The 230,686-nt window shown below is 37.0% G+C and carries 181 protein-coding genes, 2 tRNA genes and 2 riboswitches (1 of these 185 running past the window's edge); of the genes, 71 read left to right on the forward strand and 112 right to left on the reverse strand.

Going from position 1 to position 230,686, the window contains the following annotated elements; genetic code table 11:
• From K9M53_RS12700 to K9M53_RS12715, 4 genes are all read left to right on the forward strand, one after another.
• Window positions 1-456, forward strand: partial view of an MFS transporter gene (locus K9M53_RS12700; RefSeq protein WP_224015439.1) — the end only. Its footprint begins 774 nt before the window's first position; the window shows 456 of its 1,230 coding nt (coding positions 775-1,230); the start codon falls outside the window, past its left edge; the stop codon is at window positions 454-456.
• Between the two features lie 228 nt (window positions 457-684).
• The gene (locus tag K9M53_RS12705; protein WP_224015441.1) at window positions 685-2,466 is read left to right on the forward strand and encodes a carboxypeptidase-like regulatory domain-containing protein; all 1,782 of its coding nucleotides are present in this window, start codon (window positions 685-687) and stop codon (window positions 2,464-2,466) included.
• Window positions 2,456-3,037 carry an RNA polymerase sigma factor gene (locus K9M53_RS12710; RefSeq protein WP_224015443.1) on the forward strand — a complete coding sequence of 194 codons (582 nt, stop codon included), beginning with the start codon at window positions 2,456-2,458 and terminating at the stop codon, window positions 3,035-3,037. The genes K9M53_RS12705 and K9M53_RS12710 overlap by 11 nt, the downstream gene beginning before the upstream one ends.
• Complete coding sequence (locus tag K9M53_RS12715; protein ID WP_224015445.1) at window positions 3,034-4,623, forward strand: hypothetical protein; 1,590 nt, start codon at window positions 3,034-3,036, stop codon at window positions 4,621-4,623. Before K9M53_RS12710 ends, K9M53_RS12715 begins: the two co-directional genes overlap by 4 nt.
• A 7-nt stretch (window positions 4,624-4,630) precedes the next feature.
• On the opposite strand, the gene K9M53_RS12720 is transcribed toward K9M53_RS12715, so the two are convergent.
• A complete protein-coding gene (locus K9M53_RS12720) occupies window positions 4,631-5,113 on the reverse strand; it encodes a YkgJ family cysteine cluster protein (RefSeq protein WP_224015447.1) in 483 nt (160 codons plus the stop codon).
• Between the two features lie 247 nt (window positions 5,114-5,360).
• Between K9M53_RS12720 and gcvP the strand changes: the two genes are divergently transcribed.
• The 3 genes from gcvP to K9M53_RS12735 all read left to right on the forward strand — a co-directional run bounded on the left by gcvP (window position 5,361) and on the right by K9M53_RS12735 (window position 9,561).
• The gene (gcvP, locus tag K9M53_RS12725) at window positions 5,361-8,258 is read left to right on the forward strand and encodes an aminomethyl-transferring glycine dehydrogenase (protein WP_224015449.1); all 2,898 of its coding nucleotides are present in this window, start codon (window positions 5,361-5,363) and stop codon (window positions 8,256-8,258) included.
• A gap of 171 nt (window positions 8,259-8,429) precedes the next feature.
• A complete protein-coding gene (locus tag K9M53_RS12730; RefSeq protein ID WP_224015451.1) occupies window positions 8,430-9,068 on the forward strand; it encodes an alpha/beta fold hydrolase in 639 nt (212 codons plus the stop codon).
• Window positions 9,069-9,132: 64 nt separating this feature from the next.
• Window positions 9,133-9,561 carry a hypothetical protein gene (locus tag K9M53_RS12735; RefSeq protein ID WP_224015454.1) on the forward strand — a complete coding sequence of 143 codons (429 nt, stop codon included), beginning with the start codon at window positions 9,133-9,135 and terminating at the stop codon, window positions 9,559-9,561.
• A 73-nt stretch (window positions 9,562-9,634) separates the two neighbouring features.
• Here the strand turns inward: K9M53_RS12735 and K9M53_RS12740 are convergent, their stop codons facing one another.
• The 3 genes from K9M53_RS12740 to K9M53_RS12750 all read right to left on the reverse strand — a co-directional run bounded on the left by K9M53_RS12740 (window position 9,635) and on the right by K9M53_RS12750 (window position 13,920).
• Complete coding sequence (locus K9M53_RS12740) at window positions 9,635-11,254, reverse strand: glycoside hydrolase family 28 protein (protein ID WP_224015456.1); 1,620 nt, start codon at window positions 11,252-11,254, stop codon at window positions 9,635-9,637.
• A 278-nt stretch (window positions 11,255-11,532) separates the two neighbouring features.
• Window positions 11,533-13,185 (reverse strand): alpha-glucan family phosphorylase, encoded by a 1,653-nt coding sequence (gene glgP / locus K9M53_RS12745; RefSeq protein ID WP_224015458.1) that lies wholly within the window; start codon window positions 13,183-13,185, stop codon window positions 11,533-11,535.
• A 348-nt stretch (window positions 13,186-13,533) separates the two neighbouring features.
• Window positions 13,534-13,920 carry a RidA family protein gene (locus K9M53_RS12750; RefSeq protein WP_224015460.1) on the reverse strand — a complete coding sequence of 129 codons (387 nt, stop codon included), beginning with the start codon at window positions 13,918-13,920 and terminating at the stop codon, window positions 13,534-13,536.
• A 20-nt stretch (window positions 13,921-13,940) separates the two neighbouring features.
• Between K9M53_RS12750 and K9M53_RS12755 the strand changes: the two genes are divergently transcribed.
• Entirely contained in the window at window positions 13,941-15,815 is a 1,875-nt protein-coding gene (locus K9M53_RS12755) for an Nramp family divalent metal transporter (protein ID WP_224015462.1), read from the forward strand.
• A 57-nt stretch (window positions 15,816-15,872) separates the two neighbouring features.
• Entirely contained in the window at window positions 15,873-16,262 is a 390-nt protein-coding gene (locus tag K9M53_RS12760) for a thioesterase family protein (RefSeq protein ID WP_224015464.1), read from the forward strand.
• On the opposite strand, the gene K9M53_RS12765 is transcribed toward K9M53_RS12760, so the two are convergent.
• The 4 genes from K9M53_RS12765 to K9M53_RS12780 all read right to left on the reverse strand — a co-directional run bounded on the left by K9M53_RS12765 (window position 16,242) and on the right by K9M53_RS12780 (window position 20,274).
• Window positions 16,242-16,841 (reverse strand): hypothetical protein, encoded by a 600-nt coding sequence (locus K9M53_RS12765; RefSeq protein ID WP_224015466.1) that lies wholly within the window; start codon window positions 16,839-16,841, stop codon window positions 16,242-16,244. The genes K9M53_RS12760 and K9M53_RS12765 overlap by 21 nt on opposite strands.
• Before the next feature lie 179 nt (window positions 16,842-17,020).
• Window positions 17,021-18,259: an MFS transporter gene (locus K9M53_RS12770; protein ID WP_224015468.1), complete on the reverse strand. Its 1,239-nt coding sequence runs from the start codon at window positions 18,257-18,259 to the stop codon at window positions 17,021-17,023.
• Between the two features lie 8 nt (window positions 18,260-18,267).
• The gene (locus K9M53_RS12775; RefSeq protein ID WP_224015470.1) at window positions 18,268-18,966 is read right to left on the reverse strand and encodes a DedA family protein; all 699 of its coding nucleotides are present in this window, start codon (window positions 18,964-18,966) and stop codon (window positions 18,268-18,270) included.
• Between the two features lie 24 nt (window positions 18,967-18,990).
• On the reverse strand, window positions 18,991-20,274 hold the full coding sequence (locus K9M53_RS12780) for a dicarboxylate/amino acid:cation symporter (RefSeq protein WP_224015472.1): 1,284 nt from the start codon (window positions 20,272-20,274) through the stop codon (window positions 18,991-18,993).
• 123 nt (window positions 20,275-20,397) lie between these two features.
• Between K9M53_RS12780 and K9M53_RS12785 the strand changes: the two genes are divergently transcribed.
• Together K9M53_RS12785 and K9M53_RS12790 are read left to right on the forward strand one after the other, a co-directional pair.
• On the forward strand, window positions 20,398-21,852 hold the full coding sequence (locus K9M53_RS12785; RefSeq protein WP_224015474.1) for an amino acid permease: 1,455 nt from the start codon (window positions 20,398-20,400) through the stop codon (window positions 21,850-21,852).
• 9 nt (window positions 21,853-21,861) lie between these two features.
• Entirely contained in the window at window positions 21,862-22,791 is a 930-nt protein-coding gene (locus K9M53_RS12790; protein ID WP_224015476.1) for a proline iminopeptidase-family hydrolase, read from the forward strand.
• On the opposite strand, the gene K9M53_RS12795 is transcribed toward K9M53_RS12790, so the two are convergent.
• From K9M53_RS12795 to K9M53_RS12815, 5 genes are all read right to left on the reverse strand, one after another.
• The gene (locus K9M53_RS12795) at window positions 22,792-23,481 is read right to left on the reverse strand and encodes a response regulator (protein WP_224015478.1); all 690 of its coding nucleotides are present in this window, start codon (window positions 23,479-23,481) and stop codon (window positions 22,792-22,794) included.
• On the reverse strand, window positions 23,474-24,571 hold the full coding sequence (locus K9M53_RS12800) for a sensor histidine kinase (protein WP_224015480.1): 1,098 nt from the start codon (window positions 24,569-24,571) through the stop codon (window positions 23,474-23,476). The genes K9M53_RS12795 and K9M53_RS12800 overlap by 8 nt, the downstream gene beginning before the upstream one ends.
• A gap of 146 nt (window positions 24,572-24,717) precedes the next feature.
• Window positions 24,718-26,112, reverse strand: coding sequence for an ammonium transporter (locus K9M53_RS12805; RefSeq protein WP_224015482.1), 1,395 nt, complete (start codon window positions 26,110-26,112; stop codon window positions 24,718-24,720).
• Between the two features lie 269 nt (window positions 26,113-26,381).
• Window positions 26,382-26,813: a single-stranded DNA-binding protein gene (locus K9M53_RS12810; RefSeq protein ID WP_224015484.1), complete on the reverse strand. Its 432-nt coding sequence runs from the start codon at window positions 26,811-26,813 to the stop codon at window positions 26,382-26,384.
• A gap of 111 nt (window positions 26,814-26,924) precedes the next feature.
• Window positions 26,925-27,677, reverse strand: a complete 753-nt coding sequence (locus K9M53_RS12815) for an XRE family transcriptional regulator (RefSeq protein WP_224015486.1) — start codon at window positions 27,675-27,677, stop codon at window positions 26,925-26,927.
• A 108-nt stretch (window positions 27,678-27,785) separates the two neighbouring features.
• On the opposite strand from K9M53_RS12815, the gene K9M53_RS12820 reads away from it, so the two are divergent.
• The 3 genes from K9M53_RS12820 to K9M53_RS12830 are packed head-to-tail and all read left to right on the forward strand — an operon-like array spanning window position 27,786 to window position 29,364.
• Window positions 27,786-28,238, forward strand: a complete 453-nt coding sequence (locus K9M53_RS12820; protein ID WP_224015488.1) for a hypothetical protein — start codon at window positions 27,786-27,788, stop codon at window positions 28,236-28,238.
• A gap of 44 nt (window positions 28,239-28,282) precedes the next feature.
• The gene (gene surE, locus K9M53_RS12825) at window positions 28,283-29,065 is read left to right on the forward strand and encodes a 5'/3'-nucleotidase SurE (RefSeq protein ID WP_224015490.1); all 783 of its coding nucleotides are present in this window, start codon (window positions 28,283-28,285) and stop codon (window positions 29,063-29,065) included.
• Entirely contained in the window at window positions 29,062-29,364 is a 303-nt protein-coding gene (locus K9M53_RS12830; RefSeq protein WP_224015492.1) for a hypothetical protein, read from the forward strand. The genes surE and K9M53_RS12830 overlap by 4 nt, the downstream gene beginning before the upstream one ends.
• 14 nt (window positions 29,365-29,378) lie before the next feature.
• Here K9M53_RS12830 and K9M53_RS12835 read toward each other — a convergent pair whose 3' ends face one another.
• A complete protein-coding gene (locus tag K9M53_RS12835) occupies window positions 29,379-30,095 on the reverse strand; it encodes a glycosyltransferase family 2 protein (protein WP_224015494.1) in 717 nt (238 codons plus the stop codon).
• A gap of 109 nt (window positions 30,096-30,204) precedes the next feature.
• On the opposite strand from K9M53_RS12835, the gene K9M53_RS12840 reads away from it, so the two are divergent.
• The gene (locus K9M53_RS12840) at window positions 30,205-30,783 is read left to right on the forward strand and encodes a phosphatase PAP2 family protein (RefSeq protein ID WP_224015496.1); all 579 of its coding nucleotides are present in this window, start codon (window positions 30,205-30,207) and stop codon (window positions 30,781-30,783) included.
• The gene (locus K9M53_RS12845; RefSeq protein WP_224015498.1) at window positions 30,776-32,428 is read left to right on the forward strand and encodes an ArnT family glycosyltransferase; all 1,653 of its coding nucleotides are present in this window, start codon (window positions 30,776-30,778) and stop codon (window positions 32,426-32,428) included. The genes K9M53_RS12840 and K9M53_RS12845 overlap by 8 nt, the downstream gene beginning before the upstream one ends.
• Before the next feature lie 28 nt (window positions 32,429-32,456).
• Here K9M53_RS12845 and K9M53_RS12850 read toward each other — a convergent pair whose 3' ends face one another.
• Complete coding sequence (locus K9M53_RS12850; RefSeq protein WP_224015500.1) at window positions 32,457-33,224, reverse strand: toxin-antitoxin system YwqK family antitoxin; 768 nt, start codon at window positions 33,222-33,224, stop codon at window positions 32,457-32,459.
• A gap of 122 nt (window positions 33,225-33,346) precedes the next feature.
• Here K9M53_RS12850 and K9M53_RS12855 point away from each other — a divergent pair.
• Window positions 33,347-33,417, forward strand: a tRNA-Gln gene (locus tag K9M53_RS12855).
• A 33-nt stretch (window positions 33,418-33,450) separates the two neighbouring features.
• Here the strand turns inward: K9M53_RS12855 and pafA are convergent.
• Window positions 33,451-35,079 (reverse strand): alkaline phosphatase PafA, encoded by a 1,629-nt coding sequence (gene pafA / locus K9M53_RS12860; protein WP_224015502.1) that lies wholly within the window; start codon window positions 35,077-35,079, stop codon window positions 33,451-33,453.
• 284 nt (window positions 35,080-35,363) lie between these two features.
• Here pafA and K9M53_RS12865 point away from each other — a divergent pair, with 284 nt between their 5' ends.
• Window positions 35,364-36,620 (forward strand): aminotransferase class I/II-fold pyridoxal phosphate-dependent enzyme, encoded by a 1,257-nt coding sequence (locus tag K9M53_RS12865; RefSeq protein WP_224015504.1) that lies wholly within the window; start codon window positions 35,364-35,366, stop codon window positions 36,618-36,620.
• A gap of 77 nt (window positions 36,621-36,697) precedes the next feature.
• Here the strand turns inward: K9M53_RS12865 and K9M53_RS12870 are convergent, their stop codons facing one another.
• The 5 genes from K9M53_RS12870 to K9M53_RS12890 form a co-directional block, all read right to left on the reverse strand.
• A complete protein-coding gene (locus K9M53_RS12870; RefSeq protein ID WP_224015506.1) occupies window positions 36,698-37,084 on the reverse strand; it encodes a hypothetical protein in 387 nt (128 codons plus the stop codon).
• 28 nt (window positions 37,085-37,112) lie between these two features.
• The gene (locus K9M53_RS12875; protein WP_224015508.1) at window positions 37,113-38,327 is read right to left on the reverse strand and encodes a DUF3570 domain-containing protein; all 1,215 of its coding nucleotides are present in this window, start codon (window positions 38,325-38,327) and stop codon (window positions 37,113-37,115) included.
• A 45-nt stretch (window positions 38,328-38,372) separates the two neighbouring features.
• Window positions 38,373-40,919, reverse strand: coding sequence for a DUF5686 and carboxypeptidase-like regulatory domain-containing protein (locus K9M53_RS12880; protein WP_224015510.1), 2,547 nt, complete (start codon window positions 40,917-40,919; stop codon window positions 38,373-38,375).
• 118 nt (window positions 40,920-41,037) lie between these two features.
• Complete coding sequence (locus K9M53_RS12885) at window positions 41,038-42,396, reverse strand: APC family permease (protein WP_224015512.1); 1,359 nt, start codon at window positions 42,394-42,396, stop codon at window positions 41,038-41,040.
• Window positions 42,397-42,494: 98 nt separating this feature from the next.
• A complete protein-coding gene (locus K9M53_RS12890) occupies window positions 42,495-43,022 on the reverse strand; it encodes a thioredoxin family protein (protein WP_224015514.1) in 528 nt (175 codons plus the stop codon).
• 41 nt (window positions 43,023-43,063) lie between these two features.
• Here K9M53_RS12890 and K9M53_RS12895 point away from each other — a divergent pair, with 41 nt between their 5' ends.
• Window positions 43,064-43,621, forward strand: a complete 558-nt coding sequence (locus K9M53_RS12895) for a UbiX family flavin prenyltransferase (protein ID WP_224015517.1) — start codon at window positions 43,064-43,066, stop codon at window positions 43,619-43,621.
• A 48-nt stretch (window positions 43,622-43,669) separates the two neighbouring features.
• Here the strand turns inward: K9M53_RS12895 and K9M53_RS12900 are convergent, their stop codons facing one another.
• The 3 genes from K9M53_RS12900 to K9M53_RS12910 form a co-directional block, all read right to left on the reverse strand.
• Entirely contained in the window at window positions 43,670-44,407 is a 738-nt protein-coding gene (locus K9M53_RS12900) for a phosphodiester glycosidase family protein (protein ID WP_224015520.1), read from the reverse strand.
• A gap of 24 nt (window positions 44,408-44,431) precedes the next feature.
• Complete coding sequence (locus K9M53_RS12905) at window positions 44,432-45,079, reverse strand: LolA family protein (RefSeq protein WP_224015522.1); 648 nt, start codon at window positions 45,077-45,079, stop codon at window positions 44,432-44,434.
• Between the two features lie 120 nt (window positions 45,080-45,199).
• Window positions 45,200-46,849, reverse strand: coding sequence for a CTP synthase (locus tag K9M53_RS12910; RefSeq protein ID WP_224015525.1), 1,650 nt, complete (start codon window positions 46,847-46,849; stop codon window positions 45,200-45,202).
• Between the two features lie 362 nt (window positions 46,850-47,211).
• Here K9M53_RS12910 and K9M53_RS12915 point away from each other — a divergent pair, with 362 nt between their 5' ends.
• The 3 genes from K9M53_RS12915 to K9M53_RS12925 all read left to right on the forward strand — a co-directional run bounded on the left by K9M53_RS12915 (window position 47,212) and on the right by K9M53_RS12925 (window position 49,609).
• On the forward strand, window positions 47,212-48,540 hold the full coding sequence (locus tag K9M53_RS12915) for a citrate (Si)-synthase, eukaryotic (protein ID WP_224015527.1): 1,329 nt from the start codon (window positions 47,212-47,214) through the stop codon (window positions 48,538-48,540).
• 235 nt (window positions 48,541-48,775) lie between these two features.
• Window positions 48,776-48,849, forward strand: a tRNA-Ala gene (locus K9M53_RS12920).
• 40 nt (window positions 48,850-48,889) lie between these two features.
• Window positions 48,890-49,609, forward strand: coding sequence for an LOG family protein (locus tag K9M53_RS12925; RefSeq protein ID WP_224015529.1), 720 nt, complete (start codon window positions 48,890-48,892; stop codon window positions 49,607-49,609).
• Window positions 49,610-49,617: 8 nt separating this feature from the next.
• Here K9M53_RS12925 and K9M53_RS12930 read toward each other — a convergent pair whose 3' ends face one another.
• Together K9M53_RS12930 and porW are read right to left on the reverse strand one after the other, a co-directional pair.
• Window positions 49,618-51,990, reverse strand: coding sequence for a transglycosylase domain-containing protein (locus K9M53_RS12930; protein WP_224015532.1), 2,373 nt, complete (start codon window positions 51,988-51,990; stop codon window positions 49,618-49,620).
• Window positions 51,991-52,039: 49 nt separating this feature from the next.
• Entirely contained in the window at window positions 52,040-55,165 is a 3,126-nt protein-coding gene (porW, locus tag K9M53_RS12935; RefSeq protein ID WP_224015534.1) for a type IX secretion system periplasmic lipoprotein PorW/SprE, read from the reverse strand.
• Window positions 55,166-55,271: 106 nt separating this feature from the next.
• Here porW and K9M53_RS12940 point away from each other — a divergent pair, with 106 nt between their 5' ends.
• From K9M53_RS12940 to K9M53_RS12965, 6 genes are read left to right on the forward strand one after another with little or no spacing between them, the layout of a single operon-like run.
• Entirely contained in the window at window positions 55,272-55,670 is a 399-nt protein-coding gene (locus tag K9M53_RS12940) for a hypothetical protein (protein WP_224015536.1), read from the forward strand.
• A 38-nt stretch (window positions 55,671-55,708) separates the two neighbouring features.
• A complete protein-coding gene (locus K9M53_RS12945; protein WP_224015538.1) occupies window positions 55,709-56,191 on the forward strand; it encodes a hypothetical protein in 483 nt (160 codons plus the stop codon).
• A 49-nt stretch (window positions 56,192-56,240) separates the two neighbouring features.
• A complete protein-coding gene (locus K9M53_RS12950) occupies window positions 56,241-56,639 on the forward strand; it encodes a bactofilin family protein (protein WP_224015540.1) in 399 nt (132 codons plus the stop codon).
• On the forward strand, window positions 56,623-56,838 hold the full coding sequence (locus K9M53_RS12955; protein WP_224015541.1) for an AtpZ/AtpI family protein: 216 nt from the start codon (window positions 56,623-56,625) through the stop codon (window positions 56,836-56,838). The genes K9M53_RS12950 and K9M53_RS12955 overlap by 17 nt, the downstream gene beginning before the upstream one ends.
• A 5-nt stretch (window positions 56,839-56,843) precedes the next feature.
• Window positions 56,844-57,224 carry a hypothetical protein gene (locus K9M53_RS12960; RefSeq protein WP_224015543.1) on the forward strand — a complete coding sequence of 127 codons (381 nt, stop codon included), beginning with the start codon at window positions 56,844-56,846 and terminating at the stop codon, window positions 57,222-57,224.
• Window position 57,225: 1 nt separating this feature from the next.
• Window positions 57,226-57,846, forward strand: a complete 621-nt coding sequence (locus K9M53_RS12965; RefSeq protein WP_224015546.1) for a SprT-like domain-containing protein — start codon at window positions 57,226-57,228, stop codon at window positions 57,844-57,846.
• Here K9M53_RS12965 and K9M53_RS12970 read toward each other — a convergent pair whose 3' ends face one another.
• Window positions 57,847-58,185, reverse strand: coding sequence for a bleomycin resistance protein (locus tag K9M53_RS12970; protein WP_224015548.1), 339 nt, complete (start codon window positions 58,183-58,185; stop codon window positions 57,847-57,849).
• Between the two features lie 77 nt (window positions 58,186-58,262).
• On the opposite strand from K9M53_RS12970, the gene K9M53_RS12975 reads away from it, so the two are divergent.
• Together K9M53_RS12975 and K9M53_RS12980 are read left to right on the forward strand one after the other, a co-directional pair.
• Window positions 58,263-58,814 carry an RNA polymerase sigma factor gene (locus tag K9M53_RS12975; RefSeq protein ID WP_224015550.1) on the forward strand — a complete coding sequence of 184 codons (552 nt, stop codon included), beginning with the start codon at window positions 58,263-58,265 and terminating at the stop codon, window positions 58,812-58,814.
• Window positions 58,811-59,614, forward strand: coding sequence for an anti-sigma factor (locus tag K9M53_RS12980; protein ID WP_224015552.1), 804 nt, complete (start codon window positions 58,811-58,813; stop codon window positions 59,612-59,614). Before K9M53_RS12975 ends, K9M53_RS12980 begins: the two co-directional genes overlap by 4 nt.
• A 69-nt stretch (window positions 59,615-59,683) precedes the next feature.
• On the opposite strand, the gene K9M53_RS12985 is transcribed toward K9M53_RS12980, so the two are convergent.
• Window positions 59,684-60,361 carry a hypothetical protein gene (locus K9M53_RS12985; RefSeq protein WP_224015554.1) on the reverse strand — a complete coding sequence of 226 codons (678 nt, stop codon included), beginning with the start codon at window positions 60,359-60,361 and terminating at the stop codon, window positions 59,684-59,686.
• A 148-nt stretch (window positions 60,362-60,509) separates the two neighbouring features.
• Between K9M53_RS12985 and K9M53_RS12990 the strand changes: the two genes are divergently transcribed.
• Window positions 60,510-63,431 (forward strand): FAD-binding and (Fe-S)-binding domain-containing protein, encoded by a 2,922-nt coding sequence (locus tag K9M53_RS12990; protein ID WP_224015557.1) that lies wholly within the window; start codon window positions 60,510-60,512, stop codon window positions 63,429-63,431.
• A gap of 2 nt (window positions 63,432-63,433) precedes the next feature.
• Here K9M53_RS12990 and K9M53_RS12995 read toward each other — a convergent pair whose 3' ends face one another.
• Window positions 63,434-65,644: a right-handed parallel beta-helix repeat-containing protein gene (locus tag K9M53_RS12995; protein WP_224015558.1), complete on the reverse strand. Its 2,211-nt coding sequence runs from the start codon at window positions 65,642-65,644 to the stop codon at window positions 63,434-63,436.
• Between the two features lie 102 nt (window positions 65,645-65,746).
• On the opposite strand from K9M53_RS12995, the gene K9M53_RS13000 reads away from it, so the two are divergent.
• Window positions 65,747-66,028, forward strand: coding sequence for a GNAT family N-acetyltransferase (locus K9M53_RS13000; RefSeq protein ID WP_224015559.1), 282 nt, complete (start codon window positions 65,747-65,749; stop codon window positions 66,026-66,028).
• Window positions 66,029-66,115: 87 nt separating this feature from the next.
• Here the strand turns inward: K9M53_RS13000 and porU2 (K9M53_RS13005) are convergent, their stop codons facing one another.
• The 3 genes from porU2 (K9M53_RS13005) to porU2 (K9M53_RS13015) form a co-directional block, all read right to left on the reverse strand.
• Entirely contained in the window at window positions 66,116-71,269 is a 5,154-nt protein-coding gene (porU2, locus tag K9M53_RS13005) for a putative type IX secretion system sortase PorU2 (RefSeq protein ID WP_224015560.1), read from the reverse strand.
• A gap of 21 nt (window positions 71,270-71,290) precedes the next feature.
• Window positions 71,291-72,418, reverse strand: coding sequence for a putative type IX sorting system protein PorV2 (locus K9M53_RS13010; protein WP_224015562.1), 1,128 nt, complete (start codon window positions 72,416-72,418; stop codon window positions 71,291-71,293).
• A gap of 286 nt (window positions 72,419-72,704) precedes the next feature.
• Window positions 72,705-77,489 (reverse strand): putative type IX secretion system sortase PorU2, encoded by a 4,785-nt coding sequence (gene porU2, locus K9M53_RS13015; protein ID WP_224015563.1) that lies wholly within the window; start codon window positions 77,487-77,489, stop codon window positions 72,705-72,707.
• A 197-nt stretch (window positions 77,490-77,686) separates the two neighbouring features.
• Between porU2 (K9M53_RS13015) and tyrS the strand changes: the two genes are divergently transcribed.
• From tyrS to K9M53_RS13030, 3 genes are all read left to right on the forward strand, one after another.
• Complete coding sequence (gene tyrS, locus K9M53_RS13020) at window positions 77,687-78,973, forward strand: tyrosine--tRNA ligase (RefSeq protein WP_224015565.1); 1,287 nt, start codon at window positions 77,687-77,689, stop codon at window positions 78,971-78,973.
• 87 nt (window positions 78,974-79,060) lie between these two features.
• Window positions 79,061-79,900 carry a tetratricopeptide repeat protein gene (locus tag K9M53_RS13025; protein WP_224015567.1) on the forward strand — a complete coding sequence of 280 codons (840 nt, stop codon included), beginning with the start codon at window positions 79,061-79,063 and terminating at the stop codon, window positions 79,898-79,900.
• A 189-nt stretch (window positions 79,901-80,089) separates the two neighbouring features.
• Window positions 80,090-82,714, forward strand: coding sequence for an InlB B-repeat-containing protein (locus K9M53_RS13030; protein ID WP_224015568.1), 2,625 nt, complete (start codon window positions 80,090-80,092; stop codon window positions 82,712-82,714).
• A 179-nt stretch (window positions 82,715-82,893) separates the two neighbouring features.
• Here the strand turns inward: K9M53_RS13030 and K9M53_RS13035 are convergent, their stop codons facing one another.
• The 7 genes from K9M53_RS13035 to K9M53_RS13065 all read right to left on the reverse strand — a co-directional run bounded on the left by K9M53_RS13035 (window position 82,894) and on the right by K9M53_RS13065 (window position 93,099).
• Window positions 82,894-83,394: a hypothetical protein gene (locus K9M53_RS13035; protein WP_224015570.1), complete on the reverse strand. Its 501-nt coding sequence runs from the start codon at window positions 83,392-83,394 to the stop codon at window positions 82,894-82,896.
• A gap of 42 nt (window positions 83,395-83,436) precedes the next feature.
• Window positions 83,437-85,644: a carboxylesterase family protein gene (locus K9M53_RS13040; RefSeq protein WP_224015572.1), complete on the reverse strand. Its 2,208-nt coding sequence runs from the start codon at window positions 85,642-85,644 to the stop codon at window positions 83,437-83,439.
• Between the two features lie 228 nt (window positions 85,645-85,872).
• Window positions 85,873-88,071 (reverse strand): TonB-dependent receptor family protein, encoded by a 2,199-nt coding sequence (locus tag K9M53_RS13045; protein WP_224015574.1) that lies wholly within the window; start codon window positions 88,069-88,071, stop codon window positions 85,873-85,875.
• A gap of 111 nt (window positions 88,072-88,182) precedes the next feature.
• Complete coding sequence (locus K9M53_RS13050) at window positions 88,183-89,631, reverse strand: HTTM domain-containing protein (RefSeq protein WP_224015576.1); 1,449 nt, start codon at window positions 89,629-89,631, stop codon at window positions 88,183-88,185.
• A 50-nt stretch (window positions 89,632-89,681) separates the two neighbouring features.
• Complete coding sequence (locus tag K9M53_RS13055; RefSeq protein WP_224015578.1) at window positions 89,682-90,794, reverse strand: imelysin family protein; 1,113 nt, start codon at window positions 90,792-90,794, stop codon at window positions 89,682-89,684.
• A 75-nt stretch (window positions 90,795-90,869) separates the two neighbouring features.
• Window positions 90,870-91,982 (reverse strand): DUF4856 domain-containing protein, encoded by a 1,113-nt coding sequence (locus tag K9M53_RS13060; protein WP_224015580.1) that lies wholly within the window; start codon window positions 91,980-91,982, stop codon window positions 90,870-90,872.
• A 139-nt stretch (window positions 91,983-92,121) separates the two neighbouring features.
• A complete protein-coding gene (locus tag K9M53_RS13065; protein ID WP_224015582.1) occupies window positions 92,122-93,099 on the reverse strand; it encodes a GlxA family transcriptional regulator in 978 nt (325 codons plus the stop codon).
• A 128-nt stretch (window positions 93,100-93,227) separates the two neighbouring features.
• On the opposite strand from K9M53_RS13065, the gene K9M53_RS13070 reads away from it, so the two are divergent.
• The 4 genes from K9M53_RS13070 to K9M53_RS13085 all read left to right on the forward strand — a co-directional run bounded on the left by K9M53_RS13070 (window position 93,228) and on the right by K9M53_RS13085 (window position 94,893).
• Window positions 93,228-93,653, forward strand: coding sequence for an SRPBCC family protein (locus tag K9M53_RS13070; protein WP_224015584.1), 426 nt, complete (start codon window positions 93,228-93,230; stop codon window positions 93,651-93,653).
• A gap of 125 nt (window positions 93,654-93,778) precedes the next feature.
• Window positions 93,779-94,264: a VOC family protein gene (locus tag K9M53_RS13075; protein ID WP_224015586.1), complete on the forward strand. Its 486-nt coding sequence runs from the start codon at window positions 93,779-93,781 to the stop codon at window positions 94,262-94,264.
• Entirely contained in the window at window positions 94,264-94,677 is a 414-nt protein-coding gene (locus tag K9M53_RS13080; RefSeq protein WP_224015588.1) for a VOC family protein, read from the forward strand. The genes K9M53_RS13075 and K9M53_RS13080 overlap by 1 nt, the downstream gene beginning before the upstream one ends.
• A gap of 6 nt (window positions 94,678-94,683) precedes the next feature.
• Window positions 94,684-94,893, forward strand: a complete 210-nt coding sequence (locus tag K9M53_RS13085; RefSeq protein ID WP_224015590.1) for a hypothetical protein — start codon at window positions 94,684-94,686, stop codon at window positions 94,891-94,893.
• Window positions 94,894-94,989: 96 nt separating this feature from the next.
• Here the strand turns inward: K9M53_RS13085 and K9M53_RS13090 are convergent, their stop codons facing one another.
• From K9M53_RS13090 to K9M53_RS13130, 9 genes are all read right to left on the reverse strand, one after another.
• Entirely contained in the window at window positions 94,990-95,358 is a 369-nt protein-coding gene (locus K9M53_RS13090) for a DMT family transporter (protein ID WP_224015592.1), read from the reverse strand.
• A 10-nt stretch (window positions 95,359-95,368) separates the two neighbouring features.
• Window positions 95,369-96,301: a sterol desaturase family protein gene (locus K9M53_RS13095; protein WP_224015594.1), complete on the reverse strand. Its 933-nt coding sequence runs from the start codon at window positions 96,299-96,301 to the stop codon at window positions 95,369-95,371.
• Window positions 96,302-96,304: 3 nt separating this feature from the next.
• Window positions 96,305-97,207, reverse strand: a complete 903-nt coding sequence (locus K9M53_RS13100; RefSeq protein ID WP_224015596.1) for an N-acetylneuraminate synthase family protein — start codon at window positions 97,205-97,207, stop codon at window positions 96,305-96,307.
• A 110-nt stretch (window positions 97,208-97,317) separates the two neighbouring features.
• Window positions 97,318-98,127, reverse strand: a complete 810-nt coding sequence (locus K9M53_RS13105; protein WP_224015598.1) for an SDR family oxidoreductase — start codon at window positions 98,125-98,127, stop codon at window positions 97,318-97,320.
• A complete protein-coding gene (locus K9M53_RS13110) occupies window positions 98,120-99,469 on the reverse strand; it encodes an aminotransferase class III-fold pyridoxal phosphate-dependent enzyme (protein ID WP_224015600.1) in 1,350 nt (449 codons plus the stop codon). Before K9M53_RS13110 ends, K9M53_RS13105 begins: the two co-directional genes overlap by 8 nt.
• Before the next feature lie 2 nt (window positions 99,470-99,471).
• Window positions 99,472-100,383 (reverse strand): transketolase family protein, encoded by a 912-nt coding sequence (locus K9M53_RS13115; protein ID WP_224015602.1) that lies wholly within the window; start codon window positions 100,381-100,383, stop codon window positions 99,472-99,474.
• Complete coding sequence (locus K9M53_RS13120) at window positions 100,384-101,238, reverse strand: transketolase (RefSeq protein WP_224015604.1); 855 nt, start codon at window positions 101,236-101,238, stop codon at window positions 100,384-100,386.
• 2 nt (window positions 101,239-101,240) lie between these two features.
• On the reverse strand, window positions 101,241-102,053 hold the full coding sequence (locus K9M53_RS13125; protein WP_224015606.1) for a cytidylyltransferase domain-containing protein: 813 nt from the start codon (window positions 102,051-102,053) through the stop codon (window positions 101,241-101,243).
• Between the two features lie 66 nt (window positions 102,054-102,119).
• Complete coding sequence (locus K9M53_RS13130) at window positions 102,120-103,151, reverse strand: hypothetical protein (protein WP_224015608.1); 1,032 nt, start codon at window positions 103,149-103,151, stop codon at window positions 102,120-102,122.
• A gap of 139 nt (window positions 103,152-103,290) precedes the next feature.
• A riboswitch (cobalamin riboswitch) is annotated at window positions 103,291-103,502 on the forward strand.
• A gap of 113 nt (window positions 103,503-103,615) precedes the next feature.
• Here K9M53_RS13130 and K9M53_RS13135 point away from each other — a divergent pair.
• The 4 genes from K9M53_RS13135 (at window position 103,616) to K9M53_RS13150 (ending at window position 110,252) form a co-directional block, all read left to right on the forward strand.
• Window positions 103,616-105,547, forward strand: coding sequence for a TonB-dependent receptor plug domain-containing protein (locus tag K9M53_RS13135; protein ID WP_224015610.1), 1,932 nt, complete (start codon window positions 103,616-103,618; stop codon window positions 105,545-105,547).
• A gap of 135 nt (window positions 105,548-105,682) precedes the next feature.
• A complete protein-coding gene (locus K9M53_RS13140; protein WP_224015612.1) occupies window positions 105,683-106,252 on the forward strand; it encodes a hypothetical protein in 570 nt (189 codons plus the stop codon).
• A 185-nt stretch (window positions 106,253-106,437) separates the two neighbouring features.
• A riboswitch (cobalamin riboswitch) is annotated at window positions 106,438-106,682 on the forward strand.
• 123 nt (window positions 106,683-106,805) lie between these two features.
• Complete coding sequence (locus K9M53_RS13145) at window positions 106,806-107,777, forward strand: ribonucleoside-diphosphate reductase small subunit (RefSeq protein WP_224015614.1); 972 nt, start codon at window positions 106,806-106,808, stop codon at window positions 107,775-107,777.
• Window positions 107,778-107,786: 9 nt separating this feature from the next.
• Entirely contained in the window at window positions 107,787-110,252 is a 2,466-nt protein-coding gene (locus K9M53_RS13150; RefSeq protein ID WP_224015616.1) for a ribonucleoside-diphosphate reductase subunit alpha, read from the forward strand.
• A gap of 78 nt (window positions 110,253-110,330) precedes the next feature.
• Here K9M53_RS13150 and K9M53_RS13155 read toward each other — a convergent pair whose 3' ends face one another.
• From K9M53_RS13155 to K9M53_RS13165, 3 genes are read right to left on the reverse strand one after another with little or no spacing between them, the layout of a single operon-like run.
• Window positions 110,331-111,131 (reverse strand): alpha/beta hydrolase, encoded by an 801-nt coding sequence (locus K9M53_RS13155; protein WP_224015618.1) that lies wholly within the window; start codon window positions 111,129-111,131, stop codon window positions 110,331-110,333.
• Window positions 111,132-111,176: 45 nt separating this feature from the next.
• Window positions 111,177-111,914 carry a tRNA pseudouridine(38-40) synthase TruA gene (gene truA / locus K9M53_RS13160; protein WP_224015620.1) on the reverse strand — a complete coding sequence of 246 codons (738 nt, stop codon included), beginning with the start codon at window positions 111,912-111,914 and terminating at the stop codon, window positions 111,177-111,179.
• A gap of 3 nt (window positions 111,915-111,917) precedes the next feature.
• Complete coding sequence (locus K9M53_RS13165; protein WP_224015622.1) at window positions 111,918-113,162, reverse strand: DUF4476 domain-containing protein; 1,245 nt, start codon at window positions 113,160-113,162, stop codon at window positions 111,918-111,920.
• A gap of 117 nt (window positions 113,163-113,279) precedes the next feature.
• Here K9M53_RS13165 and K9M53_RS13170 point away from each other — a divergent pair, with 117 nt between their 5' ends.
• Together K9M53_RS13170 and K9M53_RS13175 are read left to right on the forward strand one after the other, a co-directional pair.
• Window positions 113,280-115,685 (forward strand): M1 family metallopeptidase, encoded by a 2,406-nt coding sequence (locus tag K9M53_RS13170; RefSeq protein ID WP_224015624.1) that lies wholly within the window; start codon window positions 113,280-113,282, stop codon window positions 115,683-115,685.
• Window positions 115,686-115,817: 132 nt separating this feature from the next.
• The gene (locus K9M53_RS13175) at window positions 115,818-117,524 is read left to right on the forward strand and encodes a family 43 glycosylhydrolase (RefSeq protein ID WP_224015626.1); all 1,707 of its coding nucleotides are present in this window, start codon (window positions 115,818-115,820) and stop codon (window positions 117,522-117,524) included.
• A gap of 49 nt (window positions 117,525-117,573) precedes the next feature.
• On the opposite strand, the gene K9M53_RS13180 is transcribed toward K9M53_RS13175, so the two are convergent.
• From K9M53_RS13180 to K9M53_RS13200, 5 genes are all read right to left on the reverse strand, one after another.
• Complete coding sequence (locus K9M53_RS13180) at window positions 117,574-119,862, reverse strand: glycosyl hydrolase family 65 protein (protein ID WP_224015628.1); 2,289 nt, start codon at window positions 119,860-119,862, stop codon at window positions 117,574-117,576.
• Window positions 119,863-119,867: 5 nt separating this feature from the next.
• On the reverse strand, window positions 119,868-121,598 hold the full coding sequence (locus K9M53_RS13185) for an MFS transporter (RefSeq protein WP_224015630.1): 1,731 nt from the start codon (window positions 121,596-121,598) through the stop codon (window positions 119,868-119,870).
• 36 nt (window positions 121,599-121,634) lie between these two features.
• Window positions 121,635-122,402, reverse strand: a complete 768-nt coding sequence (locus K9M53_RS13190; protein ID WP_224015632.1) for an HAD family hydrolase — start codon at window positions 122,400-122,402, stop codon at window positions 121,635-121,637.
• A gap of 238 nt (window positions 122,403-122,640) precedes the next feature.
• Window positions 122,641-123,840, reverse strand: coding sequence for an MFS transporter (locus K9M53_RS13195; protein ID WP_224015634.1), 1,200 nt, complete (start codon window positions 123,838-123,840; stop codon window positions 122,641-122,643).
• Window positions 123,841-123,916: 76 nt separating this feature from the next.
• A complete protein-coding gene (locus tag K9M53_RS13200) occupies window positions 123,917-126,430 on the reverse strand; it encodes a PAS domain-containing protein (protein ID WP_224015636.1) in 2,514 nt (837 codons plus the stop codon).
• Window positions 126,431-126,827: 397 nt separating this feature from the next.
• Between K9M53_RS13200 and K9M53_RS13205 the strand changes: the two genes are divergently transcribed.
• The 11 genes from K9M53_RS13205 to K9M53_RS13255 all read left to right on the forward strand — a co-directional run bounded on the left by K9M53_RS13205 (window position 126,828) and on the right by K9M53_RS13255 (window position 136,683).
• Entirely contained in the window at window positions 126,828-127,454 is a 627-nt protein-coding gene (locus K9M53_RS13205) for a response regulator (protein ID WP_224015638.1), read from the forward strand.
• Window positions 127,455-127,670: 216 nt separating this feature from the next.
• Window positions 127,671-129,608, forward strand: a complete 1,938-nt coding sequence (locus tag K9M53_RS13210) for a TonB-dependent receptor plug domain-containing protein (RefSeq protein ID WP_224015640.1) — start codon at window positions 127,671-127,673, stop codon at window positions 129,606-129,608.
• The gene (locus tag K9M53_RS13215) at window positions 129,596-130,156 is read left to right on the forward strand and encodes a YfiR family protein (RefSeq protein ID WP_224015642.1); all 561 of its coding nucleotides are present in this window, start codon (window positions 129,596-129,598) and stop codon (window positions 130,154-130,156) included. The genes K9M53_RS13210 and K9M53_RS13215 overlap by 13 nt, the downstream gene beginning before the upstream one ends.
• Before the next feature lie 42 nt (window positions 130,157-130,198).
• Window positions 130,199-131,593, forward strand: a complete 1,395-nt coding sequence (locus K9M53_RS13220; protein ID WP_224015644.1) for an ATP-binding protein — start codon at window positions 130,199-130,201, stop codon at window positions 131,591-131,593.
• A gap of 20 nt (window positions 131,594-131,613) precedes the next feature.
• Window positions 131,614-132,072, forward strand: coding sequence for a response regulator (locus tag K9M53_RS13225; protein ID WP_224015647.1), 459 nt, complete (start codon window positions 131,614-131,616; stop codon window positions 132,070-132,072).
• Window positions 132,069-133,520: a PAS domain S-box protein gene (locus K9M53_RS13230; protein ID WP_224015649.1), complete on the forward strand. Its 1,452-nt coding sequence runs from the start codon at window positions 132,069-132,071 to the stop codon at window positions 133,518-133,520. The genes K9M53_RS13225 and K9M53_RS13230 overlap by 4 nt, the downstream gene beginning before the upstream one ends.
• Before the next feature lie 93 nt (window positions 133,521-133,613).
• Entirely contained in the window at window positions 133,614-133,835 is a 222-nt protein-coding gene (locus tag K9M53_RS13235; protein WP_224015651.1) for a helix-turn-helix domain-containing protein, read from the forward strand.
• Between the two features lie 268 nt (window positions 133,836-134,103).
• On the forward strand, window positions 134,104-134,583 hold the full coding sequence (locus tag K9M53_RS13240) for a hypothetical protein (protein WP_224015653.1): 480 nt from the start codon (window positions 134,104-134,106) through the stop codon (window positions 134,581-134,583).
• A 65-nt stretch (window positions 134,584-134,648) separates the two neighbouring features.
• Window positions 134,649-135,308, forward strand: coding sequence for a hypothetical protein (locus K9M53_RS13245; RefSeq protein WP_224015656.1), 660 nt, complete (start codon window positions 134,649-134,651; stop codon window positions 135,306-135,308).
• Complete coding sequence (locus tag K9M53_RS13250) at window positions 135,266-136,042, forward strand: sensor histidine kinase (RefSeq protein ID WP_224015658.1); 777 nt, start codon at window positions 135,266-135,268, stop codon at window positions 136,040-136,042. Before K9M53_RS13245 ends, K9M53_RS13250 begins: the two co-directional genes overlap by 43 nt.
• Window positions 136,039-136,683 carry a response regulator transcription factor gene (locus K9M53_RS13255; RefSeq protein WP_224015660.1) on the forward strand — a complete coding sequence of 215 codons (645 nt, stop codon included), beginning with the start codon at window positions 136,039-136,041 and terminating at the stop codon, window positions 136,681-136,683. The genes K9M53_RS13250 and K9M53_RS13255 overlap by 4 nt, the downstream gene beginning before the upstream one ends.
• A 361-nt stretch (window positions 136,684-137,044) precedes the next feature.
• Here K9M53_RS13255 and K9M53_RS13260 read toward each other — a convergent pair whose 3' ends face one another.
• The 3 genes from K9M53_RS13260 to K9M53_RS13270 are packed head-to-tail and all read right to left on the reverse strand — an operon-like array spanning window position 137,045 to window position 140,768.
• On the reverse strand, window positions 137,045-138,427 hold the full coding sequence (locus K9M53_RS13260; protein WP_224015662.1) for a di-heme oxidoreductase family protein: 1,383 nt from the start codon (window positions 138,425-138,427) through the stop codon (window positions 137,045-137,047).
• A gap of 15 nt (window positions 138,428-138,442) precedes the next feature.
• Window positions 138,443-139,513 carry an imelysin family protein gene (locus tag K9M53_RS13265; RefSeq protein WP_224015665.1) on the reverse strand — a complete coding sequence of 357 codons (1,071 nt, stop codon included), beginning with the start codon at window positions 139,511-139,513 and terminating at the stop codon, window positions 138,443-138,445.
• A gap of 28 nt (window positions 139,514-139,541) precedes the next feature.
• A complete protein-coding gene (locus K9M53_RS13270; RefSeq protein ID WP_224015668.1) occupies window positions 139,542-140,768 on the reverse strand; it encodes a hypothetical protein in 1,227 nt (408 codons plus the stop codon).
• A gap of 198 nt (window positions 140,769-140,966) precedes the next feature.
• Between K9M53_RS13270 and K9M53_RS13275 the strand changes: the two genes are divergently transcribed.
• Both K9M53_RS13275 and K9M53_RS13280 read left to right on the forward strand, forming a co-directional pair.
• Window positions 140,967-142,181, forward strand: coding sequence for a sensor histidine kinase (locus K9M53_RS13275; protein WP_224015670.1), 1,215 nt, complete (start codon window positions 140,967-140,969; stop codon window positions 142,179-142,181).
• A 457-nt stretch (window positions 142,182-142,638) separates the two neighbouring features.
• The gene (locus K9M53_RS13280; RefSeq protein ID WP_224015673.1) at window positions 142,639-146,289 is read left to right on the forward strand and encodes an immunoglobulin domain-containing protein; all 3,651 of its coding nucleotides are present in this window, start codon (window positions 142,639-142,641) and stop codon (window positions 146,287-146,289) included.
• Window positions 146,290-146,411: 122 nt separating this feature from the next.
• Here the strand turns inward: K9M53_RS13280 and K9M53_RS13285 are convergent, their stop codons facing one another.
• The gene (locus K9M53_RS13285) at window positions 146,412-146,588 is read right to left on the reverse strand and encodes a hypothetical protein (protein WP_224015675.1); all 177 of its coding nucleotides are present in this window, start codon (window positions 146,586-146,588) and stop codon (window positions 146,412-146,414) included.
• 49 nt (window positions 146,589-146,637) lie between these two features.
• Here K9M53_RS13285 and K9M53_RS13290 point away from each other — a divergent pair, with 49 nt between their 5' ends.
• Window positions 146,638-147,648, forward strand: coding sequence for a metal-dependent hydrolase (locus K9M53_RS13290; RefSeq protein ID WP_224015677.1), 1,011 nt, complete (start codon window positions 146,638-146,640; stop codon window positions 147,646-147,648).
• A 1-nt stretch (window position 147,649) separates the two neighbouring features.
• Here K9M53_RS13290 and K9M53_RS13295 read toward each other — a convergent pair whose 3' ends face one another.
• The 32 genes from K9M53_RS13295 to K9M53_RS13450 all read right to left on the reverse strand — a co-directional run bounded on the left by K9M53_RS13295 (window position 147,650) and on the right by K9M53_RS13450 (window position 183,509).
• Window positions 147,650-148,828: a phospholipase D-like domain-containing protein gene (locus tag K9M53_RS13295; RefSeq protein WP_224015679.1), complete on the reverse strand. Its 1,179-nt coding sequence runs from the start codon at window positions 148,826-148,828 to the stop codon at window positions 147,650-147,652.
• A gap of 92 nt (window positions 148,829-148,920) precedes the next feature.
• Entirely contained in the window at window positions 148,921-151,188 is a 2,268-nt protein-coding gene (bglX, locus tag K9M53_RS13300; RefSeq protein WP_224015682.1) for a beta-glucosidase BglX, read from the reverse strand.
• Between the two features lie 10 nt (window positions 151,189-151,198).
• Window positions 151,199-152,857, reverse strand: a complete 1,659-nt coding sequence (locus K9M53_RS13305) for a glucoamylase family protein (protein WP_224015684.1) — start codon at window positions 152,855-152,857, stop codon at window positions 151,199-151,201.
• A 54-nt stretch (window positions 152,858-152,911) separates the two neighbouring features.
• Window positions 152,912-153,838: a LamG domain-containing protein gene (locus tag K9M53_RS13310; protein WP_224015687.1), complete on the reverse strand. Its 927-nt coding sequence runs from the start codon at window positions 153,836-153,838 to the stop codon at window positions 152,912-152,914.
• A gap of 143 nt (window positions 153,839-153,981) precedes the next feature.
• Window positions 153,982-155,490, reverse strand: a complete 1,509-nt coding sequence (locus tag K9M53_RS13315; RefSeq protein ID WP_224015689.1) for a RagB/SusD family nutrient uptake outer membrane protein — start codon at window positions 155,488-155,490, stop codon at window positions 153,982-153,984.
• Window positions 155,491-155,500: 10 nt separating this feature from the next.
• A complete protein-coding gene (locus K9M53_RS13320) occupies window positions 155,501-158,566 on the reverse strand; it encodes a SusC/RagA family TonB-linked outer membrane protein (RefSeq protein WP_224015691.1) in 3,066 nt (1,021 codons plus the stop codon).
• A gap of 222 nt (window positions 158,567-158,788) precedes the next feature.
• Window positions 158,789-160,147, reverse strand: a complete 1,359-nt coding sequence (gene mnmE / locus K9M53_RS13325; RefSeq protein WP_224015694.1) for a tRNA uridine-5-carboxymethylaminomethyl(34) synthesis GTPase MnmE — start codon at window positions 160,145-160,147, stop codon at window positions 158,789-158,791.
• A gap of 63 nt (window positions 160,148-160,210) precedes the next feature.
• Complete coding sequence (locus K9M53_RS13330; protein ID WP_224015696.1) at window positions 160,211-160,735, reverse strand: ExbD/TolR family protein; 525 nt, start codon at window positions 160,733-160,735, stop codon at window positions 160,211-160,213.
• A 132-nt stretch (window positions 160,736-160,867) separates the two neighbouring features.
• A complete protein-coding gene (locus tag K9M53_RS13335) occupies window positions 160,868-161,692 on the reverse strand; it encodes an energy transducer TonB (protein ID WP_224015699.1) in 825 nt (274 codons plus the stop codon).
• Between the two features lie 45 nt (window positions 161,693-161,737).
• Window positions 161,738-162,271: an ExbD/TolR family protein gene (locus K9M53_RS13340; protein ID WP_224015701.1), complete on the reverse strand. Its 534-nt coding sequence runs from the start codon at window positions 162,269-162,271 to the stop codon at window positions 161,738-161,740.
• 24 nt (window positions 162,272-162,295) lie between these two features.
• The gene (locus tag K9M53_RS13345) at window positions 162,296-162,958 is read right to left on the reverse strand and encodes an ExbD/TolR family protein (protein ID WP_224015704.1); all 663 of its coding nucleotides are present in this window, start codon (window positions 162,956-162,958) and stop codon (window positions 162,296-162,298) included.
• Between the two features lie 63 nt (window positions 162,959-163,021).
• Complete coding sequence (locus tag K9M53_RS13350; protein WP_224015705.1) at window positions 163,022-163,864, reverse strand: MotA/TolQ/ExbB proton channel family protein; 843 nt, start codon at window positions 163,862-163,864, stop codon at window positions 163,022-163,024.
• A 241-nt stretch (window positions 163,865-164,105) separates the two neighbouring features.
• Window positions 164,106-165,383: an ABC transporter permease gene (locus tag K9M53_RS13355; RefSeq protein ID WP_224015708.1), complete on the reverse strand. Its 1,278-nt coding sequence runs from the start codon at window positions 165,381-165,383 to the stop codon at window positions 164,106-164,108.
• Window positions 165,384-165,503: 120 nt separating this feature from the next.
• Window positions 165,504-166,895, reverse strand: a complete 1,392-nt coding sequence (locus K9M53_RS13360; protein WP_224015710.1) for an NADH-quinone oxidoreductase subunit N — start codon at window positions 166,893-166,895, stop codon at window positions 165,504-165,506.
• 9 nt (window positions 166,896-166,904) lie between these two features.
• Window positions 166,905-168,386 carry a complex I subunit 4 family protein gene (locus tag K9M53_RS13365; protein ID WP_224015712.1) on the reverse strand — a complete coding sequence of 494 codons (1,482 nt, stop codon included), beginning with the start codon at window positions 168,384-168,386 and terminating at the stop codon, window positions 166,905-166,907.
• The gene (gene nuoL / locus K9M53_RS13370) at window positions 168,386-170,293 is read right to left on the reverse strand and encodes an NADH-quinone oxidoreductase subunit L (RefSeq protein ID WP_224015714.1); all 1,908 of its coding nucleotides are present in this window, start codon (window positions 170,291-170,293) and stop codon (window positions 168,386-168,388) included. Before nuoL ends, K9M53_RS13365 begins: the two co-directional genes overlap by 1 nt.
• Window positions 170,294-170,501: 208 nt before the next feature.
• The gene (gene nuoK, locus K9M53_RS13375; protein WP_224015717.1) at window positions 170,502-170,831 is read right to left on the reverse strand and encodes an NADH-quinone oxidoreductase subunit NuoK; all 330 of its coding nucleotides are present in this window, start codon (window positions 170,829-170,831) and stop codon (window positions 170,502-170,504) included.
• A 3-nt stretch (window positions 170,832-170,834) separates the two neighbouring features.
• The gene (locus K9M53_RS13380; protein ID WP_224015719.1) at window positions 170,835-171,344 is read right to left on the reverse strand and encodes an NADH-quinone oxidoreductase subunit J family protein; all 510 of its coding nucleotides are present in this window, start codon (window positions 171,342-171,344) and stop codon (window positions 170,835-170,837) included.
• Window positions 171,345-171,363: 19 nt separating this feature from the next.
• Window positions 171,364-171,918 (reverse strand): NADH-quinone oxidoreductase subunit NuoI, encoded by a 555-nt coding sequence (gene nuoI / locus K9M53_RS13385; protein WP_224015722.1) that lies wholly within the window; start codon window positions 171,916-171,918, stop codon window positions 171,364-171,366.
• Window positions 171,919-171,967: 49 nt separating this feature from the next.
• Window positions 171,968-173,032, reverse strand: coding sequence for an NADH-quinone oxidoreductase subunit NuoH (gene nuoH / locus K9M53_RS13390; protein WP_224015724.1), 1,065 nt, complete (start codon window positions 173,030-173,032; stop codon window positions 171,968-171,970).
• A gap of 78 nt (window positions 173,033-173,110) precedes the next feature.
• Window positions 173,111-174,262: a 2Fe-2S iron-sulfur cluster-binding protein gene (locus K9M53_RS13395; protein WP_224015726.1), complete on the reverse strand. Its 1,152-nt coding sequence runs from the start codon at window positions 174,260-174,262 to the stop codon at window positions 173,111-173,113.
• Window positions 174,263-174,268: 6 nt separating this feature from the next.
• A complete protein-coding gene (gene nuoF, locus K9M53_RS13400; RefSeq protein ID WP_224015729.1) occupies window positions 174,269-175,627 on the reverse strand; it encodes an NADH-quinone oxidoreductase subunit NuoF in 1,359 nt (452 codons plus the stop codon).
• 26 nt (window positions 175,628-175,653) lie between these two features.
• Window positions 175,654-176,085, reverse strand: a complete 432-nt coding sequence (locus tag K9M53_RS13405) for a nuclear transport factor 2 family protein (RefSeq protein WP_224015731.1) — start codon at window positions 176,083-176,085, stop codon at window positions 175,654-175,656.
• A gap of 3 nt (window positions 176,086-176,088) precedes the next feature.
• Window positions 176,089-176,592 (reverse strand): NADH-quinone oxidoreductase subunit NuoE family protein, encoded by a 504-nt coding sequence (locus K9M53_RS13410; RefSeq protein WP_224015733.1) that lies wholly within the window; start codon window positions 176,590-176,592, stop codon window positions 176,089-176,091.
• Window positions 176,593-176,595: 3 nt separating this feature from the next.
• The gene (locus K9M53_RS13415; RefSeq protein WP_224015735.1) at window positions 176,596-177,816 is read right to left on the reverse strand and encodes an NADH-quinone oxidoreductase subunit D; all 1,221 of its coding nucleotides are present in this window, start codon (window positions 177,814-177,816) and stop codon (window positions 176,596-176,598) included.
• Between the two features lie 91 nt (window positions 177,817-177,907).
• Window positions 177,908-178,498 (reverse strand): NADH-quinone oxidoreductase subunit C, encoded by a 591-nt coding sequence (locus K9M53_RS13420; RefSeq protein WP_224015737.1) that lies wholly within the window; start codon window positions 178,496-178,498, stop codon window positions 177,908-177,910.
• Between the two features lie 6 nt (window positions 178,499-178,504).
• On the reverse strand, window positions 178,505-179,068 hold the full coding sequence (locus K9M53_RS13425) for an NADH-quinone oxidoreductase subunit B (RefSeq protein ID WP_224015740.1): 564 nt from the start codon (window positions 179,066-179,068) through the stop codon (window positions 178,505-178,507).
• Between the two features lie 108 nt (window positions 179,069-179,176).
• On the reverse strand, window positions 179,177-179,572 hold the full coding sequence (locus K9M53_RS13430; protein WP_224015743.1) for an NADH-quinone oxidoreductase subunit A: 396 nt from the start codon (window positions 179,570-179,572) through the stop codon (window positions 179,177-179,179).
• A 149-nt stretch (window positions 179,573-179,721) separates the two neighbouring features.
• On the reverse strand, window positions 179,722-181,356 hold the full coding sequence (locus tag K9M53_RS13435; RefSeq protein WP_224015745.1) for a tetratricopeptide repeat protein: 1,635 nt from the start codon (window positions 181,354-181,356) through the stop codon (window positions 179,722-179,724).
• Between the two features lie 21 nt (window positions 181,357-181,377).
• Window positions 181,378-182,322 carry a PstS family phosphate ABC transporter substrate-binding protein gene (locus K9M53_RS13440; RefSeq protein WP_224015748.1) on the reverse strand — a complete coding sequence of 315 codons (945 nt, stop codon included), beginning with the start codon at window positions 182,320-182,322 and terminating at the stop codon, window positions 181,378-181,380.
• Window positions 182,319-182,510 carry a hypothetical protein gene (locus tag K9M53_RS13445; RefSeq protein WP_224015750.1) on the reverse strand — a complete coding sequence of 64 codons (192 nt, stop codon included), beginning with the start codon at window positions 182,508-182,510 and terminating at the stop codon, window positions 182,319-182,321. The genes K9M53_RS13440 and K9M53_RS13445 overlap by 4 nt, the downstream gene beginning before the upstream one ends.
• 180 nt (window positions 182,511-182,690) lie before the next feature.
• Entirely contained in the window at window positions 182,691-183,509 is an 819-nt protein-coding gene (locus K9M53_RS13450; protein ID WP_224015752.1) for a TonB family protein, read from the reverse strand.
• A gap of 158 nt (window positions 183,510-183,667) precedes the next feature.
• Between K9M53_RS13450 and K9M53_RS13455 the strand changes: the two genes are divergently transcribed.
• From K9M53_RS13455 to K9M53_RS13490, 8 genes are all read left to right on the forward strand, one after another.
• Complete coding sequence (locus tag K9M53_RS13455; protein WP_224015755.1) at window positions 183,668-184,153, forward strand: low molecular weight protein-tyrosine-phosphatase; 486 nt, start codon at window positions 183,668-183,670, stop codon at window positions 184,151-184,153.
• Window positions 184,154-185,530, forward strand: a complete 1,377-nt coding sequence (hisS, locus tag K9M53_RS13460) for a histidine--tRNA ligase (RefSeq protein WP_224015758.1) — start codon at window positions 184,154-184,156, stop codon at window positions 185,528-185,530.
• Between the two features lie 3 nt (window positions 185,531-185,533).
• A complete protein-coding gene (locus K9M53_RS13465) occupies window positions 185,534-185,731 on the forward strand; it encodes a hypothetical protein (protein ID WP_224015760.1) in 198 nt (65 codons plus the stop codon).
• Window positions 185,732-185,787: 56 nt separating this feature from the next.
• Window positions 185,788-186,831 carry a 23S rRNA (adenine(2503)-C(2))-methyltransferase RlmN gene (rlmN, locus tag K9M53_RS13470; protein ID WP_224015763.1) on the forward strand — a complete coding sequence of 348 codons (1,044 nt, stop codon included), beginning with the start codon at window positions 185,788-185,790 and terminating at the stop codon, window positions 186,829-186,831.
• A gap of 170 nt (window positions 186,832-187,001) precedes the next feature.
• The gene (locus K9M53_RS13475; RefSeq protein ID WP_224015766.1) at window positions 187,002-187,640 is read left to right on the forward strand and encodes a hypothetical protein; all 639 of its coding nucleotides are present in this window, start codon (window positions 187,002-187,004) and stop codon (window positions 187,638-187,640) included.
• A 121-nt stretch (window positions 187,641-187,761) separates the two neighbouring features.
• Window positions 187,762-188,766 (forward strand): pseudouridine synthase, encoded by a 1,005-nt coding sequence (locus K9M53_RS13480; RefSeq protein WP_224015768.1) that lies wholly within the window; start codon window positions 187,762-187,764, stop codon window positions 188,764-188,766.
• Entirely contained in the window at window positions 188,747-189,466 is a 720-nt protein-coding gene (locus tag K9M53_RS13485) for an RluA family pseudouridine synthase (RefSeq protein ID WP_224015770.1), read from the forward strand. Before K9M53_RS13480 ends, K9M53_RS13485 begins: the two co-directional genes overlap by 20 nt.
• Window positions 189,467-189,664: 198 nt before the next feature.
• Window positions 189,665-192,577, forward strand: coding sequence for an alpha-amylase family glycosyl hydrolase (locus K9M53_RS13490; protein WP_224015772.1), 2,913 nt, complete (start codon window positions 189,665-189,667; stop codon window positions 192,575-192,577).
• Window positions 192,578-192,805: 228 nt separating this feature from the next.
• Here K9M53_RS13490 and K9M53_RS13495 read toward each other — a convergent pair whose 3' ends face one another.
• Entirely contained in the window at window positions 192,806-193,444 is a 639-nt protein-coding gene (locus K9M53_RS13495; RefSeq protein ID WP_224015774.1) for a peroxiredoxin, read from the reverse strand.
• A 114-nt stretch (window positions 193,445-193,558) separates the two neighbouring features.
• Here K9M53_RS13495 and K9M53_RS13500 point away from each other — a divergent pair, with 114 nt between their 5' ends.
• The 4 genes from K9M53_RS13500 (at window position 193,559) to K9M53_RS13515 (ending at window position 205,482) form a co-directional block, all read left to right on the forward strand.
• On the forward strand, window positions 193,559-193,969 hold the full coding sequence (locus K9M53_RS13500; RefSeq protein ID WP_224015776.1) for an RrF2 family transcriptional regulator: 411 nt from the start codon (window positions 193,559-193,561) through the stop codon (window positions 193,967-193,969).
• A gap of 268 nt (window positions 193,970-194,237) precedes the next feature.
• Entirely contained in the window at window positions 194,238-200,711 is a 6,474-nt protein-coding gene (locus tag K9M53_RS13505) for an autotransporter-associated beta strand repeat-containing protein (protein WP_224015778.1), read from the forward strand.
• Window positions 200,712-200,871: 160 nt separating this feature from the next.
• Window positions 200,872-205,188 carry a beta strand repeat-containing protein gene (locus K9M53_RS13510; RefSeq protein WP_224015780.1) on the forward strand — a complete coding sequence of 1,439 codons (4,317 nt, stop codon included), beginning with the start codon at window positions 200,872-200,874 and terminating at the stop codon, window positions 205,186-205,188.
• Window positions 205,189-205,203: 15 nt separating this feature from the next.
• Complete coding sequence (locus tag K9M53_RS13515; RefSeq protein ID WP_224015783.1) at window positions 205,204-205,482, forward strand: hypothetical protein; 279 nt, start codon at window positions 205,204-205,206, stop codon at window positions 205,480-205,482.
• 65 nt (window positions 205,483-205,547) lie between these two features.
• On the opposite strand, the gene dinB is transcribed toward K9M53_RS13515, so the two are convergent.
• The 19 genes from dinB to hemA form a co-directional block, all read right to left on the reverse strand.
• Window positions 205,548-206,693, reverse strand: coding sequence for a DNA polymerase IV (dinB, locus tag K9M53_RS13520; RefSeq protein ID WP_224015785.1), 1,146 nt, complete (start codon window positions 206,691-206,693; stop codon window positions 205,548-205,550).
• A 15-nt stretch (window positions 206,694-206,708) separates the two neighbouring features.
• A complete protein-coding gene (locus K9M53_RS13525; RefSeq protein WP_224015788.1) occupies window positions 206,709-209,153 on the reverse strand; it encodes a glycoside hydrolase family 31 protein in 2,445 nt (814 codons plus the stop codon).
• A gap of 80 nt (window positions 209,154-209,233) precedes the next feature.
• On the reverse strand, window positions 209,234-210,580 hold the full coding sequence (locus K9M53_RS13530; protein WP_224015791.1) for an alpha-amylase family glycosyl hydrolase: 1,347 nt from the start codon (window positions 210,578-210,580) through the stop codon (window positions 209,234-209,236).
• Between the two features lie 74 nt (window positions 210,581-210,654).
• Entirely contained in the window at window positions 210,655-212,508 is a 1,854-nt protein-coding gene (locus K9M53_RS13535; RefSeq protein ID WP_224015793.1) for a SusE domain-containing protein, read from the reverse strand.
• Window positions 212,509-212,526: 18 nt separating this feature from the next.
• Window positions 212,527-213,369: a hypothetical protein gene (locus tag K9M53_RS13540; protein ID WP_224015795.1), complete on the reverse strand. Its 843-nt coding sequence runs from the start codon at window positions 213,367-213,369 to the stop codon at window positions 212,527-212,529.
• A gap of 11 nt (window positions 213,370-213,380) precedes the next feature.
• Window positions 213,381-213,890, reverse strand: a complete 510-nt coding sequence (locus tag K9M53_RS13545; RefSeq protein WP_224015797.1) for a DUF5004 domain-containing protein — start codon at window positions 213,888-213,890, stop codon at window positions 213,381-213,383.
• A 31-nt stretch (window positions 213,891-213,921) separates the two neighbouring features.
• Window positions 213,922-215,319, reverse strand: coding sequence for a RagB/SusD family nutrient uptake outer membrane protein (locus K9M53_RS13550; RefSeq protein ID WP_224015800.1), 1,398 nt, complete (start codon window positions 215,317-215,319; stop codon window positions 213,922-213,924).
• 18 nt (window positions 215,320-215,337) lie between these two features.
• Window positions 215,338-218,433 (reverse strand): SusC/RagA family TonB-linked outer membrane protein, encoded by a 3,096-nt coding sequence (locus K9M53_RS13555; protein WP_224015802.1) that lies wholly within the window; start codon window positions 218,431-218,433, stop codon window positions 215,338-215,340.
• 472 nt (window positions 218,434-218,905) lie between these two features.
• Entirely contained in the window at window positions 218,906-220,756 is a 1,851-nt protein-coding gene (locus tag K9M53_RS13560) for an alpha-amylase family glycosyl hydrolase (RefSeq protein ID WP_224015804.1), read from the reverse strand.
• 155 nt (window positions 220,757-220,911) lie between these two features.
• A complete protein-coding gene (locus tag K9M53_RS13565) occupies window positions 220,912-221,658 on the reverse strand; it encodes an NUDIX hydrolase (RefSeq protein WP_224015806.1) in 747 nt (248 codons plus the stop codon).
• Window positions 221,659-221,741: 83 nt separating this feature from the next.
• The gene (locus tag K9M53_RS13570; protein WP_224015809.1) at window positions 221,742-222,260 is read right to left on the reverse strand and encodes a ribosome maturation factor RimM; all 519 of its coding nucleotides are present in this window, start codon (window positions 222,258-222,260) and stop codon (window positions 221,742-221,744) included.
• Window positions 222,261-222,648: 388 nt separating this feature from the next.
• Window positions 222,649-223,113 (reverse strand): 30S ribosomal protein S16, encoded by a 465-nt coding sequence (rpsP, locus tag K9M53_RS16140; protein ID WP_315857663.1) that lies wholly within the window; start codon window positions 223,111-223,113, stop codon window positions 222,649-222,651.
• Between the two features lie 113 nt (window positions 223,114-223,226).
• Window positions 223,227-224,516, reverse strand: coding sequence for a glutamate-1-semialdehyde 2,1-aminomutase (gene hemL / locus K9M53_RS13580; RefSeq protein ID WP_224015811.1), 1,290 nt, complete (start codon window positions 224,514-224,516; stop codon window positions 223,227-223,229).
• 71 nt (window positions 224,517-224,587) lie between these two features.
• Complete coding sequence (hemB, locus tag K9M53_RS13585) at window positions 224,588-225,565, reverse strand: porphobilinogen synthase (RefSeq protein WP_224015813.1); 978 nt, start codon at window positions 225,563-225,565, stop codon at window positions 224,588-224,590.
• A 14-nt stretch (window positions 225,566-225,579) separates the two neighbouring features.
• On the reverse strand, window positions 225,580-226,599 hold the full coding sequence (gene hemF / locus K9M53_RS13590) for an oxygen-dependent coproporphyrinogen oxidase (RefSeq protein ID WP_224015815.1): 1,020 nt from the start codon (window positions 226,597-226,599) through the stop codon (window positions 225,580-225,582).
• A 47-nt stretch (window positions 226,600-226,646) separates the two neighbouring features.
• Window positions 226,647-227,696, reverse strand: a complete 1,050-nt coding sequence (gene hemE, locus K9M53_RS13595) for a uroporphyrinogen decarboxylase (RefSeq protein ID WP_224015818.1) — start codon at window positions 227,694-227,696, stop codon at window positions 226,647-226,649.
• Window positions 227,697-227,775: 79 nt separating this feature from the next.
• Window positions 227,776-228,492: a uroporphyrinogen-III synthase gene (locus K9M53_RS13600; protein ID WP_224015820.1), complete on the reverse strand. Its 717-nt coding sequence runs from the start codon at window positions 228,490-228,492 to the stop codon at window positions 227,776-227,778.
• Window positions 228,479-229,405 (reverse strand): hydroxymethylbilane synthase, encoded by a 927-nt coding sequence (gene hemC, locus K9M53_RS13605; protein ID WP_224015822.1) that lies wholly within the window; start codon window positions 229,403-229,405, stop codon window positions 228,479-228,481. Before hemC ends, K9M53_RS13600 begins: the two co-directional genes overlap by 14 nt.
• A gap of 2 nt (window positions 229,406-229,407) precedes the next feature.
• Complete coding sequence (gene hemA / locus K9M53_RS13610) at window positions 229,408-230,649, reverse strand: glutamyl-tRNA reductase (protein WP_224015825.1); 1,242 nt, start codon at window positions 230,647-230,649, stop codon at window positions 229,408-229,410.
• Window positions 230,650-230,686 lie beyond the last annotated feature (37 nt).

A 230,686-nucleotide genomic window follows, 5' to 3' on the forward strand; every position in this document is an offset into this window, starting at 1 on the left:
GGTCCCATTGGTTTTGGCTGGCTCAATGCTGCTGCAGATATAGGATCCATCTGCATGGTACTTTCGCTTACATTAACTCCATTAAAACGTAAACAAGGATTAAAATTATTGTTAGCCGTTGCCGGCTTCGGTATTTGCATTATTGTATTTGGACTTTCTAAATGGTATTGGCTTTCCTTTGGAGCATTGTTGATCAGTGGCATTTTGGACGGCGTAAGCGTAGTAGTGCGCAGCAATATCGTGCAATTAAAAACTCCTGATGAATTACGCGGAAGGGTAATGAGCGTAAACTCTATGTTCATCAATTCATCTAACGAAATTGGACAGTTCGAAAGTGGTGTTTCTGCAAAACTGATGGGCAATGTTGCGTCTGTGGTTTTTGGTGGCTGCATGACGGTCTTAGTAGTGATCTTTACAGCTATTAAGGCGCCTGCTTTAAAAAAGATGGAATATTAGTTTTCTATTTTGATACCGGCATTTTCCTTTATTCAACATCGTTGTGTCACATTTCGTTCATCGGCATTGCTACTATTAAGCTTTTATTAAAGCAGCTCATAAAGGTCTCCTCAAAAATAATTTCGAAAAATAAATACATTGCAGACAACAACGTAAAAAAGTTTTGTCTCTTATTATGCAAAGGCCCGTTTTTACGAAGTTTACCTATAAAAAAGCAAAAATGTACAGATGAAAAAGATACTGGCATTGGTACTGTTCATTGTTATCACATTTTGCCTGCTGAATTCCTGCAGAAAAGATGAGAATGATGAACAGTATACACCAATAGATACGCATATTATTCCCGATTTTACACCTAAAGTAATTGCAACGGTAAGCGGTTTTATTACAGATGAAAACAACAATGCAGTTGAAGGCGCTTTTGTTACAGCAGGTACAGCCTCTGCCACTACTGATAAATTTGGCTATTTTACTATCGGTAATGCTTCCTTTTCCAAGGCAGCCGCATTTATACAGGTAAGTATGAGTGGTTATTTCAATGGTTATAGAACATTTGTAGCTAATGAAGGAAAAGAAAGTTTTATCCGCTTAAAATTAATCCCTAAAAAAACAATAGGCACTATTAATGCTACTACAGGCGGAGCCATAACTACTACAGAAGGCGCTTCTGTTACATTACCTGCTGATGCAGTAGTTACAGCATCTAACAATGTAGCATATAGCGGTGTAATAAATGTGGCAGCACATTGGATCGATCCTTCATCAGATGACCTGCCTTTAAACATGCCCGGCAACTTGTGCGGAATAGACACCGCCGGTTATTTAAATGCATTAATTACCTACGGCATGTTAGCCGTTGAATTGACTGATCAAAATGGCAATCTATTGCAAATAGCCAATGGAAAATTAGCTACCATCAGTTTCCCTATCCCACAAGAATTAGCGTCCATTGCTCCTGCAAGCATTCCTTTGTGGTCATTTAATGTAACAAATGGTCTATGGCTGCAAGAAAGCCAGGCAACAAAAACAGGAAATAATTATACCGGGCAGGTAAATCATTTCTCCTATTGGAATTGCGATATCGGTTTACCTTTAGTTTATTTCAAAGCACAGGTTGTAGATGAGTCGCTTCATCCTTTAATAAATGTTCCTGTTTCTTTAGCGGTTAATGGCTCACCATATACAGCCAGAACAGCTTATACCGATACTGCCGGTTATGTATATGGAATGATCCCCGGCAACTCCAATATTATATTAAGTATACTAAATGCTTGCGGTTCGCCTGTATTTGCTAAAACTTTTACTGCAGGTAATACTTCTATTGACGCAGGTACTATTACAGCCAATATCAGTTCCAATCAATCAACAATTACTGGCTTTGCAGTCGATTGTAATAATAATCGGATAATTAACGGCATTGTATACCTGATAGATTCCAACAATACCAGTAAAAAAGTAGCCATAAACGCAAACAATGGAAGCTTTAGTTTTGATATGCTTTACTGTGCAAATAAGAATATTTCAATCTTTATAAATGACCTAACGAATAATTATGTAAGTGAGGTACAAAAAATAACAGTAACGCCCGGCAATAATGACTTAGGCACTTTAACAGTATGTAATCCTGTTTTGAATTTATCTAAGTACATAGATTTTACTGTTCAGGGGCAAACACCAATTGTATATACCGATATTACTTCATCAGGAATATATAATTCTATAATTGATTCTACCAGTATTGTAATCGGATCCCCATCAACCGGTGGCATATTGAATGTGAGTTTTAAAACCGGTGGAACAGGCAGCAAACAAGCAGTAAATGGAACTTTTTGGTACAATGGATATGCCTATACCCCAACACCAAGTAGTTTTCCAATAACAATAACAGAATTTGGCGCTGCCGGTACAGGAAACATTAGCGGAAATTTTTCGAATGTAACTTTTCATAATGGTATAGCAGGAGATATAGTTATAAGCAGTTGTAGTTTCAAAGTACCACGTGATCAATAACAAAGACAATAAGCATCAACATATAACCCGTTTGACAGAAGAAGAACTGATAAAAGGCTGTATAAACAATAACACACATTGCCAGAAGCTCTTATTTGACAGATATTCCGGCAAGATGATGTCGCTTTGCCTGCGCTATAGTAACGATGAACAGGAAGCACAGGATATTTTACAGGAAGGATTTATTAAAATATTTGCTTATCTCCATCAATTCAGGTCAGAAGGTAGCCTGGAAGGCTGGATGCGCCGTGTATTTGTTAGTATAGCAACCCGTCATTTAAGTAAAAGAAAAATAAAATTTACAGATATAGAATCCGTACCCGAAAATATAAATAGCAACTTACCAATTGTTGTATCAAAATTATCTGAAGATGAGATACATAAATTAATACGCAGCCTGCCTGATGGTTACAGAACTGTTTTTAATATGAATGTGATCGAAGGTTATAGTCACGATGAAATCGGTAAGATGTTAGGTATTCAGGCTACCACTTCAAGAACACAATTATTAAAAGCAAGGAAAATGTTGCAGCAGCTTATTATCAAACAATATAACAGTATTGAAATATGAGTAATGAAAATTTAGATGATATTATAAAACAGCGTTCTCAAGATCATGAGGCGCAGGTACCCCCGGATGCCTGGGATAATATCATTAACAAAAAGAAAAGAAAACCCTACCCTTTCTTTTGGTGGCTATCGATCTTGCTCATTGGATTGATAGTGACAGGAGTGTTTTATTTTAATAAGAGCAATTCAGTATCAAACAAAAACACTGCGTCCAATACTCAAAAGAAGGAGAATTCAACTAACAACAATAATAATCAAAACATATCAACCACTAATCCTTTTTCAATAACCAACAATACAAAAACGGACAGCACTCAAACAAAAAACCTCATTACAAACAGCATAAGAAAACCAGATCATCAAACAACTAATTTCACCAACATAGAAAATACATCAACAAAGACCTCCAACTTTCCTAACAATTTTATTGCCACTACAATCAATCCAAAAGGCAATTCAAAAAATAGTAAAAGATCTACCAAACAAAAAATCCGTTCTGTCATAACTGGTGGCGAAACAGATGAAATAGCTTATGAACAAAAAAATACCGCTTCTTTTTATACTGAACGAAATAAAAAAAGCAAAACAAAATCTAAAATAATTTCACCGGATGTAAATGAAATAAAAACTGGCACCAACGAAGAAAGCACAACAGCACCTGAAGAAAACTCTATAACAACTACCACCAAAACTATTCAGCCGCCGATTGAAAATATAGAAGGCCCAATAGAACAGCTTACTAAAACAAAAGATTCATCACTCACAACCGCCGGAAAAGATTCCGGCAATTTGGTTAAGAATACAAACAGTAATAAAAAAGAAAAATCAAATAATAAATCTCATAAAAACCAGTGGTGGCTGGATGTTTCTGTTATTCCATTTTCTCCCTCGCAAGCATATGACCAACCATTGTATTTAAAAAGATATCTTACCAATAGCGATGGTTCCACATCAACTTTAACAACCAATAGTTTTAAATCAACGCTTCAATTTTCATTTGGCTTCCAGGCTTTAGTAAGAAAGAACATCAGTAATAAATTAAATATAGGATTAGGGGTATATTATTCAACAATAAAAGAAGACAACACTTTATCAGGCACCGATACAACAGTTTCTTATAACACTATACAGCGATTGGTAAACGACAATGTTAATCCGCCTTATTTAAGAAATGATACTGTCTCCAGTATTTCAACCGGACTTAGAACCATTCATGCAACTAATACTTATACACTGTTTAGTATTCCGCTTTTGTTGCAATACAATTTTATAAGTACGCCAAAAATTTCTGTAGGGTTAAACGGAGGTATTTATTTTAATGTATCTACGCAATACACCAATGTTATAAAAGGAAATATTGAGGCGCAATATCCGGACGGCACTCAACCCGCCAATTCAAATAACCGATCAAGTATAGACTACTTTGCCAGTCTCCGTATAACAAAGCCTTTTGGTAAAAAGCTTTCTTTATTCGCTGAGCCCGTTTATAGAATTAATGGCGACAAACTAAAAGTTAAAAACACATTTGTTAATAAAAAGATAGACCAGGTTGGTATTGGTATAGGACTTACTTACAAAATAAAATGAGACTACTTTATTTAGTCTCGATCAATTTTTCCAGAACATAATAAACTGCAGGACAAAAACCGGAATTTTTCAACGTAAGATTCGGGCGTTTTAAAAGCACATCTTCATCCGTATAAGGAAAACGTTCACAATCCGATGGTCGAACATCATAAATACTGCAATAATTATCGGATCCTAAAAATGGGCAAGGCTTAGTATTTACCACGTAATCACCTTCCTCATCCAGGCGAAGATAAGTTTCTATAAAATCGCCTTCCTTCATTTTCAGGTGCTTACTGATCCGTTTTATATCCGGCGTTTTAAAGCGTGGGGAGTAATTCTTACAGCAGGCAGCGCAATCCAGGCAATTAATATGGCTAAATGCTTCCTCATGCAGATCAGGCAAGGCTTTCAGTACCTTATTCTTATCTGCACGATTCAGTAACCGCTTATACTCTTTCTGCCGCTCTCCTGATTTTTTTCCCCAGTTTTGTAATAATTTCTCCGTCATTTTAGTTGTTTTTTTATTCATCAGTTTTCCACAACTCAAAAGTAGCGAACATATGGGCAATTAATCTTGTTGTGTTAATGTAAATTTGCGGCTTATTTATCCCTGTAATCTATGACCCAACTCCCGCATTGCTCCATAAAGAATAAAAAGTATAAGTGAGTGATCCTTCGTCTACGCTCAGGACAAGCTCCACGAAGCCGCTTCTTGTACAAACGCCGATAACATAAAACAAACAAAGAGGATTTATATGAACTTATTTGATAATCAACAGAATGAATTTGCAACAAGACATATTGGACCGGATGAACATGAAACAAAAGAAATGCTGGACACGATCGGTCTACAATCGATTGATGAATTAATTAAGAAAACTATCCCTGGTTCCATACGATTGAAAAAAGGGTTGGCACTTCCTGCGGCAGTGAGCGAATTTGAATATTTGAATGAACTGAAGAAGACTGCTGCAAAAAATAAAGTATTTAAAAATTATATTGGCCAAGGATATTATGACACCATAACGCCTTCGGTTATTTTAAGAACTGTTTTTGAAAACCCGGGATGGTACACACAGTACACTCCATACCAGGCAGAGATCTCGCAAGGACGTCTGGAAAGCTTGTTAAACTTTCAAACAATGGTAAGCGACTTAACAGGCTTACCAATTGCCAATGCAAGTTTATTGGATGAAGCTACAGCGGCTGCAGAAGCAATGACCATGCTGTTCAATCACAAGAACAGAAATCACGATCACATAACTGCTCCCAAGTTTTTTGTAGATGAAAAAATATTTGCTCAAACAAAAGATGTTTTAATAACAAGAGCAACACCAATCGGCGTTGAATTGGTATTTGGTGATTTTGCAACGGCTTCTTTAGATGAATTATACTTTGGCGCTATTCTGCAATATCCTAATAGCGATGGCGCTGTTATTGACTATCGCTCCTTTATTGAAAGTGCACATAGCGTGAACGCACAAGTGATCTTGGCTACCGACTTGTTAGCGCTTACTTTATTAACTCCTCCGGGTGAATTAGGCGCTGATGTTGCTGTTGGATCTTCGCAACGTTTTGGTGTACCCATTGGCTTTGGCGGACCACATGCAGCTTTCTTTGCTACAAAAGATGAATTTAAAAGAAATATTCCCGGTCGTATTATAGGTGTTAGCATCGATGCAGAAGGTAATCGTTGTCTGCGTATGGCGTTGCAAACAAGAGAGCAACATATCCGTCGTGAAAAAGCAACTTCTAATATTTGTACGGCGCAAGCGTTGTTGGCAAATATGTCGGCAATGTATGCTATCTATCATGGTAGTCAAGGTTTAAAAAATATTGCAACACGCACTCATTTGCTAGCACAAAAAATAGCAACAGCTTTAACAGAATTAGGCTTTGAGCAAACCAATGAATTTTATTTTGATACATTGAAAATAAAAGTTGCTGATGTTGCTATAGTAAAAACAAAAGCAGAAAAACAAGAGATCAACTTTAATTATTTTGCTGATAACACTATAGGAATAACATTAGATGAAACAACTACAATAAAAGATGTTCATCAGATTGCAAAAGTGTTTGCTGCAGTAGCAGATAAAAAATATGCAGTTGATAAAAAGATAAGTGAAGAAATAAACTTACCGGCTTTTGCTGTTCGCACATCAGCTTATTTATTACATCCGGTCTTTAATACACATCATAGCGAAAGCCAAATGATGCGTTACATCAAATCTTTAGAGAATAAAGACCTTAGCTTAAACACTTCTATGATAAGCTTGGGAAGTTGTACGATGAAACTGAACGCTGCGACAGAACTGATTCCTGTAAGTTGGCCGGAGTTCAGCAAACTACACCCATTTGCTCCAAAAGAACAAACGAAAGGTTATTTGCAAATAATATCAGAATTAGAAAATTATTTAAGTACGATCACAGGTTTTGCTGCTACATCTTTACAACCCAACAGCGGTGCACAAGGCGAATACGCAGGACTATTAGTTATTAAAGCCTATTTAGAAAGCAAAGGACAACATCATAGAAACGTAGTATTGATACCGATTTCAGCACATGGAACAAATCCTGCAAGCGCTGTAATGGTAGGCTTTAAAGTAGTAGTAACCAAATGCGATGATGCAGGTAATATCGATGTAGAAGATCTGAAAGCAAAAGCAGAAGAACATAAAGATGACCTGGCAGCGTTGATGGTTACCTACCCTTCCACGCATGGAGTGTTTGAAGAAAGCATCCGTGAAATTATTGATACAGTACATCAATACGGCGGACAGGTTTATATGGATGGTGCGAACATGAATGCACAGGTTGGATTAACTAGTCCGGGCAATATTGGTGCTGATGTTTGTCATTTGAATTTGCATAAAACATTCGCCATTCCACATGGTGGCGGTGGTCCGGGTGTTGGGCCGATCTGCGTAGCAGAACATTTAGTTCCTTTCTTGCCGGGGCATACAAATATCAAAACGGATGTAACTAATATTCATGCAGTAAGTGCTGCTCCTTATGGAAGCGCCAGCATTTTACTCATCAGTTACGCTTATATAAAATTGTTGGGTGCAACAGGTGTTCGCAAAGCAACAGAGTATGCAATACTCAATGCCAATTACATGAAAGCCCGTTTAGAAGAATTTTATAAAATATTATACTCCGGTAAAAACGGTACAGCAGCACATGAATTCATTGTTGATCTTCGCCCATTTAAAACCAGCGCCGGCATTGAAGCAGAAGATGTTGCCAAACGCTTGATGGATTATGGTTTTCATGCGCCAACACTTTCTTTCCCTGTTGCAGGAACATTAATGGTAGAACCAACAGAAAGCGAAGACAAAGCGGAATTGGATCGTTTTTGCGATGCGATGATCGGTATCTATCACGAGATAAAAGCAATTGAAGAAGCCAGCGCAGATAAAAAAGATAACGTACTAAAAAATGCACCGCACACACAATACGTGATCACTTCCGATGATTGGCAACATAGCTACTCACGTACGCAAGCTGCTTATCCTTTGCCCTATAGCAAAGCCAATAAGTTTTGGCCAAGTGTAAGCAGGGTTAATAATACACACGGCGATAGAAATTTGATTTGTACTTGTGAGCCGATTTCATCTTATGTAGAACAAAAAGCTGCTGTAGCTACTGTGTAGTTTTATTTTGGTACATGCATTTGTTCTTTGCTCAAAACCGTTGTGTCACATTTCGTTCATCGGCATTGCTACTATTAAGCTTTAATTAAAGCGTAGATTTTCACGCAAAGAAGCAAAGAACGCAAAGTCTTAGCGCCTTTTTAACTTTGCTTCTTTGCGTGAAAAATAATTATGAAAAAAGTCTATTTCATAAGTGGTGTTGGAGCAAGTAAAAAGCTGTTCAACTTTTTAGACCTGTCCTTTTGCGATCCCCATTTTATTGAATGGATACCTCCTTTTAAAAAGGAAAGCTTGCAACAATATGCTTTACGCTTAAAAGCACTCATGCCCGAAAATGATCCTGTAATAGTAGGCGTTTCATTAGGCGGAATGCTGGCTTCTGAAATTGCAAGAGCCTACCCCCTTTCTAAGGTCATCATAATCTCAAGCAATAAAACAAGCGCAGAATTTCCTGCTTATCTGCGAATAGGAAAACACATTCCTGTCTATAAACTATTTCCGGATAATTTCTTTACCAAACGTTCTTTCATACTCAAATACTTTTTTAATTCAAAAGGAACTGAAGAGCAAAAACTGCATAAGATCATTTTACAGGAAACAGATGTTCCTTTCACAAAATGGGCGATCGGTGCTATTCTAAAATGGAAAACAAACAATCCTCCTTCCAACATTACACATATACATGGCACTGCAGATACATTATTACCTTACTATAAAGTAAAAGCGGATTATACTATTAAAGGAGGTACACATATAATGACATTGGATAGAGCTAAAGAGATTTCAGCTTTGCTTAAAAAATTGCTTTAACAATCCTTTAATAAACTTCATTCTTGATCTTCGTTCTATTTAAGCGTAACAAAACTTAAATAAAATGAAAACAAATTTTACAAAAACAATCATACTTAGTTCAATAATTACTATTGGATTATTTTCAACAGTAAAAGCCCAAACAGCTTATAACGATCAATATTATAATAACCAATATAATAATGGTTATAACCAAAGCTGTGATCAGCAACAAAGCTTTTACTACTATCCTTCTGCCAACGTGTATTACAATCCATTTGCGAATAATTATTCTTATAATAATGGTCGTGGATGGTTAACCGTAAATGTATTACCTGCCGGTATATCTGTTTACAATGCTCCTAGATACACCGTTTATCACAGAGGTCCACAAGTTTGGTTAGACAATCCGGTTCATATAAAAAACTACAGACAAGCATCCTATTACAAACCAGTTGTTGTTAATAACCATAGAGACAGGGATTTTAGAAGAATGCAACGTAACAGGTGGTAACCGAAACCACACAAACAACTAATAAAAAATGCGGCTAACTCAGCCGCATTTTTTATTAAAATAATTTTTAAATTTATTTTCCAACCTGTATCACTCCTTTTATATTGTGGGTATCTGTTGATAACACTTTTACATCACTGGTATTTTCATCTCCCTTTACTAATATAGAATTCTTCTCAGGCAATAATCCATCTGTTAATTGAAAACCTTTTACATTTGTTAAGGCATACACAGGACTAACTGTTACTTCCGGAATTATTTTCACGGATTTCAAATCTAAATTAGCAGCATAATTCGCCACAAAACCTTTAGTAGCGCTAATAGTCACATGATCGAAAAAGATATTTTTTACCGGCATGTCTGCTAATCCATTTATATATACAGCTGTTTTTGCGCCATTACAATACACATTGCTAATGTGAAAATCCCTGAACTCTGGAGTTTTTTCCTGTATTTCAGGTTTGCCGTCGCTCTTTGTTTTTCCTGCAGGCATATCTTCATAATACGTGTCAAATGAAATTGCTTCACCCGCAATATCTCTCATATAAATGTTACACAAATAAATATCTCTTACCAATCCCCCTCTTCCATAATTACTTTTTACACGTATGCCGATATCAGTTCCAACATAATTGCAATCGGTAACGTATACATTTTGCATGCCACCATCCGTATTACTGCCAATTACAAAACCACCGTGTGCATGATAGACATTACAAGCTGCTATCAACACGTTCTTTAAATTCACGGTGCCGGGAGCATCACTTTTGCTGGCGCTCGATTTCATACAAATGCCATCATCTCCTACGCTTACATTACACTTATAAATAACTACATTTTCACAAGCGCTGATATCAATACCATCACCGTTTTGCGCATTCCATTCGTTATATACATTTACATATTTCATAGTAAGGTTGGTACACTTACTTGGATAAAATACAAATTTGGGAGAGTTTCTTATCGTTATTCCTTCAAGCAAAATATCATCGCAATTCACCAAGTACAACATATGCGGACGTAAAAAATCTCTTGCAGCTATATAATCTTCTTCGGTTGACTTAGTGGTTTTCTTTTTAATTTCTTTTATTATGCTGTCACCACTCAATGCTTCTTTGCTAGGCCACCAAACATCGTTGCTAACTACTCCTCCTGAGGTAACTAATTTCTTCCAATCGCTTTCAGGAACTTTGCTTCTTTTTACTGGTCGCCATGCATCGCCGCCGCCATCCAATATTCCTTCACCGGTAATAGCAATATTTTTCAGATCGTATCCATAAATCGGGGAAGCAGGTTGGTAATTAGTACTTTGATTAGATGTTTTTACAATCGGGTATTGCGTTCTGTCTTTTGTGAAGATTATTAAAGCACCTCTTTCTAAATGTAGATTGACATTGCTTTTCAATTGGATAGGTCCGGTAAGCCATAAACCTTCCGGAACTAATACGGTTCCTCCACCTGCTGCATTGCAGGCATTAATGGCTTTTTCAAAAGCCGCAGTATTCAGTGTTTGTCCATCGCTGATAGCACCATAGCTCTTAATAGAAAAAATAGTGTCTTTAAATTCCAGAACTTTTACTGTTGGCATTTTAAACGGCGCATTAGCAGTATACCATTCAATTGTTTTTTGCTGTGCATTTACCGATAGAAAACTAAAAAAGAAAATGATCGATATAAGAAAGCGAGGTCTCATGGAAATAAATTTTTATGACTAAGCAATAGATCAAAATTACAGCATTACGTTTTTGACTTAACTATTACTTACGAAAACGTTGCCGAACAACTATATATTCTGCCTGTTTATAACAATTAAAAGATTGTCAGCTTGAGCTCGTCGAAAGGGGACTGTAATAGTAAAGGAATATAGGGCCGTCTTCTACAAGCTCAGACTGGCAGTATAATTATTTACATGGATATACAATAAATAAAAAAGCCCCAATCACTTGAGGCTTTACAAAAAGATATACTTAGTTAGATGTACAATATTTTATAGTATTCATCTGCCATGCGATTACTGTCGAACTGGTAGCGAACATCTTTCATTCCGTTTTGAACAATGTTTCTCCATTTATTCTTATCATCGTAATAAGCAGGCAGCACCTGGTTTTCAAGAATGTCATACAATTGATTTAAATCGTATTCATCCTGTTCCTGCGTGCTCATTTTTTCGTAATCAACCGATGGAACCACAAAACCATTCACTCCGCCTTTAATAAATTCACAGATCCAGCCATCATTAGTACTGAAGTTAGCAGCGCCATTCATAGCAGCCGTCATACCGCTGGTACCACTTGCTTCACGAGGTACACGGGGATTGTTCAACCATATATCAGCTACTTGTTTCAAGCTTTTACTTAAGCCTAATTCGTAACCAATACATACTGCCACATTTTTATACTGTTTGCTTAAATTAACTAAATGATTAAAATCGCTGATAGCCGGGTTGTCCAACGGATAAGGCTTTCCTGCCCAAACCATTTGCACCGGGTATTTTGTATTGCTCATTAAAGCCTGGAAACGCTTATGATCTCTTGTAATTAATTCCGCTCTTTTATAACCTGCAAAACGACGAGCCCACACAATTGTTAACACATTCGGATCTAATATTTTTCCTGACTGATCGGCAATGATCTCCATTGCTCTTTTCTTTGTATAGATCTTTCGTTCATCAAAAGCCGCATCATTCTTTTCTTCCATTGCTTTATACAAATGCTTATCAGACCAGTATAACCAGTTTTGAGCGTTGGTGATGGATTTTATTTCGCATACACCCGGATATTTGCCCCACATTTTTCTGCTTACTTCGCCATGTAATTGCGAAACACCGTTTGCCAGCTTTGCAAAACGCAATGCCGCCAAAGAATGATTGAACTGGTCATCTTCCATACCGGTTATTTTGCGTACATCATCAATATGCATTCCGCAGAAATAACTCATCTTTTCACACAAATGAATATCGTGCTTTTCATTCCCTGCTTCTTCCGGCGTGTGTGTGGTAAACACTACACGTTTCTTTACTTCCTGGAGGTTATTATATTTTCTGTATAAATAAAATGCAGCACTAATGCCATGTGCTTCATTAAAATGATATAGATCGGGATTAAAATTTAATTCGTCAATCAATTTAGCACCGCCAATACCTAGCAAAATAAACTGCGCCACTTTTGTAGCTACGTTACCATCATACAACCGATGAGTGATGGTTTGAGAAACGTAATCATTCTCGGGTAAATCAGTTGTAAGAAAAAATAAAGGTGCTGTATTAAATGTATTCGGATTGAGATACATGGCTTTGACCCAAACCGGGTGACTGTGAATTTCTATTTGAAACTTAATGCCTGTATCTTCTAAAAAATTATAAATTTTTTCGTTCCATTGAACCTGTAAAGTTTGATCTGAATTGCGTGCCTGATCGTAATAGCCATATTTCCATAAAATGCCGATACCGATCAAATTCTGTTTTAACTCATACGCACTACGCATATGTGAACCTGATAAAAAGCCTAAACCGCCGCTGTAAATTTTTAAAGGTTGATGAACAGCAAACTCCATTGAAAAATACGCAACCTTTTTACTATACCTTGAATCGATTGCGAAAGGAACATTAAAATTGGTAAAACTCATAAGGGAAAATCAGTTAGTGAGGGCACAATTTAAGGGAATTTTGAAGAAAAAAAGTTCTGCCGGATGCCCAAATGCAATAAAAATCAAACGCTTATACGTAACCAGACTGCTTAATTTTTTGTTGTTTATTTTAGTTCCAGGCATTATTCTTTCATCTCATCATCTATCATTAAGTCCTCTTTGTTTTAATTAATTATCAATACTTTATACAACAAGTACCATAACGACAATTTTGTTACTTTATTATTGTAAGCATTACTGTTTTGCTATAATAAAGCAATATTGCACCAAAAATTTATAGTGGATTAATTGTGGACATTTGTGTATAAATTACACAATAAAATAGAACTACTTAATAATTGCTGTCACTTCAATTTCAATTAATAAATCTTTATCGATCAGCCTGCTTATTTCTACCATTGTAGCTACCGGTTTAATCTCCTTAAAAAATTCGCCATGAGCTTTTCCTACTTGCTCCCAATCATTTATATTAACAACAAACATCCTTGTACGTACTACATCCTTTAAAGAAGCCCCTGCCTGTTGCAATGCCTTTTCAATTTTTTGTAGAATGAATTGTGTTTGTGCATATACATCACCCTTACCAATTATAGTTTCGCCATTAACTGCCGTTGTGCCCGCTACTTCCACGACATTTCCAATACGTACTGCTCTTGAATAGCCCACAACATCCTCCCATGGTGAGCCGGAACCAATATTTATGCGTTCAGCCATATATCATTAATTTTGTTAGGATGATTGAAGTTAAAGATTTATCACTTAGCGAAGTACACGCTACTATTGATACTACCCGCAAAAAAACAGGCTGGAGAAAAGCGCTGTCGTTTTTAGGCCCTGCTTACTTGATAAGTGTTGGTTATATGGACCCGGGCAACTGGGAATCAGATATACAAGGTGGAAGCAAATTTGGATACTCATTGGTTTGGGTATTACTGATGAGTAACTTAATGGCATTGCTTTTACAAGGCTTATCTGCACGTTTAGGAATTGTAAGAGGACTGGACCTTGCTCAGGCCAACAGAAAGACTTACCCAAAGCACATCAACTTTATCTTGTACATTTTTGCCGAGATAGCTATTGCCGCCTGCGACCTGGCAGAAGTATTGGGAATGGCGATAGGTATTCAATTATTAACCGGGTTACCGTTAATATGGGGCGTTTCTATTACAGTACTGGATACTTTTCTTTTGTTGTACTTACAGAAGTTAGGCATGCGAAAAATGGAAGCATTTATTATTGCATTGATTGCAGTAGTTGCTGCTGCCTTTTTAATTGAAATATTAATTGCAAAACCTCAACTTGTTGAAGTTGCCCATGGACTTATACCTTCTTTAGCAAATGAGCAGGCTACCTATATTGCCATTGCTATTATTGGCGCAACCGTAATGCCGCACAATTTGTATTTACACTCTGCATTGGTGCAAACTAGAAAAATTGAACGGTCTGAAAAGGGCATTAGTGAAGCTATTCGTTTTAATCGTATTGACAGCACCATTGCATTAAACATTGCCTTTCTAGTAAATGCTGCTATATTGATCTTAGCTGCTACTACTTTTTTCAAAACAGGCAATTCGCAGGTAGCAGGTATAAAAGAAGCGCACCAGTTGCTTCCTTCTTTTTTAGGAAATCTGGCCCCTGTACTTTTTGCAATTGCCTTAATAGCTGCAGGACAAAGCAGTACTGTTACAGGAACATTAGCCGGACAAATTGTAATGGAAGGTTACCTGCGCTTAAGGATAAATCCCTGGGTGCGTCGTTTATTAACAAGACTTCTTGCCATTGTTCCGGCAGTATTGGTAATATTAATTAAAGGAGAGAATGATGTAGACGATCTGTTACTGTTAAGCCAGGTAATATTGAGCTTACAATTAGGCTTTGCTATTATTCCTTTGATACATTTTGTAAGTGATAAAAAAACAATGGGCGTTTTTAGTATTAAGCCCGTTACAAAAATTGTGGCATGGTTAATTGCTGCTGTTTTAGTTTATCTCAATATAAAGATGCTGATAGAAAAAGCAATTCCACATTTTGCATACAATGCTCCGTTGATGCCAAAAGTTGCAATGGTGCTATTGGCATTGTCTCTTTTAGCATTACTTCTTTATATCACTTTACACCCCTCTTTAAGTAAGAAAGAAGATACAAGACCAATACAAGTTCACCCGGATATTAATTTGGCAACCGATCTGGTGATACCCGAATTTAAAACCATTTCTGTAGCATTGGATTTTAGTGATAATGATGAAAAATTATTGGCATTTGCACTTGGACAGGGTAAGCCCTATACTAACTATATTTTAGTACATATTGTTGAAAGCGCTTCTGCTAAGCTATTGGGCAAAGACAGTGACGACTATGAAACAAGAAAAGATAAGGAGCGGATGGAGCTGTATGTAAATCAGTTACAGGAAAGAGGTTTACGGGCAGAGGGACTCTTAGGCTTTGGAAACCGTGCAAAAGAAATTGCCCGGATTGTAAAAAGCAATCATTCAGACATGTTGGTAGTTGGTGCGCATGGACACACCGGATTAAAAGATTTTATTTACGGCGAAACCGTTAATACGGTTCGTCATGAATTAAAGATACCAGTGCTGATCGTAAATTTATAACCAACAGAATATTTTTGTGACTTTGTTCTTTTGCTTCTTGTGTGAAACATTTATTCGATGAAAAATATTTTCAAAAAAGGCGATACAAAAACATTTACACACACAGTTATGGCTGCTGATGTTGCCGCTTTTGAGAATCAAACAATCCATGAAGTTTACTCCACTTTTGCATTGGCAAGAGATGCAGAATATTGCTCCCGCTTATTTTTATTGGATATGAAAGAAGCGGATGAAGAAGGCATCGGCGTTTCAATAAACATAGAACATATTGCGCCTGCTTTTATTGATGACAAAGTAATCTTTACAAGTCTTTTTGAAGCAATAAGCGGCAATAAAATAACATGTCATTTTGAAGCATCTGCCAACAATGCAATCATTGCAAAAGGGACTACCGCCCAAAAAATAGTTAAAAAAGAAAAGTTGAAATTATTGCACCACCGAACTTAATGTTTGTAACTGTTCTTTTATTTTATTGTTCCATTCTTCCTGCTTGTCTTTAATTAGACCGTTGTGTGTTTCAGTATCGTATTGATTTTGCATAGAAGACATTTGTGATGCTGTTTGTCGATATGCATTTTTAATAACGCTGTTATAATTAGCAAGTGTATATTTTTCTTCTTTCAGCTTTTTTATAAATAATAAAGTGCAGATATAGCTGATATCAAAATGATGTTGCTCATGATTTAAGATGTAATCATTACGCCCCTTTTCTTTCACCCACGAACCATTTTTATTAAAATCACAATACACCGTTATAGTTAATGTCCCTTTCCCATCTCCGTCATCATCGCTAAAAGTAGCACCATAGCCAAATCCAGCATAGGTTAATGCGGCGGTAAAAGTATTGTCATCATTCGGAGTTCCTTTAAAATCATCCCAGGTAAGTCTTTGCTTCCCGTCGTAAAAAATGAGGTTGTTATCTTTCAAGTCGGGCTTAGTAGTATATTTTACTGCTACATCAACATTTTGTGCAGATGCTCCCGTTGTTATGAGGCAAAATAAAAATAATGTAAGTATTATACGCATAGGTTTCACCATACAAACTAATTACAAATATTCTGTTTTTAATAAATGACAACTAGACTTTAAAAGTAAATTAACAAGCGTTAAAAAAGAAGAATAAAAGTATGCAGTGCAAGTGAGTGACACAACGATATTGATTAAAGAACTATTGCCTGTTCCCAAAAAAATCAGATAGCTATTGATTAAGCCTGTTCAATATAATTAAGATCTTTATGAAACGTTTCTTCGGTAAAGAATGCTGCAATTAATGAAATACAAATTACCAATACACCTGTATAAGCTGCACTTTTACTCATTGTGAAATGTTTTGAATCCTGCAATACATCTTTGTATAAAAGATTCATTAATGGCAATGATCCTCTTACCATATTTGGAATAGTAGTGGCGGCAGTTGCTCTTAAATTAGTGCCGAATTGTTCTGCTCCCATGGTAACAAACACTGCCCAAAAACCTGTGGCAAAACCCAATGCTCCGCATAAAAGATACATTACGGTGTCGTTATTATTTAACGGGCTAAAAAAGATGATGGCTGAAATAACCGTGAGTGCATAAAATATAAATAACGGTTTTTTCCTGCTTTGCATCCACTGGCTGATCATGCCAATACAGATACCTCCCAAAGAAACACCGATATAAGAAAACATAATGGACCTTCCCGAATCAATACTTGTGCTTCCATATAGTTCTTTGGCAAAACCATCGCTGTAATTCACTAAAATACCAACACAATACCAGGTGGGCAATCCAATTAAAATTGCTTTGATATATTTTAAAAACCGTTTACTATTATTAAAGAACATTAAAAAATTCCCTTTAACTACCGCATGCTGTTCTTTTACACTATTGAACATACCACTCTCGGCGACGCTTATACGAAGAATCAATAAAACAAAACCCAATCCTCCGCCGATATAATAGCAAAGACGCCAATTCTGTGTATAATGAAAAATAAAATAAGCCAATACTGCTCCACTTAGTCCTACACCAGCCACAACAGATGTACCTATGCCTCTTTTTTCTTTTGGTAATAATTCGCTTACTAAAGTAATACCAGCTCCAAGTTCTCCTGCTAAGCCCAAGCCTGCAACAAATCTTGCCCAGGCATATTGATCTACATTCTGCGTATACCCTGTAACCAGGTTGGCTACTGAATACAAAATAATAGAACCAAATAATACTGATAACCTTCCTTTTTTATCGGCCAACACTCCCCAGATAATTCCTCCGATTAAAAGCCCATACATCTGAAGGTTAATGATTTTTATACTTGCTGATTTTATACCGTCAATTGTAGTGACGCCTAATCCAATAATGCTGGGTTTGCGAACAATAGTAAAGATCAACAGATCGTATATATCTACAAAGTAACCCAATGCGGCTACAAATACAGCCATATTAAAAATGACAGACTGTTTTTTCATATAAGCAATTATGAATTTTGATTTGGAGTTGGCTGTTTCTTTTTGCCAAAAAATAATTTAATTAAAACAGGAGCAGTAGTTATTAATACAATGCCGATCACAATTACTTCTAAATGTTTTTTCAGATCAAAATGAAACCAATGTAAAACCAATCTTTGCAAATAATGTCCACCCAATAGCATTGCATAAACCCATAAAAAACATCCTATAACATTGTAGAAAGTAAATTTCTTTTTATCCATTCCAACCACACCGGCAACAATGGGAGCAAATGTTCTTACTATGGGCAGAAAACGGGCAAATATAATTGCAGCGCCTCCGTGTTCTTCATAAAAATCGTGTGCTTGTATAAGATATTTTTTCTTGAACAATAGAGAGTCTTTACGTTCGTATAAAAATGGGCCGCTTTTTTTACCAAACCAATAGCCTACATAATTGCCGATTATTCCTGCAATAGAGATCATCAATCCTAATATAACCAAGCCCAAGAATGAATTGATATTAAGCCCCAGTCCTTCTTTTACCAGGTCATTGCTCCATATACCAGCAACAAATAACAACGAATCGCCGGGAAAAAAGAAACCTGCAAACAGCCCTGTTTCTGCAAACACCGCAAAAAGGATAAACCATATCCCGCCATTTTCTATGTACCATTGTGGCTGCAATAATTGCGACCAGTGAAAATCCAGTAATATAAAATCGAACATATAGCGTTAAAAAATTTTTTAAAATTATCTAATAATATTGACACTTGAATCATTTAGCTCCCCTTCCCATTTGCTTACTGCAACAGTTGCCAAAGCATTGCCCAAAACATTTGTCATCGTTCTTCCCATATCACAAAAAACATCTATTGCTAATATCAACCCAATACCTTCCGGTGGAATGCCAAACATGCCACAAGTTGCCAATACTACTACCAGCGATGCTCTTGGAACTCCCGCAACGCCTTTACTTGTAAGCATGAATACCAACAACATTGCTAATTGAGTTTCTATGCTTCCCGTTACGGATGTAACATTATACGCTTGTGCAATAAACATGCTGGCAAAGGTCATATACATCATGCTTCCATCTAAATTAAAAGAATAACCTAATGGCAATACAAATGAAACTATTTTATTATTACAGCCAAAGCCTTCCATTTCTTCCACCAATTTGGGGAATACGGCTTCGCTGCTGGCAGTATTAAAAGCCACAAACATAGGGCTGTACAAACGTTTTAGCAATTCGGGTAAGCGTTGCCGTAATATTAAATATCCTGCCAGCAATAATACCAGCCACAAGGCAATTAATCCCAAATAAAAAGAACCGATATACAGAATATATGTCTTTAAGATACCCAACCCCTTCATCGAGATAACACCTGCCATAGCGCCAAAAACACCTACAGGAGCCAATTTCATCACATAATCAACCATTTTCAATGTTATATTGCCTACAGCATCCAATCCTTTTAAAACAGGCTCTCCTGCTTTGCCAACAGCAGTTAAAGCAATCCCAAAGAATACAGAAAAGATTACTATCTGTAATATCTCGTTATTAGCCATTGCTTCAACAATACTTTTAGGCACTACATGTTCAATAAATTTGTCTAACGAAAATTCACTTGTTTTTCCCATTAATGCTTTAGCAGCAGCTATATCAGCATTTGCCAAATTAACACCTTGACCGGGTTTTATAATATTTACCAGGATCAACCCCAGCAATAAACTAATTAAAGAAGCAGAGATGAACCATAGTAACGCTTTGCCCCCTATTCTGCCTACCGTTTTTATGTCTCCCAGTTTTGCAATACCGGTTACCAAGGTTGCAAAAACCAATGGCGCAATGATCATTTGCACCAGGCGCAGAAAAACAGTTGCTAATAATTTTATTTTAGGAGAAAAGCTATCAATAAAACCTGTAGATGTGTTATGATGAATAATATACCCTACAACAATTCCACTTATCATTGCAATCAATATATACAAAGTAAGGCTGCGTGAGCTTTTGGTGGTTGTATGACTGTTCATATTGGCGTAAACTCTTGCAATATAAGATTTATATCTTTCTTTATTTTAAGCCATACGTTTACGTTCGTTTTAAGAATTATTGTCTATTTTTCCATAACAATTTATTCATCCAAAGTAACTGATATGAGTTTGTTTGTAAAAAAGCCGCTGAGCAAATTAATAGCCGAAGCAGAAGATTCTGAAAAGGGGTTAAAGAAGACATTAACCTCCCGATCGTTAGTAGCATTGGGCATTGGCGCTATTATCGGAGCAGGATTATTTTCAATAACTGGCGGTGCGGCAGCAGCCAATGCAGGTCCTGCTATTACCATTTCATTTATTGTTGCTGCCTTAGGTTGTGGTTTTGCAGGCTTATGTTATGCAGAGTTTTCTTCAATGATTCCAGTTGCAGGAAGTGCTTATACATATTCTTATGCAACCATGGGTGAGTTTATTGCGTGGATAATTGGCTGGGATTTGGTTTTAGAATATGCAGTTGGTGCTGCAACGGTTAGCATAAGTTGGAGCAGATATCTTGTAAAGTTTTTAGGATCATTTGGAATGCATGTTGACCCTACTTTTACAGCCGGCCCATGGGATGGCGGAATGATTAATTTACCTGCCGTTTTTATTGTTATATGCATGAGTTTGCTTTTGATAAGGGGAACACAAGAATCTGCAAAAGTGAATGCAGTAATAGTAGCTGTAAAAGTTATAGTAGTATTAATCTTTATTTTTTTGGGGTGGAAATATATTAATACTGATAATTACAAACCTTACATACCCGAAAATACAGGAACATTTGGCGAGTTTGGTTTTAGTGGTATTATCCGTGCAGCCGCTATTGTATTTTTTGCATATATAGGTTTTGATGCTGTTTCTACAGCTGCACAGGAAGCAAAGAATCCTAAAAAAGATATGCCAATTGGAATTTTGGGTTCATTAGTAATTTGTACAGTCTTATATATTTTGTTTGCGCACGTAATGACAGGCGTTACCAGTTATAAATCATTTGCAGGTAAAGATGGTATTGCTCCTGTTGCGGTAGCTATTGAGCACATGGGCAAAGTTGGTGCTGATGGAACATTACATCCTGATTTCCCCTGGTTAAACAAAGCAATTATCATTGCAATTCTGGGTGGGTATTCATCTGTAATATTAGTCATGCTATTAGGTCAAAGCCGTGTATTTTTTTCCATGAGTAAAGATGGCTTATTGCCTCCTGTTTTTTCTCAAGTAAATGCGAAATACAGAACTCCTGCAAAATCCAATTTATTATTTATGGTGTTTGTAAGTTTATTTGCGGCATTTGTTCCGGCAAGAGTTGTTGGCGAAATGACAAGCATTGGCACATTGTTCGCATTTATATTAGTTTGCCTGGGTGTGATCGTATTAAGAAAATCGCAACCCGATGCTCCTCGTGCTTTTAAAACTCCATTAGTTCCTTTGGTTCCAATTTTAGGGATCGTGACTTGTTTATTCATGATGGTATTTCTTCCGCTGGATACGTGGTTACGTTTAATTGTATGGCTTATTATCGGATTAGTAATTTATTTTACTTATGGTGCTAAACACAGTAAGTTAAGAAATCCTGATTAAACAAACTTTTTGAAAAAGCTTTTCACATATTTCTTTCTACTTGTTCTAGCTGGCTGTACTTCACAAAAAGCTTTAACTCCCGGCGAAGGTTATATCAATGTAAAAGGTGGGAAAGTTTGGTATAATATTGTTGGGCAAGGGAAAAAACCTCCTATTCTTTTATTGCATGGCGGACCAGGTTCTAACAGCAATTATTTATCGCCGTTCACTGCACTAAGCAAGGATCGTTCTGTGATCTTTTTAGATCAATTAGGTTCTGGAAATTCAGACAAGATATCAGACACTTCTTTAATGCGAATTGAAAACTACGTTGACGAATTAATACAAGTGCAGAAAAAACTCAAACTAAAAAAGTATTACTTATATGGACATTCATGGGGAACCATGTTGGGAATAGATTATTACTTAAAACATCCTAAAGGAATAAAAGCAATCATTTTTAATAGCCCGTTATTCAGTACAGATTGTTGGATGAAAGACGCAGACACATTGATATCAACACTGCCCAGCAATATAGAAGCTGCTATCAGAACAAATGAAAAAAATAAAACCTACAATACACTTTCTTATCAAAATGCCGTATCACTTTATTATAAAAAGTTTTTGAGAACACAACCCGATACAGCCCCAACACCCTATAGTTATTTTGCAGAAGATATTTATGAATATATGTGGGGACCAAGCGAATTTACCTGTACAGGAAATTTAAAGAATTATAACAGGCTTGCTGATTTACACACCATCAAAGTACCAACATTATTGATCTGTGGTGAACATGATGAAGCAAGACCTACTACCGTTAGATATTATCAAAGCCTTATCCCTAACGCTCAATTTATTGAAATAAAAAACTCCGGGCATTCAACTATGCGTGACAACCCAAAAGATAATATCATAGCAGTTGAACAATTTTTAAGCGGGCTGGAAAATGATCATTGATCAAACTTCCTTTGCAACAAAGCGATAACCAATACCCGATTCTGTAATGATGTATTCAGGATGATTGGCGTCATCTTCTATCTTTCTTCTTAATTGTGCGATGAACACCCGTAGGTACTGAGATTGATCGATATAATCATTTCCCCATATCTCACGCAAAATATATTGATGTGTTAATACTTTGCCTTCATTCTTTGCAAATAAAGTAAGCAATGCATATTGAGTAGCAGTAAGTCGAATTAATTCATTATTTTTTTTAACGGTGTGTGCCGAGAAATCAAATTCCAGTTTGCCATGTTTTAACACCGGGTTGTTTTCTTCTCTTGCTACGCCTCTTAAAACAGACCTTATTCTTGCCAGTAACTCACCTGTTCTGAAAGGCTTTACCAAATAATCATTCGCTCCATTATCCAGCGAAGAAATAATATCATCTTCATTATTTTGGATAGAAAGAATGATGATAGGATTTTTATACCATTCTCTCAGCTTCTTTAAGACTTTGCGCCCATCCTCATCCGGCAAGCCAAGATCAAGAATAATTAATTGAAATGAAGATGCTGCCGCAGCTACCAAGCCTTCTTTTCCCGTCAATGTTTGCTTTACGGAATAGCCATGCGACTCCAGCGTTATTTGTAATAACTTTTGAATTTGTAACTCATCATCAATTACCAAAATTTCGTTGTTACTCATTTAGCAGATATTTAAAGGATGATTCTTGCATGGGGATTTGTACAATAAACTTAGCGCCGCCCAAATCACTTTTTTTAAGCTCCACCGTGCCATTATGAGCCTCAACAAAACCTTTCACAATGGATAATCCAAGTCCGGTACCACCGGTTTTTGAATCTTTTAACCGATAAAATTTTTCAAACACCTTTTCCCTCTCCTCTTCAGGAAAACCGTTGCCATTATCTTCTATTATGATCATTAAAGTGTCCTGAATATTTTCTGCGCTGATCATAATTAAAGAACCTTCCGGTGTGTATTGCGCCGCATTATTAACGAGATTATGGATCACATGCTCCAGCAATCCATGATCTACTTTAAACAAAGGAAAATTTTCGGGTATGCGTACCTGTAAGTTGTGTCCTTTAAACTCTTCATTGTATCTATCAATAATAGTATATACCAGCTCATTTATATCACACCAATCTTTTTTGGGTTTTAAAAAACCGGATTCAAGTCTGGACATATTAAGCAGGTTTTCTACCTGTAAATTCAGCCTTAGTGAAGCTTTTGAAATTTCAAGTACCAGGTTTTCTTTATCTTTTTCTGATAATTGAGGAGAACCTCCTGAAAGATTATCTGTAGCCGCAATGATTATAGAAACCGGTGTTCTTAATTCATGAGATAAGGAGTTAAGTAATGTATTGTAGAGTTTAAGTGTCTGTGCTTTTTCTTCTTTTTCTCTTGCTTGTTTTTCTACTTGCCGGATCTTAGAAGTTAATCCTGCGTTTACTAATACTATTACAAAATACATTAGCAGCATGATCTTGTCTTCTGTAGTTCCAACCTGCAAATTGTATCGTGGAGTAAGAAAAAAGAAGTCCCATATCAATGCACTTAAAAATGCCGCTAATAAAACAGGTAATATATCGAAGAACATGGCAATGATGGAAAGGGTTACCAATAATATAAACGCAACTACTTCAAAACCGATAAAAGATTTACCTGCAAAACAAATAGCGGATACAAAACAGATGATAAGAATGCTGAATAGATATTGCTTCCGTTTTGGAAGACTATTCATCAATAGAAGGACACCCGAAATTTTTGACAATTTCAGCACATGATTGGTTTTAGGTTGAATGTAATATACTTCATCTTAGCCAAATAAAATAAAGGAAGCACGAAGCTTCCTTTATTAACCTAAACTATACAGCAACTCAAAGGGAATATTATCCCAAAACAATAACAAACCTCGAGTTACAGATTTTGCAGTTGCTCTCCTTGTGGTGTTTGAACCAACAGAGTGCCCTGAATATATTTTTCATCATGCTGGCTTGCATCCAATCCTTCCTCTTCTTCTTCTTCACTTACACGTAAAGGAACAATAAAGTTGATGAATTTGAAGATAAGATATGATACAACAAAGCTATATATAACAGCACAAAGCATTGCTTTTAATTGAATTAAGAAAAATGCACCACTTCCACTTGCCAAACCACCCGCTTCAGGTACCAATGAATTAACATTATGGTCTGCAAAAACACCCGTTAACAACATCCCTACCATACCACCAATACCATGACAAGGAAACACATCTAATGTATCATCCAACTTAGATTTAGATTTGATCATAACCGCAACATTAGAAATAATAGCTGCGATAACTCCAATAAAAATACTCTGAGGAACAGCTACAAAACCCGCTGCAGGAGTAATAGCTACTAATCCAACTACTGCACCGATACAGAATCCTACAACAGATGGTTTTTTGCCTTTCAATACATCAAAGAACATCCAGGATAAACCTGCAGCAGCAGCTGCTGTATTTGTAGTTGCAAAAGCAGACACCGACAATCCGTTTGCTCCTAATGCAGAACCGGCATTGAAGCCAAACCAACCGAACCATAATAAACCCGTACCGATCAAGATATAAGGGATATTTGCAGGAACAGTTTCTTTATGCAAAAACCATGATTTACGAGGTTTTAATACCAATGCACCTGCCAATGCCGCACAACCGGCTGAAATATGCACAACCGTACCACCTGCAAAATCTAATGCACCCATTTTACATAAGAAACCATTAGGATGCCAGCTCCAATGTGCTAAAGGCGCATATACCAATAAACTAAACAAAACTGTAAATAAGATATATGCAGTAAAACGCATACGTTCAGCAATAGCTCCTACTACCAACCCAGGAGTAATCACTGCAAACATCAATTGAAACAGGGAAAATAAAGCTAATGGAATGGTCATGCTAGTTCCACCTTGTAGAACGGGAGCTCCCGATAATACATTTTTGAAGAATAAAAATGTAGTTGGGTTTCCAATAAATCCGTTAATAGAATCTCCAAAACATAAACTAAAACCAATTACCACCCACAAAACGCTAACAACTCCTGCTGCAACCACACTTTTCATCATGGTAGAAAGAATGTTTTTACGATGAACCATTCCACCATAGAAAAATGCCAAACCGGGAGTCATTAAAAATACAAGGGCAGTTGCTACAATGATCCAGGCTATGTCTGCTCCGCTATAAACCTTATCAGGATCAGAAAAAGTTGTAGCACTGGGAACAAAAATGGCTGCGATGGCCACAATTAGTAGCACCAAAAAAGGGGCTAAGGTTTTAAACGTAACTTTCATGATTTGCTGTTTTTAAGTTATTAATTCGATTTCTGAAGGCAAAATATATAAAAATTAGCACTTGACGTAAAAAAAATATAAATTTTTATTTTACTAATATATAAAATACAGCCTTAAAAAGTCAAAAATTCTCTAAAACAGCCTATATCATTGATTTATGTTTATATATTTTTATATTTAATTAATATATAGATAAAATAATAATATTAAATTTAGTTAATAAAAAATCCCCGAGCTACCGGGGATTGCAATTTTATTATAAATGATTATTAAAAAGGAAGATCATCTGCAACCGAGACCTCATTTGCAGGGCTCGAAGAAATTGCAGTATTCGAAGAGGCAGATGCAGATGTTATACCAGGAGAATTACTTACAGGCGTACCATCGTTACCTCCTAATAATTGCAGGTTTTGTACACGCATCCTAAGTGTAGCTGCTGCCTGGTTTTCTTTATTCATGTAGGCATCCGCTTCCGGGGCACCTTCCGCATATACCGTCTTTCCTTTCTTTAAATATTGCGCTACAGCAGTTCTATCTGTCCAATAAGCACACTCCACCCAGGTGGTTCTTTCTTTTAGATTTCCTGTACTGTCTTTAAATCGTTCAGTATGCGCCACACTGAAATTGATGACATTCTTTCCGTTTACTTCCTTTACTATGCAATCTTTACCAAGGTTGCCTACAATTTGTAACTTAATCATAACATGTGTTTTTAAATTATTAATCGATGTATCTGGTTTAAAGTTATGGCTATTATTATAACTATAGTTTGATGCAAAAAAGAAGATCTCAACAGTAAGATAACACTTACTTTAGTTCATCTTTTTCTTTAAAGAGCTTACCTGGCTTTGTAAATTATTCACCATGCTTGCCAGCGAGTTCATATCCCAACGCTGTTGCTGACTTACTTTACTTATAACCATTTGTGCCTGCCACAATTCTACAATATCATCTGTATTTACCTGGTATGGCTGGTATTGGGGATTATCACTTATTAAAGTAAGCTTTCCTTTAGCCCTGTTATTTTTTTCAATGCGTTTGTAAACAATTCCCTCGTTACGACTTACCACTATATATGCCTGGCTATTTTTTACATTTTCTGCATCCTCTATTTTTTCACCTACTATAATGCTGCCGCTTGGTGTCGGCAACATACTATCTCCGATTATTTCAAATGCACGATAATTGCCTCCGGCAAGCATCGGCAATGTAAACGTATTTAGCTCATCAATAAATTCTGTATCTGCATAACCTGCCAAATAGCCCGCTGCCGCTTTTACCGGCACAAAATGAATAATGTTCCGATCTGCTGTCATCATTTTTTGCATGCGTCGCTTTGCCAGGTAACTCCCGCTGCTGTTATTTAGATCTTTTAAAAGCAATTCATCTAAACTTACTTTAAATATTTCAGACACGATTTCCAATACTTCCAAACGCGGATCGGCACGTTCTTCTTCATAAGCTCCGATCAAAGAGCGCTTGATTCCTAATTTAATTGCAAATTCTTCCTGTGTCCATCCGCGTAGCTTACGCAGGTATTTAAGATTTTGTCCGGCTTGAGACATGTTACAACTAATTTGATTAGCACAAATATACTAAACATTTTAGCTTTACCAAATATTTCGGATTATTTTTTACAGGCAATAGACCTTACTTTTGTACAAAATCTAACCATGCAATTTGTTGTTACGCTTCACAGTCTTGTAAGATGGATCATTTTGATCTTTGGGTTTATGACCTTTTTTAAAGCTATTACAGGCGTTTTTCAAAAAAGAAATTTTACTGCCGGCGATAATAAAGCAAATCTTTTCTTTATGATAAGCTTTGATGTGCAGCTTTTAATTGGTTTGATCCTTTATTTTGCCAGGCCTTGGTTCAGCACATTAAAAGAAGACCCGAAATTTGCTATGCACGACAGCTACCTGCGGTTCTTCACTGTTGAACATGCTTTTATGATGATCTTAGCATGGATATTAGTTCATGTAGGGCGAGTAATGGTAAAAAAAGCATCAACCGATGCAGCCAAGCATAAAAAAGCATTGGTGTTTTTTGGGATTGCTCTTTTATTAATATTGATCTCAATTCCGTGGCCATTTAGAGAAGGGATTGGAAGACCGTGGTTTTAAAAAATGCATGCATAAATAAAAAAGATTCAGACTAACTAACGAAAATGGCAAACGATAAGAAAAAGCCTGTCATATTAATTACAAATGATGATGGCATAACGGCTCCGGGTATCAGAAATTTAGTAGAAGCAGTGAAAGGATTGGGAAAAATTGTAGTAGTAGCGCCCGATAAGGCGCAAAGTGGCATGGGGCATGCTATTACTATTGGCCAACCTTTGCGTATGAATAAGGTTGAATTGTTTGATGACATTGAAGCGTGGCAAACCAGCGGTACTCCTGTTGATTGTGTAAAGCTGGCAGTTGATAAAATATTACATCGCAAACCGGACATATGTTTAAGTGGCATTAACCACGGCGCTAATCACTCCATTAATGTTATTTATAGCGGCACGATGAGTGCGGCAATGGAAGCAGCTATTGAAAGTATTCCGAGCATTGGTTTTTCTTTGCTGGATTATCGTTTTGAAGCTGATTTTACTGCATCAAGATTTTATATAAGAAAGATCGTGGAAAAAGTATTGTCTCAAAAAAATGAGAAGCACTTTTTATTGAATGTAAATATTCCATCTGTTCCGTTAAAAGAAATAAAAGGCGTTAAAGTTTGCAAACAGGCTTATGCCAAATATGAAGAGGATTTTACCGAACGATTGGACCCTCAGGGCAAAAAATATTATTGGCTTACGGGCGAATTCGTCAATTTTGACAAAGGAAAAGATACGGACGTATGGGCTTTACAAAACAGCTATATTAGTGTGGTACCTGTTCAATTCGATCTTACCAATTATACCTTAAAAAAACAACTGGAGAAAAACTGGAAAATAAAATGATTTTAAAAAAAGACAATTTAGTCCTCGGCATTGTAATAGGTTTACTAGCTCCTCTTTTAGGAATTCTTCTTTTTAAATATATAAAGTTTAAGATCTTTACTTTCAAAGAAGTTTTTCAATATATCTACTACGAGCCTGATCACAAAATGCTTACAGTGGCGTTAAGTTTATCTCTTTTATTGAATGCATTGTTTTTTACCATTTATATCAATACAAATAAGGATAAAACTGCCATTGGTATTTTTTCAAGCACTATGTTCTATGGATTGATCGTTTTGCTGATCAAGACATTTAATTAGCAGAACGCTGCATACTATTTTTGATTGAATAATCCGTACTTGATAATACAGTACAATGCTCTTATTCCATCTTTCCAATTGATCTTTTTTCCCTCGTCGTAAGTTCTTCCATAATAAGAAATGCCGACCTCATATATACGAATACCTTTTATACGGGCGATCTTCTGCGTTATTTCAGGTTCAAAACCAAAACGCTTTTCTTTTAATTCAAGGGGTTTGATTATTTCTGCACGAAACAATTTATAACAGGTTTCCATATCTGTAAGATTAAGATTGGAAAACATGTTGGAAAGAAAAGTGAGCATTTTATTTCCAATGGTATGCCAGAAGAACAAAATACGATGCGGCCTTCCTCCCATAAAACGACTTCCATAAACAACATCCGCAAATCCATCGATCACAGGCTGCAGCAATATATTGTACTCATGCGGGTTATATTCAAGGTCAGCATCCTGTATAATGATGAAATCGCCGGTGGCATTGGCAATGCCGGTATGTATGGCTGCGCCTTTACCCCTATTTACAGGATGTGCATAGTAAGAAATATTTAATTCGCTTTGTTGCTTGTATGACAGGATAGCCTGTTCCGATTGATCCGTTGAACAATCGTTCACTATTATAATTTCTTTTTCAATAGTATTCAGCAGTTGTACATCTCTTATTTTATTTAAAATAAGATGAATGGTTTTTGCCTCATTGTAAACAGGAATAATAATAGAAAGCTTGTTCATTTTATACTTCAGCAATCAAACAATAATATGATTGGTCACAAATATAGTTAAGGAATCACTTTTTTATAAAACTATATCTTTGCAACACACTAAATATGCTGTTTGTTCAATGAGCCTTATTTCTGCAATAACCAATTTTGACAAATGGCTTTTTGTTAAAATAAACAGCGCATGGCAAAATACTTTCTTTGATAGTGTAATGCCTTTTTTACGCCAGCCCCTGTTCTGGTTGCCATTGTATCTTTTCCTCATTTTATTTCTTTTAATAAACTTTAAGCAAAAAGGAAGCTGGGTTGTTTTATTCACGGTTCTCCTTGTTGCTATTTCTGATACGATTAGCAGTCACTTTTTAAAATCTTTTACCGGCAGGGTACGTCCATGCGGTGATGCGGACCCTGACCTTCATGTTCGTTTGCTTGCAGCTTATTGTGGAGGCAATGGCAGTTTTCCCTCTTCACATGCTACCAATCATTTTGGTATTGCCGTTTTTTTATTTTTTATACTTCGTCCGTATATAGGCAAATGGAGTTATTTGTTATTTTTTTGGGCAGCTATTATTTGCTATGCTCAAGTATATGTAGGAGTACATTATCCAATGGATGTAACAGGAGGCGCACTTTTAGGCAGTATAATTGGATGGCTAATGAGTAAATTATTTCATAAATATATAGGCACATTAAATGGATAAAAGAGTTGTAAGCTTGTTCGTATTATTAACAGCCGTTTATATCATTGGTTTTGGAATTGATATAATGGATATTGATGCAGCGCAATATGCATCTATAAGCCGTGAAATGATGGTTACAAAGAATTTCCTACAGGTGCATGATATGGGCAGAGATTATTTAGACAAACCTCCTTTTCTTTTTTGGATAAGCTCTTTAAGCATGAAGTTGTTTGGGGTAAATAATTTCTCCTATCGATTTCCATCCTTCTTATTTGCCTTGTTTTCTCTTTATTCCACCTTTCAATTTTGTAAACTCTTTTATAAAAAAGAAATCGCTGTTTTATCTGCCATTGTATTAGCCACCTGCCAGGCATTTTTCTTAATAAATCATGATGTACGTACGGATACCATTTTAATGAGCTGGGTTATTTTCAGCATATGGCAATTAGCGGCTTGGTACAAAAACAATAAACTCTACCATTTACTATTAGCAAGCATTGGTATCGCAGGCGGTTTGATCACGAAAGGGCCAATTGCAGTGATGGTTCCCGTATTTGCATTTGGTTCGCATTTTATTTTACAACGAAATTTTAAAGTGTTTTTTCGTTGGCAATATTTGCTAAGCATTTTAATCATTGCAGTTTTATTATTGCCGATGTGCATTGGATTATATCAACAGTTTGATCTGCATCCTGAAAAAATTGTAAATGATAAAACTGGTGTTTCGGGATTACGTTTCTTTTTTTGGACACAAAGCTTTGGTCGCATAACAGGTGAATCTATCTGGAATAATAACGTGAACATTTTTTTTCTTTTGCAAAATATGCTTTGGTCTTTTTTGCCATGGATACTGTTTTTTTTAATTGCAGTTGTTCTTGAAATAAAACAACTTTTTACACAACGTTTCAAATTATCTGCCAACCAGGAATGGATCACTACCGGAGGATTTTTACTTACTTATCTTTCATTGGGATTAAGCCATTACCAATTACCACATTATATTTTTGTAGTATTCCCTTTTGCTGCTATCATAACAGCAAAATTTTTATATCAACTGATTGCTGATAAGAAATATCCGGTTTTAGGAAAAGCATTACAAATAACTCATTCTATAATTTTTTTATTGCTTTGGATAGTATTGTTATACTTGCTGATCTATTGTTTTAGTGATACTCACTTATTTACAATACTATTGGCTGTTGCGGGTTTCATGGTTTTTATTTTCATACTGATCTATAAAAATCCTTCTGTTCCAAAGCTATTGCTGATATGCATTTATGCTATCCTGGGGATTAATTTTTTCATGAACAGTTCTGTTTATCCTTCTATACTTAAATATCAAATGGGTAGTAATGCAGGCAGGTTCATTCATGAACACAAAATACTCACTGATAAAGTTTTCTTATACCAAAATCCCGCCTGGTGGTCTGTTCATTATTATGCGCAGGATATTATAAAACATAAAGATGCTGTTAGCGAAATAAACTCCGGTGATTGGTTATTATTAAGCGATGATAAACTACCCGACTTAAATAATGCCGGAAAAAAGTATGAAATTGTATATACAGCAAATACGTTTCATGTTGCCATGTTGACGGGGCAATTTCTAAATCCTGTTACAAGAAATAATGTAACAAAGAAAGTTGTAATCGTAAGAATTATTTAGCTTTAGTTGGCAGCTCTAAACCAGCAGTTTAAAGTCCTGTTTCACCCGTACGTTCCAGTTGTTTTCTTTTTTTCTTGCTGTACTTTTTTTCGTAATCCAGAATTTCCTGTGGCTTTTGTTTGTCTTTAGGCTTTATTGGCTGTACAACCGTACTGTCATTAGCTGTAGAATCTGTTGCATTTGCTTTGGACATAGTTTGCTGCATCTGCTGCTTATAATCATTATAACTACCCGTTGACTTATTTGCTGCAGGTTTAGGCTGTTTGGTTGTCAACAAACCACGATCATAATGAATTGTTTTCGTAAGCGCTCCGGAAGTAGCGTCATAATATTTCCAATCTCCATCGGGTACGCTGTATTGCGTTGCTTTTTTAATATCATAACGTAATATTTCATCGCTGCCTGTTCCATACACAGGTATGGTATCGTAAGGCGATGCAGGATTATAAGAATGCCATTGCTCTTCCCTTTCTAATTGTCCTAAAAAAGTAAAATATTTTTGCACTCCGTCTTTTCCACCGAAACGGTAATTTTCTATACCAACGATATCACCTTCTGCAGTAAACCTTTTCCAAACCCCTTCTCTTTTATCATCCTTATAAATCCCTTCTTCATCATAACCCGGTTCTCCTCGAATTTCTCCCACGGTGTTTACCCATTTACCTTGCTTTAATCCTTTGCTATCTACAATATTAAAAGTATCGCCATCAGCATTTATTTTAAAGCTTTTGTATTGAGAAAACCCTTTTATCAAAAAAGAAAACAGAAGTATTGAAAGAAAAGCAAATCGTTTCATAAATAAATATTTGTTATTTGTGCCTATTTGAACAAAAACCGTGCGGCAATATTTTAAAGCAAACATAAAGATTTTGGGAATTATAGTTGCAAATACTAAATTTGCGCTCCGTTACGGGAGATTGGGTTATGGTGTAACGGTAGCACTACAGATTTTGATTCTGTCTGTCTAGGTTCGAATCCTAGTAACCCAACAAAAAAGCTCATGTTCTTAAACGTGGGCTTTTTTATTTTACCACCTCTGTTATTACTTTTCCTACACAGCCATTGGGCATTTGTATTTGGAGCAAGGCTGCGATGGTGGGCGCAATATCTGTCATGTATGTTTCGCTGTTTAATTTACCATGAGGGATCTTCCAGCCAAACCATACCAAAGGAATGTGTGCATCATATGGATTCCATAAACCATGTGTTGTCCCTTTATTCCCTCCTTCAAAATAAGCAGGCTTAATAACAAATTCAATATCGCCGCTTCGTTTGGAATTATATCCATTGATGATCCTTGTCTTTAAAGGTTCTGCTATAGTTACTTGCCCTATTTCATCTGTGTTGAAAGCATTTACTATATATGGCTTTTGTTTTAGTGTTTGAATGACCAACGCTTTTACGGCATTGACATCTTTACCGCTTTTTTGAATTTCATTTATGTTTAAGTATACCTGGTAGTTTTGCAGATCCTGCACTATATTTTTTAACCCAAATGTTGTTTCGATCACCATATTTAATTCTTTGGTAAGCACCTCTTCACTAAAAGTACCTGCCGGAATTTTATGGTCATTTAAAAATGCAGGAACATGCGCTGCGCCATGATCTGCACTTAAAAAAACAAGATAATTTCCTTTGCCGATCGTTGCGTCAAGATATTCCAGGAAGCCTGCAATGTCTTTATCCAACCGCAAATACGTATCTTCTATTTCCACTGAATTAGGGCCGAAAGCATGACCAATATAATCGGTAGATGAAATGCTGATGGCTAAAAAATCGGTTACATTATTGCTTCCCAGTTTTTCGTTTTCTATTGCTGCTTTTGCAAAATCTAACGTAAAGGTATTAGCAAAAGGAGTTGTTTTAAAAGAGCTGAATTTGTTGTCGTTGCCGATAGAAGACAACTTATGTGGAAACGTTACTGTCTTTTCGCCTTTGATATTGTTTTCATACGGCTCATCATCAGCAGTGCTTACATCATATTTATCAGTGGGCAATAAAGTATTCCAGTCTTTGCTCATATAGGCGCCGGGGAGATCTTTAGTATTAAAATCACCCACCCAGGCAGGTAAGGTTTTCATGTAATAAGTGCTGCTTATCCACTTGCCCGCTTTATCATCAAACCAGTAAGCAGCGTTGGCTGTATGTCCTGCAGGTAAAATAGAAGCCCTGTCTTTTAATGCAATGCCAATTACTTTGCTTTTGAAATTATTACTTAACCGAAGTTCGTCTGTAATAGTTGTAACCCATAAATTATCCGGGCTCATCTTACCTTCCTCAGTGTTGCTTCCTACGGTTGATACGGTGGAATCATCCGTACAATAAATATTTTTATTCGTATTTCTGTCAAACCAATTATTACCGATCATTCCGTTAATAGCGGGAACACTTCCTGTATAGATACAAGTGTGCCCCGGCGCCGTATAAGTAGGCACGTAAGGAACCATTGTATTTTCGCAACTAAAACCTTCATTAAGGAGGCGCTTAAACCCATTGTCGCCATATAATGAATTGTAACGATATAAATAATCCCATCTCATTTGATCGATCACTAATCCAACTACTAATTTAGGTTTAGTAAGGTGTTGATCTTGTGCAGAAGAAGTAACTATGGAGGCGAAAAAGGCAGATAACAATAAAAGCAATCTCATACCTAAGAATTTTTAGCCAAAGGTAACAGCATAAGCTATCTTTTTAACCTGTAATTGGTGTTAAGAGAAGGTTATGTGTTTTAGGCGTAAAACCTTAATTTTGCAGCGCATTTGTCTGGAGGGAAATTTGGGGAATTGGTACAGCTTTTCCGCTTCATGGATGCACAAAGAAATAAATGTACAAGTGAGTGACACAACGATGTAAAATTTAAGTGCTGCTACCTGGACAAAAAACTAAAACAGAAAACAATATTCGATAATCAATAAACAATATTCAAAACAGTATGGCAGATGTTTTTGAAAAATTAGTGAAAGATGGCGGTCCGATTGGTCAACATATGGACAGAGCACATGGATATTTTACATTTCCCAAATTAGAGGGTGAACTGGGACCAAGAATGAACTTTAGAGGCAAAGAAATTATTTGCTGGAGCTTAAATAATTATTTGGGATTGGTAAACCATCCTGATGTGAGAAAAGCAGATGCGGAAGCTGCTGCTAAATATGGAATGGGTAACCCGATGGGTGCCCGTATGATGAGTGGCAACACCGTTAAGCACGAAGAACTGGAAAAAGTGATCAGTGAATTTGTGAGCAGGGAAGATACCATGTTATTGAACTTCGGTTACCAGGGAATTATGAGCTGCATTGATGCATTGGTAAACCGCCGCGATGTAATTGTGTTTGATGCGGAAGCGCACGCATGTTTGGTAGATGGTGTTCGTTTACACATGGGACATTCTTATGCGTTTAAACATAATAATGCAGAAGATTGCGAAAAACAATTGCAACGTGCAGAGAAGATGGTTGAAAAAACCGGTGGCGGTATTTTGGTTATCACAGAAGGCGTGTTTGGTATGGATGGTGAACAAGGTATCTTAAAAGAGATCGTTGCATTGAAGAAAAAATATCAATTCAGAATATTGATCGATGATGCACATGGCTTTGGTTATATGGGTGCCACCGGTGCCGGCGCTGACGAAGCACAAGGTGTACAAAAAGATATCGACCTTTATTTTTCTACGTTTGTAAAAAGCATGGGCAGCATTGGTGCTTTCATTAGCGGACCAAAAGATGTGTTGAAATATTTGCGTTACAATACCCGCTCTCAAATTTTTGCAAAGAGCTTACCATTAATTATTGTAGAAGGAATGTTGAAGCGTATGGACATGGTAAAAACTATGCCCGAACTAAGAGAGAAATTATGGCACAATGTAAACCGCTTACAAAACGGTTTAAAAGAAAGAGGTTTTGATATCGGGCACACGAACTCACCGGTTACACCTATTTATATGAAAGGCGATGTTCCGGAAGCTACGCAAATGGTAATGGATCTGCGGGAGAATTATCACATTTTCTGTTCAATAGTGGTGTATCCGGTTATTCCAAAAGGAGATATTATTTATCGTATTATTCCAACTTCTGCACATAGCGATGAGGATATTGATATCACCTTAAAAGCATTTGAAGAAACAAAGAAGAAATTAGATACAGGTAAATATAAAGCTGAGAAAATTCCGGACATGGCGGAAGCGCTTTAGTGTTTACGATATACGATCTTTGATGTAAGATTTTAACGAGCCTGCACATTGTTGCAGGCTTTTTGTTGAACTTATTATTACCGCCAAATAGTATCTATACGTCCCTGATCAGCCCTGTTCATGGTCCATATAAAGGAGCGCTTAGGAATTACATTTTTAATTATAAATCCCTTCTTATAATAAAGATAATAATCTCTCCCTTGTGGTTTCACGATCGTATCTCCTTGATCTACATATTCTATTAAATTGAAATCAAGGCTATATACCATACTATCATTTATTTTTATTCTACATTCTTTTGGATTATCCGGATCGGGCCAATATTTTTTAGTTATTACTCCTTTAAAACTGCTTTTAAGTTCATTGTAATAGTTTTGTTTAGAGCGATAATGAATAACGGCAAATGCAATTGCTATTATAATGATCACAGAAAATTCAACTGATCGTTCTAATTGATTTTTCATTGAAGCGTTTTAATTTTTTTAAATAGAATTATCTCTCCCATTTTAAATTCAAACTAATAACGTCAGAATGAAAATCATCACTGCGCAAATAATGCCCATAACGTACCTCAAGCATGTTTAAATGTCTGTTTTTAAACAGTCCATTAGGTGGCGCAATGCGCACACCGGAGCCAAAGAAATGACTGTGAAATGCAGATAGATCGTATGTGCTGGAATAATATTGTTCGTTTTCAAAATGCTGTGCGTAAGGAGCAAACCAGTTGATAGCAGTTTGTGTATAATATCTATAAAAAGGACTTATAGAAAAGAAAGGGCTGAATTGAATCACTGTCTCTATATCGGCAGTGTGTGCCTTTAATCCCCAGTCATCTATATAAAAACGATAGTAAGAGCGGATGATGAACTTATCTCCTAAAAAATAATTAGCTCTTACACCTATAGGTAATTTGTAACGTTCATTAGGTAGTTTTTCAATTGCTTCAGCGCCATCTTTAAAGTAGATACGATGAAAAGGTAAGCTCAAAAAACCATGTTGATAGGTTGGATCTAACAAGAACAATACCTGCAACCGCTGGTTGATTATTTGAGATAATGTAAAAGAGGTGCTGAATGTATTTCGTCGTGACCAACGATAATCATGAAAATTATAGTTCGGTAAGCCGCCTGTAGTTGAATCACGGAGTTCAATGGGCAATATCATTTTTACATGATCCAAATATATTTTTGCTTTGGCTTCAAACTCCCGGCTTTTATCTTTTGATGTTTTTGCAAATCCTCCACCAAAACCAATTGACAGATAATCTGATTCAGCAGAAAGCGATAATTCATATTTTATCTTCTTTCTCTTTGCTTCATCGTCAATAGTGTAAACTGCTGAAGGATATACGTGCAAATCGTGCCCTGATGCAGATGAAATAGTATATGGATCTATCTTGTCGGAAGAAGCAGAGGTATAATAATCAACTCCCAGGTCAATATCCAAATTATTTTTACGATTGTATTTATCGTATTTTATTAGAGTAAGTTCAATGCTGTTGGCGTAATCTTTCAGCTCTTGTGTACCAATGCCTCCGGTTACAGCAGAATGGTCCCCATCCTGGTTGTAATAACTATGTACAAAATTTATTTCGCTGAGTGTAAGTTTCCGGTTTTTATATTGAGAAGAATCAAGAGCAGCAGTTTGAGAAAATGCATGAAGCAAATGAAGGTAAAGTCCAACTACAACCAAACAGATCTTTTTCATGCAATGTTCAGTTTCAACTATAAATAGCTAAAGTATATATGTAAGTTAGAACTTTAATTCTAATCCAGCTCTTATACCAAATTTAGAAGCTCCGGGATTATCCAGGTAACTCAATCTCCACAAACCATCAATACGAATAATTCCCAAAATATTGGCAACACCAATACCTGCTTCCATATATGGTTGCTTATTAGGTATTGTAAAATGATAATTGTTATTGGTATTATAATAACCGTTTGCAACTTTATTCGCTTCGCTCATATCGCCCCAAATACCATTAAATACTGCTACTGAACGTAATTTTAGTTTGCGTAAAAATCCGATATATCTAAAAGGGAAACCGCCACCAAAGGTTTGCTGTATCATGATACTTACATACCTGTCGGTTGCAAATTCATATTGGTTCATGGCGTTGAAAGAATATTTATTGCGATAGTATGTATCGTTTCCTTTAGGAATATCCAATAACACTACCGGCAATGTACCAAATGTTCTACCCGCTTGAAAATCGTATTGCAGTCTTCCCAATCTGCCATCCGGCAGATCCTGGTATAAACCTAATTTTACTTTATTGTAACTAAAATCACTCTTAAGTAAGCTTCCATCTAATTTAAATCCTCTTGTATAAGTAAGTGTAGCAATAGGCCAAGGACTTGCCAAGCTAATACGCCTGAAGGTTTGCGCAATGTATTTTTCTTTATGCGCAAAGCGCAACGTAGCCGATACTTCTGTTGATTGATAAGCGCTGTCAGTAACCACTCCTTTATCTACCACAAAGGGGTTATAATTCTTATCAGTATAAAAAACACTGAAGTAAGGGGTTACTGCCAATGTTCTTGCCGTTACTTCAAAAGCAAAGCCTTTTTTAAAGTATTTATTATACGTGATATTAAATGTGCGATTATTTACCAGGTGTACAACGGTATCGCTTACCCTACGCATCAATGAACCGAAAATGGAGTTTTGTTCAAACTCATCCGGACGTTGGCGGGTAGCTTCTATATCATTGGTATAATTTATTGATAAAGTGCTCCAGGGCTTTCGATCTAAAATAGTAAGCACCGTGGCATCGTAATGCCATCTTTTATCATGGGTGGAATAACCTAAGCCACCTTTTAGCTGATATTTTTCTGAAAAGAAACGGTTGGTGCGTAATGCTAATGCAAAACGATTGCCTTCAATTCTGTTAGAAGTGAAAAAAGTATAAATATGGCCTACATCTATCTTGCCAACCCTGTAATACCCGGTAGCCAATGCCGTCAATACATTTGTATATAATTTGATGATAGGCATTTTACGTACCGTATCTACCAGTTTATACACCATTGCTTCAGAAGTACTCAACGGTTCAAAGCGATTTTGCTCCAATACAACTATATTGGTATCATTTGTTTTCACTTCAGAAATATCTACCAACGGTTTATTGAAGGCTGTGTCTATTTGATTATTATCCAATACAACATCCTTATATACGGTCGTCTTCTTAGCGATCATCGCCAGCTTTTTCAACACCGGAACTTTTAACTCTACTGCAATTGCATTACGTGTTGGAATAAATTTACCCGTTGAGTCTGGTTCATAGTTTTGTTTGATCTCAAACCGTTCGATCCAGTTAATATTTGCAGAAGAATCTATTTTCATAGTAAGAGACTTAATAGCAAAAGAACTATCTGCTATCAACAAATATCCCTTAAACGTAAAGCTACCCGGTTGAAAAGGCTCGAACTTTACTTTTATATATTTATGATTGTCTACACGCTCTGTATCAATAATGTCATAATGATAAGTACCCAAAGCGTAATCTGCAATAGGACTGGCAAAGTTTACTTTTAATAATTGTATGTTATCGCTGTAGATATTTAAGTTTTTGTATAACTCGTTTAAGTAAGTAATTAATGTCTGGTTAGGATTACCAGAAACCTGGAAGGATTCGTAATCATATCTTTCTTTGGTAGGATTATTCTGACGATAATATCTTGCAAAGGATTCTGATAAATAAACCGGAAGATACTTATTAGGATCATTGGCGCTATCAACACCCTGCAAGCCCATTGCCAATGGTTTAAAGGCTTTATTTTTTAAAATGATGGAAGGGATATTTTTCATGTCAAGCTCTACTTTATCGTACAGCCTGCATTGAAACGAAGGCTTTCCATACACATCGTTTATATCCTTATTCTTAATAACCCGCTTTATTAGCCGCTGTGCACGGGTTAATCTTGTTTTGCCCGTTACAACTACGCCTTGTATAGCTGAAGTCATTATATCTGCTTCAAAATCTATGATCTGGTTTTTTTGATGAGCGATGGACTTTTTCTGCACCTGGTAACCAATCATCGAAATAGCAATCGTATCGGTTTTACCTGTTACGGTAAATTTATAATACCCTGCTGAATCGGTTACTACACCACTTCCGGTCTCAACTGAAAAAACTGTACAGGAAACTAATGGTCGGCCGTTTTGAGCATCGGTAACTCTGCCGGTTATAGTGCGTTGTGCAACAGCAGCATTACAGCACCATAAGCATATAAAAAGCAAGCTGTAAAAAGCTTTTCCTTTTTTAACCAATAAGTAGTTAACAATATAAACCATAATCTAGGATAAGTACGACAGTTAGCGAGGCCTTTTTGCAGATATCTTTATGGGTGGACCTATAAAGGGAAAAAATTCAACAAAAATTGAACCGCTGCCTTTCTGCGCCGCAAGATACTTAATTTTTGTATGGCCATTGTTTTTGAAGCCATGCATATATTAAATAAGCTATAATTCCAGTACAAAAAACTATTAAAAACGACTTTATGATAGCTATCCCCGTAACACAAAAAAAGATCAACCACAGAATTATTGCCATAATTACCGGCAAAGGATATAATGGCATTTTAAAAGGTAATTCTTTAGTACCTTTTCTTGCACGCAACAGTACTACCCCTACTGCCTGCCCTACAAACTGCACTATGATGCGCATTCCTAAAATAGCGTCAATAGCATCGCCCATGCGCACTAATAAACTAAACACAAAAGCAAAGGCCGCCAACAGTAACAAGGATACATGAGGAAAGTTTTTGGTAGGATGTAATTTTGCAAAAATTTTAAAAAATACGCCATCTTTTGCTGCAGCAAAAGGCACCCTGGAATAACCTAGCAAAACTGCAAATAGCGACGCCAGTGCTACCCATAAAATTAAAACAGTGGCAACATTGGCTGCTGCTACCCCATACAGTCTTTCAAAAAAGATACTCACAACAAACGTATTTGAATCGTGCTTTTGCCATTGCTGGATCTGTTGCCAGGGAATTACACTACTCACACTCATGTTCATTGCCATATATAAAATGCTAATTCCTATAATAGAAATAAACATGCTGCGTGGAATATTTTTGCCTGGATTCTTTATATCGCCGCCTAAATGACAAACGTTATAATAACCGAGATAACTGTAAATACTTTTTACGCACGCCTGTCCAAATACAAACGATGCTAACTCCTGCCACTTGAATCCAACATTTATATCATGCAATGGCTGCAAAAAATTTCCATGAGATATTCCTGCAAAAATTATCCATCCCAATGTAAATAGCACACCCGCCCACAAAAACACGCCGATCTTTCCAATGCTATCGATCTTTCTATACAACAAAAAAGTAACGATGATAATAACGGCGCCGGATACTGCTTTGTGCTCCCATACATTTAAATGGACCAGGTAGCCCAGGTATTGTGAAAACCCTATTGCTGCAGAAGCTGCCACCAGCGGAGCTTGTATAATCGTTTGCCAAACGTAGAGGAAACTCATCATTCTACCCAGCTTGTTTTCTCCATATGCAACTTTTAAAAAATTATAACTGCCACCAGCTAATGGGTAAGCTGCCCCCAATTCACTCCATATCATGGCATCAATCAATGAAACTACTGCTCCTGCGATCCAGGCATATAAAAACTGTCCGCCAATTAAACCTATTACAAAGGGAAGTGTAGCAAATGGACCGATACCCACCATATCGATCATATTCAATACAGTAGAGTGAAATAAGCTTAAGCTTCGGTTAGTTTTATTGGCAGTTTCGCTCATGAAAACGAAAATTACAATTTAGGTGGAGATATTGTTTACCACATATCAAAAAAAATTGCCTCTGCAAGGAGAGGCAATTAAAATGACGTTTATATTCCTTACCAGCTTGCGCTGAATTTTTTTATATAATCCGGATAGTTTTGTTTTTTATAAAACCCATCACCAAAAAATTTTAACGGAGGTTCTATTTCATTAGGCTTTAAATAACCCGGTAATGGAGCCGGTTGCGCATTCATATCCGCTAAAAAAACCGTGGTTGGAAAACTCATTTGTCCGTACAACAGATATGCAGCAAATTCATTGGCTCTATATTCCGGTTTGTATCCGAATTTTTTACCGCCGAAAGAAACTGAATCTTTGCTTTCTGCATCATACTTTACTGCATAATAATGTGCATTGATATAGTTGATCACATTTTCGTTGGTATAGGTTTGCTTGTCCATTACTTTACACCAACCACACCAGCTTGTATATACATCAAACAGCACAGGACGAGGTTCTTTTTGATAGGCAGCCTGCAATTCATCAATGGTTAACCATTCAATTTTTGAGGTTTTATGAGGTGCGAAAGAAACTGACAGGATCAGCACCAATAAGGCAATCGTAAACAGGGGCGTTTTTCGCATAGAATAATTCTTTAGATTACATGCTAATAAACGACAAGTTAATGAAAAAAATTGTTGTGGCCATCACCGGAGCCAGTGGGAGCCTGTATTCCAGGCTATTTTTTGACAAATTGGAGACTTTACAGGAGCAATGGAATGAAGTAGGAATAGTTTTAACAAAAAATGCAGAAGAGGTTTGGAAAACAGAATTAGAGAATGATACTTATAAAAAATACCCGTTCAAATTTTATTCTCAGGATGACTTTACTGCGCCTTTTGCGTCAGGTTCGGGACAATATGATACCATGGTCATCATTCCCTGCAGTGCAGGTACTTTAGGGAGAATAGCCGGTGGTATAAGTAACGACCTGATCACCCGTGCGGCCGATGTTATTTTAAAGGAACGCAGAAAATTGATCTGTGTAGTAAGAGAAACTCCTTTTAGCTTAATTCATATTCGGAACATGGAAACCATTACATTGGCAGGAGGAATTATTTGTCCCGCCAGTCCTTCTTTTTACAGCAAACCAAAAACAATAGAAGAACTTGCTGCAACTGTTGTTGACAGGGTGCTTGATCTGGCAGGATTTGACGTAAAAACTTTTCGTTGGGGAAGTTAGATTATGCTTAGCCGGTACTGAGTAATTATTTTATTGAAATAAGTATGATTAATTCAGAGGTTTTGTTACTCCCACAATAACTCCAAAGTTTCCATCCGTTTGTATCCACTTCTTTTCGGGTAAATAGGTTCTTGATACAAAGCCGTCTAGGTACAATGCGTTTTTACAACCAAGCGCTTTAAAATAATTTGCAAAATCATATAAGCATATTTCCTTTTTAGACATTGCGAAAATTATTTTATTATCCGGCAAAATACCAACACCGTTTCTTATGTTTAAATTGTTTGAACCTTGCTTAAAGGCGGGGTGGATTTGGCCATCAATCACTAACATTGGCCCCGATTGCGTTGCATATTTTATTTGCCCATTATCTCTAAAACTATCCGTGTTACAAATAACAGGAACATTTACTGTGCTTATGTAAAATACGCCATTAGGCTTTAGATAAAAATTCCCTTCAGCATTGGCTGTATTTAAAGGAGCAATTGTTTTTTTATCCTGGATAAAGAGTCCAAGTGGTGTGTTGTCCTGCTTATACATTCCACCATTCATTGCAAATACCAATTTTTGATGTTTGCTCTCAAGCCAGTTCTTTAAATTCTGAATACTTTTAAAATACACATGTTTATCATTTTTCCAATAAAGCTGAATCGATTGCTTTTGGGCATCTACTATATAGCTGATAAACTGATCGTCCGGAGCATTATTTTTTTGTGCAAATACAAAAGCGCCAGCAGTTACAAGAACAAAAAATGATATTAATATAAAAGTCTTGTTTTTTATCACAGACTTGCATGATGGTTATAGGCATTATCTCAAATCAACTACTTCAACTCCGGGATATTTGCTTTTATCAAACGTAAACATATCATCTGTCAAAACAGCTTTGCCATTGAAAGATGTTACAGAATAAGTAATACGCTCACCGGTTTTTTGAAATATTTTTACAGAGCTGATCGTTTTAGCTACTTTATCAACGTAGATCAATACTTTAAAGAAAGGCTTTGTTTTATCGATTGGAGTAAGTTCAATTTCCTGTAATGTTTTAGTACCTGATTTACTTTCACCATTTAACTTATACAAAAAATCTTTATCGTAAAAATTAGTAAAGATCTTTTGAGGAGTTAGCGTATTAGTGGATGGATCAAGCTTTGTAATGGTTGCTTCGTTTGTCGATTTATCATACGTAGTAACATTTGTACCATCACTATAAATTTCCTGACCGGTAACGCTTACACGATATTTCCCTCCTTTCATGTAAACAGTTCCCGTTTTAGTACCAACGGCTTTACCTGCAGCGTTTTCTATCTTTAAAGAAAATTTTGATTGTACCGACTTAAAGGTTTTGAATTTAGCACTTACGGCATCCAGTATCTTTTTTGCTTCTGGATCGCTTTTTTGTGCAAAAGAAATTGTTACAGAGGTTAGCAACAAAATGCTTGTAATTAAATGCTTCATTATACTATTTATTACTACTTGTTTTAATAAGTTCGCAAAGATAAGCGAATAGACACATTACAGTGTTTTAAGTTTAATAGTATCTTCAATAAAGGATCTCTACAGCGTGGTTGATCAATATTAAATTGCTTCACTTTGAAGAGCCGTGCTTTTTATGGCATTTTTGCTTTCTGCAAATTCTTTGGCTGCTTTAATAAAGTTAACGAATATCGGTTGAGGATTTTCTACAGTGCTTTTTAATTCAGGATGATACTGAACACCTATGAAAAAAGGATGATCTTTTAATTCGATAATTTCTACCAACCCGGTTGCCGGGTTTTTACCACTTGCCATCATACCAGCCGCTTCATATTTTTCCAAATAGGCATTATTAAATTCCCAACGATGGCGATGACGCTCGCTGATAGGCGATTGCCCATAAATCTTGTAGGCAAGACTATCTTCTTTTATGGCGCATGGATAAGCTCCCAAACGCATGGTGCCCCCCTTGGCAGTTACCTTTTTTTGATCTTCCATCAGGTCTATTACAGGGTATTTGGTATCCGGCTGCATCTCCGTTGAGTGAGCACCTTCTAAGTTTAATACGTTACGTGCAAATTCAATGGCTGCCATTTGCATACCCAAACAAATACCAAAGAAGGGCAATTTATTTTCACGGGCGTGTTGCACCGCAATTATTTTTCCATCCACACCACGATAACCAAAGCCAGGTGCTACTAATAAGCCGTCCAACCCGCTTAGTTTTTCTGCAACATTTGTTTTATCAATAAATTCACTGTGCACATTCACTATTTGTACCTTACATTCATTCATAGCGCCTGCATGAACAAAGGATTCTAATATAGATTTATAAGCATCCTGTAACTCAATATATTTTCCAATCAACCCAATGGTTACTTTACCGGATGGATATTTTAGTTTATCCAAAAATGCTTTCCATTTTGTTAGCTCAGGAGCTGCATAACCGTTAATATGTAATTTTTTCAATACAGTTATATCCAACCCTTCCTGTAACATTTTTAATGGCACCTCATAAATAGTAGAAGCATCCATTGCTTCAATAACCGAATCTAATTTTACATTACAGAACTGTGCAATTTTCTTTCTTAAATCTGTAGTTAAAGGTCTTTCTGTTCTGCAAACAATAATGTCAGGATGCACGCCATTTTCACTCATCAGCTTCACGCTATGTTGCGTAGGCTTTGTTTTTAGCTCTTTGGCTGCTTTTAAATAAGGTATCAATGTTAAATGCACTACTAAACAATCTTCATCCGGCATTTCCCATTGCAATTGACGAACGGCTTCAATAAAAGGCAAGCTTTCAATATCGCCAACGGTGCCGCCGATCTCGGTAATTACAATGTCATATTTTCCTTCTTCTCCCAATAACAGCATCCTGCGTTTGATCTCATCCGTTATGTGCGGGATTACCTGAACGGTTTTTCCTAAATAAGCTCCTTCTCTTTCTTTATTAATTACTGTTTGATAAATTCTTCCTGTAGTAACGTTGTTGGCTTGCGAAGTATGAATATTAAGGAAGCGTTCGTAGTGCCCCAGATCTAGATCTGTTTCAGCGCCATCTTCCGTAACAAAACATTCACCATGCTCGTATGGATTTAATGTACCCGGATCAACATTAATATATGGGTCCAATTTTTGAATTGTCACACTTAATCCTCTTGCTTGTAATAATTTGGCCAATGATGCGGCTATAATTCCTTTTCCTAACGATGATGTAACACCTCCTGTAACAAAAATATACTTTGACATTGCAATAAGATTATATAGTAATTAATAATAGTTTCAAAAATTCAATAAATACATTCACTGCTACTAATTAAGTAGTTCACTTCAAAAACATCAAAATCAATATTATTTTTTTAACCCAACTTGAAATGACCTGAGGAAATCCGGACAACCGGTGCGATGAATAAAAATATCCTAGAGGTCATGCAAAGATATACCTAAAAATCGTGTGCATGAAATTTAGGTTATGGTTTGTGGAAAAACTATTTTAATTGAAAAATGCAATCGTTATCATAACTTATTTCGGTAAAACTTTTGTTTCACAGCGTACTACATCGTAATTTCACGCCACTTTTAAGAAAAATCACACATATAAAAAAAGTATTATGGTGGGTCTCAAAGAACAGTTTAAGGAAACAGCAGACAAGGTGAACAGCGAAATAAAAGCGCTGCTGAAAGAACATGGTTCAAAAAAGATTGGAGAGGTTACACTTAGCCAGGTGTACCAGGGCATGCGAGGAATTACCGGTCTGGTTACTGAAACTTCTTTATTAGACGCACAGGAAGGTATACGTTTTCGTGGCTATTCTATTCCTGAATTGAGAGAAAAACTACCAAAAGCACCGCAAGGTACTGAACCTTTACCTGAAGGCTTATTTCATTTAATGTTAATGGGTGAATTGCCTGCCGATAAAGATGTGCATGAATTGACAGCTTTATGGCAACGCCGCAGCCATGTTCCAAAGCACGTATTTGATACTATAGAAGCATTACCGGTGAGCACGCACCCAATGACACAATTTGTGGTAGCCATCATGGCAATGCAAACCGAAAGCTCTTTTGCAAAAAAGTACGCTGCAGGTATGAATAAAAAAGATTATTGGGAAGCTACGTTTGACGATGCTATGGATCTGATCGCACGTTTACCGAGAGTAGCTGCGTATATCTATCGCCGTAAGTATAAAGATGGAGATGATATTCAACCCGATGGATTATTAGATTGGGCAGGAAATTTTGCACACATGATGGGTTATGGAGAAGATGAAGGTTTTAAAGAATTGATGCGGTTGTACATGACCATCCATGCAGATCATGAAGGTGGTAACGTTTCTGCACATACTACGCACTTAGTAGGTTCTGCACTAAGCGATCCATATCTTTCTTTTGCTGCGGGTATGAATGGCTTGGCTGGTCCATTACATGGCTTGGCAAACCAGGAAGTTATTAAGTGGATATTTGAAATGAGAGAACAATTGGGCGTTGAAACTCCAAGCAAAGAACAAATTTCAGAATACGTAAAGAAGACATTAAGCGAAGGAAAAGTTGTTCCGGGTTATGGACACGCTGTACTGCGTAAAACAGATCCGCGTTTTACTGCCCAAATGGAGTTTGGTAAAAAACATTTGGCTGATGATCCATTAGTACAAACTGTTTGGAATATTTACGAAACTGTTCCTCCTATTTTACAATCATTAGGTAAGATCAAAAATCCTTGGCCGAATGTGGATGCACATAGCGGTGCGTTATTGGTTCACTATGGAATGGTAGAATATGAATTCTATACAGTATTATTTGGTGTATCAAGAGCATTGGGGGTATTAGCAAGTCTTTGTTGGGACAGAGCTTTAGGTTTACCGTTAGAACGTCCTAAATCTATCACAACTGAATTAGTGAAATTGTGGTTAGACGGTAAAGGAGAGATCTGGGGAGATTAATTTTAGAACCTTATTATATTATTAAACCTCGAAATTCTTTCGGGGTTTTTTATTTATATAAACAGTTGTTTCCTGCTCAATATCCTTGTGTTATTTTAATCCTGATGAATTGACCAGCGAGTATTTCATCAGCTTCTGTTCAACATTAAAAAGCAATTATTAATTATCAATTCTTAATTATTAATTGAGCGTAGTACCTATCTTTGCAATCCACTTTTCAGTTCTTAATTAAAACGGGGAATTAGCTCAGCTGGCTAGAGCGCTTGCATGGCATGCAAGAGGTCACCGGTTCGACTCCGGTATTCTCCACATTTTTTACAAGCCACGTCTGTGGCTTTTTTTGATTGCTATGACTAAATCTGAAATTAAATTTCTCGATGGACCACAGAACCGATTAAAAGATCTGCAATTTTCTTTTAAAGTATTATTTGAGTTTATCAAAGGCTTCAGAGCATTGCATTTTGCAGGGCCTTGTGTTACCATTTTTGGTTCTGCACGTTTTAAAGAAGATCATAAATATTACGAACAGGCAAGAAAATTGTCCGGCGAAATTGCAAAGCTTGGCTTTACAATAATGACAGGCGGTGGACCGGGGATCATGGAAGCTGCCAACCGCGGTGCTAAAGAAGTGGGCGGAAGAAGTGTTGGCTGCAATATTGTATTGGAGCATGAACAAAATCCAAATTCTTATTTGGACAAATGGGTAAACATAAAATATTTTTTTGTTCGCAAAACCTTGTTGGTAAAATATTCTTATGCTTTTGTGGTAATGCCTGGCGGGTTTGGCACTATGGATGAATATTTTGAAGCCATCACTTTAATTCAGACAAAAAAAATAAGCCAGTTTCCTGTAATTGTTTTTGACAGGGAATTTCATGCAAAATTGCTGGAGTATATTGAGAACATGAAGATGAACGGAACCATTTCTCCGGATGATTATAAACTGTTTCTTATCACCGATTCTATTGAAGATGCCATTGAGTATATCAAAGAAAGAAGCATTAAACAATTCAATTTAAAAACTGAGAAACAATACAGACCGATGCGCTGGCTTTTTGAAAAAGCATGATCTATTTATTAATAGCCGCCATCATCTTTTGGTTTTTCTGTTTTAGTTGCAGGCTTTTTATTTTTTTCATCTAACGCAGGCGAAGTTGTAGCACTTGGCTTCACCTCTTTTTTCTCCTCTGTCTTTTTCGGCGTTTGTTTTACATCTTCTGTTGTTGAAGGGTTTGCTATTTCTGTATTGTTATCATCCGGCGTAGCATAATCGTCTGCATTGCCACTGCCCTGGTCGTTTTGATTATGTGCCGTATCTCCCTGCATTGCATACCTGTTCATGTTCTCATCTGAATAAAGAGTATTGTTCATTAATTGAACAGGCTCTATAAACTTAGGCATTTTGCCATAACCTAATTTCGAACTGCCATAAACTTTATTCATAAAGTAGCCCCATTTAGGCAATGCCATTTCATTACCACCGGAAGTACCTGTATAAATCCTTAAAAAAGGATCATCGCAACCAACCCATGTACCTGCTAATAATTCAGGTGTGTAGCCTATAAACCAGCCATCTGTATTATCATTGGTGGTACCGGTTTTGCCGGCTTTATCAGCAGGAATATTATAATTGTTTAAAGAACGTGCCGTACCGGATAACACTACTTCTTTCATCATTCTTACCATCGTGTAGGCATCTGCTTCACTTATAACCTGTTTTGTTTCTGATGTAAACTGTTGTAAAAGGTTTCCGTCCTTATCTTCTATCCTCGTTATCATTAATGGTTCTGTATTATAACCTTTATTAGGAAACATAGTATATGCTCTCAACATTTCCAGCATCGGGATCTCTGCTGCTCCTAAAGCTAAAGAAGGATAAGGTTGCAAGGGTGCTTTTATGCCGCATTGTCGTGCAAACTCTACTGTACGTTTTGGGCCAATGGTTCCCATTAAATGCCAGGCTGCTCCGTTCAATGATTTTGCCAAACAATAGGTCATAGCGCCGCCTGCCGTACTGATAGTTTTACCACCTAGCGTTAACGGGCCTCCCGGAATGTATGTGTCTGGTGTATATCCTGCATCCTGTACCGCCAATGTATATAGCAAAGGTTTAAACGTAGATCCTACCTGTCTTTCTGCCGTTACGTGATCGAATTTGAACCATTTAAAATCGATACCGCCTACCCAACATTTAACTTCTCCTGTACGAGGATCCATTGCTACAAAAGAAGTTTGCAACAATTGCTTTTGATAACGGATGGAATCATGCGGTGTCATTACTGTATCAATATCATGGCTTTTATTCCATGCAAAAACTTTCATAGGTGTTGTAACATCAAAAGACTTTCGTATAACATCTTCACTAATGCCATCCTCTTTCATATTCTTCCAACGCTCGCTCATACGCATAGCTGCTTCAATAATGTTCTCATGATCTTTCCACATTTTATCGCCGTTATACTTTAATAAGTAATTCAGTTTTTTCTGAATCACCGGCATGTGTTGTTCTACCGATTCTTCTGCGTACTGCTGCATTACAGAATTGATGGTAGTATATATGTGCAATCCATCTCTGTATAAATCATAGTTCTCTCCTGCTTTTGGATTTTTATGCGTCTTACACCAATCTCTTAATTTATCTCCCAATACCATTCTGAAGTAAGGAGCAATGCCCATGTCCTCATCCAGCTTTCTATACTTGCTGATATCGATCGTGTCTTTTTTTAGTTTATCTGCCTCTGCTTCGGTTAAGTAGCTGGCTACTTTCATTTGATCAATTACCGTATTCTTTCTTGCGAATGCTTTTTCCGGATGACGAACAGGATCATAAATAAATCCTTTAAGCATACCCACTAAAACAGCAGACTCCGTAATGTTAAGATCTTTAGGTTCTTTTTGAAAATAAGTTCTGGATGCATTGCGGATGCCATAATTACTTCCCCATGCTGCACGATTAAGGTATAGTGTGATGATCTCTTCTTTGGTGAAATTGCGTTCCAGCTTTACTGCAACGATCCATTCTTTTAATTTTTGAATGCTGCGTGTTACTATATTACCATGCCCCTGCTTGAGCATCATCTTTGCCAATTGTTGTGTGATGGTGCTTCCTCCTCCTTGTAAACCTAATGTAAAAACTGCACGGGCTATAGCCTTGGCATCAATACCAGAATGCTCTTCAAAGCGAACATCTTCTGTTGCAACTAAAGCATGAATAACATTGGGAGAAATCTCATTGTATTTAACTTCACTGCGGTTTTCTGCATAATATTTTCCCATTAATTTTCCATCAACACTATACACTTCACTCGCCAGGTCTGCTTCCGGATTTTCTAATTTTTGCAGAGAAGGCATTTTGCCAAAAACACCAAAGTTGGCACATAACAGGATCAACACAAATAGCAATAAGCAACCGCCAAAAACTCTCCACAATATTTTTACTGAACGTTTCATGTTGTTTACAATTTACGAGGCACGATCTAAGATTATATGATCAGGGATCTTAAAACTTACCGGGATATATTGATTTCAATGCGTTCTTATACCCTGGTATGTCTTTATTGGTTTTTAATAACTGAAGATTGTCTTCACTAATAATATAGAACGAATATTTATTTGCCGGCAACCAAGAAATTTCGATTTGCGCTGCCTTTTTAAGACGATTGATATAGTCCATTGCTGCATCAGTATTGGTAAACATAGTTACTACCAACAGTGTTTGTCCGCCATCGAAAGGCGCTTTGCGTATAATATAACTTTGCCCGCTATACTTTTCCGCATTGTAACGATTCAACGCATTGACTGCTTCATTTACAAATGTAGGATCAACCTTATCCAACTGCATTATCACATTGGTGGTTTGTGTTGAATCGAATGAATAGCCATTTACAACTTTAACTGCCGGCGGTAATATCTTCTTTACAGAATCTGTTTTTACAACCGGAGGCGGTACGATCTTCTTTACAGAATCCTGCTTAATTGTTACAGGTGCTGTAACAGGTAATATTTTTTTAGCAGTATCAACCACGGGTTGTGTTTTTAATTTACTGCTATCCACTGTTACCGGTGCTGCTTTAATAGGTGCTGTTATTTTTGCAGGTTCATCTTCGATTATTACCACGTCATCATCTTTTGCACGGGTAACCTGCAGGTTTTTCAGGTAAGCTTCTATCTCTTTCCGCTTATTTAAAGCATTCAATAAATTTTCTGCTTTAGGTTTCATCGGTGATTGAGGATATAACTTTACTAAGTTGTTCAATTCAACTTTAGCGCTGCTGTCATCGTTACACACTTTTACATAATACATAGATTCTATGTATAACAATTGAGGACTCCAGTAATTATTGCCGTATAAGCTATCTGCTTTTTTCTTTTTTTCGATGGCTTTATCAAAATCACCCTCGATCATTAAAGTATAAATATCTTCATACTTTTTAGTCACGACAGGATCTTTTTTATCTGCTTTAAATGCGATAGGATTGTTTAATAACTGTGCCGAATGGCTATCGGCAAATTTTGAGTTCAGTAAATTTTTATAATAATCGGCTTTTGCGGTATTGCCCAGCCTGGTATAACAATAGTATAGATTCAAATACAGTTCTCCATTGTATAAGCTGTCAGGAAAACGAGATAATGATTCTTCGTATGTATTTACAGCCTGCTGGTAATCTTCGAGGTCATTTTGATAAATTTTTCCCAATGAAAACAAATTAACGGCAACCAATGAATTACTTTTTGCGAGTTTTTCAGAAGTTAAGGGAAGTTCAGACATGATGCCAACAAACGTAAAATCGTTGGGTTGATCTGCAGCGGTAGCAGGTTCTTTTGTTGCAGTTTGATCATTATTAGTTGCAGGCGGCGCTATTGTTGTTGTATCGTCCGGATTCATATTGCCCGGAGACATGTCTGCTAAAGAAGGTGCTGTTAATGCAGCATCCAGCGCAGATTTTCTACGCCAGTTATCGGAATTGGCCCGTTTGCCCCATTTGGTTTTAAAATCGGCATTTCCTTTTGTGCGTAATGATGAGTTATAAAAATACCATTCACCTTTTGTATTCTCCGTAAATAAAGGTGTTTGCGTTTGTGAAGCAAAAGGATTAATATCAACCAAGCCGGCATCATTGCCATCATCCGAAATTTTATCTCCCTGCGCTTTCATTAATTTCCTGGAAAGTTTTTTTACATACGCCTCTCTATCTGGCTGCGGCATTGCGGCAATTCTCTGCAAGCTATCCTCCCGCTCAATTATGGTAAGCTTTTCAACGATCTTAGCTAAAACGGTTCTTCTCTTTTGTATTTCCGGAAGTTTATCTGTTAATGATGTATCATCCGATTTTAAGCTATCGTAATTGGAAAATGCCGTCCTGTAATCTTTTTGATTGAACGCTATTTCTGCCAGCTGTAAAAAAGCTTTGTTCTTATAACTTACATTTGCTTCGTTATATTTTACACTTTCTTTATAATAACCGATCGCTTCGTTCGTATCAGGTTTTTGCATGGCTAATTGCCCTGCGGAATAATATAAAATATCACGATAACTTTCGAACCTGTCTTTTTTAGCCATGCTTACCAGGTTCTTAATGCTTTTATCCAACTCGGCAGAATCGGTGCTACGCATCATTTTCGCATTGTTCAACTGTGCATGAATATCCATTAATGGACTTGCCGTTTGCTTGGAGGCCTTTTCATAATATTCAGAAGCTTTTCCAAACTGGTGCGTCATTTCATATAACTGTGCCAGTAAAAACTCCCATCTTGCTTTATATTCTAAGTCAGGTGCATTGGTCAATGCCTTTTCTAAGTGGGCGGCTGCACTGTCGTAGATCTGTTGTTGAAAAAACCAGTAAGCAGTAACTTCTTCAAGGTCATCATGCAAACGTAAAGGAAGGTTTGGATCGGCATGTAATGTATTGATCAATCCTGCGGCATCTCCAAATTCTTTCTGCTCTACCTGGGTTCTTACCATCCAGATCAATGCATCGTTTCTACTTGGCGGCAATGAAGTTAATTTTTCAAGAATATTCCTTTTTTCTTTGTTGGCAATACTGATGGTGCTATTGGCAGCAGCAGCATTGGTACCCACTACCCGTTCGTCATCCTCTCCTTTTTCTCGCGGAAATAAATTATAATTAATGAATTGAAAAGTTGCTGCAGCTGAATCAAAATCTTTTCGGAAAAAATACGCTTTGCCAATTAGGAAATACATATTATCGATCCAGTCATTTCTTAGATCGTGTAATAGAATACCGGCGGTGCTTTTAATGATCACCGAATCCAGGTCTGTTTTTTGCGCAGCAGTGTTATCTAATGAGTAAGGATAAAAAGTAAGCAGCTTGGTATAATCATCTTTATTCGCCATTATCGCTTTTTCAACAACGGCATTTACTTTATTATTAGCGTTATAATAATAGTTGTAATGCGTAATTAAGTTTTGCTTGAATTTTCTAAAAGTGGTGAATTTTTTTTCTGTAGAAGTTTCGGAACCTAATTTCCTGTCTTCAAACTGTGTAGGTTTTTTTTCTACACTATCCCGCAGGCGAATGCTCCAGATAGGTTGCGCACAAATGCTGCCGGCAAACAAAATAAATAAACAGGATAAAAAGAATATAATGGAGATACGCTTTTGCATGTATCGTAAACGGTTAGAAAAAATACGGCTCAATATCGGTTATTTTTGCCAATTAATGGATATATAGTGCCCCGAGTTTATTAATTTTAACACCGATAAATTTATTATGGCAAAAATTGATGCCGATAGCACGCTAAAACGCCTTCGAAATCGTTACCGTTTAGTAGTAATGAACGAAGATACGTATGAAGAAGTGGTCAAGTTCCGGTTAAGCCGGTTAAGCGTTTATATTGTTTTAAGCAGTGTTTTTGTGCTGCTTACCATTTTTACTGTGGCGTTGATAGTATTTACACCTGTAAAATATTATTTGCCCGGCGTTGGCTACGGCAACATAAAACAGGTAAAAGAATACAAGCAATTAAAAATACGCACCGATTCAATGGAAAACGCACTTCATAACGAACAACGCTATTTAGATAATATTAAGAAAGTATTGGAAGGCTCTATACCAAAATTAGACACTACCAAATTGAGTTTGCCGAAAGAAGATAAGTCTGACGATTGATAGAATCGGCTTAGTAAATTTCAAAACCATTTTACACAATGGAAGAACATTTTACATTTAATGAACGCCTAAAAAGATTTGAACCCATTGAAAAAAAATGCAGGTATTGTGGTAAAGATGACTCCTGCGAATCAACTACCAATCATTTTCAAAAAATTTATAAAGAAAACGACAGAACTAATTTGCTCGTTTATCGCTCTGTAAAATTTAATATTGTAACCATAGGTATACCAAGGTGTGCATTGTGCAGAGATATACATGAAAGTGCTAAAGAAAAAGCTTTATTAATAAGCTTTGGCGCTTCATTACTTACCATTGTTCTTGGCTTTATTTTATTCGGCATTTTTGGTTTTTTTGCAATTTTTGCCGCCATTTTTGTGGGAGTTTTTGGGTATTTTTACCTCGTTAAAAAACTGGTGGAAAGAAAAGGGATCGAAACAAGTGTTAACGGAGCCAAACAGGATAAAACAGTTGAATACCTTTTAAATACCGGCTGGACCACCAATCGCCCATCGGCTTAAATAGATTGTGTAAAACGAGCTCTAATTATAAATCTTAAAATCCAGAAATATGTTTAACTCAAAAAACCAACCTCAGAACCCAACCTTTGGCAGTACTACCATTATTGGCGCCGGCACCATTATTACCGGTGATATTGAAAGTAATAATGACATCAGGATCGATGGCGCTGTTTCAGGTAATGTGATCTCGAAAGCAAAAATTTTAATTGGCAAGGAAGGTATTGTAAATGGAGATATTCAATGCCAGCAGGCGGATATTTCAGGGAGAGTTGCCGGTAAAATTCAAGTAAGCGAACTATTGCAATTGCGTGATAAAGCCAACGTTAACGGTGATATTTATGCGAGCCAATTACAAATAGAACCAACCGCTACATTCAACGGTCAATGTCACATGGGTGCTAATATTGTTGATATGAAAGCAGAGATCAGCAATGCCATCAACCAATAAAGACAATAACAGAATTTTATTGCGATATGCAGGATTAGCCACGCAATTAATAGTGCTGATGGCAATTACCGTATGGGCAGGTATTCGTTTGGATGAGCGTTTTCATGTTAAAAGACCTTTATTGGTTTGGTTATTACCTTTGCTGGCGATCATATCTTTAATTGTAAAAATCATTAAAGACACTTCTAAAAAGAAATAACTCGAATGAACAGCTTCCGCCGGTTTATCAGCATCTTCACTTTAATTTTTTTCGTATTCAGCATTATTTTTTTAGGAGTCAGAGCTACCTTATTCTGGACGATTGATTCCACTCTTTTGTTTAAAGGAAATGCATTGCTGTTTTTAATGACAGTCGGTATTTTTTTGATGCAGCGAAAAGCGTTACAGAGCAGCAATCCTAATGTTTTTGTAAGAAGCGTAATGCTAGGCATGATGATAAAAATGCTGACAGTTGCGATTACTATATTAGTATATGTAAAAACCCACCCGCTTTTTAACCGAACAACTGTATTTATTTTTTTGTTTGTATATCTCGTCTATCTTATAGCAGAAGTTTCTGCCATAGTGAAGCTGAATAAGAAATAGAATGTCTAAACAGGAAGCACCTTTACAACAATTAAAAACCTATTTGCCGGAAGAAAGCTTTGATGCTGTTGTTCACTATCTGCAACATTATAAAGTACACCTCACCATTACCCGTGAACGGGCAACTGTATTAGGTGATTACCGGCATTCACATTTAGATAAAAATCATCGCATTAGTGTAAACGGGAATCTTAATAAATATTCTTTCTTAATTACTTTATTACATGAGTTAGCTCATTTGTTTACGTATGAACGTTTTGGTCACCGTGTGCAGGCACATGGTGCTGAGTGGAAGAATGAATACAGCAAGATACTAGCTCAATTCCTGCTTAAAAAAATATTTCCTGCAGATATTGAAAAGGTTTTATTAAAGACCTTGCAAAACCCTGCAGCCAGCAGTTGTGCTGATGAATCGTTATTAAGAGTATTACATAAGTACGATGAAAAAAAAGAAGGGGTACAGTTAATTGAACTATTAACACCAGGAACTTTATTTAAAATAAAAGGAGACAGAATTTTCAGACGAGAAGAACAGGTACGAAAACGCATTCGATGTGTGGAAATAAAAACCGGAAAAGTTTATTTATTTAGTCCTGTGTATGAGGTAATACTGTTGAGTTGATCACTTTTTTTGTCCAAAGCGTATCACATTTCCATTATTATCTACAATAGAAAACTCCCTGGTTCCCCATGGCGTGTCCTGTAACATTCTTTCGGGGTGCAAAATCTCTTTTATTGAAAAGCTGGCATACAGATCTTCCACATTGTCTACCTGCAAATAACAGCTGCTTTTAAGCGTTTTATCTTTCGTATAAAAAAAATGAAGCTCTGCTGCTTTTTTATACTGCAGCATTAAATAGGTGCCGTAATTATGGGCTGTAAATCCTAATTTATATTCATAAAAATCGATCGTTTTATTAATATTAAATGTAGGCAACAAAGGAATGGACCGTAGCAGCATAAAAACCTTTTAGTGAATAATAACGTTAATATCTGCAAAAAATTCTATTTTCGGTAGGCGAATTTTGAATCAACCGTTTGTCTCCAATAAAAACATATACAGAAGAGGAGTTGGTTTTTTTGCTGAAGCAAAGAGATCAAAGCGCATTTTCGTACCTGTACGATAATTACGCTCCTGCATTAAACGGCGTCATTCAAAAGATGGTGGAAGATACAGCCCTGGCAGAAGATATCCTACAGGAAGCTTTTGTTAAAGTGTGGAATAATTTTTCAGCTTACGACAGCAGCAAAGGGCGCTTATTTACCTGGCTGCTTAATCTTACCAGAAATCTTACTATTGATACATTGCGAAGCAAAGGCTATAAAAAGCAAACTAAAATCTCGGCAGATGAAAATTCCGTAAATAATGTGTCTGATGGTTTTGGTGCTGATAAATTAGATACCATAGGGCTTAGAAACCAACTCTCTAGCCTAAAACCCGAACAGCGCATATTGATAGAATTGGCTTATTTTAATGGCTATACACAGGATGAAATATCCAAACAAACCGGCATTCCTTTAGGAACGATAAAAACAAGATTACGTTCGGCTATTTTTGAACTTAGAAAAATGTTACAATACTCAGAGTGAGCGCACAAGAGATCATATCGTCAGGGCTATTAGAGCTATACGCTGCAGGACTTACTTCTCAGGAAGAATCCCTGCAGGTAGCACAATGGATAAAACAATTTCCTGAAGTAGCCGCTGAGTTCAATGAAATTCAGTTAAGTATTGAAACTTTAGCTAAAGCCAATGCAATAGAGCCATCCCCTTCTGCAAAAGAAAAAATATTCCGACAGATTCAGCAGAGCAAACCGGCAGAGATCATTTCTTTAAACACATCAAAAGCAAGAACTGCAGCTATCCCTTCTTATTGGAAATGGGTAGCCGCGGCTTCCATCATTTTATTGTTAGGAAGTGTTGCCTTAAATATAATGTTGTATGGCAAATACGATGTTGCCGATAATAAATTACAACAAACACAGCAGGAATTGGCGGGTGCTATGAAGGAAGATCATGAAATGGATAAAGAGATGAGCATTGTTCACAATAAATTTTGCCAGCCCGTTGCTTTGCACAGTACACAAGCTCAATACGATGCTGCTGCAAAAATATTCTGGATAAAAAATACCGGCGATGTTTATATCGATCCCTGTAATTTACCTGCAGCTCCTGATGGTAAACAATATCAATTATGGGGAATTGTAGATGGCAAGCCCGTAGATGCAGGTGTGATAATTTATACAGGCAAACAGGCTGCAGCCAACAAATATCATATTCAAAAGATGAAGAGCTTTGGCAAAGCCGATGCATTTGCCATTACTATTGAAAAAGCAGGCGGTAACCCAACTCCCACAATGGATAATATGGTGGTGATGGGAAAATTATAAAACAAATAAAAACTTTCATACAAAAAAATGGCTTCTTTAGAGAAGCCATTTTTTATTTAATAAAAGAAATTATTTTGGCAACGTAGCCAATATATCTCCATTGTTATTATATACTGTTATATTACCCGTTTTATCATCCTGTGCTCCCACATACGCCACCCGTTGATTGTTGCCATTATAAACCCCTACTCTTCCTCCGGCAGAATTGGTTGATAAACGAATGACCTGCTGATCTCCGCTTGACAAAGAAAAATAACCGCCGCCACCATCTGTATTAGATATAAGACCCAATGTTTTTGCATATTTGTTATTGGTACGAATATACCCTGCCTGATCGGTGGTAGCGCCCATTTCTGCTATCTCGTACGAATTTTTGTTAAGTACTGCCAGGTAACCGCCGCCACCTTCAGTTTTAGTAACCTTAAAGATCAGGTTCTCATCTTCATCATAAGAACTTATTCCGCCACCGCCGCCATTGGTTGTTATGAGCGATACTAATTTTTTTCCATTGCTGGAGAAAGTAGTAAGTTTTCCACCTCCATCTTCTTTTTTAATAGAGACCACTACATTTCCAAAATTATCTACTACCTGGAATTCTTTTGCCTGTACCAGATCAGGTACTGTTTGCTGCGTTTTGTGCGACATTAATACAATAGACACCGCCACTATAACTGAAAGCCCGAAAAAGTAACGATATAATTTTACGCTTTTTTCTAATTTCAAAAGTCGTTGTTCTAACTGGTTCATATAAAAGATTTTAAGATGATTATATAGTGCGACAAAATAAAAAGAATTATCGGCAGTTCAAATACCCGCTAAAAGGTATTGTTCCATGAAAATCATTAGGTTCAAATAAGTTAAATTTGCGTTTCTTAATTGAAAACGAAAAGAATAAATGAATATCGGCTTACAGCAATTAGCACAACAACTAGAGGGTGATCTGTATTTTGACGTAACCATGCGTACATTGTACGCTACCGATGCATCGGCATACCGTGAAATGCCTTTAGCTGTTGCTATTCCAAAATCGATTGGTGATATTAAAAAGCTGATTGCATTTGCACGATCCAACAAAACATCCTTAATACCCCGTACTGCGGGTACATCATTGGCAGGACAAGTGGTAGGCAACGGTATTATTGTAGATGTATCAAAAAACTTTACACAAATTCTTGAATTAAATAAAGAAGAGAACTGGGTACGGGTGCAACCCGGTGTTGTACGTGATGAATTGAATATATATTTAAAACCTCATGGCTTGTTTTTCGGACCCGAAACTTCTACCGCCAATCGTGCCATGATCGGCGGAATGGTGGGCAACAATTCCTGCGGATCAAATTCAGTTATATATAGAAGCACAAGAGAACATTTATTGGAAGTAAAAGCTTTATTGAGCGATGGAACAGAAACAACGTTTAAAGCGCTGAACATTGATGAGTTTCATGAAAAATGCGAAGGGGATACGTTAGAAGCAAAAGTGTATAAGAGCATTCGTTCTATATTAAGCAATTACGACAACCAGGTTGAGATAAGAAAAGAGTTTCCTAAAAAAAGTATTGAAAGAAGGAACACCGGCTATGCGATGGATGTATTGTTGGATACAGCGCCGTTTACAGCAGGTACGGAAGATTTTAATTTCTGTAAGCTGATAGCAGGTTCAGAAGGAACGCTTGCTTTTATTACAGAGATAAAATTAAATGTAGACCCTCTTCCACCAAAAACAACCGGCTTGCTTTGTATTCATTTTAATTCTGTTGACGAAGCCTTACATGCAAATCTGATTGCATTAAAATATCATCCAAGAGCAAGTGAATTGATCGATCATTATATTTTAGAATGCACCAAAGCAAATGCAGAGCAAAGTAAAAACCGGTTCTTTGTTCAAGGCGATCCCGGTGCTATTTTGGTTGTTGAATATGCAGGTGGAGATAGAGAATCAATAACTTTACTTGCCAAACAAGTAGAAGAAGAAATGCGTAGCCAAAACTTAGGTTATCATTTTCCGTTATTGTTTGGTGATGACACAAAGAAAATATGGAACCTCCGCAAAGCCGGTCTGGGCTTGCTTAGTAATTTGCCCGGTGATGAAAAAGCTGTTCCTGTAATTGAAGACACAGCTATTGATGTAAACGATCTGCCTGCGTACATACAAGAATTCAATGAAATTTTAAAGAAGCATAATTTATACTCTGTTCACTACGCTCATGCCGGCAGCGGTGAATTGCACTTACGCCCCATCATCAATTTAAAAACAAAAGAAGGCAACCGGCTTTTCAGAACGATTGCAGAAGAAATTGCAACGCTGGTAAAAAAATACAATGGTTCTTTAAGTGGCGAACATGGCGATGGAAGATTACGCGGCGAGTTTATTCAACAGATGGTAGGTGAAAAAAATTATCAGCTATTCCGGCAAATAAAATACACCTGGGATCCCGATAATATTTTTAATCCGAATAAGATCGTTGATACGCCATCCATGAATACCATGCTGCGTTATACACCTGGACAGCAAACGCCAACCTTCAATTCGGTATTTCGTTTTTATAACCAGGATGTATTGCAACATGCGGAACAATGCAATGGCAGCGGCGATTGCAGGAAAACGCATTTAAGCGGTGGAACTATGTGTCCTTCGTTCATGGCTACCCGAAATGAAAAAGATACAACAAGAGCAAGAGCAAATATTCTACGTGAATTTTTAACCAATTCCGATAAATTGAATCGCTTTGATCATAAAGAAATTTATGAAGTGATGGATTTGTGCTTGAGCTGTAAAGCGTGTAAATCAGAATGCCCGTCGAACGTTGATATGGCAAAGCTGAAGGCAGAATTCATGCAACATTATTATGATGCCAATGGCGTTCCTTTTCGCTCTAAGCTAATAGCCAACTTTAGCAAATCATCCAAATTAGGAAGTATTGCTCCGGCATTGTACAACTTTGCTGCGACAGCTCCAGGCATCAGCAATTTAGTAAAATCATTTTCAGGTTTTGCGCAACAACGTTCTATGCCCACTCTTTATAAGACTACCTTGTTGAAGTGGTACAATAAGCATACATCCCAAAATAAAAATTCCAAATCCCAAAATGGAAAAGTGTATTTGTTTTGCGATGAGTTCACTAATTATAACGACACTGAGATCGGCATTACAGCAATCTCATTATTAGAGAAATTAGGTTATGAAGTAATTATTCCTGATCATATAGAAAGTGGAAGAACTTATTTATCAAAAGGATTGATCCGTGAAGGAAAAAGAATTGCTAATAAGAATATTGAACTTCTAAATAAACTTATTTCCGATCAAACTCCATTGATTGGCATCGAACCTTCTGCCATCCTTACTTTCAGAGATGAATACATTGACCTGGCAACGGATGAAAATTTTGAGGCTGCCAAACAACTTTCAAAAAATGTTTTCTTTATTGATGAATTTATTGCGAAAGAAATGGAGAAAGGAAACATTACCAGGGAACAATTCACTAAAGAAAAAAGATCAATAAAATTACACGGGCATTGCCAGCAAAAAGCATGGGATGCAGTTAGCCCTTCAGTAAAAGCATTGTCATTTCCTGAAAATTATACTGTTGAAACAATACCCTCAGGCTGTTGCGGCATGGCAGGCTCTTTTGGGTTTGAAAAAGAACATTATGATATTTCGATGAAGATCGGCGAATTGGTTTTATTACCCACTGTACGTAATGCGGCAGACGATGTAATCATTGCTGCACCGGGCACTAGTTGCCGTCATCAAATAAAAGACGGAACGAAAAAACATGCATTGCATACCGTAGAAATATTATACAATGCCTTAGCATAATTTCATGGCGTTTTTTCCACGTGCAGGTTATTGATGCCGTTTTCAATAAACACTCTATCAATGGTAAAATGCGAAGCAAGTTTTATATAAGCCGGTTTTGCAGAGACCAATGTGGACCGAATGGTTGACAACATTTCTTTTATGAACGTGTTACTCTTATTTCCCTGGTCCGGCAATGGAATAGAGCCAGGACCAACATTATACCTGCAGTTAAGGATACCATAATCAACAGTATCAGATATCAACTTGTAAAAATTATTGGTAGAATCTGTCCAGCTAAGCGTTCCCAATAATAACATTTTTGCTTTTCCTGAAGGATTATTAAAGCTGGTAGTTTTATTAGGCGTGTTATAAATTGCTTCAGCAATTACCGCTTTGCCGGAGAAACTATCAATAGCTATTACGGGCAATTTTTCTTTGGAAGCTGCGGCAATCTTTGCTCCGTTCATATAAAATTCTCCTTTATCTTTTAATGTAATAAAATTAGTTCCTCCCCCATTTTCAAACCATTGGTCGTACACCAGCATCTTTTTATTATCATTTACCTGGTACGAATATTTATTATTAATAGAAGCAGCGCCAAAAATTTTTAATAAAGAGGAGTATTGTGATGCCGATCCACTCATCTGCACCGAAACAGCATTACAATAATTATGTTGCAAATTTTCAAACCTAAGATCAGTATTTGTAATATTATTGATAAGCAGGTTTGATCTTATTGCGGCATAAGTAAGCAACTCATTTGCATAGATAGTGTTACCGGTTTTATTATTATCATATACTAAAATACCATCTGCTTTTTTGCTGCAGCTTACTTTCACGTTTTTAATAATTGCCTGTCTTGCATTATTAACTTGTATTACAGCTTTCCCCGAATCTCCCATCCACTTCAATATCGTTGAAAAGCCATCTCCGCAAAATAGTACAGAAGAGTTTTCAGAGATGGTCAATGTTTTTGAAATATTATAAACGCCATATTTAAAATGAATCAATGCTGTTGCATTTTTAGATGCTTTATTAATTATTGCCTGGATCGCATCTGCATTCATTGTATTATTTACTTCATACAACTTATATTTAATTAATGGAGCAAAAGCTTTAGGCAGCGGCTTGATCTGTTTAGGTACAGGTACACCATATTTATTATCAATATCAATAAAGCTCCGGGTTGTTTGCTTTATTATTTTTTGTTTTGCGGTAAATGAATTGCCGATCATTGTCAGATCCGGCAACGTATTTTTATAAGCATCTTCATAATGGATCACAAAATTTTTATTTGAATCCGGAGTGATAAATGTGTTATCTAAAAAAAGCACATTGCCTTTTGTGTACATGTCAACCATTATTTTACCGGCTGTTGAAAAGATAGTATTATGCTGTATTGTTATGGGAGATGTATTACTAAATTGACTTGCAATAAAAAAAGCATTGGAATTATAAGACAGGTTATCTCTAAAAGAAAAATAATTAGAATTACCTAACGAGATGTCAGCATGTGTTGAATGGTTGAAAACACTTCTATACACATGAAAATTTCCGGCTCCATTCCCAGGCACATTATTTGAAACACCTGTATAACAATTTTCAAAATAAGCGTCCCATATCCACCAATCCAACGCATTGGGGCCACCTAAAAAAATGCCGGCTGATGAACAATTGTAAAAACGACAACGACGTATACTAAACTCCGCATCCATATTGGGCCCTGATTTTAAGCCAACTGCTACATTCTTAAATATCTCATCACAATGTTGTGTACCAGAATTAGCATATTGCACTTTTCTATCCCACTCGTGTGCCACTGCAGCTAATGCTTTGTTGTTTCCATCCCATGTTATTCTTGCATATTCACTATAAGCCACCCCATTTAAAGAAAGCATTTTCATTTTTTCTTCACCGTCCCATTTAATAATAGTGTTTAAAGGGTCTTCACCAATTATAACAATGTTATTTTTAGATTGCATTGTTAGAGTAGCTGTAATACGATAAACTCCTTTTGGAATATACAATACAGGCGAGTGCCCATTGCTGCCTAATTCGTCCAATGCCTGTTGCATTGCTTTTGTATCATCGGCAATTCCGTTGCCTGCAGCATGATAGGCTATTTTCAGATCTGTCCAGCTTGAAAAATAGCCATAAAACTCTTCTGCCTGTGCAGAAACAAAAAATGGCAACAGGCATTTTACAAAAAGAAACAAACAAGACTTACGCATCTTCATTAATTAATAAAACAAAGTTACTTGCATTGCTCACAACCGACTTTATTCATTTGTTAAGATTAAAGTAGCGTTGTAACTTTCATTATATTTTAAATTATGGAAGACATTATCAACAATACAGAAGCTGAACGTTTTGAGCTTACTATTGACGGAAAAACCTCAATAGTTCAATACGGGTTATTTGATGGCGGCATTGCTTTTTTGCATACAGAAGTACCGCCGGAACTGGAAGGCAAAGGCATCGCCTCTTCTTTGGCAAAACATGTTTTGGAATATTCAAAAACGAATAATTTAAAAGTATTACCACTTTGCCCTTATATCAATACATACATTAAAAGGCACCAAGAATATGAATCACTCGTAGTTAAACATTCATGATCTCTATTATTTAAGAAATATAATCAGTTCAGGCATAAAAAAACTCCCGACTAAAAAGCCGGGAGTTTTTTTATAGTTACTATATCATTATCGCATCAGGTACATTTTACCGTAACCGCTGTTAAAATATTTACTTGCATCACCCAAACCATTTGTTACCTGGTTTTTATTAGCGTCGGTACCGGTATACTTATCAATTGATTTTCCATTTAAATTAGTAAGCACCCTGTATAAATAAACGCCATTGGCAAGCTTTTGTCCATACATATCAGTGCCATCCCATTTATACTCTGTGATGTTGTTTCCGATATGTAAAGGTCCTAACTCGCTTTGCATGATCTCTTTCACCACTTTACCTGTAATAGTTAATATCTGTATGCGCATATTCTGCGGCAATTGGCTGCCGGTAAGTGTAAACACAAAAGCAGTTGAGGTAGTAAATGGATTCGGGTAATTGAACAATTCAGAGATCATTGTTTTATTAATAACGGTAAAGCTTACCCTATACTCCAGGTTGCCGGCAGTATTACCCTGAACATCTTTACCCGAAACGATCAATTCATATGTCCCATCTACCGGGAAGCTTGGCATTAAATTAATAGAAGCCGTATTTTCTCCTTTGCTGAGATCTGCAGGAATGAACTGCATCGTATCTCCGAATACAAATGGAGGACGTGGTACCGATGGTATGGTAGGATTAGAAGGATCAGGGTATAACACCTGCACTTTTAATAACGACGTGTCATTTAAAGAAAGGAATTTATTTTCATCCTTTAATTTAATGGTGATATGTGGCTTGGATGAAACAATGTCTTCATTAAGTATATGCACTCCATCAAACGTAACATCCAGTAAAGGATTGTATTTATCAGCTATTACAAAGAAGTTCTTATAAATGGAGTTGTTAAATAAATATTGTTCCGGCTGATCGTTATCAGGGTTAACGATTACGTATAGTGTATTTAAGCCGGCATACAATTTTGTATCAATAGTATCTCTGATCACCAACGTATCGCCTGACAATAATGCTTTGCCTTTAGGTATTGCGATATCAGTGGTATTGTTGCTGGCATCCGTAATTCTGAACCTTATCTTTAAACTATCAAATTGAACGGGGCTTATATTTTTAAATGCCAATGCAAAAGGAATTTTTGCGCCTTGTACTACAGTATCCTGCATGTTAAACAATATATTAGGCGCTACTGCACCTTCCGGTACATAATCTGCATTTATTCTCCAATAGTTTAGCTGGTTTGGCGTAAGGAAATTATTATCCTTGTTTACCATGTTTAATTGTACAAAAGGATATGTGGTGGCATTTACAAAGCTTAGAGATAAAGTATCGATAGCCGATGGCATAAACGACGTAAGCAATACTTTATTATTGTTTGCGTCAATTCCATATACTTGTATTTGAACCGTATCTCCAACAGCTTTATCTAATGATCTTCCACTCCAATGAAGGCTTGTCCATTTTTTAGCCGGGCCAAATACCGGTGATTGTACAAAGCCTGAATCAACAATTGTTGATAATGGGAATATGGCTTCCAATGAATCGCTCTCAGTACGACCTACAAATTGCTGTGGTGCATAGCTCCTGTTTTTGCGGAAGAAATAAATAAATGGAATATTATGCGTAAAGCTATCGATCTGTGTAAAACCAATATTCTTTAGCTTGTTGTACAAAGAATTTCCGGCGCCTAATGTAAGCGTATCTTTTTTCCAATCATCAATAAAAGAAGCGTTTGGTGGTTCATTATAAATATTATTACCTACTCCCAGGTTAGTAAGCGAAATATACATTCCATCCGGTATGCTATCAAAAAAGTTTATTAAATTTTTGCGATAAGCAGGATCTGCGTAAGGAAACTCAAAGAAATTACGATAAGGTTTTACCGGTGATTGTCCGCAGGCAGGCTTGCTACCAAATCGCCCAATTCCTCCCAGGTCATAATTATTCCATGGCATTAAGGTTGCACTATCAAAAACCTCTACCTGTATAGAATTATAATTACAACCGTAAAATTCCAACTGAGTAAAATCCAGATAGGTATTTATCTGATCCCAATTATAATAAGGGAATAATCCTGTTTTAATTTTAAGACTTGCCGGTGTAGTAACAAACTTTAGTAACCTATCAACAGAATCAAGACGAATATCCGTATAAGTGCTATTCAACTCTTGATAGTAATGCGATTGATTAAAGCCCGTACTGCTGTTAGGCAAGTACACAAAAGAAGATGGATTCCAGATTATCGGTGTAGAAGATGATAATGGTTGAATAGCTGTACGCCAATAATACACAGTGCTATCGGTATAATTGATAGCAGGCTGACCGAATGTAATTACACCACCCACTCCTGTATTGTTGTAAGATTTTTTAAAAGGAGAATTAAATAATGCAGTGGTATCTAATTCCATAAAATATTGCCGTTGTCCACCTAAAGGATTAGCGGTACTTGCTACATAATTTATATTAGATTGATTAACGATAGAATAATTGTAGGGATAGATAGGTTTCAGTTCATCTTCAAAAATGGTAAAGTCTTTTGATACAGAATTATTTGTTTCGGAAGATTCTGTAATATGTGAATCCGCATCCAATACCACCATTAATTTATTATCCCCTTTGTCTGTTGCCGGATTAATTTGCACCGTAAAGTTTAATGAATCAGTATTTTTTGTAGCTGCTATTTTTTGATCAAACAATATCTTAAAAGAACCATCCGGCAATTGACGTTTTACAGTAACTCTCATTGAATCAGTAATAGCCCTGCCCAAATTTTTTATAGCGATACTAACATTGAAATTATTATCTGCTACAGAAATAATAGAGGGTGAGATTTTCACTAACGATTCATCGATCGCATAATCAGGTAAAGTAAAATTGCTTAGTTTGATAGCAGGATCGCCATCTAAATTGATCTGCTCCAAATGTAAACGCATATACACTCCGCCGTTCACGCCTAATAATTGCGATGTTCCTCCTGTTGCTTGTATCACTTCTTTTATCTGGTTACCTATCGTATTACCATACATGTCGTTACTGAACAAACTATACAGTTCTGTATTATACGTGTTAAGGTATGTAGGTATACCTAAAGATGTGCTTGCTAAAAAGCCAATGCAACCTCTTTCGTTTGCCAATGTCCATTTTTCTGAAATAGAAAGATTTCCATTTAGTCGGGTTGAATCAAAACCAAAATAATTACCGGCGCTGCAACCACTCACATTAAAGAAAGGATACCTGCCCTGGTTAGTATAATCTGTTGGCTCGCTTAAATTGAAGGCAAGTGTATTGGCAGAAGAGTGCCCCAAATAGCCAATAAAACCTAGTCCGTTATTTATTAATTGCTGTATAGCAGATCCGCTTATTTGTTCTACGTAAGCGGTAGATGATTTTTTAAAGGTCTGTACATTCGCCCCAAGCAAGGTATCTTCTGCTATGCGTTTATATCCATCTAACAGACTTGCAAAATAAGCAGTCTCGGCTGAGTCTGCTCCACCTGCAATGTGAACGAAGTTCTTCATCCAGCTCATATCACTTATTGAGCCATCCGGCGAGGCCTGTTTCATTTCGTATTCCTGTACTTTGTTAAGGTAAGTACCTATCTCTTTACCATTGATAGCAGGTATCCTTCCGGTAGGTGCTAAAGGCACGATCTGCATGGGATCGCAAGCTAACAATACATCAGATGCGGGCCATCCAAAGCTAGGCACAAGATCTAATTTACCTGCAGCAGGACTGCTTTGATTTTGTTCATAGTCCATGTAGCTTATGCCATGCCCCATAAATAAAACATATTTTGGTTTTACGGTCCATGACTGTGCAAATCTTATAAAATCTCTTATAGAAGTTGGATGCTTGCGAATACCTAATCCAAATTGATCTTCCAGCTCATCAATAGAATATATTTTAGCATTAAAGCTGCCGCCTGCCAATGAGCTGCGGTATTGACGGTATGCCTCTACATTATTGACCCCATTTCCATCATCATATAAAGATGGATGAGAAATGATAATATAATCACCCTGGTTATCGGGTATATTAAAATCTATGAACTTTCTTGATTTTAGGTTATTGATAGCCGTTAGGTTGGAGGCTGCTTCACTTACCAGCATAAAATTCCGAATATTATCCAACGAACCGGGTAAGGCAAATTTTACTTTCCCGGGGGTAGAGATATCTCCTGTATAACGACTACCGCTGTTCATATCATATAACACCGGCGCTACACCACCATTATTGAAGTTATCGATCACTAAATAATTACCATTAACAGAAGGTGCTAGACGGAAATAAAAATTAGTTTGATCATTAAAATTAAATTTTGAAGGATAGGTGATCGATAAAGAGCCTACTACTATTCTATCATTCAAACTATCAGTGCTGTTATGTATGCTCATATAAGCAGGCAAATAATCAGGGCTTTGCAAATACGATAACGGGAGATTATCTTTTTGAATTTTCAATGTAGCAAACAAGCTAACGGAAGTATCTATAATGGTATTATTAAACAGTTTTACATTGAATTTTCTGTTATTAGGAGCATTACCGAATACAGATACTGAAAATGACACATTATTGGCAGGTCCTCCGGTATACACATTCATTCCATTAAATTGTTTTGTAAGCGGACAACAAGGATTGGTACCAAAATCGCTGCTTGTCCAACCTTCTCCCATATCATACGAAGAAGACCACAAATACTCTACAGCCAACACTGCATAACCACGATTCAACTGATCTTTGTATGAGTGATTTAACGTTTGCATGAAATAAGCATCGGGTTGCAATGTATTATTCGCAACATCGTTTATCACATTTGAATACCTGAGATTATTACCATTAGTATTCACTGTAAGATAATAAGCCACTGTATCGGTTTGCAAACTAAAGCTGTCTGTCATTTGATTATTGGGATCGAGATATAATGTCTTGTCAGGCTTACCATCGTTCGACTTGCCCCAAAATTCTATATAATCACTACCGGTTAATGCACCATTGGCGGCAGATGTATAAATACGAACCTGCTCTCCATTACGCCATAATTGAAACTGCTCTGCAGGCACATTGCTTAATCCTGCAGCAGCCAATGCCGGTTGATTAATGCGGCACAGCCCGGATTTTCCCAGGTAAAACTTATAATAGGTTTTACTGTAATCAATCCAACTGTTATTTAATTGCGCCTTTGCAATAACAGCACACAGCAGCAGTATCGGGATTAATATTTTTTTCATCTTATTATTTATTAAAGACTATTACTCTTTTTCGTTATTGGTCAAATGTTTTTTATTATCAATCAAATCTAATTTAAGAGAAAAGACATTCGTATATAATGAACTTGTTTGATTGGCAAGATTAGAAAGCGCATAATCTATTGTTACATTCCCTAACTTAATGCCGGCACCTAAACTTGGCTGATATATCCACACTTTTTTCTGGTTCAATGTATCGCCATCTGCCAGCGCCTGCTGAAAATTTGTTACACCTGCACGAACAAAAAATACTTTATTAATACCCAATTCTACCCCAATATGAGGATCTACACTTACGGCACTGCTACTTATCAATGTATTTCTTCTGCTACCAAATGTCAGATCGGCATTAGCTTCGGCCAGTAGGCTCAATGTTTTATTTATTCTGAAATCATAGCCGCCGCCAAGTATTAAACGAGGTGCTGTTAATTCGGTTGATTTTACAGGAATATCATTATTGGTTAAATAGAGTACTTGTTTTTCCTGGTCAGTAAAGCTAAAGGTCCATGCGTTGAAGGTGGTAGTAATATCCCTTGCCACTGCACCAATACGCCATCTTCCCTTTTGCATTTGAAACGCTGCATCCAACCCAAAACCCCATGCATTTGCAAACGAACCTACCACCCGACGAATGATCTTTGCATTAAATCCAAAGCTGATCTTCTCATTTTCAGTTTGTTTCAGGTATTGACCATAAGACAATAACAGGGCATAGTCTGCCGAAGAAAAAGTTTGGATATTATTATAGTTTATAGTTCCATCGGGCTGCACTAAAAATAATGTATTCGGAATATCATCTACCGCAAATCGTAAAAGAGAGACTCCTAATGTTCTTTTATTGTCCTGTATGGGTATTGCAACTGAAGTATAGATATAATTACCGATGCCTGAAAAGTAGTCGGAATACATCAGGTTAATGTTAGGATGATCTTTTACAGCAGCCAATCCTGCAGGATTCCAATAACCGGCAGTACCATCACTTACCGAAGCTACCTGTGCATTTCCCATTGCCATGCCTCTTGCGCCGGCACCAATGTTCAAAAATTCATTGGAATACTCTCTGAACTGTGCATGGGACAATACAGGAAGCAATAAACCACTTAATAAAAAAACAAGCAGGTTTTTAGTCATATAGATATACCAGTTAGTTTATGATTGCACTTATGAAGGGCAAAGACGATTCAATATTTAAAACGCATTAATGATAAGTAAAGTTGCGCTTCTACATAGGCGAAAGAAATAATGGAACAAATGTAATTAATAAACCTTTTTAAACAACACTTTGATGTAAAAATCAATTTTCAACATATCTGAATATCCTTAATAAACGCACTAATGGTCCTTTCATTGTGGTGATTTATGTTAAAAAAGATTCTTTACAAGTAAAAAAGGCTGCATTGCTGCAGCCCTTAATTTATTATTTAGGATTACCTTTTACATCAAGGTTAAATCCAACATTTATTGTAATTGTAGATCCCGGAGAAGCACTGATGCTTCTGCAAACAGAATTACTTTTTACTACCGGATAATTGGTTAAGCCTGTTTTGATCACTACATCGGTATTGGCATCCGGCAAAATCCCGCAACTCCAGTTTCCGGTTGTTTCCCAGGCTGTATCTACAGCACCTGTCCAATAGGTAACAAATTGCAGGTATGAATCTTTACTGTAGCTAATATTGCCATTTTTAATAGTTGCACAACGGTAACGATAACCATACATGTTACTTGGAGGCGCATGCAACAGTAAGGTGCTGCTGTTAACTCCGGAATAAACAGCGTCGTTATTAAGATTAGTATAGCCGCTGCCATTGTTTACCTGCCATTGGTAACTGCTTCCTAAAATGCTGGCACCTACAGTAAAAGACACGTCTCCGCCGGGGCAAATAGGATTAGAAACATAGAATGATCGGTACAGAATATTATTAAAATGAATTTGCTCAGGCTGTGCATTGGCAGGATTTACTTCCAGCATCCATTGATTTTGTCCCGAATACTGTAACAAAGGAATGGCATAATAAATAATAGCTGTATCGCCGGGTTGCAGTGGTTTAACACGTGCCCCGTTATTAAGATTAGTATAAACATGCGTTGTCAATGTTTTGTCTGTAACAACCAATCGTAAAGAAAGACTGTCGAAAGCAACATTGCTGACGTTTTTAAATGCTACTCTTAAGCGAAGCGTATCATTAATGGTCAATGAATCCTGTGTACTAAAATAAAGATTAGGAGAAACCGCACCTTCCGGAACCTTGTCTGCTGTCAGCATCCAGTATTTTAATTGCATTGGTTGCGCATGTACATCATCTTCATTATACATCTGCAATTTTAAATTAGGATAAGCAGCTGCACTTATATAAGAGATATCTGTATCCTTTGCATTATAGATGCTTTTGAGAACTATCTCCGTTCCACTTACATTTTTTCCAATTATATCAAATCGTTTGTATAAGGATTGGGGGGTGTCAGATGATAAAAGACTATTCCATTTAAATCGCTTCCATGCTTTAACAGGTCCCAGCCACGGCGATTGCATCGTTCCTTGCACCTGCTTACCGGGCAAAATAAAGGATTGATTGATATATGAACTCACTAAAGGACCGACCTGTTGATAAGAATGATAGGAAGCGTCTCCTTTTCTGAAAAAGAACAAGAAAGGAAGATTATTTGTAAATGAGTCAATATCATTTAATCCCAACTGGTGAAATTTATTCCATAATGATTTTCCGCTTCCTAAAGTAGCTGTATCAGCTTTCCATGCATCAATAAATGTAGTATTGCCTTCGTAGCTAAAATTGGTGATAGAAACATAATAGCCGTCAGGAATACTGTCAAAAAACTGTATCGCATTTTTCCGGTAAGCAGGATCATCGTAAGGAAATTCGAAAAAATTTCGGGTGGTTGCAGGAGCCAAAACACAAACCGGTTTGCTTCCAAAGCGGCCTGAACCATTGGTATTATAATTTTGCCATGGTAAAAGTGTATATGGATCGTATACTAATATCTGCAGCTCATTAAAATTACATGCCCAGTACTCTACACGGTCATCATCAAGGTTTACATTTACTTGATCCCAATCGTAATATCCATACAGACCCGTTCTTATAGATAAATTCTTCGCTTTATCAGTAAAGCTAAACTTACGGGTTATACTATCGATACCAAGTGTACTAAACGTATTGTCTTTGTATTGAAAATAATGTCCCTGGCTATAGCCTTCTGCACTTGCTCCAATATAAGTGAACGAACTGCTTAACCACCTTGTATTGGCTGTTACCGGACCAACTGCTACTCTCCAGTAATACACCGTACTATCAACAAAACTAACACCCGGTGTAAATTGTATAGCGCCACCTGAATCAGTAACGTTTCTTGTTACCATAGATGGAGAATTAAATAGAAGCGTTGTATCTATTTGTAAAACGTATTGTTTTTTCGCCGCCGTTGGGTTGGCTGTTGAACCATATATCTTAACATTCGGATCGCCTACTATTGCATATTTATATGGCCAGATAGGGCGTATCTCATCTGCTATAATAGTAAATGTATTACTGGCTGTGTTATTGTTTTCGGATAATTCCGATATAATATTATTGGGGTCGATAATAACCGTTATTTTATTTAAACCAGTATCAGTTAATGGATTAATAGGAAATGTAAATGTCATAGTACCCTTATTAGGAACTGCTTTTATTTTTCCATCAAAAACAGTTTCTACAGAATCGGAGGCAAACGTATGCTTCACCACTACCGGAATGGAATCGGATGTTGCTTTGCCATAATTGCTGATCTGAACGGTAACAGTTATCAAACTATCTGCAATGCTAACGGGTGTTGGCGCAAAGCTGATAGAGGAATCCTGTAACGTATAGTCAGGTTTAGGTAACGGGTTGAGACGAATAGCAGGATCACCATGTAAATTAATTTCTTCGATATGCGTCAACGCAATGTAATCGTTATAATAAGTATTATATACGTTGGTCATTGTAGCCTGTAAAATAGCCCCCAAAGGTTGGCCATACATGGCTTTACAGAAGTTGCGGTAAAATTCACTATTAACAAAATTAAGTTCCGTTGGCAATCCAAAATGTGAACTTGATATAAAGGCGATACTTCCTTTTTTATCAGCAAACGTAAACTTCTCTGAAAGGCTACCACCTGTAAACGCCCGTAATGTATCAAACGTAAAAAGATTACCTGCCAAACAACCATTAATTATAATGGCAGGATACTTTCCTGTATTATTATAATTCTGAGGATCATCTAAATTAAATTCAATTGAGTTGGGAGATGAGTGTCCGAAATAGGTCAGCAATGTCATTCCTTTTGAAAAAACATCCTGCATGGTGGTATTGGTACCGGTAGCTGTAGTAGTGCTGATGTTCTCATTAAAATCATACACATTTGCTCCAAACAAAGTGTCCATGGCAATGTTCCGATATCCCTGCATGTAACCACCGATCAAAGCTGATAAACTTGGATCACTCAATCCGCCGGTGAGCTGTGCAATATTTTTCATCCACGCATTTTGATCAGGAGATACAGTGGCTTTCTGCACCTGTTCAAACTCCTTTACCTTATCAAGATATTCGCCGATCTCACTTCCTTTTATGGCAGAAAGGCGTCCAATAGGAATAGTTGTAGTTTCCCCTGTACGCGTTGCCGTTAGTAAGTTATCAGAAGCCGGTGCTCCAAAAGTTGGTATTAATGCTTGTGGTAAAATTTTAGGATTTGATTCATTTGTTCTATATTCAACATAATCCAAACCTTTACCAATTAAAAGTAAAAACTTAGGCTTTATACTGAATTTGTCATTCGCATAGGCCGAAAAATTTCTTATAGAAGAAGGATGATGTTTTACTCCAAATGCAAACTGATCTATCAATTGCTGTATATCATATACTTTGGTATTATAACTTCCTCCGTCTGCCGAACTTCTGTAGTCCCGATAATTGGCAACATTATTATTTCCCGAACCATCGTTAAACAAAGATGAATCACTAATGATCATGTAATCACCCTGGTTGGGGGTAGTGCTGTAATCAATAAAATGGCGTGTTTGAAAACTATTGACACTATAAGAAGCTGAAGGATCTGTACTTAATAAAACAAAATCTCTTGTTGTAGCAGAAGGTGGTAAAACAAAACGAACGGTATCTGAGCTAACAATGCCGGTTAAACGAAGTCCGTTGGTAAGATCGTATAGTACAGGATTAGCGCTGCCATAATTAAAATTACCAATGGCAAGGTAGCTGCCTGCATTATTAGCCGGCAATTGAAAAGAAAACTGCGACTGCCCGTCAAAATCAAACTTCCTCGGATAAGTAAGCACATAATTAGCTACTACCATCCTATCTGTGGCAGATCCGTTGTTTTGAAAAAACACATTGGCAAGATCGCCATTGAATGCAGTAAGCGCAATATTATCGGTATGCACCCGCAGTATATTAAAATCATCTAAAGAATAGGTGCCAAAGCTGGTAGTATTTGCTCCCCATGAAACACTATGTCCATCGAAAGTGGTGCCTGCTATAACAGCATCTGCACTTGCAGGAGGCCCTGCTGTGTATATTTTTAATTTAGTATTCGATTCCAATATAATAGACCCTCCTGAAAATTCTCTGCTACACCACCCTTCGGCTGTTTCATAAGCAGAAGCATGTACAATTTCTCCAAGGTCATACCCAAAGCCAGGACTCAGGTTATCTTTATAATATTTCTTGAACTTATAAATACAAAAGGGTTCTGCAGGTAAAGTATTTCCAGATATACTGTTTAAAACGTTAATGGTTCTTTTATTTAAGGAAGAAGTATTTACAGTTAAAAAATAGGCAGAAGTATCAGTATACAAACTCCACTGATTGTTCATTTGCAGTGAATCGTATTTATATAATTTAGTATCCGTTTTACCGTCGTTGATCAATCCGTAAAATTCTATATAATCACCATTGCCCAAAGCACCAGTTAACGCAGAAGTATAAATAGGCTGTTCCACACCATTTCGCCAGAGTTGAAAATTTTCTGCAGCAACGCTTCCCAACCCTGCGGCTGCCAATGCAGACTGTGGAATACGATACAGTCCGGTTGCACCTACCTTAAATTTGTAGTAGGTTTTGCTGTAATCGATCCACTCATTGTTATAGGTTTGGCAATACGAAGCTATACTTATAGTGATAAGGATAAGCGCTAATGATAATTTCTTCATGAGAAGTGATGTAGTAGTTAATTGCAACGATAATTCACAAAGAATATTTTATGAATTATTAAAAATAGTTTTTAACAATAAGAAAGGGAATAATTAAGAGGCAGACAAATATAGACATATTTTATCAGTTTTTATAAGCATTTTTGCAAAAATAACAGGCTGATAAAACGGCTTGATTTAAGACAAATAATTTGATAATGAACTCTTTAATTGAAGAATTGAAATGGAGAGGGATGATACAGGACATCATGCCCGGCACAGAAGAACAACTGAATAAAGAAATGACAAACGGCTATATCGGCTTTGATCCTACTGCCGACAGCCTGCACATTGGAAGCCTTGTTCCTATTATATTATTGATACACCTTCAACAAAATGGTCATAAGCCTATTGCGTTGGTAGGTGGAGCTACAGGCATGGTAGGCGACCCGAGCGGTAAAAGCGAAGAACGAAATTTATTAAGTGAAGAAGTGCTCAATCATAATCTTGCCTGCGTAAAAAAACAGTTAGAACATTTTTTAAATTTTGATAGTACACTTCCTAATGCGGCAGAGATTGTAAATAATTACGATTGGTTTAAAGAGATCAGCTTTTTACATTTTATCCGGGATATAGGTAAGCACATCACCGTAAACTATATGATGAGCAAAGACAGTGTAAAAAAAAGACTGGAAGGCGACAATGGAATGAGCTTTACGGAATTTACGTATCAACTGGTACAGGGTTATGATTTTTACTGGTTACATCAAAATAAAAATTGCAAACTGCAAATGGGCGGTAGCGATCAATGGGGAAATATCGTTACCGGAACAGAATTAATTCGCAGAAAAAGTGCCGGCGAAGCATTTGCATTTACCTGCCCATTAATGACAAAAGCTGATGGCGGCAAGTTTGGTAAAACCGAAAAAGGAAATGTGTGGCTGGATGCAAAGAAAACATCGCCTTACCAGTTCTACCAATTTTGGTTAAATGCTGCGGATGCAGATGCTGAGCGTTACATCAAAATATTTACTTTCTTATCAAAAGAAGAAATAGAAATCTTATTGGCACAACACAAAGGCAACGAACATCAACGTTTATTACAAAAAAGATTGGCAGAAGAGATCACTTGTTTTGTACATAGCAGGGATGATTATGAATTTGCCGTAAAAGCATCTGAAATATTATTTAATAACGATACTGCTGAAATATTAAAACAATTAACCGAAGATCAATTACTGCAGGTGATGGAAGGCGTGCCCACCGTTACCTTTTCAAAAGATGAATTGAATAACGGAGTAGACATTGTATCGCTTTTTGCGAATGCCAATATTTTTACAAGTAAAGGCGATGCAAGAAAGAATATACAAGGTGGCGCAGTAAGTATTAATAAAGTAAAAGAAAGCGATATAACAACGATCATAAATAACACACACCTTCTGAACGAAAAATACTTATTACTACAAAAAGGAAAGAAGAATTATTATTTAGTGGTGGCTTCTTAAGTATATATTGTTTTTGTAGTAAGCTTATTATTGCAAGTTTAAAACTTCGTATATATTTGAATTCGTTCATCAACAAAATCAACCTTCATGAAATATATTTTTGTTGTATTGACTTTGATTACCGCAGTTTCCAAAGCTCAAACAGGACTTACTTTTGATAAATATTTTGTAGAAAGCGAAGACAAATGGGTTGCCTTTTCAATGAATGAAGATAGCTCCTATTCTTACGGTTTTATTTATATTGATGAGCAGGCTGGTCTCACTTTTAATTATGAAGGAAGATTCAAAGTAGCTCTAGATGGGCATTTTATTCCAAAAAAGATGGATACTGTAAGCCTTAAATACAGGTTGCAACCGAACAATGTTAAAGTAGCATTCATTCCTCAAAACAGGTTTCAGGAACTTCAAATACAAGCAACTCCTGACTGGTTAAAATATTATAAAACGGACACCAATTCTGTTGAAAGGCTTTATCGTTGGGGCTTTATGTACAATGGCTGGAACCAATGTGCAAAAGCATTGACATACCTCGAAAAAGCGAACACTATTAATTCTAACTACAAAGGGCTACAGGTAGAGCTGGCTTTTTCTTATAATTGCCTGGAACTATTCGACAAAGCAATTGCTGCATTACAATTGGCATTGAAACAAGATCCAACAGATGCTTATACTAATAAAGAATTAGTCTATGCTCAATTAGAGTCCGGTGATGTGGACAAAGCAGCTGAAAGTTGTAAACATGCTATAGCCACCTGCACAGATAAAAGTTACAATGGTGAAAATTGCTATAATTTATTACATACTTTTTTTATAAAAAAAGATAAAAAGAATTTTTATCTATGGCTGGATGAAACAAAGAAATGGACCGCAGATAAACCAAACCTTATTAAGAGTATAAAAACGATGGAAGATGAAATGAAAAAATAAATGTGTGCTTCAATTCATTTTTCATATCTCTTTACTCATTCAAACAACCGTCCCGATAACGTTTGCGTAAAAAAATCAATTTCTTAATTCACTAGTAATTGTAATACTCGCTATCTTTTCTTTACAAAACGATTGTGCTGCTACCTTTTAAGCACTCTTCAACACCTATTCATAACCAAAAACGATTGTATGAAAAACATGCCTAAAGCATCGTGGATACTGCTTATCCTGATGTTGTCTTTCTCGTCAACATTCTCTCAGGACCAATGTAAAGCTGTCGGATGGGCTACTCAAAACGGAGGAACAACCGGTGGTGGTTCTGCTACGCCCGTAACCGTTAGTACTCTTGCTGATCTGCAAATGCAAGCTAAAGCTTCCGGTGCAAAAGTTATTTACGTGTCTGGTACTATGGGCGCCGGTGTAAGCACCCGTGTTTCTGTCGCTGCTAATAAAACAATTATCGGTTTACCCGGAGCAAAATTGTTTGGCGGCTTTGATGTCAAGGCAAATAACATTATCATTCGCAACATGATAGTGCAAGGCCCCGGTGCCGTGGATGTGGACGGCGTAGATTGTATTACAATTGAAGGAGCCAGCAATATATGGATAGACCATTGTGAACTATATGATGGACAGGATGGAAATATGGATATCACCAATGAAGCCAATTATGTTTCTGTAACCTGGTGTAAATTTTATTACACCTCCGCTTCAAAGAATCACCAGTTCTGTGATCTGATTGGCAGCAGCGATTCAAAAACCTCTGATCGCGGAAAACTTAAAATAACTTTTATGTACAACTGGTGGGCACAAGGTTGTAAAGAAAGAATGCCAAGGGTTCGCTTTGGGCAGGTACATGTAGTAAATAATTATTTTGGATGCACCGGCAACAATCATTGCGTACGTGCAGGTTTGGAAGCAGACCTATTAGTAGAGAGCAATTATTTTGATAATGTAAAATTACCCATCGATCTATATGAAAATAATTTCACTGCAGTAACATCCCGCAATAACACATTTGTAAATACCAGCGGAAATACGGCAGGTAGCGGAACCGCATTTACACCACCGTATACGTTAAGCATTGCACCTTCGGCCAACGTAAAATCATTGGTAACGGCTGCTTGCGGTGCAGGTGCCACCATGTCGTCTCCTACTGCGTGTGCTTGCGGAACAACTACGCCGCCACCAAGCAAGTTTACATTAACAACCACTGTCACTCCTTCCGGAGCCGGCTCAGTTGCTAACAGCCCAACCGGCAGCAGTTTTGATTCTGCCACAATGGTAACACTAACGGCTACGGTTAACTCAGGTTATCAATTTATTGGGTGGAGTGGAGGTGCAAGTGGCACGTCAACATCAACAACTGTTACAATGAATAGTAATAAAGCTGTAACAGCCAATTTCAGGGCGATACCTAAATATAATGTTACTACCACAGTTGCGCCAAGCGGTGGTGGAACTGTTGCTGTTACACCAAGTGCAACTACCTATGATTCAGGTACTGTTATTACAGTTAAAGCTACTCCTGCATCCGGTTATTCATTTACAAACTGGAATGGTGATGCAAGTGGTACGGTAACTTCTGTTTCTGTAACAGTGAACAGTAATAAAAATATAACGGCCAACTTCCAGGTAGTGCAGGTAACAGCCTATACATTAACTACCAGCAGTAATCCTGCAGTTGGCGGAACTATATCTAAAAATCCTAATGCAGCAAGCTACAATAGCGGAACATCCGTTGCACTAACGGTAACTCCCGCCAGTGGTTATATGTTTACAGGTTGGAGTGGTGATGCCAGTGGCACCTCAACATCTGTAAATGTAATAATGACTGCTAACAAAACTGTTACAGCTAATTTTAGAGCAATACCTAAATATACCATTACTACAAGCGTATTACCTGCAGGCGGTGGCACAGTTTCATTAAGCCCAAGTGCCGCTACATATGATTCAGGAACGGTAGTAACGGCTACGGCTATCCCGGCAAGCGGTTATTCATTTGTAAACTGGAGCGGCGATGCAAGTGGTACCGCTGCTGCAACTACTATAACGGCCAATGGTAATAAAAATATAACTGCTAACTTCCAGGTTGTTCAAAGCGGTGGCAGCTCTACTATTCGTATTGAACAAAGCGCAACGCCATCCACCGGTTTATGCAGCTATGATGGAATCATCAGTAGCAATAGTGGAGCCAACGATAGTAAAGTGATCAATCTTACCAACTCAAGTGGCAAGGGAATTACATGGAGAGTAAATGTTCCATCGAACGGAACATATACATTGGTGTGGCGTTATACCAACAGTGGTTCGGGTAATGCAACTACTGCTAAATTTTTAGTGAATGGCGCTACTATAAATTCAGCAATATCTTTTCCTAAAACAAATGGCAGCACTACGTTTTCTACTGTAACTGCTACCGTTAGTTTTAGCGCAGGAATAAATGTTATCCGCCTGGAAACAACGGTATCAAGCGCTTTTGCAGATATAGATTGGCTGGAAATTACCGGAGATTCTCCTACGCCTGGTAATTGCCTTGCTTCAAGACCAACGATCGATGAAAGCAATGCTGCAGTATTCCCTAACCCTGCGAAAGACAATGTGACCATTCATTACAATATGATCTCAAGCAATAAGGTGAGCATTAAAATATTTGATTCCTTTGGAAGATTAGTAGAGGATCTGGGAAGTAAATCAGTAACAGCCGGTGATCAACAATTACAATATAATGTTGCCGGTAAAGCTCCGGGTGTTTATAATATTGTTTTAACCGGATCGGCAGAAACCAAGATTTTAAAACTCGTAGTTAACTAAACATATTTTCCTATGTAAGACCGAACCGGGCGAGTGCCCGGTTTTTTTGTGTTTATGAATTAGGTCATTTCATAATTGAAAAATAATTCGCAAAAAAAATCTCTACAAAAAACAAAAGTCCGATTCTATAAAGAACCGGACTTGTTTTTCAGAAAAAATAATCAATCCAAATCAACAAACTATTGTATTCTTGTATTGAAGCTATAACTCGCAACGTATGACGTTGCATCATCAGCCTTCAATTCAATATTAATATTTCCGGAGCCTGCAACTTCTGTGATCCATTTACACGTAGTGCCAACAGGAACATTAGAACTATCGGTATTCAAATCAATAACAGCAATACTGGAATTGCCGGATGGAGTGTAATAAAAACGTTCATTGGCAGCTGCAACATTAATCGGCGTATTTCTTTTATCAAATAGCTTTACCGATACATTATATGCCTTGCCTTGTTTTAATACAATAGCGGCAGTATCTGTAACAGTTGCTTTTTTGTATACAACTTCCTTATTACTTCCTGCTTCAATAGTAGTTATTTCAATAGCAGGACGACCTTGTAACGTAACAGTAGAATCCGTACTTGCAGCGGTAGTGCTATTCGTATCATCTTTTTTGCAGGATGTAACAGCAACAACAGCTACGATCAAGGCGGATGTCAACACTTTAGAGAATTTCATATCAATAATTTTATTTTGGTTAGAAATTTTAGTTTATGAATTTTATTGTTCTGTAATAGTAAAGCCTGATATATAATTCCACAGAACAGTTGACTTAATAGAGATAGTAACAGTTCCTTTTGAATCAGCTACTACGTCCGTAAATTTTGCTTCTGTTGTGGCATTATAATCTGTATTGATGGTAGTGGATGCATTCCCGATTTTGAAAATAGTTCCTTGTCCATCAAATGCACGACTGGCATATAATTCAAAAGTATATTTAGCATTCGCTTTTAACCCCTGTATCACAACAGTTCTATCTATACAATGTAAAGAAGTGAATCGTAAAACTTCCGGGGGGCAAACTGTCGCAGTGGATGCATAACCGGCACCGTTATCTCCCGTTCTTGCTTGTGAGCTTAACGTTGCTTTTACGGTACTTGCAGTTCCATCATCGTATTTAAATGTATTACTAACCAAATTCAACAATACAGTAGTAATGTTCCAGTTATTCCATTGTGAATTGTTATACGGCGTATTTGCATCGTACATGTTCACACGGATCTTTTTGCCCGTTGCAGCGGTAGTTGTAGTAGTTGCAGCATTTACTGTAACAATTATATCATCATATCCTGTTGCATTACTATTGTCTGTTGTTGTTAAACGGAAAGTATATACACCTGCAATCAAACTGTTGATCACCGTTGTTGCTGCAGATGGCGAAGCAATCGTTCCTGATGATGGACCCGAAACTTTTGTCCATGCATATGTTTTAATAGTTCCGTCCGCATCGGTAGCGCTACCTTTTAATGTTACACTATTAGCAGGCAATGTAATCGTTTGATCTGCTCCTGCATTGGCAACCGGCGCTTTATTAGTTGTAGCGGCAGCATTTACCGTCACAACCACATCATCATAACCTGTAGCATTGCTGTTATCAGTTGCAGTTAAGCGGAAAGTGTATGTGCCTGCTGCCAAACTATTGATCGCTGTTGTTGCTGCAGATGGTGAAGCAATTGTTCCCGAAGAAGGGCCTGAAACTTTTGTCCAAGCATATGTTTTAATTGTTCCGTCTGCATCAGTAGCACTGCCTTTTAATGTTACACTGTTAGTGGGCAATGTAATTGTTTGATCTGCTCCTGCGCTGGCAACCGGTGCCTTATTAGCTGCGGCAGCATTTACTGTAATATTTACATCATCTGATTTTGTTAAACCGGCATTATCTGTAACCGTTAAACGAAATGTATATGTACCCGCTGTAGTAAGATTGCTGATAGTAGTGGCTGCAGTGGCGGGTGTAAGAATAGTAGCTGTTGCAGGACCAGAAACCTGTGTCCATGCATATTTTGCAATCGAACCATCATCGGATGCAGTACCTGTTACCACGGCATTATTGACAGGAGAGGTAATGGCAATATCGCCTCCGGCATTAACCGTTGGAGCCTGGTTCGTTGTTGTAGTGCCTCCACTTGTTGAACGTTTGAACTGTAACATCCATTCATATACATTCAATCCATTTTCACGAAAATTGAAATCATATGTTTGTGTCCATGCATCATGAACACTTGCATTAAAGATGGTCATCTTAGCCAATGGATTTGGTTTGATGGGAGCATTATTAATGTTATTCACATATCCTGTAGTATTGGATGATGCAACCGTTGGATCATTATTATTGTGTGTGGCCCATACGGCAATATTTGCTGCTGCAATAATATTTGCCCTTCCAACATCAGGATAAGATGCACCCGATATTGGAACCATTGCGGCAACACGATTTGCATAACCGGCATTGTTTCCTGCATATTCCCAAACAACACCACCGCCCATGCTTAAGCCGGTCAAATAGATACGACTTTGATCGACACGATAATGTTGAATAGCGTAATTGATGATATTTTCAATATCACCCGGCGCAGGCCAGTTAATAAACTGAGGCGATAGAACAATGAACTTAAATGATTGTCCACCGACTGTAAATGAAGTAGGGAATATTCCCTGGCTGATCTGTTTAGGAGTACCGTTCGCTAATACTTTTGATAATTGCGAAGAGCTTCCATCTCCCAGTTCTCCAATGCCATGCACAAAGATCAATAAAGGGTATTTATCACTGCCGGTATTATATCCTTGCGGCAGATACTCATAATACCCATTTGATTGTGATGTCATGGAGGTGTTGTAACGTGGAGTTTGTACTTGTGCGAAAATTTTTGTCGAGAACAAGCACATCAATAACATGGCAATCCCTGCCAAACGGAGTTTGTTTTTCATAATTGATTTTCTTCAATTAAAGGTTAACAATAAATGTATGTTAGCAGGTGGTTTGGTTTCAGAGTTCTAAGAGAAAGCATTGGGTGTACTGCAATAGTCAAACGCTATGCCAGTTTGCTATTATAATTATGCAATCCAATTACATAATTATTAGATTAATCTTAAAAGCTTGTTAAAGGGAACTCCTCTGTAGTATAATAACTACGCGGCTTTCAGACGATAATGCAATTATAGTTTTACTTGCAATGTTGTATAGAAGCTTCTTCCATCGGCAGGTATAATGCCAGGGCCAGGATAACTATCTGCACGCCGAGTAAAGTACATATTATTAGTTATGTTATTGATGCTGGCATAAACAGAAAATGTTTTGTTTATTTTATAATCAGCAGAAATATCCATTATGTAATAAGCCGGAACCAATCCATCAATTGCATTGGTTGTTTTTAACGCATTGGTAGCATCTGTAAACTGGTCGCCGGTATAAGAGAACTGGTATGAAATAGCAAGTTTATTTCTTCTGTATGCAACACCGGTTTTAAATAATACTTGCGGTACAAACTCTACCCGCTTATTATTGAACGCTGCTTCCTGGCTTTTATATTTTGCATTGATCAAAGACAGATTGGAGAAAATCGAAATACTCATTTTTGCTTTATCACCTTTTATCAATTTCCATATATCTGTTTCAATGTATGATTCTATGCCATAGTGATATGATTGTGATATGTTCGTTCTATAATTATAAGTAAGCGTAGCAGAAGAATCTGTTATTGGAATTGTTCCTATCTTATTATTATAGTTTAAAATAAAAATATTAACATCATAATTAATGATGCCATTGCTTTTTCTAATCCCCAGGTCTGCAGAATAACCACTTTCATCTTTTAATGAACTATCTACAATAAGCCCTGGGTTTAATGTACGCAGATCATTAAAATTAATAGCCTTATAATTTTGCGAAAAATTAAAATAAGCCTGCAAAGAAGGGCTTACCGCATAGGTTGCGCCAATTCCGCCTATTACAAAGCTTCTGTTATTTAGCTTATGATCTATGGTATGGTTGGTAGCAATGATATCACCATTTAACCTAAAGATGGGGGCATTGTAAGCGCCGTTTGCTCTTGTAATGATATTTTCAAATCGAACACCCGGTATGATGCTTAGCTTTGGTGTAATGCGAAAGATATTCTCTGCAAAAACGGCAATATTTTCATTGGGGAATTGATAATCGGAATAATAAAGTGTGTCCTTTGGTGCAACAGGATTAAATGTAAAATCATCCGCATTTCCACTTGCTTTGTTATTTCCATAACCCTGCTGACGGTCGGTATGTCCATGATAATAACGGAAACCTATTAACGCTGTGGCTTCCATTTTATTTATTTTGTAGGTATATAAAGATCTTGTTTCATTGCCCCAGTTCTTATAATTATCTATATACAAATTTCTATCGGCAGTTCCATCATCTGTTCTGCTGATATCAGTAAGGATACCTAACGCATCACGCTCTGCTATCAATCCAAAAAATCTTGTATCAAAATGAAGATGATCAGAGATTTTATAATCGATCAATGCTGCTGCTAAATTCCAATTTACTTTAAACCAATTACGATTGCGTACAGACTGGCGTGGATCTTTGTTGAAGTCATCATCCGTGAGTCCTCCGGGTTGATGCTCCAGGTATTGCATAAAAGTATACTGCAGCGTTATAGAAAGCTTCTCTATAGCCTTATATACTGCACTTGCATAAGCAATGTTTGAATTAAAATCGGCATTAGGCCGCCAGCCATCACCTGATTTATGCTGAAAGAAAGCATAGTAATTAAGCTTACTAGCGGTTCCGCCTATGCTGGTAGAAGAATTTAAAAAATTCCATGAACCACCTGTTAAACGAGAAATGACTTCTACTTTTTGTGTATCTGAACCCTTGTTTAATCTAAAATTTATCATGCCCCCAAACTGTGTTCCATATTGCAGGGATGCAGCACCACGAACAATCTCAATTCTATCTGTCATTTCAGCCGGTGGCGTATAATAGCTTTCAGGGTATCCCAATGCATCGGCGCTAATATCATAACCATTTTGACGAACATTAAAATTAGCTACACGATTAGGATCGAGCCCTCTGCCACCAATTGCCAGTTGGATACCGGCGCCACCATCATTTTCAAAAATGTTCAACCCTGCTACTTTGGAATATATCTGGCGACTGTTATTGGTAGCTTTATTGCCAACCACATCTTTCATAACAATGACCTCTGTTTTCTTCCCGGCATAAATGGAAGTTCCTTCTACATCTTTCAATCTTGTAAAGTCGGATATTTTAGTATTGCCGGATTTCACTGTAACAGAATCCAATTGCTTTACCTGGGCTGTTGCAATTGATAAAAAAAATAAAGAAACAATAAACGTTATAAATAATTTCATACAAATATTTTTTGTACAAGCATTTGTTCTATGATCAAACATCGTGGCGCCTGTCCTGAGGAACGAAGGATTACTCACTTGTACTGTATTTCTTTAGTGAACAACTTTATATTATGGCAATATCCATTTCTTATTGCCAAACCAACTCTCTTGCTCATTTGCAAGATTAATAGTACTATCTATATACAATCGATTCCCTGTACCATTAAGTGAAACATAACATTCCACAGTTACTACAGGATATGTAATTCCTTGCTTTTTATATTCACTATTCAGTATGTGTGCATATTGCAACATCATATCCGGTTGTGTTTCCATCATTCTTTCCTGGTAACCGGTTAGAAACTTTGAATTGTTTACTTCCAATCGTTTACCTGTTTCAGGATTGGTGATATAAAAAAAAGTAGTGCCGGCTTTCTCCATCAACATTACCCGCCAGGAGAAACGATAACCTTGTTCTGTCCATAATAATTTGCCGGGATATAGTAAAAAACGTAACGGTACTAATACCTGTATCAAAAAATAAATGGAGAGCAAAAGTAATATTGTTTTTTTGCGGACAATATTTAAATCTTGTGCATATAAAATATCCTTTTCGTTAGTAGTTTTTTTGAATATGCTTTGCAATTGCCGAATAATTTTTTTGTGAAAAGCTTCAGAGAAGAAAATAGTAGCAGCAGCAATCATTATATAGGGAAACATGCCAATTTGAAAAAGCATGGTAGTAATCAAATGAAAAATGATCACAAAAACATAAGCAATTTTTCTCGTGCTTTTATTCCAAAGCAAAAATACAATGGACAGATCAAACAAAGCACCAAACCAGCTAAAAAGATAGGCTACCCATTGTTTACTTAATAAGTGCCCGATAATTGGCAATGAATCGTTTGCCCGTAACCATATTTTTAAAGGCATTGCATTAAACAACCAATCAGGAATTAATTTAGATAAGCCTGCATAAAAATAAATTATAAAAAGCTGTAGCTTAAAAACAGTAATACACCATGCAGGTATGTAAGCTGCTTTTAGAGAAGGCTTGCGAAGTGCATCAATCGAAAAATATTTATTTGCCGGTGTTAATATCAGTAGAAAAACTAAAATACTAACGAGGTAATAATGATTGAGATAATATGTTTTATCTATTAATTCGGCATAGCAAAAGCAAACAAAAAAAACAATTGTAGCTATACGATAAAACAAGCCGACAATGATGAAGAAGGCTGTAACTAAGAGTAAGGCGTACAAAGTGTACATTCCTGTACTACTTAAGGGATGGATCCATTCAAAGCCATAAAACGGGAAATGGAATTTTGGCTTTACGTAGAATTCGGTTATCCAGCCTTTGCAAATAAAACGCAGTGTACTTATAAATAATACAATACCAAATATAATTCTGAATACAACTAACGGAGCTATATGCGCCGGGTTGAAAAAGTATTTATTGATTATATTTTTTATTTTTTGATTCAATCGTGTTGAATAAATATATGCTGTTGCAGTGAGTGATCCTTCGTTCCTCAGGACAGGCTCTACAATGTTTAAAGCGATACCAATGCTCATTAAATAAAAAAAGCAAAACCTTATTGTCTTGCTTTTTTTGTCAGAGATTATTAATCTCCATCATCGTCGCTAAATGAAATTCGCACACCTAATGCAGAACTCATATCCACTTTTAACAACACTACCAGCTTTGTAATTTCTGTATAAGCGTCATTAACAGGTGTAATATTATTTTGTATAGCAGATGAAAGGGGACCATTAATAGCCTGCAGTTTTGTGATTATAGTTGTTATCTCATCTTTAATAACATCATTCAATGGTGAGCCATTTTTTACAGCGCCGCTTGCAATTACTTTTTGATCGATACCTGCCAAATATAAACTTTGAATAGATTGTATCTGCGTTATCATTAAGGGAATCGATTGTCCGCTGTAATAAGCTTCTACCGATGTTGGATCTATTGGAAGCGTTGATGTACCATACTTTCCAATAGGAATGCCGATTTTATAATTTTTTAAAACTACATCGTATTCCTGTACAATAGCATTAGCCAATAAGCTTAATGAGCTTCCGGCATTTACGCCTGTTGCTGTAGTAAACTGATGGATATAATTTCCTCCACTTACAGTCCATGCATTGTATAAAGCTGTTGCTTTTGTTTGTAATGAATTGGTGATTGCCGCTAAGTATTGTTTTGCAGCAGCTGCATGCACATCAGTTGTAAATTTTGCCAATACGGTTGCATCATCTCCATTGTATAGCAAATAGTCTATTGCAGGAAACCCTTCTGCATTCAAATTGCCGATAGCTCCGATAGTATAACTGCCTGAATTTATATTGTTATCTATCAGCGTGCTGTTTGTAGGAAAAAGATTTGCTGTATTGGTAACAAATAATTGGCTGGTTGCAGGACCAAACTGAAATTCGCTGCAGGTTTCCCAGGCATTATATGCTGCTAAAAAATTTGTTCTAAGTGCTGCAAGATTAGGGGCTGTTGGATTTGTGTTGAACGTTGTAACAGCATTATCCAAATTAGTAACGGTTTCATTTAATTGTTGGTAAGCCGGAACAATAACATTGTTGCCAATTTTAACGAGGGTAGAATCCGTATCGGTAGAACCTCCGTTACCATTGTTGCCGGTATCTGATTTACTACATGAGAAAAAAATAATGGTAGAGCATATACCGACAATACCTGCAACTAATAAAAAACGTGATTTCATATTTTTAATTTAAACAACAAAACTGATAAGTTTGAAAGCTCATCAGTTTTGCAAAATTGTAGTTAATAATTCTTTTTACAAATTTCCTTTAACGGCATCCCAACCATAAATAGCGCTGATAGCATTAATAATATTATCCAGGTCTTGTTGTGTAGCATTCCAAAAATTAGACGGATACAAAGCAATGATTGAATTTATTTGTGCATCGCTGGCAATAGTTCTATGCGTATTCAACTTAAGTGCAGTGATGAAGCCAAACGATTCAGATAAGTTACCGCAAACAGTAGCAGCACCATTTATAATATTTCCTTTTGCTTCATTTATTTCATGTAATGTAGCCGCCGCTTCCATAATTTCAAATTTAGCAATGATGATAGCAGCCTGTGCTTTCGCAGTTACTAGATCATTATTTGCCAATGCTGCACGTCCTTTCAAAAATGCGTTCATTAATGTTGGATTTGCATTGATGCCTGTCAGGCTGGCAACAGGTTTAGCAATCCCGGAATCTATCTGGCTGGTATAAGAACCCCAGTATTTTACCTTAGCTCTGTTAGCAGGGAAGTTAGAGGGAACACACCATAAAAAGAATGCCTGGTCCCATGCGTGTGCTTTAGCCGCCATACTGATATTGCTGTTCAATGAATCTCCTAAATATACATCGCAGGTTAAATGACCGATCACAGCGCCCATCAATGTTTTAGTAAAGTATTGTCTTAAGTAAACGCCATTCGCAGTCAATAAGGTTTTTTTACTGCTTACGCCTGCAATACCGCTGCTTGCAGCTGATGTTGATTGGCTTGCAACCGCAACACTATCTAATATACCAGCAACAATAGCTTGTGCATTTGATGAAGTTTGACCGTATAAACTTACGCCCGATGTATTAAGGTTGATTGTTGTACCATTGAATATAGTATCAGTAAAATAGCTGCCTGTATTTGCATACATGCCGCCTAATTTAGCGCTGCTTACTACGGTATTGGCAGTATTCCCTGTATTGATCAGATTTTCCATTTCTGTAAACATGGAAAGCGTAGTCTTTGCAGGAAGGGAATCTACATTATCAAATGTATATGTTGTAGGAACTGTGTAAGTTGGTGTGGTGTTTTCATCTTTTGAACAACTTGCAAAAACAAAAATTGAAGCGATGCATGCAAGTTGAAGAATGTTGAAACGGTGTTTCATCATAAAAGTTTAATGTTAGTTGTGATTATTAATGAGGTTGCAAAGGAAGCCTATTAACACTTGTTAACGCTTACGCAAAAAGGAAATGCATTTATAAAATCGGGAAAAACGACAGCAGAAATTAAAAAATTATACCATCTGTTTAGACTGAAGCCATCTTATTATATTTATTTCGATATTCAATAGGCGTTAAGCCGGTTATTTTTTTAAAGATGGTGCGGAAGGATTTCGTATCGGTATAACCAATGTCATACATTACCTCGTTAATATTTTTACGGCTCGTTTCAAAGCTGCGCTTTGCAGATTCGATTTTTACACGCTGCATATATTCCAATACGGTATTGTTGGTAGCTTTTTTAAAACGGCGTTCAAAGCTTCTTCTTCCCACAGCAACTTTATCAGCTAATACATCCACGCTTATTTTTTCTTCAACATTATTTTCAATGTAATCCTGCGCTATTTTAATGGCATCATCGTTGTGATCTTTCTGTCCTTTAAACATAGCAAAAGCAGACTGACTGTCTCTATCTATATCAATCGCAAAATATTTGGAAGCAAGAATAGCGGTTTCTCTATCTGTATATTTTTCTACCAAATGCAATAATAGATTCCAGTAAGAGTTAGCGCCGCCGCTTGAATACAAGCCGCTTTCCTCTGTTATAATACTTCCGTCAACAACTTCCACATCCGGAAACATTTCTCTAAATTCGTTGGTAAATCCCCAATGTGTTGAACATTTTTTTCCATTCAATAATCCGGTTGATGCTAATAAAAATGCACCCACACAAAGTGATGCTACTTCAGCGCCTTTACAATATTGATCAGTGATCCAGGGAATTAATTCTTTGTTTGCATTTAATGCTGTGCTGATATCTCCAAATAATGCCGGTACAAAAACCAAATCGGCTATTGTATCATCTTTTAATTGCTTGTCAGTATGAATAGAAAATTGCCCATCGCTTAATTGCACTTCTTTTTTGAAACCTACCAGCTGTACATTAAATAAAGGCTCTTTTCCTGCGGCAATTAAAAACTGATTAACGGTAGTAAATAAATAACGTGGATCAACTATTGCCTGCATTACGCTGTGCTCAGGAACCAGTATGGAAATATTTTTCATTTACCAAAGATAAAAAATTGTGTTGTCGCAAAACACCCTTTATTTGTCTGTACAACACAACCTTCTTTTTGGATAAGAAGTCTAAGTTTGTGTTATCAAATCATCTAAAACAATTAAAATAAATAAAAATGGAAACAGCAACTAAAACAGCCATAACAATTGAAGCTACGGTGAATGCGCCTATTGAAAAAGTATGGAAATATTGGACAGAAGCCGAACATGTAAAAAACTGGAACACTGCTTCCCCTGATTGGCATTGCCCGAAAGCAGAGAATGATTTGCGTGTAGGCGGAAATTTTTCGTTTACAATGGCAGCAAAAGACGGCAGCTTTTCTTTTGATTTTGGCGGCGTGTACGATGAAGTAAAAACAAACCAAAAAATTGCCTACACTTTGGGCGATGGAAGAAAAGTAGATACGATTTTCACCGACAATGGCAACGAAACAAAAATCGTTTCAACTTTTGAAGCAGAAAATCAAAACCCTGTAGAGATGCAGAAGAATGGCTGGCAGGCAATATTGAATAACTTTAAAAAGTATACAGAAGAAAGCTAATTTTAAAATTTCACACAAAGGACCAACGAAGACAAAGTAAACAAAGCGTGGTTTCTTGATTGTCTTTGTCTCTTTGTGTGAAATGAATTATTAATTCCCAATTTTTAATTATTAATTAAATCATCATGGCAACAATAGCAAAACAACAAAAAATAAAACCTTGTCTTTGGTTCGATGGCAATGCAGAAGAAGCTACAAAATTTTATACATCAGTTTTTAAAAATTCTAAAATATTATCCGTCTCTCGTTATGGCGATGGAGCACCTTTTCCTAAAGGCACTGCATTGATGGTAAGCTTTAAAATTGCAGGACAGGAATTTTTAGCATTGAATGGCGGACCGCATTTCAAATTCAATGAATCAATTTCATTTACAGTGAACTGTGCCAATCAAAAAGAAATAGATTATTTCTGGGACATCTTAACTAAAAAAGGCGGACAAGAATCCATGTGCGGCTGGTTAAAAGATAAATACGGTTTATCATGGCAGATCGTTCCTGCTAATTTAGGAGAACTCATATCCAGCAAGACAGATAAAGCCAAAGCCGGCAGAACAATGCAGGCATTAATGCAAATGAAAAAGCTGGATATAAAAACATTGAAGAACGCATAATGGCAACTATTTTTTCATACCTAACATTCAATGGTAATTGTCGGGATGCAATGCAATTTTATAAAAGCTGTTTAGGCGGCGAGCTGGTTTTCCAAACCGTTGGTGAATCGCCGCTTTCAGAAAAGATGCCGGCGCAAATGAAAGACTGCGTGCTTCATTCAACGTTAACAAAAGGTGCTCTTACTTTAATGGCATCGGATATGGTTGGGGATAAAGGCTGGGAGCAAGGTAATTCTGTTTCATTAGTATTATATTGTGATAGCGAAGAACAGATCCGGCAATATTATGCATTGCTTTCTAATGAAGGAAAACAAACGCACCCGATAGAAAATACTTTTTGGGGCGCTTTATTTGGCGGCTTAACGGATAAGTTCGGCAATCATTGGTTGTTGCATTTTCAGCAAAACAATTAAAATTGGATGATAGAAGTGTTCAAAACAAATATCACCTGTAAAGAAACTGCTGCTGCAATAGTAATACAGTTGCAGTCTAAATTACCACATGCAAAAATCAACTTCGACCTGCACGATTGTGATAATATTTTACGTGTAGATGCTCCGCATGATATGGTGCAGCTGGTTACTGCGCATTTGGCAGATGCCGGATTTTATTGCGAAGTGCTGCAATAAACCATACAATGCATAATTAAGGATGATAAAAGAAAGATAGCTGAACGGAGCGTCGCCAATTCAGTAGAATAGAGATCCAAATGCTTGTAACAAAAATTATCCAATACTCTTCTTTAACCCAATGATACCAATTAAAATAAACGCCATGTAAATAAACTGGGAAAATTGGTACGGCTCTTTAAATAAAGTAATATCGATAATCTTTATTCCGATGATCACAACTCCCATCCACACCGCTAATGCAACAGAAGCGGGCATTTGTTTCATAGCAATAGAGAAAAAATAAATATTGCTTAAACCAAAAACAATGTAGCCTAATAAAGGAAGTACAATAAACAGGTTTTGTTTTTGGCTGAAAAGATGATGCCAGTCGACTTGTTTGAACTTTCGCAGATCAAGATATTTTAGCGAATAGGTCCAGCCGATCTCAAATATGGAAGCAATGAAAAGATAAATCCAGGCCATGGTTTGTGTTTTAATTTTGATACTCTACTTTGTCGAGGTTTATCATTGTTTCTTTATTACTATCCTCTGCTGTGATCTTTTTACCTGTAGCTATTTTGAATGTGCGTGTTAACCATTTGATCAATCTTGGCCTCAATTCATAATAATCTTTAACAGGTTTTTTCTCCAACAATTTATTTTCGTCAAAACGCTTTACAGCAAAAGCATGTTGCGCAAAATAATCTTTCGGATATTCATAATACAATCCAAACTCCGACGGTTTCTCTTCTTTAGGTAGAAAAGCCGTGCCAAAGATCCAATCCCACACAGCAAATTTTGTAGAATAATTTGCCCAGAACACCCGGCGATCATTTGCATGATGCCACTGGTGCATTTCAGGACCATTAATAACATACTGTAATTTGCCTGATTTTACATTGATATTAGAGTGAATGTACATTCCCCAAACGGCGTCAATTAAGGCTTTTATAGGAACCACCAATGGATTCGCTCCTAATAAAATAATTGGCGCAAATTCAATGGTCTGGTTAATGATAATTTCAATGGTATGTGAACGGGAGCCTGCTAACCAATCAACTTTTTTATTGGAGTGATGTGCTTCATGCGTACGCCAGAAAAATTTAGAAGTATGTTGCAGGCGATGAAACCAATAAATATAAAAATCATGCGTAACTAAAAAGAATAAGATCTGCATTGCTAAGGGCCACGAAGTAACCAAATGCGATGACCAATGAAACTTTACATCCAATGGTTGAATGATATAATCAAAGATCAGGATCTTTAAAAAATAGCTTTGGATGAATGTATACCAAACAAGATCCAGCCAAAAGCCTTCCCTAAAAAAAGAAAGCCCCTTGGTGTAAGGAAATTTTCTTTCCAGGAAAATAAAGAGTGCTACGAAGGCTAATAAAATTCCTGTGGTATAATAAACAATAGTCCCCATTTATTATTGCGCAGATTTTTCCGCTTTAGGTGTTATCACTTTTCTTAAACGCTTCATTGGCGCTAATTCGCTATCATAAACTCTTTTAATACCGTCACCCATTGCCTGTTCTACATCACGAATATCTTTTACCAAACGTTGCATGCCTTGTGGTTCTACAGATGCAGCCTGGTCAGATCCCCACATGGCTCTGTCTAATGTAAAATGACGTTCAACCAAACAAGCCCCCATTGCCACTGCCGCAACAGTAGTAGCCAAGCCGGTTTCATGACCTGAGTAACCTACGGGTACATCAGGATACATATCTTGTAATGTGTGGATCATTTTTAAATTCAATTGCTCAGGCGGGCAAGGATATGCTGATGTTGAATGTGCAATGATCAAATTCTCTGTCCCGAATTTTTCAACGGCATCTTTGATCTCGTTCATTGTTGACATGCCTGTAGATAAAATATATGGCTTGTTCAATGATTTTACTTTTGCGATCAGATCATGATCCGTTAATGATGCCGATGCAAATTTGTACACACCGGGATTGAACTGTTCCATAAAATCTACAGCTTCTTCATCCCAGCAGGAAACAAACCAATCAATTTTCTTCTCTTTACAATATTCATCAATGGCTTTGTATTCATCAAAACCAAACTCGATCAGCTTGCGATAATTAATGTACGTCATACGTCCCCATGGCGTATCACGTTCAATATGCCATTGGTCTTTCGGAGTGCATATCTCAGGTGTACGTTTTTGAAATTTTACCGCATCGCAGCCTGCCGCAGCCGCTTCATCAATCAGTTTCTTAGCAATGTCCAAAGAGCCATTATGGTTAATGCCAATTTCTGCAATGATGTATGCAGGTTGTCCGTAACCGATAGAGCGTTGTCCGCTTACTTTAAACGATTTCATAAATAGTAGTTTTCTGTTTTAGTTTTATTATTTTTTAGTCAGCATTTGTCTTTTTCTCAACATCGTTGTGTCACTCACTTGTACGACTACCGCTATTCAGCTTACTCAAATTAAATAGCTGTCCACCCACCATCCACCACCAAATTAGCTCCTGTCATATAACCGGATGCATCACTCGCTAAAAATACAATAGCGCCCCTGTAATCTTCCTTCGATGCCATCCTGTTCAACAACGTTTTATTGCTATAGTTCGATTTAAAAAATTCATCCTGGCTGTTTTCAACACCGCCGGGCGATAACGTATTCACACGAATATTTTTCTTACCCCAATACGATGCTAAAAACTTAGTAAACCCGATCACTGCTGATTTGGTTACAGGATAAGCAGGTGATTTATAAAAAGCCTGCTCACCTTTTTCATTTTTATAAATATTCTGATCAGGAGCAACAATGCCATAGGTTGATGCTATATTAATAATAGAGCCGCCCCCTTGTTCCAGCATTGCTGTTCCAAATACCTGCGAGCAAAGAAATACACCGCTCACATTTACGTTCCAGCTTTTGTTCCACATTTCCAGCGGGTAATTCTCAAACATGGATTGAGTACCTGCCAACAACGGATTTTCGAACATATCATTAATAGCAGCATTATTCACCAATATATCAATACGGCCATATTTTTTTAATATCGCATCTTTTGCTGCGTTCAAAGAATCTTTACTGGTGACGTCAACGGCTATACCCAAATGTTCGCTGCCTAATTCAGCAGCTACTTTTTCAGATTGTTCTTTATTAATATCAGCTGTAACAACAAAAGCGCCTGCTTCTGCTAAAGCGCTGCAATGTTCTTTTCCAATCAAACCACAAGCGCCCGTAACAATAGCTACTTTACCTTTCAACGAAAACATGTTCTTATCCATTAACCGCTTTTGTTTTAGGTTTAGTGTTGAAGTTGCTTACTTTTCTAAACACAGCTTCTACCGGTTTGCCACGTAATGAACTTGCTACAGTATTATTTGCAATTGCATCTTTCAATAATGGCAATACTTCACGATATACTTTTAATGTATAATCAATATCAGCATCAGTGTGACTAAAGCTCATATTGTGGAAACCACCCCACAAGATCCCTCTCTTGATCATTTCTTGCTGAACAAAAGATTTTACTTCCAATCCGTTGCCTGCGCTTGCATCAAACGTAACCATTGAACGGCAATCATAACCAACACATTTAGTGTATTGTGCTACGCCAACTTCTTCCGCAATTTTATTATAACCGTCTTTTAATAATTTTCCTTTGGTTGCTAAATATGCAGGAACGTTTTGATCGATCATTTCCTGGATAGTAGTAACAGCCGCTGCTAAAGACAATGCTTCACCACCAAATGTGGTAAAGAAAAACACTTCTTCATTGAAAAGATTCATGATGTCTTTTCTTCCTGTCAACAAAGAAATAGGCATACCATTCGCAAATGCTTTTGAGTAACAAGCCAGATCAGCCTTTACATCGAAATACTCCTGTGCACCACCAACAGCTACACGAAAACCTGTCCACATTTCATCGAATATCAACAACGTTCCGTTTGCTTCGCAAACAGCTTTCAATTCTTTTAAGAAATCATTTTTTGGAGCCTCAAATACAAAAGGTTCCAATATCACGCAAGCCGTATCTTCATCCAATGCATTCTTTACTGATTCAATATCGTTGTAATCAAAAGTTGAAGTCAGTTCTTTTATTTCTTCGGGAATACCGCTGTTGCGGCTTGTTACAGAAATATACCAATCGTGCCAGCCATGATAACCGCAGCACAAAACTTTCTTTCTTCCTGTATATGCTCTCGCTACACGAATAGCAGCGCTGGTAACATCTGCACCGGTTTTGCTGATACGGATCGATTCTGCATTCGGAATAATTTTATGTATCAATTCTGCAAACACCACTTCCAGTTCGTGCATCATTGAAAAAGTAATGCCATCTTTTAATTGCTCGATAATCGCATTATCAACTTTATCATAACCATAACCTAATGACAAAGGACCGATCGCCATATTGTAATCGATATATTCATTGCCATCAACATCCCACACACGGGCGCCTTTACCTTTCTTTAAATATTTTGGAGCTACGCCGTTGATATATTGTCCCGGGCCTTTCGCCAATGTTTGTGTAACAGGTGTCATTATATTCACTGCACGGTCGTACAATTTATTCGACTCAACTATTGATGGATAATTTTCATTAAAAGCAACTTTGTTTGCCATAATTATTTTATTGATGTTGATTGTAATTGATTCTTAATTTTTGCTGCAATTTTTTCAGGAGTAAATCCTTCGTATTCCAACACATGATTTAATAAAGCCGGTTTAAACCATTTATCCTGTAACGATAATGGCAGCACATTAGCAGTTAATTTTTTGCTTAATAATAGTTCTGCCAAGATTGAATATAAACCTCCGGTTAAAAAATGGTCTTCTACTGTTACAATAAGCTCACTATTCAATACAGCTTTGATGATCGCTTCTTCATCAATTGGTTTTAATGAACGTAAGTTGATCAATCCAACTGATAAACCTTCTTTCTCCAGCAATTCTTTTGCTTTCAATGCATTTTCAAATAAAAAGCCATACACTAAAATGGTTATATCTTTTCCTTCGCTGATTGTTTCTGCTTTACCGGGAACATAAGGTGCGTGTGTATACGAAGATGGTTTGTGATTGATACGAACATATGCCGGAGAAGGTGATAACCAAACATCAGGCAACATCTTTACCAGGTCATCTTCATCAGCAGGCGCATACACTTCCATACCTGGAATACCACGCATGATGGCAACGTCTTCAATAGCCTGGTGTGTAGGTCCGTTTCCATCGGATAAAAAACCCGGAATAAAGCCACTCAATTTAACAGGTAAATTCGCAATACCCACATCGGTACGAATAAACTCATACGCACGCATGGTTAAAAAAGGTGCCAAGGCATGAATTACAGGTATGCGTCCCCGTGAGGCAAGTCCTGCAGCCATGCCTACCATTGTTTGTTCGGTAATACCTGTATCTATAAAACGACTGCCCAATGTTTTCGGCATGTTGCGAACCAACGCCCTGTTTTCGGCAGTCATCACAATAAAACGCTCATCTTCCAATGCCATTTTCGTCAATAGTTCTTCGTAGTTCATTTATCTTACTATTAAAGTTTCTGATTCTAATAATGCTTTTGCAGTTCCGTGTAGTTCATTTAGCAATTGGCTTGCTTCATCTTTTGTAAATGAGCAGAACCAGCGATCAGCACGGGCTTCAATGCTTGGCAGCCCTTTACCACGAACAGTATCGGCAATTACCACATTTACATTTTTGCCATAAGGCAATGAGGTAAACACTTCTTCCAATGCATTAAAATCGTGACCGTTTATTCTTTTTACGTTGCAACCAAAAGCTGCAAATTTATCATCCAATGATTCCAACGGAATTAATTCTTCTGTACGAATGTTTGCCTGGAACTGGTTCCTGTCAACCAAGATGGTTAAGTTATTTAAGTTGTAGGCATTGGCTACTAATAATGTTTCCCAAACGCTTCCTTCATTTAACTCTCCATCACCGGTGATCACTACAATATGATTGTCTTGATTTTTCAATTTGCAATCCAATGCAATACCCGCAGCTACGGCAGGTAAATGCCCTAACGAACCTGAATGGAATTCAACACCAGGAATATTCCTGTTCGGATGCCAGTAAATAGAATCGTTCGTTAATAAATGATTATCCAATCTTGCTTTATCAATAAACCCTAATTCTGCTAATGTACCGTACATTGCAGGTACATCATGCCCTTTTGATAAGAACAAGTAATTGCGATTAGGATCTTTTAATGTTTCTGGTTCTAAGTCTAAAAATTCGCTGTATAAATAAGTCATCAGTTCCACACAGGAAAGAGAAGCGCCGATAAAGCACCCGCCGGTGGCAGACATGGCAATGATATGCTCTCTTACTTTTAATGACAACTCTTGAAGTGATTGCAGTTTTTCTTCTGTCATAATTATTTTTCTAAGATCTTAGTTTGAGATTGATTAACGGTTTTTAATTCATCCAAATGATTGCGATACCAGTTTACACCGGCAAAATCTTTGTTGATATTGTAAATGTCTTTGCGTTCATCGAGCAATTTTAAAATGTCTTCTATGGTAAAAAGCGGATTGCGGGGAAATAATTCCGCAAAGATAGCCTTAATAAATAAATAGTCTTCCTTGTAATCGATAGTAAAACGGTGTGTCATGGAATAGTCAATACCCCCATCCATTTCCACATTTCCGATGCGAAATTGTTCCGGACGTTCCCAAATATAAGGAGTAGTATGTTCCCGCTCCAGTTGCTTATCAGCCTTTTCCCATGCGGTTTTCAGCACAGCCATCGTCATTATTTCCACATCATTTCCATCCGGGTAAGTAGCAGGATGCAGGTTGCTCACAAAATCATACTTATCCATATTGTTAAGAAAAAATGAAATTACTTTATCGATCACTTTTAGATCGATCAATGGGCAGTCACTTGGGATTTTTATTGCTACATCAGCGTTATATTTTAAAGCTGCCTGGTAATGCCTGTCCAACAGATCATTCATATCGCCACGATAGCATTCAATATTTTCCTTTTGACAAATTTCTTCGATCAGGTCATCGCTTGTATCTGTTGTTGTTGCAACAACAACAGTTCCGCTCAATTCTGCCGCTTTAACTCTTTCTACCTGGCGTACAAAAAGCGACTTGCCTTCCAGCAACATGGTTACTTTATCGGGCAGACGAGATGAGCTTCTGCGTGTTTGAATGATGGTTACTATGTTTGTTGCTTTCACTTTTATATTTTTTTCTCACAAAGTACACTAAGGTTTCCTTGTGATCACTGCGTCTCTGTGAGACATTTATGCGTACTGCATCTTCGACGACCTATACTTATCTAAAAACTCCTTTTTGCTGCCTTCAAATTCAATATAACTCCTGCAAATATCTGCTATGTTGGCAGCAGATTTTCCTGCATTTTGAACGGGCGCTAACTGTTTCAATTTCTCCACATCAAAATAAGAATGTACTTTTTTACCCAAGGCAATACCAATATATACAACAGTTGAATATTGCGTAATTAATTCATCACAATTAGCGATCATATGATCTGTATTGCCATCCGTAAATATCAACGTATTTGCCGGGGCATTCTCTTTAATTTCAGCAATCGCTCTTTCCTTATTTTCGTTTGGATGAAGTTTGAATAATAACTGTCGTCCATTGGCAACCTGCACACAATCACGAATAAACTTAGGGCGATCTTCTTTCTTAAATGTTTCTCTGATATCTGAAGTTGCCACCATCACATATCCATGATGCGGAAAATCATTTTGCAACAATGCCTGGCAGTTATCGTAATTAGGCATTCCTGTAATAAGTATTTTACCGGCATTGGTGCCTAACTCTGTAAATTGCTTTTTATATCCTTCCGATGCTGCGCAATAAATATCACAGATATTAGCACTACCGTTAAATGCAGTACTTGCTGCAAAATATCCGGGCAAATTAAGCGCATGGGTTATTTTGCCCCAGGTTGTAATAGGGTCAGTCATTCCTTCCTGTACCCAGATCGTTTTTAATTTTCTCAATTCTTTGGTTACGATAAGATCTGAACAAAGCACTACCAGGTCGTATTGGTTATTAAAAACAGATGCGGCATAATCGTTGGGTAAATGATGTTCTGTAAGATAAGCATCCGCTTTTCTTCTAAATTCCCCCGCTAAGATGGTTGTATCTAAAAATCCTTTTTTTACTGCAAAATTTACAATAGGATGTTTGCTGTATATCTGACTGTAATAGCAATCATATTCCGAAAGTTCAGATGCGATTTTGTGCATCTGGGAGGTCTGGTTGGGCGAACCAATGATAAAAAGGATCTTTTTTTTCGACATAAAAAACTTTGCAAAGGTAGAACCTAAAACGATTAAAGCGAAGGAATGTTTTAAAATGTCGATAATTCGTAAAATGCCTGCCTATCAGCGTTTTGCGATGAATTTCGTACGAAACAGTTGGGTTTAAATATAATTTCTATACATTCGCACCGCATTTGGTTCTTAATCGCTGCAAAGCGATGGATTAAAAGGGAATTCCGGTGTAAGTCCGGAGCTATCCCCGTAGCTGTAATGCCGCAGTTTTATAACAACTTTTGAATAACTGCATTCCACTGTCTGTATTTAAGCAAGATGGGAAGGAAATTCAAAAGGCGGCAAAGCCAGAAGACCTGCCAGGCGCAAATTTTATTCAACGAGCTTTCGGGTGAAAAGCCGGGATGAAACAAGTCTGCTGCAGAGGCTTTCTTTCATTTCACATCTTTCATTTTTGAAGGTTCATTCTTTAACTTTTAAACTCAAAAAGAATGAGCAGAAAAATTTTAACACTAGTTGCAATGTTTGCAACAGTTCAATCATTTGCACAAACAGACACTTTGCCCCTTAAAAACCTGGATGAAGTGATCTTTACCGCTAATAAGGTAGAGCAAAAGCAGAATACCACCGGTAAAGTGGTAACTGTTATTACTAAAGATCAGATTGACAAAAGCACAGGAAAATCTGTTGCGGAAGTATTGAATGAACAAGCCGGAGTAGTAATTAACGGCGCTTACAGCTCTCCCGGAACTGTACAAAATGTTTATATGCGTGGCGCTTCTACCGGACGTGTATTGATATTGATGGATGGCATCCCGGTGAATGATCCATCGCAGATCAATAATGATTTTGATCTAAATTTATTTTCTATCAACGATGTAGAACGCATTGAAATTTGTAAAGGCGCTCAATCAACTTTATACGGTAGCGATGCCATTGCCGGTGTGATCAACATTATCACCATAAAGAAAAATGTAGATAAGCCATTTAACGTAAATGCAACGGCAGCAGGTGGTTCTTACAATACATGGAAAGGCAATTTGCAACTGTATGGTAAAGCGGGCAAACTCAGTTATACTGCACGTTATGCTAAATTAAAAACAGATGGATTTTCGGCTGCCTTAGATACTGCGGCTGTTAAAACGTTTGATAAAGACGGATACAATGGAGATGCCATGAATGGCGCTGTTCAATTCCAGGCTACAAAAAATCTATTGCTTAAATCGTATGTTTTATACAGCCAATATAAAACCGATTTGGATGCAAGCGGTTTTGTGGATGACAAATTTTATTATGTAAAAAATGACCTGTTATCAACAGGGGGTGGTTTCCAATTTAAAAATGATGTGGTAACGCTTACAGGTAATTATCAATTCACGCAAACCAACCGTAAGTTTAACAGGGATAGTTTGGATAAAAATGTATTTGGTTATTTTATCGATAATAAATATTTCGCAAAAACAAATTTTGTTGAATTGTATGCAAGCATAAAATTAGGCGGAGGATTTACATTGTTACAAGGAGCAGATTATCGTTATGGTTCTATGAATAACGATTACTATTCTGTAAGCTCCTACGGACCTTATTCCAGTTCATTCAGCGATACTTCCATGAGTCAGGGCTCTATGTACGCTTCATTGTTGTATAATTCTAATAAATTGAATGTTGAGCTGGGCGGAAGGTTAAATGTGCATTCACGTTATGGAACCAACTACACATATACTTTCAATCCATCTTATGCAATTGATCAGCATAACAGGATTTTTGGAAGTATTGCCAGCGGATTTAAAGCACCAAGCTTGTATCAACTGTTTGTAGCTTATTATGGCAATCCTTTGTTACAGCCAGAAAAATCGGTTAACTATGAATTGGGCTTTGAACAGCAATATAAAAAGTTCAATCACCGCATTGGATTTTTCTATAGGGATATTGATAATGGTATTGATTTCAATAATGTTACTTCACAATATTTTAATTATGTAGGACAGATAGTAAGAGGACTTGAATATGAAGTGAACGTTCATCCTACAAAACAATTAAGCATTTCAGGAAATTATACGTATACAAGCGGTACGGAAAACTCTCAAAGTAGATTAACGAATAATGATACTTCATATAGCTATTTATTGAAACGCCCAAAGAACACCTTTAATATCAATGTAGGTTATCAGTTATTAAATGGCTTATATGCAAGCATCAACGGTAAATATACCGGCAGCGCTTTTGATCTGGGAGGATACCAGGTGCCTGATGTGCAATTGAACAATTATTTCTTACTAAGCTTTTACGCAGAGTATAAATTTAAAAAATACCTTACTGTTTTCGGCAATCTGAAAAACATCACAGATGCTAAATTTTCAGAAGTGTATGGATACGGTACACAAGGATTTAATTTCCTGGTAGGAGTTAAGTTCAGCTATTAATTACTTTCATTTTTTAGTTGTCCCCGGGCACAATAACCCGGGGATTTTTATTGCCTTTTTTACGGGAACGTTGCCGTAGCTTATCTTTTGCAGAAATGCGATTTTATCTATATTCGCTCCATAAATTACTTGACAATGAAAAAACTTTTGCTTCCCGTATTCGGATTACTATGTGTTGCTTACTATGGTTGTGATAAAGATGATACAACCACCAAACCTACAGCTTGTGTTAATGTAGATGTTGTTGATTCTGTGAAATTAATTCCGGTTATTTCTACATACATCACTGCGCAATTAGATTCATTAGCAGATCAATCTCAAAGAGCTGATGATAGCGTTTATTTGTATAGCAAATCAGATTCTATAGCAAAGATTGTTATTAATAACGCGGTTGCAGTAAACGATCTTACTCTTTTCAGAAGTCTCGGCGATTTAGAAGCAGTATATAATCAACCCATCTATTTTACTTATTGCGGAAGCGCTTCTAATTACAAAAGTATTTACACAGGCGATGCAGGACATATATATGCTGATACTCTTAATCAACCCAATGCAGGAACGGGCGTAAGCTTTCAGGGAAGCATCTATCCTTATGCTTATGGCTTACCTGATACATTCCGTGTAGCTGTTGTAGCTACTAATGTTAGCGATATTGGCTCGCAAGTATTGCAAAGTGTAGATGAAAAATCGTTTATCTTAAAATAGACTATAAAAATATTTGATATTTCAAAGGCTGATTCTTCAAAATCAGCCTTTTTTATTTTGTCACATTTGTCAACAACTTCTATTGAATTTGAAAACTCAGGCGGGCAGAGACTTCCGAAAAATTCAATGGTTTTTTTCAACATTTCGTTAATAAGTCCTTCACGAAAATTTAATATTGTATTGTAACGTTGTAGTGCATTTATGGTTGCGGCAAGTTTTTCAAACAAAGCCGTATTAAAAGGGAATCCGGTCGTACTCCGGAACTGTCCCCGCAGCTGTGAGTTCTTGGTAAAAGAAGGATCGTTGCAAAACAAATCTTTTACAACTTTTAATCAACAAGCCACTGTTTATGGTAGTGAGAGCTTGGTAAACGGGAAGGCAATTAAAAGATAGAATAAGTCAGAAGACCTGCCATAAATTCAAAAATCAAGAGTCATAATGCTTTCGGGTGAAGGGCAATGTACTGATACATGTCTAAGGGACTTTTTCTCTTTTGTATTCAGTGGTTTTTCTTCAAGAGCAGTTAGTTTGTTCAAGTATAAATAATTGTGCTATGCAGTACGAAAATGAGATCTTATTGAAAGAAAACAAAGACCGCTTTGTAATTCTTCCTATCAACTATCCCAAAGTGTGGGAGTTGTATAAAAAACATGAAGCGAGTTTTTGGACTGCCGAAGAAATTGATCTAAGTGCAGATCTAAAAGACTGGGCAAGCTTGAATGATGGCGAGCGTCATTTCATTTCGCATGTACTTGCTTTTTTTGCTGCAAGTGATGGAATAGTGAATGAGAACCTGGCAGTGAACTTTATGAGTGAAGTACAGTTACCTGAAGCAAGATGTTTCTATGGCTTTCAGATAATGATGGAAAATATTCATAGCGAAACCTATGCGTTGCTGATCGATACATATATTAAGAATCCCGATGAAAAGCATAAGCTGTTTCATGCTATAGATACCGTGCCCGCAGTAAAAAAGAAAGCCGAATGGGCTTTACGCTGGATCGAGAACGGAAGCTTTGCAGAAAGATTGGTAGCGTTTGCTGCAGTAGAAGGTATTTTCTTCAGTGGAAGCTTTTGTTCTATTTTCTGGTTGAAGAAAAGAGGCTTAATGCCGGGATTGACTTTCAGTAATGAATTAATAAGCAGGGACGAAGGGTTGCATTGTGAATTTGCGTGCTTATTATACAGCATGCTGCAAAATAAAATGACGCAGGACGAAGTGTATTCTATTATTAAAGATGCTGTAACGATAGAAAAAGAATTCATCACCGAAGCATTACCGGTTGACCTGATCGGAATGAATGCTAAGCTGATGCAACAATATATTGAGTTTGTTGCTGATCGTTGGTTAAGTGAATTGGGGTATGCTAAGATATACAACACTACTAACCCGTTCGATTTTATGGAGATGATCTCATTACAAGGCAAAACCAACTTTTTTGAAAAAAGAGTGGGCGATTACCAAAAAGCCGGAGTGATGAATACCACGGAAACGCAGACGTTCTCATTGGATGAAGAATTTTAGAAGTGAATAGTGAATGGTGAAAACAAAGATTTCTCCATTCGCTATTCACCATTAATATATACTAAACCATTAAACCCCATTGCTATGCATGTAATTAAAAGAAACGGTAAAACCGAGTCCGTAAAATTTGACAAAGTAACTGCACGTATAGAGAAACTTTCCTACGGCTTAAGCCCGATGGTGAATGTAATTGATGTTGCCAAAAAAACAATTGAAGGTATTTATGAAGGTGTACCTACAACGGAGCTGGATAATCTTGCGGCAGAAACAGCAGCATCATTAACGATTACACATCCTGACTACGCAATCCTGGCTTCACGTATTGCCATTAGCAACCTGCATAAAAATACAGTAAAATCGTTTTCAGCAACCATGCGTAAGCTGCATAATTATACCGATGATAAAACCGGTAAGCTTATGCCATTGATTGCAGATGATGTAATGCAAATAATAGAAGACAATGCTGACTTATTAGACAGCACTATTATATACGATCGTGATTTTGGTTTTGATTATTTTGGTTTTAAAACCATAGAAAAATCCTACCTCTTACGCATCAACGGAAAAATTGCTGAACGCCCGCAACAAATGTATATGCGTGTAGCGATCGGTATTCATAAAGCAGACATTGAAAGTGCCATCAAAACCTATCATTTGATGAGCGAACGTTGGTTTACACATGCAACACCAACATTGTTCAACGCAGGTACACCTAAACCACAGATGAGTTCTTGTTTCTTATTAACAATGAAAGAAGACAGCATTGATGGTATTTACGATACATTAAAACAGACGGCAAAAATTTCGCAAAGCGCCGGTGGTATCGGTTTAGCTATTCATAACATTCGTGCAACGGGAAGCTATATTGGCGGCACTAACGGAACAAGCAATGGCATCATTCCAATGTTGCGTGTTTTCAATGATACGGCTCGTTATGTAGATCAAGGCGGCGGTAAACGCAAAGGTGCATTCGCCGTTTATTTAGAGCCATGGCATGCAGATGTGTTCGAATTTTTGGATCTGAGAAAAAATCATGGTAAAGAAGAATTAAGAGCAAGAGATTTATTTTATGCACTATGGATCTGTGATCTGTTTATGAAGCGTGTAGAAGGAAATGGAGAATGGAGTTTGTTCTGTCCGAATGAAGCACCGGGCTTGAGCGAATGTTGGGGCAAAGAATTTGAAGACCTCTATACCAAATACGAAAAAGAAGGACGTGCAAGAAAAACAATTAAAGCACAAGAGCTTTGGTTTAAAATATTAGAATCTCAAATTGAAACAGGAACACCTTATTTGTTGTATAAAGATGCTGCCAACAGCAAAAGCAACCAGCAAAATTTAGGAACAATTAAAAGCAGCAATCTTTGTACAGAGATCATCGAATACACTTCTCCTGATGAAGTAGCGGTTTGTAATTTAGCATCTCTGGCATTACCTCGTTTTGTAATTGATGGGAAATTCGATCATCAAAAATTGTATGATGTTACATACCAGGTTACAAAAAATTTGAACGCTGTTATTGACAATAATTATTACCCTGTTGAAGAAGCAAGAAACTCCAACTTGCGCCATCGCCCGGTTGGACTGGGTGTGCAAGGTTTAGCGGATGTATTCATCTTATTGCGTTTGCCATTTGAAAGTGACCTGGCAAAGATGTTGAATAAGAACATTTTTGAAACCATTTATTTCGCTGCAATGACAGCAAGTAAAGACCTGGCAAAAATTGATGGCGCTTATGAAACGTTTAAAGGATCACCAACCTCACAAGGCATCTTCCAGTTTGATATGTGGGGTGTAACACCAAGCGACCGTTGGGATTGGGAAACACTGCGTGAAGAAGTTAAAACACATGGTGTAAGAAATTCTTTATTGGTAGCCCCAATGCCTACTGCATCTACATCGCAGATATTAGGCAACAACGAATGTTTTGAACCATATACTTCTAACATCTATACCAGAAGAGTATTGAGTGGCGAATTTATTATCGTAAACAAGCACCTGTTAAAAGACCTGGTTAGCCTTGGTTTATGGAATAATACAATGAAAAATAAGATCATTGCTGCGAATGGCTCTGTTCAAAACATCGATGAAATACCTTCAGATATTAAAGAGTTATATAAAACTGTTTGGGAGATCAAACAACGCAATATCATTGATATGGCCGCAGACAGAGGTGCTTATATCTGTCAATCGCAATCGTTGAATTTGTTTGTTGATAGTCCATCAACATCTAAATTAACTTCTATGCATTTTTACGCATGGAAAAAAGGATTGAAAACCGGTATGTATTACCTGCGTTCACAAGCAGCAACACAAGCAGTACAGTTTACGGTTGAAAAGCAAGCGAACATACAAGTAGAAATCCCAACAGCAAAAGTTAGTGCTCAGACTGAAACAACCAATGATGTAGAACCTACACAAGCTGATGGTCCGGTTTGTACCATGCAGGACGGATGTATCAGTTGTGGTTCTTAATTTATTTTTATCGATAATGAAAAAGGCTGTTCAAATGAACAGCCTTTTTGTTAGAATAACTTTTTTCCATCATTTAGACTATAGCTTCTCTTTTAATATTTTTTGCAACGAATATGGAACTTCAGAATTATGAGTTTTTCCATTCCAAATATCATATTCAAAAGAAAGATTGGGGTATTTCTTTGTATCGAAGAACTCTTTTGCCTGTTTAGTACTGTTTACTATTTTATTGAACTTTTCTTTCGATCCTGCTGTGAAATAGATATATATATTGTTAGTAAAACCGTCGTGGATTTTATTGAATTTATAAATGGAATAATTGTCAACCCACAAAGCAGGGCTCAATGCAAAATATTTTGAGAATAAATTATCATCTTTAAATAAACAGTAAAAAGCAAATAACCCACCTAATGAATGCCCGATAATAGAATTGCTATCAGTATAGGTTTTAAACTTTTTATTGATGGAAGGCACCAACTCTTCTTTTAAAAAAGAATAAAATTTTTCAGCTTGCCCATAATTTTTATTGCCTCGGACTATATTATTTTCTTTTATTGAAGGAAATATAAAATCTCTACGACGTAAAACATGATAATTGCCTATGTGTCCTATTCCAACAAAAATAGTAGCTTTTAAGCTCTCATTAAATTCGGATCCCGCAATAAGCCGTCTTAGATACTTTCCTGATTTTAAACCTGCATCGCAATAATAGACTACTTTATAAGCATTGTTAGTGTTGAAATTTTGAGGTAGTGATACATAGATATTAAAGCTATCTCCTGCATTTTTGGAGTATATTGTCTCCTTTTGAGTATTAAACTGCCCAAATGAAACCGAAGCTAAAAGCAAGTTGAAAAATAAAATAGAAATGAATTTCATCAAGGCTATATTAATTAAATTTACCTGAACTTTTTTATTGTTTTATTAATATTCAACTTTTACCAAAAACAGTGCCTGTGGCGGAACAGAAAAATCTGCTTTAGTTGAATCTTTGCTTTCAATAACTGAAATAAATTCCTCTAAGGATAATTTGCCGGTTCCTACTTTCAGCATGGTTCCTGCCAATCCACGAACCATTCCGCGTAAAAAACGATTAGCTTTTACATTATAAACGATCGTATCTTTTTCAATTAGCCATTCACTTTTAATAATGCTGCACAAAAAAGTTTTTACTTGCGTATTGCGTTTGGAGAAAGAAGTAAAATCATTATAATCAGTAAGGATATTTGCGGCTTCCTGTAATAATTCAATATCCAATTTATACGGAAAGTAAAATGCCCTGTCTGCTAAAAATGGCTCTTTATGCTGGTAAACAAAATATTTGTATTCACGACTGATCGCATCAAAACGGCAATGAGCATCCACCTTTGCTTCGTAAATTCTTTTTATTACAATATCTTCAGGAAGAATTGCATTTAAGTTATAAATGCTGTTTTCCAAAACAGATTCTTCAGGAAGATTATCTGCATCAAAATGAAAAAAATTCTGCAACGCATGCACGCCTGCATCGGTGCGTGAAGAGCCCGTCAGTTCAAAGCTTTCACGAAAAAATATTTGTAACGCCTTCTCTATTTCTGCCTGTATGGAGTTAGCATTTTGTTGGATCTGGAAGCCTGAATAATTAGTTCCTTTATAAGACAGTTCTATAAAATAACGAGGCATTTCTTATTGATTTACCAATGCTTTAAACTGGTTGATATAAGAGGATTCTGTTAACTGAGACTGCAAAGAACCAAAATTTTGCAGATCGGAAGTAAATGAATATGCCACCGTAAAGAACTTATATCTGCCGGCATCATTCAAAAATAAAACGCTTAGGTTTTTGATCTGCACGGTGTTAAAGCATTTTGTCTTAAAGACTTTTCTTGCCTGATTGATCATATCTTCATCATTCATTTCTGTTGCCATCTTCTTGCGTAGCTTATAAAAGTCTTCGTCCGATGCAATGTTTTTACAATCATTGCCTGTTATTTTATCGGTAACAACTGTTTTATCGATAGGTTTTGCAGCAGGAGTTAACGTATCTGTTTTTGCTTTCGCAACAGGAACTTCGATATCAGTAATAAACTTTTTATCCTGAGTAACAACAGAAGCTTTTGTCGCCGTTGTATCTTTTTGCTGAACTGTTTCTTCAACTTTAGTAAGGGGTTTTGGTTCTTCTTTCTTAACTATTTCTGTTGTTGGTTGAGATGGAGTAACGGCAATGCTTTTATCAGCGGGAATAAATACACGTACAGTATCTTTTTTATTATCATCCGTCACTACAAATACCATTTCGGTTCCTTCTGCAGTAGTTCTGTTCAATAATCTTTTAACCGTTGATCGTGTAACAATCGTTTGCGACTTGGGGGTTGGTGTTACTGCTATAGTTTCTTTCACTTCTTTTGGTGCAGGAACTGTATCCTTTACTGCTACGGTGGCAGTAGTTATTTCTTCTTTAACCGGCTCTTCTTTTTTAATTATTTCTTCCTGCTTGATCCTGGGATCATTCACAACCGTTGCCAGCATATTCGAAAAAGAATCCGTTCTTTCCTGTACCAACACATTGCTTTTAGGCGCAGGCTTATTTGCCATTACCATATCCAAAGTTTGCAAATTGAACAATCCCCAGCCTTTCTCGCCAAAATCTTTTAATAAAAATCCAAGGTCTTTTTTACTAACAGTGATGGTAAAATTTTGTTGAGGCGCAGTGTTTCCCGGGAAACCAATAGAAAAATTATAGGTACTGTCTACCAGCTTACCAAGAATAACATAACCCGATGCTGTAGAACTATAAATAGTTTTATCCGTCCGTACATAGAATGGCTGTTTATTGTCAGTTTGTATGTAAACAAAATGGGGCTGTTGTGCGGTAGCTCTAAAAACCAAAAAAAGAGAGAAAATCAGCAATGCAGGTTTCAATAACTTCATCAGCTTATAACTTTGGTCACAAATCTACTCATTAAAATCATCGGTTTACCATTTATCCAAAAAATGGTCTCTATTAATTGTACTAGTCTTATTTTTACACCTTATAAATTTTCCGATATGAAAAAAAATCTCGTAGTAGCATTCCTGGTATTTTCCAGTGTATCATTTGCGCAACCGGCAATGGATATTTACCGGGCAAGCGCCACCAAGATCAACGACCTGGTACATACCAAACTGGATGTAAGGTTTGATTATGCCAAAGCCTACATGTACGGCAAAGCATGGATAACATTAAAGCCTCATTTTTATCCAACGGATTCATTAACATTGGATGCAAAAGGCATGGACATTAAGGAAGTAAGCATGGTAAACGGCACTTCACAAAGTCCTTTAAAATACACGTACGACAGTACACAACTGCACATTAATCTTGGCAGGCTATACACTAACGGAGATAAATACACTATTTATATTGATTATACTTCCAAGCCAAATGAACGCAAAACTCACGGCAGTGCTGCTATAACAGAGGATAGAGGCTTATATTTTATTAATCCGACAGGAGAAGATAAAACCAAGCCTATTCAAATATGGACACAAGGCGAAACCGAAGCTAACAGCGTGTGGATGCCAACCATTGATAAACCCAACCAAAAATCAACAGACGAAATTTATATGACAGTGCCTGATAAATATGTTACGCTTAGTAACGGTTTATTGGTAAGTCAAAAGAAAAATGCAGACGGTACAAGAACGGATTACTGGAAAATGGATCTGCCACATGCCCCCTATTTATTCTTTATGGGTGTAGGCGATTATGCTATTGTAAAAGACAGCTATAAAGGCAAAGAAGTAAATTACTACGTAACCAAGGATTATGCACCTTATGCAAAAGGCATTTTTGGCAACACACCCGAAATGATTGGTTTTTATGAGAAGATACTGGGTGTTCCTTATCCCTGGGCTAAGTACGATCAGATAGTTGGTAAGGATTATGTTAGCGGAGCGATGGAAAACACAACTGCTACTTTGCACCAGGAAAGTGCTTATCAAAATGCAAGAGAACTAAAAGATGGCAATAGCTGGGAAACCGTTATTGCGCACGAATTATTTCACCAATGGTTTGGTGATCTCGTTACTACTGAAAGTTGGAGTAACATCACTGTAAATGAATCAATGGCGGATTACAGCCAAACGCTTTGGCAGGAATATAAATATGGTAAAGATGCGGGTGATGAAGAAAACCAGGACGGGTTAAGACAGTATTTATCAGATCCTGAATCTGACACGAAAGATTTGGTTCGCTTTCATTATAGTGATAAAGAAGATGTGTTCGATTTAGTAAGCTATCAAAAAGGTGGTCGCGTATTGAACATGTTGCGTAATTATGTTGGCGATAGTGCTTTCTTTAAAGCATTGAATTTGTATTTAACCACTAATAAATTTAAAACCGGCGAAGCGCATCAGTTGCGTTTGGCATTTGAAGAAGTAACCGGACAAGACCTGAATTGGTTCTGGAACCAATGGTATTACGGAGACGGACATCCTAAATTGACAATTGATTATACTTATGATGATGCGATGGGCAAAGCATGGGTAATTGTTAAGCAAACGCAGGACATGGACAAAGTATTCAAATTGCCTGTTGCTATTGACGTTTACAACGGCTCTAACAAAGTGCGTTATAATGTTTGGTTAAACAATCGTTCAGATACTTTTGCATTTGCTTACAGCAAACATCCCGACCTAATAAATGTAGATGCCGATAAAGTTTTATTATGTGAAAAAACAGACAATAAATCTTTCCTTAATTATGTGCATCAAATAAAATATGCGCCTAAATATTTAGACAGGAAAGAAGCATTGGATTACTTTAAGAAACAAGGTTTCCAGGAATTATCATTAGGATTGAATGATAGTTATGCGCCTTTGCGTACTTATGCAATTGAAGGGTTGGCAAATTCTAAATTTGTAACAGATGAATTTGTAATTAAACGAATTGAAAGTATTGCAGCCACTGAACAGAATAAAAAAACACTGGCAGCCGCATTAAGTTTTCTAGCTAAAAGAAATGACGAAAAATACCTGCCGTTGTTTACCAAGAATGTAGATGACTCATCGTATTCTGTTGCCGGTGCGGCTTTAGCAGGATTGGCAGCGTTACAACCTGATAAAGCTTACGAGTTGGCAAAAAAATACAGCAACGATGCCAAAGGCGATCTGGGTTTGGCTGTAGTAGAGATCATTGTTGACAAAGGTAGTGATGCAGATTATGATTACGTGGTAAACACTTTTGATGAATTGCCTGTGGGACAAGCCAAATTTGACATGGTATATGCATTGAGCGAGTTCTTAAGCAAATTGAACGATAATGCTAAAGTCAAAGCCGGTGTTGATGCTATTGTGAAATTCAAAAAACAATTACCGGATAGATATTCCAATTATTTTATGGGAGCTTTGGAAAAAGTTGGTAATGCAAAAGGAAAAGAAATACAGGATTATATTTCCGATAACGTTAAATAATTCAATCAAACAATTATTTAAAACACCTGCCGTATGGCGGGTGTTTTAATTTTAGGTATGTACGATTGCATGATGCTATGTTAGCGATTGTTATCTTTGATTTTATTAGAATCATTGTTGAAACATTCTATTATGCTTAGATATTCAATTACTATCGTTCTTTTAATGGCATTCGCCAATAATTTTTTATTTGCACAGGCACTTCCTCTTACCCAACAAACTACTATTTGCAATCCGCTCAACTTGAATTACCGGTTTTGTTTAGATACTCCTTCCAGGAGAGAAGCAGCAGATCCCACTATAATAAATTTTAAAAACGACTACTTTTTATTCGCATCAAAATCAGGCGGGTATTGGCAATCATCCGACCTGGTACAATGGAAATTTATAGCAACAAGGGATTTGCCTTTAGAAGACTACGCTCCTACTGCAGTGGTAGTTGGGGATACTGTTTATTTCATGGCATCTTCGGGAAAAGATGGAAGCAAAATTTATAAAACTGCTGATCCTGCAAGTGGCAAATGGCAGATCGCTAATAATAATTTCCCTATCGGCCTGATTGATCCTTGCTTATTTTTGGATGATGATGGAAGGCTTTATTTGTACTACGGTTGTTCCAACATCAATCCTATTTACGGTATTGAATTAGATAGAAAAACACTAATGCCAATTGGAAAACCAACTGAATGTTTTAATAGCCACAAAGAAGAATATGGTTGGGAACGTTCCGGCGATTACAATGAAAAGCCCGATGCCCCCTGGATTGAAGGATCGTGGATGACAAAGCATAATGGCAGATATTATTTACAATATGCAGCTCCGGGAACACAATTCAAAAGCTATTGCGATGGAATGTATGTTTCAACAAATCCGCTTGGGCCATTTACATTAGCCAACAATAATCCGTTTTCATATAAACCCGAAGGTTTTATTGCAGGCGCAGGGCATAGCAGCACATTCAAAGATAAATATGGTAATTACTGGCAGGCTTCTACTATGACAATTTCTGTAAAGCATATGTTTGAACGTCGTATCGGGCTATTTCCTGTAACTTTTGATACGACTTATAATGCTTATGTAAATACAAGGTTTGGAGATTATCCTTTCTACATGCCAACCGGCATATCAACACAATGGATGTTGCTATCCTACAACAAACTTGTATCTGCTTCATCTTTTAAGCAAGAACATCCTCCTTTAAATGCTGTAGATGAAAACATACGAACTTATTGGAGTGCTAAAACAGGCAATAACAAGGAATGGATGATCGTAGATCTGTATAAAGCCTCTACTGTAAATGCAATTCAATTAAATTTTGCAGAAGATAATACTAAAATACCTGGACGCAGTATAGATATCTATTATCAATATAAAATAGAATGCAGCAATGATAATAAAACGTGGCAATTGGCTATAGATAAATCATTGAATAAAGAAGATGCCCCACATGATTATATGCAATTTATCAAACCTATAAAAGCCCGTTATTGGCGGATAAAGAATATTCACGTACCTGATGGGAATTTTGCCATCTCGGACTTCAGGATATTTGGCAACGGTGGTGGTACTCTTCCTTTGAAAGCAGAAGAAGTAGAAATTGTTCGGGATAGCGTCGATAGATGCACTGTTTATTTAAAATGGAGATTAGCCAAAACTCCTACTAATTATTATGTACGATACGGAACAGCAAAGAATAAATTATACCTTAATTATGAAGTATTGAATTCAAATGAGGTAACTATTCATTCTTTAAATAAAGAACAAAGCTATTATTTCACTATTGATAGCTTTAATGAAAATGGTGTACAATATGGGACAAAGACCATTTATGTAAAATAAAAAAGCCTGTAAAATTTTACTCTTACAGGCTTGTAATTATAATACTTTCTTAAGCTATACTCTCCGTTATCTTTTTTGCCGCTTCAACTGATATTGATTTTCCGGCAATAATAAATGTATGACTTGTTTTATTAGAAGCTGCGGCAACAACCTCAACAGTAGATTGTGTAATAGTTATTGCAAACCTATCTCCTTTATAGATCAGGTTAAATGTAAGCTGGTTCCATTTTTTGTATAAACGAGGATTGATGTTTACATGTGTTGCTGTAGCCTGCACACCTGCAAAGCCAAACACCGCCGTCATCCATGCGCCACCGTTAGCAGCCGGATGCGAACCTCCCATAAAGATCGTTCCTACATATACTTTATACTTCGCTTCAATATCGATCTTAGCTGTACGCAAAAAATAATCATACGCAAAATCCAGGTTACCAAATTCTGTGGCGACCATTGCATACGCACAAGCGCTTAAGCTGGAACCGTGTTCTGTACGAGGCTCATAATATTCCCAGTTGGCTTTCTTAATGTCTTTGCTGTAGCGGTCTTTAAACATATTCAACATCATCACTACATCCGCCTGCTTAATAACTTTTGTTGGAACTGCCAAGCCTTGTCCTGCTCCCAGGTATTCATTCGGATGGATCATCTTGGCCTTTAATTCTTTAATTCCGATATCTTTTAATTTGAAATAAGTATCAAATTGCTCAATTACTTTTTCATTGTTAGGTTGAGGAATGTATAAGAGTTTTTCTGCTTCAACAAACAATGGCAATTCGTTTCCAATATTTATCTTCTTCACCAACGTATCTAATGCAGCAGGATAATGTTGCTTAAAATGATGCACTACAGCATTCGCAATTTCAAATGTAGCTTTTGCTACCATATTGGTAAACGCATTGTTGTTTACCCGCTCATGGTATTCATCCGGGCCAATTACATCTAAAATCTCATACTGATTTTTATTTTTATTGAAATACGCATAAGAGAAATAAAAACGAGCACATTCTAAAATAACTTCGGCGCCACCTTCCAATAATAAGCTATCATCTCCGGTTAATTTAAAATATTCCCACATAGCAATGGCAACATCGCCACTGATGTGAACTTGTTTATCTCTAAAGTGCGTACGCAGATCTCTTCCCGTATTCGGATCGCCGATGTTAAAGTAAGTACAAGCATCATCTCCATCATCCTGGCTTTCCCATGCATAAAATGCTCCTTCAAAACCTACGCTTTCTGTTTTAGCTTTTCTGCGGGCTCCATCCAATGTTTTAATACGATACCGCATTAATTCCACTGCTTTTTCAGGATAGGTATACAAGAAGAACGGGAACATGAACATTTCTGTATCCCAGAATATCGCTCCTTTGTAAACCTGTCCGGACAAGGCTCTTGCAGGAATAGAATTAGCGCTTCCATTCACCGGCGCTACGATCAATAACTGAAAAATACTGTAACGCAATGCTTGCTGCGCCTCTTCATCGCCATCAATAATTACATCGCAGTATTCCCATTTTGTTTTCCATTGTCTGTTATGTGCTGCTAAATTATTTTCATATCCTACAGCTTTTGCATCTTCTACTATTTTAGCAGCAGCATCTTTAACAGAATCTACTTTATCATTCTCAGTAACTACAGAAAAGTATTTGTAGAAAGTGTATGTTTTACCTGCTTCTGTATCCAATTCAATTATATGCAAATTTTTATTCGCTTCAATTGAATGATTGTGTTTCCCGAAATCAATAGCAATAGTTTCTACAGCTGCTACTTTTTTTCCTAATTCATTCGTAACAGCATGAACCAATAAAGCATCATTATTTTTTTCTAACTGAAGATCTACTAAATGCTTTCCATTCAGGTCCCAGATATTACAGTCAATACCGGTTTTGATCTTTACAGATGCTGCTTTATCTGTAACAATACTATACTTTATTACACCCAAATTAGGAACAGCAGCACTTAAAAAGCGGGTAGAGCTGACCGTTAGTATCTTTCCGCTTGCTTCATATTGAGTGGTACGCTCAAACAAAGCATTTTCCAAATACAATGTTTGCGAATGCTCTTTTATTGGAGTTGTTAATGCAGAAACTTCCTTTCCATCAACTGCCACCGAAGTGTAGCCCCCGTTCGGCGCATTCACAGGCTCTCTCCATGAATCGCCTACCCTATCAAAAATTCCGGCAATAGTTATCCCTACTAATTCATCAGGACCAAATTCATCCAATGTTCCTCTATAACCCATATAACCATTGGCAATCTGATAAACATTGCCCATGCGCATGATCGTTTCCTTATCGTTTACAAACTTGTCTGCGCTTACCTTCCAGAGATTACTCATAAAAATTAAACTTTATCTTTTTCGTCTTTAACAAATAACATTAATATACCCGCAATGATCATTGAGATACCACCTAATACCAACGCATAAATAGAATTACCGTTAAATGCAGTACGTACCAACAATCCTAATATAGCCGCCGCCAATATTTGTGGTATTACTACAAAATAATTGAACATACCCATATACACTCCCATCTTTTTTTGCGGAACAACACTACTTAAAATAGCATAAGGGAATGTCAGCAAACCTGCCCATGCGATACCAATACCGATCATGGATATGATCAATAGCTTAGGACTTCCAAAGAAGTAGATAGATATAAAACCAAGTCCACCTAAAAGAAGGCACACAAAATGAGTTTTTACTCTTGTCATTCTTCTGGCGATCACAGGAAGTAAAAATGCAATTAATGCTGCAACGCCATTGTACACCGAGTTTAATACACCCACCCAATCAGCACCGTCGTTGTATTCCTTCTGTACCCGCTTTAACTCCATTTTATTAGTGGCAGAAAAAACAGTATTGGTGCTATCAGCATAATGGTTTGATAAGTTGACAGAAATTCTTACCGGGTTATCATTAGGTCTGTATTTATCTATTTCTTTTATATCCTCTTGCAAAGTTTCAAATTGTTTTTTTGTGCTATCGGCAATAGCAGGCCTACTTAACACAGATTGGATATTACTCCTCATTGTATCTACTACCGCTTTATCCACCTTCATATTGTATTTAGTACTTGTTATTGCGCTGGTGCTGTAGATCCACATAGCAAACAATGCAAACCAGGTCAAAACGGTTATTAGAGATAATTGTTTCATTGCGCCCGGCATATTATCCATATCGTATATAATTTCAACCAAGCCCGTTCTGCTACCGCCAACATAAAACTGAGCAGTTACTAATTTTAAAATACCATATGCCCCCACTCCGATTGAAAGAATATATAATGCTTTATCCCAGCTGCCATAATAGATAATAATAGTTGCTATGATTCCTGCAATGAGATAGATAAAGCCGGAAGTATAATATTTTTTAGTGTTAAGAATTAATTCATCGCCTTCTTTTGCAGCAGCTTCAGTTTCATGTCCTTCAAATGCAGCTTGCTCTTCAGGCGAATATTCTTTTACGGTAAAGATCGTCCACAATACAGCGCATATATAAATTATACCGCCGGTATAAAAAGCAAAACGTACCGATGGAGGAATGATACCTTCGGGAGCTGTATTAGATATACCTGCTATATTGGTAATAAGATAAGGCAACATCGATCCTACAATGGAAGCAGCGCCGATAAAAAAGGTCTGCATAGCAAAACCTTGCGTTCTTTGTTCATCAGACAACATATCGCCAACAAATGCACGCATGGGTTCCATCGTTATATTAATGGAAGCATCCAACATCCATAACATACCTGCTGCAACCCATAAAGCCGGCGAGTTGGGCAATATTAATAATGCTGATGATGCCAAAATAGCCCCGGTTAAAAAGTATGGCTTACGACGACCCAAACGGTTCCAGGTTCTATCGCTCATGTAACCGATAATAGGCTGTATGATCAAGCCTGATAGTGGCGCAGCGATCCATAGGGCCGGGATTTCATCCTGCTTGGCACCTAATGTTTCAAATATGCGACTTAAATTACTATTCTGTAAGGCAAAACCAAATTGGATACCGATGTATCCAAAACTCATATTCCATAACTGCCAGAAACTTAATAAGGGCTTCTTTTTCATATAGCTGTTTTAGTTAGAAAAATATATTTGCAATCGTTAACTCGTTACTTTTTTGGCGGCAATAAGCTTATTAATTTCGTCTATGCTTAACTGTGAGAGATCTTCTACCACGATATCTGCACCATTATCTTTTAATTCATCGGCATTATGCTCCCTTGCTATTCCTATTACTAAACCAAAGTTTCCTTTAGCTCCTGCCTGTACCCCGGATACTGCATCTTCTACGATCACTGCACGATCGTAAGCTACTTCTAAATTATCGGCAGCTGTAGTAAAAATATCCGGTTCAGGTTTTCCTTTTAATCCAAGGTTTGCAGAAACCACCCCATCAACCTGTGTTTGAAATAAGTTTTGTATACCTGCTTTTCCTAAAATAATATCGCAGTTTTTGCTGGAAGTTGCGACTCCTACTTTTATTCCTTTAGCAAGCAATTCATTTACCAATGCAATAGTTGAATCGTATAACTCCACTCCATCTTCCTCCAATATCTTATTAAAAAATTCATTTTTACGATTGCCTAAACCGCAAACTGTTTCTGCATCGGGTGCATCATTGGCATCGCCAAATGGAATATCTATGTTTCTTGATTTTAAAAAACGGTCAACACCCTGGTATCTTGGTCTGCCATCAACGTAAGGAAGATAGTCGTTAACGTGAGTAAACTCTTTAAAAGGTTCTTTGTATTTTTTTTCTCTCGATTGAAGATACTCGTTAAACATTTTTGTCCAGGCTAGAGAATGAACGGTTGCTGTTTTAGTAATTACACCGTCCATATCAAAAATCACAGCATCAAAATTCAACATTGGGGAAGTCTTTAAATATATATAAAATGCAATCTTATTGATTATAATTAATCATCGGCAGAAACAAATATAAATAAAAGAAAAGCTATGGTAAGTAATATTTAAAATACCTAACAAATATCAGCTAAAAATTCGATTGTGTCAAAATAACACATTGATTTTAAGTACAATAAAATTAAATTATCAATAATAATATATATTGAAATCAAGCTAAAAATATAATAGAGATATTAAAAAATCAATACAGCTGCTCATCAAAATTCAATGATACTTTATCATCAATTTTATTAGTAAGGAATTTGTTTTTCCATGCGGCAAAGCCCGCTAATAAGGTCATTATTATTAATAAAGAAAGTGCTTTAGAAAGACCTGCCTCTTCCGAAATAAAGCCAATAATAGATGGTCCTGTAAGAAAACCGATCAGCCCGCCTGTAGTGATCATTGCAAAACCTTCTACTGCTCCTACATTGGGAATATTGGCAGAAGCTCTGAATAATATTGGAACAGTACAACAACATCCAAAACCAACCAATATATATCCTGCAATGGCCACTGGTATGGCAGGCGCTAACACTACAGCTAAAAAACCTGCTGCTGCCAAAAGACTTCCGCTTATGACCAATTTTTTATTTCCAAATTTCGCAAAAAGAGCATCGCCATTAAACCTTCCCAATGTCATGGCACAGGAAAAACCCGCATATCCTAAACTGATGAATGCTTTTGGTGAATGCAATACTTCTTTAAAATAAATAGCACTCCAATCTGCCACACAACCTTCAGCCATAAAACTAACCATGCAAATAAATGAAAGTCCTAAAATGGTTAAGGAAGGTAATTTTAATTTTGAACCCGAATGAATAATATCCTTGTTGGTCAATAAATGTTTTTTGTTGGAAATAATAACAATTATAATTGTAGTAACCACTATTACAATTTGCCACCCCGATGAAATATGGAATGTAAATAATAATGCTGCGATACCGGCACTCACGGCTCCGCCTAAACTATACATGGCATGGCACGTACTCATCATTAACGTGTTCCATTTTTTTTCCATGATGTTAACAGTAGCGTTGGTAGATACTCCATTCAAAAAACTAACCAGCCCAAAAAAATACAGACAGATCCAAAACATTAGCCGGTTTACAGAATTTATCTGCAAAACCATTAAAATAGAAGTAATAATATAGCCGAAGAGTAGCCATTTGCCTACCTGTATTTTACTAAACACTTTTGCTGAAATAAGCATACCGGTAATAGCGCCGAGCGGTGATAACAATAAGGAAAGTCCGAGGCTGCCATCCGAAAAGCCAAGCCTATATTTAATGCCGGGTATTGATGCCACCCATATACCAAACAATAAACTTGATACTGAGAATAGAAACCCAACTGCTAATGCAGGTTTATTTTTTATGAACGAAGAAATATTACTGATCATGAATGTTTGGCAAAATTATTTTATTCTACCTAAACATAGAGTGATTTTATACAACACTTACAACATAGCCAATAAATTATGCAGCGCTGTTCTTTCTTTCGTTAATGAATTGTTTAGGTATTTTAAAATCTACTGTAAGCTTGCAACCTTTGCCCGGACTAGATTTTATCGCAACATTTCCATTGAACAGATCTGCCCGACTTACAATGTTCTGCAATCCTACTCCTTTACTTTTTTGCGTAGTATCAAAACCTACACCATTATCTTCCACAATTAGCTGCAACTTATCTATATCCTGGTAAATGGTGATGGTTACTTTATCTGCCTGCGCATGTTTAAGAATATTATTTACCTGCTCCTGCACAATTCTAAAAATAGCCAAAGTAAGCTTTTCGTCCAGCAGTTCATCATTTATACTATTACAATTCATCCGGAATGAAATATCGTTTACCTTATTAATGCTGGAAATAAAATCATTCAATGCGTCTAACAAACCTATGGCTTTTAAAGACGGCGGCACTAACGATTTAGACAAAGAGCGAATTTCATCCATTGCCATATTTAAAAAGCCAATACTATCTACCACAAGGTCTTTACGGAATATTTCCCCGCTGTTTAAGGAACTTAAATATAATTTTACTGTTGCCAATGTAGGATTAATGTTATCATGCAATTCTTCTCCTAAGAAAACATGTTCTTTTTCCTGGGCGGTAATAACGGCTTCGGTTATCTGCTTTTGTTGTTGCTTTCTTTCTTCCTGCAAACGTTCTTCCAACATTACTTTATCTGTAATATCCTGCTTAAACCCAAGCACATGCACTACATTTCCCTGTTCGTCTCTTTCAATAATTAAAGCGGCCTGTATATATTTAACAGCGTTATTAGTATCTATTATGCGAAAACTAAGCTCCTGCGTATCATGATATTTTACCGCATCCTCCATTGTTTTATTTACATATTGTACATCATCCGGATGAACGTGCTTGATAAAAAGGCTATACGTTGGCGGTAGTTCATTGGGTTCATATCCGTAAACACGGAAGGCTTCGTCAGACCAGGTTACTTCGTTTGTTAAAAAATTATTTTGCCAGCTTCCGAAATGCGCCAGCTTCTCTGCGCCCTTCATCAGTTTTTCCTGTGCAGCTATTTTTTCATAACGTTTTTTTAATTCCATCTCGGCATTCTTTCTTTCTGTAATATCGGTGATGGACATATTAATTGCCAGCGCTTCATTATTATTACCGGCAATTTTAAACAGCTGAATAGAATACCATTTCATATCTCCTTCCCTATCTTCATAATTTATTTCATAAGAGATATTATTACCCGCCAAAACATTTTCCATCCTGGCTTTCATTAAGGCTTTTCTTTCTTCCTGGAAGTAATTCAAAATATTTTCACCTTCCATTAATGTACGATCACCAATATTATTATCGGTAACAATTTTTGCTGCTTGCTGGTTAAATGACAGAATGCTTAGATCCGCATTGATCAAAACATATGCAATACTTGTGTTTTCAAAAATATTGCGCAGGTTGGCTTCTGATTTTTGTAGCGACTCTTCCACCAGTTTCTTTTCGGTGATATCAGTAGTAATACCATCGATGCGTACCAGCACTCTATCTTTATTTAAGGTAGGATTGATCTTTGTTTGAACCCAGCGTATTGTTTTATCGGTATGAATGATCTTATATTCAAGTGAAAGCGATTTACCGATCAATAACTTTGAAATATTCTTTTCAATAATCCCCTGGTGTTCTTTCACGATCACCACCTGCCATAATCTTGAATTGCTTACAAAATCCTGCGGTTCGTAACCATATATTTTGGTACATGCCGGCGACATCTGCAAAGCCGTAAAGCAAGGCTTATCTTCTATATAATCAACAGAAAAAGAAAAAAATGCTTCTTCTATATTTTCAAACAGCTTTTTTAATTCATTATGCGCCTTGGTCAAATGTTCGTTTGCTGCTTTTAAACTTTGGCTCATTGCAATCAATACTTCACTTTGTTCTTCGGCTTCTATGTTTTTACCGATCTCAACTCCCTGTTGTATTTTTTTCTGTGCAGATTTTTTAAATTGATGTGCAAGAATACCGCTAAAGCAAAATACTGCTATAGATAAAGCTGTATGACCATAGGTTTGCAATACTGCATACTTAGGATGAGCGAAATAATACTTCCAACCCGAAAATTCTATCTTACTTAAAACAATATTATTCAACACCATTACAATTGCTAATGGTATTTGAAGTTTCCAATTGCGATACCAGATCAAAACGATGCTTCCGATAAAAGCGAAGAAATACATTTCGATCATTCCATTCATCTGGTATAAGAACTGAATAGTGAAAACGCCGAATATAACGCTCAGCACATATCTACATAGATTATTTTGCACCAGAAAATATCTTGCAGAATAATAAGCTATTAATGAAATGCCCCCAATAAAAATGCCAATTGGCCAGGTATTAAAGAAGAAGGAGAGCAATAAGCCAATAAAGAAAAGGCTAATTACATAATAGTTCACTAACTTGTCGGAGCGCTTATTCATTTTAGCATAAAACTCGCTCAGCTCACTTTCGCTCATAGGATTTTGTTTTAAACAATTAATAGTATTGCTTGGACTTTAATTTATATATAATAGCTGTCAATAAACATGCAAACATCGGTTTCATACATATCGTTTTTTCTCAATGCATTAAAGTTTAAACACTAAACTGTTGAAAAAACCGCTTTGTATGCAAAATTGCGCTGAACAAAAATCCAGCGCAACCAGCATTTATAGTGATTTCCGAGGTAAGCTCAGGCCAGCAAGTATGCACTGCTGATATGGATACGAATACGTTCTTGTGGCACTGCTCTATCTTATTGCATTGCTATTAGCTGTACAAAGGTGCTGCGAAAATTATTTATGCCAATACATGCAATCCATATGTTTTATGTAGAAAAATTATTACTTTTATTAACGTTATACTCTATAAAAGATGAAAAAGTTTTTGCTTGTAGATGATCATCAAGTGGTTAGGTCCGGTATCAGATCATTACTTCTAACAATGTTTAAGCCGGCTGAAATAGAAGAAGCGCCGGGCGGTGACGAAGCTGTTGCTAAATTAAAGAAAAACAGTTTCGACCTGGTCTTAATGGACGTTCAAATGCCTAATACAGATTCTTTGGGGTTGGTAGAATACATCTGTACGCAATATCCCGGCACTAATATTTTAATGTTTTCAATGAGTGCAGAAAACATTTATGCAAAACGTTTTTTAAAAGCAGGCGCTAAAGGTTTTCTTTCTAAAGATGCCTCTGCAGATGAGATAGCAAAAGCCATTAACTTAACTATTAACGGAAGAAGATATATCAGTGAATCCTTGGCTAATTTATTGGCAGAAGAATCTGTTGCAGATAGAAAATCAAACCCTTTTGACGGACTTTCTAAAAGAGAATTTGAAATCGTATCTTTACTATTAGCCGGTAACGGCATAAGTGATATATCAAAAGCACTTAGTTTACAGGTATCTACTGTAGGTACTTACAAAGCAAGGTTATTTGAGAAGCTGAATATTTCAAATATCCTGGAATTAAAAGAATTGGCTACATCTTACAACATTTGATCATTTTACAGTTTTAAGAAATTTCCTTTAAAGACTTTCCTGTTACTAACGGTTAGCAATAGCCTATTTTACACAACTGAATAATTGCTGTTGCAGCAAAAGAATGTTGCTTTTTAAAACATCTTTAGTTATCTTGCAATACAGCAGCATTTAATTACGGCATAAGTGAGTAAATAAGGCTAAAAGCCTTACCACCAAGACTAAAACTATTACTATATGACCTGTAGAGAAAATCAACGATCCTGCCAGTGCCATATATTTATTCTAGCAATAACTGTTGGTCTATTATGCTGTAACAGCATTACCGCACAAGTAGCTGACAACTCTGTTAAGAAGCTGAAAGATCTAAGCCTGGAAGAATTAATGAATATAGAAGTGACTACTGTTTCCAAAAAAGCAGAAAAGCTTGCAGAAGTTGCATCAGCCATACAGGTTATTACACAAGAAGACATTCGACGCTCGGGCGTTACCAATCTTCCGGATGCATTGCGACTTTCTCCCAATTTAGAAGTAGCACAAATAAGCGCTTATGCATGGATCATAAGTGCAAGAGGTTTTAATGCAGCTTTCTCTAATAAATTATTAGTAATGATAGATGGCAGGGTCGTATATTCTCCACTTTTTGCGGGTGTTTTTTGGGATGCACAATCTGTTTTACTGGAAGATGTAGATCGTATTGAAATTATAAGCGGTCCGGGAGGCACCATATGGGGCGCAAATGCAGTAAATGGCGTTATTAATATTATTAATAAAAAAGCAACCGATACACAAGGATTGTATGCATCTGTTGGCATGGGCGATTTTTTAAAAAATGAAGCATCTATACGTTACGGCGGAAAAGCGGGAAAGATTTTTTATTACAAAGCATACCTGCAGCGCAATGATTATGGCGCTACCATGCGTTCAACCAATAATACTGTAAATAACGATGCATGGTTTTTAACGCAGGGCGGATTTAGATTGGATTGGACATCTTCTGCAAAAAACATTTTTATGTTGCAGGGCAATCTTTATGGAAGTGATGAACAAACAGCTCCTTCAAAATCTTCTTTCACCGGGCAAAATATAGAAGGGCAATGGGCGCATCAATTTTCGGATAGCTCACAACTGATCATACAGGCGTATTATGATCGTACCTGGCGACATGATATTCCAAGCACCATTAGTGATAAACTGGAAACATACGACCTGGATGTGCAACATAATTTCAATTTAAATAAAACAAACAGTTTGGTATGGGGATTAGGATATCGTTATATGCACAATGAAAGTGAGCACAGTACAACGTTCCTTGCCTTTTTACCTGAAATAAAAGACATGTATTTGTTCAGCAGTTTTGTGCAGGATGAAATTTCAGTGGCGCATGACGTTAAGGTAACAGTAGGTGCAAAATTGCAAAACAATAATTATACACAATGGGAAGTACAACCCAGCGCCCGTTTAGCATGGACTCCCAACGATCAAAATACAGTTTGGGCAGCATGTTCAAGAGCTATACGTGCGCCAAGCCGAATTGATAAAGATTATTACTTACCTGCTTACAGGGTAATGTCTCCCGATACTCCTAATGTTGCCGGAGGTCCTAATTTCAAATCAGAATCTGTAATTGCATATGAGTTAGGTTACCGGGTACAACCGTGTTCAAAATTGTCTTTATCGCTGGCAACTTTTTATAACCAGTATTATAACATATACAGTGTAGAGGCAATACCTAATACGCTTACATACCAGATACAGAATGGAACAGAAGCGGACTCAAGAGGTATTGAACTTTCAGGATTATATCAGCCGTTTACTATATGGAAATTACGTGGCGGCTATTCTTATTGCTTAGTAAACATGTGGATCAAACCCGGTCACGTATATAACAATTATGCTGATTTGGCAAATGATCCGCAACACATTATATCTTTGCAGTCAATGCTTGATTTACCGAAGAACTTCCGGTTTAACACCACTATTCGTTATTCCGGTAGTCGTCCGAAACCCGCTACTGCCAAATATTTCACGTATGATGTAAACATTTCGTGGACTTATAAAAATATTGAGTTGGCAGTGATAGGACAAAATTTATCACAGGCGGAACATGTTGAATACGGGGGACAATCACAAATTCCCCGGTCGGTTTACGGTAAACTTACATGCAGGCTTTAAAAAACATATCGTATAAAGTATTGTGCACATTGATTTTATTAATGTGCAGCGACTTCTATTCATTGGCCAAAACAGAGCAAAGCAGAGAGTTCCAGGTAAAAGCTGTGTTCCTGTTCAACTTTACCCAGTTTGTTGATTGGCCTCCTGCTTCCTTTACATCATCACACTCAAACATTGTCATCGGTATTTTAGGAACAGACCCTTTTGGATCTTACCTGGAACAAACAATAGAAGGTGAAAAAGCAAATGGACATCCACTAGTGATCAGGCATTTTACCAGCACAGATGACATTGGAGCATGCCATGTATTATTTATAAATGTACAGGACAAAAAAAAATTACAACAGGCCATCGCCAGTTTAAAAGGAAAAAATATTCTTACAGTTAGCGATGATGCTGCTATTCTGCCTTCTGGAGGAATGGTGCATTTCATAATTAAGAATGATAAGATACAATTGCAGGTGAACCTTGAAGCTGTAAAAGCAGCCAATCTTACCATGAGTTCAAAATTGTTGAGGTTGGTTGAAATTTATGAGCCGGAAAAATAATAGAAGATGCTATTTAAAAATTTGCCCATACAAAAGAAGTTAATGAGGATAAATTTCCTCATCAGCCTCATTATATTAATTGTGATGGGCATCTCTTTTTTAGCATTTGAACTATATGTATTCAAAAAATCCAACACTGAAAAGTTAATTACTATTGGCAAGATGATCGCTTCGAATAGCTCGGCTGCACTTGCTTTTGACGATGCACAAACAGCCACAGAAATTCTTAACGGGCTTAAAGAAGAATCTCATATTACCGCCGGTGTTTTGTATAAAAATGAGGTAGTATTTGCAAAATTTTCCATTACTAACAGTGATCCTTTACCCTTAAAACCCGGTACAGAAGGCATTCATTTTACTTCAAATTCTATCGAGGGATTTGAGCCTGTACTGCAAGGAAATAAAAAACTAGGAACATTATATCTGCGTTCTGATCTAAAAGGGATCTATACCCGCCTGCAATTGTATGGTATTGTTATACTATTTGTGGTTTTGCTTTCTTTTTCATTAGCTTATTTGCTGGCAAGGGTTTTACAAAAAAGTGTTTCAACGCCGGTCAAGCTGTTATCGGAAACCGTTAAAAAGATCACAGAAAAAGGAAATTATTCGTTTCGGGCAACCAAAATAAGTGAAGACGAGTTGGGTTCTTTAACGGATAATTTCAATAGCATGCTGCAAAAAATTCAAGAGCAAAATCAACTGCTAAGCGACTTTGCACAAAATCTTGAACAAAAAGTATATGAACGAACCATTGAGCTGGAAACAGCCAATAAAGACATGGAATCTTTTTCCTATTCTATTTCTCACGATCTGCGTGCACCCTTACGAAGTATCATTGGCTTTTCTACAATACTGGAGGAAGATTACGCCAACAAATTAGATGACGAAGCAAAAAGGATCACTTCTATCATTAAAACAAATACCACTAAAATGGGTTTATTGATAGATGACCTTCTATCTTTTTCAAGAACAGGCAGGCAGGGAATCATTAAAACCAATATCGACTCTGATTTGTTAGTACATGAAATTGTTGCTGAGCTGGAAATGAAATCGGAAAATAAAAAGATAGAATGGGTCATTCATTCGTTGCCAAAAATAAATGCGGATATAAATTCATTGCGGCAGGTATGGGTAAACCTGGTCTCTAATGCCATTAAATACTCTTCCACAAAACCAATACCCCATATCGAGATCGGCTCTTTTTTGCAAGATGAGCAAATTGCTTTTTTTATAAGAGATAATGGTGTGGGATTTGATGAAAAATATAAGAACAAGTTGTTCAAAGTATTTCAACGGTTACACACAACCGATGAATTTGAAGGAACGGGCGTAGGTTTGGCCATTGTTGAAAAGGTGATCAGTAAACATGGGGGCAAAGTATGGGTAGAGGCAGCCCTTGACAAAGGGGCTACGTTTTATTTTAGTTTACCGAATTAAAAACCATTAAAATAAAATTTATGAATCCAAATTCCGTAGAACTGCTATTAGTGGAAGACAGCATCCACGATGCCGAATTAACCATTCGTGAATTAAAAAAGCACAACATGGCCAACAACCTTTACCATGCTAAAGATGGGGAGGAGGCAATAGACTTTATTTTTTGCACCGGCAAATTTGAAGGCAAACGGCAAATAACCAATTCGCCCAAAATGGTACTGTTGGATATTCAGATGCCTAAAGTAAATGGCATTGAAGTATTACAAAAGATCAAGTCGGATGAACGTACACAGGCAATGCCCGTCATCATCTTAACATCATCAAAAGAAGATCCGGATATAAAACGATGTTATGAATTAGGCGCTAACAGTTATATCGTTAAGCCCGTTAACTTTGAGCGTTTTGCAGAAGCTATCCGGAACCTAGGCTATTATTGGCTATTATTAAATGAACAGCCCATTCCTAAAATCAACAAATGAGTAAGTTGCTAAAAATATTAATACTGGAAGATAGTATGCTGGATGCAGAAATGGTTCAGCGTTCGTTGAAAAAAGAAAATCTTGTTTGTGAATTTATCATAGCACAAAGCAGGCAGGAATATGTTTCTGCACTCAATGAAGAGGATCCTGATGTTATCCTTGCAGATAATTCCTTGCCGCAGTTTGATGCGACCGAAGCGTTGAAATTAATACGCCAACGTTCTTTGTACACCCCTTTTATAATGGTTACCGGTTCCATATCGGAAGAGTTTGCGGTGGACATCATCAAACATGGTGCGAATGATTATATTTTAAAAGACAGGTTGATACGTTTGCCTTCTGCCATAACAAGTGCATTAAAGCAGGAACAGGCAGAAAGAGAGAAAGAAAAGGCTTTAAAAAAGCTGATACAAAGCGAAGAAAAATTCAGGAACCTCTTGGAAAGCGCTCCCGATGCAATGGTTATTGTAAATGAAAAAGGAACGATACTTTTAATTAATGCACAAACAGAAGAATTATTTGGTTATACAAGAGAAGAAGTAGCCAGCAAGCCATTAGAGGTGTTAATAGATAATGAATTTGATGAGGCGTATTCTTTACGTAATGTAAGTCATCTTAAAAAATTACAGAAGAAACAACCTAAAGGCGCCTGGGAGTTTTATTGCAGAAAAAAAGAAGGACGAACTTTCCCTGTTGAAATAAGAGTGAATCCTTTAGAAACATCAGAAGGACAGCTGATCATTGTTGCCATACGTGATATTACAGAACGAAAAAAATCGGAACAGATACTGCACCAGATGGAGCAGGAAATATTGAAGCAACAAATACAGGAACAAAAAAGAATTTCAAGAGCTATTATAAAAGCGCAGGAAAAAGAAAGAAATCATATAGGACAGGAATTACATGATAATGTGAACCAGATATTGGTAAGCTCTAAATTGTATTTGGATATTGCAGGTAAGAGTAATGATATTGTAAAAGAGCTGGTAAAATACCCGATCGAATTAATAGAAAGCTCTATTGCTGAAATAAGACAATTGACAAGAAGATATGTTACGCCTTTAAAAAACATCAATTTAAAAGATTTGATTGTGGCGCTTCTTAGTAATATATCAAGCAACACATCTACCAAAACCAATTTAAGCTATAAGCTTACGGAAGAAATTGAAGACGATCTTAAGCTGAATATATATCGCATCATACAGGAACAATTAAACAATATCGTTAAACATGCCGATGCCAAAAACATATCTGTGTCTTTAAGTATCAATAAAGAAAATATTGAGATCAATGTAACCGATGATGGAAAAGGTTTTGATGTTAAAAAGAAAAGAGATGGTATCGGCATTTCAAATATCATCAACAGAATAGAATCTTTTAATGGCAATATCAATATTAAAAGCACTCCGGGACAGGGTTCTAAAATAGATATATTACTCCCCTATTAAAAGAGTTTTGTAGTAAGTTTACTACACGGCTTGTCGGGATTATTCTATCTCGACTCCTCCTGCTTCCTCTAAATTTGTTTGCAAAAATAGATAGTGACAGCAGAGCATACCTTATTAATTACATTGGGATTAAGAATAAAAAATATTCGGAAAGACAAAAACATGACCCAATCGGCTCTTTCGCATAAATGCGGTTTCCCAAAAGGCACTTTATCAAGGATAGAAAAAGGAAAAACCAACCTAACCATACGTTCATTATGGAAAATATGTTCGGCATTGGAAACCGAAATGGGAGAACTGTTTACTAATCTTTAATTCACTAACTCCTCTACATAAAAAAATCTCCGGTCTTTTAAAAAAAGAACCGGAGCGGTATTCGGACCCTAAGTAGCCCACAGGGAAAAGATATAAACGGGCGCCTACTAAAGTATTTTCGTATATACCTTACCGTTGTAAACATAGATCGATCACCACTTATTACCGGTGGGGAATTTCTCAATGTAGCGGGGAAATTTCCCCTATTGCTTTTTATGTTTTATTTTCATCTTGTAAAATCTTTAACCTCAAAAACAAATACTAAACCATGAGTGTTCCAAATCAAATCTCCTTTGCGGGAAAAACAGAGTACACAGTAGGCGATGAGCCAACAGGAATGATTACCTACATGCTGGACCCAGACACTACCGGCGGCATGCCCATTACTTCTGATGTTTATCAGAAAGGTGTAGTAGCTTATCTTGAACAGGCAAGCGATACATCTGAAGACCTAGCTGCCGTTTACTTCAGCAAACAATTATTGTTATTTTTACTGTCGTTTGATGAATGTACAGGGATAACCTTCTCCAGGTATTTAAAACCGGACGGGACACAATCTCTGGCAGCATTGGCAGTAGATGAAAACAAAATGAGTCTGGGTTGGAATCCATTAACCAAAGGATTTACAGATGGAAAGTTTGTTGCTGCCGAATGGGCGCATACAAGCACGCAGGCAACAGCTAAAAAGTTTTTAAAAGCCAGCTTACCTGCAGGATTCGATTTTGAGCGGTTCTTTAAATCGCTTTAGTTTCGCCCCATTTGATCCGAAAGAACTTATGAGATTTCTTTTTTTTAACACAAGCAGTACCTGTTATGAAACTGAGTTTGATCATTTATTATATCATATTGTTTACGGCCTGCATCCTTTCTGTGATCAGGATAAAACATGATAGGCGGCTGCTTGTGTTTGCTATTTTATTAATTACCTCCCTGTCCGAAGAATTATTATTTGAAGTGCTGGAGTATAAAAAAGTAGGAAAGAATTTTTATTTCATTTACCATTTTTTTGCTCCCGTTTATTATGGACTATTTGCCTATTATTTTTCTTTAGCTGTACCAAAAGGAAAAATTCGCAACAGCATCCGCATTTCAATTCCCCTTTTTACCATTGCTACTTTGGCGATCTCCTTTTCACAGGAAAGTTTTAAAGTATTTCCCGGTGTACAGTTAAACATCATCGGCGTTCTATTAATTATTAATTCTCTTATTGCTTTATTTCAATTGGATGTACGCGATCGTACACCTCTTTTGCGTCGTCCTATTTTTTGGATCAGCATCTCTACCTTATTTTTCTATTCCGTTCTTTTTTCTTTAAATGGTTTTTTTAATTATTTGATGAAACACAATTTTAATTTGGCAGTGAACCTTTATCAGCTACTCAATAATAATCTTAACTATTTGTACTATCTTCTCATTATTATTGGCATGCTATGTTCAAAACCGATACAGAAATACTCATTACAATCCTCCTAGGATGTCTGTTGTTTGCAATATTGGCAATTGTTATTATTTGGGTGATCATTAACTATAAGAGAAGACAACAAAAACACTTTTTAGAAATTGAGGCTATGAATGAAGAGTTTGAAAAACAATTGATGCGATCACAGATCGAAGTGCAGGAAGCAACATTTTCTGAATTAAGTAAAGAGCTGCATGATAATATCGGGCAGCTATTAAGCAGCACTAAAATGCTGATAGGGATTACCGAAAGAAAATTGAGCGATCCACCCGAAAGCCTGTTGATAGCTGATGAAACATTGGCCAAAGCCATTCATGAATTACGTTCTCTTTCAAAATCACTGGATAAAGAATGGTTACAGCAATTTAATTTTATCGACAATTTAACCAATGAGATCAATCGCATTAATATAGCCGGCGAACTTAAAATAAAATTCATTCACCCTTCCTCGCTTCCGTTAAAAGCAGATGAACAGATCATCTTATTCCGAATTGTACAGGAAGCTGTTCAAAACGCCATAAAGCACGGACGCTCTAATTCTATCGGCATTACAATTACTGAAAGATCTTTTTTATTATTCATTACCATTGAAGATGATGGAAAGGGGTTTGACACCAGCCTTCAATCAAAAGGAATGGGTTTACGCAATATTGAACACCGCACTCATTTATTAAAAGGCACCGTAACGTGGAAATCTGAAATGGATGCAGGAACAACCATAAACATACAATTACCAATTCAGTCATGAGAAAAATAGCTATCGGACTTGTAGATGATCATCAATTATTTTTAAAATCCTTAAGTGTTTTATTAGATGGAATAAGCACATATGAAGTGGTAGTAGAAGCGTTGAATGGAAAAGACCTGCAGGAAAAGCTGCTTGCCAAAAACAGTACACCGGATATTATATTAATTGATGTGAATATGCCGATAATGAATGGCATTGAAACAGCACAGTGGCTGCACGTCAATTATCCCGCAATGAAACTGGTAGCATTGTCAATGAATGATAATGACAGAACCATTATAGATATGATCAAAGCAGGATGTTGCGCCTATCTTTTAAAAGATACACATCCCAACGAATTGGAAAAAGCCTTAAATGAGATCAACACACAAGGCTATTATAATGGTGATATAGCCAACATTAATTATCGCCGTTTATTAACGTCTGCCAACGAAACTGAAAACATTTCTTTTACTGAAAAGGAAAAAGAATTTTTGCAACTTGCCTGCAGCGATATGACGTATAAGCAAATTGCAGGCATCATGAACATTACGGAAAGAGCTGTTGACAAAACACGGGAAACATTATTTGAAAAGCTGCAAGTGCAAAGCCGCGTTGGGCTTGCATTAGAAGCTATCAGAAGAAAGCTTGCCACACTTTAAGTACTCTCTCACTTTCTTTATCTATAAAATAGTTTGTGTAGAAAATTTCTTACACAAAAATATCCCATCTTCTTACATATCAATAACTCAACCTAAAGCATCTTTGCATTCCAAAACAATGATAGCTACATATAATGCATTATAACCTAGAAAAACCTTTTTGATTATTAGATTTCATTGTGCTTACCTCTAAACAAGAAAAAAATAAAAAAGCCGAAGTTTTAGCTTCGGCTTTTTTATGATGGGAAATTTCCCATTATTGTCAATTTGCTTTTATACTATTTTGGCTTTGGTAATCAAGCAGTCGATACTTTTACAAGTATCGAGAAGCGTAAGACGTTGTTCTTACGCTTTTTTACTTTTATAATGATTCAACAAATTTGATTATCCTGTTGCGATCGTCTTTATTCAATTGCATAAACTGATCTCTGGATTGTTTCGCTTCTCCATCATGCCACAGTATAGCTTCTTCAATAGTTGTAGCACGCCCATCATGTAAAAAATAAGGAATACCATTTGCTTTATCCAGCAGGCCAACTCCCCAAAGTGGTGCTGTACGCCAGTCTTGTCCACCTGCTAAAAAATCAGGGCGATTATCAGCTAGCCCGGGTCCCATATCATGCACTAATAGATCTGTATACGGATGTATGCGTTGGTTAGATAATTGTGCCAATGATTGATTAATTTCTGTTTGCATAGTGGGACGATGACAACCGGAACAATTAACCTGGTTAAATAAATATTCTCCGCGTTTTATATCATCATCTGTAACATTTCGTCTTGCCGGCACAGCCAATGTCTTTACATAAAAAACTGTATAATTTAAGAGACTGTCCACTATTTCCATGGGAAGTTCTTTGGGCACGGCATTCATTTGCGTTTGCCCAAATGCGCTTTCAACCGGTTGCACATAACTGGTAATTCCCATATCCTGCTGGTAAGCGGTAGCTACCTGCGTAAGCAATGTGGCTGTATTTGCTTTCCAGCCAAATCTTCCTATTAAAGTTTGATGAGTATATGCATCATATACATAGTTTGCTTTGCCACGTATACCATCATTGTTTGCATCATTTGGATCTTGAAAAGAAAGAATAGTTTGTTCAGGTACCAACTCCAACAAGCCCATACCTACTACCGGAGGTGCTAAACGAGGTGATAACATATAACCCGCAGGCATTGGAATGTAAGACGATGCAATACTATATGTTGGTTTCTTTAATGTCGTTGTATTCCCATCCGGATAAGTCACTGTTACATTATCATACACAATAGGATTGAACGTTACTTCGGGGGCAGCGCCAAAAATATGCTGATCCTGCAATTGCCCTCCAAAACCATCAGGTGTTAGCGGACCGCCATGAGCATCACTACCGGGAATGCTTATACGAAATAACATTCCTGAATTGCTGAATCCCATAGTAGGAATTCCTTCACCATCATGGCGATGACAGCTGATACAAGATACATTGTTAAATACAGGCCCTAATCCCGTAAAGTTTGGACGGGAGTCCACTACAAATGTTTGCGAGAAAGTAGCATCACCTAAATCATGTACACGGGCATCGCGTTCGCTTAAGCCATCAATAGCACTGCTTAAGGCATGGGAAGTTTCATCAAAAGTAGTGGCCGATCCTCCACTTAAACGACTGTCGTAGCCATCATCGGGAAAAACGCCGGCTTTGTTACACATAGAGAATGTGCCAACTAATAATGCTAATCCAAATATGATATAAAATTTTCTCAATTTATTACTCTCCAATTAGTCTTTCACGTATGTTGTAACAAAAGTGGTCAGGTCATTATCCAGCAACACTTTCAATTCACCCAACTTATCCATTGTTTGCTGCACTAATGAGCGTTGCGTATAGATAGCCTGCTCGTATGGCAAGGTGATATTATTAAACGAATTGATCGCCTCTGTGATCTTTGCCTGAATTTGATTGTCTAAATTTTTATTCTTCAATGCTACCAGGTCTTTCAAACCTCTACCACCATTCAATCCCATGTATACATTTTGAATACCGATGATATTATTTTTAAAATCAGTAGTAGTATTATTGGAATAAGGAGATTCCGTAATGGTTGAATCATGTGCATCAAAAGGTTCTTTCATTTTTCCTTCTCCAACCTCCCCGCAAATATCGCTCATAGCTCCGATGATTGCTAAAAACACATCTTGCTTGGTTTTAAATTTATTATTGCTGCTGCTTGGATTTAATATTTTCTGAGCATAGTTATCTCCACCAGCAGTCCAGCTTTGTAATAAAGGCAATGCATTATTTGTATAAAGATCGTCTGATAAGCTTACTGCATATTTTAATAAACGGGGAGTATCTGTAAAATTAGTAACGGTACGTCCGCTTCCTCTACCGAATAAAACGAATTCAATTGGATGATAACCACGCAATGATTGCGGCAGGTTGGCAATATCTGATACTTCCAACGGGTTGCTACTTGTTATGATCGAGTCTAATTGAGTATAGTCTGTAGGCCAGGTATCAGTGTTAGGATCATAATCATTATCCTCGATGGGCCCAAACAAGAAACCTTCACATTGTTCCCAATTTACACGAACGTTTTTCCAGGCTAATTTTGCTGCCTGTAAATTAATAGTAGTTGGATTATTATGTAATGTATCTACTGCAATGTTCAATACATTTGCTGCAGCAGCTAAGCCTTGGTATTGTGGGATGGCTGTTCTGTTTACAAAGTCATTGATAACAGAATCCTCCTGTTGTGTAAAATCAACAGCAGGTGTAGGTGTATCATCTTTGCTACACGCTGTTAACAATAATACCGTTGCGGCTATTAAGTAGGTTATTTTTTTCATACAGTTATTTTAATTTTAATAGTGAATACTAGAAAGAATACCCGATTCCTAAATTCAGGAATTGATTGTTTTGCTGATAAGGCAATGCATTCGGCGGCGGATTAATTACCAATGCTGAATTTTGCGGGCCGGTATGCATTAAACGAACATCAGCTTTAATTACAACATTAGGTATTGGTAAATATCCCAATCCAACTATTATATGAGATTGTTTTTCTGTTCCGTCGTAAATAGAATTCGAAGCTAAAGAACTGTTCAGGTCCAGCATTTCATAACGTACAAAAGAGATCAGTTCTCCTTTATTTTTCTTTTTATATAACCAATCATAAGCAGCTTCTGCATAAGTACCATACATACCGGTTGCTAAATTTTTTGCATACGCAAGGTTTATTTTATTTGCATCAGGATAACTGATGTAAGCAAACAATGCTTTTGCACTGAAGCCTTTATGATTGTATTGAATATCGCCTTCTCCTAAATAAACAGGTGTACCAAAACCTCCGCTGTTTAAATTCAAACTATCAGCAGCTCTGCGATTCAACCCTACTGTACCGCCTGCATATCCTGATACCTGGAATAGAAAATCGCCCGGCTTGTATTGTACTGAACCTGTTAGTGCTAAATTATTCGCAGTACCATCACGACCTTCTGCCCTGCCATCACGAATACCGCTACCATGGTCAAAGCCTGCGCTGTTTAATCCATTTAAAATGCCCAATGTATAATTAACAGGAGCATTTTTAAAAGATCCGTATAAACCAACTCCTAATTCCCTCCATGTGGCAGGGATAATTAATTGCTCTACTATCGGGCGTTCTACGCCGTTAAAATTTACCGGCAAATGGTTTTCATTTAATATACCAATACGTGGAATAAATAAACCCGCTACTAAATATTGCCTGTCGTTTAAATTGAATTTTAAAAATGCCTGTTCCATTGCGGCCTCACCTCCACTGCCATCTACTTTTGCATCTTCTACTTCCAGTTCAGAAAAGAAAGCTATTTTTTCATTAAAGCGATGACCGACAAAAAGTACCGCTCTATCTAAATTCATCTGCGAAAAACCTGCATTGAAATTTCTTTGATAAGAAGCGCTTCCGTAACCGGATATAACTGTTCTATTATTCTGCGATTTACCGGCGTGTAAAGAATCTTCGTTGGTTAGAATAAGTTGTTGAGCGGGAGTTCTTTGCTGAGCCTTGGTATTACTAAAAACAGTTATTGCCAATAATGCTACAGATAGGAATTTTTTCATGGCGCAAAATTGAGGGTACGCGGATCAATAGCGCTTTCTAAATCGGGAAATTTTTGTGCCGTATGAGGAATTTTTTAACTAACTACCTGCTAATGAACGATAAAACGCTACCAATACATGCAAAAAATAGCATATTTATTTGTTGCTAAATAAAACAATTGGGCGAAATAATTTTGTAAATTTGTTTACTACCTCTTTATGACAAGCGAACAATTGAAATTATTAGTGGATACGGTTCAGCAATTATCGATGGCCCGTAGCCTTACTACAATAATGCAAGTAGTAAGAAAAACTGCCCGAAAACTTACCGGGGCTGATGGTGCTACCTTTATTTTACGCGACGGGGATCTATGTTATTATGCAGATGAAGATGCGATAGCACCTTTATGGAAAGGGCAGCGCTTCCCCATGTCTGCCTGTATAAGCGGTTGGGCCATGCTTAACCGTAAGCCTGCCATTATTGAAGATATTTATAAAGATGAACGCATTCCTGTAGAAGCATATCGCCCCACATTTGTAAAAAGTTTGGCAATGGTGCCGATAAGAACCGTTAACCCGGTTGGAGCTATAGGAAATTATTGGAGCACTGAACATGCTACCACTAAAGATGAATTGGAATTACTACAATCATTGGCGGATATAACCTCTGTTTCAATCGAAAATGTATATATATACAAAGAGTTAGATGATAGAGTGAAGCAACGTACGGAACAGTTAGAGTTTGCCAATAAAGAACTGGAATCGTTTTCTTATTCTGTTTCTCATGATCTGCGTGCGCCATTGCGTGCCATAAGTGGCTATACACAAATATTAAATGAAGATTACGGAAAGCAACTGGATAAAGAAGGTAAGCGCATTATGGACAATATCAGCAACAGCACGGTTAGAATGACAACGCTGATTGACGATCTGTTAGTGTTTTCAAGATTGGGACAAAAAACGATCAACAGGACGTCCGTTAATATGTATGAGCTGGTGAACATGGCAATAGCGGAGCTAAATAAAACCGTTGATCATAAAGCTGAAATTAACGTAAACAAACTACCTGTAATTAATGCGGATTATAATTTGATGCACCAGGTAATATTCAATTTAATTTCCAACGCCGTTAAATATTCTTCCAAAAAAGGAAATGCACGGGTCGATATCAGTTGTACAGAGCATGAAACTGAATATATTTTTTCTGTAAAAGATAATGGTGTTGGATTTGATATGAAGTATGCCAATAAATTATTCGGCGTATTTCAACGACTTCACTCTAATGATGAATTTGAAGGAACCGGCGTTGGCTTATCATTAGTACAGCGCATCATTTATAAACATGGCGGCAAAATATGGGCAGATGCAAAGCCCGATGAAGGAGCTACTTTTAATTTCTCTGTTAAGAAAGAAGAAAGTTTTTTAAACAATTGATAATCCCCCTCACTGTTTTATAAAAAGAAGGCTTTCATAAGAAAGCCTTAACTAAAACAAGAACTGGAAAAATTGCTACCTCGTGCCGGGTTAAAGTTGTTCCAACTGCTCTGCACTATTAGTAGTTAGTTTACCCCGGACTTAATTTTATCAAGCGTTAGCAGTACAAATGTAGGCGCAGCTATATTCTATATTCAGCGAGATAAGGAAATTGATTTACGTAAAAAGAAAAACAAGTTATTTTCATTTATCAGCGTAAATATTTTACTCCCCTTTTAATACAGTAAAAAAATAAATACGATCAGAATCGTTGATAATTATCAAATTCCATTTGAATAATAGCAATTTTTCCGGCAATAGCACGATTATACGTAGTAATTATTCGACAAACAAAAAACTTGCTGCGTTATATCCAGACAAGTCAATGTTTAACCATTTAAAATCTCTGTGTTAACCTATGAAAAGCCTGACACACCTATCACCAATAGGTCAAGTATCTCTATTAATTATTCTGTTGAGTGTGCTTTATATAAAATCAAATGCACAAATAACAGAGATCTACACCGACTTTGGCGGTTACTGGAAATCCACCACTACAGCAAACAGTAGTACGCAGCCCAACTTAAGTCATAACGTATTAGCGTTTACATATAGCGGTACAACGTATTCTACAGGTGTAAATGACGCTATACTAACAGCACATTCTGTAACCAATACTGCCGGCACTTTTAAAGCTTTGCCGATTAGCTCTATTGGAGGCACCATTGCTTCAGGCAACAGCACTTTTATTTTATTACCTTCCTCGGATGATGGAGTAGCTAACGGGACAGCCAATCCATTGCCCTCTGTTCGTATGAATGATGTATTAACAGATGGAACCAATGGCTTGAACATAGGAAGTGGTGTAACGAATATTCCTGTAAATGCATCCATGAGTTTTCCCGTAAGCAATATCGTTAATTCGGCTATCAGTGATTCCAAACCCGATATATTGTATTCACAAATAGCAGCTACCGGTGGCAACTCTGATAGCTTGTATTTTGTGACGGCGTCGGGCACACGAGTGGGGAGCGCTATTGGTGTAGCCTGGGGAGCAGTACCTTCTTTAGGAAATCACTCTACTGATCTGTATACATTAACAAATGGAGCTACTTGTGATGCAGCTGTGATAACGGGTGTAAATGCAACGGCTAATCAAAAAGAAATAAGGCTAACTGCTTTTAAATTATCTGAGTTTGGTATCACTGCAGCAAATGCTTCTACTGTTGCTACATTAAAAATAAAACCCGGCGGTGCCAGCGATCCGGCATTTGTTGCTTACAATGCAGATGCATTTTTTATAGCAACCCCTGTAATTACTACCAATCCTCAATCACAGGTTGTTTGTCCTTCTTCCAATCAAAATGCAACATTCACTGTGGTTGCAACAGGAACAGGGCTTACGTATCAATGGAGAAAAAATGGTGTTACTATTTCGGGAGCAACTTCATCAACCTATACTATCAGTAATGTTGTAGCAGCAGATGCAGCTTCTTACGATGTAGTGGTTACTAATACTGCAGGCAGCGTTCAAAGCCAGGTAGCTTATTTGAATACATATATTACTTCACAACCTTTACCTGCTACACAAACAATTGCTACCGGCAACAGTGTAACGTTAAGTATAACTGCATTCAACGCCAACAGTTATCAATGGAAAAGAAATGGAGTAGATATTTCCGGAGCAACTTCATCAACATATACTATTAACCCGCTTACTACTACTAATGGAGGAACCTTTACCGTATCCGTTATAAATAACAGCAACAGCGGATGTGCTACTTTATTAAGCTCCGCAGCAGTAGTAACGCCAACGACTACACTATATTCAAAAACGACCACATTAAATGCTGTTTCCAACTGGACAGTTAACTCTGATGGAAGTAACGGAAGCTATCCTGTTGATTTTACAAGAACAGAACATACTTTTATTGTTCGCAGCAATGCTTCTACCAACGCTGATCTAACTATTGCAGGAACATTGGACGTAAAAAATGCTGCAGTAACAATAACACCGGGCACCACATTAACTGCCGGAAAAATCACTCGTTCCGGAACTACCGGCTCATTGATCGGATCATCTACATCAAATATTACAGTTGGTTCATCGGGTGTAACAGGTAATAGTGACCTATATTTTAATTCGGGTAATCAAACACTTAAAAATCTAACTGTAGCAACAGGCGGAAACGTTACCTTACGCAACGGGTTAAATATTGTAGCAGGCAGTTCATCAGGCACGCTAACAGTAAACAGCGGCGCCACATTTAACACCTCAGATTCATTAGTATTAAAGAGTGATGCAAGCGGAACAGCAAAAGTAGGCAATTCTGCAGGTACTATTACCGGCAAGGCTACTGTTGAAAGATATATTACTGCCAAAAGAGCATGGCGCTTATTAACGGCTCCGGTTACCAACTCTAATACTATTTATAATTCATGGCAAAATAATGGCGTATATACTTCGGGCAAAGGCACCTTAATTACAATGCCTACTCCTGTTACTGTTAATGGAGGAATGGACCAGGGAATTAACGCCAATTATTCTATGAAGACATTTAATACTGCTACCCAGGCATTAAGTAATATTGTAAATACAAATGCAGCTATCTCTCCTACTAATACTGGTAGTGCAGATAATATCGGGTATTTTATATTTGTTCGCGGAGATAGAAATCCTGCAACAGTTGCTAACCCAACCCTTACAGTAGTGCCCGTTTGTTCTACCACCTTAAGTGCTTTAGGAAACCTGCAAACAGGCAACCAGGTATTTGCAGGCAGCAGTGTTGCCGGCAAGCTTGCATTGATCGGTAATCCTTATGCTTCTCCCGTTGATTTTAGTAACCTGACTTTAAAGAATGTCATTCGCAGGTTTTATGTTTGGGATCCTTCTATCAATGTTTCAGGTGCTTACGTTTTAATGGATGATGCTGATGAAGACGGCATTTACGATAAAACAATTACCGCAAGTGCACAAACCAAAGTAATACAATCAGGACAAGCATTTTATGTGCAAAGCATTGCTTCTGCTCCTGCATCGGTAACTTTTACTGAAAGTGCCAAATCTACTACCAATACACCATTGGTATTCAGACCGGCAAATGCAACAGCAGCTTTACGTGTAAATTTTTCTTTGTCAGAAGATTCATTGGTAGATGCAACATTAGCTCAATTCAATAATTCTTTCAGCCCGGATGTTGACTGGCAGGATGCTTCTAAACTAGCTAACTCTAATGAAGGCGTATCATTGATAAGGAACAATAAAAGTCTTTCTATTGAAAGAAGACCAATACTAACGGAAAACGACACACTATTTATTAAGTTAGCAGGAACAACTGCACGCAGTTATCATTTTAATTTTATTCCCGAGAATTTATCGAATGACCTGGAAGGAACATTAGTAGATAATTATCTGCATACAACTATACCTGTTAGCCTTATTGATAGCACATCGGTTGACTTTGCTGTAACGACAGAAGCTGCCTCTACCGGTGCTAATCGTTTTATGCTCATATTTAAACCTGCAATGACGTTACCTGTAAAATTTGTCTCTGTGCAAGCTGCAGGTAGCAGTTCCGGAAATACTATTAACTGGCAAATGTCAAACCAGACAGATGTTTCAAAATACGTAGTAGAAAAATCTACAGATGGAAAAACATTTATGGACCTAACTATCATAAATGCCACAACTTCTCCTAATTACGCTACAATTGATAAAACAGTTACAGACAAAAACAACTTCTATCGTATAAAAAGTATAGAATCAAATGGAACAGTTGACTATAGCAGTATTGTAAAAGTTTCTGCGGATAATACAGGAAGTATCAGCCTCTATCCTAACCCCATCATCAATAACAATACTGAAATACAAATTTCCAATATGCAAAAAGGAATATATAAATTAAGATTGACAGATGCTTGCGGCAAGACGATCTATTCAAAAGAAATAAAGTATACAGGGGGTTCTGCTAAGCAATCGCTTTCTCCGGGCACAATTGGAAAAGGGTCGTATCTCTTACAAATTCAAAAACCTGATAACAGCGGCGAAACAATTAAACTTATAAACTAGTTTCATAGTGTTTGTTTTGGATAAAAAAAAGGACGATGAACAACATCGTCCTTTATCTTTTTAGCTTTTATATTTTTTTTGCGAATTATCTTCTACAACTTGAGCATGGCGTACTATTTGATTTATGGTCCTTGTGTAGCGGGAGGAATTTCTGTTGGTGGCGTTTTAAAAGGATCTTCATCAGGAATTATATCGGGGTCTTCTTTAGGAATAGTCGGCTCTTCCGGAATATGATCAGGAGGAAGCTCAGGGCCCGGCTTAGAAGGAAACTCCTGTGGTTCATTTTTTTTAGGCTGCATGTTGCAAAAGTTTATGTAACTTATTAAACACATTAATTGTACCAAAACAATGGATTCTCTTACACATATTGTTTTAGGCGCCTGTATCGGTGAAGCTTTTTTTGAAAAGGGCTTTGGAAAGAAAGCAATGTTTTGGGGAGCATTGGCACAAAGCATTCCTGACATAGACTTTATTGCTGGTTCATGGTTAAGCACTACAGAGAATCTGTTAGCACACAGAGGATTCACACATTCTGTTTTATTTGCGCTCCTTATCTCGCCGGCATTTGCATTAACCGCAGAGCGTGTTCATCGTCCTCACGATATCTCATATAAAAAATGGCTGTTCTTTTTTCTTACAGAAGTTTTTTTACACTTGTTCCTGGACAGCTTTAATAATTACGGCATAGGCTGGTTAGAACCGTTTAGTCACCATCGTTTTTCATTTAACATTATTTATGTAGCGGATCCTTTTTTTTCAATAGTTCCGGGAATTGCTTTTATTGCATTGATCTTTTTGAACCGGTTTCATGCACATAGAAATTTTTGGTGGAAGATCGGTTTACTAATTCCGTTTATTTATTTAAGCTATTGTGCATTCAATAAATTTAACATTGATAAAGACATCAAGGAAATTCTTGCTGAAGAGCATATTTCCAGTAACCGCTTTCTAACTACACCTACCTCTTTCAACAATTGGCTTTGGTATATAGTAAGTGAAAATGATAGTGGTTATTATATTGGTTATAGATCTGTATTTGATACAAAGAAGCAAATAAGCTTTCATTATTTTCCCCGAAACAATTATTTAGCAACGGAATATAAAAGCAAGGAGGACTTTCTACGATTACTTCGGTTTTCTCAACATTATTATACCATAGAGAAGTGGCATGATACCACCGTGTTTAACGATCTTCGTTTTGGGCAAATATTAGGCTGGCAATATCCTTACAACAAATTTGCCTTTCATTATTATTTACAATATCCTGATGAAAACAAAACTGTTGTTCAACGCGGCAGGTTTGAGCAATGGAATGAAGATGCAATAAAAAATCTTATTACAAGAATAAAGGGTAATTAATTTATTGTCTCTCTTGTTTAAAATAAAAAGTAAAAAGATAAAAAATTACTCTCACCAGGTTATAACATATTTGCTGCCATATTCTTTTAATAAAATTATTATGCCTGATAAAATCAGCTTCTGTGATCCTTTCGCAATCTGCTGCAATAATCGCTTGTAACATTTTTTCCGCTTCTTTTACAAATTCACTATCCAACACATCCATATTCAACTCAACACTGGCATAGGCGCTGATATTATTCACATTGTACGATCCTACTGTTATCCATTCTCCATCGCAAACACTTAATTTACTATGCAATATATTGGAACGATACTCATACAATTCAATGCCATTCTTTAGTAACCATCGATATATATGGCGCTCTGCATGTTTTGCAAGCGTTACATCAGATTTACCGGTAGCGATCACCACTACTTTTACTTTTCTTTTTGCCGCTAAAGCAAGGCTTCTTTTAATTAGTCTGCCCGGCAAAAAATAACTTGACATGATAATAACATTCGATTGCGCCTCCCTGATCGTTCGTACATAGCTTTTGGTAATTTCATTCTTACCCCTTACCCAATCATTTCTTCGAATAGCTACCAGGCATTCATTTTCCGTAGACGTATCAATTGTACTAACAGAAGGAAAATTTCTTTTTTTACCCCAGCCGGATTTATTCCACAATGCCCGACAGACCTGATACAATTTTTTGTTTACTTCGCCTTCTGAATATAGTGCCCAATCCATCCATGCATTTTCATTTGGCATATCATTATAGCGATTACTTATGTTAATGCCTCCTACCAAACTATAATAACCGTCTGCCACTACAACTTTATGATGCAGTCTTCTCCCAAAATAAAAATGCCTGCTACGTAAAACAGGCTCAAACCAACGAAAGAAAATGCCGCTCTGTTTTAATTGTTGCACAAAATGTTTTGAAAGTCCTTGTGATGCATAACCATCTACTAAAACAAAAACCTTTATTCCTTTTGTTGCAGCCTTTATTAATGCATCCGCCACCAGCCTGCCTGTCTCATCTTCTTCAAAAATGTAGGTCTGTAAATGAATAGAAAACGCTGCCTTATCAAATAAAGTCAATAGTGTATCAAAATATTCTTTGCCCCCATGAATGAGTTTTATCTTATTGTCAGCGGTATATCCTGCTGCTTTATTCTTTTTGGTGGAAAGCATTGAAGTAAGTTAATACAAATGACAGTATGCTGAACAGTTAGAGGAAAAAATTGTAATAGCAGATAGAAAGAGGTGATATATCGTATCCTTACTTATCTTAATTCAAACTCATTTTCGCTACAGTTGGCAGAACAGCCGCCAATATAAATTTTAAACTTGCCCGGCTCTGATACAAAATGTAAATCTGCATTATAAAATCGAAGATCTTTTTCAGTAATAAGAAATTGCACTTTTTTGCTTTCTCCTTTTTTCAGATAGATCTTTTGGAACCCTTTTAATTCTTTTAAAGGACGGGTAATACTGGCACTGATATCCTGTATATACATTTCAGCGGTTTCTTCGCCATCGTAATTTCCATTATTGGCAATAGTAACACTGGCAGTGATGGAACTATTTTTATCTAAATAATTTTTGTTCAATGTCATGTCACTATAATCAAATGAAGAATAACTTAACCCATAACCAAAAGGATATAAAGGCTCGTTAGAAACATCTAAATATTTGGAAGTGTATTTATTTTTATCATCAAAAGGACGACCGGTATTTTTATGATTATAATAAACAGGAATTTGTCCAACGTTTTCAGGATAACTCATAGTTATTTTTCCTGAAGGATTATAATCTCCGAATAAAACATCCACAATAGCGGGTCCCGCCATAGTACCTGCAAACCATGTTTCTACTATCGCATCCACACTATCATTTTCCCAGTCCAATGTTAAGGGCCTTCCATTCATTAAAACCAATACAATAGGTTTTCCTGTTTGCTTCAATGCTTTTAACAGGTCTTCCTGGTTTTCCGGCAATCCAATATCGCTTCTGCTGGCAGCTTCACCGCTCATAGCAAATGATTCGCCTAGAACTGCTACTACCACATCCGCTTGCGCTGCCACTTTAACTGCATTGTCAATTAGTTGTTGTGGCGTCAGCGAATCTGTTTCGATTTGTGCATCATGAACATTCAATTTTGCGATAAGTTCTTTATCGTCCAATAAATTACATCCTTTCGCATACAAGGTCTCATCCATTTTCTTTTGCAATAAAGCTTCCCAAATACTCACAGCATTCTTCCAGTCACCGGCAGCACTCCAACTCCCAATAAGATTTCTTTTATCTTTTACCAATGGTCCGATAAAAGCAATTTTTTCATCTCGTGATAAAGGCAAAACATGTTGTCTGTTCTTTAATTTTATATTTTTTAATAACACTATGCTTTTCAATGCCGCTTCCTTCGCTAATACCAGCTTATCGGCACTCATTATTTCTTTTTTATTTCTTTCTTCGCTGATATAACGATAAGGATCTTCAAATAATCCTAATTTATATTTTGCTTCTAATATTAAACGACAGGCATTATCAATCGTAGCTACAGAAACCTTTCCTTGTTTAACAAGATCCGGCAACTCCAACAAAAATAATTCACTGACCATATCCATATCAATGCCTGCATTTATTGATTGTTGTGTTACCTGCATGGAATCTCCAATACCGTGATTTATTAATTCACTCACTGCAGTATAGTCTGTAGCAACAAAGCCTTTAAACCCCCATTGTTTTCTTAACAGATCCGTCATTAACCACTTATCAGCGGTTGCAGGCATTCCGTTTATTTCATTAAACGAACTCATTATAGAACCGGCACCAGCATCCACGCCTGCTTTATAAGGAGGCAAATAATCATTGTACATTTTTACAGTACTCATATCAACTACATTGTATTCTCTGCCAGCCTCCACTGCACCATATAATGCAAAGTGTTTAATGCACGCCATTAAAGTAGAATCTGCTGTTAAATTATTACCCTGGTATCCCTGCACCATTGCTTTTGCAATTTGTGATCCTAAAAAAGGATCCTCTCCTGCTCCTTCTGAAACCCTTCCCCATCGTGGGTCACGTGCTATATCAACCATTGGTGAAAATGTCCAGTTCAATCCATCTGCTGTTGCTTCATCTGCAGCGGCACGGGCAATTCTGCGTATCAAAGCCGTATCCCAGCTCGCTGCTAAACCTAACGGAATAGGAAAGATGGTTCGATGACCATGTATCACATCATAACCAAATAAAAGCGGAATTTTTAAACGGGTTTGTTTAACGGCAATGTCTTGCAACTTACGTACGGCATTCGGTGTAAATGTGTTGAACACACCACCTACTAAGCCCTTCTGTATCTTAGACTCTACATCTTTGCTTAACACAGGTCCTGTAACATCAAAACCAATGGAAGGAAGATTTAACTGTCCTATCTTTTCCTCTAGTGTCATCTTTTGCATAAGATCGCTGATAAATTTATTCATCGCTGCATCTTGTGCAAAGCCGACATTCATCATCACTAAAAAGAAAACAGTTACAGTATATTTCATGCGATCAAGTTTATTGCAAGTCGGGACTTTGAAAACCGAGGTCTTTCATACCTTTCTTTACTTCTGGGCAACTCATAAATAAGTTCCATAATAATCCGCTACGATAATTTTCTATCATTACAATAATAGGTCCCTGGTCTATGGCAAGATAAGAATCTGCAAACCACACATTGGACAAATTAAAAGCATCTTTAAAACCATAATCGCCCCAAATCTTATCTCCTAACTTGTAATAGAAAAAGCGCAATGCATTCATAGATTCAGTAGGTGTATATGCCATTGATGATAATGCTGCGGTTGGAGAAATAACGCCATCATCATTAGTGGGCGAATGCGCATCATAGCCATTGTTGTCATCACTTGCCGTTAATCCCCAACATTGACTGCTATAACCGTTAAATCTTTTTGGATTGTTTACACAATAAGAATAATTGATCTTTGAATGCGCTGTATTCTGCGTCCAGTAATTGGCATACACATCCATTAAATTATTAGGATTAATTCCTAAAAAAGAATAATGAGAAAAGAACAACGGACCACCATAGTCTGGCCCCAAGGGAAGTGTTATGCCAAAATATTGTTTATTGTTTTTTATATTTCCATTCAATGCCCATCCATTTTGATAAACAGCTAAAGGAATATTATAATTGTTAGATGATGCTGCCAATACATAAGTGATCAAAGCCTCATTCCATCCGTTGATCTGCATATTCATGGCCCAATCAAAATCAGGACTCCAGTGCCAATACAAAGCATTTTGATTGTTTTGCCTGAACCAGCTCCACTCTACGCCATTCCATAAATTATTAATACTGTCCCGCAACTGAATTTCATTATTATCGACAGTGCTGTTAAAAAATTGTCGTGCACATAATAAGCCTTCCATTAAGTAAGAAGTTTCGACCAAATCAGCGCCATCATCTTTAGGACTAAACGGAACTGTTTCTCCTGTTGCTCCATTTAGCCAGTGTGGAAAGGCACCGTGATAGCGATGAGCCTTGTTTGTAAGAAAGGATACAATCTTTGTCATTCTACCTAACCCATCTGTCCTGGAAATAAAATTATGGTGTACTCCTACCAATAATGACATGATTCCAAAACCGCTGCCACCGGTGGTTACAACATCTCCCGATGTATTTCTTTCTCTTGCCAATCCTGAAACAGGATGGCCAAAATCCCAAAAGTATTTTAATGTTTGTTTTTGTACCAGGTCTAATAAAACGCTGTCGCTTATTCTTGCGAACTTATCGGATGAATCAATAGCTGTAACAATATTGAAAGAAATGTTTTGCTGTAATAAACTATTGTGTATGGATTTTATACCATTGGAAATTGCTACCGTATAAACTGAAATGGATTGAAGATTACCGGAAGGTTGCACTACTAAAACACTATCCATATTTGCCAATCCGTAATTAACAGGCAATGCGGTACCATTGGCATTTTTAATAAGAACACGAGTGTAAATACCGGCAGTATCTATCGGTTCAGAAAAGAAAATCTTTATCGCCGGCTTATTAGTGGCGTTATAGTAAACAGTACTATTAACCAGCGAATCGTTTACAGTGATCTTTAAGGATTGTAAAGTACCCGGAGGATTTACAGGCGCTTCCTTTTTACAGAAGGATAATGCCAATAGCATCATTACAAAAAACAATATATGCTTCATAGTAAACATAATTAATAAAAAGAGAGATTGCTCTTCAACAATCTCTCTTTAAAATTATCTTCCAGCTAATTCTAATTGATAAAGCGATCCAATTTCCAGGTCTGACAAAGATTTGTTGTACACTCTTACTTCATCAATAGACCCTACAAATAAACCCTGCCATGTCTGTGCTGCAGAATTAGTAAAACCGGTTGTTGCGCTCGGCCAACCTCCAATTAACACTTGTGTGGGAACGGGCATTACTAATGCTCCTAAACCAACGGCAGGAGTGCCTGCACCTCTAAATCTAAAATTGTTATTAGACACTCTTGTACCATTTGCATAGATGTCAATATTAGATCCTGCACCATCATAACGCAATACGTAATGCACCCATTTTTTTGTACCCAACACCGTTTGGAAATCAACACCGCGAACTCCGTAATCATTAATATTATCACCACCTGCTCTTATCCCTCCGGGATATGTTGCAAAAGCGCCATGTAATACTAATGTATCATCGTAAGTAAGATGATTCTTAACTGTTTCAACATACATATTGATCGGTCCATCATTCCAATCGGTTTGTGCACTTGTAGTTTTTGTTAATGCAAATACAGAAGAAGCCAGCGTATCTCTGTTATCTGTATTTATCCATGCACTTACGGTAAAACTTCCCAATGCATTTGCACTGCTTAATGCAGCAATAGTAGGATAAAGAATGTAACCATTGTTAAGAGACAATCCCTGCCCTTTTATACCGGTTCCAAATGAAGCCCCGTTTGAGGTTGAAGGAGCCGTTCCTGATATGGTTTCATTATTAGTGCCATCAAAAGTCCAGTGTGCCAGCAAACTTGATGAAGCCACATCATTAGATGCATTGTATCCATTAACCGGCGGCAACGTACTATTATCTTTTGAGCAGGAGGTTCCGAATATTGCTATAGATAAAATGCTCATCGCAGAAATGAATATTCTATTTTTTATTTTCAGCCATTTCATTGTTTCTGTTTTAAATTGTTTAAAAATCGATTTTCGGTTAAGGCTGTGATAAATCTAATAATAAGGCGAACCTCTTATGTGAAGTATAGAAAAAAGGAAAAACCCTTTTTTGATCACTGATATGTTGCTATTACTTTTCATGATCAATATCCGGGGTTTTGTTTCAGCGCTCCCCCGCTTAATTGTATTTGTGTGCTCGGTATCGGCAATAATTCATTTTTACCTGCTGCAAAATTTTTGCCTGCAGCAGTCATTACCTGTGCTGCTCTTCCCTGGCGAACGATATCCCAAAAACGATCATGTTCCATTGCTAATTCTACATGTCGTTCCTGCCAAACGTCATTTATTGTTACGCTGCCTTTGGGAAAAAGATTGGCACGTGTTCTTATCAGGTTAATATCATCTGCGGCTTGTGCCGGTTGGTTAACATCTGGCTGTAATGCAGCTTCTGCATTCATCAACAACACTTCTGCATAGCGTAGTATATGTACATTTTTAGGTCGGTCTTTTGTGCCTGCATCTGCAAATTTTTCTTTTGCCTTACTGGTGTATGCTTTATAGTTATAATAAAGATTTTGAACAGAATCAGAACTGGGAATACGAAAACCATCCCAGAGAACAGTACCACGATGCGTTCCTGAATTATCAATAAAAATGATCGTAGCATCTTTTCTTACATCTCCCGTTTCATACGCAGCAATAAGACTTGGTGTTGGATTACAAAAGCCCCAACCCAAATCATCCCATCCTCCTAAGCCACCTACCCGTGGCCCCTGGCTTACGGTATAATTAGCAATACCCAAATTGGTATTGTTGAAAGCGCCTGTTTCAATTTCAAAAACTGATTCAATGCTGTTATCTCCTGCCTGCCTGAATAAAGTAGCATAATCGGGTAATAATTGATATATGCCTGAAGCGATGACTTGATTTGTAAGATCAAAAACTTTTTGCCATTGATTTTGATACATGTAAACTTTTGCCAACATTGATTGTGCAGCTCCTTTCGTAGCATGTCCTGTATTTTGTAACGGAAGATGATCAATGGCATATTGCAGGTCTGCTTCTATACTATCATACACCAGTGCTGCCGGTGCTCTTACTTTTAATACGCTGTCTGTGAGTGCTTCGTTAAGATCTTGCGGAATTTTTAAAACAAGTGGTACGCCACCAAACATTCTTACCATATTAAAATATAAATAGCCTCTTAAAAAACGAACTTCCCCGATCAATTCATTTTTTGTTGCAGTATCAATATTGGCTATGTATAAATTCTTTAACGCATAATTTGCAGCACCTATGCTATTGTAATGTCCTCTCCATAATGTTGCAGCAAACTCATTGGTAGAGCTAAGTGTAAAATTATCAAATTCTCCTGCAGTAGTAGCCTGGTCATCCGCATAGCTTCCTTTATCTGCATCATCAGACATAATATCAGTTGCAGCTATCAATGCAAATCCATCAACATCTCCCGTATTCCATGAATCACCCTGCAGCAAGCTATTATATGTTCCTACTACTAATTTTTGCGCCAAAGAAGGATCTGATATTGGCGTTTCACTTCCCTGTACCGGCACATCTAAAAATTCTTTTGTGCATGAAGAGATTGCTATTAGGAAGATGCCATACAATAATATTTTCAGTTCACGTTTCATCGTTTTTTATTTACAAACTAACATTTACACCTACCACCATCGATCGTGTAGTAGGATAAGCATCCAATTCAATTCCTGAGTCAGTTGGTTCGCCGGGCAATTCGGCAGTAAAGCCGCTATATGCTTTAAGCGTATATATATTTTGTACCGATGCGAATATTCTTAAGCCTGATATCTTTATCCGTTGAAGTGTTTTTTCAGGAAGAGTAAATCCAATAGTCACATTGTTAAGACGAGCGAAAGAACCCGACTCAACAAAATAAGTAGATGCTAATAGATTTCCGGTATTAGCAGCAGGTTGTGTTTGGGATTGATTAGTTGGTGTCCATCTGTTATAAGCCAGGTCTGCTTCTACATTATCTGTTCCATAAACACGTACAGCCCTTTTACCATTATATACTTTGTTGCCTGCGTTACCATAAATATCAAAACTAAAATCCCAGTTTTTATACGTAACACTTCCATTAATTCCATAATAAGCTACAGGTTGATAAGAGCCTGCAAATACTCTGTCATTATCATCAATTTTTCCATCACCATTTTTATCCAAATATTTAAAATCACCGGGATTTGCAGTAGGTTGAATTTTATTACCGTTCTTGTCTACATAATTATTTACATCAGCATCCGTATTAAATACGCCCAGCACCTGCAATACATAAAAGCTGCCTACCGGCTGACCAACATCCGTTAACGTAACCAATCCCTGATTGGCGCCTATATCTCCACCGTATGTTGGCACACCGCCATTTAACGATGTTACCGTGTTGGTATTAAAAGTTATATTACCGCCAATACTGTATGAAACATTTTTACTGACCTTATCTTTCCAATTCAAAGAAAATTCCCAGCCTTTATTTTGTATGGTTGCAGCATTGGTTAATACCAAACTATTTTCATCATATATGGTTGCCAGTATAAATTTATTGATCAGTGCATTGAGCACATTTTTATTATAGTAGTTTATCTCGCCGGTTAACTTTGAATTAAAGAAAGCAAACTCTAATGCAGCATCATACTCTTCCGTTTCTTCCCATGTTATATTGGGATCTTTAAATTGGGTTATCCTGCTTCCGTTTGTTGCATTATCAGCAATACCTCCAAAAGGATATCCTAAATTTTGTGCTACAGTAGTAGTGAAGGCTCCTGTTTCTATTTGATCATTACCCACTCTGCCCCAACTGCCTCTCAGTTTTAAATAATCAAATATTTTTTGGTCACGCATAAAATCTTCTTTGGAAATTACCCATCCTAGACCAACAGAAGGATAGGTACGGTAGCGGTTTTGAGAAGGAAGTCGTGAACTTCCATCGGAACGAATAGAAGCCGTTAATAAATACTTATTGTCATATGCATAATTAATTCTTCCAAAATAAGATGCTCTTGACCAGGCATCACCATTTCCATCATTCTGAGAAGAGTTGGCATCACCCACTCCTATATACCATAAATTGGGATCTGCTGGCACATCTTTTCTGCTGGAAGAAATAAAACTATATTGAAATTTTTCTGCCGTAGTACCTATCAAAAGCGTTATATCATTCTTTTGAATACGTTTCGTAAACGTTAGTAAATTATCCCACACCCAATGCAATGTGTTTGAGTTCTTGATATTTAAACTGCTTCGATTATTATATTGATTACCGCCCGCAATTAAAAAGGTAGTAGTATCGGAATTGAATTGATAATTATAAGCCCGGTTGGCATTGCTGTACCAATCAGCACCAATAGAAGAGCGATAGGTTACCCATTGAAAAGGTTTTATTTCTACGTAAGCGGCGCCTTGCAACCTGTTGCTGATCGCTTTTATATTATTATCATTAAGATCGAGCAATGGATTGCCTACATTTTGATAAGCAGAAGTATTACCGTACTTGCCATTTTCGATATTGGCTATAATGGGTGCAGCACGATATGCGTCATTCAATACAGAACCTGCATTACCCAATGAATCAAGATTTATATTATTAAATCCATTTTGATTAACTCCGTTACTGTAAGATGCCTGTATTCCAAACTTTATAGCATTGGTGACCTTAAACTCTTCATTAGAACGCAAGGTGAAACGTTTATAATTATTGTTGATGACGATACCATCCTGGTCAATATAGCCTGCGCTGAAAAAATAAACTGCCTTATCATTACCTCCTGATATAGACAGGTTGTGGGTTTGCTGCCATGCATTACGTAAAATAGTATTGTACCAATCGGTTGAATAAGGTGTAGAGATAGGAATTTGCCCGGTGGAAGCCTGGTAATAATTATCATACTCTGCTGTATTCGCCATTCGTACCAGATTAGCGGCCTGCGATACACCTATGTTATCACTGTAGTTAATTACCATTTTCCCTGATGCTCCCTTTTTAGTAGTGATAATAACTACTCCATTTGCACCACGGGATCCATATATAGATGTAGCCGAAGCATCTTTTAATATAGTAATGTCGGTTATATCGGCTGTATTAATATTAGTGATATCATCCGTAAGTATTCCATCTACTACATACAATGCATGTGTACCACCCAAAGCAGTACCCGTACCTCTTATTCGTATCTGTGGTGCAATACCGGGAGAGCTGCTGGCAATTATTTGCACACCTGTTGCTTTGCCTTGAAGTGCTTGTGTTGGTGTGTTTACAATTTGTTTTACCAGGTCTGATCCGTTAACGGTAGATGTTGCTCCGGTAACATCACGTTTCCGTTGCGTACCATAACCTACTACAATTACCTGTGTCAATTCTTCTGCGCTTGTTGCAAGTGTTACATTGATGCCGGTTTGTCCAGCCACCGTTACCATCTGTGTTTTATATCCCACAGAAGAAAAAACCAGTACATCACTGTCCGATGCGATGATTGCAAATTCTCCGGTTGCATTCGTTGTAGTACCTTTACTTGTGCCTTGTATTTGAATGGAAACATTGGATAGTGCAAGCCCGGCCTCGCTTGTTACTTTACCTGAAACAGCGTGTTCATGAATTGTATCAATTTGAGCCAATCCCTTAACCGGCATTAGAACAATGACAAACAAAATTCTCTTTGCAAGCTTTATTTTGAAATCCGTAAAAAAAGATTTCATAATCGTTAATTATACAAAAGCAACTTCAATTTTCTTGCCAGTATAGTTAAGGACTGAATCTCAACATTTTTTGAGAGAAAGAATATGGCATGAGAAAAAAATTCCACAGTTGAGAATGAATTAGAGGAAAGGGAAGAGCCATTGAGTTAGCAAGTAATAAAAAATAGTTCTGAGCGTGTTGATTAAATTGCACAGTTATTTATCACATTATATAGAACCAACCTACTTCCCGATACAAAATTTACTAAACACATAATCCAGCACAGTCTCATTGGTTATAGTACCGGTTATTTCAGAAATGTAGTGAAGACAACGATGTATGTCGGGAGTTAACAAGTCGCCGGAAATATTTTTATCCAAACCGGTTTTTATTGCCGCCAAGGATTCGCTTATTTTTTGCAAAGCTGCATGATGACGACTATTGGTAACAACAGCATTTTCAGCAATATCATTATGCACAGTAGCTGCAAATAGCTTCTCTTTTAATTCTTTTATGCCTTGTTGCTGCTTGGCTGATATTAATAATGCATTTTCAAAATTAGTAGAACCAGTATCTGCCTTATTACCAATCAACAGGTAATTTATTTGTTGACGCTGAAGATCTTTTTCAATTTTTAATAAGTCTTCGGCAGTATAAGAATTTACATCAAATAAATACAAAACAATATCTGCAGAACGCATTTTTGCCAGGCTTTTCTCTACTCCTATACTTTCAATTATGTCAGATGTATGTTCACGAATTCCCGCTGTATCAATCAATCGAAACAAAACATCATTAATATTAATCACTTCTTCAATAGTATCTCTTGTAGTGCCGGCGATATCGCTTACAATTGCCCTGTCTTCATTCAATAAGGTATTTAATAAGGTTGATTTACCTGCATTGGGTTTACCGATAATGGCAACACTAATTCCATTGCGGATAACATTCCCTAATTGAAATGATTCCAATAATTCATTGGTGATTACCTGTGCTTTTTCAATTAGCTCGTAGAATTTTTTTCTGTCGGCAAACTCAACATCTTCCTGGCTAAAATCCAATTCTAACTCTATCAGGGCTGAGAAAGTGATCAATTCCTCCCGCAGTTGTTTTAATACATCTGAAAAACCTCCCCGAATATTATGCAATGCTGCCTTCTGTGAAGCGGATGTGTTACTGGCGATCAGATCTGCTACTGCTTCTGCCTGGGTGAGATCTAACTTACCATTCAAAAAAGCACGTTGCGTGAACTCTCCTGCCTTTGCCAATCTTGCGCCTTTATTAATGCAAGCTTGCAATACCTGTTGTTGTACATAAGGAGAACCATGACAACTTATTTCTACCACATCTTCGCCTGTATAACTTTTAGGATTTTTAAACAATGAAACGACTACTTCATCCAGCACTTTATCATCCTCCTTAATAAAACCAACATGCAATGTATGTGAAGCCTGTTTCAACAGCTCTTTCGAAGGAAATAAAGAATTGATAATACTGAACGATTCTTTACCGCTTAGACGTATAACGCCAATAGCTCCAATACCGGGCGGCGTTGCCAGTGCAACAATGGTATCATCCCAACCGGAAAGATTATTTAACATCTATCAAAGATAAATTGTCTGGCGGGATTGAAACGATTTTTATGACCTGCTCGCTGTTCGCCATCAGTTCATATTTGCCAGCGCTTTTTCATCCATTTTATCAGGCGTATCTATATAGTAATGTTTGATATCGTTAATAGACACTTCATCCAGCATATCCATCAAATTTTTATAAGAAGATTCTTTACCGGGTTTTATTATCAATATCATATCTTGTTTTGTTCCTTTTGCCATGAATACTTTTTGTTGCTTTTGCTGCAATAGCTTGCGTAAACCATTTGATGAAAAAGTAGTTTTTAAAGGAAGGTTGCTCTCACCCGATATGCCTTCATAATAATAAAGTTTATTATCGCCTTGCAGTAATAACGTTATAGTGCATGATTCACATACGGGAGTAGTTGCTGGACTATCTTTCGGCATCAACAACTGCGATACTGCAGGTTTTGACAATGAGGTAGTAAGAATAAAAAATGTGATCAATAAAAAACCCAGATCAACCATAGGGGTCAGATCAACACCCAACCTTTTTTTAATGCAGCGTTTAACACCGGCCGTTTTTTTACGGATGCCTGCTTCTATCTCTGCCATAGTAATTAGTTTACTATTTAGATCACTATATCGATCGATTCCATACTGCTATTTAAATAAACTTTATTGCTGATATTTTTTACAATAAAAAAACCTCTTCATTACTGAAGAGGTTTAAAAAACTATTTAAATTTAATTTTCCTGCACAACAAACGTTATTGGTTGACGACGGTATGCATTTACGTTACGTCCATTCTGCAATGCCGGGGTCCATTTAGGTCCTCTTTTAATTGCACGGATAGCTTCGTCTTCCATACCATAGCCAAAGTGTGTTTCAGCTTCTACATCACTAATGCTTCCATCTTTACTCACAATAAATTTCACAATAACAGTATACGTTCCTTCCGGAGCACCATTATCAATAGGAGCACTTGCATTTAAGTTCTTCTCCAAATAACGTCTCCAGGCTCCATCTCCACCCGGAAATGCTGCCTCTTTTTCAACTTTTGTAAAAACGGTATTGTCATCTGGTGGAGCTTCTACTACACCCGTTCCTTTTTCTTCAACAGGAGGCGCTACAACACCATTGTCTTTCACACCTTCCTGGGTGTTAACATCTATTTTAGTGTCTTCCACTTTTGCAATTTCCGGTGGCTTTTCATCCTTCGGAACTTCTTCATCCTTCACCACTTTTGGTGGAGTAAACTTGATCGTTTCCACTTTAGGAGGTGGGGGTAATTTTGGCGGTGGTGGTGGTGGCGGTAGTGGTTTATCCGGTTTCTTTACATTTGAAAGAGACACATCTTTTACCTCTATTGCTACTTCTTCTTTTGGTCTAAGTGCATTTGATAAAAAATACACCAGGAAAATCAAAACACCAATGCTCAAAGTAATAAGCGCTGCATTTCTTAAACGCTTGTTATACGTTTTGCGCAGATCATAAGCTCCATAATCTTTGTTTTTTCCTTCAAAGAGTATGTCTAACAGATCTGCCGATAATATTTTGTTTGCTTCCATTTATGTTTTTTTAATCAGCTGAAACAATTTACTGTTTCATACAATTTATTTAATTCCGTTTGCCTGTTCTGTTCTTGTTACTACAAGCTCTTCAACATCATTCGGATTATCTATTGCATATCGCTTAATATCATTAATGGTCATTTCATCCAATATGTCCACTACATTTTTATAATCCGATTCTTTACCGGGCTTAATGGTAATGAAAAGGTCATCTACAGGCGTATTGGCTTTTTTAGTCAATACTACTTGTCTTATTTTTTTAAATGTAGAAGATTGCAATTTGGTTGGATCCATTCCTTCATAATAATAAACCTGGTCGTTCTTACCTAATAAAATGGTCAATGCACCACTTTCTTTAATTTTAGTAAGATCCTTATCCTGTATATCATCTTTCGGCATTAGCAGCTTCATAGTAGTAGGCTGACTTAATGTTGTAGTAAAGATGAAAAAGGTTATAAGCAGAAAACCAAGATCTACCATTGGAGTAAGATCCACACGAGTAGAAAGTTTTTTAGATTTTTTGACGCCGGGGCCTTTCTTATGACCACCACCGGACGACGTATCCATTTCTGCCATGGTATTCTAATTTTTTAAGTTAAACTAATCGTCTTGTTTAATTCCCTGAACACTTTTCTTATATAACTCAGTTCCTGGTGGCACCGCTTCGGGCGATGTCAGTAACTGGTATTTAAATACTTCATTCTTTTTAAACGCAGTCAGCACATCGCTTATAAAAGGATACTTAGCCAAATTATCGCCTTTAATAATAAAATGTATGTTATTTACATTCCCATTATAAGCCGCTAACCCTGCAGCTATCCAATCTTTCAGCTCCCCTCCCAACGTATCTAACGGTACGCCGGGTAAAGTTGTTTTTTTAACTTGTTCAGGAGTCATTTGTAAAAATTGTGATAAGCTTCCTACGGGTGCAGGTACCATGCTTGCGTTAACAAACTTGGTTCTTAAGCTGGCAGGTAGCTGGTCTCCTTTTAGTTTTTCCATTTCATCAAAAACCTTTCCTCTTATACCCGGGTCGCTCAATTCTACAAATGCTTTTCCTTCATGATTGATAGACACCACAAATGCATCTGTATTTAGTGAGGCTGCTTTTGAAGCTACAGAGCTGGGTATTTCAATAGGCACTGCTTCTGATGGTTTAAACTGAGCCGTTAATATAAAGAATGACAATAAAAGAAAAGCAACATCGCACATCGCCGTCATGTCGATGGACGTTCCTTTACGTTTTACTTTTGCTCTTCCCATTTGAATTATTTTATGCTTTACAATTAAGATTCAAAACCGTTTCCTTTCCATAACCCCGAAGGATTATTTATACAACGATGCAAAACTTTGAGTTAATGTAAAACCTGATTCATCGATCGCATAAGTAATAGAATCGATCTTGGTAGTGAAAATATTATACATTACAATAGCCAGTGCAGAAGTACCGATACCTAATGCTGTATTATATAACGCTTCAGAAATACCTTGAGATAATCCTTTTGCAGCTTCGCTACCAGCAGATTCACCTAAGTTACCGAAGGCACGAATCATACCCATTACCGTTCCTAACAGTCCGAATAAGGTTGCAATAGAAGCGATAGTAGATAAGAACACCAGGTTCTTTTCCAACATTGGCAATTCCAATGCCGTTGCTTCTTCTACTTCTTTTTGAATAGCCAATACTTTTTGTTCAGCATCCAAACTGTCCGTACCGATCATTTCTTTATACTTGCGTAAACCCGCTTTCATTACATTACCAACAGAACCTTTTTGTTTGTCAGCTTCTGAAATAGCAGCATCTACATTTTTATTTGCCAAATGATATTGTACTTTACGAATGAAATCTGCATTAGAACTTGTACCGGCAGCTTTAAGTATGGTTAACAATCTTTCAATTGAAAAAGTAATTACAATCAAGAAAGCTGCGATCAAAAGAGGAACAAGGATCCCTCCTTCGTACATTTTTACAAAGTTTCCGATAGGACCTTTATGGTCAGGCCAAAAACCGCCATTAGGATCAGGATTAGTAAAGTTTTTATCAGCTCCTAATAAAAAGCGCCAGATAAGATATCCTGCAATGATTGCCACTACTGGCACTACCCATGAAACATAGTTGCCGGATTTTTTTACCTGTACCGAAGTTGATGTTGGTTTAGTCTCTGCCATAAAAATTCAAGTTTTAATGAAAAATTGTAGTTTTTTAAAAATCGTTAATTATTTGCCCACACAATGCTAAGTAAAAATGCGTTGCTGTGAGCATTCTTTGTTCAGAAATTTTTTTTAGAGGAGGCACAAGGTAATGAAAAATTGAATGAAACAATTACCAACACTGATATTTTTGAGAATAATCGGGAAAAATTTACTGATAGCCTTTGACTATTATTTAACAAAAAAATCATATCTCTGTTTACTCATATCGCAACGCCTCAATGGGATTAAGCGAAGCTGCTTTATAAGCAGGATACAAGCCTGCCAAAATCCCGACCAATGTACAAACCGCTATGCCGCCAATAATCCAAAGCCAGGGAATGATAAAGCTTGTTTTTACGAGTATTGCAACCAGGTTTCCGCAGATAACCCCCGCAATGATCCCAAACAAAGCGCCCATCAAACTGATCAAAATAGACTCCCACAAAAACTGAGCTTTAACGTCAGCCGATTTTCCGCCGATCGCTTTTATCAAGCCGATCTCTTTGGTACGTTCATTTACTGCAACCAACATAATATTCATTAAACCGATAGCAGCGCCTATCAACGTAATAAAAGCAATTATTAAAGTGGCAAATCGCAAAATACCAAAACTATTAATTAAAGTAGATGCGATGCTGTCACTTTTATCGATATAAAAATTATCATCTTCTGTAAGGTCTAATTTACGTATAGGGCGAAACGCTCCGATAGCTTCCCCTACTGCCACATCCATCATTTTAAAATCATTTACCATGATGGCTATGCTGTATGATTGATTTCCGGTTCCATAAATACGCCGGATATTGTTGTAGGTAGTGATCACAATTTTATCCGCATTAAAAAAGGCACTGGAGCCACGGCTTTGCATCACACCTATTACCCGATAATGAATATTGGCTACGTTAATAATTTTATCAATCGCTTTTTGAGGGTCATCATATAATTTTTCTGACACTGCCTCGCCTATGATACATACATTCTCTCCATTCTCCACTTCCGCTTGATTAAAATTTCTGCCTGTTGCAATAGTGTAACCGCCTAATGCCAAATAGTTTTCATCTCCTCCCATTACTCTTACATCCGGATTGGTTTTTTTAAGATCGCTATTGACCACTATGTTATTGGGACCGGATAATGCAATGCTGACCTTGGCAGGAAATGAATAATTCTGCTTAAATAATTTTGCCTGGTCATAAGTAATTACTCTTCCCTCGCTGGATGCTTTTGCCTTTAAGGAGTTCTTATTTACCAATTTGGTTTCTCCATGTTTACCGCCGCCGAATTGTATCATGCGTTCTTTATATCGGATGCTGAAGGCATTAGCACCCATGGTAGAAAAGCTTTCCGTTAAGCTGTTATTGACTGCATCTACAGCAGTGATAATGGCGATCAGCGCCATTATACCCAATGCCATAATAATAACAGTAATGGCTGTGCGAAGGCGGTTGCCCTTAATGGTTCTAAACGATAAAGAGATGGAATCGACCGTTTTCATTCTTTACTAAAGTTAGGAATGATACTGCAAATGAAAATAAAGTAGTTAAATAAAGAATAAACAGAACAAGTGAGTGACACTACTATGCTTAATAGAAATAGTATTGCTAAGTACAAATAATTAATAATGCAATGCTTCTGTAATAATATCAGGATACAATCCTAACACAATAATTAATGCAGCTGTAATGATCAATAATATTTTAAACGCAGGTGTTACATCCCATGTTTGTTGAGCTGTTGTATTTTCTTTAAAGAATATAGCTTGTATGATCTTGAAATAATAATAAGCGCTCACTGCTGCACATAACACTGCCAAAATGATCAACCAATGAAAGTGTACGCTTTGGGCAGCTGACAACAACATATAAAACTTACTTACAAAACCGGCAGTTAAAGGAACACCTGTAAGGGATAATAAAAATATTCCGGCAGTAACTGCTAATACAGGTTGCTGCTTGATCAATCCATTAAACCCATCAATGGTGTAATCATTCATTTTAAGTAAGATAGCGAACATACCAATAGAAGCTAAACTGTACGCTGCTGCATATAACACCAATCCTTCTTTTGCCTGTTGATTTAATGCAAACAAAGCTAACAGCATAAACCCGGCCTGCGCAATACTCGAATAAGCCAGCATTCGTTTTACGCTTTGCTGAAATACAGCTGTAATATTTCCTATTAATAAAGTTGCTGCAGTAATAATTACGATAAGTGCTTGCCATTGTTGTTGCACTTTACCAAAAGCACCTTCAAACAAACGGATAAAGGCCATGAACACTGCAACCTTTACAATGGTTGCCATAAAGGAAGTAAAAACCGTAGGAGCACCATCATATACATCCGGTGTCCAAAAATGAAAAGGCGCGGCTGACGCTTTGAATGACATGGCAATTAATAAAAACACCAAACCAACCGCAATGAGTGTTGGCATTTTGCCGGCTCCCAAATTAATATTAGTGATATTGAAAGAAGCTACGTCCGCATTACCTCCATATACAAAGGCAATACCCATCAGCATAATGCCCGTAGAAAAAGCCCCCATCAAAAAATATTTCAATGCAGCTTCGTTGCTCTTTAGATTTCGTTTGTCACTCCCCGTTAGTATATATAAAGGAATAGAAATTATCTCTATTCCGATGAACAACATCAACAATGTATTGAATGTAGCTGCAATGCAAGCACCGCACAGCACAAAAAATATTAATGAAAAATATTCTGATACATGTTCTCCTACTTTCTCAATATCTCTTCCGCTCAATAAAAAATACAATAAAGTACAGGCGAGAATAATCGTTATAAAAGTGAGACTAAAACTATTGAAATGCAATGCATCTTTTACATCAATTACAAAAAAGGGTTTGCCTCTGTATATTTCACAGTAATTGGCAAGCAAAATAAATATCAGGCCAATTATTGCTAAATACTTAGGTGTGCTTTTACTTTTGATGAATACACCACCAAACATCATTACAATTCCCCATACTGCAGTAAATATAATCGCATTCATATTTTAATCTCAACGGGTAACCAACTTTGTTAATAAGGATACCGTGTCTTTTGATAAATCAAATATCGGTTGCGGATGAATTCCTATTGCAAATATTAAAACAACCAATATTGCTAATACAATTTTTTCATTCAATGAAACTTCTTTAACCGTTGCAGTCAATGCATTGGTTTCGCCATAAAATACTTTTTGCACCATGTTCAAAGTATAAACAGCTGCTAATATTACACTAATGCCTGCGATTGCTGCATACCATTTATTATACTCAAATAAACCGCTGAACATCATGAATTCTCCTATGAATGCATTGGTTAACGGCAAGGCAATATTTGCAAAGGCTATAACTACTAATGCAATGGTTAATACCGGTGCTTTAGTGGCAATGCCTCCGAGCTGAGATATCTTGCGAACACCTAATTGCTTTTCAGTCAAATCAATGACTATCCACAAACCAATAATATTAATACCATGATTGAACATTTGTATAATCACGCCTTCAAGTCCAATGGCTTTTGTAGCAAAGATGGCAGCACTCATTAAACCGATATGTGCAATAGATGAATACGCTACCAGGCGTTTTAAGTCATCTTGCTGAATAGCAATCAAGCTGGCGTATAAAATTCCTATTATTGAAAGAACAATTGCTACGTGATCAAACTTAGCAACGGCCAAAGGAAACACGGGCAATAGCCAACGTATCAGTGCAAACAAACCCATCTTTACCATGATACCGCTTAACACCATTGTAACTGCTGTTGGAGATTGCTCGTATGTGTCCGGTTGCCATGTATGAAAAGGAAATATCGGCATCTTTATAGCGAAGGCAATAAAAAACAACCAGAATAAAATGTTTTGTTGTGAATGATTCAGGCTTGCGTTATAAAATGCGTTCATTGCAAAACTGTGCGGCGCATAACTTGTAGGTGCTGTATGTAAATACACAAAGATGATCCCTACTAACATTAATAAGGAACCGGCAAATGTGTAAATGAAAAATTTGAATGTAGCCTGTATTCTTTTTTCACCACCCCAACGACTGCACAAGAAATAAACAGGTATTAATGCCAACTCCCAGAAGAAATAAAACAATAATGCATCAGTTGCTAAAAATACTCCCATTAACCCGCATTGAGCCAATAACATTAAACCATAAAATACGTTGGAGTTTTTATATTCATTTTTATAAGTAGCGCCAAATATTATAGGAAATGAAATAGCAGTTAGAAAAGTTAATATTCTTCCAACACCATCTAAACTAACAGAAAAGCTTGTGCCAAGATATCTTAACCATTCGTAGTTAAAAGTAAGTCCATTGTATGCTGCATTATCAGCATGATATAAACTTGCAGCTGAAATAAACAATGTAATCAGCGAAGCAATGAATGCCCACACTTTTACTATTGAATCTTTCTTTAAAAAGAAAGTAATCAATCCCGCTATTAGCGGAAAGAAGATCAATAAATGCGGAAATGTTATACTATCGCCGAGCATTAAAAAATATTTTTACAAAACAATTGAACAATAAATAAAACTAACATGCCAATTACCATCATTAGCACATATGCACCAACTTGGCCGCTTTGCAGCAAACGAATTTGGCGGCTGCTATAATTAACTGCTTTACCAACGCCATTCACAATTCCATCTATACCGCTTTTCTCAACTACGTTATTTAAGAATTTGCCAATTGCCTGTAAAGGTTTTACTATAATAGCATCATATAATTCATCGATATACCATTTGTTTGCCAGCACTTTACCTAATCCAGCTTCTTCTTTATCTGTTTTTTCGTATTTACTGAATTTAGTCCATGCGTATATTAAAGCTATCAACGCACCGCCAACAGAAACCGCCATCAATGCATATTCAGTTGCATGAGATAATGGTGTGTGTTCGTGTGCAGCCTGCAATACTTTTGATTGTGCAAATATGGGCGCTAAAAATTCTTCTAATTTATGACCGCCGTGCATGAATACTTCCGGTATTCCTATTAAGCCACCTACTATTGCTAATACTGCTAAAATGATCAATGGTATTGTGATAGCCGCCGGACTTTCATGTAAATGATGTTCCTGTTCATGCGTCCCTCTGAATTTACCAGTGAAAGTCATAGCATATAAGCGGAACATATAAAATGCCGTAAGCAAGGCACCTATTACTCCAATCACCCACAACACAGGACTTTGTTCATATGCTGCTGCTAATATTTCATCTTTAGAAAAGAAACCGGAGAATGGCGGCATACCTGCAATTGCAAAACATCCCGCCAAAAAAGTTGCGTGTGTAAAAAACATATGTTTTTTTAATCCGCCCATATTACGCATATCCTGTTCACCACCCATTGCATGTATTACACTACCTGCCCCTAAGAATAGCAATGCTTTAAAGAAAGCGTGTGTCATTACATGAAACACAGCGCCGGTATAAGCACCAACGCCTAACCCTAAAAACATATATCCTAACTGGCTAACGGTGGAGTATGCCAGCACTTTTTTAATATCGTTTTGTTTCAATGCGATTGTTGCCGCTAATATTGCTGTTGCAATTCCTATGATAGCTACCACATGTAATGTGCATGGCGCCATTGTATATAAAATGTTGCTGCGTGCAATCATGTAAACGCCTGCAGTTACCATCGTTGCAGCATGTATCAATGCACTCACAGGTGTTGGACCGGCCATCGCATCGGGCAACCAGGTGTATAAAGGTATTTGCGCACTTTTACCCGTAGCACCTACAAATAATAATAAGGTGATGCCTGTTATTTCTTTTGGAGATAGTTTGGAAACATTTGCAAATACGGTATGATAATCCGCTGTTCCTAATTTTGCAAGCAACCAAAATACAGCCAACAAAAATCCTAAATCGCCAATACGATTCATGATGAATGCTTTTTTTGCCGCATTCGTGTATTCTACATTTTTAAACCAGTAGCCGATCAATAAATAAGAGCAAAGTCCTACGCCTTCCCAACCGATGAACATGATCACATAATTTGCCCCTAATACCAATAACAGCATAGAGAAAACAAACAGGTTCAGGTATGCGAAATATTTTGCAAAGTCTTTGTCATCTTCTTCGTGCATATAAGATGTAGAGTAAACATGAATCAAGAAACCTACACCTGTAATTATTAATAAAAAGATTGATGATAATTGGTCAACTTGGAAAGCGAAATCAATTTTTAAAGAAGATGTATTGATGAATTCAAATAAAGAAACTACTGCAGAATTACCGGCTTTTACCTGGAAGAAAGCCATTAAGCTGATGATGAATGATGCCAGTATAACGCCGCTTCCAATTAATCCCACTAATGTTTTGCTTAACGATTTTCTGAAAAGACCGTTAATTAAAAAGCCGATAAGCGGAAGTAATGGTATTAAATAAATAAAATTCATTTCTTTTTCTAATTAAGAATTAATAATTAGCAATTAATAATTCTTTTGATTCGTTGTTATCTTAAATTATTCGCTTCACTAAAAGCCAAATAGAAATTCATCGTTGAACGCAGCGTCGCCATCGAAGTTCAATCAGGGAACAACTATTTGTTACCAAAAAAGAGCTTATAATGCAATCAATTCTTAATTACTAATTTTTAATTATTAATTAATTTTTTAGCCTGTTCAAAAAGTTCACATCTACACTATGCGTATTTCTATACAACATAACGATAATGGCTAAGCCCACACTTACTTCTGCCGCTGCTACTACCATTATAAAAAATACAAATACCTGCGCATCGCTTGCCAATGTTGGAAAATATTTTCCCAAGTGTGCATTGTGCATTTGCGAAAACGCTACCAACAATAAGTTTGCAGCATTCAACATCAGCTCCACGCACATAAAAATAATAATGGCGTTGCGACGTGTTAACACGCCGATCACACCAATGGTGAATAAAGCCGATGCTAAAAATATATAGTTAGATATCGCCATAAATTACGCTTGATGTTCTTTTTTTGAAATGATGACAGCGCCGACCATTGCGCTTAAAAATAGTACGCTGCTTATTTCAAAAGGCCCTACATAATCGGTAAATAATGCTTTACCTAAATGTCCTACCAAACCGATGCTTCCTGTTTTTAATTGTACGGGGTTCATTGCATCACCGCTTTGTTTTAAGGCTGCTACCAATACAATCAATAAACTTCCTCCCGCAATAGTACCACCGTATAATAAATATTTATTTCGTTGCGGTTCTGATGCTGCGTTTAAGTTCATCAGCATTACCACAAATAAAAACAGCACCATGATGGCGCCTGCATATACTATAATATTTACAATAGCTAAAAATTGTGCATTCAATAAAATATAATGCCCCGATATTGCGAAGAAAGTTACGATCAATGATAAAATACTGTGCACCGGGTTTTTACATATTACTACCAGCAATGCGCCACCCAATGTCAATACACTTAACAACCAAAACAATATTTGCGTAATGTTCATTATTGCAGATTAGTTCGTTTTACTTTGAGTTTTCTCTTTTAACCCTGTTACCTTTTGCTTTCGCATACTCGTCGGGGTTAGTTTTAGGATCAGGAATTAATAAATCGTCTTTAGCATAAATAAATCCTTTGCGTTGGTAATTAGCCGGCGCAAACGTTTCACTTAAATAAATAGCGTCTTTCGGACAAGCTTCTTCGCATAAACCACAAAAAATACAGCGCAACATATTTATCTCGTATTTAGCTGCATACTTTTCTTCTCTGTATAAATTTTCTTCGCCTGTTTTTCTTTCTGCAGCCTCCATTGTTATCGCTTCTGCCGGGCAAGCTACTGCGCACAGCCCACAAGCAGTACAGTTTTCACGACCTTCTTCATCTCTATTTAAAATATGCAACCCACGGAATACCGGGCTGAAAGGTCTTGTTTTTTCAGGATAATTAACCGTAGGTCTTTTCTTAAACATGTGACCAAACGTAATTGCCATGCCTTTTAAAATGGCAGGCAGATAAGCTCTTTCAGAAAAGCTCATCGGCTTACGGTCAACCTGTTTTGCTCTGTTTGTTAATGCCTGCATATTTAATGTTCCCGAACCTTTTAATTTTTTGCAAATATATTTTTTATCCTCAAAAATGCCAGTGATTTTGATGTAACAACACTACTGCTCCCGTCACCAACATATTGAATAAAGCTAATGGAATTAATGTTTTCCATCCCAAATTCATTAGTTGATCGTAACGAAAACGTGGAATTGTCCAGCGTACCCACATAAAGAAAAATAAAAAGCAAACTACTTTTATAAACAAGCAGCCTACGTGTAAAGCCGCCATCCAATTACCTCCTATTTTTTCCATTAAATGAGCGTCGTTTACAAAAGGAATATCATAACCGCCAAAGAATAACGTAGCCATTATCACGCTGCTGATAAACATATTAATGTATTCAGCAAATAAATAAAAGCCAAGCTTCATTGATGAATATTCCTGGTGATAACCGAAGTTCAATTCATTTTCTGCTTCTGCTAAATCAAACGGCGTACGATTACATTCTGCAAATGCGCAAATCAAGAATATCAAAAAGCCTAATGGCTGCTTTACAATATTCCAAATTCCATCCATCTGGAAATTCACAATTGATTTCAGGCTAAGCGTTCCCGTTATCATCAATAAAGCAATCAAGGAAATTCCCATTGCTAATTCATAGCTAATGATCTGCGAAGCCGCTCTCATGGCGCTCATTAATGAAAACTTGTTATTGCTTGCCCAACCTCCTATCATTATTCCATAAACACCTAAACTCAATACGCCGAATACATATAATATCCCAACGTTTACGTCCGCAACTTGCAATTGGATATCTCTCCCGAATAAATGAATGGTGTTTCCCCATGGAATTACAGCGCTTGTCATTGTTGCCGTCAACATTGCCAAACAAGGGCCTAATACAAATAAAAATCCTGTAGAAAGATTTGGAATAATTTCTTCTTTGAAAAATAATTTACCGCCGTCTGCTAAAGGTTGCAACAAACCAAATGGACCTGCACGGTTCGGACCTCTTCTGTCCTGCATGATGGCAGCCACTTTACGTTCTGCCCATGTGCTGTACATGGCAATCACCAATGATGCCGATACTACTACAATTATCAGCACCAACTTTTCAATTAAAAATATCCAGTCTATTAGTAAAAACATAAATTATTTTGTTATCAGCATTTCTGCGTTTACTCGTCACCGTTGTGTCACTCTCTTGTACTTTTTATCTCTATTCACTTAAGACCTCAAATGATCTTCTACATTCGGATTCGGAGCAAAGTTATTCGAATGCGCCGGTCCGTTTATTTTACTCAGATCGAGAGTGGGATCATTTACTCCACTTACTTCATGAATATCCATGATCAATTTCGGTGCTCGTCCATCCATTACTTCTTTGATCGTCTCTTTTGGAACTACTAAGCCTGGATATTTTCCTTGTGCAATCACCGAGTGACGATTAATATTTGCCAAACCTTCAATTTGCCAATCGCTTGTTTGCTTTTTATCGAAGCGACAAGTGTTACAGATCCAACCGGCTTTACCATCATAGCTTTGTACTTCACCCCATTCATCTTTACGCACTGTTACACGAAACACTTCATCGCCACGCAACCATAATGTTGCTTTACCGCAACAATCAGGGTTTTCGCAATTGCGATGTGCATATACCGGTTTTGTAAACCATACACGATTTTTAAACCGGAATGTTTTATCGGTTAAAGCGCCAACAGGACAAACATCTATCATGTTACCGCTAAAATCGTTTTCAATTGCTTTAGAAATGTAAGTGGAAATTTCTGCATGATCACCTCTGTCTAAAATACCATGTACACGTTTATCAGTTAACTGATCTGCCACATATGTGCAACGATAACACAATATGCAACGTGTCATGTGCAATTGTATGTACGAACCGATATCTTCTTTTTCAAACTCTCTTCTTTTAAATTCAAAGCGGGTGCCTTCTTTACCATGCTCGTAACCTAAATCCTGTAAATGACATTCACCAGCCTGATCGCATATCGGACAATCTAACGGATGATTAATTAATAAAAATTCAACCACACCGTTTCTTGCATCCGTTACTTTATCGCTGGTAATATTTTTTACTTCCATGCCATCCATCACCGTTGTTCTGCACGAAGCAACCAACTTCGGCATCGGACGTGGATCTTTTTCAGAGCCTTTGCTTACTTCCACCAAACATGTTCTGCATTTGCCACCACTGCCCTGCAACTTGCTGTAATAGCACATAGCCGGCGGCGTTACATCGCCACCAATTTTGCGTGCAGCATTTAATATAGTAGTGCCCGGCGCTACTTCGATAGTAATATTATCGATAGTAACTTTAAAATTTGCAGGCGCTGCTGGTTTTGTTTCTTCTGCCATATACAATTATGCTGTTACAGGAACATGAATAGGATCTGCATAGTGCATCAACCCATAATTTCTTCTTTGTGATTCATCAGGATTCAATACATGCCATTCAAACTCATCTCTAAAATGGCGAATAGCTGCTGCAACCGGCCAAGCCGCTGCATCACCCAACGGACAAATCGTATTACCTTCTATCTTACGCTGAATATCCCACAATAAATCAATATCGCTCATCTTTCCTTTACCGTATTCAATGTTCTTTAATATTTTTTCCATCCAACCGGTTCCCTCACGGCAGGGACTACACTGTCCGCAACTTTCATGATGATAAAAACGAGCTAATGATAAAGTATGACGAACCACACATTGGTCTTCATCAAACACAATAAAACCGCCGCTACCCATCATACTACCTGTTGCAAAACCGCCATCAGATAAACTTTCATAGTTCATCATACGTGATTCGCCTTTAGTTGTTTTCAATAATAAGTTAGCAGGCAATATGGGAACCGATGAACCACCGGGAATACAAGCTTTTAATTTTTTACCATTAGGAATGCCACCGCAATATTCATCACTGTAAATAAATTCTTCAACAGAAATGGTCATGTCGATTTCATACACTCCGGGTTTATTCAGATTACCACATGCAGAAATCAATTTTGTTCCGGTTGATTTACCAACACCAATCTTTGCATATTCCTCCCCACCATCATTAATGATAGGAACAACTGCTGCAATGGTTTCAACATTATTCACCACCGTCGGACAATCCCACAACCCTTTTACCGCAGGGAAAGGAGGCTTAATTCTTGGATTACCTCTTTTACCTTCCAATGATTCAATCAACGCCGTTTCCTCACCGCAGATATAAGCACCTGCACCACGTTGAACATAAATTTCACAATCAAATCCGCTACCTAAAATATTTTTACCGAGCCAGCCATTTTGCTTTGCTTCTGCAATGGCTTGTTCTAAAATATCAGGAATCCATGCATATTCACCACGTATATATATGTAACTAACGTTACTGCCTAACGCAAAAGCGGAAACAATCATTCCTTCAATCAACAAATGAGGAATGAACTCCATTAAATATCTATCCTTGAATGTGCCTGGTTCGCTTTCATCTGCATTTACTACCAAATAACGAGGTACACCTTCGGGCTTTGCCAAAAAGCTCCACTTCATTCCTGTAGGAAAACCAGCACCACCGCGCCCACGCAAGCCGCTTTTCTTTACTTCTTCCGTAACTGCATCAGGAGATAATGTCTTCAATGCTTTTTCCACGCTTCTATAACCACCTTCACGGCGATACACATCGTATAACCGGATGTTTTCTACATGAGCTTTTTCTAATAATAATTTTCTTGCCATTTATAATTAGTATCAAACTAAATTAATCAATCTAAACTTACCGCCTGCCTTCCGAACAATTTCCAATTGTTATCTTCTTTTATCCAAACCAGCATCATCGTAAAATTTAAAGAAACGATGGTGCCGTCTTTTTTATTTTCTTTTGCTTTATAGAGATAACGTACAATGGCGGTATTTCCTTCAATCAAAACTTTTATGCTTGCAATAGAGGTATCTGTATAAACTGATTGGTTGTGCGCAATTCCGTCTATCGCTTCTTTTCTCGTTTGCAGTTTACCATGCGAATGTCCGTATGTTGCTGTTGCCGCAAACAGGCTTTCCAGGGTCAAACTATCCTTTGTTCCAAAAACAGTATTGCTCAACAAATAGGTTTTATCAATGAGTGTCTTTTCATCTTTCGTTTGTGCGTTAGCGATAGTAACACTCAATAATAATATGCAAGCAAGAATCTTTTTCATTTATTAATTATTTGAAGCAGCATTTGCCCTGCACTCTTCAATAATGCTATCTACTTTTTCTTTCGTCAAATGTTCACGGAAGAACTTTCCCAACTGCATCATCGGTGCATAACCACAAGCTCCTAAACATTCAACTGTTTTCAATGTAAACATTCCATCGGCCGTTGTTTCCCCCACACCGATGTTTAGTTTTTCTTTTATGTAATCGATAATATTATCACTGCCACGCAACATGCAAGGACCCGTTTGGCAAACTTCGAACATATATTTACCAACGGGCTTTAAATTATACATGCTGTAAAAGGTAGCCACTTCGTACACTTCGATCGGTTCAATGCTTAATAAAGTCGCCACATAATCCATCACCGGAACATCCAGCCAGCCGCCAAACTCCTGTTGCGCCAAATGCAATACAGGAAGCAAGGCACTTTTTTGCTTGCCTTGCGGATAACGGGCAATGATCTCGCTAACCTTATTTAATCCTTCTTTTGAAAATTCAACACTCATAAATTATGCATCTAATTCTCCAGCAATTAAATTCAAACTACTCATTGTGATAACCGCATCGCTCAACATTCCGTTCTTTACTAATTCAGGATATGCCTGGTAATAAATAAAACATGGTCTGCGGAAATGCAGGCGGTACGGCGTTCTTCCGCCATCGCTTATTAAATAATATCCTAACTCACCATTCGCACCTTCCACTGCACTATAAACTTCACCGACGGGAATATCTGTTTCACCCATCACTATTTTAAAGTGATAGATTAATGCTTCCATTTTAGTGTACACATCTTTTTTCTCAGGTAGATAATAAGCAGGTGCATCGGCATGAAACACTTCTGCTTCTGTTCCTTTGAACTCCTGCACTTTTTTATACGCCTGCTCGATGATGCTTAAGCTTTGCCACATTTCATCTTCACGAACCAAGAAACGATCATAACAATCGCCGGTTGTACCAACAGGAACTGTAAACTCAAAATCTTCGTAACTGCTGTATGGCGTATGCACCCGAACATCATAATCAACACCGGCTGCACGTAAGTTCGGACCGGTAAAACCATAGCTCAATGCACGCTCTGCATTGATAGGTCCGCAACCAATGGTACGTTCCATAAAAATGCGGTTGCGTACAAACAGTTTTTCAAACTCTTTTAAAACAGCGGGATATTCTTTTAAGAACTTCTCTAATTTTTCAAAAGCAGTATTGGTAAAGTTTCTTTCAAAACCGCCAATACGACCAATGTTCGTTGTCAATCGTGAGCCGCACACTTCTTCATAAATTTCATATATCAACTCACGATATTGCATAAGGTATAAAAAGCCTGAGTAAGCGCCGCTATCCACACCCACAATCGAATTACAAATTAAATGATCGCTGATACGAGCCAATTCCATTATAATGATGCGCAAATAATCTACACGCTTGGGAATTGTTACCCCTAATAATCTTTCGCAGGTTATATGCCATCCCATGTTATTGATGGGTGATGAACAATAATTCAACCTGTCCGTAAGCGGCGTAATTTGATATAAAGGTCTACGCTCTGCTAACTTTTCAAATGCACGATGAATATAACCAACCGTAGAAGTAGCTTCTAAAATGCGCTCTCCATCCAATTCCAAAATATTCTGAAACACGCCATGCGTTGCCGGGTGCGTTGGCCCCATGTTCAACGTAGTGGTTTGTTTTTCGATACTTCCTTCCGGTAATAAAATATGTTCGCTCATGCGCCTTGTTATTATTTTTTTGCCACCAGCATTTTTCGTCTACCCGTTATCGTTGTCACTCTTTTTTACTGAATATCTTTATTCAACTATTTTAGATCTCTTTGCTCTTATCAACTTTGTTGTCTTCTGCAATAGAGTCATGATGCGTTCCCATTCCTGTTCCAAAGCCCATCATAGTTCCGCCTCTGCCAAACATTTCATCATCTTTATCAATTCTCGTCTGGTCTTCCAACGGAAACTCTTTTCGCATCGGGAAATAATCCATTTCATCTACATTCAGTACTCTTATTAAATTAGGATGACCAACAAAGTTCACCCCGAAGAAATCGTATGTTTCTCTTTCCATCCAGTTAGCACCTGCAAATAATGCTGTAGCACTAAATACATCGGGTGTTTTAATATCGGTATAAACTTTAAAACGTATGCGTAGATTATCTCTTAAATTATGTATGTGATAAACAACTGCTAACTCTTCACCAATTCTTTCCGGATAATGCACGGCTTGTAAATCGGCTAAAAATTTAAAGTATAATTCCTCGTCATCAAACAAAAATTGCAGCACTTTCAGATTCATTTCTTTAGGCGCTGCAAAAGTTAACATACCATAAGGCTCTTGCCAATCTTTTAATTGCTCTCCGAATTTTTCTACTAGCCTTTGTTTAACTGTTTCGTTCGTTAACATAGTTATTTATTGAATTCCGTAACTAGCCATTAAGTCTTTATATTTATCGCTTGTGCGTCTCCGTAAGCTTTCCTGCCCCACTAAATCCTGGATCTTCATAAAGCCATCTAAAATTGCTTCGGGACGCGGAGGACAACCCGGCACATAAACATCTACCGGAATCACCTGGTCAATTCCCTGCAATACTGAATAGGTATCGAAAATACCACCGCTGCAGGCACAAGCCCCAACCGATAAAACCCAGCGTGGTTCTGCCATTTGTAAATATACCTGGCGTAAAACAGGTCCCATTTTTTTTGAAATGGTTCCCATCACCATTAATAGATCACATTGACGAGGAGAAAAACCTACACGCTCAGAACCAAAGCGAGCCAAATCATAGTGACTTGCCATAGTTGCCATAAACTCAATACCGCAACAGGATGTTGCGAATGGTAATGGCCAGATAGAATTTTTACGTGCTAATCCAATCACTTTATCGAAACTGGTAGCCATAAAACCTTCGCCCATGAAACTTGGCGGAGCTTCTACTGTTTTAAGTTTTGTATTGTATTGTACCGGACGAGCCATTTGTAATTAAAAATTTAGAGTTAATAATTAATAATTTTTTAGTTGCACATCAGTATAACAACTTGAGGAACCAATTATCAATTTTTAATTATTAATTATTCTTTAAAATTAGTCTTCCCAATTCAGCGCTCCTTTCTTAAAAATATAAATGAAGCCTGCTAAGAACAATGCCACAAACATTATCACTGCAAAAAAACCTTCCCAGCCTAATTGTTTAAAGTTTAACGCATAAGGATAAAAGAATATCACTTCCACATCAAACAAAACAAATAAAATTGCTACTAAGAAATATTTAATAGCCATTGGCTGGCGGGCATTTCCCTTAATTTCAATTCCACTTTCAAAATTCTGCAATTTGTCAGTGGTTTTGCGTTTTGGACCCAATAGACTGGAAACAATAATAATAGTAACTATCAATCCAATCGCAAAAATCAATTGTAAAACAATAGGTAAATAACTTACTGCGTTTCCCGAACTAGCTATTTGAAGAAGTGTAAAATTCATGGTTATTACCAAAAAATGACAAAGTAGTTACAAAAGTACGTTAGCGAAGGCAAAAAACAATCTGCTTTTAAAAAGAAAATCCCCGTTTTTTAAGAACGGGGATGAAATTTTTTAATATTGATTTTTTGTGTAATAACTACATATTGTAATTACCGGGTGGTACGGGTTGCCGGTGTCCTGGTGTTTAACCTGTTAATGGCTTCCTTGTATTTAGGTATGTCAGCATCTGTAGGATCTAAAGCCAGGGCTTTATCGCAATACATTAGTGCAGTTGCTTTGTCATGCTTAGCATTTGCATAATAAGCAATAAGATATTTATAGCTTATCATTAATTGTGTTTTGTTTTTCACAGTATCAGCATACCCTAACTCCAATACTTTTTGATAAGGAGCAACTGCGGAACCCAAGGTCATAGCAGTATCAATACCTGTATTTGCTTTCGCTAACATATAATAACTGTATACATCATCTGGGAATAATTTTGTAGCAGAGTCGAATATTGCAACTGCTGCAGGATAATTGCCCGCTCTATAATAGCTAAAACCTGTAGATTGATAATCACTTTTTACAGGCTGTGTTCTTAAAGCTATTATCTTTTTATACCAATCGCCTACTTTATTATTGTTCTGTTGTGCGGTATAATAATTCAACATTACGGTAATATCCGTCAGCTTATCTTTTTCCAATGAATCCAAAGCCACTGCTTTATCTATATTCAATCCGGCTAAAGAATCATTCCCCGGAAACTTCAGTAAATTTTTTGCATAAGTAGAGTAATCGGTTGGACCGATCTTATCTGCTGTTTGCTTTGCCAAATATTGTTCAAAGAAAGACTTCGCATTTACTGAATCATTCAATTTATCATAAGCATATGCTTTTAATCCGAATAAATTTGGATAAGGATTAGCACCGTCAGCAGCTATACATTCATCACTCTTAGCGATACTTTGCTGGAACTGTCCTGATGCATATAAAATAGAAGCTAAATAATAGCAGTCTTTGGGACTTGGGTCTGAATTAGCGATGTATTTATCCAAATAGTCTTTTGATTTGTTTACATCTCTATGATAATAATAACTGTACAAAGCATAATAAACCGGCGAATACGTTGGGTCTTTAGCAATTGCTTCATTATAATATCTTGCAAAAATATCTTCCTGCTGCACACCCTGCGACTCGTATATCTTACCTATTTTATAAGATGGGCGTGGGTTTTTAGCATCAATAGCGATAGCGCTTTCAAAAGATGTTTGCGCCTGACCACCATCTAATATTTTACGATATGCATCTCCCAAATTGATCAGCACATCTACATCTTTATTTTTTTTAAGGGTGGATGCCTGTTTTAATTTATCAATTGCATAATAAGCGTCACCTTTAGGAGCAATAATGTTGGCAAAGCCAATAGCATTCAAGACTGCTGCATCTTTGCTTTGTGTTAAGCTGATAGCCGTTTCAAAACGTTGACGTGCATCCTGGGTTTTTCCATCCAGCAACTCTATTTGTCCCATACCTGCCAATAACAAACCGCTGTTAGAGTTTGCCATCAATGCATTTTGATATAAAGTTCTTGCACTCGTTACATCTTCCAATGCAATTTCGCTCTGGCCTAACCAATAAGTTGCTTCAACATTATTAGCTGCTAATTGACTGAAAACTTTTTTAGCGCTTTCAAATCTTTCATAAAAGAAAAACTTTTTTCCGTCTTCAATAGTTTGAGCAAATGATGCAGATGCAACCACTGTCATCACCATCATTAAAAACCCTTTTCTTAGTGTATTCATTTTATTTAGCTTTTGTTCTTTTTAATTTGTTGTAACGGTTCGTAAAGTAAAATCCATTTTAGCCGGACCAAGATATGCCCTTCTGAAGATCAATTGTCCTTTTTCCTGGGTTAAAAAATTGGCAAATCCATTTCCCAAACCGTCGTAATTTTCTTTTAATATATAATACAATCCGCGTACCAATGGATAGCGCTTGTATAAAATATTGAACTGGTAAGGCTTTACAAAAATATTATCTCCACACTTACTACACTCAACCGAAGCAATTTTAACTTTTTTTAAGAAACTTACCTGATTGCTATCTTCCTTATCTCCTACCCAGCTCACCCCAATCAACCCAATTACATCATTGTGTTCTGCTACGTAATTAATAACCTCTTCGCTGTTCTTAACCCCAACCACTTTATCTCCATTCAATGGCTTCCCTCGTAAAATAGAATCTACTGCAAAGCGAACCGTACTGGTGGCGCTGGTTCCGTCAAACACCACTTTTTCTTTATCAGCAGTATTGCCTTCCAGCAAAGCCCGGATCTTTTCCATTGTAATAACAGAATCAGCAGACTGGTTGCTTACAATCACTGCCACCGCATCATTCGCCACTTTGTCAAATAAAGGAATATATTTCAGAGAATCCCTAAAATATATTTCTTCGTTGTCGGTCAATCCTCTTGTTACAATTACCATTCTTGTGGCTGAATCTTTAATAAGGTCTCTTAAACAATCTGCTTCCGGCTTGTAATGAGCTACGATCTTTGCTTTAGGATATAACGCTTCAAACACTTCGATTTGAGAATCTATGATAGGTTTAAAGGTCTCGTCTACACTAATGTTGATTATGCCGCTGCTGGTAGTATCCAGGTCTGTACGAACATTAGGTCCGCTACAACTATTAAGACATACTAAACCAGCCAGCAACATGAAACAATTGCCAACAGTTTTAATTATATTTTTAAAAGATGTTCTCACTTATAATATGCTTTCTTGTAACCCCTGTAAATTCTGAACCCGCCGTATAACAAACAAATTCCTGCAAAGCTTTTCATTAAGGCATTATCATAATTCTTGAAATTCACACTGAACTTTGTGGGCATGAGAAGAAATATTCCCATTGCGATCCATAAAATTCCCATGCCATAATCTATTATGCTTTTCATTCGACGATAATTTTTCTGCTTTTCGTCGAATTCTTCGTCAAATTCCTGATTTGCCATAGTAAAAAATGAAGCGCAAAACTACTGAAATGTTTTGGATAGAATACTGAAAACGCTGATCAGGCAGATTAATTATGATTTAAATTTTATACTCATAAGAATCTGTGTTATCAGTGTTCTATCTTACTGTTCTGTTACAAATGTTACCGGTACCATATAATATACCGCCACATTTTTACCGTTCGATTTTCCCGGAACCCAGTGCGGCATTTTCTTTAATACACGCAACACTTCTTCATCAAACTGTTCGCCACCGCTTTTTACCACCGTAAAGCCGGAAATGGTTCCATCAAACCCAACCACAAACCGAACATTCACTTTTACCTCTTCTTCCGCCATATCATTTTGCGGGCGCAGGTTCTTCTGCAAAAAACGGGAAAGCGCCTCGTTGCCTCCCGGGTACTGAGGCATTATATCAGGATTACTTGTTGGTAGAGCATTATCAACTAAATCTTTACCGCCTCCATTTCCTTGTAATGTATCTTTCACTTGAGTATTAATAATTCCAGGATTATCAATGCCGGATGCTGTACTGGTTGAAATTATTTTATTATCAAGGTCGGATATTTTAGGGATGTTCACATCTGCTTTATCGTTTGGTACAACAAGCGGCTTTGTCAGCTTAGCAGTTGCAACAGCCTGGCTGGTTCTTTTAATAACGTCACTATTTTTCTTTTTGGGTTCTTCTTTTTTCTTTTCGGGAGCTTTCGGAGGTTGCAAAACAGTTGGATCAAAAATGGCAATTGGTGTTTGCTTTACTTGTTCCTTAAAATTTAATTGAGATAAGAATAATACTAAAGCTGCACATGATAAAGTAATCAGCAGGGCTTGATAAATTCTGTCATTATAATTTTTACGTAGTACATAAGCCCCGTAAGCCTTGTTTCGGTTTTCAAAAAGGATGTCCAATACATCGCTTTTTAAGATCATTTCTGGTTGCATATAAGTTGGTTTTGAAAGTGAGTAATAAATTTTCAAAACCGGCGCCGGTAATAGTGAGATGAAATTGTCATCAAATTCCATATTCCAAATAACAAATTTCAAATTGTTTGCTCTTTTGCCTTTCTACTTTTACCTTTCACCTTTCTTATCTTTGCGCCATGAAAATTTTAATGGTTTGTTTGGGCAATATTTGCAGAAGTCCTTTAGCAGAAGGCATTTTACAGCAAAAAGCTAAACAAGCAGGATTAAACTGGATAATCGACAGCGCAGGCACTAACGGTTATCATGTAGGTGAAGCGCCGCATCCTTTATCACAAAAAGTTGCTAAACAACATGGCATTGATATTAGTAAGCAACGTGCAAGAAGATTTATGAAAGAAGATTTTGATCGCTTTGATAAAATATATGCATTGGCTGATGATGTGCTGGATGATATGAAACGAATTGCAAAAGAAAAATTTGATACAGAGAAAACAGATCTGTTGATGAATGAATTGTATCCAGGAAAAAATATGGATGTACCGGATCCATGGTATGGCCCCGAAGCAGGCTACCATCAAGTGTTTGAACTGATTGAAAAAGCCTGCAACAAAATAATTGAAAACTATAGTGTAACTAATCTTAAATCTTCTTCTTTACAATAAATGAGTAAACCATCGATTCCGAAAGGAACAAGAGACCTATCTGCAGATATCGTGCGTAAACGCAATTTTATTTTCACTACTATTAAAACAGTATTTGAAAAATATGGTTTTGAACCATTGGAAACGCCCGCTATGGAAAACCTGGAAACATTGATGGGCAAATATGGGGAAGAAGGCGATAGATTGATTTATAAAATACTCAATAATGGCTTAACCGATCCTAAAAACATCGACAAAGCTAAAGCCGGGTTTGAAAAAGTAATGCAAGGAAAAAGCAGTGCTGACCTTACAGAACGGGCGTTGAAATATGACCTGACGATTCCTTTTGCACGTTATGTAGCAATGAATCATAATACACTAACATTTCCGTACAGGCGCTACCAGATACAACCCGTTTGGCGTGGTGACAACCCTCAGAAAGGGCGCTACCGTGAGTTTACACAATGTGATGCAGATGTGGTGGGAAGTAAGAGCCTATTATCTGAAACAGAATTATCAGCTATTTATCACGAAGTATTTACTCTATTAGGAATTGCTCACTATGAACTAAGAATCAACAACCGTAAAATACTAGCAGCATTGGCAGAAAAAGTAAATGCATCTGAAAAACTTACAGATATTACCATTGCAATTGATAAGCTGGATAAGATCGGTATCGAGAAAGTAAAAGAAGAGTTAGCTGAACGACAAATTGCGACTGATCAAATTGCTATCATCGAAAAATATTTATTGATTACAGGAAACAATGAAGAGAAATTATCTGCTATCACTTCTTTATTAAGCGATACCGATACAGGCAAACAAGGAATAGAGGAACTACAATTTATTGTAAGTGCTGTACAGCAATATTTACCAACGGCAAACATCCTTGTAGATTTTACATTAGCAAGAGGATTGAATTATTACACCGGAACCATCTTTGAAGCAAAAGCACCGGCAACCGTAAAGATCGGCAGCATCGGTGGTGGCGGACGTTACGACGATCTGACCGGTTTATTTGGTGTTCCGGGTATTCCGGGTGTGGGTATTAGCTTTGGTGTTGACAGAATTTATGATGTAATGGAAGAGTTGAATCTCTTTCCTCAAGATCTTTCCATAAGTACACAGGCTTTATTTTTTAATATGGGTGATGCTGAAAGCAAGTTTGCTTTTGGCGCAATGCAACTATTAAGGAGCAAAGGCATTGCCTGTGAATTATACCACGAGTTCACCAAAATCAACAAACAATTTACTTATGCTGAGAAAAAGAAAATTCCTTTTGTAATTATTATCGGCAGTAAAGAAATAGAACAGAATAATTGTTTAGTGAAAAATTTAACAACCGGCGTACAGGAGACAGTTGAGCTGAACAAATTAGATAACTATTTTAAGAAGTAAATTATGAAAGCGAAACATTCATTATTTCTTTTTGTATTCGGCTTGTGCTTTGATTTTGTAGGCGCTTTATTTAAAATTCTTCATGCTCCACACGGTGACCATTTACTTATAATAGGAACTATATTAAAAGTAGCCGGCGCTCTTTCATTTCTTTATAAGCTATTAACACATCCCAAGACAAAGGATTTCTTTGATCAATAGAACCTACTGCAAGTATCTCATTTCTTTTACAGCCAATCCCAACGTATCTTTGCGCCATGATAGCTGTGAAACGGAACATACGCGACTTCGATCTTCCCGGGTTAAAAGAATATTTTGAAAGCATTGGCGAAAAGAAATTTCGTGCCATGCAGGTTTATGAATGGCTTTGGAAGAAGAATGCGCTGACCTTTGATGAAATGAGCAATCTTTCCAAAGAACTACGCCAGAAGTTGAGTGAGAATTTTTCCTTTCCGGCCTTAAAAGTAAGTACTACTCAATTCAGCAGCGACGGCACTGTTAAATCCCGCTTTGAAACACCCGATGGACATATGATCGAAGGTGTTTTAATTCCAACCGAACACAGAAATACAGCCTGCGTTTCTTCACAGATCGGTTGCAGTCTTACCTGTGCCTTTTGTGCTACAGGCAAAATGGAGCGCAAACGTAATTTAGAATACGATGAAATTTATAACCAGGTAGCCATTCTCAATCATCAATCAGAAAAAACATACAATAAAAAATTATCGAACATAGTTTTTATGGGTATGGGCGAACCATTGCTTAACTACAAAAGTGTATTGAAAGCGATTGATCGCATTACAGCTACCGATGGCATGGCAATGAGCCCAAAACGTATCACCGTTTCCACAGCGGGCATTGCAAAAATGATCAAACAATTGGGTGATGATAAAGTGCGCTTCAATTTAGCATTATCGTTGCACGCAGCCGATGATAAAAAGCGTGATCAAATTATGCCTATCAATGAAAGCAATAAAATTGCTGCATTGATTGAGGCTTTGAATTACTTCTATGAAAAAACAAAGAACGATATCACGTTAGAATATATTCTTTTGAAAGGCATTAATGATACATTGGAAGATGCCGATCATCTTATAAAAATCTATCGACAGATACCTACCCATTTAATTAATGTAATTGAGTATAACTCCATTTCTGACGGCATTTTTACAAAGCCTGATGAAGAAACCACGTCTACTTTCACTAATTATTTAGCAAAACACAGGGTAAACGTACGTGTAAGAAGAAGCAGAGGAAAAGATATTGATGCTGCCTGTGGACAGTTAGCCAATAAAGGATAATTTTTGTTGCCGGTATTTCCTCTTGATTCAACATCGTTGTGTCACTCTCTTGTACGGCATACTGCTATTCAATTTTTATAATAGCGAATATTCATTAACAATTTATTTAAAAAACTGCATTAAACGCCGTAGTACTCGTTGCGTCTATCTTTCCGTTAAAACAAATAATTATGAAAAAAATATTTTTAAGCCTTCTGGCTGTAGTAATGTTGGGAGTAGCTGTTAATGCACAAACAACAAAAGCAGCAGATAATAAGCAAGCATTCCATCATAAAGGAAAATTTCACAAAAAAGGAATTGCATTTAAGCAATTAAATCTTACCGAAGATCAAAAACAACAGTTAAAAGCAAATAATGAAGAGTATAAAAAACAGCTGCAGAAGCTGAATAAAAATGAAAGCATTACTGTAAAAGAATTTCGTGATAAAAAAGAAGCGTTAAGAAAACAACAGAAAGAAAAATTCATGGCCTTGCTTACGCCTGAACAAAAAACAAAGCTGGAACAATTAAAGCAACAGCAAAAACAGCAACGTGAAATGGCTGCTGCCAAAAGAATGGAAAAAATGAAAACCAATTTAGGTTTAAGTGATCAACAGGTAGCGCAATTAAAACAACAACACCAAAATTTTAAAAGCAAGATCCAATCTATTAAAGAAAACGATAAGCTAAGTCGCACTGAAAAAAGAGAACAACTAGAAGCATTAAAAAATGAAAACAAAGACAGTTTCAAAAAAATATTAACTCCTGATCAATTGAACAAAATGGAAGAACTAAAGAAAAACAGGATGAATAAAAACTCAGCGAGTTAAAAAATTTCTTTCTCATACATAAGCAATAAGCAAGCAGCAGAGAGGCGTAACCAATGGTTCGCCTCTTTTGTTTTATCTTTACCAAAATCATTACTGTTGAAAAACAGCAAAACTCACACAAATGAAACCATCTGACTATCAAAAATTCACTAAGAAAAAAAACAGTGTAGTTAAAGAAGAGTTTCGCCAATCAAAAAAGAAGGCGAAAAAAGAACGTGCGGAAGCCATCAATAAACGCTTTGAGGAAAAGAGAAGACTGAAAGAAGAAGCAGCCAATCTTAGATCACAAATTCCAAATCAAAAATTTCCAAAAACCGGTTTGCAACCTGCAGCAACCATCCAACCACAAACAAAAGGCAATAAACAGGAGATAGTAAATGCAATGCCTTTAAATAAATTTCTGGCGCATTGCGGCGTTTGCAGCCGACGGGAAGCCGTTGATGTTATTAAAGAAGGTAAAGTAAAAGTTAACAATGCTATCATTACTGAGCCCGCCTTTAAAGTAAGTGAGAAAGATGATATCTCTTTTAATGGAAAGAAATTGTTCATCACAAAAAATCTTGTTTACATCTTACTTAATAAACCAAAAGATTATATAACTACCACGGATGATCCGCAGGGAAGAAAAACAGTTTTGCAATTAACTAAGAACGCCACTACTGAAAGAATATATCCTGTTGGGCGTTTGGATAGAAATACATCCGGCGTTCTATTATTAACGAATGATGGAGAACTCACACAAAAGCTTTCTCATCCCAGTTATGAAGTAAAGAAAGTCTATGAAGCAAAACTCGATAAACCTTTAACCAAAACAGACTTTGAAAAAATACTAAGTGGTGTTAAGTTAGAAGATGGATTGATAAAAGCAGATTCACTGGGTTATGTAGATGCAAGAGACAAATCTGTGATCGGCATTGAAATACATAGTGGACGCAACCGTATTGTGCGCCGCATTTTTGAGCATTTGCATTATGATGTGAAAGGCTTGGACAGAGTGATGTACGGGACACTTACCAAGAAGAATGTAGAACGTGGCAAATGGCGTTTCCTGAGTGAAAAAGAAGTTCGTTTATTAAAGTATTTGAATAAGAGTAAAGTAAATCCCAATGACAAAGCTGCCGGTTGAGATCATCTTTGAAAATGATTCTTTTATTGCAATAAATAAACCTGCCGGTTTGTTATCCATTCCTGACAGAGAGCAATCACAGCCATCTTTAAAAGACCTATTGCTGCAAAAATTTGACAAGATCTATACTGTTCATCGGCTGGATAAAGACACCAGCGGTATTATTGTTTTTGCAAAGGATGAGATCACTCATAAGTTTCTTTCGGCAGCGTTTGAACAAAGACAGGTAGAAAAATTTTATCTCGGCTTAGTACATGGCGCTCCTCAAAATAATACCGGCACCATTGACGAACCGATCATGGAGCATCCTGCATTGAACGGCAAAATGATCATCGACAGAAAAGGAAAAACTTCTGTTACTGATTATGAAGTACTGGAAAATTTTGGGAAATTCTCTTTAGTAAAATTTCAAATTCATACAGGCAGAACACACCAGATACGTGTGCATGCAAAGCATATTGGCCATCCCATTGTTTGTGATCCTGTATATAGTGATGGCAATCCCGTTCTACTTTCTTCCATCAAACGAAAATATAAGCTTAGCAAAAACGAAGAGGAAGAAAAACCTTTATTGAGCAGAACCGCCCTTCACTCCTACCAGCTAAAGTTTAAAGACAAATCGAATAATTTTTTTGACCTTGCTGCTGAGCTGCCAAAAGATTTAAAGGCATTGTTACAACAATTAAGAAAACTATCCTAATCGGGTATTTATTAAGGAGTTAGAAACTTTCACATACACCTATTCCAACTTTGTAAAATCGCATGTAGTTTTAAAAAAACAGGTTGATAAAGCGCAACAAATTTGATAATGTGTATTTTTTACACAATTTAATATATCTTTGAAAATACTGTTTCGGTAAACGATTTCTTTATTCACTAATAATAACAATTGCCATTGATGAAAAAGTTATTTACAATTGCATTAGCATTAACCTCGTTATTTACAAAAGCACAATTACTTTCCTGGTCGTCGGATTTTATTACAGAAAGTTCTACGCCAGTTACTATTATAATGAATGCCAACTACGGCAATAAGGCATTATTAAATTATACCCCTACTTCTAATGTATATGTTCATATTGGTGTAATTACCAACAAAAGCACGTCTTCGGCAGATTGGAAACATGTAGTGTTTTCATCGTTTACAACTGCTACTCCTGCTGCTAATTGTACTTACCTGGGAAATAATCAATGGTCATTCACAATAACCGGGGGGTTGCGCACTTTTTTCAGTGTAACTGATCCAACAGAAACTATTCAAAAAATAGCTATTCTTTTTAGAAATGGCAATGGTACCGTAAAGCAAGCCAATTCATCGGGTAATGATATGTTTATTCCCGTCTATACCACAGGTTCTTTATATGCCAGAATTGACAACCCTTTTCGCCAACCGGAATATATTCCCATACCTGAAACTTCTACAAAAAGTGTAGGATCCAATCTTCCTTTAGTTGCAAAAGCAAGTCTGGCGGGAAGCACAATTCAAACTTATTTCAATGGCAATTTGATTGCAACAAATGTTGGAACAAAAGATAGTAACAATGTTATTATTACTGCATCGGGTACACAAACCATAATCGTTGTAGCTACCAATGGCGCAAATGTATCAAGAGACACATTATCGATCTTTGTCCGCCCCTCTACCGCTATAGCCGCATTGCCATCTAATTTGTATGATAACGGAGTGCCGCATGAGGGTATTACTTATTATGGATGTACAGATTCCGTATCACTCGTATTGTATGCTCCTAATAAAAGCTCTTCATACGTTATTGGCGATTTTTCCGGCAGCAACTGGACACAACAAACGCAGTACCAGATGTACAAAACACCCGATGGAAATTATTATTGGCTCACTATTCACGGGCTTACTCCGACAACAGAATATGGTTTTCAATATGTAGTGGATGATAGTTTATATATCGCAGATCCTTATTCAGAAAAAATCCTGGATGGCAACAATGACCAATACATACCTGTTTCAGCGTACCCTAATCCTAAACCTTACCCTACTAATGCGAACGTATCAAAAGGTAAAAATGGACTGATCGGCGTTTTGCAAACCTGCGCTCCTTCTTATACATGGAAGGCTCCGGCTTTTATTCGTCCCGATAAAAAGAACCTTGTTATTGAGGAAGTATTGGTTCGTGATTTTGCCTCAACAAACGGAAATGGTAATTTTAAATTATTACTGGACTCTTTAAATTATTTTAAAAGCTTAGGTATAAATGCTATTGAATTAATGCCTGTTTCAGAATTCAGTGGAGATGATAGCTGGGGATACAATCCTAACTTTTATTGTGCGCTGGATAAGGCTTACGGAACAAAAAACATGTACAAAGCATTTATTGACTCTTGTCATTCCAACGGAATAGCTGTAATTATGGATGTTGTATACAATCAGGTTGATGATAATGGCGTGCAAGTTCCAGAAGCGAGATTATATTGGGACAAAACCAACAGCCGGCCAGCTGCAAACAATCCATGGTTAAATCAAACAGCACCACATCCTTATGGTGTGTTCCTGGATCTGAATCATACTTCAACCGCAACTCAATATTGGGTAGAGCGCTCCTTAATGTACTGGTTAAAAGAGTATAATATTGATGGTTTTAGATTCGATCTTGCTAAAGGATTTACTCAAACACAAAGCAATAATACTACTGTAGAAAACTTTGATCAATCACGCATAGATAATTTATATCGTTACTATAAATATGTACAGGATAATAATCCGGGCACAACAATGCCTTATATGATCCTTGAGTTTTTGGCAGGCAACACTCCAAGCGCTGAAGAAAATGCTTATGCAAACATTGGGTTTTTATTGTGGGCTTCTATTGGAACAAATGGAACACCATCTCAAACTTCCTGGGATCAGAATTCAATGGGATATGCATCCAATTCCAATCTTTCCCGCTCTATCTACAATAGTTCAGACGAAGGCTTTTCAGTACCTGCAGCAATACCATATGCCGGCAGTCATGATGATCAACGTTTAATGTACACTACCGTTACTTACGGTAATGGCGCAACGGTAAAATCAATTGCAGGTACAGGAGGAGCACTTCAAAGACAAGCAGCTATTGCCGCAATATTGTTTTTAGCACCCGGTCCAAAAATGTTATATCAATTTGATGAAAGAGGGTACGACATATCCATCAACGGAACTTCTTACAATAATCCGCATTGGGAATATCTAACTACAGATGCCAATGCCACAGCAAGAAAAGCATGCGTAGCAGCATATAGTAAAATTATCAGCCTTCGATTATCGAATCCGGAAGTATTTAATAATACTACTTTTTCTTATGATCTATATGATGGCGGCGGATTGTTCAGAAGATTTCAGATCGCAGATCCTAACAGCAGTGGTATGAAAATAACGGTTATTGCCAATTTTGATATTACCGCACAAACAAGAACTATAACTTTTCAAACAACCGGCAACTGGTATAATTATCAATCGAATGGTACAAGTTCCGGGGCAAATGGGGCTACAGGTTCTATATACAATGTTAGCACAGCTTCACAAAGCATTACCTTACAACCGGGCGAGTATCATGTGTATGTTTATCAACCGCCAACCAATTATACGTTTATTGGAAACGGAAATTGGACAGATGCTTCTAACTGGATGGCAGGAAGCGTTCCTCCCGCAACATTACCAAACGGCTCTGCAATATATGTACAGCCTGCACCAGGAGGAAAAGCTATTTTAAATACATCACAGACAATATCTTCTGGAGCAACATTCAATGTAGCTCCCGGCAAAAACTTATCGGTACCATTAAATCTTACGATTCAATAGTTGTTTTTTGGGAATAAAGAAGAAAGCCGTTCAATTCATTTGAGCGGCTTTTCTATTTAATTCAATCTATTTTTATTTTGGGTTCACCAGCTTACTACTATCATCTTTTGTTGTGTCACTCACTTGTACGGCAACAAATATTTTATCATGTTCAAAAAATATCTTTCAGTATAAAAACAAAAAAGCCACTTTTAATAAAGTGGCTTTGAATTATAAATTTAAAACTGATTAATCTAAATTCGGCTGAGGAGTATAACGTAAGTAAGGTTTTACTATTTTAACTCCTTTAGGGAATTTTTTAATAGCATCTTCCGTACTTACAGCAGGTACTACAATCACATCTTCTCCATGATTCCAGTTAGCCGGAGTAGCTACGCTGTGATTAGCTGTTAACTGTAATGAATCAACTACTCTCAATACTTCCACAAAATTTCTTCCGGTAGAAGCAGGGTAAGTAATAATTAATTTAACCAATTTATCCGGGCCGATAATTACTAATGAACGTACAGTAGCCGTTGCAGAAGCATTTGGATGGATGAATTCGTATAAGTTAGAAACTTTCCTGTCATCATCAGCGATAATAGGGAAATCAACTTCACAATTCTGTGTTTCGTTGATGTCATTGATCCAACCTAAATGTTTATCTACCGGGTCAACGCTTAATGCCAATACTTTTACATTGCGTTTAGCAAATTCATCTTTTAGTGCCGCAGTTCTTCCTAACTCTGTTGTACAAACAGGAGTGTAATCTGCAGGGTGAGAAAAAAGAATACCCCATGAGTTGCCAAGATATTCGTAAAAATCGATTTCGCCGATTGAAGTTTTTGCTTTAAAGTTGGGAGCAACATCCCCTAAACGTAAGCTCATATGAATGTTATTTTGTTTTGTTGAGAAATAAGAGCACAAATATAATAAAATAGTCCAGTAAACAAGTAGACTTTTTTAGGGTGGTGAAATGTTATTTTTTCGTAACTTTCTGCCATGTTATCCAAAAAAACGCAATATGCCCTTAAAGCATTGGGTTATTTAGCCGGCAAATTTGGCGATGGACCTGTATTGATCTCTGAGATATCCAAGAAGAAAAAGATTCCAATCAAGTTTCTTGAAACCATATTGCTGGAATTGAAACAAGCGCAAATTTTGGATAGCAAAAAAGGCAAAGGCGGGGGTTATTATTTATTGGAAAACCCTAAAAAAACCGACCTGGCGACAGCCATACGTACTGTTGGAGGTCCTATTGCCCTTTTACCCTGTGTAAGTTTAAATTTTTATGAAAAATGTAAAGATTGCAACGAACTTACCTGCGGATTGAACAAAGTAATGCTGCAAACCAGAGATGCAACCTTAAAAATACTGGAGAAAAAAACTGTAGCTGACCTGATCGATACCTAGTTTTTTTGAAAATATTCAAAACTGATACTCATCAGGTTTTTATAACTACTTCATTAGCAAGCCTTTTTATTTAACCCTCTTTTATAACCATTTTTATTATTGATTGATATCAATAATAATCTTTTGCTATGCAAAAAACTGCCCCTTATTTCTTGATTAATGTGTAAAAAGTACACTATCTTTGATTGCTTGTCCAATATCGGCTAAAACCGTTTATTTTCCTCACTTTCTATGGATCTCAATTTTCGTTTTGTTGAAGTAAATTTTAATGACTGCTTTAATTTTATTTATCAGCATTTTGCCAGGTATTGCTTTGCTATGTAGGCATAGCTATATACCTGTGTTTATACTTTCACCAATATTATTCTTCTCTGTTAATTCAAGTGCGCAAACAACCTTATCATACAGCCATAACAGCGGTTATTATTCTAACTATGTTGATGGCACAGCGGGAATATTTACGCAAACAGCTAATGTACAAATTGGGCAATATGCCAATACAAGTGGTAACAAAAGAATTTTTTCTTATCGTAAGTTTCAAACAGCAGGTGATAATACAGGCACCAATCGTTCATTACAAGTTGGTGATAGTGTAATAATAGCAGGAAGCTTTTGCAGAGCTTATGGAAAAATTGGAATGTCTTTATTATGCAGCCCTGCCGCTATATCCGTGGGAACTACCTGGGCTGACAGGGAAAATAATTATGCTTTGAGTGTTTACATCGATGGTCCTACCAATACCGGCAATGGCACTTACAGTAATTGGAATGTAAAGGGAGCTTCTACACAAACCGCAAGTTTTGGAGGCAACCAGGGAACTTATCACGATTTCATTTTCACGTTTAAATTAAATGCACCTGACAGGATGAATGTGTACGTTAAGGATAATACTTTAGGTAGCACTTCTTCTTTTTACGATGTACAATTAAATAATTCAAATCCTATAACTGATTTTTCTATTTACCTGCAGGATGATTATGATGGATCAGCGAATAGAAATGCTTATTGGGGTTTAACCGGAGTTTCCAATATGAGTGTTACCAATACAGGAACCTCTACCTTAGGCTATGGCAACAGCGCTTTTACTGAAAGTAATGTTATTGCGAATGGATTTGCTGCCAACTCCATTGTAACATCATCTACCAATACATTTACCAAAATTGGTACAGGTACCATTACATTAAGCGGAGCTAATACTTATTCAGGCGCTACAACTGTTAGTAATGGCGCATTGTTAATAACAGGAAGCACCAATGCATCAAGTGCTATAACAGTAGCAGCAGGTGCTACATTAGGTGGCACGGGTGCTCCTACGGGAACAGTCAGTTTATCCGGTAATGTAGCACCGGGAACAAGCGCAGGAACCAACGGAACTTTATCAACCGGTGCATTAACTATTAATGCCGCATCTACTTATAATTTTGATATCACTAATGTTTCAGGCACTGCAGGCACTAATTGGGATTATGTAAATTCAAGCGGAGCTATAACAGTTAATTCCACTTCCGGTTCACCTTGCACCATTTATGTAGTGGGTAATCCTACTGGGTTTAGCTCTTGCAGCAATTACACATGGAAAATAGGAACAGGTATAAGCATATCCGGTTTTTCTGCTAATAAATTTTTCATAAATACAACCGGCTTTAGTACTTCATTTGGTGGTACCTTTTCCATAACACAATCAGGCAATGATATTAATTTAGTGTACACGGCGGCGTTAGCCACCCCAACTGTGAGTGTTAGCTTAACTACAGGCACCAACCCCGCCTGTAGCGGAACATCTCTCACATATACGGCGACGGCAAGTAATGTTGGTGGAGGAACAGTTACTTATAACTTTTTAAAAAATGGTGGATCTGTGCAAACCGGAACATCCAATACATATACAAATGCCACTCTTGCGAATAATGATCAAATCCAATGTAATATTAGCATTAGTGGAGGTACATGTTTAAGCAGCTCTACAGCCAATTCAAATACTATTACACAAGGCATAGATGCCGCCCCCACCGCATCTAATGCAGGCAGCAACCAAACAATTGGAAATTGTGCTACTACATTATCTGCAAATAACCCAAGTATAGGCACGGGCACATGGAGCGTACAAAGTGGAATGAGTGCATTAAGTACACAGTTTGCTAATGTAAATACATATAATACGACATTTACTCCTGCGGGAGGCGCCGGCAATTATGTATTACAATGGTCAATAGCAAATGGTAGTTGCACCGCTTCAACATCAACTGTAACAATCACAGTCCAATCAGGAACAATATGGACCGGTGCTTCAAGTAGTGATTGGAATGTTGCAGGCAATTGGAGTTGCGGCAGCATACCAACAAGCGCTACTGACGTTACTATTCCATCAGGAACTATTAATAGTCCCAACATCACATCTGCAAATGCCAATTGTAAAAACATTACAATTAACAACGGAGCTACGTTAACGCTGGCAAATTATTATAAACTAACGGTGGCGGCTACAGGAATTTTTACCAACAATGGTACGTTTACTGCAGGCAATGGAGCCGTAACATTTGCAGGAACAGGTACCATTGCAGGCTCTAACTCTTCTACCTTTTACAATCTTATTATAAACGGAACAACTACACTTACTAAAGCACCAATCGTTACAGATAGCTTACAATTAAACAATAGTTCCTCTGTAAATACCAATTCTCCTGTGTATGGATCTTCATCTACATTAGTTTATAATATTAACGGAGCCTATACGGTGAATACAGAATGGACAGGCAATGCAACCACCGCCGGTAGCGGTATTCCAAAAGATGTAATTATCCAAAACAATTCTGTTGTTACAATGCCGGTGGGCAACAGAGGTTTAGCGGGCAATTTATTTATTAACTCAGGAACCTTAAAACTCAATGGTACCGGTAACGATCTATATATTGCCGGTAATTGGACAAGAGCTTCGTCTGCAACATTTACTCCTAATAACAGTGCTGTGTATATGAATGGCAGTGCTCCTCAAACCATCTCAGTAACAGGAGGTGGAACAGAAACATTCAACTATTTGCGTCTAACCGGTACAGGTAGCTTTGTCCAAAGCTCAAGTCCTGCTACTAATATCACTGTTAATTCAAATGGTGGATTAACACTAGGCGGCGGTTCATTAAACATTAACGGGCAAACATTTACTGTAAGTGGTGGTGGTAATTTAAGCTTGAGCACCGGAACGAGAACTATTATAAGTTCTGTTGCAGGAGCAAGCTTTATAGCAAGCGGGTCTGCGCTTACGGTTACCAATGGCGGCACTTTGTCTTTTGATGTAAATACCACAGTCAAATTAAGCACAAGCATTGATTTTGCAAATAATGCCACTACCATTAATGGAATATTACAACTTAATAATAACGGCACTGTAAATAATAATCCTCCTAAATACGCCAACACATCTTTGTTACAATACAATAGTGGAAGTAATACACATAATCGTGGAGCAGAATGGAACCAATCAACAGGTACAGTTGGGACTACTGCAGGCTATCCTTATGATATTCAGGTAACTAATGGAACACAATTAAATGTTCCTAATGGAACGACACTACCAGCATTAGGTATTGCACATAATTTAATTATTGATAATAGTGCAGCTTTTTTTATGGATTATGGCTCCCCGGCAACCAGTAATGCTATTACAGTTGGTAACGATGTTTTAGTAAATGGTGATCTTTCTTTAGGTTTCGGAAATGGCGGTGATCTATACATTGGCGGCAACTACACTGTTGCAGCAAGCATCACCCCCAACAATAATGGCAGAAGAATATTTTTTAATAACGCCTCTAATGCAACACAGGTTATTACAAAAACCGGAGGAGGCACTGTTTACTTCGATTATATTGGAATAAGCCAACCATCAGGCTCAACAGGAAAAGTACAATTAAGCAGCAGTCCCGCTACCAACATTCAAATAAATAGTTCTGCCAATAATACAAGTGCAAGGCAAGTTAGGTTAGAAGGTGGTAGTTTAGATCTGAATGGTCAAACATTTACATTAAACGGAACAGTTGCCAATTCCACTAATATCGGCGTATATAATGGCACAAGAAATATTATCAGCAGTGCAGGTGCCGGAACCCTTAACATTACAGGAACACCAGCATTAGGGCAACCGAATTTAGTTGTTTATCCTTCTGCAAGCAGAGTTCAAATTGCGACCAACGTTACTGTACGAACAAGTGTGGGATGCGACTTGGATAGCATGAATTTTGACGGAGCATTTCAATTAGATCAATATGGATTTGTGATCAACAGCTCACCTATCTACGGACCAACTTCTACCTTAATTTATAACAATACAGCATCGTTTAACAGAAACTACGAATGGACCGCTTCATCAGGAACTATTGATTACACTCCCGGCTACCCAAATGATGTAATTATTCAAAACAATACATTGCTTCATTATGGATTATCAATTGTATCATCCGGTAATAAAGTTTCCAGGGCAACAAGAGGAAATCTAACTATACAATCTGGTTCCTCTTTAGATATGGATAGTACAAGATATCCATTGCTGGTTGGCAAATCGGTTAATATAAACGGCGCACTGATATTGTCCGATAGTGCCGGTGGCGATATTAAAATCGGAGAAAACTGGAATCGTTCTTCAACCGGTACATGGAGCAGTAATGACAGAGCTGTTTATTTAGACAGTTCGCTTACCGGCACTATTACAGCTTCGGGCGGAGAAAATTTTCCTTATCTATACTTACTAAAAAATAGTGTAGGCAATACTGTTAGCCTGAATGACAGCGTCGCTATCACAAAGAAATTAGGTTTATACAGAGGAGCTCTTGATCTTGTCAACAAAAACCTGACGATTGTTTCAAACAGGTTTGCAACAGCAGTTATAGATACTACTATTACTTCGTCAAATGTTTCTTTACCCTATTCCGGTTCGGGAAGATTTTATATAGAGCGATTCATATCGAATGATTCAAGCAATGATCATAGTACTACCAATGTAGGGCAACGAGGATGGAATTTATTATCAACTGCGCAAGTAACAAGCACACAAACTATTAATGAAGCGTGGCAGGAAGGTGCTGTAAGCAACGCCAACACAGTAACCGGAATTGTAAATCCTGTTGCGGGTTATGGAACTGTAATTACAGGACCAAACAAAGCAGGAAACATTTCATTAGGCTTTGATCCTGGCACACAAAATAATGAATCTATTAAATACATGAATAGTGCCGGAACAGCATGGATATTACCGCCCAATACAAAATCAACTTCTATTAATACCGCTGTAGGCTACCTGATCTTTGTAAGAGGAAACAGGACTTTTATTGTGGGAGATCAATATAAAAGAACAGATACCACTACCTTAAGGATAAAAGGAAAAATAAATGTAGGTGATTATTCATTTAATCCTGCGGCCGCTTCTTACCAGGTAGTAGGCAACCCTTATGCTGCGGAAATTAATCTGAGCAACTTATTTAACAGCAACAATCCCACTATCGGCTCAACTTATTATGCATGGGATCCATTGCTCAATGGAACTAATTTAGTAGGAGCTTATGTTACAGCAAACTTTACTGCACCTAATACGTGGTATTATAACATCGGCGTAACAAGTCCTGCCGGCATGATGCCCGGAAAAATTGAATCAGGGCAGGCTTTTATTTTAAAATTTTTAACTACCGGCAGTGTTGCTTTTCATGAAACAGATAAAACTTCTGTAAATGGCAATTTGATCTTCCGCCCGGCTCAACCACCCGGTTTGTTTGGTGTACTATTAAATAAGACTACCGCATGGGGGCAAAAAATATTATCGGATGGCGCTTTACAAATTTTAGGTAGCACCTTTTCTAATCTGCCATCTTACACGGAAGACAGCAAAAAACTGACAAGTCCCGGTGAAAACATTTGTTTAACTATTAATGGTACAACGTGGGCTATAGATAAAAGACAGGATTATACTTTATTTGACACCGTCTTTTATAAATTAAACAACCTTTCAAAAGATATTCCTTATCAGTTAGCATTTTACAATAGTAATATATCTAACTCACTTCAACCTGTTTTACAGGACCTGTATACAGGAAGCAATACCTTAATAAAACTTTCTTCGGATACCACTTATTATAATTTCACCATTACCAGCGATTCTTTATCATCCAATCCAAATCGGTTTAGAATTGTGTTTAGCTCTGCATTACCCGGAAATGCGTTGCCTGTAACTTTTACTTCGGTTGCAGCTCATAAGGTCAATAACAGTATTGAAGTAAATTGGAAGACAAGCCAGGAAATAAATATTATTAAGTATGAAATTGAACATTCTGATGATGGAAAAAGCTTTACAAGTATCGGACAAATAAATGCAACCAATCTTCAATCTTATTCATGGTTAGATGAAAAAATTGTTAGCCAGTCAAACTATTATCGTATTAAAAGTATTGATGCCACCGGAAAGACGAGCTATAGTGAAACAGTAAAAGTAGATATTGAACAGGCTTCATCTATTTCTGTTTTTCCTAATCCTGTTACAGATAAGTCCATTCATCTGTACATGAATAATCAACCGCAAGGATTATATACGATATGCTTATTTGACATGAGTGGAAGACTAGTATTCCAAAATAAAATATCAGTAAGCAATCATCAGTCCTTATATAAATTATCAATAACCAAAACAATGACGACAGGATTATACAAAATGGAAATTGGGAATATAGGGATTGCAGATAAGTACATTAATGTGCTAATAAAATAAATATAGATATAAAAGAATTTTCAGAATCCTTTCCTTAATGAGAAAACCTCTAATCATACCCGAATGATTTCTGGCCAATGCGTGTATCACTTACATTATATTTTGGCGCTTTTTAAAAAGTATTCTATACAAATTATAAAACGATTAAAAATTAGTCAACATGAAATTTTCGACGCTGCTTATTGCAAAAAGAAATCAGTCTTTTTACAAAGTTTTCGCTGGAGTTTTATTCTTGCTTTTTTGCATCAGCAAGAATACTTTGGCTCAATTTACCACTCCCACTATTGACGCTTCATTAGATGCAGGCTCTGTTTATCCCAACAGTTATACATCAGGCAGTACAACCTGGTACATGACATGGAATAATACGGATCTATTTGTGTTTGTACAAAATGCAAATGAAACAGAACCTGTGACTATTTACCTCGATGTAGATCCGATAGCGCCTGTTAATGGCGGAACAAATGCTAATGGAACATTAGTAGGATTAAATTATGATGGATATACAACACGCCCTAATCTTCCTTTCAGAGCAGATGTGTGTATTTATGCTCATAATGGTTACAGAGAATTATTCAGAAGAGATGGCAATAACGGATGGACAAGTTTGGGCGGAGGCTCAAGCGGTATAAGAGGTGATGGAACATCTGATTACACAAGTGGAAACAGCAATGGACAATATGCATCCAACAATAATAGCAATGGTTCAGGCTCGGATGACAGAAGGGAATTCAGAATATCATGGTCAAGATTGTTAGGCACAATTAACGGTGGTGCCCGTCCTTCTTCTTTTAACTGGATGGGTTACATAGCATATGGCAATAATGGCAATGGCATGTATGCGCAAGTACCGGTAGAAAATTACAACGGCGGCAGTGTTTCATCAAATTCTAATGGCATTGTAAGATATTTTACTGTATCAAGTACAGCAGACGGCTCCTCAACAAATCCATTCGGAAGAAACTCGTTTACACAACCACTAACAGCAACGAATAACTCTTTTGGAGCCATCTCTGTTTATGATTTCACCATGAATAGTTCAGGGCAGCAAATAGCAAGATTAAACACAGGCGGCGATTGGAATATTGGAGGAACATTAGTTGCAGGAGCAGGAACTGTTTACTTTGGTAGTGGTGGAAGCGGTTATGGTAATACAACTGTTGCCAATATTAATGTTGTTGGAGGAACCCTTAATATGGATCAAACCAATCAATTCATGACTGTGACCGGAGATGTAAACTTAAGTAGCGGCACATTAAAATTATCCGGAACAAATGGAGGTGATTTAAAACTGCAAGGCAACTGGAATAATTCAGGAGGAACGTTTACTCCCAATGGTCGTGCCGTATTCTTTACGGGAAGCAATGCACAAACTTTAACCGGCGCTACTACGTTCGATTATTTATTAATGAGTAAAACAGGCAGTAATAATCTTACACTTAATAATGCTATTACAGTTAACCAAACACTCACTTTTGGAACAGGCAATATAGTTACCGGTACAAACTCGGTTATAATGGGAAGCAGTGGTTCTACTGCAAGTGCAAGTAACAGTTCTCATATTAATGGCAATCAGCAATACCCGATCAGCACAGGTATTACTTCAAAAACTTTTGATATAGGTGATGCGGCAACGCTGGCAAAAGTAACTACAGCATTTACGGGAGTAACAACCGGGGGTTCAGTTACAGCTTCTACAACAGGTAGTGAACACACTAATATCGGCACATCTACTATCAATGCATCTAAAAGCGTAAACAGAAGCTGGATGCTTAGTTCAGGGAACGGATTGGCAGGAGGTACTTATGGTGCTACATTTAATTATGCTGCAACAGATATTGATGCCGGCGCTACTACTTCTAATTTTATTGTAGGAAATTATAATGGCAGCTGGTCTTACCCTACTGTTGGAACAAAAACTTCAACAAGTACACAAGCTACCGGTTTATCTTCTTTCGGAAGCTTTGCAATAGGAGAGATTACAACCTATACCTTAACTGCAACTGCCGGTTCTAACGGAAGTATTTCTCCTTCGGGTGCAACAACAGTAAATACAGGAAGCAGTCAATTATTTACTATCACTCCTAATGCGAATTATCACGTAGCAGATGTATTGGTGGATGGCCCTTCTGTTGGTGCTGTTACTTCTTATAATTTCACAAACGTTTCTGCCAATCATACTATTGCTGCAAGCTTTGCTATTAATACCTTTACTATTACGGCAAGTGCGGGCAGTAATGGAAGTATTTCTCCATCGGGCGCAACCAGTGTAAATGCAGGCAGCAGCCAATCATTTACTATTACCCCCAATACAGGTTATGTGATAGCAGATGTATTGGTGGATGGCTCTTCAGTAGGCGCTGTTAGCAGTTATAACTTTACTAATGTATTGGCTACACATACCATTGCTGCAAGCTTTGCAGTAAGCATATCCGGCGCCGATTATCGCTCTATATCTTCAGGCAATTTCAGCAATGCATCTACCTGGCAATATTACAACGGAACAAGCTGGGTAAGCGCCACTCAAGCACCAACCAGCGCAAACAATGTTACTATACAAAATGGACATGATATTGTACTGGATGCAAGCTATACAGTTGGATCAGGCAAAACACTCACATTAAATTCAATAAGCTCACTTACTGTTAATCCTGACATTTCATTGACAGTAACAGGAACGGCTAGCCTAAATGATCAACCTCTTATTTTTAAATCAACAGCATCGGGTACGGCACAATTCGGAACAAGTACAGGAACGATTACAGGCAATACCAATGTAACTGTTGAACGTTACATACCGGCAGATGCCACCCGTGCATGGCGAATCCTTTCAATACCAACTTCAGGTTCGCAAACAATTGCCAATTCGTGGCAGCAAGCTACTTATGTAACTACTGGTACAGCAGGCAACTTGGCTAATGGCTTTGATGCTGTTACTCCTTATACTTCTATGCAAACGTATAATGATGCTACTAATACCTGGAGCGATATTACGTCTACCAATATAGCTATCAGCAATAAAAAGGCTTATTCAATTTATATAAGAGGAAACAGAACATCAACACCTGATAACTCAACAATAACTCCAACAACATTAAGCACTACAGGAGCATTGTACACGGGTAATCAAACGATCACTATTCCTTCAGGAGCACACTTTGGATTGATAGGTAATCCGTATGCATCTGCTATTGATTTTACCGCTATTAATTTCACAGGAAGCAATGTAAATCCTACTGTATTTTATGTATGGGATCCCAGTCTTGTTATGGATGGCTCATTGGGACATTATCAAACATTCAGTACTACCAACTCTCCTTCGTGGTCGCCAGTACCTGGCAGCAGTAGTAACTATTCCGGCAGTGCGAATACAAGAATAGAATCCGGCCAGGCATTTTTTGTACAAACTACAGCAGCTTCCGCTTCTGTTCCATTTACCGAAAACTGTAAAGTAAGCAGTAGTCAAATGGTATTCAGGCCTGTTGGCAGCGATGCCCCCACAGGAAAAATAAAAACCACACTTACAAGAACTACAGGTACAAATGCAGGCTTGATCGATATCAACGTCGTGGTCTATAAAGATTCTTATTCCGATGCAGTGGACAATAATGATGCATTGGAATTAAACAACGGCGCTTCGTTAAGCATATTAAGAGATGGAAAGAATTTAATAATAGAAGGTAGACAAACTATCAGTAACACTGATACTATTTTCTTTAACATGAAACAAATTAGCGCAGGTCAATACAAATTAACGTTTGAACCCGCCTATTTTACAACTGCAACAAGTGCTTCACTAATAGACAATTATTTCCATACAATTACACCGATCAGTCTTACAACTACTACTGAAATTGCTGTTACAGTTGACAATAATACTGCTTCTTCTGCTGCAAATCGTTTTAAAATTGTACTAGATAACAGTACACCCGTGCCTGTTACGTTTGTTAGCGTAAAAGCTGTAAAAGAAAATAATGGCACAGAGGTTTCATGGAAAGTTGCACAGGAAGCCGGAACAAAAGAATATGTTATTGAACATTCTAAAGATGGCAGAACTTTTTCAGCTATAGGTTCTATTATTGCTATAAACTCAGGCTCCAGTTCAAATTATTCTTTTACCGATGATGCCAATACTGGCGTTTCTTATTATCGTATAGAAAGTATAAATCAGTCCGGCGACATTAATTATTCAGCAATTGTAACCGTTGGCGAAAGCAATAGTATACCATCCATAAATGCTGTATATGCCAATACATCTATTTCGCTGCGACTTAATAATCAACCTACAGGTAACTATGGTATAAAATTATTAAGTAGCAATGGACAGGAATTATATAAAACGATAATTAGCCATGCAGCTGGCACAGCAACTTATTCTTTACCATTATCAAACTCTTTAGCAAAAGGAATAAATCTATTGCAAGTGTTAACTCCATCCAATAAACAGTACACACAAAAAATAATTTCAAACAATTAATTAAAACAGATAGCAATGAAAAAAAATGTAAAACGATCAATTCAATCAAAGTGGCATACTCAAGCAATAGCGCTTGTAATATTATTTATTTTACCAGTAGTAAGTTTTGCGCAAGATGATAGCCCATCTGCACCTGGCCCACAGGGAGGAAGCCCGGACCAAAACCATACATTAGCTGTTCCTTTTGACAGCAATATGAATTTTATGTTTTTATTAATTGCAGTTTTCTTTGCAGCAATCGTTATAAGAAAGATACAGGCAAAAAAGCTGAAAGGGAAATCAGCTAAAGCCTAAAATTAAGTAGAGAATAGCAAAAAGGTTGCCTGAGAGATCAGGCAGCCTTTTGTTTTACTATTTATTTAATTAGAAGATGCCCTTTTAAGCTTTACTTTTCCAAAGCGTTTTTTTACATCGTCAATAGCTTTGTATAAATCTACTTTTCGTTCTACGTCATTAAATAGGTTTGTTTGTACAGAATCTCCGGTAAGCTCACTTAAACGAACACCTAATAAACGAACAGGCATTCCTTTTTTATATAACTTATGAAAGAGTTCTTTCGCAACAGGAATAATTTCATCGTCAGCACAAGTATAAGAAATAGTTGTTTGACGGGAAGTCGTTTCAAAATCAGGATAACGAATTTTAACAGCTACACATCCTGCCACCTTTTCATCCTGTCGCAATTCATAAGCTATGCGCTCACTCATGCGCACAACTTCGCTCATTAAAAAGGAAATATCTGTAGCATTATCCATATAAGTGCTTTCCGTGGAAATCGATTTCGCTTCATGAAAAGAAGTTACTTTCCCTTTATGGATTCCCAGGCTTTTATTCCATAACTCTATTCCCCATTTACCTAAACGTTCTTCCAGTTCTTCTTTTGAAAACTTCTGAATATCGCTGATGGTCTTTATTCCCATCGCTTTTAGCACTTCAAATGTTTGTTTACCAACTCCGGGAATTTTATTTACAGGCAATGGTGCTAAAAATTCTTTTTCCTTTCCAAATGGGATGTGTAAATAACCATTGGGCTTTGCTTCATCGGTCGCCATTTTTGCGATCATTTTATTAGAAGCCAATCCGAATGATATCGGCAATTTTGTTTCGTCAATGATCTTTTGTCTCAGATCGATCGTCCATTGTAATGGATCAAAGTATTTATCCATCCCTGTTAGATCAAGATAAAATTCATCAACAGAAGCCTTCTCAAATAATGGAGCTTTATCTGCAATTATTTGTGTTACCCATCTTGAGTAACGGCTATAATCGCTATAAGAACCTCTTATAGAAATTGCATGAGGACATAATTGAAATGCTTTGGCAGATGGCATGGCTGAATGAATACCATACTTTCTTGCTTCATAGCTGCAAGCCGCTACTATTCCACGTTTACTATTGCCGCCTACAATTACAGGCTTACCCTTTAGTGAAGGATCTTTTAATACTTCTACCGAAACAAAGAAAGAATCTAAATCAAAATGCGCTATGATATGTTGAACAGACATAAGTACTATTACAAGTTAGTACTTAATAACGATTTTATTATTTGCATTTTTAAATACAGCTATCAATACATTGCAGGAATGCTCACCGGCTATAGCTGTTGAATTATCTGTTAAGAAAGAATATTGAGCTCTCTTAAACGCAACGCGTTGGTCATCTATTCTCAATTTTTCAACGCCTGTAAACCCGTGAAAAACCAATTGAATACTTTTGAATTTTGAAGTAAAGCTTCCTTCCGGCTTATCAATTACAATAGATTTTTGTGAAGGATCGTAACTGATATTTCTTTTATAATAATTTCCCTTTTCATACTCAAAGCTCTCTCCATCATCTTCATAATAAATAAAGTTATTTGACTGATTGCCTTTATATACATGTATTATTAAAGTATCAGAAGGCGAATAAGCTGTAGATTGAACCAATGATTGCGTCGGTATGATGCTGCTTTCTTTTACATACACCGGTAATTCTTTCATTGATAATTGAATGATCTTTTCTTTTCCTCCTTGTTCAACAGAATCATTAAAAAGATCATACCAGCTACTTTTGGGAAAATAAATCTTTGCAAAATCTTTTGTACTTACAACAGGAGCGACCATTAATGCATTACCAAAACAAAATTGGTTTTGATATGTCTTGTCATACACATTCGCATCAAACGTATTTTCAATAGCCAATGAACGTATTACCGGTAATCCATCTTGTGTAGATTCATAAAAAGCAGCATATAAATATGGCAGTAATTTATAACGAAGATTTACAAACGGGCGAAGGTTAGCAATCGCTTCTTCGCCATAAGTCCACGGCTCTGATGATCTGTTATTATATTCTTTATGATTTCGATAATAAGGAAAGAATGCGCCCAGTTGCATCCATCTAGTAAACAACTCCGGTGATGCACTGCCTCCTGTATAACCACCTACATCCATACCGGTAAAGGAAACGCCACTTAATCCTAAACTATTTAATAAGCGCACTCCAAGTATCATGTGTTCATCACTTGCTACATTATCGCCCGTCCATATGGCTGAATAACGTTGTAAGCCCGCATAACCGGCGCGACTTAATACAAACGGACGTTTATTGGTGGCCTCTTTATATCCTTCATTACTTGAACGTGCCATTAAGAAACCATATACATTTCTTGCTTCTAAATGAGATGCTTTTCTTCCTTCAAAATCAAAAATTATATTGTTGGGCATTTTTTGTCCCCAGGTTGCAATCTCATTCATATCATTCCAAATACCGCTTACACCATTATCAGGGAAAAACTTTACTTCCTTTCTCCAAAATGCCCGGCCCTTCTCACTTGTAAAGTCGGTAAAATAACACCAGCCTGGCCAAACCTGGCCACTATAATATTTCCCATCTACGTATTTTACGTAAGCATCTTGCTGCAAGCCTCTTTCAAAAGCAGGCGCACCGGGTGCTACTTTAATGCCCGGATCAACAATCACCGTAGTTCTAAATCCAAGTGATTTTAAATTACCGGTTAAACTAACAGGATCGGAAAAACGATTCTTATCCCAGGTAAACAATTGGTATTTGTCCATGTAATGAATATCCAAAGTAATACCATCACAAGGAATTTTTTTCTCACGCATTGTTTGTGCAATACGTATTACTTCCGTATCAGGATAATAACTCCATCTGCATTGTTGATAGCCCAAGCTCCACATGGGCGGCATCTTCATTCTTCCTGTTAAGGATGTGTAAGAAGAAATAATGTCAGATAGTTTAGTATGATAAATAAAATAATAATTCAGTTCGCCACCACGTGCACCAAAAGATGAGAAACGATCGTTACTGGCTCCAAAATTGAAATCTGTTTGAAAAGTATTGTCTAAAAATATCCCGTAATTAAGGTTATGATGTATGCCGATATAAAATGGAATGGACGAATATAATGGATCCTGCGAAGCGCTGTAGCCGGGCACATCACTATTCCAATTTGTATATCCGCTGCCGCGACGATCTAAATTACCGGTCTTCTCTCCTAACCCAATAAAACGTTCATCATCCTGCATTTTTTTATAGTCAGAAACTTCTTCTCCTACCCATGATATATTTAATCCTTGTTCATCCTGGCTGATAATTTTTCCTTCTTTATTATAGAAAATTATAGAAAAGGGATTTTTTTTGATCTCTGCTTTTAATGAATCGGTCTGAAGGATAATGCTGCTATCATTTTGTGTGATAGTAGTTTTTACTGTTTGAGGCGGAGCAATTACTGCATAAGAAAAATCAGGTTTCAATTTTTGTTTATCTACCCTTACTCTTATAATATTGGGCGAATAAGCAATTACAGATGCAAATGCACTTGGTGTAGTAATATCAATGGATTGCGTGCTAACTATTGTGCTTGTTATGACTCCAATTTCTTTTACAGGATTTTGTGCATTTGTTTTAATAGTAACAAGCAAAATAGTTAAAACAAAAAAGAATTTTACGGCTGACTTCATACGCTAATTTACAATGATTATACGCTTTTAATAAAAATAAAAATGCCGGAATAACCGGCATTTAAATAAACTATTTGTGATCAGAACTGTAGCTTTAAAGTAGCATCGTTATCAATAAGCACTTTATAATCCCACGGTGCCAAAGTTAATGTTGAAAAAGAAGAAACAGTTTTGGTTTCCTTTTTGAAAATATCGAAAGAAGTTTTTGCAGTAAAATCTTTCAGATGCACTACTTGTTTAGTATTACTCAGGTTAAGCACTACCAATACAAAACGATTGGCCACATAGCGATAATAGGCAAATACATTTTTATCATTATCTGTTGCTATTCTTTTATAAGCAGCAGCAGGATTCAAAGCCGGATGAAGCTTCTTTAACTTCAACAGTGTTGTATAAAATGCTGCACGTTGATACTTTGAAAAGCTTATTGTGTCTTTGTCAAAAAAACGGATGGCTCTTAAAAAAGGTTCTTCCTGTCCGCTATAAATTAATGGCACACCTGATTTCATTGTTTGCGTTAATAAGGCAAATGGCGCATGCGTAATGCCTGGCGTGGTTTCATAATCTGCTTTATTCCAGCTATTTTCATCGTGGTTAGATGTAAAATACATATGTAGCGAACCTTTAGGAAAAGTTGTATCATAATTATTGATGGCGCTGTCCAATGAGTTGGCATCTTTAGTACCTTTTACAATATCTTTCATTACATTAAACACGCTCCATGTATATGTTGCATTAAAACCATCTTTATTTAACTCAGGTTTTTCTCCCTCAGCCAGCATAAAAATATTTTTAAGCTTTCTTAGTTCGGGAATACATTTTTGCCAAAATGCATCGGGCACTTCGCCAGCAACATCACAACGAAAGCCGTCTATATTGGTTTCTGTTATCCAGTATTTCATAACAGCAATCATGCTATCCGCTAATTCGTGATTATTGTAGTTGAGTTTGCGTGTATCTGTCCAATCAAAAGGTGCTATTAAATTGCCTGCAGAATCTTTTGCATAAAAGTCGGAATGTTTTTCGATCCAATAATTATCAGCGCCAGTATGATTAGCTACCCAATCAATTATTACTTTAAAACCTAAGCTATGTGCCTTATTTACCAGTTGTTTCCAATCCTGTAATGTTCCATATTCAGGATTGATAGCGCCATAATCAGCTATGGCATAATAACTCCCTAAACTTCCTTTTCTATCTTTTTTACTAATAGGATTAATGGGCATAAACCAAAGCGTTTGTGCTCCCATTTGTTTTAACCGGGGCAACTGTTTTTCAAAAGCTTTAAAAGTGCCTTCAGGTGTGTATTGGCGAACATTTACTTCATAGATATTTCCGTTTAATATCCATGAAGGAGTTTGTGCATTGCTTTTTAAAAAAGCCAAAAGCAATATTGAAATAAGTAATCTTTTTGGGGAAAGTTTCATTGTAATTATTTTAAGAAAAGAAAAACCGGCTCCAAAAATAAGAACCGGTTTGGTATAATTAAAGAATCTCTTTTTTATTGAATGGTATATGTTTGATTATACTCATCCAGAGTTACAGTATATAAACCTGTGCTTCCACTAAATGAGATATTGTTACCGCCATTGTCTGCTATCTTACCTGGTCCATTATCTTCATAATCTAAATAATACTTATCATCTGGTCCACCAGACGGCCATGATGCAGATGCGACAAACTTAAATTGTTTACCTCCTTCCAATTGTACATTTGTTGCTTTCCAAACACCATTGCCCATATAAGTCATTTGTGGAGAGTTTGCAGGATCCCAATTTGGAGTAATCGCATCCCCCACAATACGCATAGTATTTGCATAGGTTACCTGGTATTTAAGATTTGAAGGATCACTTCCGTCAAAGATCAATCTCCATCTACCTGGCGCAGGTTCAGGATTATCATTCTGGAAAACATTGTCACCAGGAATGATCAATTTATTTTTTGCATTGTTAGGATCGTATTTATCACCACTTGGAACGCCAAAATAATTAGAGCTTCCATAACCGCTTGTCCAACCGTTTACACCATCGTGAAATTTAAATTGTTCATTCCCGGAAGTAAAGTCTTGCAAGATCATAAATTTATCAACCCCCATATAGCTCATATAGATCGGGTTGTTGGCATCCCAACCATTTACTGCGCCAACAATACCCACGCCTTTTTGAACAACATTATATTGCATAGTGGCAAGATTTACCTGTATGCGATATACACCCGCTGCCCCTGGCACTGCAATATTATTTCCACCGTTATTGGTAGTTAATACCCCGGTGTTATTAGCAGCATTATTCCCTGATTGGTCAGCACCATTGGTTTCTCCATAAATTGTTTGACCTGCTGCTCCCCAATCTGCTTTCAATCCTAAAAGTTTAAATCCGCCATTTCCGGGATTCAGATAGGTGTATATATAGTACACTCCTGTAGTAGAGTTATCCTGGATAAATTGTAATGCATCTGTTGGTGTCCAACTAATTGGAGTTGCCCCGCCTACTAAGAACAAATTAACTTTACGAACCAGATAAAACTGGTTTACATAACTGTTCCATTGCACTACTGATCCCGACGAAGCTGTAGCCGTCCATCTTAAGTTTGCTATCTGTGTTAGATCTGAAAATCCATTTGATGTAAGTGCATCAGAAAGATCTTTATAAGAAATACTGAATACAGAATCGGCTCCTGAATTGTTACTTGGTAAAGAGAATAACGGAGTAGTACTTCCATCATCTTTATAAAAATATATGGTATAAAGAACCGGCGTTGCAGAAGGAGTTCCGGTAGAGCGTGTCCAGTTGAACCGCACACTATCTGATGTTGAACCCGGGTTAATAGTAACTGTACTAGCCGAAGAGACTGGTCCTAATAAGAAAAATGGCGTTACACCATTTGTTTGAAAACGTGCAATAGTAAGTGTATTTGTTTTATCAGACTGTACTGTTGTACTTCCGTTATCTGCCACTACCCCCCATATTAATTGAACAGAACCACCTACAGGAACCTGGTGTGCATTTAATACACTATCAACCTGCGTTTGTGTAAGTGTTAAAGTTGTAGCCGAACCATTATTATCAGAAGGAATAGAGATTATCGGAGCGTTAATATCGCCGCCATCTTTTAATGCAGCTACCCATTTATAAGTAGGTGCTGTATGTACGCCCGGAGTAGCTGCTGTCCAGCTAATTTGCACTGTACTATCCGGGATGGCAATATTAAGTGTGATGGTATCATTTGTTGCCGGAGCTAATAATGATAAAGGGCCTAATGCTTCTCCCGTAGGTGTATTGCCAAAATAATCAGCCTTTTGGCAAGAAGCTATTATCAAGCAAACTGCACTTAGAACAAAAAATATTTTTTTCATAATTAGTTTTTTAAAAAATTATTTCATTGGCGTAAAAGGAACAAGATCAGCCTGCCCTGTACTTACCGTTGTTGGGCTTCCCGATATATCTAACACCGTTCCGTTAAACTGATATTTAAACCCGGCAAGATTATGTCCATTCTGCTGTGTTGCAAAGTTTGCTGAAGGAATGAATGTAGCTGTCCAAATTGTTGCACCTGTTTTTCTTGCAGTAACTGTTATTGGGTTTCCTATTTGATTATTTTGATCGTCGTAAGCAGTAATAGTTGCAGAAGCCGGCGTCATGCGTTGGTCATTAACCGCTGTTGCCAGACTTTGATCAAAATTTACAGACACCACATCATTGGTATCGATCTTAGCAGGAAATACTCTTAACATTGTAGGCGTAAATATTAATGCATCAAACTTAAAGCCGCTACCCTTAGTCAGTGCATTATCTGTTTGTTTGCTACCATCAATATTTCTTGCTAAATAATTAAAGCTAAACATTGTACCAGGGGTAAGACCAAACAAAGTAGTACCTGTAAATGTAAATGACCAAACATCACCATTAACTTTTGTCATTTTAACACCATCGGGGTTTGCCAAAGAAGCCCAGGTTCCTCCATCATTCAATGCGGTAGTTGCATTGGCATCTGCTGCCTGTCCGTCTGCATCATGGTAACACCATATCCATAAATAAATATCACTGGCACCTGCCATTGCTGTACCGCTTAGATCAGCAGTAAGAGTAACCTGGTCTTCTGCTGTAAATGATGCAGGAGATAGGCTTGTTACCGGCGTTCCGTTTTGCGCATAAATATTCAAATGAATTAGGGTGAGTAACACACTTGAAAAAATTATACTTACTATTTTTTTCATGTTGAATATTTTTATTGTTGTTTAGTAAAAAGATAACTGTAAGAAAGAAGCTTTGTTCCGGAAGAAGCATCATACTTATTTACCACTACAGGCAATTGTGCCGATGTTTCTGTAGGATAAGATCCCAACTTAATTCTTATAGTATCTGTTGCCCCTGCCAATACTAATGAGTCTGGGTATTGTGCATCATTAAAATACCAATTGCCTGAGCTTATAGGTATAACAATTGGAGCACTACCTTGTGTTGTACTGAATGTAGTGGGATTACCCCCATTCATATTTAATGTTAATGAGAAGTCGCTATAAGGAAATAAATTAGTGATATCCATTGTTTTAAAAGGAAATCCTTTTGAAGATGCAACTTCATCTGTTTGTGTCACACTGGACAATTTCCATGTGCCTGCAAATGCTGAGGTTACAGCAACAGGAGCTTTTAAAGCCGGCACCGCATCGGGTGTACAAGATTGCTCTACTATTGTTATTGCAAGTAACAACAAACTGTATTTTAATATTTTTTTCATACTCGTATTTATTAATAAGTAACTAAATCAATTAAAAGCATCCTCCTGTTGGGTTTTGCACAAAACCAGGATAAGATGCTGTTTCCAGCGCAGGAAATGGTAAAATAAATCCATTACAATCCCAAGGAGAGCCTCTTCTATCAATATTCGTTCCTTCCAATACACCAATTCTTTTTATTTCCTGTAAACGATTTCCTTCTCCTACCATTTCCAGTTCATGTTGTGTTCTGGCGGTGCTGATCACCAATGCCGCAGTTGAACCTATTGGTATATTCATAGAACCTGTAAAACCAGATGCTCTATTTAATATATCGTTTATATCACCTATAGCAGTTGCTAGAGCAGAAGGATTATTATTAGCTATTTCTGCTCCTGCCTCTGCCCGTATTAACTTCATTTCTGTTAAATGTAAAACCGTATAGTCGAAATAATCCTTATTATACTTACGTAAGGAATTAAAGCCCGGTTGTAAGGTGGTACTATAAAATGCAGTATCTCTAACGTCGTTTGGATTAGAGGTTGCCGCATTAAAATAAGCATCCGTAAAATAGAAATAAGGAATGTTTATATCCGATCTCCAGCTTCCCTGCACTTCACTTGCGGGTTGATTAGTACCGGGTGCCGCAGCAATTCTCAGAATAGATTCTTTACTTAATCCCAATGAAAAGCGATCAGAATAATTTGAATCTAATTGAAATTTATTGCTGTTAATTACCATGTCAGCATATTTAAAAGCATTTGTAAAATCATTCATTTGGAAATATACTTTAGCCAAATATGCTTCTGCAGCCCATTTTGTAGCTGAGTAATATTTTCCATCAGCCGGAGTAGCCGGAAGTAATGAATCTGCACTTTGTAGATCAGCAATTACCTGATCATAAATCTGCTTTACTGTACTGCGTGGAAGTGCTTCCAAACTAGAACTCACTCTAAGCGGAATTCCTAAATGAGAATTATCAGGTGTAAAACCATAAGGCTGAGCAAACATTCTTACTAATTCAAAATGTCCTACTCCTCTTAAAAACTTTCCTTCTCCTTCATAATAATTAATATTGCTTCCACCCTGAGCCAGGTTCTCTAACATAATATTTCCCGAGTGTATCACCCTATATCCCTGCTGATAAAAATCGCCCATTTCTGCACCAAAATATTGCGCATTTCTGTTATAAAAAGTTATATCATCTCCGCTGAAATTATTCTTCAATTGATCCGCCATCAGTTCACTTATTTTCTGTAAATGACCGCCGATAAAATTGTTATTTACAAAATCTAAATAGGCTCCATTAGCAAAAGCAGCAATACCGGTAGAATCTTTAAATGGTTCTGATAACTGACCTTCTGGTGGACGTTCCAGGAAATCTTTACTACAGGATTCAACTACGAAGAGAACTGCAATTAGTAATAAGGAATTAAAAAATTTATATTTCATAATTATATTTATTAATTATTAAAAAGTAACATTTAATGAAATGATAAAAGACTTTTGTGCAGGAGTAGTATAATATGCTACGTTAGGAGATAAGTTTTTATCAATATCATTATTATCAGCTCCTCCTTGTCCCTGGAAATCTCTGATAACTTCCGGATCACCATTAGGATATTTACTAAAGGTTAAAAGATTATTTGCCGACACAGAAACACTTGCATCTTTAATAAAAGATCTCAGCAATACAGCTTTAGGAATGCGATAAGCGAAGGTGATCTGCTTCATTCTTATATAACTTCCGTCATGCAAAAACATTGTGGAGTTAAATTGATATTTGCTTACTACGCCTGGATACTCCGTAATATCATCTACCAGCTTAGGATATTTAGCAATATCTCCGGGTTTGGTCCATCTGTCAGTAAAATCTGTTCTAAAATTATCCCAATTGTTAAATGAAACTCCTGCAAATTGTTCCTTACCGGAACCGTCGTAAATATTACCTCCAATTACATAAGTAAACAAGGTAGATACGCTGAAGTTTTTATATGCAAAAGAGCTATTGAATCCTCCATAGTAATCAGGCTGAACTGAGCCATCGGGTACACGGTAGTCAAGAGAATAAGTTTTTGTTTGTTTGCCATTTTGATCCAACCAAATTGGCAAGCCATCAGCAGGGTCAACTCCATAGTAACGAACTAAATAATTAATCCCGATTGGATAACCAACCTGCAGTCTTGTATCGTTGAAAGATGCAGCAGATGTAACATCAGGACTTACAGGGAATGCCAAGACTCTATTATCGTTCTTAGCGATATTTCCACCAACTGTCCATTTGATATTCTTAGTGTTTATTATTTTAAAATCTGCACTAAACTCAAGCCCTTCATTTTTTATTTGTGAGCCATTCAAATTTCTCCAACCACCATTGAAACCTGTAGATGTTTGTGTTCCAACATAAAATAGAATATCTGAAGATAATTTATGGTAATACGCAATTTCACCTGTCAGCCTGTTATTAAATAATCCATACTCCAACGCCACATCAGCATTTTTAAGTTTTTCCCAATGAAGATCAGGATTGCCGGGTGCATTATTGTAAAGTGTAGCGTTGCCCAAATAAGGCACACCTCCTGCTCTATAATCAGGATAATAACGGCCAGCAGGGTAATTAGAGTTACCTACTTCTCCATAGCTTGCCCTTAGTTTAAGAAAATTGATACTCCTGCTATTTTTTAGAAAAGCTTCATCGCTAATTATCCAAGCTGCAGAAACAGCAGGGAAGAAACCATGCCTGGAGTTTTGACCGAATTTTGAAGAACCATCCTCACGCAATGTTACCTGCAATAAATACTTGCTTAATAGACTATAATTAAGACGACCAAAGAAACTGTTGAATGTCCACGAATCATAAGGAACACCTTGCTTTACTATACCTCCATTAGCCAAAAGATCTGCCTTTCTTGCTTCATAAGCAGAAGGAATTTCCCAATAAGGCTGACTGGAACTTTGTGAAATAGTTCCAACATAGTTATAAATTTTAGCTTCCTGTTCCTCATTACCCACAAGGAAGGTGAACTTGTGCTTATCCTTTATATTTAAATTATAAGTAGCAGTAAAAGTAGCTGTCCAGTTATCTCCAAAATAAGGAGAACCGCTGGTATAACCGGAATCTACCGGGAACAAAGTGTTTTCACCATGATTGTACTTATTATCTTTAAAATAATAATTAACAGTATTGATATCTTCGATAGAACCAACGCCTTTCAGAATTAAATTTTTTATTGGTTGAAATTCAACTGTTAAGCCTCCTGTTAAACGCCTTGCATATTCTCTTTGCTGTTGCCTTGCCTGATCACGAACAGGGTTTGATGTGGCTGAAGTATAAACTCCAACAGAATCATAAACAGAATAGATGGGTAGCGCTGACGACATTGCTTTTATCAGCGTTCCTTGTTGCTGCTCATTAATCCCATTATTATAACCGGAAGTAAGAGATATCTTTAGTTTTTTACTTGCAGTATAATCTAAGTTAAATCTTCCCGATACTCTTGTGTAACTATTATTGACAATATAGCCTTCGTCTTTACCGTAAGTAAAATTGGCAAATGCTTTTAGCTTTTTTCCGCCAACATTCATAGAGAGATTGTGTTCATTGATAATACCCGTACGAGTTACCAGGTCCCACCAATCAGTGTTGGTTGTTTGAGCCTTAGATAAAGAAACACCATTGGGAAGAGGTGCATAACCTGTATTACCGCTGTTAACCCAGGCTTCCTGTCTTAATTGCAACCATTCAGGACCATCAACAAAATCAGGCTTTTCTGTGTATGTATCTAATCCCCATTTATTGCTGTAAGTAAATGTCAATTTACCGGATTTACCTCGTTTAGTAGTAATAAGTATAACACCATTGGCACCTCTTGAACCATAAATCCCCGTTGCACCTGCATCTTTTAAAATTTCTATAGATTCAATATCATTAGGATTGATAGATGCCAAAGGGTTTTCATTAGCTCCATTACTTGCGCCCACAACAAAGTTGTCGTTAAAAATGGGAATACCATCCAACACATACAAGGGATCGCCACTAGATGCTAATGATGCTGTACCTCTGATACGTACTACAGATCCGGAACCTGCTAAACCATTACCGGTTATTACCTGCACACCAGGAGCTTTACCTTGCAGACTTGCTTCAATACTTTGAACAGGAGCACTATTGATCTGTTCACTTGTTACTTTAGAAATAGCACCCGTTACTTCTTTCTTCTTCTGTGAGCCGTAACCGATTACCACAACTTCATCTAAAGAAGAACTTACAGCTACCAAACTAATATTTAAAGCTCCGGCACCAATTGGCACTGTTTGAGCAGTATAACCAACCGATGTAATAGTTAATGAAGTTGCCGTTGCAGGAACATTCGCAATTGAAAAACTGCCATCAGCGGCAGTTGGTGCTGCCAATTTTGTTCCTTTTACACTAACGGTAACATTTGATAAGGGAGCGCCCGTTTTTGAATCGGTTACCTTTCCTGAAACGGTTTTGTTTTGAGCCATGCTATAAGAGATGCCGGCAAGCCAAACAATCGTTAACAGAAGCAGTCGTTTTACATTCATACTTTATAGTTTACATTGTTTTAGATAATTCACAATCATCAAATAAATATATAAGAGACCCTGGTTATTAAATCCGGTACGGGCAATAATTTGACTTGCATCAAGCTATTGTTGTACATTTTATTAATTCCGTTGAATTTTCCTTTTATCTATTGTGAAAATATGGGCGAAAGGCTGAACAGTCTTTGGGCTTAGTAAACCTTTAGGGGAAGCAAAGCAGCAGTCAATTCCCATATAGCTTTAATCAATCGTTTATTAAATATAGTGAATTAAAAATAAAAAGTTAAAATTATTTCTGATGCAATGTTCGTGTAAATTTTACACATTAGCAAAAAATATTTATTTTTTGCTCAAATAGCCACGCCGGAATGGAAATACCATTTCCTTCAAAAAGCCAGCTGCCCATTATTTAAACATACGATGAATGAGAATTTAATTCTTTGTAAAATATATTTATAAAAGGCTTAAAATACTAATCTTCCAGCTGTAAAATCAGCATTGCTTTTGGAGTTATCGTAAAATTGTCTCCTAAATTCTTCTCAGTCAGAACATCTATTGCTTTGGTAAAACTGCCTGCTCTTTCAGCGTATTTATTTTTAAGGTCGATATTTTTTTCTTTATCAGAAGTGTTCATTATACACATTATAGTCTGTTTAGCATCGTATCGGAAATACACATACAACCCGTCTTCAGGTAAATATTGCATCATCTTGCCTGTTTTTAATGCGGATGATGTTCTGCGGAAATTAGCCAGCTTTTTAACGTAGTTAAAAATGGAATCTTCCTTTTGCGTTCTTCCGGAGGATGAAAATTTATTTACAGTATCTTCTTTCCAACCGCCTTTAAAATCGAGCCGTACATTACCGTCAGGGTTAGTAAAGCCGGTCATTAGTATTTCATCTCCATAATACAGCTCAGGAATTCCTCTAAAAGTAAATAGCCAGGCTAAAGCCATTTTGTACTTATTAATATCCTCTCCTACTACTGAATAAAACCTGGGCAAATCGTGATTGTCCAAAAATATCACTTCATTCATCGGGTTTTTATAAACAAAATCCTGCGCAGCAGTAGTATATAATTTGTTTACGCCTTCTGTCCAACCGAAATTTTCATTTACCGCAGGCTGAATGCCGTAAAACAAACATTGAAAATCTGTTGTGCCTTGCAGGTTGCTTTTGAATGGGATGTTATAATTATTCTGGCAAAAATAACTTTGGTTAGGAACGCCATGCACCCAGGTTTCACCAAACATCGTCATCTTAGGATATTCATCAGTCAACGCTTTGTTACAGCGATTCATAAACTCAAGATCGTTATAGATGTATGTGTCAATACGCCATCCATCTATTCCAAACTCTTCTACACACCAAATAGCGTGTTGAATTAAAAAGTTAGCTACATACGGATTACTTTGGTTTATATCCGGCATTTGGTGAGTGAACCATCCATCACTTGTTACTTTTTTATCGATAGTTGCTGCGTAGGGATCAAACAAGGTTTGATCTTTATAAGATGTTTGTGTATACTTTGGCCATTGATGTACCCAATCTTTAAACGGCATATCCCGATAAAAAATATTTTCAATTCCAACATGATTATATACCGCATCCTGTATCAATTTCATTCCATGTTGATGCAAAGAATCACTTAGTTTTTTGTATGCTTCTTCGCCTCCTAAGCGTGGATCGATTTTATATTCATTGGTGAATGCATAACCATGCTCTGTTCTGTTAGGCATATCATTTTCTAAAACCGGTGTCATCCAAAGAGTAGTAACACCTAAGTCCTGCAAATAATCTAAATGATTTATTACACCCTGCATATCACCGCCGTGACGAAGAAAGATAGAATCCCGGTTTAGCGATTGATCTCTCATGCCTGGAATTTTATCATTGTTATAATCACCATTGCTAAATCGATCAGGCATTAATAAATAAATAAAATCGGATGAGGTAACCCCTTGCGCAAAAGCTGTTCCTCTTCCTTTTCTTCTTTCTTTTAGTTGATATTTTAAAGTATAAGATGAAGATGAGTTTTTAATGTAGATATTTTTATACCCGGCTTTAGCCGTTGGAGCGATTTCAATATCGACAAATAAATAATGGTTGTTTTCGGGCTTATAGATTTTACCAATTTTTATATCGCTGCTGCCGGAAGTAACTTGTGTAGTTGCTGTTGTTAATCCCTCAGCTTTGCGAAGCATTAGCTGGATTTTATTTGTTTTCATTCCTGCCCACCAGTGAGTAGGATATACATCGATAGATTGAGCATTTATTAATAAAATAGAGAATAGCGAACAGAGAAGGAATACTACTTTCTTCATGTGGCAAAATTTATATGGCAATGAATTGTGTATTTTTTACACAGTAGTAAATGTACAATATTATTTCACACAAAGCGAACAACGAATACTAAGAAACAAAGAATAAAACCGTTGTAAACTTTGTTTTCTTTGCCTCATTGTGTGAAACGGTAACGCTAAAAGTCAATGGTAAACCACTGCTTCTTATTGCGTTCGTACTTTTTGAAGTTGAACTTGTATAATTTACCCGGTCTATGAGGCACGTCTTCTTCCATTTCGCCGGTATCAATAAGGAAGTCCATAGAGAAGAATTTTTTGCGGAAGTTTCTTCTATCCAGTTTTACCCCGAGGATAGCTTCATATAAATTTTGTAATTCACGGAGAGAAAATTTATCAGGCAGGAGGTTCAATCCCAATGGATGTTCCTGTATCATCTTTTGTAACCAGGTATAGCAGGCGTCTATGATCTGCTTATGATCGAATGCCATATCCTGTAAATTATTTACAGGATGCCAATGCAATTCGTTGTCGGTAATTTTTAATTGATGATGGCGAATATCTAGCAGAGATGCATAAGCGATGGTAATTACTCTACCGCCGGGATGACGCTGAGGGTTGCTGAAAGCTTTTACCTGTTCCAAAAAAACATCCGTCATTCCTGTTCTTTCAAATAATACACGATCAGCGGCGTCATCTAATTCCTCATCTACTTTTACAATATCACCGAGTAAAGACCATTTATCTTTGTATGCTTCAATATCACTGCGTATCAATAAAACTTTCAACTCATTTTCTACAAAACCAAAAATTGCACAATCTACTGTAATAGCAGCTTTAGGATAACTATCTACCAGCTTTTTAGGACTCTTAATTAAAGCAATTTTTTTGCTTCCGTTAAGATATTGTTCCTTATTGTTCTTCATAATTTCTGTTTGTGCAGTAGTCGAAATGGGTGAGCAAAGATATTAACAAGTGTCACTTTTGCAAATGTTATTTATTTTTTGCGCTACCCGATATAAATATCCAGCAGACCATCCGGAAGAGCTACATATATTTTACGATTCTTTTTATCGATCTTTTCTAATGAATCTTCGTGCAAAGGAATGAGTACTTCTTTATCATTTATTGAAAGGGTGCACAATATTTGATGTGGTTGTTCTATCACTTCCAATATCTTTCCTAAATCGTTTTTTCCATCAATTAAATTATAGCCGAGAAATGAGATGGGGGCGGACTTAGAGGAATATTTAGTAAAGTCCTCTTCCAGTAACCATACTTCTTTTGCTACTAACTTTTTGGCGGTTTCTTTTGTATCAAAACCTTCTATAATTATGTATAGCTCTTCGTCGTTTTTTATTTTGGTTGATTGGATGAAGTAGGGCAAAAAGTTATTGGTTCCTTCTTCAACGAAAAAATGTTCTAACCCTTTAAGAGAAGTTTTTTTACCGAGATTATGTTTTAATATGAGCTCGCCTTTGAAACCAAAGGTGGCTACGAGTTTTCCTATTTTGAAATATTCAGACATTGGTTAATTAATAATGATTTTGTTAATCTCTTATGTTACTTTTTTTGCGGAAAAAAAGTAACCAAAAAAGCCGCCGACAAACGATGACAGCCCGTTTGTCGGTTGGTTCCCTGATTAAGCTTTTGTACTACTGTAAACTGTGCTTCAGTAATTCTATTCTTAGATTTAAAGACTTGGCTATTATTGAACATGCTTTAAACCCTGCGGCTTTGCGTGAAACAACTACGCTTTAATTAAAGCTCAATAGTAGCAACACCGATGAACGAAATGTGACACAACGATGTTCAATAGCAGCACTGCGGCCAGTATCACAATTAAAAATAAAAAAAGTCCTGTTATGAAAACAGGACTTGAATGAATTAACTCAACAGGGTTGATATAAAAAATTTTATTCTTCTGTTTTTGTTTCTTCGGCAGCTGGTGCTGCAGGTGCTTCAGTTCTAACCTTTTTTACAAACGGTTGATTGCGGCTATCAATACGTGCTTTTTTGTGAGCAGTTTGACGCTTTGCAACCTGTGCATCGTGTTCAGCACTCCAGGATGTAAACTTGATCATTGCAGCTGCTTCATCAAACAAGCCAAGGCTAACACCACGTAAAAGGTGTTTTAAATACAATACGCCTTTGAAAGAAAGGATACGACGAACTGTGTCGGTAGGTTGAGCACCTTTGTGCAACCAATCCAATGCTTTTTGACGATCAATCTGAATTGTCGCCGGAACGGTTAGCGGATTGTAAGTTCCAAGTTTTTGAATGAATTTTCCGTCGCGTGGGCTACGGGCATCTGCTACAACGATAAAGTAGAATGGTCTTTTCTTTGAACCATGGCGTTGCAGTCTCATTTTAACAGCCATAAAAAATAGACATTTTTTGGGGTTGTGAATAATTGGGGTTTCTAATATTCCTTAAAAAAGGAAATGCGAAGATAACTTCCTGAAACTGAAATTCCAAAAATTTGAATAGCGATTTATGTTAACTCTTTCAGGCTATCAGCAACGGCTGAAATTGTATGATCCAGGTCAGTTTTTGTGAGTGCATTGTTCAAAAACCAACTTTCAAAAGCAGAAGGTGGCAAATAAACGCCCCGATTGAGCATTGCATGAAAGAATTTTTTAAAGCGTTCGTTATTGGCTGCTGCAGCTGAAGCAAAATCAGTAACAGGTTGTTCACTAAAGTGAATACTGATCATAGAGCCAAGATGATTGATTACATACGGTTCGCCCCATGCTTTCAGAACTTTGTCAAGACCATTTTTCAGATACTCCGTTTTATCATCGAGCTCTTTCAGTAATTGTGGTTGTTTTTTCAATATTTTTAATAAAGTATAACCGGCGATCATAGCGATGGGATTACCACTTAATGTTCCTGCCTGGTAAACATTGCCCAGAGGCGACACCACTTCCATGATATGTTTCTTACCTCCGAAAGCACCAACAGGCATTCCGGCGCCGATCACTTTTCCGTAAGTAACCAGGTCGGCATCGATGTTTAGTTTTTCCTGTGCGCCCCCTAATGCTAAGCGAAAACCATTCATTACTTCATCAAAAATGAAAATGATCTTTTCTTCATCACAGATCTTGCGAATGCCTTCTAAAAATCCGGGCTTTGGTAAAATACAACCCATATTGCCTGCAACGGGCTCTATAATAATAGCAGCAATCTCGTTTTTATTTTGTTCAACAAGCTTTTGCACTGCATCTAAATCGTTGTAAGCACAAGTCAATGTATCATTACTAACGCCGGCGGTTACCCCGGGAACAGTTTGTATATTAAATGTTGCCACACCGCTTCCTGCTTTTACTAAAAATGAATCAGCGTGACCATGATAACAACCTTCAAATTTTATGATCTTGTTTCTTCTTGTATAACCTCTCGCCACACGAATGGCGCTCATGCAAGCTTCGGTACCGCTGCTTACCATGCGGATCAGATCCACATTCGGCACCATGCTTTTTATTAGCTCTGCCATTTTTATTTCCAATTCTGTCGGCGCTCCGTATGAAGTTGAATATTCAGCATATTCCTGGATCGCTTTTACGACAGGTTCGTAAGCATGACCTAGGATCATTGGTCCCCATGAAGCGATGTAGTCGATGTATTTGTTATCGTCTGCATCGTATAAATATGCTCCTTTTGCTTTTTTGATGAAGAGTGGCGTTCCGCCTACGCTTTTGAATGCACGCACAGGAGAGTTTACACCGCCAGGGATAGAGTTTTGAGCTCTTGCGAATAATTGTTCGCTATTAGTAATATTCATTTTTAGTGTTTTGGGGCAAGCAGTTGTTCTTTGTTGAGCATCGTTGTGTCACTCACTTATACAGACTTTCTTTATTGAGCTATTAATTTCACAGCATCCTTCGCAAAATAAGTTGCTATCAAATCTGCGCCGGCTCTTTTAATAGAAGTTAAGCTTTCAATAACTGCTTTGTTTTCATCCAACCAGCCCATTTTTGCAGCGGCTTTTATCATGGCGTATTCACCACTTACATGATACGCACTAACGGGAACCTGCACACTGTTTTTTACTTCACGAATAATATCAAGATAAGCCATTGCAGGTTTTACCATTACTATATCAGCGCCTTCTTCTATATCCATCAAAGTTTCTTTAATGGCTTCTATTCGATTGGCATAATTCATTTGGTATGTTTTCTTATCGCCAAAACCGGGAGCACTATCTAATGCATCTCTAAATGGTCCGTAAAAACAGGAGGCATATTTAGCGCTGTAGCTCATAATACCAACCTTAGTAAAATTATTTTCTTCCAATCCTTTTCTTATAGCGCCGATCCTTCCATCCATCATATCACTTGGTGCTACAAAATCCGCACCTGCCTCTGCATGACTGATACTCATCTTTACCAATGCTTCTACTGTTTCGTCATTTATAATTTCGTCATCTTTTACAATACCATCATGTCCATAAGAAGAAAAAGGATCCAATGCAACATCTGTCATGATTACCATTTCAGGAACTGCATCTTTGATAGCTTTAATGCTGCGTTGCATCAACCCGTTTTTATTCCATGCTTCTTTACCCGTATTATCTTTTAATTCGTCTTTGCATTTAATAAAAAGCAAAACAGATTTTAAGCCCATGCTCCACAATTCTTTTACTTCACTAACTGTTATGTCTAAGCTATTTCTATAATAGCCGGGCATAGAAGCAATTTCTGTTTTTATATTACTGCCTTCATCAATAAATAAAGGCACAATAAAATCATCCGGTGTTAATTTAGTTTCCGCAACTAAATTTCTTATTGCCGGTGATTGACGTAATATTCTATTTCTTCTTTGTAAGTACATTTCTATTTTTTTACTTAACAGGTTGTATTTACTCTTCTAGCCCATTCGTTGGCATCCATATCTTCCACTTCATTTAACCAGTCTTTAGGCTGCAAACACACTTGTAATAATTTATCTTCTTCACTTCCTTTCTCAGGCTGATAGTTATATTCAAAACGCACGGTCGGCGGAAGACTCATTAAAATACTTTCCGTACGTCCGCTTGTTTTTAAGCCGAATATTGTTCCTCTATCATGCAACAAATTAAACTCAACATATCTGCCTCTTCTTATTTCCTGCCAACGTTTTTCTCTATCGCCGTATGTAAAATCTTTGCGTTTATTCAATATAGGTAGATAACCTGCTAAAAAGGCATTCCCGTTAGCCTGTTGAAATTGAAATAATTTTTCTGCATCTGTATCATCCGTCGGAGTTAGATGATCATAGAACACGCCACCAATTCCTCTTGCTTCATTATTGCGATGCGAATTGACAAAATATTCATCGCATTGCTTTTTATATTTTGGATAAAACGATTTATCGAATTTATCCATTGTATTTTTTATGGTTTGATGAAAATGTTTTGCATCTTCTTCAAATAAATAATAAGGAGTTAGATCTGTTCCACCGCCAAACCAACGGGCAACAACATCACCTACTTCATTATATAATTCAAAATAACGCCAGTTGGCGTGAACTGTTGGCACATAAGGATTTTGCGGATGCAATACCAACGACAAGCCACAAGCAAACCAACTTCCACCCTCTTTTAATTCGTCCTGCATTTTTAATACCTTACGCATCGCATCTGTTAGCCCTCCAAATACAACGGATGTATTTACACCGCCCTTCTCAAATATGTTACCATTGGCAATTACTCTTGTTCTGCCACCACCACCTGTACCATCTGGCTTGCGTTGCCATTCTTCCTCCACAAAGTTCGCTTTGTCATCCGCCGCTTCCAAAGCAGTGCAAATAGCATTTTGCAGGTTATGAATATATTCTATCCACCTATTACGAAATTCTTTTGTTTGTATTTTGTTTGTCTGAACCATGATTTGTATGATTTACCTGATTCAACTGATTTTTAAAATTGTTACGATTATCCTACTACTTCACTCTTAAGTTTATAACTTTCTTCCTTAACCGTATCAACAAAAGCTTTGGCATGATCAACCGGAACATTTGGCAAAATACCATGACCTAAATTGGCAACATGAGATTGTCCACCGAAATTCTTAAGCATTGCTTTCACTTCTTTCTTAATAACAGGTATTGGCGATAACAACTTTGCCGGATCAAAATTTCCCTGAAGCACCACATTATCTCCTGCAAATTTTCTTGCCATTTGCGGCGTAATTGTCCAATCAATCCCTAAGCCATGAGCGCCTGTTGAAGCCATTTCTTTTAAACTATACCACGATCCTTTCGCAAACACGATCACCAATGTCTCCTCTTTCAATGCATTTACAATTTGGTTGATGTATGGCAGAGAAATGGTTTCGAAATCTTCTTTACTTAGTAAACCGCCCCAGCTATCAAAAATTTGCACAGTATCAACTCCTGCCTTTACTTGTCCTTTCAAATAAGCAATTGTAGTATCAGTAATCATTTGCAATAGTTGATGTGCTAATTCAGGTTTCTGATAACAAAATGCTTTCGCTTCATCAAACGTTTTGCTGCCTTTGCCTTGCACCATGTAACAAAGCAATGTCCACGGAGCGCCGGCAAAACCAATTAAAGGAACTCTATCATTTAATTCCTGCTTTATTAATTTGATCGCATCAAATACATAACCTAATTTGTCCTCCACTTCGGGTATGCGTAACCGTTGAAAATCATTTTGCGTTTTGATCGGTTCCGGTAAAAAAGGTCCTTTGCTTTCTATCAATTGCACTTCCATGCCCATTGCCTGTGGCACTACCAAAATATCAGAAAATAAAATGGCTGCATCTACTCCAACTATATCAACCGGCTGAATAGTTATTTCTGCTGCTAATGCAGGCGTCTGGCATCTTTCAAAGAAACCATATTTTTCACGCAAAGCCATGTATTCAGGCAAATAACGTCCTGCCTGGCGCATCATCCAAACGGGTGTGCGTTCTGTTTGCTCTCCTCTCAATGTTCTTAATAATAGATCGTTTTGTAGCATTAAAAAAGTTTAATAATGATATGCTGTACAAGTGAGTGACACAACAATGATGAATAAAGAACAATTGCCTGTTCCAAAATCAATCCCCATGTTTCACTTGCTCATAATAATTTATTACCTGGTCTATCAATTGCTCTTGTCTTGGCCATTCGCTGGCATTTGTTTCATTGGATGCATAAGTTTCGATAGTTGCTCCTGTTGTTTTACCAATCGCAAATAAAACCGTTTCAACAGGAATGGTATTAACAGAGAAAAAACTATGTACCGCACTCGGACTGAAAAACAAAATACCATCATATTCTTTCTCTATCAAAACAGGCGTCTCTACCGTATTATAAACAATTAACTCTTTAAAGTTTACACCGCCTGCTTTTAAAATATTAGGCAACCGATCCAGGCGATGATTGCTGCAAAAGAAAATAATCGGCATGGTAATATTTGCTCCAATTATTTTTTCTGCCAAATTTGCTGCATTACGTGCAGTACGCTTAACACTTGCCTCGCCAAAAAAATTTATTACTGTATCTTTTGTTATTCCGCCAATGCAATAAATATCCCAGTCAGGTTTTATGGTAAGCGTTGATGTTAGTGCTTCTACTGCATTAACGCTGGTAAAGACTACTGTTATTTTTTGTTCTGCCAAAGCCTCAATATGCTCTAACAACTCAGCATCTTTTATTTTTTCTGTTTTGATAAAGGGTATAGTGGTAATGCGTATATTATTCTCAAATGCTTTAATGAGCAGCGTTTCGGGTAATTGACGAGTGCTTAAAATATTTATTCTATTTGCCGGCATTTTGTATTTCTTTTATTAATTCGCTACCACCTTTTTGTAAAATTTCATCGGCAGCAATATTGCCTATATCACCTGCTTCATCTACTGCAATTGTTTTTCCTATTTCAACTTTTTGAGATCCATTCAATGAACAAATGTTTCCTTTAAAATACACTGTATCATTTTCAATTGTTGCTAAAGCGCTTATTGGGGTTGAACATCCGCCCAATAATTTTCTTAAAAAGTCTCTTTCAATTTTTGCACATAATGCAGTTGATCCATCATTAAAATTTGCGCAAGCTGTTTTTGAAAATTCATCTTCTTCTTTACAAACCACCATTATGGCACCTTGTGCCGGCGCCGGCAACATCCAATCCAACTCAATACTATTTTCCGGGCGAAGTCCTATGCGTTCTAATCCTGCTGCAGCAAAGATGGCTCCGTGCCAATTGCTTTCATTCAATTTCTTCAACCGGGTATTTACATTGCCCCGCAGGTTTTCTATTGTTGAGTTTGGATAACGATGTAGCCATTGCGCTTTACGACGAATACTTGATGTTGCAATCGTGAAATGTGAATCATGAATTGTGAAATTGACGTTTGCCGATTTACGACTCACGAAAATATCTTTGTAATTCGCTCGCTCCAACACAGCCGCTTGTACCACTCCTTTTGCTAATTGCGTTGGCACATCTTTCATTGAGTGAACTGCAATATCTATTTGGTCACTTAATAAAGCTGCATCCAATGCTTTGGTGAAAACTCCCTGCACACCTATTTCATATAACGGTGTTACCAGGTCAATATCACCATCACTTTTTATATAAACCAGTTCACTTGTATACTTGTGTTGTGAAAGTAAGCGTTGTACTTCTTTTGCCTGCCAAACAGCCAACTGGCTTTCTCTTGTGCCGATGCGAATAATTTTTTCCATGCTTAGGAATTGCTGCCGGAAGTGATGTAATCATTGATAGCTTCGATGTACTGACAACCTTTAGTGTTATTAGTGCGCAGCTTCACCGCCATATTATTTATTACTTTCTGAATGGTTTCTGTATTGTTGGCAACCGGAGTTAATAAAGGGGGATATTCATCATGGAAGAAATCACATTGATTAATTTCCATTAATTTTTTCTTCACCGCTTTTAGCACCGGCACATGCCTGCGCATGTTATGCCAATCAATAAAATCATTTATGTGTTCTTCAATGATCTGTTTTGCGTGAGGTACTTCTGCTTCACGTTTTTGAAGTGTTTCATCTTTTTGCTTTGCCAATTCGTCTACATTAATTAAAGTAACGTTTGGCAGCTCCACAACTACGGGATCAATATTATTAGGAATAGAAAGATCTATCAATATTTTAGGCGATGCTAAAGAAATATTTTCTTTAAGTATGATAGGCGCACTTGCATTGGTTGAAACCAAAACAATGTCAGCTTTTTCTAATTCTGTATATAAATCACTGTAAGGCGCTTGATGAATATTTAATTCCTGCGCTAATTCAACAGCCGTTTCATCGGTACGATTTATAACAGTTATTTGCGAAGCACCAAAATGCGATACTAAATATTTGCAGGTATTACGACCAATTTTTCCGGCACCGATCAACAAAATATTTTTATTGCGTATATCCGTAACCGTATTGCGCAAAAATTGTACAGCTGCAAATGAAACTGAAACTGTTCCGCCACTCAGTTCTGTATTTGTTTTAATTGATTTAGACGATTGCAGTACGCTATTGATCAACCGTTCAGAAAATGTTCCGATAAAATTTCTTTCTTTAGCAAACTTGGCAGCTTGCTTTAACTGCCCTACAATTTCATAATCTCCCAATATCTGTGAATCTAATCCTGCAGCAACGGAGAACAAATGTTCAACTGCGTCACTGCCTTTTTTAACGTATGCTAATTCATTGAATGTATCTGTATTGCCTGTTGTTTCGTTGCAAAGTATTTCGATCAAATCGTTTGCTTCGTTGGCAACGCCATAAATTTCGGTGCGGTTACATGTAGATAAAACAAAGAGTTCGGTTAAACCTTTATCGGTAGCTTTTGAAAGTAAAGCATTGTATTGGTCTGTGTTGATCGCAAATTGTCCTCTAATGGAGACGTCGGTTTTTTTATAGTTGATACCTGCTATAAAAAAATGGTCAACGTCGGTTATCGCAGTTCCTGTCATTGAAAAATTTTCTTTTCTCGTCGTGCTGCAAAGTTAG

This window comes from Ferruginibacter albus (assembly GCF_020042285.1).
Taxonomy (GTDB): domain Bacteria; phylum Bacteroidota; class Bacteroidia; order Chitinophagales; family Chitinophagaceae; genus Ferruginibacter; species Ferruginibacter albus.

What these genes read in the sequence shown, in the direction of transcription:
- K9M53_RS13275 (WP_224015670.1), top strand. Translation starts at nt 140,967, where the DNA reads ATGACAAGCGAACAATTGAAATTATTAGTGGATACGGTTCAGCAATTA.
- K9M53_RS13010 (WP_224015562.1), bottom strand. Translation starts at nt 72,418, where the DNA reads ATGACTAAAAACCTGCTTGTTTTTTTATTAAGTGGTTTATTGCTTCCT.
- K9M53_RS12785 (WP_224015474.1), top strand. Translation starts at nt 20,398, where the DNA reads ATGAGTTTGTTTGTAAAAAAGCCGCTGAGCAAATTAATAGCCGAAGCA.
- K9M53_RS13600 (WP_224015820.1), bottom strand. Translation starts at nt 228,492, where the DNA reads ATGCCGGCAAATAGAATAAATATTTTAAGCACTCGTCAATTACCCGAA.
- K9M53_RS13475 (WP_224015766.1), top strand. Translation starts at nt 187,002, where the DNA reads ATGAAAAAAATATTTTTAAGCCTTCTGGCTGTAGTAATGTTGGGAGTA.
- K9M53_RS13115 (WP_224015602.1), bottom strand. Translation starts at nt 100,383, where the DNA reads ATGAACTACGAAGAACTATTGACGAAAATGGCATTGGAAGATGAGCGT.
- K9M53_RS13095 (WP_224015594.1), bottom strand. Translation starts at nt 96,301, where the DNA reads ATGGGGACTATTGTTTATTATACCACAGGAATTTTATTAGCCTTCGTA.
- K9M53_RS13500 (WP_224015776.1), top strand. Translation starts at nt 193,559, where the DNA reads ATGTTATCCAAAAAAACGCAATATGCCCTTAAAGCATTGGGTTATTTA.
- K9M53_RS13305 (WP_224015684.1), bottom strand. Translation starts at nt 152,857, where the DNA reads ATGAAGCATATATTGTTTTTTGTAATGATGCTATTGGCATTATCCTTC.
- dinB (WP_224015785.1), bottom strand. Translation starts at nt 206,693, where the DNA reads ATGTCTGTTCAACATATCATAGCGCATTTTGATTTAGATTCTTTCTTT.
- K9M53_RS13170 (WP_224015624.1), top strand. Translation starts at nt 113,280, where the DNA reads ATGAAAAAAAATCTCGTAGTAGCATTCCTGGTATTTTCCAGTGTATCA.
- K9M53_RS13190 (WP_224015632.1), bottom strand. Translation starts at nt 122,402, where the DNA reads ATGTTGAATTTTGATGCTGTGATTTTTGATATGGACGGTGTAATTACT.
- K9M53_RS12815 (WP_224015486.1), bottom strand. Translation starts at nt 27,677, where the DNA reads ATGTCTCAAGCCGGACAAAATCTTAAATACCTGCGTAAGCTACGCGGA.
- K9M53_RS12985 (WP_224015554.1), bottom strand. Translation starts at nt 60,361, where the DNA reads ATGAACCAGTTAGAACAACGACTTTTGAAATTAGAAAAAAGCGTAAAA.
- K9M53_RS13070 (WP_224015584.1), top strand. Translation starts at nt 93,228, where the DNA reads ATGGAAACAGCAACTAAAACAGCCATAACAATTGAAGCTACGGTGAAT.
- K9M53_RS13455 (WP_224015755.1), top strand. Translation starts at nt 183,668, where the DNA reads ATGAAAATTTTAATGGTTTGTTTGGGCAATATTTGCAGAAGTCCTTTA.
- K9M53_RS13285 (WP_224015675.1), bottom strand. Translation starts at nt 146,588, where the DNA reads ATGCAGCCTAAAAAAAATGAACCACAGGAGTTTCCTTCTAAGCCGGGC.
- K9M53_RS13295 (WP_224015679.1), bottom strand. Translation starts at nt 148,828, where the DNA reads ATGCTTTCCACCAAAAAGAATAAAGCAGCAGGATATACCGCTGACAAT.
- K9M53_RS12890 (WP_224015514.1), bottom strand. Translation starts at nt 43,022, where the DNA reads ATGCGAAAAACGCCCCTGTTTACGATTGCCTTATTGGTGCTGATCCTG.
- K9M53_RS13225 (WP_224015647.1), top strand. Translation starts at nt 131,614, where the DNA reads ATGAATCCAAATTCCGTAGAACTGCTATTAGTGGAAGACAGCATCCAC.
- K9M53_RS13025 (WP_224015567.1), top strand. Translation starts at nt 79,061, where the DNA reads ATGAAATATATTTTTGTTGTATTGACTTTGATTACCGCAGTTTCCAAA.
- porW (WP_224015534.1), bottom strand. Translation starts at nt 55,165, where the DNA reads ATGCAAAAGCGTATCTCCATTATATTCTTTTTATCCTGTTTATTTATT.
- K9M53_RS13450 (WP_224015752.1), bottom strand. Translation starts at nt 183,509, where the DNA reads ATGCAACCAGAAATGATCTTAAAAAGCGATGTATTGGACATCCTTTTT.
- K9M53_RS13165 (WP_224015622.1), bottom strand. Translation starts at nt 113,162, where the DNA reads ATGAAGTTATTGAAACCTGCATTGCTGATTTTCTCTCTTTTTTTGGTT.
- K9M53_RS12830 (WP_224015492.1), top strand. Translation starts at nt 29,062, where the DNA reads ATGATTTTAAAAAAAGACAATTTAGTCCTCGGCATTGTAATAGGTTTA.
- nuoK (WP_224015717.1), bottom strand. Translation starts at nt 170,831, where the DNA reads ATGGCGATATCTAACTATATATTTTTAGCATCGGCTTTATTCACCATT.
- K9M53_RS13525 (WP_224015788.1), bottom strand. Translation starts at nt 209,153, where the DNA reads ATGAAGTCAGCCGTAAAATTCTTTTTTGTTTTAACTATTTTGCTTGTT.
- nuoL (WP_224015714.1), bottom strand. Translation starts at nt 170,293, where the DNA reads ATGAATTTTATTTATTTAATACCATTACTTCCGCTTATCGGCTTTTTA.
- K9M53_RS13155 (WP_224015618.1), bottom strand. Translation starts at nt 111,131, where the DNA reads ATGAAATTCATTTCTATTTTATTTTTCAACTTGCTTTTAGCTTCGGTT.
- K9M53_RS13045 (WP_224015574.1), bottom strand. Translation starts at nt 88,071, where the DNA reads ATGAAATTATTTATAACGTTTATTGTTTCTTTATTTTTTTTATCAATT.
- K9M53_RS12755 (WP_224015462.1), top strand. Translation starts at nt 13,941, where the DNA reads ATGATTGAAGTTAAAGATTTATCACTTAGCGAAGTACACGCTACTATT.
- K9M53_RS13515 (WP_224015783.1), top strand. Translation starts at nt 205,204, where the DNA reads ATGAAAAAAAATGTAAAACGATCAATTCAATCAAAGTGGCATACTCAA.
- K9M53_RS13405 (WP_224015731.1), bottom strand. Translation starts at nt 176,085, where the DNA reads ATGAAAAAGATTCTTGCTTGCATATTATTATTGAGTGTTACTATCGCT.
- K9M53_RS12735 (WP_224015454.1), top strand. Translation starts at nt 9,133, where the DNA reads ATGAAAACAAATTTTACAAAAACAATCATACTTAGTTCAATAATTACT.
- K9M53_RS13290 (WP_224015677.1), top strand. Translation starts at nt 146,638, where the DNA reads ATGGATTCTCTTACACATATTGTTTTAGGCGCCTGTATCGGTGAAGCT.
- K9M53_RS13485 (WP_224015770.1), top strand. Translation starts at nt 188,747, where the DNA reads ATGACAAAGCTGCCGGTTGAGATCATCTTTGAAAATGATTCTTTTATT.
- K9M53_RS13180 (WP_224015628.1), bottom strand. Translation starts at nt 119,862, where the DNA reads ATGAGTAATCTCTGGAAGGTAAGCGCAGACAAGTTTGTAAACGATAAG.
- K9M53_RS13550 (WP_224015800.1), bottom strand. Translation starts at nt 215,319, where the DNA reads ATGAAATATAAATTTTTTAATTCCTTATTACTAATTGCAGTTCTCTTC.
- K9M53_RS13135 (WP_224015610.1), top strand. Translation starts at nt 103,616, where the DNA reads ATGAGCAGAAAAATTTTAACACTAGTTGCAATGTTTGCAACAGTTCAA.
- K9M53_RS13220 (WP_224015644.1), top strand. Translation starts at nt 130,199, where the DNA reads ATGAGGATAAATTTCCTCATCAGCCTCATTATATTAATTGTGATGGGC.
- hemL (WP_224015811.1), bottom strand. Translation starts at nt 224,516, where the DNA reads ATGAATATTACTAATAGCGAACAATTATTCGCAAGAGCTCAAAACTCT.
- hemA (WP_224015825.1), bottom strand. Translation starts at nt 230,649, where the DNA reads ATGACAGGAACTGCGATAACCGACGTTGACCATTTTTTTATAGCAGGT.
- K9M53_RS12995 (WP_224015558.1), bottom strand. Translation starts at nt 65,644, where the DNA reads ATGCGTAAGTCTTGTTTGTTTCTTTTTGTAAAATGCCTGTTGCCATTT.
- K9M53_RS13175 (WP_224015626.1), top strand. Translation starts at nt 115,818, where the DNA reads ATGCTTAGATATTCAATTACTATCGTTCTTTTAATGGCATTCGCCAAT.
- K9M53_RS12965 (WP_224015546.1), top strand. Translation starts at nt 57,226, where the DNA reads ATGTCTAAACAGGAAGCACCTTTACAACAATTAAAAACCTATTTGCCG.
- rlmN (WP_224015763.1), top strand. Translation starts at nt 185,788, where the DNA reads ATGATAGCTGTGAAACGGAACATACGCGACTTCGATCTTCCCGGGTTA.
- K9M53_RS13055 (WP_224015578.1), bottom strand. Translation starts at nt 90,794, where the DNA reads ATGAAATCACGTTTTTTATTAGTTGCAGGTATTGTCGGTATATGCTCT.
- K9M53_RS12775 (WP_224015470.1), bottom strand. Translation starts at nt 18,966, where the DNA reads ATGTTCGATTTTATATTACTGGATTTTCACTGGTCGCAATTATTGCAG.
- nuoI (WP_224015722.1), bottom strand. Translation starts at nt 171,918, where the DNA reads ATGCAGGCATTAACAAACAGAGCAAAACAGGTTGACCGTAAGCCGATG.
- gcvP (WP_224015449.1), top strand. Translation starts at nt 5,361, where the DNA reads ATGAACTTATTTGATAATCAACAGAATGAATTTGCAACAAGACATATT.
- K9M53_RS13215 (WP_224015642.1), top strand. Translation starts at nt 129,596, where the DNA reads ATGCAGGCTTTAAAAAACATATCGTATAAAGTATTGTGCACATTGATT.
- pafA (WP_224015502.1), bottom strand. Translation starts at nt 35,079, where the DNA reads ATGAGATTGCTTTTATTGTTATCTGCCTTTTTCGCCTCCATAGTTACT.
- K9M53_RS12970 (WP_224015548.1), bottom strand. Translation starts at nt 58,185, where the DNA reads ATGCTGCTACGGTCCATTCCTTTGTTGCCTACATTTAATATTAATAAA.
- porU2 (WP_224015560.1), bottom strand. Translation starts at nt 71,269, where the DNA reads ATGAAAAAAATATTAATCCCGATACTGCTGCTGTGTGCTGTTATTGCA.
- K9M53_RS13120 (WP_224015604.1), bottom strand. Translation starts at nt 101,238, where the DNA reads ATGACAGAAGAAAAACTGCAATCACTTCAAGAGTTGTCATTAAAAGTA.
- K9M53_RS12925 (WP_224015529.1), top strand. Translation starts at nt 48,890, where the DNA reads ATGACTAAATCTGAAATTAAATTTCTCGATGGACCACAGAACCGATTA.
- K9M53_RS13435 (WP_224015745.1), bottom strand. Translation starts at nt 181,356, where the DNA reads ATGAATACACTAAGAAAAGGGTTTTTAATGATGGTGATGACAGTGGTT.
- K9M53_RS13270 (WP_224015668.1), bottom strand. Translation starts at nt 140,768, where the DNA reads ATGAAAAAATTCCTATCTGTAGCATTATTGGCAATAACTGTTTTTAGT.
- K9M53_RS12870 (WP_224015506.1), bottom strand. Translation starts at nt 37,084, where the DNA reads ATGAAAAATCAATTAGAACGATCAGTTGAATTTTCTGTGATCATTATA.
- K9M53_RS13335 (WP_224015699.1), bottom strand. Translation starts at nt 161,692, where the DNA reads ATGGAAGCAAACAAAATATTATCGGCAGATCTGTTAGACATACTCTTT.
- K9M53_RS12740 (WP_224015456.1), bottom strand. Translation starts at nt 11,254, where the DNA reads ATGAGACCTCGCTTTCTTATATCGATCATTTTCTTTTTTAGTTTTCTA.
- K9M53_RS13280 (WP_224015673.1), top strand. Translation starts at nt 142,639, where the DNA reads ATGAAAAGCCTGACACACCTATCACCAATAGGTCAAGTATCTCTATTA.
- K9M53_RS13540 (WP_224015795.1), bottom strand. Translation starts at nt 213,369, where the DNA reads ATGAAAAAAATAGTAAGTATAATTTTTTCAAGTGTGTTACTCACCCTA.
- K9M53_RS13365 (WP_224015712.1), bottom strand. Translation starts at nt 168,386, where the DNA reads ATGCTCGGCGATAGTATAACATTTCCGCATTTATTGATCTTCTTTCCG.
- K9M53_RS13430 (WP_224015743.1), bottom strand. Translation starts at nt 179,572, where the DNA reads ATGAATTTTACACTTCTTCAAATAGCTAGTTCGGGAAACGCAGTAAGT.
- K9M53_RS12905 (WP_224015522.1), bottom strand. Translation starts at nt 45,079, where the DNA reads ATGAAGCATTTAATTACAAGCATTTTGTTGCTAACCTCTGTAACAATT.
- hisS (WP_224015758.1), top strand. Translation starts at nt 184,154, where the DNA reads ATGAGTAAACCATCGATTCCGAAAGGAACAAGAGACCTATCTGCAGAT.
- surE (WP_224015490.1), top strand. Translation starts at nt 28,283, where the DNA reads ATGGCAAACGATAAGAAAAAGCCTGTCATATTAATTACAAATGATGAT.
- hemC (WP_224015822.1), bottom strand. Translation starts at nt 229,405, where the DNA reads ATGGAAAAAATTATTCGCATCGGCACAAGAGAAAGCCAGTTGGCTGTT.
- mnmE (WP_224015694.1), bottom strand. Translation starts at nt 160,147, where the DNA reads ATGTTAAATAATCTTTCCGGTTGGGATGATACCATTGTTGCACTGGCA.
- K9M53_RS13355 (WP_224015708.1), bottom strand. Translation starts at nt 165,383, where the DNA reads ATGAAAACGGTCGATTCCATCTCTTTATCGTTTAGAACCATTAAGGGC.
- K9M53_RS13480 (WP_224015768.1), top strand. Translation starts at nt 187,762, where the DNA reads ATGAAACCATCTGACTATCAAAAATTCACTAAGAAAAAAAACAGTGTA.
- K9M53_RS12805 (WP_224015482.1), bottom strand. Translation starts at nt 26,112, where the DNA reads ATGAAAGTTACGTTTAAAACCTTAGCCCCTTTTTTGGTGCTACTAATT.
- K9M53_RS13200 (WP_224015636.1), bottom strand. Translation starts at nt 126,430, where the DNA reads ATGAGCGAAAGTGAGCTGAGCGAGTTTTATGCTAAAATGAATAAGCGC.
- K9M53_RS12960 (WP_224015543.1), top strand. Translation starts at nt 56,844, where the DNA reads ATGAACAGCTTCCGCCGGTTTATCAGCATCTTCACTTTAATTTTTTTC.
- K9M53_RS13310 (WP_224015687.1), bottom strand. Translation starts at nt 153,838, where the DNA reads ATGAAATGGCTGAAAATAAAAAATAGAATATTCATTTCTGCGATGAGC.
- K9M53_RS13555 (WP_224015802.1), bottom strand. Translation starts at nt 218,433, where the DNA reads ATGAATGTAAAACGACTGCTTCTGTTAACGATTGTTTGGCTTGCCGGC.
- rpsP (WP_315857663.1), bottom strand. Translation starts at nt 223,113, where the DNA reads ATGGCTGTTAAAATGAGACTGCAACGCCATGGTTCAAAGAAAAGACCA.
- K9M53_RS12910 (WP_224015525.1), bottom strand. Translation starts at nt 46,849, where the DNA reads ATGTCAAAGTATATTTTTGTTACAGGAGGTGTTACATCATCGTTAGGA.
- K9M53_RS13315 (WP_224015689.1), bottom strand. Translation starts at nt 155,490, where the DNA reads ATGAAACGTGAACTGAAAATATTATTGTATGGCATCTTCCTAATAGCA.
- K9M53_RS13075 (WP_224015586.1), top strand. Translation starts at nt 93,779, where the DNA reads ATGGCAACAATAGCAAAACAACAAAAAATAAAACCTTGTCTTTGGTTC.
- K9M53_RS13330 (WP_224015696.1), bottom strand. Translation starts at nt 160,735, where the DNA reads ATGGCAGAGATAGAAGCAGGCATCCGTAAAAAAACGGCCGGTGTTAAA.
- K9M53_RS13145 (WP_224015614.1), top strand. Translation starts at nt 106,806, where the DNA reads ATGCAGTACGAAAATGAGATCTTATTGAAAGAAAACAAAGACCGCTTT.
- K9M53_RS13320 (WP_224015691.1), bottom strand. Translation starts at nt 158,566, where the DNA reads ATGAAATCTTTTTTTACGGATTTCAAAATAAAGCTTGCAAAGAGAATT.
- K9M53_RS12990 (WP_224015557.1), top strand. Translation starts at nt 60,510, where the DNA reads ATGAATATCGGCTTACAGCAATTAGCACAACAACTAGAGGGTGATCTG.
- K9M53_RS13425 (WP_224015740.1), bottom strand. Translation starts at nt 179,068, where the DNA reads ATGGCTCGTCCGGTACAATACAATACAAAACTTAAAACAGTAGAAGCT.
- K9M53_RS13195 (WP_224015634.1), bottom strand. Translation starts at nt 123,840, where the DNA reads ATGATCAGTAATATTTCTTCGTTCATAAAAAATAAACCTGCATTAGCA.
- K9M53_RS12840 (WP_224015496.1), top strand. Translation starts at nt 30,205, where the DNA reads ATGAGCCTTATTTCTGCAATAACCAATTTTGACAAATGGCTTTTTGTT.
- K9M53_RS13420 (WP_224015737.1), bottom strand. Translation starts at nt 178,498, where the DNA reads ATGTTAACGAACGAAACAGTTAAACAAAGGCTAGTAGAAAAATTCGGA.
- K9M53_RS12765 (WP_224015466.1), bottom strand. Translation starts at nt 16,841, where the DNA reads ATGCGTATAATACTTACATTATTTTTATTTTGCCTCATAACAACGGGA.
- K9M53_RS13530 (WP_224015791.1), bottom strand. Translation starts at nt 210,580, where the DNA reads ATGAAACTTTCCCCAAAAAGATTACTTATTTCAATATTGCTTTTGGCT.
- K9M53_RS13110 (WP_224015600.1), bottom strand. Translation starts at nt 99,469, where the DNA reads ATGGCAAACAAAGTTGCTTTTAATGAAAATTATCCATCAATAGTTGAG.
- K9M53_RS13090 (WP_224015592.1), bottom strand. Translation starts at nt 95,358, where the DNA reads ATGGCCTGGATTTATCTTTTCATTGCTTCCATATTTGAGATCGGCTGG.
- K9M53_RS13130 (WP_224015608.1), bottom strand. Translation starts at nt 103,151, where the DNA reads ATGTCGAAAAAAAAGATCCTTTTTATCATTGGTTCGCCCAACCAGACC.
- K9M53_RS13240 (WP_224015653.1), top strand. Translation starts at nt 134,104, where the DNA reads ATGAGTGTTCCAAATCAAATCTCCTTTGCGGGAAAAACAGAGTACACA.
- K9M53_RS13185 (WP_224015630.1), bottom strand. Translation starts at nt 121,598, where the DNA reads ATGAAAAAGAAGCCCTTATTAAGTTTCTGGCAGTTATGGAATATGAGT.
- K9M53_RS12885 (WP_224015512.1), bottom strand. Translation starts at nt 42,396, where the DNA reads ATGAGCGAAACTGCCAATAAAACTAACCGAAGCTTAAGCTTATTTCAC.
- K9M53_RS12950 (WP_224015540.1), top strand. Translation starts at nt 56,241, where the DNA reads ATGTTTAACTCAAAAAACCAACCTCAGAACCCAACCTTTGGCAGTACT.
- nuoH (WP_224015724.1), bottom strand. Translation starts at nt 173,032, where the DNA reads ATGTTTTTACTAATAGACTGGATATTTTTAATTGAAAAGTTGGTGCTG.
- K9M53_RS12945 (WP_224015538.1), top strand. Translation starts at nt 55,709, where the DNA reads ATGGAAGAACATTTTACATTTAATGAACGCCTAAAAAGATTTGAACCC.
- K9M53_RS13060 (WP_224015580.1), bottom strand. Translation starts at nt 91,982, where the DNA reads ATGATGAAACACCGTTTCAACATTCTTCAACTTGCATGCATCGCTTCA.
- porU2 (WP_224015563.1), bottom strand. Translation starts at nt 77,489, where the DNA reads ATGAAGAAATTATCATTAGCGCTTATCCTTATCACTATAAGTATAGCT.
- K9M53_RS13065 (WP_224015582.1), bottom strand. Translation starts at nt 93,099, where the DNA reads ATGAAAAATATTTCCATACTGGTTCCTGAGCACAGCGTAATGCAGGCA.
- K9M53_RS13565 (WP_224015806.1), bottom strand. Translation starts at nt 221,658, where the DNA reads ATGAAGAACAATAAGGAACAATATCTTAACGGAAGCAAAAAAATTGCT.
- K9M53_RS13490 (WP_224015772.1), top strand. Translation starts at nt 189,665, where the DNA reads ATGAAAAAGTTATTTACAATTGCATTAGCATTAACCTCGTTATTTACA.
- K9M53_RS12730 (WP_224015451.1), top strand. Translation starts at nt 8,430, where the DNA reads ATGAAAAAAGTCTATTTCATAAGTGGTGTTGGAGCAAGTAAAAAGCTG.
- K9M53_RS13000 (WP_224015559.1), top strand. Translation starts at nt 65,747, where the DNA reads ATGGAAGACATTATCAACAATACAGAAGCTGAACGTTTTGAGCTTACT.
- nuoF (WP_224015729.1), bottom strand. Translation starts at nt 175,627, where the DNA reads ATGGCAAGAAAATTATTATTAGAAAAAGCTCATGTAGAAAACATCCGG.
- hemE (WP_224015818.1), bottom strand. Translation starts at nt 227,696, where the DNA reads ATGCTACAAAACGATCTATTATTAAGAACATTGAGAGGAGAGCAAACA.
- K9M53_RS12705 (WP_224015441.1), top strand. Translation starts at nt 685, where the DNA reads ATGAAAAAGATACTGGCATTGGTACTGTTCATTGTTATCACATTTTGC.
- K9M53_RS13505 (WP_224015778.1), top strand. Translation starts at nt 194,238, where the DNA reads ATGACTGCTTTAATTTTATTTATCAGCATTTTGCCAGGTATTGCTTTG.
- K9M53_RS12760 (WP_224015464.1), top strand. Translation starts at nt 15,873, where the DNA reads ATGAAAAATATTTTCAAAAAAGGCGATACAAAAACATTTACACACACA.
- K9M53_RS12820 (WP_224015488.1), top strand. Translation starts at nt 27,786, where the DNA reads ATGCAATTTGTTGTTACGCTTCACAGTCTTGTAAGATGGATCATTTTG.
- K9M53_RS13410 (WP_224015733.1), bottom strand. Translation starts at nt 176,592, where the DNA reads ATGAGTGTTGAATTTTCAAAAGAAGGATTAAATAAGGTTAGCGAGATC.
- K9M53_RS13380 (WP_224015719.1), bottom strand. Translation starts at nt 171,344, where the DNA reads ATGAACATTACGCAAATATTGTTTTGGTTGTTAAGTGTATTGACATTG.
- glgP (WP_224015458.1), bottom strand. Translation starts at nt 13,185, where the DNA reads ATGAGTTTTACCAATTTTAATGTTCCTTTCGCAATCGATTCAAGGTAT.
- K9M53_RS13030 (WP_224015568.1), top strand. Translation starts at nt 80,090, where the DNA reads ATGAAAAACATGCCTAAAGCATCGTGGATACTGCTTATCCTGATGTTG.
- K9M53_RS13360 (WP_224015710.1), bottom strand. Translation starts at nt 166,895, where the DNA reads ATGAATGCGATTATATTTACTGCAGTATGGGGAATTGTAATGATGTTT.
- K9M53_RS13100 (WP_224015596.1), bottom strand. Translation starts at nt 97,207, where the DNA reads ATGAAATCGTTTAAAGTAAGCGGACAACGCTCTATCGGTTACGGACAA.
- K9M53_RS13035 (WP_224015570.1), bottom strand. Translation starts at nt 83,394, where the DNA reads ATGAAATTCTCTAAAGTGTTGACATCCGCCTTGATCGTAGCTGTTGTT.
- K9M53_RS13255 (WP_224015660.1), top strand. Translation starts at nt 136,039, where the DNA reads ATGAGAAAAATAGCTATCGGACTTGTAGATGATCATCAATTATTTTTA.
- K9M53_RS13545 (WP_224015797.1), bottom strand. Translation starts at nt 213,890, where the DNA reads ATGAAAAAAATATTAAAATACAGTTTGTTGTTACTTGCAATAACAATA.
- K9M53_RS13510 (WP_224015780.1), top strand. Translation starts at nt 200,872, where the DNA reads ATGAAATTTTCGACGCTGCTTATTGCAAAAAGAAATCAGTCTTTTTAC.
- K9M53_RS13340 (WP_224015701.1), bottom strand. Translation starts at nt 162,271, where the DNA reads ATGGCAGAAATGGATACGTCGTCCGGTGGTGGTCATAAGAAAGGCCCC.
- K9M53_RS13495 (WP_224015774.1), bottom strand. Translation starts at nt 193,444, where the DNA reads ATGAGCTTACGTTTAGGGGATGTTGCTCCCAACTTTAAAGCAAAAACT.
- K9M53_RS13205 (WP_224015638.1), top strand. Translation starts at nt 126,828, where the DNA reads ATGAAAAAGTTTTTGCTTGTAGATGATCATCAAGTGGTTAGGTCCGGT.
- K9M53_RS12810 (WP_224015484.1), bottom strand. Translation starts at nt 26,813, where the DNA reads ATGATTAAGTTACAAATTGTAGGCAACCTTGGTAAAGATTGCATAGTA.
- K9M53_RS13245 (WP_224015656.1), top strand. Translation starts at nt 134,649, where the DNA reads ATGAAACTGAGTTTGATCATTTATTATATCATATTGTTTACGGCCTGC.
- K9M53_RS12780 (WP_224015472.1), bottom strand. Translation starts at nt 20,274, where the DNA reads ATGAACAGTCATACAACCACCAAAAGCTCACGCAGCCTTACTTTGTAT.
- K9M53_RS13085 (WP_224015590.1), top strand. Translation starts at nt 94,684, where the DNA reads ATGATAGAAGTGTTCAAAACAAATATCACCTGTAAAGAAACTGCTGCT.
- K9M53_RS12750 (WP_224015460.1), bottom strand. Translation starts at nt 13,920, where the DNA reads ATGGCTGAACGCATAAATATTGGTTCCGGCTCACCATGGGAGGATGTT.
- K9M53_RS13140 (WP_224015612.1), top strand. Translation starts at nt 105,683, where the DNA reads ATGAAAAAACTTTTGCTTCCCGTATTCGGATTACTATGTGTTGCTTAC.
- K9M53_RS12875 (WP_224015508.1), bottom strand. Translation starts at nt 38,327, where the DNA reads ATGAAAAAGATCTGTTTGGTTGTAGTTGGACTTTACCTTCATTTGCTT.
- K9M53_RS12850 (WP_224015500.1), bottom strand. Translation starts at nt 33,224, where the DNA reads ATGAAACGATTTGCTTTTCTTTCAATACTTCTGTTTTCTTTTTTGATA.
- K9M53_RS12880 (WP_224015510.1), bottom strand. Translation starts at nt 40,919, where the DNA reads ATGGTTTATATTGTTAACTACTTATTGGTTAAAAAAGGAAAAGCTTTT.
- K9M53_RS13350 (WP_224015705.1), bottom strand. Translation starts at nt 163,864, where the DNA reads ATGGCAGAGACTAAACCAACATCAACTTCGGTACAGGTAAAAAAATCC.
- K9M53_RS12895 (WP_224015517.1), top strand. Translation starts at nt 43,064, where the DNA reads ATGAAAAAAATTGTTGTGGCCATCACCGGAGCCAGTGGGAGCCTGTAT.
- K9M53_RS13570 (WP_224015809.1), bottom strand. Translation starts at nt 222,260, where the DNA reads ATGTCTGAATATTTCAAAATAGGAAAACTCGTAGCCACCTTTGGTTTC.
- K9M53_RS12770 (WP_224015468.1), bottom strand. Translation starts at nt 18,259, where the DNA reads ATGAAAAAACAGTCTGTCATTTTTAATATGGCTGTATTTGTAGCCGCA.
- K9M53_RS12930 (WP_224015532.1), bottom strand. Translation starts at nt 51,990, where the DNA reads ATGAAACGTTCAGTAAAAATATTGTGGAGAGTTTTTGGCGGTTGCTTA.
- K9M53_RS13415 (WP_224015735.1), bottom strand. Translation starts at nt 177,816, where the DNA reads ATGAGCGAACATATTTTATTACCGGAAGGAAGTATCGAAAAACAAACC.
- K9M53_RS13080 (WP_224015588.1), top strand. Translation starts at nt 94,264, where the DNA reads ATGGCAACTATTTTTTCATACCTAACATTCAATGGTAATTGTCGGGAT.
- K9M53_RS12720 (WP_224015447.1), bottom strand. Translation starts at nt 5,113, where the DNA reads ATGACGGAGAAATTATTACAAAACTGGGGAAAAAAATCAGGAGAGCGG.
- K9M53_RS12845 (WP_224015498.1), top strand. Translation starts at nt 30,776, where the DNA reads ATGGATAAAAGAGTTGTAAGCTTGTTCGTATTATTAACAGCCGTTTAT.
- K9M53_RS13230 (WP_224015649.1), top strand. Translation starts at nt 132,069, where the DNA reads ATGAGTAAGTTGCTAAAAATATTAATACTGGAAGATAGTATGCTGGAT.
- K9M53_RS13560 (WP_224015804.1), bottom strand. Translation starts at nt 220,756, where the DNA reads ATGAAGAAAGTAGTATTCCTTCTCTGTTCGCTATTCTCTATTTTATTA.
- hemB (WP_224015813.1), bottom strand. Translation starts at nt 225,565, where the DNA reads ATGTACTTACAAAGAAGAAATAGAATATTACGTCAATCACCGGCAATA.
- K9M53_RS13040 (WP_224015572.1), bottom strand. Translation starts at nt 85,644, where the DNA reads ATGAAAAACAAACTCCGTTTGGCAGGGATTGCCATGTTATTGATGTGC.
- truA (WP_224015620.1), bottom strand. Translation starts at nt 111,914, where the DNA reads ATGCCTCGTTATTTTATAGAACTGTCTTATAAAGGAACTAATTATTCA.
- K9M53_RS12940 (WP_224015536.1), top strand. Translation starts at nt 55,272, where the DNA reads ATGGCAAAAATTGATGCCGATAGCACGCTAAAACGCCTTCGAAATCGT.
- K9M53_RS13465 (WP_224015760.1), top strand. Translation starts at nt 185,534, where the DNA reads ATGAAAGCGAAACATTCATTATTTCTTTTTGTATTCGGCTTGTGCTTT.
- K9M53_RS13445 (WP_224015750.1), bottom strand. Translation starts at nt 182,510, where the DNA reads ATGAAAAGCATAATAGATTATGGCATGGGAATTTTATGGATCGCAATG.
- K9M53_RS12915 (WP_224015527.1), top strand. Translation starts at nt 47,212, where the DNA reads ATGGTGGGTCTCAAAGAACAGTTTAAGGAAACAGCAGACAAGGTGAAC.
- K9M53_RS13265 (WP_224015665.1), bottom strand. Translation starts at nt 139,513, where the DNA reads ATGAAAAAAATAACCTACTTAATAGCCGCAACGGTATTATTGTTAACA.
- bglX (WP_224015682.1), bottom strand. Translation starts at nt 151,188, where the DNA reads ATGAAATATACTGTAACTGTTTTCTTTTTAGTGATGATGAATGTCGGC.
- K9M53_RS13105 (WP_224015598.1), bottom strand. Translation starts at nt 98,127, where the DNA reads ATGGATAAGAACATGTTTTCGTTGAAAGGTAAAGTAGCTATTGTTACG.
- K9M53_RS12865 (WP_224015504.1), top strand. Translation starts at nt 35,364, where the DNA reads ATGGCAGATGTTTTTGAAAAATTAGTGAAAGATGGCGGTCCGATTGGT.
- K9M53_RS13535 (WP_224015793.1), bottom strand. Translation starts at nt 212,508, where the DNA reads ATGAAAAAAATATTTTTTGTTCTAAGTGCAGTTTGCTTGATAATAGCT.
- K9M53_RS12795 (WP_224015478.1), bottom strand. Translation starts at nt 23,481, where the DNA reads ATGAGTAACAACGAAATTTTGGTAATTGATGATGAGTTACAAATTCAA.
- tyrS (WP_224015565.1), top strand. Translation starts at nt 77,687, where the DNA reads ATGAACTCTTTAATTGAAGAATTGAAATGGAGAGGGATGATACAGGAC.
- hemF (WP_224015815.1), bottom strand. Translation starts at nt 226,599, where the DNA reads ATGGTTCAGACAAACAAAATACAAACAAAAGAATTTCGTAATAGGTGG.
- K9M53_RS12955 (WP_224015541.1), top strand. Translation starts at nt 56,623, where the DNA reads ATGCCATCAACCAATAAAGACAATAACAGAATTTTATTGCGATATGCA.
- K9M53_RS13250 (WP_224015658.1), top strand. Translation starts at nt 135,266, where the DNA reads ATGTTCAAAACCGATACAGAAATACTCATTACAATCCTCCTAGGATGT.
- K9M53_RS13050 (WP_224015576.1), bottom strand. Translation starts at nt 89,631, where the DNA reads ATGAGCATTGGTATCGCTTTAAACATTGTAGAGCCTGTCCTGAGGAAC.
- K9M53_RS13345 (WP_224015704.1), bottom strand. Translation starts at nt 162,958, where the DNA reads ATGGGAAGAGCAAAAGTAAAACGTAAAGGAACGTCCATCGACATGACG.
- K9M53_RS13210 (WP_224015640.1), top strand. Translation starts at nt 127,671, where the DNA reads ATGACCTGTAGAGAAAATCAACGATCCTGCCAGTGCCATATATTTATT.
- K9M53_RS12715 (WP_224015445.1), top strand. Translation starts at nt 3,034, where the DNA reads ATGAGTAATGAAAATTTAGATGATATTATAAAACAGCGTTCTCAAGAT.
- K9M53_RS12835 (WP_224015494.1), bottom strand. Translation starts at nt 30,095, where the DNA reads ATGAACAAGCTTTCTATTATTATTCCTGTTTACAATGAGGCAAAAACC.
- K9M53_RS13395 (WP_224015726.1), bottom strand. Translation starts at nt 174,262, where the DNA reads ATGGCAGAAGAAACAAAACCAGCAGCGCCTGCAAATTTTAAAGTTACT.